We start from the raw sequence: 224,745 nt of genomic DNA, 5'->3' as shown, positions 1-224,745 counted from the left end.
CGGCGGTCGAGGACGAAGAACGGCACGGCGGTGGCGCCCAGCGCGGCGGCCTCCTGCTCGTCGGCCCGTACGTCACCGGCGTACGCGGTCTCGTCGTCGAGCACCGCGCGGGCCTCAGCGGCGTCGAGTCCGGCCTCGGTGGCGGCGGAGAGCAGGGTCTCGGTGTCGAAGAGGGACCGCTCCTCGGCGAAGTTCGCGGCGTAGAGCAGGCTCAGCAGTTCGCCCTGGCGCCCGCGGGCCTTGGCGAGGTGCAGCAGCCGGTGGACGTCGAAGGTGTTGCCGTGGTCGCGCTCGGAGCGGTAGCCGAGCCCGGCGTCGGCCGCGGCCTCGGCCACCCGGGCCTCCATGGCCTGCGCCTGCTCCCGCGGGACCCGGTACTTGGCCGCCAGCATGTCGAGCACCGGCACGGTGTCGCCCTTGGGGTGGTCGGGGTCGAGCTCGAAGGAGCGGTGCACCACCTCGACCCGGTCGCGGTGCTCGAAGTCGGCCAGGCCCTGCTCGAAGCGGGCCTTTCCGATGTAGCACCAGGGGCAGACGATGTCGGACCAGATCTCTACGCGCATGAGTTCCTTCGCCCGCTCTTCGGGGTCTCGGGGGGTGTCACTGTGTCGCAGGGTCAACCATGAGACGCCCCGGTTCATTCCCCACGGGGATTGCGATCACCTGATTCGGGGTGATTGTCTCCCCGCATGGCCAACCTCATCCTCCGGCTCACCGAAGAAGAACACGAGGAGATCCGGCGTCGCGCGGCGGCCGTCGGCATGACGCTCCAGGCGTACGGGCGGGCTCAGCTCGCGCTGGACCGGGACGAGACCCGGGAGGCGTTCCTGGCCGCGTTCCGGGATTCGCTCCAGCGCTGGAAGGGCGAGTTCGCCGAGCTCAACGAGGAGCTCGCGGCCCGGCCCCGCAGCACGAGCAAGGAGATGGGGTTCGATCCGGCCACGCGTCTGAGGGACGCCTGTTGACCCGTTCCCCCGGCTTTCCCATCGACTTCCCCGCCCTGCTCCAGGCGACCGCGGACATCCCCGGCTCGCCCGCGATAGACGACTACGGGGTGCCGCTGGCGGCCATCCACCGGCACGGCGCGCACATGCTGAACCAGGACGTGTACTGGGGCGCCCATCTCAAGGCGGCAGCCGTCCTGGACACGCTGCTGCGCCATCCCTGGCTCGAACACTCCCAGGCGGACGCGGCGTGGGCCGCGACCCGGGCGGTGCTCACGATAAACGGCCTGGCGGTCACCCGGGACGTGAAGGGCTCGGAGGTGCTGGCGCTGATGCGCGCCATCGCGGGCCCCGGGGTCCCGTTGCGCGACATCGCCCGCGCCCTGCGCGGCTGGACGGCGGATGGTGCGGCGGACGGGACGCCGGACGGCTGAGCCGGCTCCTCGACCCGGACGGCGCTGTGGGCGGGACCGGCCGGTCCCGCCCACAGCGCCGTTCGACAGGGCCCAGGCCGGGCTCAGACCTCGCGGCGGCCGTTCACCCGCCGGGGCAGCCCCTGCGGGTTCTCGTCGCGCAGCTCCGGCGGGAGCAGCGCGGCCGGGGCGTCCTGGTAGGTGACCGGGCGCAGCCAGCGCTCGATGGCGGTGCCGCCGACCGAGGTGGAGGTGGAGGTGGTCGCCGGGTACGGGCCGCCGTGGTGCTGGGCGGGGGCGACGGCGACGCCGGTCGGCCAGCCGTTGACCAGGACCCGGCCGGCGAGCGGGGTGAGCTCGGCGAGCAGCTCGGAGGCGCGGCCCTCGGACCCGCCGCCCTCGCCCTCGGAGAGGTGGACGGTGGCGGTGAGGTTGCCCGGCAGCCGCCCGAGCACGGCCGTGATGTCGGCGTCGCTCTCGTAGCGGGCGAGCACGGTCACCGGGCCGAAGCACTCCTCGAGGAGCACATCGTGCGGACCCTCCTCGGCGAGCAGCCGCGCCGGGACGGTCAGGAAGCCGGCGCTGACGGTGTGCTCACCGCCGGAGCCAGGGGTGACCGGGGCGTCGACCTCGGGGAGTTCGGCCCGCTCCTTGACCCCGGCGACGAAGTTGTCGCGCATGCGGTGGTCCAGCAGGACGCCGGCCTCGCTGTTGCTGACCGCCTCGGTGAGGGACTTCACCAGCCGGTCGCCCGCCTCGCCCGCGGGGGCCAGGACGAACCCCGGCTTGGTGCAGAACTGGCCCATGCCCAGGGTCATCGACCCGCCGAGGCCCGCGCCGATCTGCTCGGCGCGCTCGGCGGCCGCGGCCTCGGTGACCACGACCGGGTTGAGGCTGCCGAGCTCGCCGTGGAAGGGGATCGGCACCGGCCGGGCAGCGGCGGCGTCGAACAGGGCGCGGCCGCCCCGGATCGACCCGGTGAAGCCCGCGGCGGCCACCAGCGGGTGCTTGACCAGCTCGACGCCCGCCTGGAAGCCGTGCACCACCGAGACGACCTCGACCGGCAGCCCGGTCTCCTCGGCGGCGCGGCGCAGCGCGGCGGCGGTCACCTCGGAGGTGGCGGGGTGGTCGGGGTGCGCCTTGACGACGACCGGGCAGCCCGCGGCGAGCGCGCTGGCGGTGTCGCCGCCGGGCACGGAGAAAGCGAGCGGGAAGTTGCTCGCGGAGTAGACGGCGACGACGCCGAGCGGCACCTTGTAGCGGCGCAGGTCGGGCCAGGGCGGGGTCTGGGTGGCGTCGGCGTGGTCCACGCGTACGTCGAGGAAGGCGCCCTCGTCCACGATGTCGGCGAAGGCCCGCAGCTGGTAGGTGGTGCGGGCGAGCTCGCCGGTGAGCCGGACCGGGCCCAGCGCGGTCTCGGCGTCGGCCGCCTCGACGATCTGGTCCTTCGCCTCGTCGAGGCGGTCGGCGGCGGCGCGCAGGAAGGCGGCGCGCACCGTACGGTCGGCCAGGGAGCCGCGCGCCTCGTGGGCCGCACGCACCACGCGGTCGATCTCCTCGGCGGTGGCTTCGATCGCGACCTGCTCCCGCTGCTTCCCGGTTCGGGGGTCGACGCTCCACACTGGTGCTGACACCGCGGAATCCTCCTGCTGTGTTGCCGCTGCTTGCGTCCCGCACCTCGGCTGTTGTTCGATATGCTGAACGCTGTCCCTGATAGTGAACTCTGTCGGGACTCTATGGCTGGTCGAACAAAGGGGTCAAGGCGATGTCAACTGCCGAGACGGGTGGGGCCCAGGTCAAGTCGGCGGTCCGCACGGTCGAACTGCTGGAATTCTTCGCCGGCCGGCCCGGCATGCACAGCCTGGCCGCCGTCCAGGAGGCCGTGGGTTACCCCAAGTCCTCTCTCTACATGCTGCTGCGCACCCTGGTGGAGCTCGGCTGGGTGGAGACCGACGCGACCGGCACCCGCTACGGCATCGGGGTGCGCGCCCTGCTCGTCGGCACCTCGTACATCGACGGCGACGAGGTGGTGGCCGCCGCCCGGCCGACCCTGGACCGGCTCTCGGACGACACCACCGAGACCATCCACCTCGCCCGCCTCGACGGCACCAACGTGGTCTACCTCGCCACCCGCCAGTCCCAGCACTATCTGCGCCCCTTCACCCGCGTCGGCCGCCGGCTGCCCGCGCACTCCACCTCGCTGGGCAAGGCGCTGCTGGCCACGTACTCCGACGAGCAGGTGCGCAAGATGCTGCCGGAGACCCTCGGCGGGCTCACCGAGCACACCATCACCGACCGCGAGAAGCTCATCGAAGAGCTGCATGTCATCCGCGAACAGGGGTACGCGGTGGACCGCGAGGAGAACACGCTGGGGCTGCGCTGCTTCGGCATCGCCATCCCCTACCGCACCCCCTCGCGGGACGCGATCAGCTGCTCGGTGCCGGTGGCCCGGCTCACCCCCGCCCATGAGCAGATGATCAAGGACGCCCTCTTCGACGCCCGCGACCGCCTCACCCTCGCGACCCGCCGCCTCTGACCGACTGACCGATCGCCTCCAACCCACCGCGTACGCGGGCGGATTCACCGGACCGGGCTGACACACGGGCGCCGCGGTGGTCTGCTGTGACCGAGCGAGTGAGAGGTGAGACCCATGGAGTACGCCCGCCTGGGACGGTCCGGGATCAAGGTGTCGCGGATCTGCCTGGGGATGATGAGCTACGGCGACCCCGAGCACCGCAAGTGGCAGCTGGACATCGACGCGGCGCGGCCGATCGTGCGGCGGGCCGTCGAGAGCGGCGTGACGTTCTTCGACACCGCCGACATGTACTCCAACGGCAGAAGCGAGGAGATCACGGGCGAGCTGCTGCGTGACTTCTTCCCCGGCCGGGACGACTACGTCCTGGCCACCAAGGTGTATCTGCCGATGGGCCCGGGCCCCAACGACCGCGGGCTGTCCCGGAAGCACATCCTGGCGAGCATCGACGCCTCGCTGCGGCGGCTGGGCACCGACCACGTCGATCTCTACCAGATCCACCGGTGGGACCCCGAGACGCCGATCGAGGAGACCATGGAGGCGCTGCACGACGTGGTGCGGGCGGGCAAGGCCCGATACATCGGCGCGTCGTCCATGTTCGCCTGGCAGTTCGCCAAGGCCCAGCACACGGCCGCGGCGGCGGGCTGGACCCGGTTCGTGTCGATGCAGAACCACTACAACCTGCTGTACCGGGAGGAGGAGCGGGAGATGAACCCGTTCTGCCTGGACCAGGGGATGGGGGTGATCCCGTGGAGCCCGCTGGCGCGCGGGCTGCTCGCGGGCACCCGGGACCGGGACCGCTTCGGGACGACGACGCGGGCGGGCAGCGATCCGCTGGTCGAGAAGTGGTACGCGGACGCCGAGTTCGACATCGTGGACGCCACCCGCGCCGTGGCCGAGGAGCGCGGGCTGTCCCCCGCCCAGGTCGCCCTCGCGTGGCTGCTCGGCCGGCCCGCGGTGACCGCGCCGATCGTGGGGGCGACCAGAATCGGTCACCTGGAGGACGCGGTCGCCGCGGTCGAGGTGACGCTCGACGAGGCGGAGGTGGCCCGCCTGGAGGCGCCGTACCGCCCGCGCCCCGTCATGGGCCACGGCTGACGGGACGCGAGCGGTCCGGGGACTCGGGCGGTCCGGGGGCTCGGGCGGGCTCAGGTGAGCAACTGCTCCAGCGGGTCGATCCCGAAGTAGAGGACGAACAGCCCGGCCGTCCCCCACAGCAGCCAGTGCACCTCGCGCGCCTTGCCCAGCACCGCCTTGATGAGCACATACGCGATGAACCCGGCGCCGATCCCATTGGTGATGGAGTAGGTGAACGGCATCACGACGATGGTGAGGAATGCCGGAATGGCGACGTCATAGCGGTCCCACTCGATGTGCCGCACCTGGCTCATCAGCAGGAATCCGACGGCGATCAGCGCGGGGGTGGCGGCCTGGGCGGGCACCATGGTCGCCAGCGGGGTCAGGAAGAGGGCGAGCCCGAACAGTGCGCCGGTGACCACGCTGGCGAATCCGGTGCGCGCCCCCTCGCCGACCCCGGCCGCCGACTCGATGTAGCTGGTGTTGGACGAGGCCGACGCCGCGCCGCCCGCGGCCGCCGCCACCCCGTCGATCAGCAGCACCCGCCCCAGGTTGGGCACCTTGCCGTCCTTGTCCAGCAGCCCGGCCTCGCTGCTCACGCCGACGACCGTGCCCATGGTGTCGAAGAAGTCGGACAGGATCAGGGTGAAGATCAGCAGAACGATGGTGACCACGCCGACCTGCTGGAACGCCCCGAACAGGCTGAAGGAGCCGATCAGGCCGAAGTCCGGGGTGTCGACGATCTTGTCCGGGAGGGAGGGCGCGGTCAGCCCCCAGGCCTGCGGCTTGAGGTCGGCGATCTCGTTGATGACGACCGCGAGCACGGTCATGGTGACGATGCTGATCAGGATCGCGCCCTTGACCTTGCGCACCATCAGGGCGATGGTCAGCAGCACCCCGAGGCAGAAGACGAGCACCGGCCAGCCGGTCAGCCGCCCGGTCGCGCCGAGCTGGACCGGCACCGAGCCCTCCATGCCCGGGATGCGGGTGGCGAAGCCCGCGTCGATGAAGCCGATGAAGGCGATGAACAGGCCGATGCCCACGCTGATCGCCTGTTTCAGCGGCTGCGGGATCGCGTTCATCACCGCCTCGCGCAGCCCGGTGCCCACCAGCACACAGATGATCAGGCCCTCCAGGACCACCAGGCCCATGGCGTCGGGCCAGCTCATCTGCGGGGCGATCTGGTAGGCGACGACCGCGTTGAGCCCGAGGCCGGCGGCCAGCGCGAGCGGCAGATTGCCGCCGACGCCCATGAGGATCGTCATCACACAGGCGACCAGCGCGGTCGCGGTGACCAGCTGCGCACCGTCGAGATGATCCTGGAACTTGTCCTCCGCCTTGCCCAGGATGATCGGGTTCAGCACGAGGATGTAGGCCATCGTGAAGAAGGTGGCGAACCCGCCCCGGACCTCCCGGCCGAGGGTCGAGCCCCGCTCGGATATCCGGAAGAACCGGTCAAGTGGGCTGCGGGGTGGGGTGGTTGGGGCCGGTGCCTTGTCGGTCACCTGTCCTGCCATGTTGTGGCGCTCCTTAAGCGTGAATATCAGACGCGTGCGGGGTGACTGGATTGTGCCCCCTACGCGGACCGCTCAGGTTTTCGCCGTGTTACGAGATCAACTACCGTGCGGCGCAGTGCGCTTGGCCCGGGCCGTCACTCCATCGTCGAGCCGATCTCGGAGCCGTTGGCCACGACCAGGAAGCTGGTGACGGGCAGCGAGCCGTCCTGCCGCCGGGCGCCACGGGCCGTCACGGGATCGGTGGTGACAAAGGGCGGGGTGGCCGAGCCGCCGGGGCTCCAGCCGCTGCCCCGGCCGGGGCTCCAGTTGTTGCCCCGGGAGACGGCCGTGGAGCCGGTGTCGGCCTTGGCGTCGCCGTTGGAGACGGACAGATTGCGCTCCAGCAGCGCCTGCGAGCTGGCGAAGGAGTAGCCAGAGGCCTCGTTGGCGTACGCCGTGGTGCGCCGGACGCGGATCGCGCCGGTGTTGCCGTTGGCCGCGAAGCCGTACTGGGTGTTGTCCCAGGCGGCGGAGTTCCGTACGACATGGGCGGGCGAGGGGGCCGGGGCGTCGCCGCCGAGCTGGAAGCCGCTGCCGTTGCCCCGGAAGTCGCGGATGCCCCAGCGGTTCTCGCCGTTTCCGAAGGACCAGGTGTGCTCGATGGTGACCGGGCCGGCCCATCTCCACAGGTCCACGCCGTCGTCGCTGTTGTTGAACGCCCGGACCCCGGTGATCACATTGCCGGATCCGGAGCCGTGGGTGATGGCTATGCCGTCGGCCTGCTTGCCGCCGGTGGCGTCGTCGTGGTTGTCGTACGAGTCCAGATTGCGGATGACGTTGTCGTTGCTGCCCTTGCCGCGCAGGGTGAGCCCGGTGTCGCCGTTGCCGTGGGTGGAGAGGTTGTCGAAGACGGTGCTCTCACAGGAGACACAGACCAGGCCGCCGCCGGGGGCGTTGCGGAACTCGATGCCGGAAACCGTCCAGTAGTCCGCGCGCAGCGAGAGCAGCGAGGAGCCTGTGGAGAGGCGTGAGCCGTCGACTCGGACCTGCTCGGCGCGGTACGGGCGCAGCTCGACGCGGTCCCGGGCGGTGCCGTCGACGGAGCTGCGGAGGGTCCGGCCGGGGTAGTAGGTGCCGCCGCGCACCTCGATGACGGTGCCCGCCTTCGCGATCGAGAAGGCCTTCTCCAGTGTGCGGTACGGGGATTGGAGCGTGCCGGAGTCCTGGTCGTCGCCCTGGGGGGACACATACACGGTCGAGCCCACGGCGCTCGCGCCCTCGGGCGCGGCCGTCAGATAGACCCCCGCCACGGCCGAGGCCACGATGACGGCGCTGCCCAGCGGCAGCGTACGGTCCTTCCGACGGCGGTGGCGACCGCGCTTGCGCCTCAGCCCCATGGCAACTCCTGTTCTGCGTCGAGGGAACGGGCCGGGGGATCCTGGTCCGACCTGTTCCAAGCTGTAGTTGCCGCCAACCCCAGACTAGGTTGCCACGCACTCGCGGATTCTTAGATTACGAAATCGGGATGGTCGCACGAGAGGGCGGAGCAAACCTTGATCATTTCGTGGCCGGAGAAGCGACGGTGCCGATCAAAGGCGGTCAGGGCACGGTCAACGCGCGGTCAGGACGGATCGCACCGACTCGCGGGGCGTCATGGCGCGACACCCGAAATATGGTAGCCTGAGGCAACTATTTACGCGAACGAAGGCCCAGGAGGCCCGAGATGCAGCCGCGCAGCCCCAGCCGCACCGCCTGGCTCGCCGCCGCGCACCGCGCGGACCACCAGAAGCTGGACGCGGGACGGCTGTTCCACGATCCGCTCGCCGTCCGCATGCTCGGCGCGGACGCCGAGGGCCGCGACGACGCCGACGCCGCGTCCGGGCGCCGGCGCATCCGCCTGTTCATCGCCGCCCGCTCGCGCTTCGCCGAGGACCGCCTGGCGGCCGCCGTGCGGCGCGGCGTGCGCCAGCTCGTGGTCCTGGGCGCCGGGCTCGACACCTTCGCCTACCGCAATCCGCACGAGGTGGCCGGGCTGAGGGTCTTCGAGGTGGACCACCCGGCCACCCAGGCATGGAAGCGCGAGCGCCTGGCCGACGCCGGAATCCCGCTGCCGCCGTCGCTGACCTTCGCGCCGGTCGACTTCGAGCGGGAGAGCCTGGCCGACGGCCTGACGGCGGCGGGCTTCGACCCGGCGCGGCCGGCCTTCTTCAGCTGGCTGGGCGTGGTGCCGTATCTGACCCGCGACGCGGTGTTCGCGACGCTCGGGCTCATCGCGGGCCTGCCCGGTGGCACGGAGGCGGTCTTCGACTACAGCGAGCCACCGAGCGCCATGACACCGCGCGGGCGCGTCTCCCATCGCGCCCGCGCGGCGCGGGTGGCCGCGGTCGGCGAGCCGTTCCTCAGCTACTTCGCGCCCGAGCGGCTGGCGGCGGACCTGCGGGCGGCGGGTTTCGACGCGGTGGAGGACCTGGACGCGGTCCGGCTCGTGTCCCACTACGCCGCCCACGCGCCGGCCGACGCCCGCGAACGCCGCTCGACGGCCCACGTCCTCAGCGCGACGACCGTTTCCGCTCCCCCGACCGGCCCGGCTACGCCTTCAGCTGGGTGAAGCGGATGCGGTTGCCGAAGGGGTCGCGGAGGCCGCAGTCGATGCCGTACGGGCGCTCGGTGGGCTCCTCGGTGAACTCGACGCCCTGGCTCTTCAGCGTCTCGTACGTCTTGCGGCAGTCGTCCGTGGTCAAGATGAGCCAGCCGCTCGTCGCGCCCTTGGTCACCAGCTCGCGGACCTGCTGCGCCGTCTCCTCGGACATCGCCGGAGGGCCCGGCTTCTCCAGCAGGATCTGGCGCTCCGGGTGGCCGGGGACGCTCACCGTCAGCCAGCGCATCACGCCGAAATCGACGTCCGCGTTGACCTCCAGGCCCAGCTTGCCGACGTAGAAATCAAGGGCTTCGTCCTGATCGAGCACGTAAATCGCGGAATGTGTGATTGCGTTGAACATGTGCATCACGTTACCGAGCGAGCCGGATGAAAACTTATCCAAAACTGCTCAGTCGCTCGGCCGCGTCCACGCCATCGTGAAGCACGTCGGCACGCCCGTGGCCACCGCTTCCTTGCGGTAGGCCCGCGGTGACCGGCCGACGATGTCGCGGAAGGTGCGGCTGAAGGTTCCCGGGCTGCCGAAGCCGACCTCGAAGCAGATGTCCGTCACGCTGCGATCGGTCTCCCGCAGCAGGAACATGGCCCGCTCGACGCGGCGGCGCTGGAGATAGCGGTGCGGGGTCTCGCCGAAGGTGGCCCGGAAGGTGCGGGCGAAGTGTGCCGGGGAGACATGGGCGATCCGGGCCAGGGCGGGGACGTCCAGCGGCTGCGCGTAGGCGCGGTCCATGGCGTCCCGTGCCCGCAGCATGCGGCGGTTGATGTCTTCTGCGGCACTGCTCACAGCGCCATCACACCACGGTCGGCCCCGGCAGGGAGGAGGGGGAGGGGGGGAGGGGAGGGGGAAGGGGAGGCCGGGCGGGGCCAGGTAACGCCCGGCCTCCCCGCTGGGGGGTGGCGGCGATCAGAGGCGGCCGGCGCCCGCGTGCCCGTCCACGATGCCGGGCACCGCGCGCGGCGCGTCGACGCGGGTGCGCAGCGTCGGCGTCCAGCCCGCGTCGTCGCCCAGTTGCTCGGCGGGGACGCCCGCGTTGTGGACGGCGAGGAGGTCGACGGGCTTGCCGTTGACGTAGTTGTTCTCCTCGGTGAGCGCCGTCCCCTTCCACTGCTTGATGACCTTGGCCCGGTCGACCGTGCCGGGCAGGGTGAGGGCGTTGGCCTCGGCGTACAGCTGGGACTCCACACCGACGCCCCAGCTGTAGACATAGCCGTCGGCGGGGGCGATGTAGTGGTTGTTGTACGCGTCGACCTTGCCGAAGCGGACGCGCGGGGCGCGCTCGACGATGTTCTTGAAGACGTTGTGGTGGAGGGTGACGCGGAGCTTGCCCCGGTCGGTGGCGCCCGCGCTGTCGCTGTTGCCGATCATGAGCGTCTTGTCGTGGTCGGCGAAGACGTTCCAGGAGGCAGTAACAAGGTCGGCGCCGCGCACCACGTCCAGCTCGCCGTCGTGCTGCTGGTAGAGCTGGCCGTAGTAGCGGGGCTGGGCGCTGTCGGGGCGACGGCCGTCGGTGAAGGTGTTGTGGTCGACCCAGACGTGGGTGGAGCCGTAGACGACGAGGTTGTCGTACTCGGAGTTCCAGGCGCCTTCCGCGCCGTCGGTCGGGTCCCAGGCGGGGAAGCAGTCGTAGGCGTCCTCGAAGGTGAGGTTGCGGATGATGACGTTGTCCGCGCCGGTGACCTGGAGGCTGGCGCCGAGCAGCCGGGCGTCCCGGCCGGCGCCGGCGATGGTGGTGTTGGAGGGGACGGCCAGCTTGACGCGGGTCGCCTGCACCGCGGCCGACGCGGCGCGGGCGTCCTCCTGCGGGCCGGACGGCTGGGCGTCGCCCCAGGTGGCCGGGTCGTACGCGGCGAGGTAGGCGTCCAGGCCGTAGCCGTCGGTGGTGTAGTCGGCGCAGGACAGCGGCTTGCCGGAGTCGTCGGTGTTGGCGTCGATGGTGCCCTTGACGTAGATGAGCCTCGGCGCCGTGTCCCCTCCGGCCAGCGCCTTGGCGAGCTCGGCCCGGTTGGTGACGGTGAAGGTGTGGGCCTTGTCGGCCTTGGCGCCGCCGGTCGTGCCGCCCTCGGCGGAGGCCCAGCCGTCGCCCGCCGGGAGGCCGGCCCGGGCGGAGGCGTACGAGGCGGAGGGGGCTGCCGTGGCGGAGGGGGCTGCGGCGAGCGCGAGGGAGGCGCAGCACAGCACCGAGGCGACGCGAGCATGACATCTGAATGTGCGCATGTTCCGGCTCCTTGCGGGACGTGTGGGGCGTACGGGGAAGGGGCGGGGCGCGGGCCGCTACCAGGTGATCCAGCTGTCCGGGATCGCCTCGCCCAGGCGGCGTACGTCGGACGCGGCCAGCACGCCCCTGGCCCCCAGCTCGCGCGCCACGAGGCGGGCCACCTCGATCGCACCGTGCGGCTGGAAGTGGGTGTTGTCCTGCCGGCCGTCCGGGTAGCTGGGCCACTCCCCCGGGTCGAGCCAGTTGAAGCAGCCCTTGGTGGACTCGGGGCCGAGCCGCTGCCACAGCGCGATGCTCGACGCCTGTACGTCGATCAGCGGCACCCCCTCGGCCCGGGCGAGGGAGCGCATCGCGTCGGGGTAGGCGCCGTGCGTGGGCTGGGCCGTGCCCGCGGCGTCGAACTTGCGGCGCTCGACGGAGGTCAGCAGCACCGGGCGGGCGCCGCGGTCGCGCGCCCCCTTCAGATACAGCCGCAGATACTGCGGATAGGTGGTGGCCGGATCGGTGCCCCTGGTCGGGTCCTCGACCTTCTCGTCGTTGTGGCCGAACTGGATGAACAGGAAGTCGCCGGGCCGGATGGCGGCCAGGATCGCGTCCAGCCGCCCCTCGTCGTAGAAGCTCTTCGAACTGCGGCCGTTGACGGCGTGGTTGGCGACCCTCAGCCGGTCGGCGAGGAAGAAGGGCAGGGCCATCCCCCAGCCGGTCTCCGGGGCCGCCGAGGCGGCCTTCGTGGCGGCGGTGGAATCGCCCGCGAGATAGACGGTCACCCCGGCGCGGGGCTTGCCGCGCCCGCCGGAGCGGGCCTGGGCGGTGCCGGTGGTCGCGGCGAGGGCGAGCGGGACGGCGGCGAGCGACGCGGCCGCGTGTCTGCGGGAGAGTGACATGGCGTGCGGATGCCTTTCGTCCAGGTCACGGGTGTCGAGACGGACGGGGGCGCGGGTGGGGCGCGGGCCGGCCGCCGGGGTGCGGCGGCCGGCCCGCGACGCGAGCGCGCCTCAGCTGTGCTCTTTCCAGTCCGCCTGGGCCTCGTTGAGCTCCTTGGCGACCTTGTCGCAGAACTCCTTGGCGGTCATCTTGCCGAGCAGCACCTTCTGGAAGTTCGGCTCGTTGTCCGCCTTGCTGATGGTGTTCCAGTCCGGCAGGTAGTACGGCAGCTGCACCACCTTGGTCTGGGGGTCGCTGAGCGATTGCAGCGCCGCCTTGGTCGGCGGGGCCTGCTGGATCCAGGGGTCGTTCGCGGCGTCGACGTTGGCCGGGATGGCGCCAACGTCCTCGTTCCAGAGGCTGTTCATCTCCGCGGAGGCCGCGAACTCGATGAACTTCCAGGCCGCCGCCTTGTTCTTGCTCGCCTTGAACAGGCCGAGGCCGTCGACCGGGTTGGAGACGATGGTGCGCGGCTGCCCCTCCGCGGACGGCGGCATCGGCACACCGGCGATCTTGTCCTTGCCGAACGCCTTCAGATGGTCGGTGTAGCTGCCCAGGTTGTGCTGGAGCATGCCGATGTCGCCCTGGTCGAACTGGGCGACCATCTTGGTGAAGTCGTTGTTGAGGTCGGCGGACGGGGTGTCCTTCTTGTAGAGGCCGACGTACTTCTCCAGCGCCGCCACGTTCTTGGGGTCGTTGAGGGTGGTCTTGTCGCCGTTCCAGAAGGTGTCGATCCCGGACTGGGCGTACATCATCTCCATCGCCTGGGCGATGGACCCGGCCCCGCCGCGCAGGGTGAAGCCGAACTTGTTGTCGCCCTGGTCGGTCAGCTCGCCGGCGGCCTTGTAGAAGTTGTCCCAGCTGGTCGGCGCGGGCAGGCCCTTCGCCTTGAACAGGTCGGTGCGGTACCACAGGGTGCCCTGGTTGGCCGAGGTCGGGACGGAGAACATCTCCTTGTCGTCACCACCGGCCGCGCGGACGCTGTCCACCATGTTCTTGACCAGCTTGCCCTTGAGCGAGCTGTCCTGGATGCGGTCGGCGACCGGCTCCAGGGCGTCCTGGACGACCAGGTTGGCCAGGTACGCCGTGCCGACGCCGCCCACGTCGGGCAGGCTGTCGTTGCCGCCCTGGATGGCCGTGTCGTACTTCGACTGGACGTCGGCGATCGGGATCGGCACGTACTCGACCTCGATGTCCGGGTACTTCTTCTCGAACTTGGCGATGATCTCCTTCCAGATCGCGGTGCGCGGCCCGCCGTTGTTGTCCCAGAAGACGATCTTGCCCTCGCCGGACCCCTCCGACCCGGAGCTCGACCCGTCGTCCCCGCACGCGGTGGCGGTCAGGGCGAGAGTGAGCGTCACGGCCACGGCCGCGGCGCCACGTACGGTTGGTATCAGGTGCTTTCTCATGGTGCGCATCTCCTACTGAGTCTGGGGTGCCCAGCCGTCGCTGCCCGCGAGGTAGTCGGCCACCTCGTGGCCCGCGGCGTCGGCGTCCGTCATCCGCGGTCGGTCGGCGGACGGGGCAGCCCCCGGTCCGGTGGTGCGGTACTCGCTGAAACGGGCTTCCTGCCACGGGAATCCGCCCATGTCCGTCCACGGGGAGTTCTTGATCGCGGCGGGCAGCCAGGTGTCGCGGATCAACACCTGGGCGATGGCGTCCGGCTCGCCGCCGGGGTGCCAGGGGCGGCCGAGGTGGAAGGTCTGGTCGGGCGCGTCGCTGACGATCCGGCTCCGGGTGATGAGGAAGCCGTACGGATTGCCCTTCCAGGTGCTCGCGGCGGTGATGTAACCGTTGTTGCTGTCGCTGCTGCGGCTGAGCGCCTTGATGGTGGAGCGCTCGATGACGGTGGTGGCGCGCCCGTAGATGAAGTCGACATCCCCCTCGATGTACGAGTCGCGGAGGTAGACGCGGCTGATGGTGGTCAGCTTGGGGCTGTCGGTCATCAGGGTGTCCTGGTTGCCCTTGAAGGCGGTGTCCGTGAAGACGATCCGGTCGCCGGTCGTCTTCATGGCCAGCGCCTGCTCGCCGTTCAGCTCGTGGGCGGCCTCGTCGAAGTCGTTGACGAAGGTGAGGTGGCGGGCGGTCACATCGCTCGCGGCGATCAGGACGGTGGCGCTGCCGGTCGAGCCGCCGTACTCGGCGGGGGTGTCGTACACGATGACGGTGTCGCCGCGGTCCCGCCCGGTGCCCAGGAAGGTGAGGCGCGGCTTGTCGGCCGGGACCCGGACCTGCTCGCGGTAGGTGCCGGGCGCGATGGCGATCGTGATCCGCCCGTCGTTGCCCGCGGGCACGGCGTTGACGGCGGCCTGGACGGTACGGAAGTCGCCGGAGCCGTCGGCCGCGACGCGCAGCACGGTGTCGGTGCCGAGGCCGCTCTGCGGTCCGGAGAACCTCTTCACCAGGGCGGGCACGGCGGCCGCGGGGTCCAGCCGGTACGGGTAGAAGTCGCGCGGGTCGAACGCCTCGCCCCGGGTGTCGTGGCGGCCCGTGGTGTCGCGGGCGATGCTGCCGCGCTGGACCAGCTCGGCGGTCTCATCGGCCTGGTAGGGGTTGCGGATACCGTCGTAGTAGCTGTTCTCGATCACCATCTTGGTCCGGCCACGGGACCAGTTGCCGTAGGTCCACACCGGGTCCTCGTCCCGGTACTGGGCGGAGAGGTAGTTGTTGTAGAGGTGGGCGTGGGCGGCGTTGTCGATGGACGGGCTGCGCTGCTTGATGCCGGTGAACCAGTTGTGGTGCAGGGTGATGTTGGTGGTCACGTTGTCGGTCCAGCCGAGGCCGAACGCCTTGTTGTGGTCCTTGAAGACGTTCCAGGAGACCGTGACGTAGTCGCTGTCCTTGCGGATGTCGAGCAGTCCATCGCCCATGCGGGTGAAGGTGTTGTGGTCGATCCACACGTGGTGGACGGAGTCCATCTGGATGGCGTCGAAGTCCTGGGTCTTGCCGTCCCAGTCGCCCTCGACATAGCTGTCCCGGATGGTGAGGTTCCGGATGATGACGTTGTGGGTGCCGGGGTTGAGGTGGAGTTCGCCGTGGACGATCTCCGCGGTGGAGCCGACGCCGATGAGGGTCTTGTTCGAGGTGACGACGATGTCGGAGCCGAAGGGGTCGACGTCGATCGAGCCCGCGATGCGGATGATGTAGGGGTCGGGGGCGGAGGCGTATGCGATGAGGTCCTGCTGGGTGCGGACGGTGACGACTTTGCCGCCGGCGCCGCCTGTTGTGCCGCCCGCGAGGGCGGCGAAGCCGTCGGGTTTGTCGGTCCACGTGGTCGCGCCGGCGCCCGGCGCGGGACCCTGAGCGCGCGCTACAGCGCCGGGGGCGCTGAGCAGTGCGGCCAGGAGGGCGGCCACCACGGTCACCAGCGCGCCGGTGGCCCTCAGGGGTCGCGCCGTTGCAGGTGCGGGCCGTGGCCGTCTGCGGGTGGGGTTGTGCCCACCCGTCCCTCCCCCAGCTACCGCTGGGAGGTGCCCCCTCTGCGGAACGATTGCCCACAACCTCATCACGAGGCTCCTTCCGTACGGAAGCTCTTGAATGCGGCGTAGCCAGGTGTTCCCTGGCCCTTGGGGGCTGTGGCGAAGAGGCCCAGGAGGGCGCCTACCCAGCGCCAGGGGGTGGCGGCGAAGACGGGGCCGGAGGGGTGCCAGCCGGTGGCGTCTCCCGTATCGGTGAGGAAGCGGCAGCGGGCGCCTCGGGAGACCTCGATGCGGAGGTGGGCCCGGCCGTCGGGGGCGTCGCGCGGGGGTTCGGCGTCCCGTTCCCGCTCGGTGGCGACGTCGGCGAAGCGGTGGACGAGGCGGGTCCCGTCCGCCGTCCGCTCCAGGCCGATCCAGCCGAACGCGTCGCCCAGGACTGCCAGTCCCGCCTTGGCGCCCGGCACCTCGCTGTGCAGGGACAGCTCGACCGTCACCATGAACTCCTCCGCGGGCAGCCGCTGCACCAGCACGTTCGGCAGCCGCCGCAGATCGTGCGCGTCGGCCGTGCGGTGGCAGGTCAGCCACAGGCCGTCGCCGCCGTGGGCGGTGGTCCAGCCCGGCGCCGGGTTGGCCGTCCACGACCACTGGCGGCCGAACCGCCCGCCCGGGAAGCCGTCGTCGGTCGCCGGGGCCTCGGGCGGCTGCGGCTCCGCCTTGGGCTTGCGGTACGACGCGACGGGCTCGCCCCGGTCGCCCATCACGGGCCAGCCGTCCTCGCCCCACTCCATGGGCTGGAGGTGCACCACGCGCCCGTACGCGCCACGCTGCTGGAAGTGGAGGAACCAGTCCTCGCCCGCCGGGGTGTCCACCCAGGCGCCCTGGTGCGGGCCGTTGACGTCGGTGCGGCCCTGGGCCAGCACGGTCCGGTGTTCGTACGGGCCGAAGAAGTCGCGCGAGCGCAGCGCGCCCTGCCAGCCGGTCTCCACGCCCCCGGCCGGGGCCAGGATCCAGAACCAGCCGTCCCGCCGGTAGAGCTTGGGCCCTTCCAGGGTGAACCAGCCGGGGATGAAGTCCGCGTCGACGATCAGGGTGCCCTCGTCCAGGAGGGTGGTGCCGTCGGGGCTCATCCGGTGGCCGGTGAGCCGGTTCTTGACCCCGGCGCGGGACTTGGCCCAGGCGTGGACGAGGTAGGCCGAGCCGTCCTCGTCCCACAGCGGGCAGGGGTCGATCAGGCCCTTGCCCGCCTTGAGCAGGTGCGGCCTGGTCCACGGGCCGCGCGGGTCGGGGGCGTTGACCTGGTAGACGCCGGTGTCGGGGTCGCCCCAGAAGATCCAGAAGCGGTCGTCGTGATGGCGGATGCTGGGCGCCCACACCCCACAGTCGTGGCGCGGCGCGGCGAAGGACTCCGCGGGTTCGAGGCGGTCCAGGGCGTGGCCGATCAGCCGCCAGTTGACCAGGTCTCGGGAGTGGAGGACGGGCAGCCCGGGGACGCGGCCGAAGCTGGAGGCGGTGAGGTAGTAGTCGTCGTCGACCCGGATGGCGTCCGGGTCCGACCAGTCGGCGTTCAGCACGGGGTTGCGGTAGGTGCCGTCGCCCTGGTCGGCCTGCCACACCGGCCCGCTCGTCGGCGTATGCGCGGATGCGGTCATGCTGTGCCTCCCTTCTTCGCTTCTCCGCACACGCGGCGCAGAGGTGCCGCTGTCGCCGTCGGCCGCGGCCCGGCGGCCACGTGCTCGTCCGCTCATACGGTCGCCCCCTTGTCGGACAGCTGTGCCCCGATACGGGCCGCCGCCTCGCGGTCGAGGCGGCCGTCGGCGACCGCGGTGACGATGCGCCGGGTGACGGTGTCGGCGGGGGCGATGGCCAGCCGCCGGTCCCAGGCGAGGGCCGAGCCCACGCCCGGGTAGTCGCCGGTGCGCACGAACCAGGGGTCGGCGCGGGTGTCGCCGGTCGCCCCGGCGAACACCAGCGTCCAGTCCTCGGCCGCGAGCGCCAGCCAGTCCGAGGGCCGCCCGTGCACCGCGGCCTCGCCCTCGCCGCCGTCCGCGCTGAAGACCCGCGGCGGCTCGGGGCGGCGCGGCGCGCGCCAGAAGAAGCCGCCGTAGCCCGCGCCGGGGCGGCCGTTGGTGGCCGGGCTGCCGAGGGTGACGGTCTCCCCCGTGACGTTGGTGAGGGCGGTGGTGAAGTCGAGCGCCCAGCAGCCGTCGGCGCCGTGGGAGACGGTGCGTACCGCGACCGTGCGCCGCTCCAGCAGGATCTGCCGGCCGCCGGCGACCCAGGACAGCTCCTCCACGAAGCCGTCCGGGTCGCGCAGCAGCCAGCCGAGGTGGCGCTGCGAGCCGTGGTTGTCCAGTTCGGTGGGGCCCTGTCCGCGCACATAGGTGCGGCCGCCCCAGAAGTTGCGCCCGGCCACGTCCGGGACGGCCATGCCGACGCCGAGGTGGTGCGGGTGGTCGGCGGGGCGCGACTCGGTGACGGTGATGCCGGACAGGGTCCGTACGGGGTGCAGATAGGGGCGGGGGGAGAGGCCTTCGGGCAGTTGCGGGCGGTGGGTGTAGGTGCCGACGGGGCGCCCGTCGCAGCGCAGCACGGTGCAGGGGGGCCGGTTGGGCAGGGAACCGTTCATGTGTGGGGGACCTCCGCGGGGGGTGCGGCCCAGGGGGCGCGCAGTTCCGAGTAGAGGGCGAGGCGTTCCGCGCCGGCGGTGACCAGGCGGTCGATGCCCGGCACGACGCGGCGTTTCGCCGAGGGCGCCGCGCCGACGCCCGGCTCGGTGCGCCAGGCGTCCGCGGGGAGCCGGACCGGATCGGGGGCGGTGCGAATGGCTTCGACGACGCGCATGAACGCGCCGGTGCGCTGCGGGGGGACGAGCAGTTCGGTGCCGTCGCGCAGATGCGCGGCGAGGTTCTCCAGGAGGTCGGTCCGGCCGTGGTCGGTCGTCTCCGGCTCATGTCCCGGGCGCTCCAGCAGCACCCGGTCCAGCTTGTACCAGAAGGTGATCCGGCCGCGGTCGCCGTGGATCAGGACGTACGGCTCGCCAGGCCGCTCGGCGCAGAGCGTGGCGGCGACGGTGACAGTGCCAAAGCGGGCAGAGCGGGCGGTGCGGAGCCGTACGCAGGAGGTGTCGTCGGCCTCGATGTCGTTGGCGCGGAACAGCTCCAGCTCGATGGATTCGATGTCCTCGGCGCGGTCGGCGCCGTCGATGCGCAGGGCGGTGGCGACGGCGTGGGCGAGCGGGTTGGTGAGCACGCCGTCGATGACGTCCCGGCCGTCGAGGGAACGGTGTCCGGCCCAGGGGGCGCGGGTGTAGTAGCTCTCGTCGCGCGCCCAGGCGCCGGCCGCGCCGATGCCGGTGACCTCTCCGATGGCGCCGTCGGCGATGAGTTTCCGGATCGCGATCAGCGCGTGGGAGCCGAGCGACTGGAAGCCGATCTGGCAGGCGGTGCCGAGTTCGCGCAGGCCCTCGGTCATGCGGGTGAACTCGGCGCAGGAGGGCGTGGGGGGCTTCTCCAGCAGCAGGTGGGCGCCGCGCCCGGCGGCGGCGAGGGCGAGGTCGGCGTGGGTGTGGATGGGGGTGCAGATGATGGCGATCCGCGCGCCCGTGCGGGTCACCAGGTCGGCGAGGTCGGCGGACTGCTCGGGGGTGCCGAGGCCGTCGCCGAGCTCTTCGGCGGTCAGGGGGGTGAGTTCACAGACTCCGGCGAGCCGGACCAGGCCCTGGGCGGTGAGCCGCCGGATGTTGTCCAGGTGCCAGTGCCCGTGGCCGCGGGCCCCGGCGAGTACGAGGGGGATGGGTTCCATGGTCGCCTCTCACCCGATCCGTCCGGCGCCCGCGCCGCGCGCCACGTCCCGGGCCGCCTTCGCGGCGCTGTCGATCCGGCCGTGCAGGGCGGGGGTCCAGCCCACGTCGGGGTCAAGGTCTCGCTCGCTGCCGGAGTTGTACGAGTTGTAGATGGCCAGCAGGTCGACGGGGTAGCCGTTGAACTCGCTGCCCTTCTGGTGCAGGGCGCTGCCGTTCCAGCTCTTGACCAGGTCGGCGGCCTCGACATGGCCGGGCGTGGTGAACGCGTTGTTCTCGGCGTGGATCCGCGACTCGGTGGACACGCCCCACGAGTAGCGGTAGTCGGTGCCCTCGGGGACCTGGTAGGCGTTGTTGTACACGTGCACCTGGCCGAAGCGGACCCGCGGGGCGCGCTGCACGACGCCCTTGAAGCTGTTGTGGTGGAGGGTCACGCGCAGCTTGCCGCGGTCCGTGGTGACGTTGTCGCCGTTGCCGATGAGCATGGCCTTGTCGTGGTCGGCGAACCGGCTCCAGGAGACGGTCACCAGGTCGGAGCCGTTGGTGATGTCCAGCAGTCCGTCGTGGCGCAGGTAGTTGCGGCCGAAGTAGGTGGGCTCGGCTGCGTCGGGGTGTCCCTTGTCGCTGAGGGTGACATGGTCGACCCAGACGTGGGTCGCGCCGCGCAGCCAGATGGTGTCGTACGCGGTCTTCCAGTCTCCGAGGCCGCCGGTGTTGGGCTGCCAGACCGGGAAGCAGTCGTAGGCGTCGCGCAGTTCGAGGTTGCGGATGATGACGTTGGAGGCGTCCTTGACCTGGAGGCTCGCGCCCTTGAGGACGGCGTCCCGGCCGAGGCCGACGATGGTGGTGTTGGAGCCGACGGCCAGCTCGACCCGCTCGGCCTGGCGCGCGGCGGAGGCGGCGCGGGCCTCCTCCTGCGGCCCGGAGGGCTTCTGGCCGCCCCAGCTCCTGGGGTCGTAGGCGGCGAGGTACTTCTCGGTGGTGTAGCCGTCGGTGGCGTAGTCCGCGCAGCTCAGCGGGCGCCCCTGGGCGTCGGTGTTGGCGTCGATGGCCCCCCGGACGTAGATGATCTTCGGTACGGGGCTGCCGCCGTCGAGCGCGGCGGCGAGCTGCGCCCGGGTCCGTACGGTGAACACCTGCGCGTCGTCGGCCGCGGCCCCACCGGTGGTCCCGGCGCCCTCCGCCGCCCAGCCGTCGTCCGCCCCGAGCACCTCGCGCCCGAGGTCACGCCCGAGGTCGCGGCCGGGGGCGGGCGGCTCGGCCTGTGCGCCGGCCGGCAGGGCCAACCCGACCAGCCCGACGGCCGCCAGGGCCGCGATGCCGAGCCGGGTCCACCCCGAGCGCGCCGCGCGCGATATCGCTGGAACCCCCCGTCCCTGGGGGTGCGCCATGCCCATCTTCGGACCTCCTTGTCCGCGAGAGTCGTACTCCGATCGGCCGCGGCCCGGCTGGGCGGCGGAGTTTCGGCCTAGCCCTTGACCGCGCCCGCGCTGAAGCCGGTGATCAGCCACTTCTGGATGAAGGCGAACACGATGACGACCGGGACGGCCGCGATCACACCGCCCGCCGCCAGGGCGCCCAGGTCGACGCTGTCCGCCCCGATGAGCGTGTTGAGGCCGACCGGGATGGTCTGCTTGTCCTGGGAGCTGAGGAACATCAGGGCGAACAGGAAGTGGTTCCAGCTGTGGACGAAGGCGAAGGAGCCCACCGCGATCAGCCCGGGCCGCAGCAGCGGCAGCACCACCGCGCAAAAGGCGCGGAAGCGGCCGCAGCCGTCCACCCATGCCTGTTCCTCCAGGGACACCGGCACATTCCTGATGAAGCCGCTGATGAGGATCATGGACAGCGGCAGTTGGAAGACCGTCTCCGCGATGACCACACTCCCCAGTGAGTTGATCATCTGAAGGTTCTTGAAGATCTCGAAGAGCGGGACCAGCATCAGCGCGCCAGGAATGAACTGCGAGGCCAGCAACGCCAGCATGAACGCCTTTTTGATCTTGAACTCGAAGCGCGCCAGCGCGTAGCCGCCGGCCAGGGCGACCGCCGTGGTCATCACCAGCGAGCAGACTCCGACGATCATGCTGTTCTGGAAGAAGATGCCGAAGCTTCGCTCGTTCCAGACCTTGGCGAAGTGCTCGCCCGTCATCGGCCACGGCACCAGCGAGGTGGAGCCCGCCGGGCGCAGGGCGAACAGCAGCATCCAGTAGAACGGGATCAGGGTGAAGAGCAGATACAGGGCCAGCGGCAGATAGATCTGCCAGCGCGGCACGCCCTGGTCGATCCCGCGCCCGCGCTTCCTGCCCTTGCCCGTGTCCGGAAGGGCTTCGGGGGCGGGGGCGAGGCCCTTCTCCGCGAGTGCGGTGGTCACTTGTTGTCGCCTCCGAACTTGCTCAGGCGCAGATAGAGGATCGAGCAGAATAGAAGGATCACGAAGGCGACGGTGGTCAGCGCGGAGGCGTAGCCGAAGTCGTGCCCGTCGATACCGGTGTTGGCGACGTACAGCGGGAGGGTGGTGGTCTGCCCGGCCGGGCCGCCGCCGGTGAGGGTGTAGAGCAGGTCGACGTTGTTGAACTCCCACACCCCGCGCAGCAGCGTGGAGAGGATGATCGCGTCCTTCAGATGCGGCAGGGTGATGTGCAGGAACTGCCGTGCCCGCCCCGCGCCGTCGACCGAGGCCGCCTCGTACAGGTCCTTCGGGATGGACTGGAGGTCGGCCAGGATGAGGATGGCGAAGAACGGCACGCCGCGCCACAGTTCGGCGAGGACGGCCGCCCAGAAGACGGTGCCGGTGTCGGAGAGCACCGAGGTGCCGTAGCTGCCGATCCCCGCGTCGGCGAGGTAGCGGCTGATGCCGGTGGACGGGTTGTAGAGCAGCATCCAGATGGTGGTGGTCAGCACCCCGGAGACGGCCCAGGGCGAGAAGACCAGGGCGCGGGCGATGCCGCGGCCGATGAAGGTCTGGTTGACCAGCAGGGCGAGCGCGAGGCCGAGGACCAGCTGCAACAGCACCTCGGTGACGACCCATTTGCCGCTGAAGGCGAGGGCGTCCCAGAACTGCGGGTCGTCGGTGAAGATCTTGGTGAAGTTGTCCAGGCCCGCGTAGCCGTTCCGCCAGGGCTTGGTGACGTTGTAGTTCTGAAGGCTGTAGTAGAGGACGCTGAACATCGGGTAGGCGATGAAGCCCAGCATCAACAGCCCGGCGGGGGCGATCAGCAGATACGGGAGGCGGCGGGTGGAGCCTCCGGTTCGGCGCCGGGTGACCCGGGGCGGTTTCGCCACGGCGTCGGCCATGACTGCTTCTCCGTTCTCAGGGGTGCACGGTCGGGCGGGTGAAGCGCTTACCGAATGTCGTTCGGTATGTCGTGCAAAAAAACAGCTGCTCAGAAGGGGTGTCAGCCTGCGTATGGCTCGGGGTCCGCGCCGGGGGCGGCGAGGAAGCGGAAGTCGCAGCCGGTGTCGGCCTGGGTCATCTGTTCCTGGTACAGCGCGCCGTAGCCGCGGGTGTACCGGGGCGGCGGCGGTGTCCAGGCCGCCCGGCGCCGCTCCAGCTCGGCGTCGTCGACCTCCAGGCGCAGCGTGCGCGCCCCGACGTCGAGGGTGATCAGGTCGCCCGTGCGGACGAGGGCGAGCGGCCCGCCGACGTACGACTCGGGCGCGATGTGCAGCACACAGGCGCCGTAACTGGTCCCGCTCATCCGCGCGTCGGAGATGCGGACCATGTCCCGCACCCCCTTCTTGAGGAGGTGGTCGGGGATCGGCAGCATGCCGTACTCGGGCATGCCGGGGCCGCCGAGCGGGCCGGCGTTGCGCAGCACCAGCACGCTGTCCTCGGTGATGCCGAGTTCGAGGTCGTTGATGGTGGCCTGCATCGTCTTGTAGTCATCGAAGACGACGGCGGGGCCGGTGTGCTTGAGCAGGTGCTGCTCGCAGGCGATGTGCTTGATGACCGCGCCGTCCGGGCACAGATTGCCGCGCAGCACCGCCACCCCGCCCTCGTTCGCCCGCGGGTTGTCCAGCGGCCGGATGACCTCGGGGTTGTGCACGAGGGCGCCGTCGAGCTGTTCGCGCAGGCTGGTGTGGGCGACGGTCGGGCGGTCCAGGTGCAGGACGTCCTTCATCTCGGTCAACCGGCCGAGGAAGCCGGGCAGGCCGCCCGCGAAGTGGAAGTCCTCCATCAGGAAGCGGCCGCCGGGGCGGAGGTCCGCGAGCACCGGGACGGTGCGGGCGATCCGGTCGAAGTCGTCGAGCGTGAGCCGCACCCCGGACCGCCCGGCCATGGCGATCAGGTGGATCACGGCGTTGGTGGAGCCGCCGAGGGCGAGGACGGTGGCGACCGCGTCCTCGTACGCCTCAGGGGTGAGGATCCTGGAGAGCCTGAGGTCCTGCCAGACCAGTTCGACGACGCGCAGCCCCGAGGCCGCGGCCATCCGTTCGTGCCCGGAGTCGACGGCCGGGATGGAGGAGGCGCCGGGGACGGTCACGCCCAGCACCTCGGCGGCGGCCGTCAGCGTCGAGGCGGTGCCCATCGTCATGCAGTGGCCGGGCGAGCGGGCCAGTCCGCTCTCCAGCTCGGACATCTCGCAGTCGCCGATGAGCCCGGCCCGCTTGTCGTCCCAGTACTTCCACATGTCGGTGCCCGAGCCCAGCACCTCGTTGCGCCAGTGGCCCGGCAGCATGGGCCCGGCCGGCACGAAGACGGTCGGCAGGTCGGCGGTGGCGGCCCCCATCAGCAGCGCGGGGGTGCTCTTGTCGCAGCCGCCCATGAGGACCGCGCCGTCCACCGGGTAGGAGCGCAGCAGCTCCTCGGTCTCCATGGCGAGGAGATTGCGGTAGAGCATGGGGGTCGGCTTCTGGAAGGTCTCCGAGAGCGTCGACACCGGGAACTCCAGCGGGAAGCCGCCGGCCTGCCACACCCCGCGCTTGACCGCCTGCGCGCGGTCGCGCAGATGGACGTGGCAGGGGTTGATGTCGCTCCAGGTGTTGAGGATCGCGATGACCGGCTTGCCCAGGTGCTCCTCGGGGAGGAAGCCGAGCTGGCGGGTGCGGGCGCGGTGGCTGAAGGAGCGCAGGCCGCCGGTGCCGTACCACTGGTGACTGCGCAGCTCCTCGGGCGCCTTTCTCCGGGGAGTCCCGGGGCTCGCGGGGGCCTCGGGGGCCTCGGGGGTCTGTGGGGTCTGTGGGGTCGCGGAGGGCGTCATATCCCCCACCCCTGGACGAGCGCGGCGACCTCGGCGCGCTGCGGCTCGGGCAGCGGGCTGCTGGGCGGGCGGATGTCGCGGCGGCACAGGCCGAGCGCGGCAAGCGCTTCCTTGACGACGCTGACGTTGTTCGCCGACTGATGGGCGGCGCGCAGGTCTTCGAACGGGCGGATCTGCTCCCACACCTTCATCGCGCCCGCGTAGTCCCCGGCGCGCAGCGCGCCCAGCATGTCGAGCGAGACCTTCGGGGCGACGTTGACCAGACCGGAGGTGAAGCCGGTGGCGCCGACGGCCCAGTACGAGGGCGCGTACAGCTCGGCGAGCCCGGCCACCCACACGAACCGGTCGAGCCCCGCGTCGCGGGCGACGGCGGCGAAGCGGGCGGCGTCCGGCACCGCGTACTTGACGCCGATGACGTTGGGGCAGGCCTCGCCGAGCCGGGCGACGGCGGCGCCCTCGATCAGCGGGTTGCGCAGATACGGCACCACGCCCAGCTCGGGGACGGCCTCGGCGATGGCGCGGTGGTAGTCGACCCAGCCGTCCTGGGAGACGTACGGGTGCACGGGCTGGTGCACCATCACCATCCCGGCGCCCGCCTCGCGGGCGTGCCGGGCGGCCTCGACCGCGGTGGCCACGTCGTGGCCGACGCCGACGAGGACGGCGGCCCGGTCGCCGGTCTCCTCCACCGTCAGCTCGGTGACTAAGCGGCGCTCGGCGAGGGTGAGGGCGTAGAACTCGCCGGTGTTGCCGTTGGGAGTGACGGCCTTGACCCCGCCGTCCAGGAGCCTGCGCAGCAGTGCGCGGTAGGTGTCCTGCTCCACGGCGCCCTCGGCGTCGTACGGAGTCACCGGGATCGCCACGACGTCTGCGAGCGCCGCCCTCAGTGGTGAGTAGTCCATACGGTGCCTATCCCTTCTGGTCGAGCCGGTACGGCTGGTCGGGCCGGTGGCCGGTTGGGCCTGCTGGGCTGGGGACGGTGGCGGGTGGGGGTGAGGCGCGTGGGCGCGTGCGGGACCGTCCCCTCATCGCACGCGCCCACGCGGTCTAGGGGGCCGCCTCGGCGGCCCGGGTGGCGCCCGGGGCCGCCGGGGTTCCCGGAGCTTCCTGGACTCCCGGCGTTTCCTGGACTCCCGGCGTTTCCGGGACTCCCGGGAACGCGCGCCGGACGAAGGAGGCGATGTGGTGGTGCAGGGCGGCGGCCGCGCCGTCCGCGTCGCCGTCGAGCGCGCGGGCCAGGATCTCGCGGTGCTCGTCCGCCTCCCGCTCCCAGGACGGGACGGCCTGCCAGGCGATGGCGGAGACGAGGGCGGCCTGGTCGCGCAGCTCGTCGAGCATCCCGGCCAGCAGCGGGTTGCCGCAGGGCAGATACAGCGCGCGGTGGAAGTCGCGGTTCGCCAGCGACCGCCCGGCCGGGTCGGCCGCGGCGGCGGAGCGCTCCAGGGCCGCGCTCGCGCCGGCCAGGTCGGCGCGGGTGGTGACGGTGCGGCGCAGCGCCTCGGGCTCCAGCAGCAGGCGCACGTCGTAGACGGCGTGGGCCATGGCGGTGTCGACGGTGCGTACGGTCGCGCCCTTGTACTCGCTCATCACGACGAGCCCGCGGCCGGCGAGGGTCTTGAGGGCCTCGCGGACCGGGGTCTTGGACACGCCGAACTGCGCGGCCAGCTCGGTCTCGACGAGGGGCTGGCCGGGCCGCAGCTGTCCGGTGAGGATGGCGTGCTTGACCGCCTCCAGCACATATTGCGTACGGGAGGGGATCGGGCTCGGCGCAATGTCCATGGGGCTCTCAGATCTCACATATCGCGTCTCATATATGACGTACGAAGTACGACGCGATGAAATTAGGACCGCCCCAAAGCTTCGTCAATGCTTCTGACAGAAAACCCGGGGCGGCCCTCGAGATTTGACCGAGCGTCAGGGCAGCCGTGCGAGGGCGGCGCGCACCGCCGCGAGATCCGCGTCGGAGGCCAGTCCTGCGTGGTAGAGACGGATTTCGTTCGCGCCGAGCCCGATCGCGTGCGTGGCGTCGGATTCGAACGTGGCGGGGCTGCCGCCCATGCCGGTGACGACGGTGAAGTTCGCCGCCAGGGTGGTGCGCTCGGTCGCGTGCGGGGCGAAGGGGGTCAGCACATCGGCCCGCGCCGCGTCGTTCCCGGTGCAGGGCAGCACCACGCCGTCGGCGTGGCTGAGGATGCCGGCCGGGTCCACCCCGACGTTGGCGCCGAAGCGGTGGGGCGCCGGGTCGGCGTGCAGCAGCACCCGGAACGCCCCGTCGGCCGCGTCCCGTACGGCCGCGACGGCGTCCCGCTGGATCTCGGCCGCGACCCGGTCGCGCCAGGTGGCGAACGTGGCCGCGTGGTCGGCGCCGAGCAGCTTCTCGACCTCGGCCCACTCGGCGGCCCGGTCGCCGCCGCCCTGGGCCGCCTCCTCGTGCTCCTCTGCCGGCCTCCGGGGCGCCTCAGCCCCTGTCGACGGTCGACCGTGCTCGGCCCTTTGGCCCGACCACACCGGTCGCAGGGCGCGCAGCACCGCCTGCCGCAGCTCGTCCGGGTCGGCGCCGAGCGAGGCGTAGCCTGCGCGGCAGCTGTCGCAGAAGCACAGCGACATCAGGTACTGGGCGGCGCCGCCGAGCGGCACCCCGCCGATCTTGTCGTGCGCGTGCAGGTGGGTGACCCCGTACCAGCCGCAGGACTCCAGCTCGGTGCCGCGGGTGCCGGGCCGCGCCGCCGCCTCGGCGGCCAGGTCGACCACGTACGAGCGCACCTCGGGGCGCGCGATACAGGGCGCCCAGGGGTAGCGGTCGCCGTAGGCGTTGCGCACGGAGGTGTGCGGCAGCTCGTCGCCCATGCGGGAGTTGTGCGCGAGGACCACCCAGGAGTGCACCTCGAGCCCGGCGTCCGCGAGGGCGCCGGCCGCCTCGCCGTACGGGTCGGCGCCGTCCACCCAGGACTGCTCGTACGGGCGCAGCGGGCGGCCCGCCCAGCGCCCCGGGTCCGGCGGGTAGAGGACGGCGGCGTGGCGGGCGGTGACGATGCGGTGGCGCGGGTGGCGCGGGGTCAGCGCGCGGGTGGAGTGGTACGCCGAGGCGAGGGTGACCTGCTGGACCCCGAGGTCGGCGATGCGGCGGGCGGCGTCGGGGTCGCCGACGACGTCCCAGGGGTAGACGAAGGCGGAGGCTTTCAACGCGGTTTCCCCCTCGGGGTCGTCAGGCTTCGGTGACGGTGACGGTGACGGTGGTGGCGGCATCCCCGGGAACCAGGGCCAGTCCGCGCTCGATCAGCTCGGCCAGCTCCTTGAGGTGCTCGGGGCTGGGCTCGCACAGCGGCGAACGTACCTCACCGACGTCCAGCCCGCGCATCCGCACACCCGCCTTGACCAGCGAGACGGCGTAGCCGCGCCCCTGGTTGCGCAGCTCGACCAGCGGCCGGTAGAAGCCGTCCACCAGGGCGTTCGCCGTCGCGTCATCGCCCGTGAGCAGGGCCTTGTGGTAGGCGAGGGCGATCTCGGGGGCGAAGCAGAAGACCGCGGAGGAGTAGAGCAGCACGCCGATGCCGCGGTAGGCGAGGCCGGTGAGTTCGGCGGTGGGCAGCCCGTTGAAGTAGAGGAACTTCCCCTCGGGGTCGTCGGCGCGCACCGCGCTGACGATGCGCTGGAGCAGGTCCAGGTCGCCGAGGCCGTCCTTGAGCCCGATGACGCCGGGGACCTTGGACAGCTCGACCACGGTCTGCGGGGTGAAGACGACGTTGTCCCGCTGGTAGACGATGACGTCCAGGCCGGTGGCGCCCGCGAGCGCGGTGTAGTGCCGCAGCAGCCCCTCCTGGGAGGCGACGACCAGATACGGCGGCATGGCCAGCAGCCCGTCCGCCCCGGCCTCCTCGGCGAGCTTGGCGTACTGGATGGCGAGGGCGGTGCCGTACCCCGCCCCGGCGACCACGGGCACCCGCCCGTCGGCCACCTCGACGGCGGCGGCGACGGCGGCGCGGTACTCCTCGGGGGTGAGCGCGTGGAACTCACCGGTGCCACAGCACGCGAAGACGGCGGCCGCCCCCGCCTCGATCCCGCCGCGCACATGCGCGCGATACGCGTCGAGGTCCAGGCCGCCGTCGGGCCCGTAGGCGGTCACGGGGAAGAACAGCAGTCCGTCGAGGCGCTCGGCGAGTGAGGCTGAGGCTGAGGTCACGGGCTCTCCCTGTCCTGTGCGCCGACGTGCCATCACCTCATCGGCGCGTACATGTTTCTGATCGTCATCTATATTCATGAACGCAGCCACGGTAGGACAGCCCGCCCGCGCCGGTCAAGGCAGCTGCACGCACGGAGAGTCGCCCGGAACACGCCCCCACCCCTCTCCCGCGACCCTTGACGCACCCCCGCCACCCTCCCTAGCGTGTCCATGTTCATGAACGGCATCTATGTATGAATTTCCGCCCTTAACGGAGGAGTTCCCCTCATGCCCGCTCCCCGCACCGTTCTCCTCACCGGCGCCGCCGGCGGCATGGGCACCCTGATGCGCGAACTGCTGCCCGCGACGTACGGATACCGGCTGCGCCTCTTCGATGTGATGCCCATCGAGGGGGAGCCGGACGCCATCACCGCGGATCTCGCCGACAAGGAGGCGCTGCGGGAGGCCGTACGGGGCGTCGACGCGATCATCCATCTCGCGGGCATCTCCCTGGAAGCCCCGTTCGAGAAGATCCTGCAGGCCAACATCGAGGGCACTTACAACCTCTACGAGGCGGCACGCGAGGCGGGCATCCGCCGCATCGTCTTCGCCTCCAGCAACCACGCCGTCGGCTTCACCCCCCGCCCGGCCACCACCCCCGTCCCCGCCGAATCCCTCATCCCCGTCGACACCCCGCGCCGCCCGGACACCTTCTACGGCCTGTCGAAGTCCTTCGGCGAGGACCTGGCGTCCTTCTACTGGGACAAGCACGGCATCGAGACGGTCGCCATCCGCATCGGCTCCTGCTTCCCCGAGCCGACGTCCGTGCGCATGCTGTCGGTCTGGATGAGCCCGGCCGACGGCGCCCGCCTCCTCCACGCGGCCCTCACGGCGGAGGACGTCGGCTACACGGTGGTCTACGGCAGCTCGGCCAACACCCGCCTGTGGTGGGACCTCACGTCAGCCCGCGCGCTGGGTTACGAGCCGCAGGACGACTCGGAGCCGTACGCGGCGAAGCTCATCGCCGAGCAGGGCGAACTCGACCCCGACAACCCCGACCACGTCTACCTTGGCGGCCACTTCTGCACCAACCCGCCTATTTGGCCGCACTGAGGATGTTGCTTTGGGACTGAGAGCCTGCGCCTGAGGCATGCATGACAAGGCAGAAGCCGCTGCGTTACGAGGCTGGTCAGTGCAACTGCCAGCAGTACGTGGGACCGCAGCCTCTGTCGCAGGTGTTCGCGGAAGAACTGACAGATCTCGCGTGACCGGGATGGCGAGGCCGCGCCCTCCATGGCGTTGGGACCACTGATCGTGTGTTCCATGGGGATCCCGGTGGCCGCCACCGCGCGGAGATACCCGGCCCGGAACGGCCCGCCAAAATGAGCGGCAATCCACGCGCGCCCGCCGGTTCCCCGGCGGTACGGTCGAAGCCCCTCCGTCGGCCGAAAGGAGCGCGCCCCGATGCCCGCACCGTCCGGCTTCGCCTACCGACAGCGCGGCGACGGCAGCGTGGTCATCACCCACAACGGCCGGGCGGCGGCCACCCTGCGCGGCGCCCGCGCGGCGCAGTTCATCGGCGAGGCCGAGGCGGGCGATCCGCAGGAGGTGATGGCGCGCTGGACCGGCAACTACCGCAGGGGCAACGAGCGCACCGCCCGCGACCACCCGCGCAACCGCCACTGACCGGCGCGCGCAGGGTGCGTTGTCCGGCGTCATGCCCGGCTGTCGCTGCGCGGGACGGTGGTCTCCACCGCGGGGCGAGGGCGGTCGCGTTCGGCCCACCGTACCGCCGGGCCCATCGCGTAACCGGCGCCGAGAAAGAGCCCGCCGAGCAGCAGCCAGCCGGGCAACCCCCAGGTCATGAGGAGCGTGGTGACCAGCAGCGGTCCGAGGGTGCGCGCCACGGCCACACCGGTGCCGAAGAAGCCTTGATACTGGCCCACCTGGTCGGACGGAGCCAGGTCGAAGCCGATCTGCCAGGAGCCGGCGGACTGCTTCATCTCGCCGAAGACCTGGAGCAGCGCGGCGGTGACGAGGACCGCCGCGGTGGCCCACGCCGGGAGCCTGGCAGCCGACACGGCGAAGACCGCGCATGAGGCGAGCAGGATGACGCCCGCGCCGCGCACGGCTCGCGACGCCGAGCGCAGATCGGTGACCGCACGTGCCGTGCGGACCTGGAAGAGCATCACGGCAAGGGTGTTGAGGACGAAGAGCGCCGAAGCCAGCCAGGTCAGGTGGGGAGTGCGGGCGGCGATCCACAGTGGGATCGCGAGGCTGAGCAGGGGCAGCCGTAGCAACAGCACCGTATTGATGAGCGTGATGACGGCGTACGGCCGGTCGCGCAGCACCGCGAGTCGGGGCTCGTCGTTCATGCGCCGGTGAGTGTCCTTAACGGCGGGCAACCGCAGCAGGATCAGGGCGCAGACGAGGAAGCTGAGCGCGTCGACGACGAAGACGGCGAGGAAGGCCGTGCGGGTTCCGTTGTTCAGGACCAGACCGCCGAGAGCCGCGCCAATGGCCAGCCCCGCGTTGAGGGTCGACTGCATGTGTGCGAGCACTCCGGTGCGTTCGGCCGGATCGACGAGGCCCGCCAGCAGCGCCTGCCGGGCCGCCGCGAGTCCCGACTGGGCGGTTGCGTACAGGCTGGCCACGAGCAGGAACGGCACGAACGAGCGGATGACCAGGAAAGAAGCGACCATCACCGCGGTGGCGAGAGCGAGCAGCACCGCCATGGTGCGCGGTCCGCGCCGGTCGGCGAGATGGCCGAGCGGCACCCCGGCCAGGGAGCCGACAGCCCAGGCGATGGTCAGGCCGAGGCCGAGCCGAGCAGGCGACAGGCCGGCGACCTCGGTGAAGTACAGTGCCGAACAGGTGTAGTACACGCCGTCGCCGATGGAGTTGCTCAACTGGGCGGCAGCGAGAATCCGTGGCCCCCCTGGGGGCGGGATCTTTCGTGTCGACACATCGATCCTTGAGGCAGGAGCCGCTCAGAAGCGCTCACCATCGCTGACCACGCCACGGTAGGCAGCAGACGCCCCAGGCATCAGGGACAATCACGGCCCAGGACAGTGGGCCACTTCGCGCGAGCTGTCCGCGGAGCCGCGCGGGTTGGAGCCGCATAGAGGTCAACGGTCAGGGGCGGACCCCCGATGCGGCCTGAGGCTCGGGCAGCCAGTCCCGGGCCGGGTCGTACTCCAGCCACCGGCTGCGCCCCGCCTCCGCCGCGAGGGCGCTCAGCAGCGCGGGCAGGTGAGGGGGTCCGCTGCCGCACCACAGCAGCGACCAGGCGTACAGCGGCGTGGGGTCGACCAGCGGAACGGACCGGATCCCCGGAATGTGCGGAAGCGGCACGTCGGCCGGTATCAGCGAGAAGCGGCGCGGGTCCGCGGCCAGGCCGGCGAGGAAACCGTCCAGCCCCAGGTTGGTGCCCTCGGCGTGGTCGCGGATGCCGAACCGCTCGGCGAAACGGTGCAGGAAGTCGAGCCGGTCCAGCGTCGCGGGGGCCCACAGCAGGCTGCCGCGCAGTTGCTCGGGCCGCAGTGCGGACGCGTCTGCCCGTGGATGGTCGGCGCTGAGAACGGCGTCCACCGGCTCCAGTCGTACCAGACGGTGTGTCAGCCCTGCGGGCAGCGGTGGATGGACGCGGCCGAACGCGGCGTCGATGTCGCCGCGCAGCAGCGCCGCCGCCACCGACGGCAGATCACGGCCGTGTCCGAGCTCCAGCGGTGGTGCGTCGCTTCCCGCCGCCACCTGTGCCAGCGTCCGCATCGGTGCGTAGAGGTGGCCCCACACATCGACCCGCAGCGGCCGGTGTTCGTCCCGGGCCGCGGCCACGGCCCGGTCCGCGGCGGCCAGCGTCTGCCGGGCCGGTTCCAGGAAGCGGTGGCCGGCGCGGGTCAGCTCCACCCCCTGGCCGGTGCGCAGGAACAGCGCGGTGCCCAGCACGGACTCCAGGCGGGCGATCCGCTTGGACAGCGCCTGTTGTGAGATCGACAGCCCCGCGGCCGCCCGTCCGAAGTGCGACTCCTCGGCGGCGCGAAGGAAGGCGTGCACCTGCGCCAGATCGAGGTCCATGGCTCTCACCCTAGATGTCCCTCCCGGGAGGTGCGCGCCTCTTCTCCGAAGTTTAAGTTTGACTGCAACCAGGTTTCATGCAGACTGTAACTCGTCAGGAGACGACCACGTCGGCACATGCGCAACCACGTCGCTTTCCGGCGAGGCTCCCCCCGTCGTAGCGACAGGGAGAAAGAGGAACAATGAACCGGCGCGCGCTCGTCACAGCGGGAACTGGTGGAATCGGTCTGGAGACCGCGGTGGGCCTCGCCGCGGCCGGATACGCGGTGACCGTGGTCGGCCGCGATGCGGCGCGGGGCGGCAGCGCCGTCGAGCGCATCAACGCCGTCGGCACCGCCACGGAGGCCCGGTTCGTCACCGCCGATCTCGCATCCCTGTCGGAGGTACGGGATCTCGCCGACCGCGTGACGGCGGACGGTGCCCTGAGCGTGCTGGTCAACAATGTCGGAGCGATGTTCGACGACCGGCGCGTGACACCCGACGGCATCGAGGCGAGCTTCGCGCTCAACCATCTCAGCCCCTACCTGCTGACGGAGTTGCTGCTCCCCGCCCTGCGCGCCGGCGCTCCCAGCCGCGTCGTGAACGTCACCTCCGGCTCGGTCCGCATCCCCACCGGCCGCATCGACACCGCCGAGCAGCAGGGCGGGTACTACGGCCTCCACGCGTACGGCCGCGCAAAGCTCGCCAACCTCGCCTACACCCTGGACCTGGCGCAGCGCCTGAAGGGCGACGGCATCTCCGTGTTCGCCGCCGATCCCGGCGGCGCGGTCACCACCATGACCACCGGGACCATGTCCTCGTCCCGAGTTGTCGCCCCCTGGCTGCGGCCCTTCTGGCCGCTGGTCCACAAGGCCTTCCAGCGCACCACGTCCGGGACACCGGCGCAGGCCGCCCGCTCGTCGGTCGTCTCGGCACGGCGGCCAACTTCCGCACGCTCTTCACCCAACACTGCGGACTGACCCCGTCGGCATACCGCGGCATGTACTCCTGCGACGGTGCCGGACCGGCGGCGCCGGAGCAGCCGACGTCTCGTGGTCGTTGACGTTCCTCGATGGGCGCCGCTAGCGGGCCGCCGCCGGGGAAGCCGTGTGGTCCGTGCGTGCCGGGTCCGGGGCCAGCTCTCGCAGGAGGCCGGGGGAGAAATTGCCGCCGGTGAGGATCGTGGCCAGCGAAGCGACACCGAGGTCGTGGCGCAGTACGGCGGCGATGCCGACCGCGCCCGAGGGTTCCAGGATCAGGCCCAGGGTGTCCCGCACCAACCGCAGCGCCCGCCGGATGTCCTCCTCCTCGACGAGGAGGACCTCGTCGACGACCTCGCGCATCCAGGCCACCGCCGCGGGCACCGGCACCCGTACGGCGATGCCGTCCGCCATGGTGCGCACCGGTCCCGTGGCCTCGGGCATGCCGGTGCGCCAGCTCGTCGCCATGGCGGGGGCGCCCGCCGCGCACACCCCGATGATCCGGGTACGAGGTGAGCGGGCCTTCGTCCAGCAACCGATGCCGCTGATGAGTGCGCCGTTGCCGACCGGGACCACGATCGCGTCGAGACCGAGCGGGGCCAGTTCCACGGCGATGGTGCCGGCTCCCTCCGCGATGAGCGGCTCGTCGCCGTCCTCCACGAAGACGCTCTCCGGGCGGGTGCCGGCGTACGCCCGTGCCGCGTCCTTGGCGGCGTCGAAGTCGGCGCCCGACAGCACGACTTCGGCGCCCAGTTCCCGCATGCGCGCCACCTTGTTGGGGTTGGCGTCGTGGGCGGCGAACACCGTCACCGGGATACCGCGAGCCCGCCCGACATACGCCATGGCCTGGCCGAAGTTGCCGGCCGAGGCGCAGACGACATGCCCCGCGACCGCCACTTGCCGCAGAAAGAGGTCCGCTCCGCGGCCCTTGAAGGACCGGAGCGGGTTCAGTGTCTCCACCTTGACCACGATGTCCCGGCCGAGTGCGCGGGAGAGCGAGGGGTCCGAGAACTGGGGAGTGTGGAGGAAGGCGGGGGCGATGAGACGGGCGGCCTCGTCGATGCCGTCAGGAGACAAACTCGTTACGGTCATGACTCGTCCTAGGCCGGCACTCGGCGAGCCGGAGGCGTGGTCCCACACGTGGCGCCGCTGGCCGTCCGGGGCCGCGCCGTTACGTCAGGGAAACCGGGGCACCGGTGGCACTCCAGACCGTGCCGCGCCGTTCGTGCCGGATGAGTTCCGAGACGGCATGGGCAACGCGGGGTCCGACCTCGCGTTCGACCAGGTACAGCGCGAGGTCGATGCCGGAGGTGACGTTGCCGGAGCTGAGCAGGTTGCCGTCGTCGACCATACGGGCCTCCACCGGGACAGCCTTCGTTCCGGCGAGGTCCTGGCCCCGCTCGTGAGTGACCAGCGGCCGGCCGTCCGCCAGGCCCGCGTGGGCGAGGAGGAGGGAACCCCCGCAGACGGTGGCAACGGTCATGTCCGGGCGGGCCAGCGCCTCGCGCAGCCGGTCCGGCAGATCCGTGGACCCCGCCTGGCCGAGAATCCAGCCGATGCTGCCGGCGACGCCGGGATCCATCGAGAGGCTTCCCGCGGCGCCGGGGACGACGATCACGCTTTTCTTGTTCACGTCCACGGCGGAGGTCGCGGTGAGCTTGATCGACGGGAATCCACTGACCACGTCCCGTGCGCCTTCGGCACTGACGAACTCGGTGGACACCCCTCCGCCGGAGAACTCGCCTGCGGAGTGGAAGACTTCGAAGGGCCCAAGGACATCGAGGGGGTCGAAGCCGTCGAAGAGCGCGATCTGTACGTGCATGACACAAGTCCTTTGTCTCGTCATGGTCAGGAAGAGCAGTCGGTGAAACAGCGCCGGAGGTAAAGGGGAACCGGTCAGCGCAGCATCCGGCGCAGCGCATGAGCGCTTGCGGTGACGGCCTGGTTGAACCGGGGGCCGAGATGGACGAATGGCAGGAAGCCGTGCGGCAGGTCCGCTTCGCGGACGGCTGTGACCGGGACACCCGCGGAGCGAAGCTTGCCGGCGTAGGACTCACCTTCATCACGCAGCGGATCGAATCCCGCCGTGACGAGGTGCGCCGGCGGCGTGTCCGGGGCGACCTCGCCGTAGACGACCGACACCCGCGGATCCGTACGGTCCACTCCGGGGCGAAGGTAGTGGTCCTGGAACCAGCGGATGTCGTCGTCGGTCAGCAGGAATCCCTTGCCGTACGTGTCCCGGGACGGGTGACGAGTGGCCAGGTCGGTGGCGGGATACAGCAACCACTGCCCCGCCGGGACGGGGCCGTGCCCCCGCCCGGCGGCACGACGGGCGGCCACCGCGGCGAGCGTGGCCCCCGCGCTGTCCCCACCGACCACGATCCGGTTCGGGTCGATGCCGAATTCCTCGGCCCGCGAAACGGTGTCGTCGAATGCCGCCAGTGCATCGTCCACCGCGGCGGGGAACGGGTCCTCGGGGGCGAGCCGGTAGTCCACCGACAGCACTCGGTGGCCTGAGTGTTCGGCGAGAAAGCATCCCACGTGGTCGTATCCGGCGCGGCTGCCGAGCACCCAGCCTCCGCCGTGGAAGAACACCAGCGCACCCGACGTTCCGGGGCAGGACGCGGGTTCGTACAAGGTTGCCTCCAGAGCGTTCTGCCCGCCCTTCAGGCACACCTCGGACACCGTCACCGCCTGCGTCGGCCGCCGGCCGGCACGGAGCATCGGCGCGTTGCGCTCCAGCGCCGCGCGGGACACCTCCGGTGAGTCCTCGACCACCAGAGCCGACTCCTTGTCGCCGAGGGAGCGGATCAGCAAGCGGGCGTCGACGGCCAGTGCTTCACCATCCACGGTGATCTCCGGGCCCGCCAGCGCCGACCGCACCCGATCCGGCAGGCGGCCCAGCAGCCCGACCATCACCTCCTGTGCCCGCACCCCCATCGGCACCGAGGTATCCCTGGCCATGTCGACCCCCCATCAAGTTACAGCTTGACTGAAATGACGTTTCAGGCAGACTGTAACTCAGCGCAGAGGGTCACGCCAGTGAGTGCGGCCCTTACGCAGTGACAGGAAGAAGGAGGAGAGGAACTGATGACGGTACCCATGGACACTGAAATCGCGGCCGCGCTGTCCCCGATCATCGCGGCGGCGGAGGCTGCTCCCCCGCTGGCACCCGGTGACTGGCAGACCCGGCGGGAGGTGTTCGGCACGGCAATAGCCGCTCAGGCCGCAGAGCTCCACGCCCCTCCCTGCGTCAGGGTGACGCCCTGCTCGGCCACGGCCGGCGACGGGGCCACGATCCCCTTGCGCCTGTACCAGCGGCAGGATGCCCAGGGGACGTCACAGAGGGCGCCACTGGCCGTCTACCTTCACGGCGGCGGGATGTTCCTCGGCAGCCTTGACACCCACGACACACAATGCCGCATCTATACACATCTCTCCGGCGTCGCGTTGCTTTCGGTCGGCTACCGCCTCGCCCCCGAGCATCCGCACCCGGTCCCCGTAGAGGACTGCTACGCCGCTCTGCGCTGGGCCGAGGCGAACGCCTCCGACCTCGGCATCGACCCCGCTCGCATCGCGATCATGGGAGACAGCGCCGGTGGTGGCCTCGCGGCCGCCGTGGCTCTTCTCTCCCGGGACCGCCGTGGCCCCGCCCTGGCAGCCCAGATCCTGATCTACCCCATGCTCGACGACCGGACCGTCGTCGCCCAGCCCGACCTCGCCGACACAGCAACCTGGAGCGCGGAGGACAACCTCACCGGCTGGCGCTGCCTGTTGGGTGATGCGGCAGGCGGCCCTGACACCCCTGCCTATGCCGCCCCCGCCCGCGCCGACAACCTGCGCGCGCTTCCACCCGCTTACATCGAAACAGGCCAGCTCGACCTATTCCGGGACGAGAACATCGCCTACGCACAACGGCTCAGCCGCGCCGGGGTACCGGTCGAGCTCATCCAGTACCCCGCCGTACCCCATGCCTTCGACACCTTCGATCCCGCGGCAGCCGTCAGCCGCCGCGCGGTCGACAATCGTGTACGGGCATTGGGCGCCCTGTGAGCGCCGGCCACCGGCACTCGGCGTACAGGCACTGAGCCAGGCAGCCGCTTGCGGTGTGCCGCTACGCGGCGGTCGCGCGGTTGGCGGCTTCCCACAGGGCCGTGCCGAGCTCCTCGCTGTGGAGCTGGACGGAACCCCTGGCGGGGCGGGTGTGGACGAAGTAGGAGCCATCAAGGGCCTGTTGGCGGGTAGCCAGCTCAATCAGCCGTTCGGCGCCTTGGCGAGGGGTGCCGATGAACGGGCGGGCGGCGGTCTTCAGGAGGCTGCCGGTCCGTCCCATGTACCGGCCGAAGTCCGAGGCCATGATGCCGGGATGGAAGTCGCCGACGTCCACGCCCGGGTTGCGGCGGTGGAACTCGCGGAGCAGCACTCCAGCGGCGAGCTTGGCCCGGGCGTAGGTCCGGTGGCCCGACACACGCGGCTCTCCCACGAGGGCGGCGGCGAGGTTGTGCGGAGAAAGGACGGCATTGGTGTGGGACCGGGAGTTGGTCAGAAGGACGCGGCCGGTGCCGAGCCTCCCGGCCAACTGTGTCATCAGCAGCCACGGCGCCAGGGCGTTGGCCTGGAAGGAGGCATCGATCCCGTCGTCGGTGAGGCGCGGGGGCATGACGCCTCCGGCGTTGAGGGCCAGCACGTCGATGTTCGGGACGGCGTGGGCCAACCGCGCGGCCAGACTGCGGGTCTGGGACAGGCTGGTGAAGTCGGCCGTGTAGGCGGGCGCGCGCAGTTCCTCACCGATGGCCCTTGTGCGTTTCTCGTCGCGGCCCACGAGGTGCAGTGCGGCGCCTCGGGCGCTGAGGAGGCGGGCGGCCTCGGCACCCGCACCCGAGCTCGCCCCCGTCAGCACAATGATCTTGCCCGTGAGGTTCATTCGAGCGTCATCCTTTCGGCGCGCCGCTGACCGAGAGGCGGTCGGCGGCGGGGCTGGGGGATTCGACGGCGCCCAGCAGGCACTGGGCCAGGTCGGCGCGGCTGATCGCCAGGGGCGAGGGGGTTTTGATGTCGGGATGGGCGGACCAGGCAGGTGAGGCGGGCCGGTCGGTCAGCGAGCCGAAATAGGCGACGGTGAAGTCGAGCCCCGAGGCGGCGAGGATCGCCTCCGCGGTGTCGAAGTCCTGGTAGTCGCGGCGGATGAGCAGCCGGGTCAGCGCCTTGAGCGGCCACGCGGTGTGCTGTCGTGAGGCGCCGCTTCCCCAGGCCAGCGGCATGGCGATACGCCGTACCCGATGCAGATGCATGGCGGCCACCAGATTCGCTGTGGCCCGGGCCATCACCGCGGAGCCGGTACGCGCCTTGAGCCAGAGCGGATTGCCCAGTGCGCTGACGATCGCGTCCTGCCCGTCGACGGCGCGGCGTACGGCGGCCAGGTCATCGCCCACAGCACCCTCCACGATGCGCAGCCCCGGCGCCTCGGCCTGATCCGCACCCCGCCGTACGAGTGCGGTCACCTGGTGTCCGCGCTCCAGGGAGTGGGTGACCACCTGCCTGCCCAGGCCGCCGTTGGCGCCGACCACGAGGAGCTTCATCTCCGTCATCTCACTTCATCACTCATATTTCAGCTGGCCTGAAACTCAGGGCCCAGTCCTGTTTCGCGCCCACTGAAACTGGAGACTGCCCGGAACTCCAGTTAAAGTCAAACTGAAACTTTCCGAGGAGGAACGAGGAGTCGTGACCGCCCAGCCCCCGCCCAACAGCACCGCCTTCCTGCTCGCCGCCCTGGGACGGCGAGCACGCGAGGACGTCGAACGGGCACTCAAGCCGACCGGTTACACGCTGCGCCATCTCTCGGCCCTCGGTCACCTGATGGGGGAACCGGGAATGTCCTACAGCGAACTGGGCCGCAGGGCAGGGATCACCGCACAGAGCGCCCAAGCCACCGTTCGGCAACTGGAAGAGCGCGGTGCCGTCGAGCGCCGCACCGACCCCGGGCGAGGCCGCACCGCGGAACTCCACGTCACGGAAACCGGCCAGGAGCTCCTGCGGGCGGGGCGCGATGCCTACGCCGAAGTGGATGCCGCCCTGGAACGCGTGCTCGGGAAGCAACGGCGCCAGGACCTCACCGGGCTCCTCCTGTCGGCGTTGTCCGGAGTCTCTTCCAGGAAGGACTGAGACCAGGCCCGCTCGCCGGGCCGGCCAGGGACCCCATGGGTGACAACCCTTGGTTGTCGGCTCGCCCAGCAGGTTGTTGGCCCGTCCGGTGCCACCGCCGATTACATGATCCGCATGCAGAGACTGATCCCCACGGGAGATCCGGCGCGCCCGGTGGAGTTCACCGAGGACGCCCAGCCCGTCCCGGCGCCGGACGAGGCGCTGATCCGCGTCGAGGCGTTCACGCCGAACCGAGGCGAGACATTCCTCCTCGAACGGCCGGAGCCGGGCCTGCTGCCCGGCAAGGACGTCACCGGCCTGGTGGTGCAGGCAGCCGCCGACGGCTCCGGCCCACGGGTCGGCACCCGCGTGGTGGGCCACCCGCCCCGGGGAGGGTGGGCCGAGTACGCGGCCGTGCCCACCCACTCGCTCGCCGAACTGCCCGACTCCCTCAGCGCCGTCGAGGCCGCGGCCCTGCCGCTGGCCGGCATCACCGCCCTGCGGCTGCTGCGCACTGCCGGCAGCATGACGGGCAGGCGGATGCTGGTGACCGGCGCCTCGGGCGGCGTCGGCCACTACGTCACCGAGCTGGCCGCCGCCGCGGGCGCGGAGGTCACCGTGGTGACCGCCACCCCGTCGCGCGCCGAGCGGCTGCGCGCTCTGGGCGCCGCGGCGGCCGTGCACGCGGTGGCCGAGGCGCGGGGACCGTTCGACGTGGTGCTGGAGTCCACCGGCGGCGCCGACCTGCCAGTCGCGCTTTCCAAGCTGGCCGCGGGCGGCACGCTGATCTGGTTCGGCCAGGCCAGCCGCACCCCGGCGACGCTGGACTTCTTCGATCTCCTCAACGGCCCGGAAGGCGCCGTCATCCGCCACTTCCACTACGCGGGCCCCAACGCGGGCCCGCCCTACGGCCACGACCTGGCCACCCTGGTGCGCCTGGTGCACGACGGACGGCTCCATCCCGAGATCGACCGCACCGCGGACTGGGCGAAGACCGCCGAGACCCTGGTCGACCTGCGGGAGCGCCGGATCCGCGGCAAGGCGGTCCTCACCACGGGGGTGGCGTCGTGAACGTCGCCGACCTCGCCGCGGAGAATCTGACGCGCGCCACCGCCGCCGGTCTCGACCCGCATGAATACCAGCGTGTCACCACCGAATTGACCTCGGCCGACGGCTGGGGACAGGCGTTTACGAGGGCCGCTCGCCGCCACCTCGTACGCGCGGAACAGGCCGCCTCCCCCATATCGGCCGGCGAGCACTACCAAGCGGCCGCGCGCTGGTTCCACATCGCCACCCTGGGCCCGTACACGGACCGGGCTCCGGCCGAGACCCAAGCCGCCGCCGAGGCCGACGCCGCGATGCGCCGTGCGCTGGAGATTCTGGAACCCGGCGCCCGCCGAGTCGACGGACCCGCCTTCGCCGGCTGGCTCCGCGGCCCGGCCGACGCGCCCGCCACCGTCGTCGTCGTGCCCGGCCTTGACTCCGGCAAGGAGGAGTTCCACGCGGTCACCTCGGCGCTGCTGCGCAGGGGCCTGGCCGTGTTCACGATGGACGGCCCCGGGCAGGGCTCACTCGCGGCCACCACCACGGTCCGGCCCGACTATCACCAGGTGATCGGGCAGGTCGTGGACGCGCTCGGCGTCGACCGGGTCGGGCTCGTCGGTCTCAGCCTGGGCGGTTACTACGTCGCGCAGAGCGCCGCCCACGACCCCCGCGTGGCCGCCGCCACCACCGTGAGCGGTCCTTTCCGCCTCGACTGGGACACCTTTCCGCCCCCGCTCCGGAACATCCTCACCCGGCGCGCCGGAGGAACCCGGGCGGCCCGTGACTTCGCCGACCGGGTCGACCTGTCCGCGCCGGCGCCCCGCATCGCCTGCCCGCTCCTGGTGGTCGACGGTGGCCAGGACGACATCTCAGGAGTGATCTGCGGGGAGCCGCTGGCCCGCCTGGCACCGCGCGGCGAGTACCTGCTCGTCCCGTACGGCGACCATCTGCTGGGCAACGCCCACGCGGACTGGCTGCCCGCGGTCGCCGACTGGATGTCCGAGGCGCTCGGGATGTGACGATCTCCCGGTCGTCGGAGTATTCCCGGCCGAGGCACGGCCTGGCAGAGTCCCGATCATGAAAGACATTCGAAGACAGCAGCTGGGGCTGTTCCCCGGAGTCGCGCTGGCCGCCGCGCTGCCGGGGATCACGCTCGACGAGACCGGCGAGTCCCCGCTGTTCGGTTACTTCTTCGCGTACATCCTCTTCGCGGGCATCAGCACCGCGCTCTGGGCCACGCCCAAGGATCCGTACCAAGGGCTCCTGTTGCCGATCCTGGCAGTCATCGGCCTCATCCAGGACACGCTGGTGTGGTACCTCATCGCCTGGCTGTCCGAGGTCCGTGTGGACAGCGTGTGGTGGGCGCTGGCCGGGGCCTTCGTGGTGCGGGGGTGCTGCTGGGCCGCCGTGTGGATCCTGCCGTCCGGGACGTCCGGGACGCCGACGCCGGACGGCACTTCGGAGACGTAACGCGCGCCGAGCGCACTCACCCCACCGCCGCCGCCCACTGGTCGACGGTGCTGACCTCGGCCTGTCCCGGGAACACCTTCTCGATCAGCAGCCGGTGAACCTCCGGGTCACGGTCGGCACAGCCGTCGGCCAGCACGGTGAGCCCGTAGTCGAGGTCGGCGGCCTGGCGCAGCGTGGACAGGACGACGCCGCTGGTCGCCAGGCCGGTCAGGACGAGCCGGGTGATTCCGGCGGACCGCAGGACCAGCTCCAGATCGCTGCCGGTGAAGGCGCTGACCCGCTTCTTGGTGACCACGACCTCCCCGGGCCTGGGCGCGACGTCGGGGTGGATGGCCGCGTGGGGGTCGCCTTCGGCGAAGGCGCCAGGCGGCAGGGCGCTGAACATCGCATTACGGCCGGACACTTCGGGGTGGCCGGAGCGGAAGCCGATGACCACGTACACGACCGGGATGTCGGCCCGGCGGGCGGCGTCGATGGCGCGGCCCAGGCGGGGCAGGTAGTCGGGGTCGTCCTGGACGCGGGCCACGATGCCCTCCTGGATGTCCATCACGAGCAGCGCGGTGTTGTCGGGCACGTTCACGTTCACTGAACCTTTCCATGCATTTAGGTAGTAGTAGAAGACCGGTCGTCGGCCCCGATCCGGCCCAGCGAGCGGTCCACGACCGTGACCGCCAGGAACACGGCGGCGACGGCGAGCATGAACCAGGCCAGACCGTGCAGCCCGCCGGTGTCGGCGCGGGTGCCGTAGAAGGCGCCGTACGCGCTGGAGGCGACGATCGCGCCGAGGTAGAAGAAGGTACGCATCAGCCCCGCCGAGGACCCGATCCGCTCCGGGTCGGCCTGGTGGTACACCGCGTTCTGGAGCGCCAGGTTGTTCAGCCCCTGCGGTATGCCGAAGAGCAGCGCGACAGCGATCAGCAGCCACACCGGGCTGTCCGGCCGCAGCAGGAGCATCGTGGCGCACGCGGCGATCTGCCCCAGAGCGCCGACGACGAGCTTGCCGCGCACCTCGGGGCGGCGGCCGGTGGCGGTGGACACGGCGATCCCGACCAGGAACACCGGCAGCTGCGCAAGACCCGCCTGCGATGCGCTCAGCCCCCGCCCCTCCTCCAGCCACTGCGGGTAGCCGTACAGAAAGACGTACGACACGACGGCGGCGAGGACGGTACGCCCGTATGTGAGGACCAGCGGCCGGTTGCCGCCGAGCACCCGCAGATCGATGAACGGCTCCGCCACCCGCAGCTCCCGCACCGTGAACCCGGTCGCCGCCAGAGCCACGAGCACCGGCAGATACCAGCGGTCGGCCCGCGGCTGCATCAGGAACAGCAGCAGTGAGACGAGCATCGCGGCGAACAGCGCCATCCCGGCCAGGTCCAGCCTGATCCGCTCGCCGCCGCGTTCCGAGGGGTCCGACGGGTCCGACGGGGGCGCCTTGGGCAGCCGCCGGGCGCCGAGGATCAGACCGGCCACCGCCAGCGGGATGTTGACGGCGAACGTGGTGCGCCAGCCGCCCACGCCGATCAGCAGCCCGCCCAGGGACGGCCCGATGACGGCGACGGTCTGGTTGGCGACCGCGAGCGTGGTCAGCACCCCGGCGGGGCTCTCCCGCCCCGTCCGCCGGGCCTCGCCCCGGATCAGGTACATCGCCGCCGGATAGCCCGCGCACGTACCGAACCCGAGCACCACCCGCGCGGCGATCAGCACCCCCAGATTCGGGGCCAACACCCCCATCAGCCCCGCGATCCCGCCCAGCGACATCCCGGCGAGGAACAGTCGGCGCGGCCCGTAGAGGTCGATCAGCCGACCCACCACGGGCTGGCCTATCGAGGTGGCCAGATAGAGCGCGGACACCAGCCACGCCGTCTGCGCGGGCGGCGCCCCGAGCGCGACGCCGATCGGCACCAACGCCACCGCGACGATGGTGGAGTTGATCGGGTTCAGCACCGAACCCAGGATCATCGGCGCGAGCAGCCTCCGGTCGAAGGCGTCGCCCGTCCGTTTCCTGGCCCTCCGTCGCACGAGCCGCGCGATCATGCGCGGCTGAGCCGGTCCAGCAGGGCCAGCGCCTTGATGATGTCCTGCCGCTCGTCTTCCGTGTAGCCGGATTCGAGCGCCTGGGCGAGCCATTCCTCGCCTGCCCGCCGCTTGTCGTCCACGTACGCGCTACCGCTCTCGCTCAGCGAGATGAGCTGCCGCCGCCCGTCGTCGGGATCGGGCCGCCGCTGGATCAGTCCGCGCTCGTCGAGCACACCGAGCGTGGCCGCCATCGACTGCGGCCGTACGCGCTCGGCCACCGCCAGATCGCTGGTCGAGGCCGGGCCGTCCTTGCTCAGCCTGCTGAGCACGGCCGTCTGCGTGGGGGTGAGCTCTTCGTTGTCGTACGTCTCCTTGAGCCGTCGACGCAGCCGCCCGACCACGACCCGGATCTCATGCGCGGCGCGCACGGCGGAGGCGGACATGTCGTGAGGGGTCTCTGCCATGCCTTCACGGTAAACCCTTCAGTCCAGCCTGTCCAGCTGAAACTGAACAGTCTGGACTGCATAACTGCTCAACTGAGAGCAGCGCCGAACCACGTGGGCAGATGGCCGAGCAGATCCTGCTGGTCTTCGCCCACCCACGCCACGTGGCCGTCCGGCCGCAGCAGCACGGCGGGCACGTCCAGCTCCTCACCGACATCGACGACGTGGTCGACGCGATCCGCCCAGCCCGCCACCGAGAGCCGGCCGGTCTGGTCGAGCAGCAGTCCCCGGCCGCCGTGCATCAGCTCGTAGAGGCGACCGCGCTTCAACGTCACGTCCCGCATCCGCCGGCCGAGCAGCTCATGCCCCTCGCCGAAGCCGAAGTCGTAGCGGACCCCGATCGCGATGATCTTCTCGATCAGGTGGCGGTTCACGTCCTCGAAGTTCATCAGTTCCGACAGCAGCCGACGCACCGCCTGCGGACCCGGCTCGGGGGACATCAGCTCCATCTGCGCGCGGGTGCTGTCCAGCACGTCGGCGGCCACCGCGTGCCGTTCGGTGTGGTAGCTGTCCAGCAGCCCCTCCGGCGCCCAGCCGTTGACCTCGGCGGCCAGCTTCCAGCCGAGGTTGAACGCGTCCTGGAGGCCGAGATTGAGGCCCTGCCCGCCCGTCGGCGGGTGGACGTGCGCCGCGTCGCCGGCCAGCAGCACCCGGCCGGTCCGGTAGCGCTCGGCCAGCCGGGTGGCGTCGCCGAAGCGGGACAGCCAGCGCGGTGAGTGCACGCCGAAGTCGGTGCCGGCGAACACCCGCAGCTGTTGCTTGAACTCCTCCAGGGTCGGCGGCACCGAGCGGTCCTCGGCCACCCGCTCGGCGGGCACGACGACGCGGTACACACCGCCCCCGAAGGGCCCGAGGCCGAACCTCAGATGGGTCTTGCGGACTTCGGCCACCACGGCGGCCACCGTGGTCTGCTCCACCGCCACCTCCATCTCGCCCAGCAGCGTGTCGTGCCTGGAGGGCTCGCCGGGGAAGCCGACGCCGAGCAGCTTCCGTACGGTACTGCGGCCGCCGTCGCAGCCGACGAGGTAGCGCGACCGCAGTCGCGCGCCATCGGCCAGCTCGACGGTCACCCCCTGCTCGTCCTGGCTCAGCCCGACCAGCTCACAGCCGCGCCGGATCTCGGCGCCCAGCTCGGTGGCGCGCTCGGCCAGCAGGCGATCGGTGGTGGGTTGCGGGATGCCCAGGACGTAGGGATGCGTGGTGTCCAGCCCGCCGGGCGAGGGCTTGGTGATGGCGGCGAAGAAGCCGCCGACCGGGTGCTGCCGACCATGAGCGAGGAACCGCTCCAGCAGGCCGCGCTGGTCCATCACCTCAATGCTGCGCACGTGCAGCCCGAGCGAACGGACATACGCGGTCGGCTCCGCCTCCTTCTCCAGTACGAGCACGTGCACGCCGTGCAGCCGCAACTCCCCGGCCAGCATCAAACCGGTCGGCCCGCCGCCAGCGATGATCACGTCAATCACGAAATTCCCCATGCCATGAGATGGAACGTTCTGGCCTCGGCCGAGGATTCTGCGCCACGACCGGGGCCTTGCCGCAAGGCCCCCCATGAGCTATAGGTTGATAGTGGCGGGGAGAGTGTTCTCCTTGCCTTTTGTCGTGAGCTTGACCGGCATGGATCAGAACCAGGTGCTGGAAGCGTTCCGCCTCGAAGCCGGGGAACTCACGAAGGCTGTTGCCGGTCTGTCGGAGGCCGAGTGGGATCGCCCAACACGGTGTGAGCCCTGGTCCGTTCGCGAGTTGCTGGGGCATGTGCGGATCGTGATCGCCTGGCTTCCGCAGATGCTGGACAGCCCGGCTCCGGACAGCGCCGAGGTCACTGCGGTGGGGTATTACAGGCCGGACGATCGGTTCAGCCCGCAGACGAACGCCACCCGCATCGACCTGGCCCGCAACCACGCGGCAGAGCACGCCAACGGCGCCGCTCTCGCCGACGACTTCGCCGCAACGTGGCAGCGGGTGGACCGGTTGTGCCGGGACCAACCGGAAAACCGTGTCGTGCGGACGCGCCACGGCGACGCGATGCTGCTCTCGGAGTTCCTGATCACCCGGGTGGTGGAGGTCGCGGTTCACGGCCTGGACGTGGCGGATGCGCTGGGATGCGAACCGTGGCTGACTGCGGAGGCCGGGATGGTTGTGCGGCACCTTCTGCTCGGGCCCGGCCAGTTGGACGCCGTACGTGCACTGGGCTGGGACGAGCCCACCTTCCTGCGCAAGGCCACGGGTCGCGCGGCGCTCGACGCGGCGGAGACCGCGCGGGTCGAGCGGCTCGGTATCCAGTGGCTCACGCTCGGCTGACGCCGACCAGTTGCCGCACACGCCCCGCACAACCCGCACTGGCCTGTGAAATCCCCAAGATCATGGGCCTACGTGCACATACGCGGCCCATCGCAACGGATCTGTCGGGTCGTTCAGACGAAGCGCGGCCACAGAATTATGAAGTGCGCGAGCGGCGTTGCGGGCATCCGGGCGACCGTCGCGGTGGAGAGCGGCATAGACGGCGGTAGCCACATCCGGGGCCGAGCTGTCGTAGATGCTCCACATCGTCGCGATCACATGCCGGTACCCGGCCAACTGCATCGTCGCGGCCAGGTGCATCGCCTCGTCGGGCACGTTCACACCTCCGGCGGCTGTGTCACACGCTGACAAATACGCCAGTTCGGCGTGCGGTAGATGCAGCCCGTGGAGTTCAGCCAGAGTGAGCCGCCCGTCGTACAGCAGGAAAGAACTCTGCGACGCGTCCATGAGGTTCTGCTCGGCATGGCAGGCAAAGTGGACCCACGGACTCTGGCCCAGAGCTTGCAGTACCGCCTCGCGTGTGGCCCTCCGCCCAATCAGTGGGGGCGTGATCGAGACCTTCGGGAGGCGGGCGTGGAGTTCACCCAGTTCACGCTCCACTCCCGGCAGCGACGGCTGACCCGGAGTTTCCGGCATGCCAATGGCCAACAACCCGTCGAATGGCGGGCTTTCCTGCTGATCATCGTGGGCGCGACGCAGGGCCGTGAGTGTCGGCGTATACGAGGAGACGACAAGATCGGGCACAGCACGAACCCCGGCCACCCGGGCTGCCTCGGCGGAGGCGGAACGATGCCGAGGGTGGTGTCCGGCGGCGTGCAGCGGCAGCAGAGCAAGCCGGCCAGTGGGACACCACCACACGCGCGGCGGCAGCCCGTCCGCGGTGTCCGAGGGGCCGAGGTGGTCCAGCACCGGCCCCGCTATCCGATCCCACAACCAGTCCAGCACGTCGTGCACAGCATGACGGTCGGCTTCCCGGCGCAGAAAGGGACGCCTGCGCTGCTCACGTCGTGAGAGCAGTACGTTGAGGAACGCCACCACCTGCCCCGCCACATCGGCCTGAGCAAGGTCCGGCAGGTCGATGACCTCGACCGGCGCGGTAGCGTCTCTGAGCAAGAGAGCGTGGCAGGCGATCTCGCTCACGTTGATGATAACGACCGCCCCCCGGGTAGCCGCACGTCTCAGTTCGTCGAACGGCACCGGGGCCAGAAAACGCTCGAACCCTTCCAGACGGCGAACTTGAGCGACGAGATCATCCCATTCACGACACAGCTCGGCACGCTCCTGCGCCAATAGTTCGTGTGGTAACGGAGACAGTGCGCTGTCCTTGTGTGTTTGGGCCGAGTTGGTACTCGCAAAAGGCTGTCGGGCGTCCAACAGCTGGCGTACGCGCATCAGGTCGGCTGCCAGCGTTGGAGCCTTCTTCTCCAGATCCGTCAGGTCACCCCGGGTGTGGAGCGACTGGTTCTGGATGATCGTCCGGCCCTGTTCGAGAATCTCGACGGCACGCTCCGGCTCGCCGGCCAGTATGCAGCAGGCAGCCGCAGCGGAAGCGAGCCCAGACCATTCGGTCAAATGATTCTCTCGTGCCCTGCCGCTGAGTCCGTGCCACGCCAGTTGTGGCAGGAGAAGCACGGCCCGGCCATACCCCTCTGCCGCGAGAACGTAGTCGCCGAGTGCGACAGCGGCCCGTCCCCAGGTAGCGCAGCTTTTGATGCGGTCCGGCAGCGTGGCGACGGTAATGTCCGCAGCGTGGCGGCAGCACCTGATGGCCTCGCGTAGATCGGCGGGGTCGCGCTCGTGCTGGTATCGATGCCTCAGGGCTTCACCGAGGCTCTGCCAAGCCCTTGAAAGCCCGATGTCGTCGCCGCGCGCCGCTGCGACAGCCTCCCGGGTGAGGGCCACGGCACGATCAAGGTCCGAACTCTCTTCCCGCTCGAGGACATCGACACCGACGCCGAGCACCTCGGCGAGACGCCCCAGAAGTTCCCAGTACCAACGATGCGTCTTGGACGTGACGGCTACGGCCTGTTCGGCGGCGTCGATGGCTTCCTTGAGGTCTGCTGGTGATTCCTCGCGTCGGAAGCGGCTCAGCAGCAGATCAGCGAGCATTGATTGATGGAGCCCCACGTCGGGGTGGTTGCGCGGCGCCGCCGCCACGGCCTCACGCGCCCACGTGATCACCTCGTCGAGGCCCTCCGTACCGAAGCCCTGCCGCAGACGAGTCAGCAGGGCCTGGATGAGGTGAGATATGGCCATGGCACGGTAGGGCCCCGGTGAGCCAGGCGGGTACGCCGCGACCGCCTCGGTCGCCAGTCGGATGGCACGGTCCAGGTCCGCCGGTTCCCAAGTGTGCTCGAACCTCAAAATGAGGGCCAGGCTGAGGCCGGACAAGGCGAATGGGTTGTCCTCTGGGGCGGAGACCGCCTCGGTGCCAAGTCGAATGGCTGCTTCGAGATCCTCAGGTGACCTGCGCAGTTCGTACCTGACTCGGTATGAGGCTGCGAGATTTCCCAAAATGCGTCCCCGATCGTCGTCGCGCTCCGCAATCGCGGCCAAGGCCTCCTCCTCGACACGGATGGCCCTGTCGATATCCGACGGATCCCCAGTCCGCTCGTATCGGAAGTACAGGGCCGCCCCGAGCTGGGTCAGAAACCGCGCTCGGCGGGTGTCGGGGGCTTCGGCAAGCACCCTCTCCATGATCTCAACGGAAGTGTCCAGATCGGCGGTGTCTCCCAGCAGGTCGTAGCGCGTCAGTAAGCACTCTCTCAGTGTGGTCGTGTAGCGGCCGAGGTCAGGGTCCTCGGGACTCGCTGCTTCGAAGGCAGTCAGGCCCAGCTCTATTGCCTCATCAAGGTCGGACAGGGTGTCCGTGCGCTCGTAGCGAAGGAACAATGCCGACGCCAGACGATTCATCCGGGACGCCCGGTGACGATGTCCGGGCTGCGTTTCGACCACCGCCTGGCGTCCGGCGAGCACGGCCTGCTCCAGATCGGTCAGCGCACCGCCATGTTCGTAGCGGGACAACAGCGACTCGCACAGCAACGTCAGACGGCGAGACAGCTCCGGATTCTCCTTGGCCGTGGACTCGAGCGAAAGCTGACGGAGCTCAATGGCCTCGTCAAGATCGTGCGACTGCCCGGTGTGTCGGAACCGGGTCCACAGAACGCCGGCAAGCTGGGCCAGCGGCAGGCCCGGCACATCGAGTCCACTGATCGAGAGTTCGAGGGCACGGCGGAAACACGTCACGGTCTCGTCGAGGGTCTTGATGTCCCGCGTTCGCTCGTACTCCTGGTACAGCCGCCTTGCCTTGTCGCGTGTCTCGGCGGCCCGTCGGTCGAGGGTGGCGACGGCCTCGTAGAATTCCGCCGGCGCGCCAGCCGGATCCAGCTCAGCCCTGAGCAGAAGTAGCCTCACCCCATGGCCGAGGTCGGCGTACGAATCGCTGTCCGAACGGGAAGCGTGCCGCGTCATATAGAACTCCACGAGCGCGTCAAGCGCCTCGAAGGAGACGATGCGTTGGCCTGAGCCACCGTCCCGGATCATGAGCGCCTCGAGCTCATTCGCCTCGTCCAGCGCCGCATCATCGAACAGCGCCGACGTATCCCCCCGATCCCTGAACTGCGCCGCCCGGGAGAGAAGCGCCGTAATGAGCCGCTCGCGCACGGCATCTACTCTACCGGTGCCAGGTTGCACACGAACGGACGGCAAGTCAGTTGGGGGCGATCACAGGATGCCGACGTCTGAGCACAAGAGCAGTGAACCTTGGGAACGATCCTCGGACTTCGTATGGACCGACAAGGCCTACGACCTGTTGCAGCAGGACCTCCTCCACGCCGAGATCAGTTTCGCCGGAGGCGTGCTGAGCTCCCGGGTTTGGGGAAGTTGTCCTCGGTGCGCGGGGCTGCTGGACGACAGGCAAGTCCTGACAGCGGTCAGCGACTTCATCACGTCCCGCGGCACGGCCGCCGAGGAGTCTTCGGGCGGGGAACCGCCCTTTGTGGTCGTCGATGTCACGTGTCACTGCGGTGTGCAGCACCCCAACGCCCCTGAGGGGTCGATGGGTTGCGGAGTCAGCTTCCGGGTGGAGCTGGAAGCCGAAAGCGACCCAGCCGCTCATCAGGGACAGACATGACCGCGTACCGGCCCAGGCGGCCGACAAGCAGCCCATCAGCCTCCGACCTCGCCGAGCGGGACGCCTTTGCCGCCATGTCGGCCACGTCCCTGGACGTGGTCCGCGCAAGCGCCGAGACCTGGAGAAACGGGCTCTCAGCCTTCGTCACCCTGGTTACCACGGGCATCGTGATCAAGGGGCGCGATACGACAGGTGTCTTGTCCACAGGATGGCGGATGGCTGTCACCCTGCTCATCGGCGGCGGGCTGCTCGCCGCGATCCTCGGGCTGTGGCAGGCGCTCGCGGCTCAGGCCGGTACTCGGCCCAGAGCGACCACGCTGGCTGCCATTCATCGCGCATACAGTTCCGTCGCCGCATACCAGGTCGCCCTGGCCAACGCGGCCGCCACCCGCGTCCGGCGCGCGCAGTACCTCGTTGCCGTCGCGCTGGCCCTCCTACTCGCCGGCATCGTGGTCACCTGGTGGGCGCCCGCCGCCGACGCCAAAGAACAGAAGCCTGCCTACCTGAAGGTGCGTCACCAGGGACGGTCCAGTTGCGGAACGCTGCGGTCGGCGGATGGCGGCTACCTCAGGCTCAAGAGCCCCGGAAGCCATGAACTGGCTGTGATTCCGCTGGTCAAGATCACCAATATGCGAATGGTCAAGTCCTGTAAATGAGCCGGGCAGCACCTTCAGAACCCGTCGGCGCGGGCCCCGCGTCAGCGGTGGCCCGCGCCGTCTCTCGGACGAGTTTTAGCGGTGTGCGGCGAACCCTACGAACTGGGTCCACGCGTCGGGGGTGACGGCCAGGATCGGGCCGGTGGTGTTCTTGCTGTCCCGGACGTGGACGGTGTCGGGGCGGGTGGCGACCTCGACGCACTCGCCGCCCTCGCTGCCGCTGTAGCTGCTCTTGAACCAGACCAACTCGCGTATGTCTCCGCTCATAGCTCCCCCAGCAACTTCTCGATGAAGATGGACGACTCTCGTGGGTTGAGAGCCTGGGCCCGGATGATCCCATATCGGGCGGCGATGATGTGGACATCTTCCCGGTCAGTGAGCAGAGCGCTGCGCCCCTGACCCTCAAGATACGCAAGTTGCTCGCCGCCCCTGGGAGTCATCAGGGTGAACGGCCCGTCCAGGCCAGCGCTGTCTTCCCGCCCCAGAGGCATCACCTGGACTTCCACGTTGCGCCTCTCCCCGACCAGGAGCAGGTGTTCCAACTGCCCACGCAGTACCTGCACACCGCCAATCGGCCGCCGCAGAACGGACTCCTCGACAACGAAGCCCAAGAGGGGCGCCGGTCGTGCGCCGAAAATCGCCTGCCGCTCCATCCTCGCGGCTACACGCTGTTCGACGATCTCTTCATCCAGCAGTGGACGCCGCATCCCGAGTACGGCTCGCGCGTAGTCCTCCGTCTGCAACAACCCGGGCACGGCCAGATGTGCGTAAATCTGCACCTCAGCCGCCACCGCCTCCAACCGCGCCGCATCGCGGAAGAACGCCGGATACCGCGCCTGCGCCAGCTCCTCCTTCATCGCCGTCAGCACGCCTCCGGCGTCCAGCACCTCATCGGCCTTGTCGACCAGCTCCGGCTTGGGGATACGCCGCCCGCACTCGACCGACGCCACCTGGTCCACGCTGTACCCGATAAGCGACCCCAATTCCGCCCGAGTGAGCCCGGCGCGTTCCCGGAACAGCTTCAGCTGCTTACCGAAGCCCCTCAGGAACGCGGACCGCTCCGTACCTGCCATGTCACACCCCTCCCATCACACTTCGCGTGTTCGTACAGGCACTGTCCGTACACGCGCGCTTCCTGGTCAGGCTAGGCACAAGCGCACAAGGCTGGCTCCCATGACGACCGAAAATGCCCCCTCACGAGGTACACGCCCGGAACAGTTCCCTCCGGCACCAGGCGAGTTCGCCATGCGCTTCACCGCGACTCCACGCGGCGCGCGCCTCGCCCGGCGGCTCGTATCGCACCGGCTCGCCGCGTGGGGCTACCCGTACGATTCCGGCCCCAACGAGACCGCCACCCTCATCACGAGCGAGCTGGCCGCCAACGCCGTACGCCACGGCCGCGTCCCCGGGCGCGACTTCCACGTACGCGTGACCGTGCCGCCCACCAGCCCCAAGCCCGTGATCCGGATCGAGGTGTCGGACACCCGCGCCGAGAAGCAGCCTGCGCTCGGAACCGCCGCCCTGGACGCGGAAACCGGCCGTGGCCTGTACCTCGTCTCGCAGCTCGCCGAGCGCTGGGCCGTCGAGCCCCGGCCAGGCGACGCGCCCGGGAAGACCGTGTGGGCCGAGGTCTCGACCGGCACCAAGCCGCCGGACTCCTGCTGATACCGGGTTTGTGGTGAGTATGAGACGACGACACGCCGATGCCACGGCGTGTCGGTGTCTCATACTCACCACAAAGTCACTGCACGTCGGCGGGGGCGGGCTCGGGCCCGGACTCGGTGGCCTGCGGAGCAGGAGCAGACGCGCGGGACGGACGGGGGCGGGAGCGGGAGACGGCCACGCCGGTCAGGCACAGCGCGCCACCGAGGAGGGTCAGCCACGCGGGCACCTCGTCGAGGAACGCCCAGCTCAGCAGGACCACGATGGCCGGGACGGCGTAGGTCGTCGCGCCCAGTCGGCTGGCGGGCATGCGGGCGAGGGCGTAGGTCCAGGTGGTGAAGGCGAGGGCGGTGGGCACCACGCCGAGGTAGAGCATGTTGAGCGTCGCGGAGGTGGGGGCGTCCGGCAGTTCGGTGGCCAGTTGCCCGGCGAAGGGGAGGCAGGCCACCGTACCGACGAGGCAGCCGTACGCCGTGATCTGGAGCGGAGTCCCGTACCCGAGCGCGGGCTTCTGGGCGACCACGCCGGTCGCGTACGCCATGGCCGCGAGGAGGCACAGCGCCACGCCGAGCACCGAGGTGCCGCCCTCGTGGCCGGACGAGGTCGACAGGCCGACCACCACCGCACCACCGAAGGAGACCGCCATTCCGGCGAGCAGCCGTGGCGGCAGCGCTTCGCCGAGCAGCCGGGCCGCGAGGAGGGCCATCAGGATCGGTCCGATGTTGACCAGGAGGGCCGCCGTACCGGCGTCGACCAGTCGCTCGCCCCAGTTCAGGGCGACCATGTAGCCGCCGAACCAGACCACTCCGGAGACGAGGATGCCGCGCCAGGCGCCCCGGGGCGGCAGCCCCTCGCGGCGTATCGCCACCAGGGCGAACAGCACCAGCGAGGCGGCGAGCAACCGGCCGAGTGCGAGCGCGCCCGGGGAGTACGCGGCGCCCGCGCTGCGGATGGAGACGAAGGCGGACGCCCAGGCGAGCACGGAGAAGGTGGCGGCGCCGGCCGTGAGGACGCCGGGAGAGGCGAGGCGGGAACTCATGTGCGCAGCCTAAGGGCCGAACATTTTGGTGTCCACCGAAATATTCGACGGTGAAAAGTTGCGCCGGATCACTGCCAGGCGTCCGGCGCGAGCCCCAGCAGCTCACCGAAGGCCGCCTCCCCGTCGTCCGTCACTCGCAGCGCCCGCCCGCCGTCTTCCGTCCTCGCCACCCACTCCCGGCGCAACGCCACGCCGCACAGCCGGGCGCCGACCACTCCACCCAGATGGCGGCGGCGCTCGGTCCAGTCCAGGCAGGAGCTGGCGATCGGCCGGCGGCCCCGGTACTCCGACTCCAGGTCGACGCCCGCGCGGGCACACCACTCCCGCCCCGCGTCGGTCAGCTCGAACGCCCCCTCCGTGTACAGCAGCCCGCGCTCGGCCATGGCGTCGGTGATCGCCATGCCGAGCCGCCCCGCGAAGTGGTCGTAGCAGGTCCGCGCGCGGGCCAGCGGGTCGGACGCGGCGACGACCGGCACCGTGTACGGCGCGTCCCGGCCGGGGATGGCGTGTGAGGCGAGGGAGTCGACGAGGCGCGCGGTTTCCGCGTCGGCGATCCGTACGTACGTGTGGCGGCCCTGCCGCTCGGTCACGCAGATACCGGCGTCCAGCAGGCGGGTCAGGTGCCCGCTCGCGGTGGAGGGGGTCACCCCGGTGATCCGGGACAGCTCTCCCGCGCTCCATGCCCGCCCTTCGAGCAGAGCCATACACATGGCGGCTCTGGTCTCGTCAGCCATGGCGGCGGCAAGGGCAGCGAGGCGGGCGGCGGGCGGAGGGGAATCGGTCACGCCTCCATCATGCCCCAACACTTCGGCACCTGCCGAACCGTTCGCTAGCGGCCAGGTGATCCTTCGAGTTCGGCCAGGGCGAGCTCGTAGATGCGGTGCTCATCCTCGGTCACCGGCACTTCCCCCCTTCCGTCCTCGATCGCGGCGTCCAGCCACTCGTGAATGATCACCTCGATGATGTCCGGCACCCCCGTGCCCAACAGCATCTCGACCAATGGCCAGGCGTGCATCGTGATGGGAAACCTCGCGGCCCGGTGATGCACCCTGGCTTCCTGCCAGATCTTCCGTGCCGCCTCCGGGCCCTCGACCTGGGCCGCGTCGTACAGCAGACGGCACCAGCCGATGTCGATGCGGTCGAAACAGCCACTGAACTCACTGACCCAGGGATCGATTTCGGCGACCTCACGGAACAACGCGACTGCCGCGGCCCGCTCACCGGCGGAGTAGAGCTCGTGCGCCTGCCTCAACTTCGCGTCCAGCCGCCCCTGCGGCGTCGCCCCGTGCTTGGCCACATAGGCGTCCATTTCCGCGAGGTAGTCGCTGAGCTCGGCCGCGAGGCTCCCTATGTGTTCGGCATACCGCCACAGCTCATCGGTCTCGTCCTCGTCGATGCCGTGGGCTTCGGCTTCCCGCAGCAGTGCAATGGCCCGGTCGCTGTCCTCGTCCATCTGGTCCGGGTCCGCGCCGTCGTCCAGGGAGTCCAGCCAGCCGTACGCCCCGGCGAGCGCCAGGGCACCTCGCAGGTTCTCGTCCTCGCCTGCGGTCGCCAGATATGCCTCCACGGCCGACGCGACATGGGACCAGTCCGCCTCGTCGGTCAGCTCTCCGGCAGGGGTGAAGAACGCACCGAACTCCGACGGCAGCTTTCCGGAGATGACCATGCTGGTGACACTGGCGGGAACCGGTGGCAGGTCCATGCATCTTCCTTCAACGAGGTGGCGGGCTAGGACCGGACCGAGGCGCGTAGCCGGGCCGCGTCCTGGCCGGGGGGCAGTCCGTAGACGCTTCGGTATTCGCGGTTGAACTGGGTCGCGCTGACGTACCCGACCGCCTCGGCGGCCTGAGCCGCCGTCGTGTTGCCCGCGACCAGGCGCCGCCGCGCCTCCCGCAGCCGCAGGTGTTTCTGGAACTTGAGCGGGCTCATGCCGGTGGCGGCTTTGAAGTGCCGGTGCAGGGTCGCGGGGCTCATGTGGGCCACGGCGGCGATCCGGTCGATGCTGAGCGGTTCGGCGTAGTGGGCGAAGATCCATGCGGCCGCCGCGCGCACTCGGGACGCGGCGGAGTCGGCCAGTGACCACTGGCGCAGGACGGGGCCGAGCGGGCTGCGCAGCAGCCGGTAGAGGATCTCGCTCTCGATACGGGCGGCCAGGGGGCGGATGTCGTCGGGGGTTTCGAGGAGCCGGACCCAGCGGGTGACCGCGTCGATGAGTTCCGGTGACATCGGCGCGCTGAGCTGCCCGCCGACGGTCGCCGGTGAGGGCGATTCCGGCCCTGACCCGTCGAGCTCCAGCAGCAGCTCGGCGAGGACCGCGCCGTCGAGCCGCATGATCACGGACCGGTACGGCAGCTTCTCGAAGACGGCGGTGACGGGCAGGTCGAGCGTGTTCAGGAGCATCTCCCCGGGCGGGGTCACCCAGCTGCGGTCTCCCACGACAGTGCGCTTGGCACCGTCGGCGATGAAGCAGATCATCGGGTCGTACCGCACGTCGACGGGGTCGATCGGCTCGTCGACCGCGACCACCAGGAGCCGGGGCACCGGAGTCTCGGACCACAGGCCCCGCCCGTGGCGGTCGATGGCCGCGGCGAGCTCGTCCAGCATGGGACACACCCTTCTCGTGAGAGGATCAGGCAATCCTATGCGATCTGTGGCCCATGACGCCCGGCGGCCGCGTTCCTACCGTGGACGGCATGACACAGCACGACAGCAACCCCACGGACCCCACCGACCCCGCCGCCCTCCCGCACCGCAGGCTCGGCACCCAGGGCCTGGAGGTCGGGGCGATCGGCCTGGGCACCATGGGCATGACGATGGCGTACGGCGCCGGGGACGAGCAGGGCGGCATCGCCACCATCCACCGCGCCCATGAACTCGGCGTCACCCTCTTCGACACCGCCGAGCTTTACGGCATGGGCACCGGCAGCAACGAACAGCTGCTCGGCCGGGCCGTGAAGGGGTTCCGCGACGAGGTCGTCATCGCCACCAAGTTCGGCTTCGACCTGAGCGACCCCAGCAGGGTCGGGCACGCCATGGACAGCCGCCCGGAACGCATCCGCACGGTCACCGAGAACAGCCTGCGCTACCTGGACACCGACCGCATCGACGTGCTGTACCAGCACCGGGTCGACCCGAACGTACCCGTCGAGGACGTGGCCGGGACGGTGGGCGAGCTGATCGCCGAAGGCAAGGTGCGCTACTTCGGGCTGAGCGAGGCGGGCCCCGACATCATCCGGCGCGCCCACGCCGTGCACCCGGTGTCGGTGCTCCAGACCGAGTACTCGGTGTTCGAGCGGGCCGTGGAGGTCGAGGTGCTGCCGGTGGTGCGCGAGCTGGGGATCGGCTTCGTGCCGTACTCGCCGCTGGGCCGTGGCTTCCTCACCAGCGCGGTGAAGCCCGCCGCCGAGTACCCCGCGGACGACATGCGCAGCTGGGACGATCGCTGGCAGCCCGGCAACTACGAGAAGAACCTGGCCGCCGTCCGGGAACTCACCGCCCTCGCCGACGCCAAGGGCATCGCGGTCACCCAGCTGGCGCTGGCCTGGCTGCTGGCCCAGGGCGAGGACATCGTGCCGATCCCGGGCACCCGCAGCCCGCACCGCCTGGCGGAGAACGTGGCGGCCGCGCAGGTCACCCTCACGCCCGAGGACCTGGCCCGCATCCGGGAGATCCTGCCGCGCGGCGCGGCCGGCTCCCGCTACCCCGAGGAGATGATGCCGAACTGGTGAGCCCGTGCGGCGGGTGTGGACGCTGCGCCAAGCAAGAGGAGACGCAGCGTTAAGGACACCAGTGCCTTCTCACGTCAGCATTGAGCGCGTCGCTCAAATCACCGCAGACGGAGGAGCAGCATGAACCGCATGAGGAAGAGGCTCGGCGTCGTCCTCGGTACGGCCGCCGTGTTCGCCGGCACCGCGCTCGTCAGTGCCGAGCCGGCGGCGGCCATCCCCTCCCTGGGCGAGTTCTCTTTCACCCCCACATGGCTGGACAACGGGCGCAACGTCATGGTCAATCTGTCCGGAGGCGTAAGCGCGGGATACGCGGAGTGGCGCCAGGACCCGCGGAACGGGGCCCCCGGTGACGCCATGCGTGTGCACGACGACAACGCGGACGGGTACGGAATCGAGGCCGTCCTCACGTACGACGGGCGCAAGGCCACGACTCGGGGTCACAACTCGCCTTACACCAGCCCCTGGGCGACGGGGGACCTGGACGAAGACCGGAACTACCTCATGCGCGTGTGCGTGGTCAGGGGAGACGCCGAGAAGTGCACCGAAGCCGTGGTCACTGCCTAAGCGGCCGGGAGCGCCACCGTGCCGTAGAGCGTCCAGTGATCGGACTTGCCCGAGGTCGCGGACACCGCGCACCTGGTGAACCGTGCCGTCTTGGGCGCGAAGATGTAGTCGATCTTGTGCATGGGCTTGCCCTGGGCGTTGGCGTTGGAGGTCGGTGCCCCGGACCGCGGGGCATCGGGGTCGCCCAGCTGGCTGCATTCCAGATAGCGGTCGTACACCGGTATCAGCACCGTGCTGGGCCCTCCCTCGCCCTCCGTGGCCTCGGGCACCGGCGGCACCACATTCAGGTCGCCGCCGAACACCGGCCGATATCCTTTCGCCTCCCATTTGTCAGCCAGATTCCGCAGCTCTTTCGCCTGCTTGGTGCGCCATTCGCCGGTGTTGTCGTCATATCCCTTGCCCGCGCTGAGGTGGGCGGTGCAGGCCATCACCGCGCGTGAGGGGATGGCCGCGCACAGGGCGGTGCGCTGTTCCTTACCGGGCGGGGAAGTGAAGTCGTAGCGTTCATAAAAGGTGTTCTCATCGGGCACCGCGATGGCGACGCCGAAGGATCCCCGGTCCACATTGTCGGGTGCAGGGCCCATGGCGCACTGCTTCTGGAGGAGCGGCCCGTTCAAACGGTTGTGGATGGGAGCGAACCGAACGTCCCATCCGCGCTGGGTGGCCTCTTCCAGCATCTCCTCCACGTGTTTCGCGTATTTTTCGCAGAATTCCTGGAAGAAGATGACATCCGGCATCTCATGAGCGACCGGGTCCGCGAGCCGGGCCCGGATCTGCTCGTTGAACTCGGCATATCCGGGGCGGTCGGCGGACCATCCGCAGTTTGCGTTATGGTCGGCGCAGACATTCCAGGTCATGACGTTGAGACTGTGCGCGGCCGTCGGTCCCGCCGACGGCAGGGTGGCCCCGCCGGGGACCGGCTCCAGTACGAAGCGGCCCCAGGTGCCGGGGCTCGCGGCGGTGGCGCGCAGGGTGCCGTCGTCGCCCGCGGCCCAATACCGGTCGGCGTAGCCGTCGGCCACGCTCTTGAGGGTGACCCCGTACGAACCCGCCGGTGCGCCCGCGGGCGGCGCGGACCAGCTGGGTTCGTACTGCTGCCAGCTCCCGAGATTGGCGCCCCTGGCGCGCAGCATTCCCTCGCGCTCGCCGGCATCGGTGAACTCAGCCGTGGCGAAATAGCCGGTGGCCTCGGAGCGGAGGCTGATCGTCTTCGCGAAGTGATTGGTATGGAGAGTGAAGCGCTCCCACGAACCGACCGTGCTGCTTCGCGCGCGCATCCGCCATTCGTTCGCGCCGGTGTCACTCATCTCAACGCTGACATATTTGCCGTTCGCCAGCGACTTGAGCGCCCACTTCTGACCGGCCGACTTGGCGATCGGCCCGGCGTCCCCTGACACATCCGTGGCGAATGCGGGCGTCATGGACTGGACGCCCAGGCCCGCAATCAGGCCGCACAACGCCAGGAAGACATAGATGAAGCGCCGCATGTCTCCCCCATTACCCAGACATGACAGACACTACGCGGCAGCCGCGGACTCCACGAAGCTCAACAGCACTGCCAGGTGAAGATGGCCTTGTCGAAACGGCCCGCGGCGAGGTCATCGGGGCGGATCAGCCAGTACAGCGCACCGCTGTCGCCCCACATCATGTCCGCGTCCTCGTCGGAGTCGAGCTGCGCGAGCAGCACCCACCCCTCCGCCTCCTTCTCGATCCGCGGGTCCTCCCAGGACACCTCGCCACCCAGCGCGCCATGGGCCACCACGATCTCCACGGCGGTCTGGACGGACTGGGCGTGGCCGCCGATCTGATGCGCGACACCGCTCTCGTCATTCCACACCGCCCTCTTGAACGCGTCCGGAAGCTCGTCCTCGCCGAAGGCCGCGGTCAGCGCGAGCGAGTCGAAGTCGGGGGCGCTCGGGCCGACGCGGACGGTCAGCGGCACCTCCGGATACGGGGTGAGGCCCGCCGGAGCGGGCCGCTCGGGCGCGTCGGCGGACTCGGGCGGGAGGTGGAGGAGCCGGGCCCCGACCCAGGTGTCCGGATCGGCGGTGTCGACAAGTGCGTCGTCGTCCTCGTCGCCGTAGTAGAAGAAGGCGAGCCGGCCGTCCGCGGGCAGCGCTATGTCCAGCTGCTCCCTCGGCAGCGCGGCGCAGTCGACCTCCGCCACGAACGCCAGCGGCCCGCACCCCTCCCACACCGGCCAGTCCACCCCCTCGGGCAGCCGGGGCAGTCCGCCGAGCCGCCCGACGACCGGATCGTCGGCCTCGGCCTTCCGGAGGTGGGCGGCGGGGCGGGACAACGCGATCCAGCGGTCGGCGAGTTCGGCGGACAGGTGGGTGCGGGCCAGGGCGTGCAGCGCGTCAGGTGCGGTGGTCATGCGGCCATCATCGCGGGCGGGACCGACAGGGATGTGGCGGCCAAGGCCCTGGCCTCATTTTTCGGTGTGGCGGAACAGGGGTGCCGAACAATTCCGACCCCGGTGAACTCGGAGACGCAACGCCCCACAGCGACACCGTGCGAATCACGAACGCAGCCCACGGGGGTGGACGACGACCGCATTCGCACGACAGCAGCCATCGGGGCCTGGCCCACAGAAAGAGGACAAGATCGTGAACGCACAGAAGAGCATCACCTTGGCGATGGCGACCGCGGCCCTGGCCGGCGGACTCGCGCTGGCGGCTCCGGCCCAGGCAGTGAGCACAGTCCGGCCGACGGCCGCCGCGTCGGCCCAGCACGGCGTCCACATCGACGGATACGAGCCCGACTCGGTTGTCACGCGGGGCGCCTGCAAGGGCTGGATGAACACCAAGAAGACCAACGGTCACTGGTTCGCCCAGGGCGTCGTCCAGTCCTGGAGCGGCACCGACTGCGCCATGATCCTTCAGCGCAAGCACAACGGCGGGGCCTACAAGATGATCTCCGGCCAGCACATCGTCAAGGACCGCAAGGACTCCACCGGCTACTACTGGGACCACACGGGCTACAAGTCCCGGGTGTGCATCGCCAACCTCAACTGGCACGACACCTCCTGGCACTGCGGCAAGGGCATCTGACCACAGCTGACGTGCACCGGTCCTGAACCAACGCGGGCGCTCGGCACAGCCGGGCGCCCGCGCGCACGCTCGAAAGGAACCCGACATGAATGTGCGCGAGCACCTTGGCGAGACGCTGGAATTCGAGGATTACGTACGAAGGCGGCACAACGCTCTGCTGCGCACCGCCCGGCGCCTGGTCCCCGACCCGCTCGACGCTCAGGACCTTCTCCAGACGGCGCTTGCCCGGACGTACGACCGCTGGGACGGCATAGCGGACAAGCAGCTCGCCGACGCCTATCTGCGCCGCGTCATGATCAACACTCGCACGGAATGGTGGCGGGCCAGGAGGCTGGAGGAGTCCCCCACCGAGCAGTTACCGGACGCGAGTACCGGGGACTTCACCGAGCAGCACGCCGACCGAGCCCTGCTGATGGACGTCATGAAGGTGCTCACCCCGAAGCAGCGCACTGTCGTCGTGCTGCGGCACTGGGAGCAGATGTCCACCGAGGAGACGGCCGTCGCCCTGGGCACGTCGATCGGAACGGTCAAAAGCACGCTGCACCGCTCGCTCGCCCGGCTCCGCGAGGAGCTGGAGCGCCGCGACCACGAGACCGCACCTCCACACCCGCCGACGGGCTGCTCCGCGATCGGGATCGAGACGCAGGTCAAGGAACCGTAAAGCGGGGACGTTCGTTACCTCGGGCATGACCGCTATGACCTCCGGCTCGAACCTCCCCCTGCCCGTCGCGCGCGTGGCGGTGGACGTCACCGCCCCGGTGCGGCTGGACGTGTCGGGCCTGCTGCTCACCGCCAACGGCAAGGTGCGCTCCGACGACGACTTCATCTTCTACAACCAGCCCGCCGGCCCCGGCGTGACCCACCGCGCCGGCGCGGGCGGGGCGGGTGACACGATCACCGTCGACACCGCCGCCGTGCCGGGCGACATCGAGAAGATCGTGGTGACCGCGAGCCTGGACGCGCCCGGGGCGACGTTCTCGGGCACCGAGCCGACGGCCACCGTGCGCGGCGCGGACGACGGGGCCGTGATCGCCACCTTCACCCCGCCCCAGCTGGGCGCCGAGACCGCGCTCGTGGTCGTCGAGGTGTACCGGCGCAATGGGGTGTGGAAGGTCCGCGCGGTCGGGCAGGGGTATGCCAACGGGCTGGCGGGCATCGCCACCGACTTCGGTGTGACGGTGGAGGAGCCCGCCGCGGCCCCGGCCCCCGCTCCCGTACAGGCGCCGCCGCCGTCCGGCCCGCCCGCCGGTTTCCAGCCCCCGCCGATGCCCACCGCGCCGCCGCCCGCTCCCCCGGCCGCTCCCCCGGCCGCCGCGGCTCCGGCGCCCGGCGCGGGGAAGATCAACCTCGACAAGGGCCGCGTCAACCTCCAGAAGAACCAGACGGTGTCGCTGGTCAAGGGCGGCCGGCCGCTGCTGAGTTCGGTCAAAATGGGCCTGGGCTGGGAGCCCGCCTACCGCGGCAAGGACATCGACCTCGACGCGTCCGTGATCGCCTTCGGCGTGGACCGCAAGAAGATCGACGCCTGCTTCTTCGGCAAGCTCGCGATTCTGAACGGCGCGATCCAGCACTCCGGCGACAACCTCACGGGCGAGGGCGGAGGCGACGACGAGACCATCACGGTCCACCTCGGCGGGCTGCCCGCGGAGGTCACCGGCCTGGTCTTCACGGTGAACTCCTTCTCCGGCCAGAAGTTCACCGATGTCGCCAAGGCCTACTGCCGGCTGCTTGACGCGGGCACAGGCGAGGAGCTGGTCCGCTTCGATCTGACCCAGTCCGAGCCGCGCACGGGCGTGATGATGGCCAAGTTCATCAAGCAGTTCTCGGGCGAGTGGGAGATGACCGCGATGGGCGAGTACGTGGACTCCCGGACCGTGCGCGGCATGGTCAAGCCCGCCGGCCGGGCGCTCTGAACCTCCGCGGGGCAGCGAGCCGTGCCGCTGCCCCGCCGCGGCCGTGTCTTCAGACGGCTTCCGCGGCCGACCGGACCGTCCTGCCGGGCCTTGATGCGGGGGCCGTCGGCAGGTCGCGCGCGCGCCCGATGGGGGAGAAGACGAGGATGAGCGCGGCCAGCGGTACTCCGGCCGTCGTGATCCACATGGCTGTGCGGAGGTCGAAGACGGTGCCCAGCCATCCGCCGAGCAGCGCGCCCAGCGGGATCGTTCCGTAGTTGAGGAAGGATGTGCTCGCCGTGAGGCGCCCGAGGAGCTCCGGCGGGCAGTAGCGCTGCTGGAAGCTCGCCTTGATGACGTTTCCGGCCACCACACCCGCCGACACGAAGAATCCGCCGATGGCGAAGAGAAGGAGCCCGGCTCCGGCGGAGGCGGTCGGGATGAGCAGTGCGAAGATCGCGAACCCCAGCTCGAACAGCAGCGTGGCGCGGGCGGTCCCGATCCGGCCGGCTGCCCTGCGTGCGATGAACGCCCCGGCGATGCCCCCCGCGCCGGCGGCCGCGATGATTCCGCCGACCGCTCCGGGCGCCAGGCCCACGGTGTCGACGAGAAAGACGACCTGGATCGACTGATAGCCCATGAGCGCCAGGTTCGAGGTGGCTGCGAACAGCGTCAGGGTGCGGATCCAGGGGTCCCGGGCGACCAGCCGCAGCCCTTCGCCGACCTCGCCGAGCAGGGCTTTGGGGCGGACGGCCGCCCGGTCGCGGCGTGGCTCGCGATGCCGGATGCCCAACAGGCAGACGAGGGAGACGAGAAACGTCCCCGCGTTGGCGAACATCGCGTTCACCGCGCCCGCCACCTGCCCGATCAGACCGGCGGAACCGAGACCGGCGAGCTGCGCGGCTGACGCGCTGCCGTGCAGCTTCGCGTTGCCCTCCGCCTGGTCCTCGGGGGCGAGAATGCTGGGCAGATAGGCGCTGTAGGCGGTCTGGAAGAACACCGCGGCGGTGCCCGTCAGCAGCGCGATGACCACCAGCAGGCCGACGCTCAGCCGGCCGGTCCACGCCGCGACCGGAATCACCGAGAACAGCAGGAAGGACACCGCGGCGGCGGTCAGCATGACCGGTCTGCGGCGCATCCGGTCCACCCAGGCCCCGGCGGGGAGCCCGATGACCAGCCACGGCAGCCAGGCGGAGGCGCTCAGCACCCCGACTTCCAGCGTGGTGGCATCCAGGGTGGAGACAGCGATCAGCGGCATCGCCACGGAGGTGACGGAGGAGCCGAACTTCCCCGCGGTCTCCCCGCACCACAGCAGCCGGAAGTCCCGGTGCCGGCGCAGAAGGCCGACCCGTCTCTCATCACTCATCCGTTTCCCCGCCCACTTCGTCGCTCGACGTACCGAGACAACCTATGTTGCAGAGCTTCCTTTGCAAAGGGTCCTATGCAAAATATTCTCTGCAACTCGCGCACACGCGCATACGCGCATACGCGAACCGCCCCCGCTACCGCCGGGCGGCGGGAACGGGGGCGGAAGGAAGAGCGATGCAGAGCCGCGGAGAGGGAAAGATCAGCCGCGGGAGCGCTGGCGGCGCCAGGGGCCGGTGATGGCCAGCATGATGCCCGGCTCCTGGATGTTGGCGAAGAGGGTGTCGCCGTCGGGCGAGAAGCAGACGCCGGTGAACTCGCTGTACGCAGGCTCCTCGGCGGTGCCGCCCGCCGCGTCAGCGGCTGGTGTCAGCGCGAGTTCGTTGCGCGCGATCGGGTACGTGCGGCCGTCGTCCGTGGCGCCGAAGAGGTGCTGGACGCCCTCGCCGTCCTCGGCGATGACCAGGCCGCCGTACGGCGAGACGGTGATGTTGTCGGGGCCGTCGAACGCGCCGTCCTTGGACGGGTCGGGGTTGACGCCGAGCAGCACCTTCAGGGTGAGGGTGCGCCGCTTCGGGTCGTAGAACCACACCTGGCCGTCGTGCGCGACCGGGCTCTCCTCACGGGCGTACGAGGAGACGATGTACGCGCCGCCGTCGCCCCACCACATGCCCTCCAGCTTGCGCGCCCGGGTGACCTGGCCGGTGTCGAACTGCTTGCGCACCGAGACCGACTTCGCGTCGCGGTCGGGCACATCCACCCAGTCGACGCCGTAGACCGTGCCGGTCTGGGTCGCGCGCGACAGGTCGTCGACGAAGTTGCCGCCGGAGTCGAAGCACTTGGGGGCCTGGAGCACGCCCGCGTCGTCGGCGAGGGTGCCCAGCTTGCCGCGCCCGTGCTCGAAGCCGCGCGGCGGGACCCAGCGGTAGAAGAGGCCGTTGGGGCCGGAGGCGTCCTCGGTCAGGTAGAGGTGGCCGCGCTTGGAGTCGACGACGACCGCCTCGTGGGCGTAGCGGCCCAGCGCCTTGATCGGCTTGGGGTCGCGGTTGGCCCGGCGATCCCGCGGGTCGACCTCGAAGACATAGCCGTGGTCCTTGGTCATGCCGTTCTTGCCGGCCTTGTCCTCGGTCTCCTCGCAGGTGAGCCAGGTGCCCCACGGGGTGCTGCCGCCCGCGCAGTTGGTGGACGTGCCCGCGATGCCGACCCACTCGGTGACGTGGTCGCCGTGCTTGGAGACCTCGACGACGGTGCAGCCGCCGGAGGCCGCCGGGTCGTAGACCAGGCCCTCGATCAGCGGGACCGGGTGCGGCCAGTCGGCGCGCGGGCCCTTCAGCTCATGGTTGTTGACGAGCAGCGTGGCGCCGCGGGTGCCCTCGAAGGTGGCGGTGCCGTCGTGGTTGGAGGGGGTGGACTCGCCGGACTCCAGCTTGGTCTGGCCGGTGCGGGTGATGACCCGGTAGCTGAAGCCGGCGGGCAGGGCGAGGAGGCCCTTCGGGTCGGCGATGAGCGGACCGTAGCCGAGCCGGGAGCCGCCCCGCTCGGCCGCCGCGTCGGCGGTCTCGGTGGGCTCGGCGGCGAGCGCGCCGGGGGCGGTGGCGAGCACGCCGGCGCTGCCGACGAGGGCGACCCCGGCCCCGGTATAGGCGGAACTCTTCGCGAAGTCTCTGCGGCTGAGCGGCATCTTCGTCTCCTGATTGGCCAGATCTGTCCACCGACTGCGCGCATACGCTCCCGCCCCCGGTCGAACAACAGTTGAACTGGACGCGACATCGACGGACGGATTGGCGCCGGCGGGTTGAACCGCTCACCACCGCTCGCGGACCCCTCCGACGCCCGATCCCACACCCCGGCCGGCGCCGCCGGCCACCTGTCAGGCGCGCGAACGCGCCTTGAAGGCCGCCTTACGCGCCTGCTTGGCGGCCTGCTTGTCCGGGTGCAGCCGCCCCATCGCCTCCAGCACCTCAGCCGTCGCCGGGTGGTCCACCCGCCACACCGAGTCGAAGAAGGTCTCCGACTGCTCGACCAGGCCGCGCACCAGATCCCGCAGTTCGGCGGAGTCGCCATCCGCGGCGAGCTGCGCCGCGATGGTGTCCACCGTCAGCCAGAACACCATCTCCTCGGACGGCTCCGGGATCTCCGGCATCGCGCGCTCGGCCAGCCACACCCGGGCCAGGCCGCCCAGGTGGCGGTCGTCGAGCACCTCGCGCAGCGCGGGCTCGGCCGCGGGCCCGACCAGCGAGAGCGTCTGCTGGCAGGCCAGCCGGCGCAGCGGCGCGCCCTCGTCGTCGCCGCGCGCCGCGGCCAGCAGCTCGCCCGCGGCCTGGTCGGGCGTACGGCGCGCCAGCCACTGCTCGGCCTCGGCGCGCGCGGCCGTTTCCGGGTGCCCGGGGAGGGCGTCCAGCAGGATCTCCGCGCCCTTGTCGGCGAGGTCGCCGACGACCGGGGCGCCGATACCGGCGTCGAGCATGCGGCTGCGCACGCCGAAGACGCCGAGCGGGGTGAGCCTCACCATGCCGTAGCGGGAGACGTCGTCCTCGTCGGGGTCGAGCCGCGACTCGGTGGTCTCGGGGAAGCGGCCCTCGCCGTCGACCTCTTCGATCAGCGCCTCGTCCACGGGCTGGTACTCGACCAGGCCGGTCGGCTCCAGCATCCGGAACTGGTCGTCGAGGCGCACCATCGCCTCGGAGATCTCCTCGAGGATGTCGTCGGTGGGCTCCTCCATGTCATCGGGGACGATCATGGCGGCGGCGAGCGCGGGCAGCGGCACGGCGCGGCCGGAGTCCTCCTCGTCCAGGGCGGTCAGCAGATACAGATTGCCCAGCACCCCGTCCAGGAAGTCGGCCTCCTCCTCGGGGTCCCAGTCGATCGCGTCGAGGTCGAGCTCGCCGTCGTCGCCGATCTGCTCGACGATCTCGGCGAGGTCGGGGGCCGCGGCGTCGGCGAGCACGGTCTCGAAGCCGCCGAGCCAGATGTCCAGGATGTCCCGCGGGCTGCCCTCGGTGATCAACCGCAGGTCCTCGCCGGGGGTGGCGATCCCCGTGACCCCGTCCTCGCCCGGCTCCGGGCCGGCGTCCGCGTCCGCGTCCCCGGTCTCCGCCGCGGGCTCCTGGACCTCGATCAACCCGGTGTCGACGGCCAGCTGCCAGGCCTCCGCCGCGTAACCCGGCCCCTCCTCGTCGGCGCCGAGCCCCAGGTGCTCGGCCGCCGCCCGCAGGTCGGGCTCGGTGAGTACGCCGCCCGCCGCGACCGCCCTGCGCGGTCCGGCCCAGCGGGCGAGCCGCACCGCGCGAGCCAGCAGCGGGGCGGCGAGGGCGTCCCTGGCGAGTTCGGCCTCGGAGCGAAGCCGCACGGGCGGCATGGTGGGGCGGTCTCCGGGCATCGGCGGAGTCATCTCCTCGGGAGCGGATGAAGCAGACGAAACGGATGAACGAATAGTGGAACGAGTGGGAAGGGTCTTGCTCGGGAGGGGCCCGGCGCTGCGGGCGCGACCGGTCCCAGCCTAGACGGAAGGTGGGGCGGTTTCGTCCCGATGTGCCACCGCGGGGGCGGCAGCCCGTGAATTCGGCCAACCATCCGCCGTCGGACTTGGACGGCCACGGCCCCGGGCGCCGGAGCGCGACGGGCGCCGCGCCGTGCGCCGGTTCACTCCTGACCTGGCCGTACACCAGCCGTTCCTTGACAACCGCACGGGCGACGACAGACATTGACGCGCGTAGAGGATTGTTCCGTCGCCACCACAACGCCTGTGTTCAGCTCCGCACTTTCCTCATCGGAGGCACCGCCATGTCCCCACGCGCCCCGCGCGGACCCGCCACCGTCACCGCCGTCGTGGCCGCCGCCCTCGCGGCCGGGCTGCTCATCGCCCCGCAGTCCGCGTCCGCCGCCGAGGTACGGATCCACGACATCCAGGGCTCCACCCGGATCTCCCCGTTCGCGGACCAGCAGGTGTCCGGGGTGCCCGGCACGGTCACGGCGATCCGCGCCTTCGGCTCGGCCCGCGGCTTCTGGCTCCAGGACCCGCACCCCGACCGGGACCGGGCCACCAGCGAAGGGATCTTCGTCCACACCGGTTCGACCACCCCGTCGGTCGCCGTCGGGGACGCGGTGCGGGTCTCCGGGACGGTCGGCGAGCACTACCCGGGCGGCACCGGCGCGGGGCTTCAGTCGGTCACCGAGCTCACCCGGGCGACTTGGACGGTCGAGTCCTCGGGCAACGCCCTGCCCGCGGCCTTCGCGCTCACCCCCTCCGCCGTCCCCGACCGCTACGCGCCCGCCGCGCCGGGCGGCGGCAGCGGCAACAGCGGCAATATTGAAGGGCTGCGGCTGCGCCCGAACTCGTATGCCCTGGACCGCTACGAGTCGCTGGAAGGCATGCGCGTCTCGGTCAAGGACGCCCCGGTCGTGGGTCCCACCTCCGCGTACCACGATCTGTGGGTCACCGCCGAGCCCGGCCACTCGCGCACCGCGCGCGGCGGCGCGCTCTACAGCTCGTACGGCGACCCGAACTCCGGCCGGGTCAAGGTCGGCTCCCTCATTCCGTTCACCCAGCGCCCCTTCCCCGTCGCCGATGTGGGCGACAAGCTGACCGGCACCACCGAGGGGCCGCTGGACTACGACAGCTTCGGCGGATACGAGATCCAGGCCACCGCGCTCGGGCAGCTCGCGGACGGAAACCTGGCGCGGGAGACCACCCGCAAGCAGCAGGCCGACGAGCTGTCCATCGCCACCTACAACGTGGAGAACCTCTCCCCCAAGACCGCGCAGACGAAGTTCGACCGGCTCGCCTCGGGCCTGGTGCGCAATCTCGCCACGCCCGACATCGTCGCCCTGGAGGAGGTGCAGGACGACAACGGCCCGACGAACGACGCGGTCACCAGCGCCGGGCAGACGCTGAAGAAGCTCACCGACGCGATCGCGGCGGCCGGCGGCCCGGCGTACGAGTGGCGGCAGATCGACCCGGTCGATGACCAGGACGGCGGGCAGCCGGGCGGCAACATCCGGGTGGCCTTCCTCTTCAACCCCGCGCGGGTCTCCTTCACCGATGTCGCGGGCGGCGACGCCACCACCCCCGTGCGGGTGACGGACGACCACGGCAAGGCGGGGCTGTCGGCCTCCCCGGGCCGCATCGACCCGGCGAACCCGGTCTGGAAGGGCAGCCGCAAGCCGCTGGCCGGGCAGTTCTCCTTCCGCGGCCGCCCGGTCCTCGTCATCGCCAACCACTTCAACTCCAAGGGCGGCGACCAGGGCCTGGACAGCCGGTTCCAGCCCCCGGCCCGCCGCTCGGAGACCCAGCGCACCGGCCAGGCCGGGGTGGTCAACGCCTTCGTCAACAAGCTGCTGGCCGTGGACCCGAGCGCCCGGGTCGTGGTCGTGGGCGACCTCAACGACTACCAGTTCTCGCCCGCGCTGGCCGATCTCACCGCCGGCGGGGTGCTCACCGACCTGGTCACCGCGCTGCCGGAGAACGAGCGCTACGGCTATGTCTACAACGGCAACTCGCAGGTGCTGGACCACATCCTCACCAGCCGCGCCGTGCGCCGCCCCGACTACGACATCGTGCACATCAACGCGGAGTTCGCGGACCAGTCCAGCGACCACGACCCGCAGATCGCCCGAGTGAAGCCGTAGCGCTGCTGAAGTGTCCGGCCAGCATAATTAAATAGACCTGTACGGCGAAGGGGCCCAGAATCCAGCGCAGGAAGCCACCGACCCCTGCCACACGGAGTGTGCACACCATGCCCCTGGGCCCCTTCGGCCGTACCGCCGTCGCCATGATCACCCCGTTCGGCGCGGACGGCGCCCTCGACCTCGACGGCGCACAGCGCCTGGCCACCCATCTGGTGGACCGGGGCGGCTGCGACGGAATCGTGGTCAGCGGCACCACCGGCGAGTCCCCGACCACCTCCGACGCCGAGAAGGAGGCGCTGCTGCGGGCCGTCGTGGCGGCCGTCGGCGACCGGGCCCGGGTCACCGCCGGGGTGGGCAGCAATGACACCCGGCACACCGTGGAGCTGGCCCGAGCGGCCGAACGGGCGGGCGCGCACGGCCTGTTGGTCGTCACCCCGTACTACAACCGCCCGCCGCAGGACGCCGTGGCGGAGCACTTCCGCACCGTCGCCGACACCGTCGGCCTGCCGGTGATGCTGTACGACGTCCCCGCCCGGACCGGCACCGAACTCGCCGCCGACACACTGCTGCGGCTCGCCGAGCATCCGCGCATCACGGCCGTCAAGGACAGCGCCTACGACCTGTCGAAGGCGGCGAAGGTGATGGCGGCCACGGATCTCGCCTACTTCTCCGGCTGCGACGAGCTGAACCTGCCGCTGCTGGCTATCGGCGCGGCCGGATACGTCAGCGTCGTGGCCAACGTCGCCGGGCCGCAGGTGCGTTCGGTGCTGGACGCGTACGACGCCGGGGACACGGGCGAGGCGGCCCGGCGCCATCTGGCCCTCGCGCCGCTCGTCGAGCGGATGATGTCCGCCGGCGCCCCGGGCACGGTGACCTCCAAGGCGCTGCTCGGCGCCCTCGGGCTGCCCGCGGGCCCGGTGCGGGCCCCGCTGCTCCCCGCCGACGGAGAGCTGACCGACGGGCTGCGGGTCGTGTACGACAAGGTGGCGGGCGGCCTCTGACGAGGACCGCCCGCCCGCCCTGCTCAGTTGTGGCTGTGCAGCGCCTCGTTGAGGCCGCCCCACGAGCCGCTGCGCGGCAGCGCCTCGACCGCGCCGCTGACGGAGTTGCGGCGGAAGAGCATGTTGTCGACGCCGGACAGCTCCAGCGCCTTGATGATCGTGCCGTCCGGCACGGTGACCCGGGTACCGGCGGTCACATACAGGCCCGCCTCGACGATGCAGTCGTCGCCGAGCGAGATGCCGATGCCCGCCTCGGCGCCCAGCAGGCAGCGCTCGCCGAGGGAGATCGTCTGCTTGCCGCCGCCCGACAGCGTGCCCATGATCGACGCGCCGCCGCCGATGTCCGAGCCGTCGCCGACCACGACGCCCGCGCTGATCCGGCCCTCGACCATGGAGGTGCCCAGCGTGCCGGCGTTGAAGTTGACGAAGCCCTCGTGCATGACGGTGGTCCCGGAGGCCAGGTGGGCGCCGAGCCGGACGCGGTCGGCGTCGCCGATGCGCACCCCGGCGGGGATCACGTAGTCGGTCATCCGCGGGAACTTGTCCACGCCGGTCACCGCCAGCTGGAGCCCCTCGGCGCGGGCCGCCAGGCGGGCCCGCTCGACCTGGTCGACGGCGACGGGGCCGAGCGAGGTCCAGGCCACGTTGGCCAGCAGGCCGAAGATGCCGTCCAGGCTGAGGCCGTGCGGCTTGACCAGGCGGTGGCTGAGCAGGTGCAGCCGCAGATAGGCGTCGTGCGCGTCGAGCGGCTTGTCGTCGAGGGAGCCGATGACCGTACGCACGGCCACGACCTCGACCCCGCGGCGCGCGTCCGGCCCGAGGGCCCCCCGGGCGGTGTCGCCGAGCAGCTCGGCGGCGCGCTCGTCGCTCAGCCGCTCGGTGCCGGCCGGGCCGGGCTCGGCGACCAGCTCGGGGGCCGGGAACCAGGTGTCGAGGACGGTGCCGTCCTCGGCGAGGGTGGCGAGACCGGCGGCGGCTGCGCCGGTGTGGGTGGTGCTGGCGGTGATGGGAGCGTCGGTCATGGTCAGAACGCTAACCGGAGGCGGGCCCGGGAGGCGAACCGGTCTCAGCGAGCGGTCCCGGACGGCACGCCGTCGCCGTCCTCGCCCATGATCCGCGCCAGCGCCGCGCGGGTGCCCTCGCGGTCGTAGGGGCGGCCCGTCAGCAGGGCCTGGAGGGCCATCCCATCGATCAGGGCCACCACCGCGCGCGCCGCGGCGGGGTCGGGCACGAGCCGACTCAGCACCCGGACCATGCCGTCCACCCACTCCGCGGCGACCGGCCGCACCGCCTCGTGGCGCAGCGCGGAGAGACACAGGTCGTACTCCAGCACCAGCCGCTCCCGGTCCCCGGCGAACAGCTCCTCGACCCAGCGCGCCAGCTGCCCGGCCGGTCCCACGGCCGGGTCGTAGCGCTCCGCCCAGCGCTCCACATCCGCCAGCCACTCCTCGTTGACCTTCCGGAGCGCCGCGACCAGCAGATCGTCGAGGGTGGCGAAGTGGTACGTGGTCGAGCCCAGCGGCACATCGGCCGCGGCCGCCACGGCGCGGTGGCTGAGCCCCGCGATGCCGCGCTCGCGGACCACGGCGACCGCGGCGTCGATGATGCGCCGGCTCCGCTCGGGGTCGTAGCGGCGGGCCATCAGTGGGCCCCGCCCAGGTTGAGCACGATCACCCCGGCGATCACCAGCAGCACCCCGATCACCTTGGCGGCGGTCGCGGCCTCGCCGAGGAAGACCATGCCGATCGCCGCGATGACGGCGGTCCCGGCCCCGGCCCATATGGCGTATGCGGTGCCGACCGAGATGGTCTTGAGCGTCTGCGCGAGCAGGGCGAAGGCGACCACATACCCGACCACGGTGACCAGCGAGGGCCAGAGCTTGCTGAAGCCTTCGCTGTACTTCATCGAGGTGGTGGCCAGGATCTCGGCGGCGATCGCCCCCGCGAGTGTCAGATATCCCATGCGTACGAGTGTACACAACGATGCGTACGACCGTACGCAACGGATCACCGGAATACGCGAAAGGCCCCCGCGCGGGGTGCGCGGGGGCCTTTCGGGGTGTGGCTCGGACGGTGTGGCTCAGACGTTGAAGCCGAGCGCGCGAAGCTGCTCGCGACCGTCGTCGGTGATCTTGTCGGGGCCCCACGGCGGCATCCAGACCCAGTTGATCCGCAGCTCGTTGACGATGCCCTCGGTGGCCGACTTCGCCTGGTCCTCGATGACATCGGTCAGCGGGCAGGCCGCCGACGTCAGCGTCATGTCGAGGGTGGCGATGTTGGCATCGTCGATGTGGATGCCGTAGACGAGGCCCAGGTTGACCACGTCGATGCCCAGCTCGGGGTCCACGACGTCGTACAGGGCCTCGCGGACCTCTTCCTCGCTGGCCGGCTTGACGGCCGTTTCCACGTTGTCACTCATGCGATCTTCCCTTCGGCGCGCTCGCCCAGCGCCTGGGCGGTCGCATCCTTCCACGCCATCCAGCTCAGCAGGGCACACTTCACCCGGGCCGGGTACTTCGAGACGCCGGCGAACGCCACCGCGTCCTCCAGCACCTCCTCCATCGCGTCGTCCGGCTCGGTCTTGCCCTTGGACTGCATCAGCTCCAGAAACGTTTCCTGGATCTTGCGCGCCTCGTCGAGCTCCTTGCCGACCAGCAGGTCATTGAGCACGGACGCGCTGGCCTGGCTGATGGAACAGCCCTGGCCCTCGTAGCTCACATCCTCGATGGTCTCGCCGTCGAGCCGCACCCGGAGGGTGATCTCGTCCCCGCACGTCGGATTGGTGTGGTGTACCTCGGCGTCCCCGTCCCTGAGCCCCCGCCCGTGCGGGTGCTTGTAGTGGTCGAGGATCACGTCCTGATACATCGAATCAAGCTTCACGCGGCACGCCCCTACCCGAAGAAGTTCCGAACGTGCTCCAGGCCCTCGACCAAGGCGTCGACCTCGGCCGGGGTGGAGTACAGATAGAACGACGCTCGCGTGGTCGCGGGAATTCCGTACCGCAGGCAGACGGGGCGGGCGCAGTGGTGGCCGACCCGGACCGCGATGCCCTCCTCGTCGAGCACCTGGCCCACATCGTGGGGGTGGATGTCGCCGAGCGTGAAGGAGATCGCGGCGCCGCGGTCCTCGGCCGTGGTCGGGCCGATGATCCGCAGATCGGGGACCTCCAGCAGCCTGCGCACCGCGTACTCGGTGACCGCGTGCTCATGGCGGGCGATGTTGTCCATACCGATCGAGGTCAGATAGTCCACGGCCGCGCCGAGGCCGACGGCCTGGGCGATCGGGGGCGTACCGGCCTCGAACTTGTGCGGCGCGGGGGCGTAGGTGGAGGAGTGCATCGAGACGGTCTCGATCATCTCGCCGCCGCCGAGGAAGGGCGGCAGGTCCTCCAGCAGCTCCTGGCGGCCCCACAGCACGCCGATGCCCGTCGGGCCGCACATCTTGTGGCCGGTGAAGGCCACGAAGTCGGCCTGAAGCGCCTGCACGTCCATCGTCATGTGCGGGGCGGCCTGCGAGGCGTCGATCACGACGAGGGCGCCGACCTGCTGCGCGCGGCGGACGATCGCCTCGACCGGGTTGACCGTGCCCAGGATGTTGGACACCAGGACGAACGAGACGACCTTGGTCTTCTCGGTGATGATCTCGTCTATGTTCGACAGGTCAAGACGGCCGTCGTCGGTGAGGCCGAACCACTTCAGCTTCGCGCCCGTGCGCTGCGAGAGCAGCTGCCAGGGGACGATGTTGGAGTGGTGCTCCATCTCCGTGATGACGATCTCGGTGTCGCTGTCCACGCGGTAGGGCTCATCGGCCCAACCGAGCATGTTGGCGACGAGGTTGAGCGACTCCGAGGCGTTCTTGGTGAAGATCACCTCGTCCCGGCTCGGCGCGTTGATGAAGGCGGCCACCTTGTCCCGGGCGCCCTCGTACAGCGCCGTGGCCTCCTCGGCGAGCACATGCACTCCGCGGTGCACATTCGCGTTGTGCACCTCGTAGTACTCGCTGAGTACGTCGAGCACCTGGCGCGGCGTCTGCGAGGTCGCCGCGTTGTCCAGGTACACGAGCTTCTTGCCGTCGTGGACCAGCCGGTCCAGGATCGGGAAGTCCTTACGGATCGCCTCGGTGTCGAGGAGGCCCGGCAGCTGTGTCATGTCCCTGCGCCTCCGTATCCCGCGCCGAATCCCTCGCCGCCGAAGCGGCCCCTGTCGTCGTCACTCACTCGTCGCGCCGCCCTTCACATAGGCCTCGTAGCCCTCTTCCTCCAGCTTGTCCGCGAGCTCGGCGCCGCCGGACTCGGCGATCCGGCCCGCCGCGAAGACATGGACGTAGTCGGGCTTGATGTAGCGCAGGATGCGCGTGTAGTGGGTGATCAGCAGGGTGCCGACCTCACCGGTCTCGCGGACGCGGTTGACGCCCTCGGAGACCACGCGCAGCGCGTCGACGTCCAGACCGGAGTCCGTCTCGTCGAGGATCGCGATACGGGGCTTCAGCAGCTCGAGCTGGAGGATCTCGTGGCGCTTCTTCTCACCGCCGGAGAAGCCCTCGTTGACGTTCCGCTCGGCGAAGGAGGGGTCGATCGAAAGGCGCTCCATGGCCTCCTTGACCTCCTTCACCCAGGTGCGCAGCTTCGGCGCCTCGCCGCGGATGGCGGTGGCCGAGGTGCGCAGGAAGTTGGAGACGGACACCCCGGGGACCTCCACCGGGTACTGCATGGCGAGGAAGACGCCGGCGCGGGCCCGCTCGTCGACGGACATGGCCAGCACGTCCTCGCCGTCCAGGGTCACCGTGCCGCCGGTGACCTGGTACTTCGGGTGGCCCGCGAGCGAGTACGCGAGCGTGGACTTGCCCGAGCCGTTGGGGCCCATGATGGCGTGCGTCTCGCCCTGCTTCACGGTCAGGTCGACGCCGCGCAGGATCTCGCGGGGGCCGCCTTCGGCCTCGACGGAGACGTGCAGGTCGTGGATCTCAAGCGTTGCCATGGGTGCCTCAGGACTCCTGGGTGACGGAGACGAGCACGTCGTCCCCTTCGATCTTTACGGGGTATACGGGGACGGGGCGCGTCGCGGGGAGGCCGGACGGCTTACCGGTACGCAGGTCGAAGCTGGAGCCGTGCAGCCAGCACTCGATCTGGCAGTCCTCCACCTCGCCCTCGGACAGCGACACGTTCGCATGCGAACAGATGTCGTTGATCGCGAAGACCTCGCCCTCGGTGCGCACGAGCGACACGGGCACGCCGTCAAGCTCCACCCGCTTGGGGGTGTCGTCTTCCAGCTCGCTCAGCGCGCAAGCGCGTACAAAGGTCTGGCTCATGCGACGGACGCCTCCAGCTCGGCCTCGATCTTGGCGATCAGGCGCTCCTCCAGCTCGGGGATGCCGATCTGCTGGACGAGCTCGGCGAAGAAGCCGCGGACGACCAGACGGCGGGCCTCGTCGGCCGGGATGCCGCGCGCCATCAGGTAGAACAGCTGCTCGTCCTCGAAGCGGCCGGTCGCGCTCGCGTGGCCGGCGCCGACGATCTCGCCGGTCTCGATCTCCAGGTTCGGCACCGAGTCGACGCGCGCGCCGTCGGTCAGGACGAGGTTGCGGTTGAGCTCGTAGGTGTCGGTGCCCTCCGCGGCGGCGCGGATCAGCACATCGCCGATCCAGACCGCGTGGGCGTCCTTGCCCTGGAGCGCGCCCTTGTAGGCCACGTTGCTCCGGCAGTGCGGGGTGTCGTGGTCGATGAAGAGCCGGTGCTCCTGGTGCTGGCCGTTGTCGGTGAAGTACAGGCCGTAGAGCTCGGCCTCACCGCCCGGGGCGCCGTAGATGACGCGCGGGTGGAGGCGCACCAGGTCGCCGCCGAAGGTGACGACCACGGACTTGAACGTGGCGTCACGGCCGACGAGCGCGGTGTGCTGCGCGGCGTGGACGGCGGTGTCGTCCCAGTCCTGGATGGAGACGACGGTGAGCTTTGCGCCGTCGCCGATCAGATACTCCACATTGGCCGCGAGGGTGGCGTCGCCGGTGTGGTCGATGACCACGACGGCCTCGGCGAAGGCGCCGACCTCCACGACCTGGTGGCCGTAGGCGGTGCCGCCCTCGCCGTGCACGGAGATCCGCACGGGCTCGGTGAGCACGGTCTCCTTGGCGACCGAGACCACCGAGGCCTTCTCGAAGGAGCTGTACGCCTGCGCCGCGACCCGGTCGACCGGCTTGCCGGCCTTGCCCAGGCGCGGGTCCGTACGGTCCACGGTCTCGGCGGTGACACCCTCGGGGGCGCTCACCTCGACCCGCACACCGCCGGTGGCCTCGGCGGTGCCGTCGTGCAGACCGCGCAGCCGCTCCAGCGGAGTGAACCGCCAGTCCTCCTCGCGGCCATGCGGCACCGGGAAGTCGGCCACGTCGTACGACGCGATGGCGCCGACCCTCGCATCGGTGGGCTGGCCCACCTGGATGGCACCGTCCGTGGTGGATCCGGCCGGAATGGTTTCAGCAGCCATGGCAGCTGTACAGCTCGCTTTCTGGTGACGTACCTCGGCCCTCCCTCAGGACGGCCGCCGCGGGTATCGGGGGAAGGGTCCGGCGTCAGCCGACCGCGCCTTCCATCTGCAGCTCGATCAGCCGGTTGAGCTCCAGCGCGTACTCCATGGGAAGCTCGCGCGCGATCGGCTCGACGAAGCCTCGCACGATCATCGCCATGGCCTCGTCCTCGGACAGGCCGCGGCTCATCAGATAGAAGAGCTGGTCGTCGCTGACCTTGGAGACGGTCGCCTCGTGGCCCATCGACACATCGTCCTCGCGGACGTCCACATAGGGGTAGGTGTCCGAGCGGGAGATGGTGTCGACCAGCAGCGCGTCGCACAGCACATTGGACTTGGAGCCCTCGGCGCCCTCGCCGATCTCGATCAGACCGCGGTAGGAGGTGCGGCCGCCGCCGCGCGCCACCGACTTGGAGATGATGTTCGACGAGGTGCGGGGCGCCATGTGGACCATCTTGGCGCCGGCGTCCTGGTGCTGGCCCTCGCCCGCGAAGGCGATGGACAGGGTCTCGCCCTTGGCGTGCTCGCCCATCAGGTAGACGGCCGGGTACTTCATGGTCACCTTGGAGCCGATGTTGCCGTCGACCCACTCCATGGTCGCGCCCTCGTAGGCCACGGCGCGCTTGGTGACCAGGTTGTACACGTTGTTCGACCAGTTCTGGATGGTCGTGTAGCGGCAGCGGGCGCCCTTCTTCACGATGATCTCGACCACCGCGGAGTGCAGGGAGTCCGACTTGTAGATCGGCGCGGTGCAGCCCTCGACGTAGTGGACGTACGCGTCCTCGTCGACGATGATCAGCGTCCGCTCGAACTGGCCCATGTTCTCCGTGTTGATCCGGAAGTAGGCCTGGAGCGGGATCTCCACGTGCACGCCCTTCGGCACGTAGATGAACGAGCCGCCGGACCACACCGCCGAGTTCAGCGAGGCGAACTTGTTGTCGCCGACCGGGATCACCGAGCCGAAGTACTCCTGGAAGAGCTCCGGGTGCTCCTTCAGACCGGTGTCGGTGTCCAGGAAGATGACACCCTGCTCCTCGAGGTCCTCACGGATCTTGTGATAGACGACCTCGGACTCGTACTGCGCGGCGACACCCGCGACCAGGCGCTGCTTCTCGGCCTCCGGGATGCCCAGCCTGTCGTAGGTGTTCTTGATGTCCTCGGGCAGCTCTTCCCAGGAGGCGGCCTGCTGCTCCGTGGAGCGCACGAAGTACTTGATGTTGTCGAAGTCGATACCGGAGAGGTCCGAGCCCCAGGTGGGCATGGGCTTCTTCTCGAAGAGCTTGAGGCCCTTCAACCGGAGCTTCAGCATCCACTCCGGCTCGGACTTCTTCGCCGAGATGTCGCGGACGACCGCTTCGGAGAGGCCGCGCTTGGCCGCGGCACCGGCCACATCGGAGTCGGCCCAGCCGTACTCGTAGTTGCCCAGCCCATCGAGCTCGGGGTGAGCAGTCTCCGTGGGGAGAGTCATTCGGGGTTCCTCCCGGCCGTGCTGGCAGATGCTTTGGTGGTCTTGGTCTTGCTGAGGATCTTGCTGGGGGACGCCTTCTCGGCCTTGCCGGTCCCGGGGATGTAGGTCGTGCACACCCCGTCGCCATGGGCGATGGTGGCCAGACGCTGCACATGAGTCCCGAGCAACTGGGAGAAGACCTCGGTCTCCGCCTCGCACAGCTGCGGATACCGCTCGGCCGCGTGGGCGACCGGGCAGTGGTGCTGGCAGAGCTGTTCGCCGACCGGTGCGCTGCGCGCCGTAGCAGCGTACCCGTCCGCGGACAGTGCGCGGGCGAGAGCTCGGGCGCGGGCCTCGGGCTCCGCGGCCTCGACGGCCTCGCGGTACGCCACGGCCTGGGCGGCGAGCCTGGCACGCGCGAAGGCGGCGACCGCCTCGCGGCCCTCCTCGCCTCCGCCGGCGCTCTGCTCGATCCAGCGCAGGGCGGCCACGGCCAGCTCGTCGTACGCCTGGTCGAACGCGTCACGCCCGCAGTCGGTGAGCGCGAAGACCTTGGCCGGGCGGCCGCGGCCGCGCGCCCCGTACACCCTCTTCTCGCGGGGCTCGACGACGCCGTCGGCGACGAGGGTGTCGAGGTGGCGGCGCACGGCCGCCTGGGTCAGCTCGAGCCGCAGGGCGAGCTCGGCAGCGGTGGACGGGCCGTGGTCGAGGATGGAGCGGGCGACCTTGTTACGGGTGCCGTGCTGCTCATCGGGCGCGGGCACGGGCACGACGGACCGCGCGGCCGACTCGACCGCGCGTTCCGCCGGAGCTTCGCTCGCGTATTTCACAACGCCATTGTTGCGTAATTCCCGGCAAAGGTACAAGCGCGGTCCCCCCGACCCCCCGGTGGAGTGCGTCACTAAGGCACACCTAACTTGGCCTGCGGAAACGGGGTCGGTGACCGCCCTGCCCGCCGGCGCCGGCCGGGCGATTCGTAGACTGCCCGGCATGCGAGAAGAGCCCGCCGTCGACATCGTCGGCCTCGTCAAGCGGTACGGCTCGAAGACCGCCGTGGACGGGCTCGACCTGTCCGTGGCGCGTGCCGCCGTGACCGCCGTGCTCGGCCCCAACGGAGCGGGCAAGACCACCACCGTCGAGACCTGCGAGGGATACCGCCGGCCCGACGCCGGCACGGTCCGCGTCCTCGGTCTCGACCCCGTGACCCAGGCGGCCGCGCTGCGCCCCCGAATCGGCGTGATGCTCCAGTCCGGAGGGGTTTACTCCGGAGCGCGCGCAGAAGAGATGCTGCGCCACACCGCGGGCCTGCACGCCCACCCCATAGACGTCGACCTCCTCATCGAGCGGCTCGGCCTCGGCTCCTGCGGCCGCACGCCCTACCGGCGGCTCTCCGGCGGCCAGCAACAGCGCCTCGCGCTCGCCATGGCCGTCGTCGGCCGCCCCGAGCTGATCTTCCTCGACGAGCCCACCGCCGGACTCGACCCCCAGGCCCGGCGCGCCACCTGGGAACTCGTCCGCGATCTGCGCCGGGACGGCGTGACCGTCGTCCTCACCACGCACTACATGGACGAGGCCGAGGAGCTCGCCGACCACGTCGCGATCGTCGACGGCGGCAAGGTCATCGCCCAGGGCAGCCCCGAAGAGCTGTGCCGCGGCGGCGCGGAGAACACCCTGCGCTTCACCGGCCGCCCCGCGCTCGACCTGCCCTCCCTGCTCAAGGCGCTGCCCGCCGACTCCGCGGCCGACGAGCTGACCCCCGGCTCGTACCGCGTCACCGGCAAGATCGACCCGCAGCTGCTGGCCACCGTCGCCTCCTGGTGCGCCCAGAACGGCGTCATGCCGGACCGGATCTCGGTCGAGCGCCACACCCTGGAGGACGTCTTCCTCGAGCTGACCGGCAAGGAGCTGCGCGCGTGACCGCCACGGGAACCTTCACCCCCCAGCCGGGCGCGGCGCCGCTGCACCGCATGATCCGCACACAGGCGGCTCTGGAGACCAGGATGCTGCTGCGCAACGGCGAGCAGCTGCTGCTGACCGTGATCATCCCGTCCCTGCTGCTGGTGCTGTTCAGCACCGTCGACATCGTCGACACGGGCGCGGACGGCAAGGCCGTGGACTTCCTCGCCCCCGGCGTCCTCGCGCTCGCCGTGCTGTCCACCGCCTTCACCGGCCAGGCCATCGCGACCGGCTTCGAGCGTCGCTACGGCGTCCTCAAGCGGCTCGGCGCCTCGCCCCTGCCGCGCTGGGCCCTGATGACCGCGAAGACCTGCTCGGTGCTGGTCACCGAGGTGCTCCAGGTCGCGCTGCTGACCGTGATCGCGCTCGCCCTGGGCTGGTCCCCGCACGGCAACCCGCTCACCGTCGCCCTGCTCCTCCTCCTCGGCACCGCCGCGTTCTCCGGCCTCGGCCTGCTGATGGCGGGCACCCTGAAGGCCGAGGCGACCCTCGCGGCCGCCAACCTCGTCTTCCTGCTGCTGCTCGTCGGCGGCGGGGTGATGGTGTCGCTGGACAAGTTCCCGGACGCGGTCCGCGGCGTGCTGGAGCTGCTGCCGATCTCGGCCCTGTCGGGCGGCCTGCGGGATGTGCTGCGGGACGGGGCGGGGGTGCCGTGGGGCGATCTGGGGATCCTGGCGGTGTGGGCGGTGCTGGGGCTGGGGGCGGCGGCGCGCTGGTTCCGCTGGGAGTAGGGCGGGCTTCTGTAGGCGGGGGACTCCCCCCGACCCCCCTCGTGCTGCGTCTCCACGGGGGAGCGACTCCCCCCACACCCCCCTCGTGCTGCGTCTCCACGGGGGAGCGACTCCCCCCACACCCCCCTCGTGAAAAGCTGCACAAGCGCCCGCCTACGATGGGCGACGTGCCCTCTTCGCTGAACCCCCTTGAGCAGATCGCCCGCCGCTGGCAGCCCTCCGCGCGCTTCGTCGAACGCGCGGCGCTGGTCGCCGTGGTGATGACCGTGGTCATCGTGGTGACGGGCGGCGCGGTCCGGCTGACGCAGTCCGGGCTCGGCTGCCCAACCTGGCCGACCTGCACGGAGGACAGCCTGACGCCCACCCGCGAGATGGGCATCAACGGAGCCATCGAGTTCGGCAACCGCATGCTGACGTATGTGCTGTGCGCGGTCGTCGGCGTGTTGATCATCGCGGCCCGCGCCCGTACGCCGATGCGCCGCTCGCTCACCCGGCTCGGCTGGGCACAGTTCTGGATCGTGATGGGCAATGCCGTCGTCGGCGGCATCACGGTGCTCACCGGCCTGAACCCGTACATCGTCAGCTCGCACTTCCTCCTGGCCACCGCGCTGCTCGTGGTCACCGTCGTGACCTGGCAGCGCGCCCGCGAGGGCGACGCCGAGCCGCGCGACCTCGTCGCCCGTCCCATCCGTCAGCTGACCTGGCTGCTGGTCGGGGCGACCGGTGTGCTGATCCTCATCGGGACCGTGGTCAGCGGGGCCGGGCCGCACGCGGGCGACGCCCGGAAGGTGCACCGCATCCCGCTGGACTGGCAGGAGATCACCCAGCTGCACGTGGACTTCGTGTACATCGTGCTGGGCCTGAGCGCCGCCCTGTGGTTCACGCTGCGCGCCGTGAAGGCCCCGGCCGCGCTGCGCCGCCCCGTCGTCGAGTTCCTCGTCGTCCTGCTCCTCCAGGGCGTGATCGGCTACGTTCAGTACTTCACGCACCTGCCCGAAGTCGTCGTCGGCGTCCACATGTTCGGCTCCTGCCTGGTGCTGATCGCGGTGCAGCGGGTCCTGCTCTCCCAGCGCGAGCGCGCGGAGCTGCCCGCCCCGGTCGCGGCCCCCGCCCCGGCTCAGCCCGTCGCCGAGGCCGCCGGGTCCAGCCGGTAGACCCGGCGCGCGGTCCCGGCCGCGACGAGTGCGGCGATGCGCCGCGCCTCGGGCCGGGTGCAGACGCCGTCGGCGACCCACTCGGCCGCCAGCCGCGCCATGGCCCGTACGAACAGCCGGGCGCCGGTCACATACAGCTCGGGCAGCGCCCGCGCCCCGGTCGAGAACAGCAGCTTGCCGAACGGCGCCTCGCCGAGGGTCTCCCCCGGCCGCGGCCCGGCGTCCGCGTAGACGTGCGAAAAGGTCGCGGCCAGTTGGGCGGCGCGGCGGTGGTGCGGGCGGCCGGGCAGCAGCACCAGGTCGGTGCCGGCGCCCGCGGTGGCGTGCAGAAAGCCCGCGAGCGGCTGCGGGTCGGCGCAGTGCAGCTGTACGGGCAGGCCGGTCGCGACGGCGCTCCACAGCAGATGCTGAAGCAGCGCGGGGTCGGCGGGACGGGCGCGCGGAGTGCGTCCGCCGAGCCAGCGGTCCGCGGCGCGCCGCACCTCCCGGGGGTCCGGCGGGGTCTCGTCGCAGAAGGTGATGCCCAGGGCGAAGGCGGTGGCGTGCTGGGCCGCGGAGTACAGGGCCTCGGCGGTGTTGCCGATGAACGAGTCGACCGAGCCCGAGGTGTCCGCGACCTCCTCGGCCAGCGGCTCCAGCCGGATGACCTCGTGGACCGGGCCGTCCGCGGCCGCGGCCAGTTCGGCGGCCGAGGTGAGCTCGCCCGGCGACCCCGACTCCAGCAGGAAGGTGCCGATGCCCGCGCCGCGCAGCAGCAGCCGCCCCGCGTGGTACGCGCCCAGCTCGCGCCGCCGGGCGAGATAGCGGACGGGGGCGCAGTGGGCCTCCAGGCCGAGCAATGGGGGGCACCAGCGGCGTACGGCCAGGCCGGTCCAGCTGTCGAAGAAGGTGGTGCCCGCGGGGGCGGCGGCGCCGGAGCCCGCGGCGGCGGCGAGATGGGCCTCGAACGAGCCGAGGCCGAGCTCGGTGTGGAGGGTGCCGTGGCTGTGCTGGTCGATCAGCGGCGGCAGGACGCCGACCTCTGCATGCGGGGAGGGGTCCCAGGCGTCCTCCGGGGCGGCCGAGGAGGCCGGGTCGGCCGAAGTGCCCGTCGCCTCGTCCGTCACCGCCGCCTCCTCGCCGTCGGGCATCGAAGGGCTTAACGGGCGAAACGGTGGTGAGGTGTCGCCAGGCCCGCCCCCGAGCGTGACCCGCCCCGGCCCACCCGGCAAGAGCGCCCCTCGGGGACGGGAGGGTTTCCCCCCTCCCCGCCCCTTCCCGATCCCGGGGCAAGCCCCCAGCCCCCGCGCCCTCGCGGGTTCAGGGCCCCTGCCGATATGCGGCTCCGCCGTGTGGGGGGCTCCGCCCCAGACCCCGGGGTCCAGGGGCAAAGCCCCTGCCACGCGGCGGAGCCGCAAAGAGACACTGCGGGAAGGGGCGGGGTGGGGGCTGCGTCGATTTGCTGCTCCGCAGCGTGGCCGCCGCAGGCCTCAAGATCCGCCGGCCAGGGCCCAGGCCCGGCAGGGGCACCGACGCGAGGCCTGGAGCAGAGCCCGGCCCGGACCCCGGCGCCGGGCCCGGCGCGCGGTGGGCCTCCCTCCCTCGCCCCGAAGACAGCCCGGGGTCGGCTGGGGCCGCGCCCCTCGTTGCCCGCCGGGCCCGGGCTTGGCCCGACAAGGCGGGGCCGACCCCGTACGCGAGCCCAGCCCAGCCCTGGCCAGGGCCGGCGTGGACGCCAACCGCGCGGCGGGGCCCATGGAGATGCTGCGGGAAGGGGCGGGGCAGGGGAGAAAGAGCCGCCGCGGCGGGGGCTACGCGTTGGGCGGGCCGCCGAGTTGGATCCCGGCCATGCGGGTCCACTCGTACGGCCCGGTGCGTACCTTCGCCGCGAGCTCGCCGGCGAAGTCGTCGTGCAGGGTGATCCCCGCGGACTCCGCGGCGCGGCGGGCCGTGTCGTGGGACGGGGCGACCAGGGTGCCCCAGTCGCCGTTGGCCCCGACGAGGGCGACGCGGACGGTGCCTCGGCCGATGTGGGCGAGCTGGCCCTCGGCGCTGCCGCCGTGGTCCCGCGCGAAGGCGGTCATCTGGTGGGCGAGCCGCTTGACCTGCTTCTCGGCCTTGGCCGACGCGGCCTTGCCCGCGCGGCCCTCGGGCTCGGGCTCCGTCTGCGTGCTGTCTGCCATGAGACCGATGCTACCGGTCAGTAATCGGCGCGGGAAGGGTGATCAGCGCAGGAAGGGGTCCACGGCGACGGCGGCGAACAGCAACGACGCATAGGTGATGGACCAGTGGAACAGCCGCATCTCCTTGAGCTGCGCCCCCGTGATCCCGGCCTTGGCGCGCGCCTGAAGCGCATGCGCCTCCTTGAGCCAGAACGCGCCCAGCACCGCGGCCACGGTGGGGTAGAACCAGCCGGTGTAGCCGAGCGGCCAGAGCAGCAGCGAGACGACGACCATCACCCAGCTGTAGAGGACGATCTGCCGGGCGACCGCCTTGTTGCCCGCGACCACGGGCATCATCGGCACGCCCACGCGCGCGTAGTCCTCCTTCACCTTCATGGACAGCGGCCAGTAGTGCGGCGGCGTCCAGAAGAAGATGACGAGGAAGAGAATCACCGCGGCCCAGGAGAGCGAATTGGTGACGGCGGACCAGCCGATGAACACCGGCATACAGCCCGCGATGCCGCCCCACACGATGTTCTGCGCGGTACGCCGCTTGAGCAACATCGTGTAGACGACGACGTAGAAAACCAGCGCGCCGAGCGACAAAATCGCGGACAGCGGGTTGACCAGGAACCAGAACCAGGCCGTCGACCCGATCGCGAGCGCGAAGGCGAAGACCAGGCACTCGGCCGGCGAGACCATGCCGGTCACCAGCGGGCGTTGCGAGGTGCGGTCCATGAGCGCGTCGATGTCGCGGTCGTAATACATATTGAACGCGCCCGCGCCACCGGCCGACAGATAGCCGCCGACGCAGGTGGCGAGCACCAGCCACAGATCCGGGACGCCCTGGGCGGCCAGGAACATCACCGGCACCGTTGTCATCAGCAGCAACTCGATGACACGCGGCTTGGTCAGTGCCACGAACGCCTTGACTCGGGCACCGAGCGGCCGGCGGCTCCGGCTCGAATCGAGCACCCCCGCAGGACGGGAATCGACGGCCGTCACGCACACCCCTGGTAGAAGGCAAGAACAAGCAAGCACCGGACATGAAGAGCCGGTAAAGACTTGCGCGTACCACGCCACTCTAGACGTTGCGGATACGCCGCCCGCCGCCGGGGTCGGCTCGTGTTCGCGGAGCTCGTGGCCTCCGGGGGAATGCCGCATCTCCGGCATTCGTTCCCCGTATGCCGGGTACTCGCTCGAAAAGATGACCGTTGTTCCAGGGGTAGGCTCGACAAAGCCGGTGCGCATGTCGCCGGATATCGACATTGTGGAGAGGAGCCCTGACTCAGGGTGAGCACGAAGCCGACTACCACAGATCTCGAGTGGACCGATGTGGACCAGCGCGCCGTGGACACGGCCCGCGTCCTGGCCGCGGATGCAGTGCAGAAGGTCGGCAACGGCCACCCCGGCACCGCCATGAGCCTGGCCCCCGCCGCGTACCTCTTCTTCCAGAAGCTGATGCGGCACGACCCCTCCGACGCCGGATGGGTGGGCCGTGACCGGTTCGTCCTCTCCCCCGGTCACACCTCGCTGACCCTCTACATCCAGTTGTACCTGGGTGGGTTCGGCCTGGAGCTGGAGGACCTGGAGTCGTTCCGCACCTGGGGCTCGTTGACCCCGGGCCACCCGGAGCACGGCCACACCACCGGGGTCGAGACCACCACCGGCCCGCTGGGCCAGGGCGTAGCCAACGCGGTGGGCATGGCGATGGCCGCCCGCTACGAGCGCGGTCTGTTCGACCCGGAGGCGCCCGCGGGCGCCTCCCCCTTCGACCACACCATCTGGGCGATCGTCTCCGACGGCGACCTGGAGGAGGGCATCTCGGCGGAGGCCTCCTCGCTGGCCGGCCACCAGAAGCTCGGCAATCTGATCGCGGTGTACGACGACAACCACATCTCGATCGAGGGCGACACCGCGACCGCCTTCTCCGAGGATGTGCTGAAGCGGTACGAGGCGTACGGCTGGCATGTGCAGCGCGTCGAGCAGGCGCCCAACGGCGACTTCGACGTCCAGGCGCTGTACGCGGCGCTGAAGGCGGCGAAGGCCGAGACCGAGCGCCCCTCGATCATCGCCACCCGCACGATCATCGCCTGGCCCGCCCCGAACGCGCAGAACACCGAGGCCGCCCACGGCTCGGCGCTCGGCGCCGACGAGGTCGCCGCCACCAAGCGCGTCCTCGGCTTCGACCCCGAGCAGAACTTCGAGGTGGAGGAGCGAGTCATCGCCCACACCCGCGGTCTGCTCGACCGGGGCCGCGAGGCCCACGCCGCCTGGGACAAGAAGTTCCAGGAGTGGCGGGACAACAACCCCGAGCGCGCCGCCGAGTTCGACCGGATCAGCGCCGGTGAGCTGCCCGCGGGCTGGGACAAGGCGATCCCGGTCTTCGAGCCCGGCAAGGACGTGGCCACCCGCAAGGCCTCCGGCCAGGTGCTCAAGGCGCTCGGCGGGCTGCTCCCCGAGCTGTGGGGCGGCTCGGCCGACCTCGCGGGCTCGAACCTCACCACCATCGACGCGTCCTCGTCCTTCCTCCCGAAGGACAACCCGCTTCCCGAGGCCGACCCGTACGGCCGCACCGTGCACTTCGGCATCCGCGAGCACGCCATGGGCTCGACCATGAACGGTGTGGCGCTGCACGGCAACACCCGTATCTACGGTGGCACCTTCCTGGTCTTCTCCGACTACATGCGCCCCGCCGTCCGGCTCGCCGCCCTGATGAAGCTCCCCGTCACCTATGTGTGGACGCACGACTCCATCGGCCTGGGCGAGGACGGCCCGACCCACCAGCCGGTCGAGCACCTGAGCGCGCTGCGCGCCATCCCGGGCCTGAACATCGTGCGCCCGGCCGACGCCAACGAGACCGCCATCGCCTGGCGCGAGATCACCCGCCGCCACACGGAGCAGCCGGCCCCGCACGGCCTCGCGCTGACCCGGCAGAACGTGCCGACGTACGACGTCAACGAGGACGCCGCCAAGGGTGGGTATGTCCTGGCCGAGGCCGAAGGGCCCGAAGGGCAGAGCACTGCCCCGCAGGTGATCCTCATCGGCACCGGGTCCGAGGTGCAGCTCGCCGTCGAGGCGCGCGAGCAGCTTCAGGCCGCCGGCGTCCCGACCCGCGTGGTCTCGATGCCCTCGGTCGAGTGGTTCGAGGAGCAGGACCAGGCGTACCGGGACAGCGTTCTGCCGCCGTCCGTGAAGGCCCGTGTGGCCGTCGAGGCGGGGATCGGCCTGACGTGGTACCGCTTCGTGGGCGACGCCGGCCGCATCGTCTCGCTGGAGCACTTCGGCGCCTCCGCCGACTACAAGGTGCTCTACCGGGAGTTCGGCCTGACCGCGGAGGCCGTTGTCACCGCCGCCCGCGAGTCGCTTGAGACCGCCGGGCGCTGACGCCGTATACGAACCTGTAGCGACGAGTAGGAGATGCAAACCCGATGACAGACGCACTCAAGCGGCTGGCCGACGAAGGCGTCGCGGTCTGGCTCGACGACCTTTCGCGCAAGCGCATCACATCCGGCAATCTGGCCGAGCTGATCGACCAGAGCCATGTGGTGGGCGTGACCACCAATCCGTCGATCTTCCAGAAGGCGATCGCCGGCGGCGACGGCTACCAGCAGCAGGTGGCCGACCTCGCGACCCGCAAGGTCACCGTCGACGAGGCCGTCCGCATGATCACCACGGCGGACGTCCGGGACGCCGCCGACATCCTGCGCCCGGTGTACGACGCGACCGGCGGCCAGGACGGCCGGGTCTCCATCGAGGTGGACCCGCGCCTGGCGCACAACACGGCCGCCACCATCGCCGAGGCCAAGCAGCTGGCCTGGCTGGTGGACCGGCCCAACACCTTCATCAAGATCCCGGCCACCCGGGCGGGCCTCCCCGCGATCACCGAGGTGATCGGGCTCGGCATCAGCGTCAACGTCACGCTGATCTTCTCGCTGGAGCGCTACCGCGAGGTCATGGACGCCTTCCTGGCCGGCCTGGAGAAGGCCAAGGCCGCGGGGCTCGACCTCCAGAAGATCCACTCGGTGGCGTCCTTCTTCGTGTCCCGCGTGGACACCGAGATCGACAAGCGCCTCGACAAGCTGGGCACCGACGAGGCCAAGGCGCTGCGCGGCAAGGCCGCCCTGGCCAACGCCCGCCTCGCGTACCAGGCGTACGAGGAGGTGTTCGGCTCGCACGACAAGTCGACCGCGCCGTCCGAGCGCTGGGCCGCCCTGGACCGGGCCAACGCCAACAAGCAGCGCCCGCTGTGGGCCTCCACCGGCGTCAAGGACCCGGCCTACAAGGACACGCTCTACGTGGACGACCTGGTCGCCCCGGGCACGGTGAACACCATGCCGGAGGCCACGCTGGAGGCCGTCGCCGACCACGGCGGGATCACCGGTGACACGGTGCGTGGTACATACGAGCAGGCCAAGGCCGATCTCGACGCGCTCGCAGGCGTCGGAATCTCGTACGATGACGTTGTACAGCTCCTCGAGGACGAGGGCGTCGAGAAGTTCGAGGCGTCCTGGAACGACCTGCTGAAGTCCATTGAGGCGGAGCTGGGCCGCCTCGCTCCTTCGGAGGCGTGAGAGATCTTGTCACTTTCCACGAGCGGAGCCAATCCGCTGCGTGACCCCCGGGACCGGCGGCTTCCGCGCATCGCGGGGCCGTCGGGCCTGGTCATCTTCGGCGTCACGGGCGACTTGTCCCGCAAGAAGCTGATGCCGGCCGTCTACGACCTGGCCAACCGTGGCCTGCTGCCGCCGGGCTTCTCGCTCGTCGGCTTCGCCCGCCGCGACTGGGAGAACGAGGACTTCGCCCAGGTCGTCCACGACGCGGTCAAGGAACACGCCAGGACCCCCTTCCGCGAGGAGGTCTGGCAGCAGCTCGCCGAGGGCTTCCGCTTCGTGCCCGGCGAGTTCTCCGACGACGAGGCGTTCGAAAAGCTGCGGGGGACGATCGAGGAGCTGGACAAGGCGCGCGGCACGGGCGGCAACTTCGCCTTCTATCTGTCGGTCCCGCCGAAATTCTTCCCCTCCGTCGTCCAGCAGCTCAAGAAACACGGACTGTCCTCCGGGCCCGGCGACTCCTGGCGGCGCGCCGTCATCGAGAAGCCCTTCGGCCATGACCTGACCAGCGCCCAGGAGCTCAACCAGGTCGTCCACGACGTCTTCCGGCCGGGCGACGTCTTCCGGATCGATCACTACCTGGGCAAGGAGACGGTCCAGAACATCCTGGCGCTGCGCTTCGCCAACACCATGTTCGAGCCGCTGTGGAACCGCTCGTACGTCGATCACGTACAGATCACCATGGCCGAGGACATCGGCATCGGCGGCCGGGCCGGCTACTACGACGGCATCGGCGCGGCGCGCGACGTCATCCAGAACCATCTGCTGCAGCTGCTCGCGCTGACCGCCATGGAGGAGCCCTCCTCCTTCGACGCCACCGCGCTGGTCACCGAGAAGCTGAAGGCGCTCAAGGCCGTCAAGCTGCCGAAGGAGCTGGGCAAGCACACCGTGCGCGGCCAGTACTCCCACGGCTGGCAGGGCGGCCAGGAGGTGCTGGGCTACCTGGAGGAGGAGGGCATCGACTCCAACTCCAATACCGACACCTATGCCGCGATCAAGCTGGAGATCGACAACCGCCGCTGGGCGGGCGTGCCCTTCTACCTGCGCGCGGGCAAGCGGCTCGGGCGGCGGGTCACCGAGATCGCGGTGGTCTTCCAGCGCGCCCCGCACTCCCCCTTCGACACCACCGACACCCAGGAGCTCGGGGAGAACGCCCTGGTCATCCGGGTGCAGCCGGACGAGGGCGTCACCATCCGGTTCGGCTCCAAGGTGCCCGGCACCTCCATGGAGATCCGGGACGTGACGATGGACTTCGCCTACGGCGAGTCCTTCACCGAGTCCAGCCCCGAGGCCTACGAGCGGCTGCTGCTCGATGTCCTGCTCGGCGATGCCAACCTGTTCCCCCGCCACCAGGAGGTGGAGGAGTCCTGGCGGATCCTCGATCCCGTCGAGGCCTACTGGGACCAGCACGGCAAGCCCGAGCAGTACACGGCGGGCACCTGGGGGCCGAAGGCGGCGGACGAGATGCTCGCACGAGACGGACGGAGCTGGCGCCGGCCATGAACATCGATCTCACCGACACCACGTCCAGCCAGATCAACGCTGCTCTGGTCCAGGCGCGGAGGGCGGCGGGGATACCGGCCGTGGGCATGGTGCTCACCCTTGTCATCGTCACCGACGAGGGCAATCACTACGACGCGCTGAAGGCCGCGAGCGACGCGTCCAAGGAACATCCCTCGCGCATCCTGGTCGTCATCAAGCGGCCGGGGCGCTCGCCGCGCGACCGCAAGGTGGCCCGGCTGGACGCGGAGGTGCGGATCGCCGGCGAGAGCGGCACCGGCGAGACGGTGCTGCTGCGGCTCTACGGCGAGCTGGCGGCCCACGCCCAGTCGGTGGTGCTGCCGCTGCTGCTGCCGGACGCCCCGGTGGTGGTGTGGTGGCCGGACGACGCTCCGGAGCACCCCAGCGAGGACCTGCTGGGCCGGCTGGCGGCCCGCCGGATCACCGACGCCCAGGCCACCGAGGACCCGGTGAGCACGCTCGGGCTGCGGGCCAGGACATACACCCCGGGCGACACCGACCTGGCCTGGACGCGCATCACTCCGTGGCGCAGCGTGCTGGCCGCGGCGCTGGACCAGAAGCACTCGACGATCACCTCCGCGGTGGTCGAGGGCGAGGCGTACAACCCGAGCGGCGAGCTGCTGGCACTGTGGCTCGCCGAGCGGCTGCGGGTCCCGGTGCACCGGCAGGTCTCGGACGGCCCCGGGCTGACCGCGGTGCGGCTGGAGACGGCCGACGGCACGATCTGCCTGGACCGGGCGAACGGGTCGCTGGCCGAGCTGGCGATGCCGGGGCAGCCGGACCGGCATGTCGCGCTCCAGCGGCGGGACAAGTCGGAGCTGATAGCGGAGGAGCTGCGCCGTCTCGACCCGGACGAGATGTACGCCTCGGCGGTGAAGTTCGGGGCGAGCCGGCTCGGCAAGGGCGTGATGGGCTCGACCCCCGACCCGTCGGTGGCGCGAACCGGTTCCGCTGCCGGATCCGGCTCGGGCTCCGGTGGTGGCGGCAAGGCCGGCGCCGAGGCCCGTCCGGAGGCCCCGCGCCCGGTGCCCAAGGCCCCGGCGAAGCCGGGCGGCTCCGGTTCCGGCTCCAGTGGTGGCGGCAAGGCCACCGGCAGGGCGGCGTCGTGACCGCTCCGCAGGTGGTCGTCCACCGCGACAAGGAGCTGATGGCGCAGGCCGCGGCGGCCCGGCTGATCACCAAGGTGGTGGACGCCCAGTCCGCCCGCGGCTCCGCGTCGGTCGTGCTGACCGGCGGGCGCAACGGCAACGGCCTGCTGGCCGCGCTCGCCGAGGCGCCCGCCCGGGACGCGGTGGACTGGTCGCGGCTCGACCTGTGGTGGGGCGACGAGCGGTTCCTGCCGGACGGCCACCCGGACCGCAATGTCACCCAGGCGCGGGAGGCGCTGCTGGACTCGGTGGGTCTGGACCCGGCCCGGGTGCACGCGATGCCCGCCTCCGACGGCCCGTGGGGCAGCGATGTGGAGGCGGCCGCGGAGGCGTACGCCGAGGAGCTGGCCCGGGCCGCGCGCCCGGAGAACCACGGTGCGGCGCCGTCCTTCGACGTGCTGCTGCTGGGCGTGGGCCCGGACACGCATGTGGCCTCGCTGTTCCCGGAGCTGCCCGCCGTGCGGGAGACGGAGCGGACGGTGGTGGCGGTGCGCGGCGCGCCCAAGCCCCCGCCCACCCGGATCAGCCTGACCCTGCCCGCGATCCGCGCGGCGCAGGAGGTCTGGCTGCTGGCGGCGGGCGAGGACAAGGCCAAGGCGGTGACGATCGCGCTGTCGGGCGCCGGGGAGATCCAGGCCCCGGCCGCGGGCGCGTACGGCCGCCGTCGCACGCTGTGGCTGCTGGACCGGGCCGCCGCGGCGGGCCTGCCGCGCGAGCTGTACCCCCCGGCGTCGCCCTGACCGGAGGCGAGCCCTTGCAAAACCGACGGGCCGGACCGGGCCCACCCCGTGTGAGCGGGGCGAGCCCGGCCGGCCCGTCCGGCGTGTGCGGCTCTTTGTGTGTGCTCGGCGGCCTCAGCGGCCGCGCAGCGAGCGGTATGTGGCGACCAGCCCGGCGGTGGACGGGTCGAGACCCGGCACCTCGGCCCCCTCGGTGAGCGCGGGCTCGACGCGCTTGGCGAGGACCTTGCCGAGCTCCACCCCCCACTGGTCGAAGGAGTCGATGTTCCAGACGGCTCCCTGTACGAACACCTTGTGCTCGTACAGCGCGATCAGCTGACCGAGCACCGAGGGGCTCAGCTCGGCGGCCAGGATCGTGGTCGTGGGGCGGTTGCCGCGGAAGGTCTTGTGCGGCACCAGCTCCGGAGCCACCCCCTCGGCGGCCACCTCCTCCGACGTCTTGCCGAAGGCCAGCGCCTGGCCCTGGGCGAAGAGATTGGCCATCAGCAGGTCGTGCTGGGCGGCGAGCTTGGGGCTCAGGTCGGCCACCGGGTTGGCGAAGCCGATCAGATCGGCCGGGATCGTCTTGGTGCCCTGGTGGAGCAGCTGATAGTAGGCGTGCTGGCCGTTGGTGCCGGGCGTCCCCCAGACCACCGGGCCGGTCTGCCAGCTCACCGGCCGGCCCTCGCGGTCCACCGACTTGCCGTTGGACTCCATGTCGAGCTGCTGGAGATAGGCGGGGAACTTGGACAGGTAGTGCGAGTACGGCAGCACGGCGTGCGACTGCGCGTCGAAGAACTGCCCGTACCAGATGCCCAGCAGCCCGAGCAGCATCGGGGCGTTCTCCTCCGGCGGGGCGCAGCGGAAGTGCTCGTCGACGAGGTGGAAGCCGGCCAGCATCTCGCGGAAGCGGTCCTGGCCGATGGCGACCATCAAGGACAGGCCGATGGCCGAGTCGAAGGAGTAGCGCCCGCCGACCCAGTCCCAGAACTCAAACATGTTGTCGGTGTTGATGCCGAACTCGGCGACCTTCTCCGCATTGGTCGACAGCGCCACGAAGTGCTTGGCGACCGCTTCCTGGCCCGCGCCGAGACCGCTCAGCAGCCAGCGGCGGGCGGAGGTGGCGTTGGTAATGGTCTCGATGGTGGTGAAGGTCTTCGAGGCGACGATGAACAGCGTCTCGGCCGGGTCCAGGCCGCGCAGCGCCTCATGCAGATCCGCCCCGTCGACATTGGAGACGAAGCGGAACTCCAACTCGCGGTGGGTGTAGGCGCGCAGCGCCTCGAACGCCATCGCCGGGCCCAGGTCGGAGCCGCCGATGCCGATGTTGACGATGTTCTTGATGCGCTCGCCGGTGTGCCCTCGCCACTCCCCCGAGTGGATCCGGTCGACGAATGTGCCCATCTTGGTGAGCACCGCGTGGATTTCCGCGACGACGTCCTTGCCGTCGGACTCGATGACGGCGGAGTGGGGCGCGCGCAGCGCGACATGCAGCACCGACCGGTCCTCGGTGGTGTTGATCTTCTCGCCCCGGAACATGGCGTCCCGCAGCTGGGTCACGCCGGTCGCCGTGGCCAGCTCCCGCAGCAGCCGCAGGGTCTCGTCGGTCACCAGGTGCTTGGAGTAGTCCAGATGGAGGTCGCCGACCGACACGGTGAACCGCTCCGCGCGGCCGGGGTCCTGGGCGAACAGCTCGCGCAGATGTGTGTCGCCCAGCTCCTGGCGGTGTGCGGCCAGTGCGTTCCACTCGGGCAGCTGGTCGAGTCTGCTGCGGCCGTCTGCGTTCATCTCGGAATCAGCCCACTTCTTGTCGGTGCCTGGCCCCCGTGCCCCCAACCTAGTTGATCGGGGCCCGTATCCCCGGGACGAGGGCCACCAGGCCGCCGGCGAAGAGCACGGCGGCCGCCAGCGCCGGGGTGTTCAGCCCCCACGCCGCGGCGATGACCCCGCCGAGCAGGGCGCCGAGCGGGCTGCCGGCGATCGACAGGGTGCGGAAGGCGGCGCTGACCCGGCCCAGCATCTCGGCCGGGCTGCGCTGCTGCATCATCGTCACCTCCGTGACGTTCCAGATGATCCCGGCGAAGCCGAAGACCCCGAGGGCGGCCACGGCGGCCGGCAGCGTGCGGATCGTGCCCAGGGCGAGCAGGGCGGCGATCTGGACGAGGCCGCACACCATGATCGTGGGGGCGCGGCCCAGCCGCTCCGCCACCCGCGCGGCCACCAGCCCGCCCGTGACGCTGCCGATCCCGTACGCCGTGATGACGGCCGCGTAACCGCCGTCCCCTGCGCCCAGCCATCCGGTGATGTGCAGCACCAGCGTGGCGATGAGGGCGCCGATGCCGATATTGCACAGCGTGGTCGACACGCACAGCGCCCGCAGCAGCCGGTCCCGCCACAGCACCTTGATGCCCTCGCCCATGTCCCGGCGGATCGTGCGCCCCGGCGCCCGGGGCTCCCGCCGCGGCGCCCGCGCACCCCCGCCCAGCGAGGCGACCAGCGCGGCGGCGGCGAAATACGTGACCGCGTCGGCTATGTACGGCATCGCGATGCCGAGGCCCAGGGCCACCGGCACCAGCGGCGCGCCCACGAACCGGCCCATGACCTCCTGCCCGGTCATCAGCCTGGCGTTGGCCCGGCTCAGGGCCTCCCCGGGCACCACGGACGGCAGCAGGGCCGTGGCGGCGTTGTCGAAGAGGGTTTGCAGGGTGGTCAGCGCGAAGGCCAGGGCGAGCAGCAGGCCGATCGAGGCATGTCCCAGCCATACTGCGACGGCGAACGCGGCCATCAGCACCCCGCGCGCCGCGTCCACCGCCCACATCGCCCGCCGCTGGTCCACCCGGTCGGCGATGGCCCCGCCGAGCAGCCCGAACAGCAGCCACGGCAGAAATCCGCACGCGGTCACCAGCGCGACCAGCACCGCGGAGTCGGTCAGCGAGACGGCCAGCAGCGGAAGCGCCGCCCCGCGCAGCGCGTCCCCGAACCGGGACACCACCGCGGCCCCCCACAACCGCCCGAAGCCGCCCCGCCAGGCAAGCGGCACGGACCGCCCGGCAGCCTGCTCGTCCGCCTCCACCGTGGCCATGACGCCCCCTCCCGACCCGCACGGCACCTCACGTCACGACCGTAGCCCCCACCACTGACAACGGCCCGGCCGCGCACCCCCGTCAGAGGTGCCCGGCCGGGCCGTCGTACGTGCGTCGTCCCGCCTGTCGCTCAGATCTCGCCGCGAAGCTTGGCGAGAGCCTCGGCGAGGATCGCCTCGCCGTCGGCGTCGCTCCGCCGCTCCCGCACATACGCCAGATGCGTCTTGTACGGCTCGGTGCGCGGCGGGTCCGGCGGGCTGTCCCGGTCCTTGCCGGCCGGGAAGCCGCAGCGGGGGCAGTCCCAAGTGTCCGGGATCTGCGCGTCGCTGGCGAAGCTCGGCACAGTCTCGTGCCCATTCGAGCACCAGAAGGAAATGCGCAGCCGAGGCGCCGATTCGCCTCGCTCCGCTTCTCCCATCGGCCCCGCTCCGACCCGACTTCCACGGATCGCGTTGCCACTTGCCACGGTCGTAACTCCCTGCGTGATGGTGCCGCGAAGCATTGGTAGGCAGCTCCGCTGCCGGGCGCCCCAGTCTACGTAAGGCCCAACGCGCGTCCAGTAGGAGGAGTTACACCGCCTCCGGCCTTCGGCCGGGAGGTGCCCCCGAGGACGCAGACCCATGATAGGCCGCGCTCACGACGGTACGTCAGCTATCGGCTCAATCGAGCTTCATCAGCAGGCCGAGCACCACGATGCAGACGAACCAGAGCAGGCCGACGACGATGGTGATCCGGTCCAGGTTGCGCTCGGCGACCGAGGAGCCGCCCACGGACGACTGCATGCCACCACCGAACATGTCGGACAGACCTCCGCCCTTCCCCTTGTGCATGAGCACCAGCATCATCAGCAGGAGGCTGAAGATGATGAGGGCGATCGAGAACCCCATGACCACGGCTGGAACCAACTCTCTCGGGCTTGGACGGGACGGTAGGGAACGGGGGCCGGGTGGTGACGCGCACCACCTCGACCCCCGCCAGGGTACGCCGAGTGACCTGCTACGGCCTACTCACCGTCCTGCTCACTGGTCGCGGAACCGGACGATCTTGACGAACTCGTCCGCGTCCAGGCAGGCGCCGCCGACCAGCGCGCCGTCCACGTCCGGCTGCGCCATGATCGCGGCGACGTTCCCGGACTTCACCGAGCCGCCGTACTGGATCCTGACCTTGTCGGCCAGCTCCTGGCTGTACAGCTCGGCCAGGCGGCCCCGGATCGCCCCGCAGACCTCCTGGGCGTCCTCGGGGGTGGCCACCTCGCCGGTGCCGATGGCCCAGACCGGCTCGTACGCGATCACGATCCGCTCGGCCTGCTCGGCCGGGACGTCCTTGAGACCCCCGTCGACCTGCGCGAGCGTGTGCGCGACCTGGTTGCCCGCCTTGCGCACCTCCAGGCCCTCACCGACGCACAGGATGGGGGTGACGTCGTTCTTGAAGGCGGCCTTGACCTTGGCGTTGCACAGCTCGTCGGTCTCGTTGTGGTACTGGCGCCGCTCGGAGTGGCCGACGGCCACATAGGAGCAGCGCAGCTTGGCCAGCATCGCGCCGGAGATCTCCCCGGTGTACGCGCCGGAGTCGTGCGCCGAGATGTCCTGGGCGCCGTACTTGAGCTTCAGCTTGTCGTGCTCGACCAGGGTCTGAAGGGTCCGGAGGTCCGTGAACGGCGCCAGGACCGCGGCCTCGACGTCCTCGTAGTCCTTGTCGGTGAGCGAGAAGGTGATCTTCTGGACGTGGGCGATGGCCTCGAGGTGGTTGAGGTTCATCTTCCAGTTGCCCGCGATCAGCGGGGTGCGGTCACTCACGGTGTTCAGTCCTCCAGTGCTGCCAGGCCGGGGAGCGTCTTGCCCTCGAGGTATTCGAGGCTCGCTCCGCCGCCGGTCGAGATGTGGCCGAAAGCATTCTCGTCGAAGCCCAGGATCCGCACGGCGGCCGCGGAGTCGCCGCCGCCCACCACGGTGAAGGCCGGGCTCTCGACCAGCGCCTGGGCGACGGCCTTGGTGCCCGCGGCGAAATCGGGGTGCTCGAAGACGCCCATCGGGCCGTTCCAGAAGACGGTGGCCGCGTCGGCCAGCTTCGAGGCGTACAGCTCGCAGGTCGCCGGGCCGATGTCCAGACCCATCTGGCCGGCCGGCATCTCCGCGGCGGACACGGCCTGGGGGTGCGCCGGGGCCTTCGTCTTCAGATCCGGGAACTCGGCGGCCACCAGGACGTCGACGGGGAGCACGAACTCCACGCCGCGCTCCTTGGCGCGCGCCAGGTACTCCTGGACGGCCGGGATCTGGTCCTCCTGAAGCAGCGAGTTGCCGATCTCATGGCCCTGGGCCTTGAGGAAGGTGTAGGCCATGCCGCCGCCGATGAGGATGCGGTCGGCCCGCTCCAGGAGGTGGTCGATGACGCCGAGCTTGTCGGACACCTTGGCGCCGCCGAGGACCACCGCGTACGGGCGCTTCACGTCGTCGGTGAGCTGCTTGAGAACGTTCAGTTCGGAGGCGATCAGATGGCCCGCGGCGTGCGGCAGCCGCGCCGGAAGGTCGTACACCGAGGCGTGCTTGCGGTGCACCGCGCCGAAGCCGTCGCCCACATAGACGTCCGCGAGAGCGGCGAGCTGATCGGCGAAGGCGCCGCGCTCGGCGTCGTCCTTGCTGGTCTCACCGGCGTTGAAGCGCAGATTCTCCAGCAGTGCCACATCGCCGTCGCCGAGCCCGGCCACGGCCTGCCGGGCGCCGTCCCCGACCGTGTCGGTCGCGAAGACGACCTCCTTGCCGAGGAGTTCACCGAGCCGCCGGGCGACCGGGGCGAGCGAGAAGCGGGGGTCCGGCGCGCCCTTGGGCCGGCCCAGGTGGGAGGCGACGATCACCTTGGCGCCCGACTTCACGAGCCCGGCGATGGTCGGCACGGCAGCGCGGATGCGGCCGTCGTCGGTGATCGTCTCGCCGTCGAGCGGGACGTTCAGATCGGCACGGACGAAGACCCGCTTCCCGCCGACCTGAAGATCGTCAATCGTCTTCACTGAGGACTCCTAGTTCATGGGAACAGGGCCCGTACGACAGCGTCGTACCGGGCCCTGTCCTGGCTCATCGCGGCAGCGGTCAGAGCTGGTTGCCGACGAAGACGGTCAGGTCGACGAGGCGGTTCGAGTAGCCCCACTCGTTGTCGTACCAACCGATGATCTTGACCTGCTTGCCCTGGGCCATGGTCAGCGAGGAGTCGAAGGTGCAGGAGGCCGGCCAGTTGACGATGTCCGAGGAGACGATCTCGTCCTCGGTGTACTCGAGGATGCCCTTGAGCTGACCCTCGGCGGCCTTCTGGAAAGCGGTGTTGACCTCGTCCCTGGTGACCTCGCGGTCCAGCTCGACCACCAGGTCGGTGACCGAGCCGGTGGGCACCGGGACGCGCATGGCGATGCCGTCCAGCTTGCCCTTGAGCTGCGGGAGCACCAGGGCGGTCGCCTTCGCCGCACCGGTCGAGGTCGGGATGATGTTCTCCGCGGCGGCCCGCGCACGGCGCAGGTCCTTGTGCGGGAAGTCCAGGATGCGCTGGTCGTTGGTGTACGCGTGCACCGTGGTCATCAGGCCCTTGGTGATGCCGAAGGCCTCGTCGAGGACCTTGGCCATCGGGGCGACACAGTTGGTGGTGCAGGACGCGTTGGAGATGACGTGGTGGTTGGCGGCGTCGTACTTCTCCTGGTTGACGCCCATCACGATGGTGATGTCCTCGCCCTTGGCGGGCGCGGAGATCAGGACCTTCTTGGCACCGGCGGCCAGGTGCTTCGCCGCGTCCTCGCGCTTGGTGAAGATGCCCGTCGACTCGATGACGATGTCGGCGCCGAGCTCCGCCCAGGGCAGCTTGGCCGGGTCCCGCTCGGCGAACGTCTTGAACGTCTGGTTGCCGACGGTGATGGTGTTGTCGGTGTGGCTGACCGCCTGCTTCAGCCGACCCAGGATGGTGTCGTACTTCAGCAGGTGGACGAGAGTGGCGTTGTCGGTCAGGTCGTTGACACCGACGATCTCGATGTCCGCGCCCTGGTCCAGGAGCGCGCGGAAGTAGTTGCGTCCGATGCGGCCGAAGCCGTTGATGCCTACGCGGATCGTCACGAACCGATCTCCTCGTTGGTGTGCCGGTATGGACGCCGGCGAGCCTTATTGGATGTCCCCGACCGCGTCCGACCCTACCGCTATCACGGGACGTACGTGACATTGGCACCGGCGGCCCACGTCCACTGAAAAGTGGTACGGACCGCCGGCTTCGATTCACCTATGAGGCACTTTCCGTCACAGCTGGTCAACGCCGCAGCGCACGCAGCGCAATTGCGCCACAAGCCACATATGGCTTGAAAGGGCCACGGGACGCCCCCGGCTTCGCGGTGGAAGCCGGGGGCTTGAGAGGTCTGTCGTACGGGCGGTCGGTCCGCCCGGCCGGGGTGGTCAGCCGACCATGCCCTCGGCCATCTCCTCGGTCAGGCTGGACTCGGTGCCGGGGATCCCCAGGTCCTGGGCGCGCTTGTCCGCCATGGCCAGCAGGCGGCGGATGCGGCCCGCTACCGCGTCCTTGGTCAGCGGCGGGTCGGCGAGCGCGCCCAGCTCCTCCAGGGAGGCCTGCTTGTGCTCCATGCGCAGCCGGCCGGCCGCGGCCAGGTGCTCGGGCACCTCTTCGCCCAGGATCTCCAGCGCGCGCTGCACCCGGGCCCCGGCGGCGACGGCGGCGCGGGCCGAGCGGCGCAGGTTGGCGTCGTCGAAGTTGGCGAGCCGGTTGGCGGTGGCGCGGACCTCGCGGCGCATCCGCCGCTCCTCCCACGCGAGCACCGACTCATGGGCGCCGAGCCGCGTCAACAGCGCGCCGATGGCGTCACCGTCACGGACGACAACGCGGTCAACACCGCGCACCTCCCGCGCCTTGGCGGCGATCTGGAGCCGGCGCGCGGCGCCGACCAGCGCGAGCGCGGCCTCGGGGCCGGGGCAGGTGACCTCCAGCGAGGAGGAGCGGCCGGGTTCGGTGAGCGAGCCGTGGGCGAGGAAGGCCCCGCGCCAGGCTGCCTCGGCGTCACAGGTGGCGCCCGAGACGACCTGCGGCGGCAGCCCGCGGATCGGCCGGCCGCGGCCGTCGACCAGCCCGGTCTGCCGGGCCAGCTGATCACCGCCCGCCACCACCCGCACCACGTAGCGGCTGCCGCGGCGCAGCCCGCCGGGGGCCATCACCACCAGGTCGGAGGAGTGCCCGAAGATCTCCAGGATGTCCTTGCGCACTCTTCGGGCCGCGATGCCCGTGTCCAGCTCAGCTTCGATCACGATGCGCCCGCTGACCAGGTGCAGACCGCCCGCGAACCGCAGGATCGCCGAGACCTCCGCTTTCCGGCAGCAGGTGCGGGTGACGGGGAGCCGGGAGATTTCGTCCTTCACCGCTGCCGTCATCGCCATGGGCCGATCCTTCCATGCATCCGAAAAATACGGTCGTACGCGGCCGCCAGAAGCTCCGGGTCGTGCTTCGGGGAGCCGTCGGGCCTGGCCACCGGCGCCAGCTCGACCGTGCCGCCCAGCCGCTTCGCGGCGTCGCACAGACTGCCCTGGTCGGGGACGGCGGCCTGGTCGGCCAGCACCACGTCGAAGGCGAGTTTAGGGGCGTGTCGGGCCAAAACCTCCAAATGACGCTGCGGGGAGAAGCCGTCGGTTTCGCCGGGCTGGGGGGCCAGGTTCAGCGACAGGACCCTTCGGGCCTTGGTCTCGGTGAGCGCCTCCAGCAGCTCGGGGACCAGCAGATGCGGGATCACGGAGGAGAACCAGGAGCCGGGGCCCAGGACCACCCAGTCGGCGTCAAGGACCGCCTCGACGGCCTCGGGGACGGCCGGCGGGTCATGCGGCACCAGATGGACCGACTGCACCTCGCCGGGGGTGAGCGCGACGGTGGCCTGCCCGCGGACCGTGGTCACCTCGTCCGGCCGGCCCGGGTCATGGCCGCGGACGAACGCCTGGAGCTCCAGCGGGACCGCCGACATGGGCAGCACCCGGCCGTGCGCGCCCAGCAGCTTGCCGACCAGGTCCAGCGCCTTGACGTGGTCGCCCAGCTGCTCCCAGAGGGCGACGATCAGCAGATTGCCGACCGCGTGGCCGTGCAGCTCGCCCTCGCTGATGAAGCGGTGCTGGATGACCCTGGCCCAGGTCTGGCCCCAGTCGTCGTCGCCGCACAGCGCGGCCAGCGCCTTGCGCAGATCGCCGGGCGGCAGCACGTCCAGCTCGTCGCGCAGCCGCCCGCTGGAGCCCCCGTCGTCGGCGACGGTGACGACGGCGGTCAGATCGCCGGTGATCCGGCGCAGGGCGGCGAGCGAGGCGGACAGCCCCATCCCGCCGCCGAGCGCGACCACCTTGGGCTGCGCTCCTCTGCTGGTACGGGATCCGACCAGCCGCCGCAGCCGTCTGGTCCTGATCGTCACTCGCGCCCCATGTCACGGTGGACGATGACGGTTTCGACTCCCTCGGCGGCGAGTCGGGCGGCGAGCCGCTCGGACATCGCGACGCTGCGGTGCTTGCCCCCGGTGCAGCCGACGGCGATGGTCACATAGCGCTTGCCCTCGCGGCGGTAGCCCGTCGCGATGAGCTGGAGCAGCTCGGCGTAGCGGTCGAGGAACTCCTTGGCGCCGGGCTGGTTGAAGACATAGCCGGCGACCTCCTCGTTGAGGCCGGTGAAGGGGCGCAGCTCCGGGACCCAGTGCGGGTTCGGCAGGAAGCGGCAGTCCACCACCAGGTCGGCGTCGACCGGCAGGCCGTACTTGTAGCCGAAGGACATGACGGTGGCGCGCAGCTCCGGCTCCTCCTCGCCGGCGAACTGGGCGTCCATCTTGGCGCGCAGCTCGTGCACATTGAGGCTGGAGGTGTCGATCACCAGGTCGGCATCGCCGCGCAGCTCGCGCAGCAGGTCCCGCTCGGCCGCGATGCCGTCCACGATCCGGCCGTCGCCCTGGAGCGGGTGCGGGCGGCGCACCGACTCGAAGCGGCGCACCAGGGCGTCGTCGGAGGCCTCCAGGAACAGGACGCGGCGCTTGACGTTCTTGGCGGCCAGGTCCGCCAGGGACTCGCGCAGATTGTCGAAGAAGCGGCGGCCGCGGACGTCGACGACCACCGCGATACGGGCCACATTGCCCTGGGAACGGGCGCCGAGGTCCACCATGGTGGGGATCAGCGCGGGCGGCAGGTTGTCCACGACGAACCAGCCGAGGTCCTCCAGACACTTGGCGGCGGTGCTGCGGCCCGCGCCCGACATGCCGGAGATGATCACCAGCTCGGGGATGGCCGCCGCCTCGGCGGCGGTGTCTCCCGGGGTGCCCGTATTCACCTGCGCTCCGTCTCCATGATTCTCATGTTCGTTCATCTGTCCGTCCCCCGCGTCGCTGACGACACCGCGCTCGCGGCCTCGTCCTCAATGATCTCTCCTGTGGCGGTGTTCACCGCCGGGGCGGCCGGGGCCGCCATGGCGAGGGCGGCGGCGACCGTCTCGGCCGTCTTGCGGCCCACCCCCGGCACCTCGCATATCTGCTCGACGGTCGCGGCGCGCAGCCGCTTGAGCGAGCCGAAGTGCTTCAGGAGCGCCTGCCGACGGCTGTCGCCGAGCCCGGGCACGGTGTCCAGCGGCCCGGCCTTCATGGACTTGGCCCGCTTGCCGCGCTGGTAGGTGATGGCGAAGCGGTGGGCCTCGTCGCGCACCCGCTGGAGCAGGTAGAGCCCCTCGCTGCTGCGGGGCAGCACCACCGGGTCCTCCTCGCCGGGCAGCCAGACCTCCTCCAGCCGCTTGGCGAGGCCGCAGACGGCCACGTCGTCGATCCCCAGCTCGTCCAGCGCCCGCTGGGCGGCGGCGACCTGCGGCCGGCCGCCGTCCACGACGACGAGCTGCGGCGGGTAGGCGAACCGCTTCGGCCTGCCGCTCTCGTCGATGGGCCCGGCGGGGGCGGCGAACTCCTCCTCGGACTGCTTGGGGTGTCCGCCCGGCGCCGCGTCGCCGTCGGGCGCCGGGCCCCACTCGCCGGTGTCCGTCTTCTCCCGGAGATAGCGGCGGAACCGGCGGCCGACCACCTCGTGCATGGCGCGGACGTCGTCCTGCCCCGCGAAGCTCTTGATCTGGAAGCGGCGGTACTCGCTCTTGCGCGCCAGGCCGTCCTCGAAGACCACCATGGACGCCACCACGTCCTCGCCCTGGAGGTGGGAGATGTCGAAGCACTCGATGCGCAGCGGGGCGGAGTCCAGCTCCAGGGCCTCGGCGATCTCCTCCAGTGCGCGCGAGCGCGTGGTCAGGTCGGAGGCGCGCTTGGTCTTGTGCAGCGCGAGCGCCTGCTGGGCGTTGCGCGCGACGGTCGCCATCAGGTCCTTCTTGTCGCCGCGCTGCGGGATGCGCAGATCGACCCGGGAGCCGCGGCGGTCGCTCAGCCACTGGGCGACCGGCTCGGCGGGCTCGGGCAGGGCGGGGACCAGGACCTCCTTGGGGACCGCGTCGCCCTTCTCCTCCCCGTAGAGCTGCTGGAGCGCGTGCTCGACCAGCCCGGCGGTGTCGACGGCCTCCACCTTGTCGGTGACCCAGCCACGCTGGCCGCGGACCCGGCCGCCGCGCACATGGAAGATCTGGACGGCGGCCTCCAGCTCGTCCTCGGCGATCGCGATCAGGTCGGCGTCGGTGGCGTCGGCGAGGACGACGGCGTTCTTCTCCATGGCGCGCTTGAGCGCCCCGATGTCGTCACGGAGCCGGGCCGCCTTCTCGTACTCCATCTCCTCGGCGGCCTCCTGCATCCGCTCCTCGAGGCGGCGCAGATAGGTGCCGGTGCGCCCGGCCATGAAGTCACAGAACTCCTCGGCCAGCCGCCGGTGTTCCTCGGCGGTCACCCGGCCCACACAGGGGGCGGAGCACTTGCCGATATAGCCGAGCAGACAGGGGCGGCCGATCTGGGCGGAGCGCTTGAACACCCCGGCCGAGCAGGTGCGCACCGGGAACACCCGCAGCATCAGGTCGACCGTCTCGCGGATGGCCCAGGCGTGGCCGTACGGGCCGAAGTAGCGCACGCCCTTCTTCTTGGGGCCGCGCATGACCTGGACCCGGGGGAATTCCTCGTTGAGCGTGACGGCGAGGGACGGATAGCTCTTGTCGTCGCGGTATTTGACGTTGAACCGGGGGTCGAACTCCTTGATCCAGGAGTACTCGAGCTGCAACGCCTCGACCTCCGTGCTCACCATGGTCCACTCGACGGAGGCGGCGGTGGTGACCATGGTGCGGGTGCGCGGGTGGAGGTTCGCCAGGTCCTGGAAGTAGGAGGAGAGCCGCGGGCGCAGGCTCTTCGCCTTTCCTACGTAGATCACCCGGCCGTGCTCGTCTCGGAACTTGTAGACCCCCGGCGACTCGGGGATCTGTCCCGGCTTGGGGCGGTAGCTGCTCGGGTCGGCCATGGTCACCACCCTACTGGCGGGGAGTGACAGTCCGGAGCGATCGGGCCGCCGCCCGGCGGCGGCTTTCCGCCCTCGGCCCCGCCCGAGGCCCCGGCGGGGTTCACGGTCCGCGACGGGTAGCGCGTAAACGCTTGCGTAAGCGTTTACGCGCGGCGTTCGATGCGGTACGTTCCTGCTCCATGGCGACCATGGCTGATGTGGCCCGGCGCGCGGGCGTGTCCGTGGCCACCGTCTCTCATGTGCTCAATGAGACCCGCCCGGTGCTCCCGGGCACCCGCCAGGCGGTGCTCGACGCCATCGACGCCCTGGGCTACACCCACAACACCCTCGCGCGCTCCCTGGTCACCGCGCGCACCCGCTCGATCGGCCTGGCGGTCTCGGCGATCAGCAATCCGTACTTCACCGAGATCCTCCAGGGCGTCGAGGCCGGCGCCCTGGAGCACGGCTACGGGCTGCTCATCGCCGACCCGCACGACGACCCCGGGCACGAGCGCGAGGCCGTGCGCCTCCTCCACGAGCGACGGGTGGACGGAGTGATCGTCGCCGCCTCCGCCGAGCCCGGCGCGATGATCGACTATCTGACCCGCCACCGGGTCCCCGCCGTCTTCCTCGACCGGCTGGTCGGCGACGGCCACGACCAGGTGGGCGCGGAGAACGCCTTCCACGTCGAGCAGCTCGTCCTCCACCTCGCCGACCTCGGCCACACCCGCATCGGCCTGGTCGCGGGCGCCCACGGGCTGAGCACCACCGACGAGCGGATCGCCGGCTACCGCGCCGGGCTGCTCCGGCGGGGGCTGCCATTCGCCCCCGAGCTGCTGGTCGGCGGCGACTCCGAGGCGGACGGCGCCCGGGACGCCACCCAACGGCTGCTGGCGGCGTCCCCGCGGCCCACCGCGATCGTCACCGCCAACAACGCGATGACCATCGGCGCGCTGCGCGCCCTGCACGAGGCGGGCCTCGGCGTGCCCGACGACATCGCGCTGGTCTGCTTCGACGACTTCTCCTGGGCCGATGTGTTCTCGCCGCGGCTCACCGCGATCTCGCAGCCCAGCCGGCAGATCGGCGCCACCGCGGTCACCCTGCTGCTCGACCGGCTGGCGGACCCCGCCCGGCCGCCGCGGACCGTCCGGCTGCCCTGCACCTTCGTCCACCGCACGTCGTGCGGATGTAGGGCATGAAGCGCCCGGACAGGACCTGAGACCCCAACGGCCCCGGAACCCCAACCCACCCACAACGTGAGGAATCGCCTCATGATCGTCGTCGCCGGAGAAGCCCTGATCGATCTGGTGCCCGACCGCCCGGCAGCGGCCGGACCCGCGGTGGACCCGGCCCTGCCGGCGCTGCTGCCGCAGCGCGGCGGCGGCCCGTACAACACGGCGGTGGCGCTGGGCCGGCTGGGCTCGCCGACCGCTTTCTGCTCCCGGATCTCGACGGACGGCTTCGGCGAGTCGCTGATGGCGGGGCTGCGCGACGACGGCGTGGACACCGCGCTGGTGCAGCGCGGCGCGGAGCCGACCACACTGGCGGTCGCGTCGATAGCCCCCGACGGCTCGGCGGGCTACGGCTTCTACGTCGAGGGCACCGCGGACCGTCTCTTCGAGCTGCCCGAGGCCCTTCCCGACTCGGTCACGGCCGTGTCCTTCGGCACCTGCTCGCTGGTGCTGGAGCCGGGCGCGAGCGCGTACGAGGCGCTGCTGCGGCGGGAGGCGGCGCGGGGCGTCTTCACCGCGCTCGACCCGAACATCCGCACCGGCCTGATCCCGGACGCCGACGCCTACCGCGCCCGGTTCCTCGGCTGGCTGCCACACATCGGCCTGCTCAAGCTGTCCCTGGAGGACGCCGCCTGGCTGGCCGGCCCCGGGGACCCGGCGGCGGCCGTCCGGGAGTGGCTGGCGGCGGGCCCGGCGGCCGTGGTCCTCACCCACGGCGGGAACGGCATCAGCGTCATCACCCGGGGCGGGGCCGACTGCTCGGTCCCCGGCGTACGGGTCGATGTCGTGGACACCATCGGGGCGGGCGACACGGTGAACGCCGCGCTGCTGCACCGTCTGGCGGCGCACCAGGCGCTGACGGCGGAGGCGGTGGCGAAGCTGGACGAGGCCGCCTGGCGGGATGTGCTCGGCTTCGCCGCGCGGGCGGCCGCCGTCACCTGCTCCCGGGCGGGCGCGCAGCCGCCCTACGCGGCCGAGCTCTGAGCCGAGGGACCTCCGAGGCCCGCCGCCGGCGCGGCGGGGTCCGGAGTGTGCCGCGCCCGGCGGGGGCGCGGCACACTCCGGGCGCTACTTCGCGGCCGCGCGCCGCCCGGAGACCGTCGCCTTCGCCGCGGCCTTCTTGACGGCGGTCTTCGCGGCGACGGTCTTGGCTGCGGCGGTCTTCTTGGCCGCCGCCTTCTTGGCCGGAGCCTTCGCGGGGGCCTTCTTCGCGGTCTTCCGCCCGACCGGCGGCGCCACCGCGTCGCTCACCAGATCCCCCAGCATCTCCCTGAGGAACTTGCCGGTGTGGCTGGCCGGGACCGAGGCCACCTGCTCGGGGGTGCCCTCGGCGACGACCAGACCGCCGCCGCTGCCGCCCTCCGGGCCCATGTCCACGACCCAGTCCGCCGTCTTGATCACATCGAGGTTGTGCTCGATGACGATCACGGTGTTTCCCTTGTCGACCAGCCCGGACAGCACCTTGATCAGCTTGCTGATGTCCTCGAAGTGCAGCCCGGTCGTGGGCTCGTCCAGGACATAGACCGTGCGCCCCGTCGACCGCTTCTGGAGCTCGCTGGCGAGCTTGACGCGCTGCGCCTCACCGCCGGAGAGGGTCGGCGCGGGCTGCCCGAGCCGGACGTAGCCGAGCCCGACCTCGTTGAGCGTGCGCAGATGGCGGGAGATCGTCGGCACCGCCTCGAAGAAGTCGAGCGCCTCCTCGATGGGCATGTCCAGCACCTCGGCGATGGACTTGCCCTTGTAGTGCACCTCCAGGGTCTCCCGGTTGTAGCGCGCGCCGTGGCAGACCTCGCACGGCACATACACATCCGGCAGGAAGTTCATCTCGATCTTGATGGTGCCGTCGCCGGAGCAGTTCTCGCAGCGGCCGCCCTTGACGTTGAAGGAGAACCGCCCGGGCTGGTATCCGCGGACCTTGGCCTCCATCGTCTCCGCGAACAGCTTGCGCACATGGTCGAAGACGCCCGTGTACGTCGCCGGGTTGGAGCGCGGGGTGCGGCCGATGGGCGACTGGTCGACATGGACCACCTTGTCGACGAGGTCGTCGCCGGCGACCCGGGTGTGCCGGCCCGGGACGGCCCGCGCCCCGTTCAGCTCGCGCGCCAGGTGGGTGTACAGGATGTCGTTGACCAGGGTCGACTTGCCCGATCCGGAGACGCCGGTGACGGCGGTGAGCACACCGAGCGGGAAGGACACATCGATGTCCTGGAGGTTGTTCTCCCGCGCGCCGTGGACCGTCAGCTGCCGCCCGGGGTCCATGGGCCGGCGCATCCCCGGCAGCTCGATGGCCCTCTTCCCGGCCAGGTACTGCCCGGTCATCGAGTCCTCGTTGGCCAGCAGCTCCTTGAGCGGCCCGCTGTGGACCACCTTGCCGCCGTGCTCACCCGCGCCCGGGCCGATGTCCACCACCCAGTCCGAGGTCTTGATGGTGTCCTCGTCGTGCTCGACGACGATCAGGGTGTTGCCCAGGTCGCGCAGCCGCACCAGCGTCTCGATCAGCCGGTGGTTGTCGCGCTGGTGCAGCCCGATCGACGGCTCGTCCAGCACATACAACACGCCCACCAGGCCGGAGCCGATCTGGGTGGCCAGCCGGATGCGCTGCGCCTCGCCGCCGGAGAGCGTGCCCGCCGCGCGGTTGAGCGAGAGATAGTCCAGGCCGACGTCGACCAGGAACCGCAGCCGCTCGTTGACCTCCTTGAGCACCCGCTGGGCGATGGTCTTGTCGCGGGCGCTCAGCTTCATGTCGCGCAGGAACTCGGCGCACTCGCTGATCGACATCGCGGAGACCTCCGCGATGGAGCGGCCCTCCACGGTGACCGCCAGGATGAGCGGCTTGAGCCGGGTGCCCTCACAGGTGGGGCAGGGCACCTCGCGCATATAGCCCTCGAAGCGCTCACGGCTGGAGTCGCTCTCCGCCTCCGTGTACCGACGCCTGACGAACGGCACCGCCCCCTCGAAGGCCGTGACATAGGCGCGCTCCCGCCCGTAGCGGTTGCGGTAGCGGACCTCGATCTGCGTCTTGTGCCCGTAGAGCAGCGCCTTCTTGGCGCGCTGCGGGAGCCCGGCCCAGGGGATGTCCGTACGGAAGCCGAGCGCGTCGGCCAGGCCGCCGTAGAGCCGGGCGAAGTAGTCCTTGGTGTGGCCGTGGGACCAGGGGTGGATGGCGCCCTCGTCGAGCGACTTCTCCTCGTCCGGGATGATCAGCTCGGGGTCGACCTCCATGCGGGTGCCGATGCCGGTGCACTCCGGGCAGGCGCCGAAGGGCGAGTTGAACGAGAAGGAGCGCGGCTCCAGCTCCTCGAAGGACAGGTCGTCGTACGGGCAGTAGAGGTGCTCGGAGAACATCCGCTCGCGCTGCGGGTCGTCCTCGTCGAGGTCGACGAAGTCGAGGATCACCATGCCGCCGGAGAGGCCGAGCGCGGTCTCCACGGAGTCGGTCAGCCGCCGCTTGGCGCTTTCCTTGACGGTCAGGCGGTCGATGACCACCTCGATGGTGTGCTTCTCCTGCTTCTTCAGCTTCGGCGGGTCGGTCAGCTGGATGGTCGCGCCGTCCACCCGCGCCCGGCTGTAGCCCTTGGTCTGGAGGTCGGCGAAGAGGTCGACGAACTCCCCCTTGCGCTCGCGCACCAGCGGGGACAGCACCTGGAAGCGGCTGCCCTCGGGCAGCTCCAGCACCTTGTCGACGATCGCCTGCGGCGACTGCCGGGAGATCGGGCGGCCGCACTCGGGGCAGTGCGGCTTGCCGATCCTGGCGAACAGCAGCCGGAGGTAGTCATAGACCTCCGTGATGGTGCCGACCGTGGAGCGGGGGTTCCGCGAGGTGGACTTCTGGTCGATGGACACCGCCGGGGACAGGCCCTCGATGAAGTCCACGTCGGGCTTGTCCATCTGCCCCAGGAACTGGCGGGCGTACGAGGAGAGCGACTCGACGTAGCGGCGCTGCCCCTCCGCGAAGATCGTGTCGAACGCGAGGGACGACTTGCCCGACCCGGAGAGCCCGGTGAAGACGATGAGGGAGTCGCGAGGGAGGTCGAGCGAGACGTTCTTGAGGTTGTGCTCGCGAGCGCCACGGACGATGAGACGGTCGGCCACGCCGGTCGGCACCTTTCTTGAGAGAGGTGGGGGTCCGCGGGCCCCGCTGCCATGGAGCTCTGCCGGGACGCAGAGCCGGAGCGAGGCGAAGCCCCCCGACCCAGGGTAGGGGGCGCTGCGGCGATGTCTTTAAGGATGCAGCACATGAGCCTATAGCACGCACATTCGAATTGCGGCCGGAGTCCAACAGCTTCACCCGAACGTGTGGTGAGCACTACCGTCGGAACATGACCGACTACGCACGTGACGCCGCCGCGGTGCGGGGCGCGACCGACCGCCTCATGAGCTCGGTGTCCCGGCTGGAGGAGAGCGCCGTCGACGAGCCCTCGCTGCTCCCCGGCTGGACCCGCGGCCACGTGCTGGCGCATCTGGCGCGCAATGCGGACGCCCTGGTGAACCTCCTCACATGGGCGCGCACCGGAGAGCCGACCCCCATGTACGAGAGCGAGGACGCGCGCGACAGCGCCATCGAGGACGCGGCGGGCCGCCCGCTGCCGGTCCACCTCGACGACCTGCGCACCAGCGCCTTCCGCCTCTACGCGGCGGCCGCGGCGCTCCCCGCCGGCCGCCGGTCGTACGAGGTCACCATGCGGCGCGGCGTCGTCGAGCCGGCCGGCCGACTGCCCTTCCGCAGGCTGCTCGAGGTCGAGCTGCACCATGTGGACCTCGGGGTCGGCTACACCCTGGCGGACCTGCCCGCCGCGTTCGTCGAGCAGGCGCTGGACTTCCTCACCGAGGTGAGATTCGCCGGACAGCCCGGCGTCCCCCCGCTGCGGCTGGTGTCCGGCGAGGGCGGCCGGGTCCGGCACACCGGCCGCGCGGGCGCGGGCCGCGAGGACCTCACGGCGGTCACCGTCGAAGGCCCCTCCGCCGCCCTGTTGGGCTGGCTCACCGGGCGCACGGACGGGGCCGGGCTGTCCTGCCCCGACGGGCCCCTGCCGGTCCTGCCGCCACTAGGCTGAGGCCATGACTTACAGCGGAGCGGTGAAGGTCGGCGGACCGGCGGACGTGCACGAACTGACCGATCTCATGATCTCGAAGGTCGCGGTCGGCCCGATGAACAACAACGCCTATCTGCTGCGCTGCCGGGCCACCGACGAGCAGCTGCTGATCGACGCCGCGGCCGAGCCGCACACGCTGCTGACGCTCATCGGGAGCAGCGGTATCGCCTCCGTCGTCACCACCCACCGCCACCAGGACCACTGGGGCGCGCTGCGCGAGGTGGTGGAGGTCACCGGTGCCCGCACCTACGCGGGCCGTTACGACGCCGAGGGCATCCCGGTCCCCACCGATGTGCCCGTCGAGGACGGCGACACGGTGCGCGTCGGCCGGGTCGAGCTCACCGCCCGCCATCTGGTCGGCCACACCCCGGGCTCCATCGCCCTGGTCTACGACGACCCGCACGGCCACCCGCACGTGTTCACCGGCGACTGCCTCTTCCCGGGCGGGGTCGGCAACACCTGGAAGGACGCGAAGGCGTTCGAGAGCCTCATCGACGACGTGGAGACCAAGCTCTTCGACCGGCTGCCGGACGAGACCTGGGTGTACCCCGGCCACGGCGACGACACCACCCTCGGCGCCGAGCGCCCGCACCTGGGCGAGTGGCGCGAACGGGGCTGGTGAGCGACGTGTGAGGGGAGCGCGCGCCGCGCCCGCACGCCGCGCGCTCTTCCCCGCGCCGCACGCCCCGTAACCGGGGGCGCGCGGCGGCGGTTGGCGCTTCATGCACGACGACCGCCCCCCGTCGATGGTCCGGCTCGCCGCCGCGTCCCTGGTCGGCACCGCCATCGAGTTCTACGACTTCTTCGTCTACGGCACCGCGGCCGCCCTCGTCCTCGGCCCGCTCTTCTTCCCCAATGTCTCCCCGCTCGCCGGGACCCTCGCCGCCTTCGGCACCTTCGCCGTCGGCTTTCTCTCCCGGCCCCTGGGGTCGGCGCTCTTCGGCCCGCTCGGCGACCGGTACGGCAGACGGCCGGTTCTCATCCTGTCGCTGCTGCTCACCGGCGTCGCGACGGTCGCGGTCGGCTTTGTGCCCAGCTACGACTCGATCGGCGTCGCGGCCCCCGTGCTGCTGCTCGTGCTGCGCTTTCTCCAGGGCCTCGGGCTCGGCGGCGAGTGGGGCGGCGCGGTGCTGCTGACCGTCGAGCACGCGCCCGAGCGGCGGCGCGGGCTGTGGGCGGGCTTCCCGCAGATCGGCCCGTCCGTCGGCTTCCTGCTGGCCAACGGCGTGATGCTGACCCTGTCGGCGACGCTGACCGAGGACAGCTTCCGGTCCTGGGGCTGGCGGGTGCCGTTCTGGGCGGCCGGCCTGCTGGTGGCGGCCGGGCTGCTGCTGCGCGCCCAGCTCGCGGAGTCGCCGCGGTTCCAGGAGCTGGCCGAACGCGATGAGCGCGCCGCGGCGCCGCTCGCCGAGGTGCTGCGCCACCACTGGCGGCTGGTGCTGCTCACGGCGGGCGGGCTCGCGGTGGGCTACGCCGTGTTCTACACCGTGACGACCTGGTCGCTCGTGTACGGCACGGAGCGGCTGGGGGTGGACCGCACGGTCATGCTCGGCTGTGTCATGGCGGCCGTGGCGGTCCTGGGCGCGCTGACGCCCCTGGCGGCGCATCTCGGCGACCGCCTCGGGCGGCGGACCATGTGCCTGGCGGGCTGCACCGCCACGGTGTTGTGGATGTTCCCGATGGTGGCGCTGTTGCACACCGGGCGGGTGCCGCTGATGTTCCTCGGCTTCCTGGGTGCGCTGCTGGCCTTCATCGCGATGCTCGCCGTCACGGCGGCCTATCTGCCCGAGCTGTACGAGCCGCGGGTGCGCTGCACGGGCGCGGCGCTCGGCTACAACCTCGGGGGCGTGCTCGGCGGCGGGCTCACCCCGCTGGTGGCGACGGCCCTGTCGCGCGGCGACGGTCCGCCGTGGGGCGTCGCCGCGTATCTGACGGGCATCGCGCTGCTCAGCCTGGGCTGCTTCGCGCTGCTGCCGGAGACCCGCCCGGCGGACGGCGCGGACCGCCGCCTCTCGCGGCCGATGGAGGCCGGGGAGGCGACGGTCTAGGGCCCGCTCCGGGGTCAGGGCGGCCCGGGGCGAGTTCGGCCCGCTCCGGGGCCGTCAGGGCGGCCCGGGGCGAGTTCGGGGCGGGAGCCGGCGGGTGCGGCCGCCGGCTCCCTGTGGGGTGGATCAGGCGTCCACGCTGTCCCGGTCCGTGGCCTCCGGGTCCGACTCGCCGGCCGCCCGCTCCCGCTCGGCCTGCTTCTTGGAGGCGTAGAGGCTGGTGACCGTGGTGATGGCGAGCACCGAGCAGATGACCCCGAGGGAGACCGGGATGCTGATCTCGGGGACGTTGACCCCGGACTCGTGGAGCGCGTGCAGCACCAGCTTCACGCCGATGAAGCCGAGGATCACCGACAGCCCGTAGGACAGGTGGACCAGCTTCTTCAGCAGCCCGCCGATCAGGAAGTACAGCTGGCGCAGGCCCATCAGCGCGAAGGCGTTGGCCGTGAAGACGATGTACGGGTCCTGGGTGAGGCCGAAGATCGCGGGGATCGAGTCGAGCGCGAACAGGACGTCCGTGGTGCCGATCGCCAGCATGACGATGAGCATCGGGGTCATCAGGCGCTTGCCGTTCTCGACGATGAACAGCTTGGTGCCGTGGTACTTGTCGGTGGACGGGAAGCGCTTCTCGACCGCCTTCAGGAGGCGGTTCTCCTCGAACTCCTCTTCCTCCTCGTCGGCGCGGGCCTCCTGGATCAGCTTCCAGGCGGTCCAGATGAGGAAGGCTCCGAAGAGGTAGAAGACCCAGGCGAAGTTCGAGATGATCGCGGCGCCGGCGCCGATGAAGATCGCCCGCAGCACGAGCGCGATGAGCACGCCCACCATCAGCACCCGCTGCTGGTAGATCGTCGGCACCGCGAACTTCGCCATGATCAGCACGAAGACGAAGAGGTTGTCGACGCTCAGCGACTTCTCGGTGATGAACCCGGCGAAGAACTCACCTGACGGCTGGCCGCCCGCGAAGATCAGCAGGCCGAGGCCGAACAGCCCGGCGAGGGCGATCCAGACGGCGGTCCAGATCCCCGCCTCTTTGATCGAGACCTCGTGTGGTTTGCGGCCGCCTATGAAGAAGTCGACGGCGATGAGGGCGCACAGACCCACGATGGTCAGCACCCATAGGGTCCAGGAAACGTCCACTGTTCCTCCGGCATTCGTACGGCAATTTCAGCGTCGTCGCTGCCGGAGGTCTCTTCCGCCCGGGCTCGCGCCGCGGGCCGACGCCCCGGGATCACGTCCGGCCCGGCCAGGGCGCCGGACGCGATCCGTACTGACGGGAACGCCGCGATAGGAGTACTCCCCTCCGCGTAAAGAAGAGTACAGGAATCACCAAGGAAGAGTAAAGAGACGGGTAAATCCCCTGCTCAGCGGCCCTCTCTCGCAAAGTAACGAAGTATCAGGAGTCAGCGTCCGTAGGACTGTCGGGCCCGCGCCACCTGGGCCAGCACCTGCTCCACCACCCGGCTGCCGGCCGGCACCAGCGACGGCTCGTACGTCCAGGCGTGCCCCACCCAGGGGTCTGCCAGGTGGTCGTCGGGGACCGGGGTGACACGCAGCAGCGAGCGCCACAGCGGGTCCAGCACCGGGCCGTAGGCCTGCGCCTCCTGCCGGTCGGCGACCATCATCAGATGCACGCCCACCGAGGGCCCCTCGTCGGCGAGATAGCGCAGCTGGGTGACGGCCCGGTCGTCGAAGCCGTGCGGGAAGTCATTGACGATCAGCAGCTGTTCGGCGACGTCCAGATCGGGCGGCAGCGCGTCCGCGGCACCGCTGCGGACCGCCATCTGCACCAGGTCGACCCGGCGCGTCAGCGCGGCGAGCGTCGCGCTGACCCCCTGGGCGCCGGCCGCGGGCGGCCCGCTCAGCACACCGGAGCTGAGCAGCGGGGCGAGGGACGCCGCGGCCGAACCGGCCGGGTCGATCACATGCACCGAAAACTCACCCGCCGGGTAGACCGCCAGCAGCCGCGCGGCGTGCGCGACCGCCGTCTCCGCGGCCAGCCGGCGCAGCTCGCCGGAGTCCACCAGCGCCGCGTCGGACAGCCCGTCCCGCCCGCTGTCGATCCACAGCCCCCGCTCCAGCGGCAGCCGCACCAGCATCGGGATGCGCAGATCCCGGCGCTCCGGGAGGTGCACCTCGCCCAGGCGCAGCGCCATCGGGATCTCCATGGGCACCTGGTAGGCCTGCCAGACCGGGCTGTCCCAGCGGGCGAACGCCGGAGGCAGCGCGGGCTCGACCACCTCGGCCTCCGCGGCGAGCTGGGCCAGGTCCCGGTCCAGGACCGCGCGGGCCTGCTCGACCAGGGTGGTGTGCTTGGCGCGGGCCGCCGCGCGGGCCGAGTCGGCGACCGGGCCGACGCGGGTGCGCGGGTCGGAGAGCACCCCGTCCAGCTCCTTCTCCATGCGGGAGTCGGCGAAGTCGACGGCGCTGCGGTAGGCCGCGGCCGTACGGGCCAGGTCCTCGAACATGCCCCAGACCTGGTTGTACAGCCGCTCGTCCATGGTCCAGCCCGAGGCGTCGCCCGCGACGGGCTGGGCGGGCCGGCCCGGCTGAGCGGGCGGGGCGACCGGTGGGGGCGTCGGCGGCGCGGACGTACGGCGGCCGGGGTGCTGGTAGTTGACCGGCCCGCCCGAGCCCGGCCCACCCGCGGCGGCCGAACCGCCCGCGGGCGTCTGCTGCGGCGCGGCGGCGGGCTCGGCCACCGGGCCGCTGCCGCCGGCCGTGGCCGTACGCACCCGGCCCTCGCCCTCCGGGCGGGGCGGCGGCGGGGCGATCGAGCGGGCCATGCCCCGGGCGACCGCGTCATTGATCCGCGCGGCCAGCTCGACGGCCTCAGGCAGCCCCTGGTCCTGAAGCATCGAGGCCAGCCCGCCCGCGTACCCCTGGCCGACGGCGCGCACCTTCCAGGCGCCCTGTCTGCGGTACAGCTCCAGGGCGACCACCGCGGACTCCGAGTCCAGGTCGGTGATGGTGTAACTGGCGATCTCGGCGCCGTCCAGGCCGGTGACGGCGAGGAACGGCGCGGGCATGGCGCCGAAGCGGGTGGGGCCTCCCACCCCCGTCGGCAGGGCCAGCAGCACATTGACCCGGTGGACATCCTCGGACACCGCGCCGAGGTCCACGGCGAGCCGGTGGTCCGCCGCGGCCTGCCTGGACACGTCGATGCCCGGGAGCTGGGGCGCGGCGGGGTGCGCGACCCACTCGGTCCCCCGCACCGTGCCCTGCTCGTCGCCGAGCGTCGCCCCGGCCACGACCGGATGGCCCGCCGAGACCCGGATCTCCAATCGGGTCTGGGGCAGTGCGTGGTTCTGCCCCCGGACCAGCTCGGCCGTCATGGCTGCGTCCCCCTCATTGTGTTTCGTTGTAGCGAAGTGTGTGTGGTGCTTGTCGGGTGTGTGCCGAGGAGAGCACATCGGCCCGGCGGGCGTGCGCCTACCGGGCCGACGGGCTCAACTGCTCACAGATGCGGCACGATGTGCGGCATCAGGTCCTGGAAGGTGCGGCCGTTGGCCGGCTCGCCCACGGCCTTCATCGCCCAGCCCGAGCCGGCGCGCTCCACCTTGGCCATGATCTGCGCGGTGTACTGCCCGCCGCCGGTGAGGGTGTAGCGGGCCAGCTCCTGGCCGTTGGTCTCGTCCACCAGGCGGCAGAACGCGTTCTGCACCTCGGCGAAGGTCTGGCCGGTGAAGGAGTTCACCGTGAAGATGATCTGGTCGATGTGCACCGGCACCCGCTGAAGGTCGACCAGGATGGCCTCGTCGTCCCCGCCCTGGCCGGCACCGCCCACCAGGTTGTCGCCGGTGTGACGCACCGAGCCGTCGTCGCTGACCAGGTGGCGGAAGAACACGACGTCCGTCGGCTGCTTGTCGGCGAACAGGACCGCAGACGCGTCCAGGTCGATCTCGCGCGTACGGGAGCCGAACAGCCCGCGGCGAGGGGCCGCCTGCCAGCCAAGTCCCATCCGCACCGCGGTCAGGGTGCCTCCGTCCGCCTTCTGAAGGCTGATGGACTGACCCTTGGACATATTGACCGTCACGTGCTGTCCCTACTCTCGTTTCTCGAAATCCCCGCGGCCGGTTCGGTCGCACGGCCTGTTCAGAACCCTATGCACTGGAACAAGGCCGCCATCCGCCCTGACCGGCTTTTGTGTCGGTCTTGCAACACAGCGGGACGGTACGGCCGGTGGCGGGGCGCCGCAGCCGTCAGGAGAGCCCGGCCTCCTTCATCTGGCGCAGCTCTTTCTTCAACTCCCCCACCTCGTCGCGCAGCCGCGCCGCGACCTCGAACTGGAGCTCGGCGGCCGCGGCCCGCATCCGGTCGGTCATCTCCTCGATGAGCTCGGCCAGTTCGGCGGCCGGACGATCCGTCAGCGCCCCGTCCTTGCCCGCCTTGCCGCCGCCCTTGCCCGCCTTCTGCCCGGCGAGGGCCGGCACCGGGGCCTTGGCCTGCCCCTTGGCGCCCTTGCCGCCGTCGGTCTTGCGGTAGCCGGAGCCCAGCAGCTCCTTGGTGTCGATCTCCTCGCGGGCGATGGTCGCCACGATGTCGCCGATCTTCTTGCGCAGCGGCTGCGGGTCGATCCCGTTGGCCTTGTTGTAGGCGACCTGCTTCTCCCGGCGCCGGTTGGTCTCCTCGATGGCCTTCTCCATCGCCGCGGTGACCTTGTCGGCGTACATATGCACCTGGCCGGAGACGTTACGGGCGGCGCGGCCGATGGTCTGGATCAGCGAGGTGCCGGAGCGCAGGAACCCTTCCTTGTCGGCATCGAGGATCGCGACCAGCGAGACCTCGGGCAGGTCCAGGCCCTCGCGCAGCAGGTTGATGCCGACCAGGACGTCGAACTCGCCCGCGCGCAGCTCGCGCAGCAGCTCCACGCGGCGCAGGGTGTCCACATCGCTGTGAAGATAACGGACCTGGATGCCCACCTCGAGCATGTAGTCGGTGAGGTCCTCGGCCATCTTCTTGGTGAGGGTGGTGACCAGGACGCGCTCGTCCTTCTCCGTGCGCGTACGGATCTCGTGGATCAGGTCGTCGATCTGCCCCTCGGTGGGCTTGACGACGACCTCGGGGTCGACGAGGCCGGTCGGGCGGATGATCTGCTCCACGAAGCCGTCGCCGCGCGAGAGCTCGTACGGGCCGGGGGTCGCGGAGAGATACACCGTCTGGCCGGTGCGCTCCAGGAACTCCTCCCACTTCAGCGGGCGGTTGTCGAGCGCGGAGGGCAGCCGGAAGCCGTGCTCGATCAGCGTCCGCTTGCGGGAGGCGTCGCCCTCGTACATCGCGCCGATCTGCGGGACGGTGACATGGGACTCGTCGATGACCAGGAGGAAGTCCTCCGGGAAGTAGTCCAGCAGGGTGTGCGGCGGGGATCCGGTCTCGCGGCCGTCGATGTGCAGGGAGTAGTTCTCGATGCCGGAGCAGGTGCCGATCTGGCGCATCATCTCGATGTCGTAGGTCGTCCGCATCCGCAGCCGCTGGGCCTCCAGCAGCTTGCCCTGCTTCTCCAGCCGGGCCAGGGTCTGCTCCAGCTCGGCCTCGATCCCGGCGATGGCCTTCTCCATGCGCTCGGGCCCCGCCACATAGTGGGATGCCGGGAACACATACAGCTCCTGGTCGTCGCTGATGACCTCGCCGGTGAGCGGGTGGAGCGTGGACAGCGCCTCGATCTCGTCGCCGAACATCTCGATCCGGACGGCGAGCTCCTCGTAGACCGGGAAGATCTCGATGGTGTCGCCGCGGACCCGGAAGGTGCCCCGGGTGAACGCCATGTCGTTGCGCGCGTACTGAATGTCGACAAAGCGGCGCAGCAGCTGGTCGCGGTCGATCTCCTGGCCGACCTTCAGCGGCACCATGCGGTCCACGTACTCCTGCGGTGTGCCGAGGCCGTAGATGCACGACACCGAGGCCACCACGATCACATCACGCCGGGTGAGCAGGGAGTTCGTCGCGGAGTGGCGCAGCCGCTCGACCTCCTCGTTGATCGAGGAGTCCTTCTCGATGTAGGTGTCCGACTGCGGGACGTACGCCTCTGGCTGATAGTAGTCGTAGTACGACACGAAGTACTCAACCGCGTTGTTCGGCAGCAGCTCGCGGAACTCGTTGGCGAGCTGGGCGGCGAGGGTCTTGTTGGGCGCCATGACGAGCGTCGGCCGCTGGAGCTTCTCGATCATCCACGCGGTGGTCGCCGATTTTCCGGTGCCGGTCGCGCCGAGCAGGACGACATCCTGCTCGCCACCGCGGATGCGCCGCTCCAGGTCGGCGATCGCGGTCGGCTGGTCACCGCTGGGCTGGTACGGGCTGACGACCTCGAAAGGCGCCACCTTGCGTTCGATCTGGGATACGGGCCGCATGACACCCACCGTACGACCCGCCACTGACAACGGCCGACCGGCCGAACCCGGGGCCAGGAGGGGTGACCCCCGCTCGCGCCCCCGGCGCCCGCCCGGGCGGCCCGTGCTTCACTCTGTCCAACCGCGACCTTTCCTCCGGGACGGCACGACTGGGACCCTCTGCCCGTCCGCGAGTCACGCGAGCCAGACGACGCGAGGAGTCCGTATGCGCATCCGCCCCACAGCCGCCCTCACCGGCGCGCTCATCGGCATGTCCACGCTCTTCCTCTCACCGGCGGTCGCCCAGGCCGACCAGCCCGACGACCAGGCGCAGCAGACCGTCACCATCGCCCACCGGGGCGCCTCCGCCTATGCCCCGGAGAACACGCTCGCAGCCGTCGACGCGGCCGACGACCTCGGCATCACCTGGGTGGAGAACGACGTCCAGCGCACCAAGGACGGCGAGCTGATCGTCATGCACGACACCACGCTGAACCGCACCACGGACGCCGAGGAGGTCTTTCCGGACCGCGCCCCCTGGAAGGTCTCCGACTTCACCATCGACGAGATCCGGCAGCTGGACGCGGGCAGCTGGTTCAGCACCGAGTTCGCGGGCGAGGGCGTACCGACCCTCGAGGAGTACCTCGATCGGGTGGAACACAACCACCAAAAGCTCCTCCTGGAGCTCAAGGCCCCCGAGCTCTATCCGGACATCGAACGCCAGACGCTGCGCGAGCTGCGCAGAGAGGGCTGGCTGGACCGCCGCCACGTCAAGCACAAGCTGATCGTCCAGAGCTTCAGCGGGGAGGCCGTGAAGCGGGTCCACGACCTGCGGCCGGACATCAAGACCGGCTTCCTCGGCACGCCCGCGCTCGGCGACCTGGCGACCTACGCGGAATTCGCCGACCAGATCAACCCGAGCTACAAGACCATCGACGCCGATTATGTGGCCGCGGTCCAGGACGTGGAAGGCGCGCACGGCCGGCCGTTCGAGGTCTACGCCTGGACGGTGAACGACGGGCCGACGGCGGTGGACATCGCGGGCATGGGCGTGAACGGCATCATCACCAACAAGCCGGACGTGGTGCGGGACGCGCTGGAGGACGCGGGCTACGAGGTGCCGGCCGCCCCGGCGGAGGTCTCGTAGCGGCTCTCGCGGCCGCTGTCGCGCGGCTCGGGGGGCGGGGCACCACGGCCCCGCCCCCCGTCCGGGGAAGCGCTGTCGGACCCGGCGCCTACCCTGAAACCGTGACGATCTCAGGAGAGCGGGAAGAGCCGGCGGAGCGGCGCGAGGCACGCGGGTGGTGCTGGAGCGTGCTGGACTCCCCCATCGGCCCGCTGCTGCTCGCGGCGACGGATCAGGGCCTGGCCCAGGTCGTGTTCCACGCCGACGAGGCGACGGCGGCCGAGGCCGTCTCGCGGCTCACCGCCCGGCTCGGCGCGGCCCCGACGCCCTCGCCGGCCCGTGGTTCCGACGCCGGGGACGACACCGGGGGCGACGTCGGGGGCACGCCGGACCGCCTCGTCCATCTCGGCACGGCCGTGCGCCAGTTGGAGAGCTATTTCGCGGGCTCGCTGCGCGAGTTCACCGTCCCCCTGGACTGGTCGCTCACCGCCGGTTTCAACCGCCGCGTCCTGCGCGAGCTCGCCGACCACGTGCCGTTCGGCACGGTCGTCGGCTACGGAGAGCTCGCCGACCGCGTGGGCGATCCGGGCGCCGCCCGGGCCGTGGGCGTGGCCATGGGCAGCAATCCGCTGCCGGTCGTGGTGGCCTGCCACCGCGTCGTCGAGAGCGGCGGCGGCATAGGCGGCTTCGGCGGCGGGCTGGAGACCAAGCGCACGCTACTGGCCCTGGAAGGGATCCTTCCGCAGCCGCTCTTCTGAACCGGTCTACTGAACCGGGCCGTCGCCCCGGAAATATCTTGTTCCGGAAAACTCCCTCCCGTCTTGTCGTGGACACGTTTCGCTCCTATCTTTGGAGCGCTCCCGAGAGCACGGCACCGCGAGCTCTTTCTTGAAGGCTGGACCGCATTCCCCCACACAGCACTTCCCCCCACAGCGGATAAGGCCTCCCCGGATATGCCGTGAAGAACCGCGGACGACCACATATGCCCGCGGCCACTGCCGGACATCCGGACATCCAAACATCCGACGAAATCGCGCCGGGACGCGCACGTCGGCACGCTCCACACCGCGGGCTTTCCACCCCCCACGGTTCAGTCACGCTTCATCCACGTTCGATGGGAGAACCATGTCTTTTGGCCTGCTCGCCGGCGGCGCGGTCGCGGCGTTATTCGCATCGGGTATTTCCCCGCAAGGTGCGTCGGTCACCGATGTGCCGACCGAGAAGATCCAGGTCACCATCAACACCGTGAACGGATCGGGCTGCCCCAAAGGGACCGCCGCCGTCGCCGTCTCCGGCGACAACACGGCCTTCACGGTGACCTACAGCGACTATCTCGCCCAGGTCGGCGCGGGTGCCGACCCGACCGACATCCGTAAGAACTGCCAGCTCAACCTGGGCGTCCACGTACCGCAGGGCTTCACGTACGCCATCGCCAGCGTCGACTACCGCGGCTACGCCTACCTGGAGAAGGGAGCGAAAGGCACCGAGAAGGCGAGTTATTACTTCCAGGGTTCGGCGGACACGACATCACGGACCCATGACTTCAGCGGTCCGTACAGCGACAACTGGCAGACCCGCGACTCCACCGATTACAGCGCCCTGGTCTGGGCGCCCTGCGGCGTGGAACGCAACTTCAACATCAACACCGAGCTGCGGGTGAACGCGGGTACCTCGCCGGCGGGCAGCACCAGCTTCATGGCCATGGACTCGACCGACGGCAGCAACAACACGATTTACCACATCGCCTGGAAGGAATGTCCTTCCGTCCGGTAAGGCGCGAAACTCCACCAGCCAGGGCGGCGTCGGAGCCTGCCCGGCTTTCCGTCGTCGTCCACAGACGATCGAATGGAGAATCATGCCAGGTGCAATGTTCGCAGGCAGCGTGGCCGCGGCTTTGTTCGCCACGGCACTCGCTTCCTCTCAGCCCGCGTCCGCAAAATCGCCGTTCGACGACCCGCCGCCCGACAAAATCGTGATCACGGTCGCGACGGTCAACGGTTCGGGCTGTCCGGCAGGGACCGCGGCGGTGGCCGTATCGCCCGACAACACGGCCTTCACCGTCACCTACAGCGACTATCTCGCCCAGGTGGGCAAGGGCGCCAAACCGACCGACTTCAGAAAGAACTGCCAGCTCAACCTTGTGGTGCATGTGCCGCAGGGCTTCACGTACGCGATCGCCAGCGTGGACTACCGCGGCTACGCACACCTGGAGAAGGGCGCGACCAGCGTCGAGAAGGCGTCGTACTACTTCCAGGGATCGTCGAATACGGCGGCGAAATCCCATGAGTTCACCGGCGTCTTCGACGACAACTGGCAGGCGACCGATGTCTCCGACATCGCCACCGTGGAGTGGGCCCCCTGCGGCGCGCTCCGGAACTTCAACATCAACACCGAGTTGCGGGTCAACGCCGGCACCTCGGACACCACCAACACGACGAGTTTCATGACCATGGACTCGACGGACGGCAGTGTCAGCACCACCTACCACTTCGCGTGGAAGGAGTGCCCGCCGGCGTAGCCACCCCCCGCCGGACTCCGGGCCCCGTGCGCCCCGCTCCCGAGGAGAGCGGGGCGCACGGCTGCGTCGTGACGCGGCGCGTGCGGGGCTCAGGCGCCCGGTCCGCCCCAGGCCGGATGGCGCGGGTCGTCCGCGCGGACCACCACATCCGCGGCCTCCGCGGGCCGCACCTCCTCCTCGTAGCGCGCGAAGGCGGGCAGCGTCCACTGCTCGTCCTCGTCCGTACGGCGGGCGAGGGCGGCCGGGGACAGCCGCAGATGCACGGACAGGTCGAACGGGAACCAGCGCCCCAGCAGCAGCGCGCCGTGGAGCAGCAGCACCCCGCCCAGCGGCAGTTCGACATACGGGGAGCGGGTCGCCCGGTCGGTCACCGGGTCCCACAGATCGGGGAGCACCCGCCCCGTGCCGCCCGGCGCGGGCTCCAGCGGGCCGAAGACCTCGCGCCACAGCGCTCCGGTGTCCAGCCACATGTCGTAGTACGCGTCGGCGTCCCGCCGCCCGTACTCGTAGCGCAGCGACGCCGCGCGCAGAAAGCCGCCCGCCGCGACCACCAGCGCCGGGCGCCCGCGCACCCGCAGCGCCTCCGCCAGGCCGTGCGCCAGTTCCCCGGGGCGCGCCGCCGGGGCCCCGTCGACCGCCACCCGCAGCCAGGGGCCGCCGTCCGCCGCCGTCAGATCCGCGACGCGGTCGGCGAGCGCGCCGGTCAGCCGTTCCCAGGAGATCGCTTCGAGCCGCACAGCCCCCATCATGCAGGGAGGAGTCGCGCAACTGAACGCGGGCGTACGATCCCCTCATCCCGTCCGGAGGAGTCCCCGCCATGTCGTCGCAGATCGCGCTGTTGCGCGGCATCAATGTCAGCGGCCACAACAAGTTCCCGGTGGCCCGGCAGCGCGAGCTGATGCTGGACCTGGGGTTCGACGGCGTCACCGTCCATCTGCAGACCGGCAACATCGTCTTCGCCGACCCCGGCACCCCGCCCGAGCGGACGGCCCGTACGATCGCCGACCGCATCACCGCCGACCTCGGCCTGACCGTGCCGGTGATGGTCCGTACCCGCGACGAGCTCGCCGCCGCCATCGAGGCCAACCCCTATCCCGAGGCCACGGCCGAGCCGAAGACGCTGCATGTGGTGTTCCTGTCGGCCGCCCCGGCCGACCCGGCCCCGCTGGAGGCCCTGGACCTGGCCTCGTACACGCCGGACGAGTTCCGGCTGTCCGGCCGGGAGATCTATCTGCGCACCCCGAACGGCTCCGGCCGCTCCAAGCTGGCGGACAAGGTCACGCGGGCGCCGCTCGGCGTCACGATGACGGCCCGCAACTGGAACACGGTCACCAAGCTGCTGGCGCTGGCCGACGCCTGACCCGGCCCGCCCCGCTCATTCAGACTTTCTCAACTCCAGCCGTACCGCTGCCTCAGCCGGGCCACGACCAGGTCGAAGCGCGGCCGGTCCAGGGCGCAGGCCTCCCGGCGCATGCCCTCCGGGTGCACCCGCAGCACCCGGTCCAGGTCCACCCACGAGTCGCGCCCCGCCCGGTCCCACGGCCCGGACCCGATGGCCACCCACTCGCGGTCGCCGTCGTGCCGCTTGCTCGACAGCTGTACGGCCAGCAGGGTCCCGGCGCGCTCGCGGGCGACGACGAGCACCGGCCGGTCCTTGCCGCGGCCGTCCAGCTCCTCGTACGGCACCCAGGTCCAGACGATCTCCCCGGGGTCCGGGTCGCCGTCCGGGTCCGGCGCGTACTCCGTCCGCACCCGGCCGACCTGGCGCGGATGCGCCTCCGCGGTGGCGGTGGGGCCGGTGCTGCCGGGAAGCGGGGGCTCGGCGCCGTCGTGCTCGTTGAATGGCGTGATCACGGCCCACACGTTAGCCCGTCCGTGGTTCCGGGTGGCGTGTGAGGGTCCGCTCAGGTGGCAAGGGGCCGTAGTGATGCCTTTGTGACTTCTGATGTGGGAAGGGGCAGAAGGTGCCAGATATTCTCGACCCGGTGGCGGGCCTCGTCAAGCGGCGCAAAGACCCCGTCGTCGTCCAGACGCTGCGTGCCACGGCCGCCGCGACCATCGCGTACGCCGTCGCGCTCCAGCTGAGCAGCGAACCGGCCCCGCTCACCGCGCCGCTCACCGCCCTGCTGGTGGTGCAGGTCACCCTGTACGCCACCATCACCACCGGCATCCGCAGGGTGAACGCGGTGGTCGTCGGCGTCATCATCGCGATCGGGTTCAGTGCGCTGGTGGGGCTGACCTGGTGGAGCCTGGGGCTGATCATCCTGGTCGCGCTGACCGTCGGCAATTTCGTACGGGTCAGCGAGTTCGTCGTCGAGGTGGCGATCAGCGCCATGCTGGTCCTCGGCGTAACCCGGGTCGGCGCCACGGCCTGGGACCGCGTGCTGGAGACGCTGATCGGCGCCGGGGTGGGACTGGCCTTCAACCTTCTGTTCGCCCCGCCGGTGTGGGTCGAGACCGCCGGCGAGTCCATCGAGGACCTCGCCCGCCGCATGCGCCGGCTGCTGCTCCACATCGGCGAGGAGCTCGGCGGCCACACCCCCGTCGAACGCGCCGCCGCCCGGCTCCACGAGGCCCGCCGCCTCGACCAGGACATCGCCCAGGTGGACGGCGCCCTCCGGCAGGCGGAGGACAGCCTGCGGCTCAACCCCCGCGTCAAGGAGGGCCTGCTCTACCGCGTCGTGCTGCGCACCGGCCTGGACACCCTGGAGATCTGCATGGTCGTCCTACGGGTCATGGCGCGCACCCTCACCGACCTCGCCAAGAAACGGACCGACGAGCCCCTGTTCCCGCCCGATGTGGCGACCGCCCTGGAGGACCTCTTCGTCCACCTCGCCTCGGCCGTCGAAAGCTTCGCCGTCCTGGTCACCACCCAGGTCAGCGCCAACGCCGAGGAGGCCGAGTCCCGGCTGGCCAGCGAACTCACCAAGGCCCACGCGAGCCGCGACGAGGCCGCCCACACCCTCCTCCAGCGCGTCCAGCAGCATCCGCGCCAGTGGCAGCTCCATGGCGCCCTGCTCGCCGAGATCGACCGGATCCTCGACGAGCTGGACATGGAGCAGCGCTCCATCCGCCTGATGGAGGAGCTCGACCGCAGCGCCCGCGAACAGCGCGAGCGCTACCCCCTCCTGCACAAGCTCCAGCGCCGGCTCCGCGAGCGCCGCGCGGAGGGCGGCGGCCCGGCCTGACCGCGCCCCGAACCCCCTGAAAGCCGTCCCGGAGCTGCGGATAGGGTCGTGGCCATGGGGACGCCGATCATGGGTACGCCCGGTCCGGGGCCCGCCTGGGTGCCGCCGACCGACGTCGAGCAGGCTCTGGTCGCCGCCAAGTCCCGCGGGGACTGGGACGGTTATCTGCGGGTGCTGCTGGGCGCCGACACCCTGGCGTACGCGCCTCAGGAGAAGGTCGACCGCAAGAAGTTCGCCACCCCATGGCTGCCGTACCGGGGCCCGGACGGCGGCGAGTACTTCGCGGTCTACACCCGCGGCGAGCTGCTGCCGCGCCGCCCCGACGTCGTGGCCTGCCCGGTCTCGCTCCCGCTGCCGCCCGAGGAGTGGTGGGGCGAGGAACTGCGCGGTCTGTTGGTCAACCCCGGCACCCCCTCCGAGGCGTTCTTCCCCGAGGCCCGCCGCGAGCGCCGCCGCTGGAAGGCCCTGAGGAAGGACGTACCGCGCCGCGGCCACGACGACGACGCGCTGCTGACCAAGTACACCGGCCACCTGCACGGCCCCCTCGCCCACGGCCTCGCCTGCGGCGCCCACCTGGCCGTGCACCGGCAGGATCTGTGGAACGACATCGGCGACGTCTGCACGGACTACCGCACCGACGTCGCGGCCCTCGCCGACTCCTGGGACATCACCGACCGGCACGGCTGGCAGGAGCAGATGACGTATCTGCTCGAAGGCCGGAACAGCCCGCCCCAGCCGGAGTTCCTCCTCCGCCTCCGCCAGGCGATATCCCGCGACCGCTGCGCCGCGCACACCGACCCGGAGCTATGGCGGCGGGCGGCCGTCGACTCGCTCCGCGAGCGCGGCGCGGACGACGCCGAGATCGCGCACGTCCTGGACATCCTCGAGCAGATCGTCCGCTACGAGGGCCGCTTCCGCGCGGACAGCATCCTTCCGCCCGACGGCTGTGTGACCTCGGCGCTCGGCTACGACTACGGCCGCGCGGTCAACGTCGCCCGCTGGGGCCTGGGCGCCCGCTTCGCGGAGAAGTCCGAGGTCGAAGAGATGGTGACCCTGGTGGGCGAGCTGTGCCGGGAGCAGTACACCTCCTGGGCGGACTTCTCGGCCGGCTACATCCTGGGGCGGGCGCTGCGCTTCGACGAGGAGTCCTTCGGCCATATGTACAGCTCCGCGCTCTCCCCGCACCGCATCCTCACCCAGGACCCCGCCAGCCCCTGGCGCAACATCCCCTTCCAGCTCACCTCGGACTGATCCGGGGCCGGGCCCCGCGGCAGTAGCGACGTAGCGGCGGCCCCGGGCCGGGCCCCTTCCTCCAGCGCACTGCGCTGTGCCGGGGAGGGCGCGCGTGTCCCCGATCAGCTGGTTGCCGTCAATGCTGCGCGCGCGGCGGTGAGGATCTCCTCGGAGAGGGGGGAGCCTTGGGTGGCTCGGGCCAGGACGAGTGCGCCGAGCATGGTGCACAGCCGGGTGATGCCGTCCTGGTCCTCGGTGGCGAGCCACTCGGCGAAGTCGCCCACTCCCTCGGTGTAGATGCGGCGGGCCTCACGATCTCCGGGTTCGCGCGCGATGTCGGTGGCGAGTGCGGCGACGGGGCAACCGTCTGCCGCGCTGTCGCGGTGCTCGACGGAGAGGTAGGTGTCGATCAGCGTCTGCTGGGCGGCGTCGCGCTGCCCGGCGTGCTGCTCGAGTCCGTCATTGCGGAGCCGGGTGAGTCCGTCGAACGCGTGGGCGGTGGCTTCGTCGATAAGCGCCTCTTTGGAGGCGAACTGCTTGTAGAAGCCGCCGTGGGTCAGGCCGGCCGCCTTCATGAGGTCGGCGACGCTGACGTGGGTGCCCTGCTCCCGGAACATCCGCGAGGCGGTTTCAACGACCCGCCTGCGGTTCTCCTCCGCTTGCGCCTGCGATACGCGGCCCATCAGCCACCTCCCGGTTGGATTTCGATCGCCATCTATTCTAGGCTCGGCTTTAGATTGTTATCGTAATCTAAATCGTGCGGGCCTCTAGTCGCCCGCAACGCTGGGAGCAGACATGGAACTGAAGGACGCGGTCTCGGTGGTCACCGGCGCCAACCGGGGGCTCGGGCGGCATCTGGCCGCCCAACTCGTGGAGCGCGGGGCGAAGGTGTACGCGGCGGCTCGCCGCCCCGAGACGGTGGACCTGCCGGGCGTCATCCCGCTGCGGCTGGACGTGACCGACGAGGAGTCGATCAGGGCCGCGGCCCGTGCCGCATCCGACGCGACGCTGCTGGTGAACAACGCGGGCATCTCCACCGCCACGCCGCTGATCGCGGGTGGCCTGGACACGGTGCGCCTGGAGATGGAGACGAACTTCTTCGGTCCGCTCGCCGTGACCCGGGCTTTCACTCCTGTCATCGAGGGCAACGGCGGCGGCGCCGTGCTCAACGTCCTCTCCGTCCTGTCCTGGCTGCACCCGGCCGGCCTCGGGTCCTACGCCGCGGCCAAGGCCGCGGCATGGGCGCTGACCGACGCGGCCCGGGAGGAACTGGCGCCGCGCGGCATCACCGTCTCGGCGCTGCACGTCGGATACATGGACACCGACATGGCCGCGGGCGTTCCCGCCGATCAGAAGGCCGACCCCGCCGATGTGGCCGCACAGGCCCTGCACGGCGTCGAGACGGGCCTGCCCGAGATCCTCGCCGACGAGACCACCCGGTACGTCAAGCAGAGCCTGGCCGCTTCGCCGAACGCGGCGTGAGGCGCGCCCGCCGCACCCTCGCCTCCCCCTGCCAATCCTTGAGTAAGGACATACCTGATGCGTTACACGACCTTTGGGCACCGGACGGGACTGCGCGTGTCCGAGTACGCGCTCGGCACGGCGAACTTCGGAACCGGCTGGGGTGCCGGCGCTGAGCCGGACGAGGCGCGCCTCATCTTCGACCGATTCGCCGAAGCCGGTGGCACCTTCCTCGACACCGCGGACACCTACCAGTTCGGCGAGTCGGAAGAGCTGACGGGGAAGTTCGTCTCCGCCGACCGGGACCACTTCGTCCTGGCCACCAAGTTCACCCTCGGGGCCGCGCCGCAGCCGGGCGTCTCCACGACGGGCAACAGCCGCAAGAACATGGTCGCCTCGGTGGAGGCCAGCCTGAAGCGCCTGGGCACCGACCACATCGATCTGCTCTGGGTGCACTTTCCCGACGGGCTCACCCCCATGGAAGAGATCCTGCGCGGGCTCGACGACCTGGTGAGGTCCGGCAAGATCCACCACGCCGCTCTGTCCAACTTCCCCGCGTGGCGGGTCTCGCGCGCCGTGACGCTCGCGGACCTCAAGAACTGGGCGCCCATCGTGGGCATCCAGAACGAGTTCAGCCTCGTCGAGCGGACCGCCGACCGCGAGTTGCTGCCGATGGCCGAGAGCCTCGGACTCGGCGCCGCTCTGTGGTCCCCGCTCGGCGGCGGACTGCTCACCGGAAAGTACCGGCGCAGCACCGAGGGGCGCCTCAGCGACCTGGGGGCGGTCATCCACACGGAGAACACGGGCCAGAAGATCGCCGTCGTCGACACCGTCCTGGCCATCGCCGAGGAGATCGGCGTGACGCCTGCCCAGGTGTCGGTGGCCTGGGTGCGGGAGCGTGCCGTTCAGTCCGCGACCTCGCTCGTCCCGATCATCGGGCCGCGCAACCTCACCCAGCTCGACAGCTACCTGGGCGCTCTTGACGTCCAGCTGTCCCCCGAGCAGTTCGCCCGCCTGTCGGAGGTCAGCGCGGTGCCGCTCGGAGCTCCTCACGAGGCGATCGCCGGATCCCTGGCCGGCATCCAGGGAGGCGACTCCCACCGCATCATCGCCCCGGCCGCGCCGGTGGCCTGACGCCCGAAGGCACTGCGACTACCTCGTACTGGGTGAAGCCCGGGATGAACAGAGAGATCCCGTCCCCCTCGCGGACGAGAAACGGAGACGATGATGAAGACTTTCATGGTCGAGCGGTACGGCGACAAGGCCGGGGTGCGCGCCGGTGAGCTGCCCGACCCGCAGGTGGGCGACGACGACGTCCTGGTCCGGATCCACGCGGCGAGCGTCAACCCGCTCGACCTCAAGCTCCGCGACGGGGACTTCAAGGCGTTCCTGCCGTACCGTCTCCCGCTCATCCTGGGCAACGACCTCGCCGGGGTGGTGGTCCAGGCGGGATCGTCCGTGACGCGGTTCGAGGTGGGCGATGAGGTCTACGCACGGCCCGACAAGGACCGCATCGGCACGTTCGCCGAACTCATCGCCGTCCACCAGGACGATGTGGCGATCAAACCCGCCACGCTCACCATGGAGGAGGCAGCGTCCCTTCCCCTGGTCGCCCTGACCTCGTGGCAGGCGCTGGTCGATCGGGCACAGGTGCAGCCAGGTCAGAAGGTCCTGATCCACGCGGGCTCAGGCGGCGTCGGCACCATCGCCATCCAGTTGGCGAAGCAGTTGGGCGCGCACGTGGCCACCACCGCGAGCACGGCCAAGATCGACCTGGTGAAGGAGCTCGGCGCAGACGTCGTGGTCGACTACAAGCACCAGGCTTTCGAGACGGTCCTGCACGGCTACGACGTCGTCCTCGACACCCTCGGTGGCGAGACGCTCGAGAAGTCCCTGCAGGTACTCAAGCCCGGCGGGAAGGTCATCGGCATCGCAGGCCCTCCCGACCCGGCCTTCGCCCGCGAGCTGGGCGCGAACGCGATCCTCCGACTGGCGATGAGTGCGCTGAGCTTCAAGATCCGGCGCCGCGCCAAGCGCCGCAACGTGACGTACTCGTTCCTGTTCATGAAGGCCAGCGGCGACCAACTGCGCGAACTCACGCCGCTCATCGAGGCCGGGAAGATCCGTCCCGTCGTCGACCGCGTCTTTCCGTTCGCGGAGACCCGGGAGGCCATGGAGTACGTCGAGAAGGGCCACGCGAAGGCCGGCAAGGTCGTCGTCGCGATGACGTGAGAGGGGCTGAACCAGGAAGAATCCATCCGACGGATCGAAGAAATCGAGAAAGAACTCCGATGAACCAGGAAAAGGACGCTCTCTACACCACTCCACTCAACGGTGAGTGGCAAAAGGCTTCTTTCAGCAACGGTTCCGGTGAGAACTGTGTCCAGCTGATGGGGATATCAGGCGGTGTCGCCATAGGCGACTCCAAGCGCCCGGACCGTCCGGAGCTGCGCTACACCCCCAGCGAGTTCGCCGCTTTCGTCCAAGGCGTAAAGGCCGGCGAGTTCGACCACCTGCTCAGCGACTGACCGCAAGCCCAGAACGCCCCCGTTGGCGATGCCAACGGGGGCGTTCTGGGCTTCCGCCGCCGCAAATTCGGTGGCCGGTGCGCTCGTCCGCGCCCCACAGTGGTGGCACACCACTGAACGAGCAACGGGGGATCCACGTATGTCGACACTGCGTGTCACCGCTGAGCGGCTGACGATTCATGAACACCCCAACGCCGACGCGCTGGAGCTGGCGCAGGTGGGGCTGTACCGGGCCGTGGTGGCCAAGGGGGCTTTCCGGTCCGGGGAGTTCGCCGTGTATGTGCCGGAGCAGGCGGTACTGCCCGAGGAGCTGATCAGCGAGCTGGGGCTGACGGGGAGGCTGGCAGGGGCCCAGCACAACCGGGTGAAGGCGATCCGGCTGCGCGGGGAGCTGTCACAGGGGCTGGTGTGCCGGCCGCGGGCGCTGGCGGGGGTCGACCTGGAGCGGGCGGCGCGGGAGGGGGTGGACTTCGCGGAACGGCTCGGGATCGTCAAGTGGGTGCCTCCGGTGCCGATCGCGATGAGCGGAGACGTGGCGTCCGCGCCGGATCTGGTGGCGTGGATCGACATCGAGAACCTCAAGCGCTACCCGGACGTGTTCGAGGACGGGGAGGCCGTCGCGGTCACCGAGAAGCTGCATGGGACGGCGTGCTGTCTGACCTACCTCGCGGACAGCGGGGAGGTGCAGGTGACCTCGAAGGGGCTGGGGGCGCAGCGGCTGGCGCTGGTGGAGGACGAGAAGAACCTGTACTGGCGGGCCGTGCGCGGGCACGGCGCGCCCGCCGTGGCGGCGCGGGTGGCCGCCGAGCTGGGTGCGGCACGGGTCGGGATCTTCGGCGAGGTGTACGGGGACGGGGTGCAGGACCTCGGGTATGGGACCGACAGCCGGCGCGGTGTGCCCGGCTATGCCGTGTTCGACATCGCGGTGGACGTCGGCGGGCGGACGCGCTGGCTGGATCCGGAGGAGATGGCGAAGGTGCTGGGCGGCGGGCTCCCGGTGGTTCCGATCCTGTACGCCGGGCCGTACGACGCCGGGCGGGTGCTGGAGCTGGCCGAGGGGCGCGAGACCGTTTCCGGGAGCGGGCTGCATATCAGGGAGGGGGTGGTGGTCCGGGCGGCGAGCGACCGGTACAGCCCGGTGCTCGGCGGGCGGGCCATCGCCAAGGTGGTCAGCGGTGCGTATCTGACGCGCAAGGGCGGCACCGAGTACGAGTAGGGGTGGGGCCGAGGATGGCCGGGGCACCGGAGTCCTCGGCCACCGCCCTGGCGATCGGCGGCATGGCGCCCGCGCATGCGGAGCGGGCCCGGGGGCGTAGCCTGCCCCCGAGCCCTGTGATGCCGCCCAAATACGCACGCCGGTCGGTTGTGGACACGGGTCAGTCTGATGCCGTCGTGTTCTGCCTTTGAACTACCGCGCATCGAAGCTGCACGGGCCGGAGTTGAACCGGCATCCGACGACTCGGGCCCGGGCCCGGTCGATCCGGCGATCGGCGGCGAATGCTGAGTCTGGAGCGAGAGTCTGAGATTGATCGCGGTCTGCCTCTGCCTGATTGGGCTATCCCGGCCTGGTGAGCGCCGGGAGGAGGATTTGAACCTCCACTGACGACCGCGCCGTCACGACAAGCTTCAGCTTCAGCTTGCGCTCCTCGCGCACCCCGCCCGCGCTCGGGCGGACGGGGAGTTCATCACGCTACCCGAACAGGTAGCCGAAGACCACGTCGCCGACGCGCTGGTCGGTGGCCTCCGCGCCGTTCGCCTCCTCGCGGGCGAACTTGACCGCCTGCTGGAGCTTTTCGACACGGTCGAGAAGCTCGTTGACACGGCGGGCCGGGAGGGCGCCGGAGAACTTGACGGTGGTCCAGTAGCCGACCGGGATGTCCTCGTAGTAGACCTCGACCTGGGCCGGGTGCTTGTCCGTGGCCTCCGCCTTGACGTGGTTGCGCGGGACCTTCTTGGTGCGGAGGGTGCGGACCGGCTCGGTCTTCCAGGAGTCCGTGGACGGGTCCAGGGACCAGAACTCCGCGGCGTCGAGGACCGGGAGCTTGCGGACGAGGGCGTTGAGGTCGGTCAGCTGCTTCTCGAGGAAGAGGAGGTAGGAGACCGGGACGTCGCGCAGCAGCGTGCGGCCCTCGACCGTCACATCCGCCTTCGCCGAGCAGTTCGACCAGTCCTTGGTGGCGGTGACGTCGAAGAGGCGGGTCAGGATGGCCGCGGTGTCGCGCAGCACGTCCTCCCCCTTGACCTGCACCCGGGTGGACTCGGGCGGAAGCTGCTCGCCCTCCTCGTCCTTGGGCTGGTACGTGCGGGATATACCGGCCAGCAGGGCCGGCTTCTGAAGACCGTGGTGGGCGGCCGTCAGGTCCTGCTGCGACTTGGACTTGACGCCCTTCTCCACGGCGATGATCTGATTTAGTTTCGCCACACCCGCACGTTAACAGGCGGGTGTGACAGCGCTCGAACGAATTGTTCAGTAGAGGGGGTAGCGGGAGCGCGGAAGGACCACGTCCTCGTAGGGCTCGTATGTCTCGACCGACTGGTGGAACACATAGGCGAAGTCGTCGGCGAGTTCGGCGATGGTGCCCCGGCCCTCGATCTGCGCCAGCCACATCGGAGGCAGGCGGAAGTCGCCGTAGTAGGCGCCCAGCAGATTGCCGCAGATGGAGCCCGTCGAGTCGCTGTCGCCCGAGTGGTTCACGGACAGCAGCAGGGCCCGCTGGAGGGGGGTGCGCCGCCACTTCGGGTCGTAGCCGAGCCCGCCGCCCTTGCTGAGGAGGTTGCGCTTCGGGGCCGTATGGGCCAGGGCGCTGTAGACCGCGATGGCCAGGGCCTCCTCGGCGATCCACCCGCCGCCGAGCGACTCGGCCTTCTCCGGGGTGGGCTCGCCCTCGGCGGCCAGGGCGACGGCCTTGCGCAGTGCGGTGCTGGTCTCCTCGTGTCCCGGGTAGCGGGTGAGCAGCTCCAGGGTGCGCAGGGCGGCGCCCTCCAGGGAGTCGCCGTCGAGGATGAGGGCGATCATCGCGGCCAGGGCGCCCGCCGCGTAGTAGCCGGTGGGGTGGCCATGGGTGATCTGGGCGCAGTGCGCGGCGAGTTCGAACGACTCGCGGGCGCCCGAGCCGGTGAGGCCGAAGGGGGCGGAGCGCATCACCGTGCCGCAGCCCTTGGAGCCGCTGTTCACCGGGCCGGGGGTGCCGTCGAGGGCGTCGGAGTACGAGGGGATGTGCTCCGACGCGAGGCCGGACAGGCAGGCGTTGCCGGGGGCCCGGCGCGCGTACAGCCACTTCTGCTCGCGCAGCCAGCCGGAGCGCACCAGGTCCTGGTCGTCCCGCGCGGGCGGCGGCGTGGAGTGGTTCTGGGTGTCGAGCCAGCGCAGATAGGAGTTGCGCACGATGGCGACCTCGGCGCCGCCGATGCCCTTGGCGGAGTACCTGGCGCCCGCCCGTATCAGCCCCTCCGCGGTGAACAGGGTCATCTGGGTGTCGTCGGTGATGCGGCCGACGACGCCGCTCGAGTCCGGGACGAGAGCGGTGATCCCCTTCTCCCCGTGGACCTCGTGGATCCGGTGCAGGGAGAGGAACTCGATCGGGTTGCCCAGGGCGTCGCCGATCGCGCCTCCGAGCAGACAGCCGCGGATACGAGCCCGCCTGGCGGCCGTTTCGTCCCATGACTCGCGGATCATCGCGCGGCTCCTGATGTGCTCGGGTGCTCAGATGCTCGGGCCATGATTCCAGACCGCGGATCACGGATCGCGCCGGGTGCGCGGCGTTAGATTCGTAGTGGGAGATGGTGCGCCATGCCGAGCCGACTGATCCGTACGGGCGACGAGCCGCTGCACGCGCGCAGCCCGCTGCGTATGCGCTGTGCGCTGGCCATCTGGGGCCTGGCCTGGGCCGTAGCGGGCACGGTGGTCTTCTGGATGGTCCACCGGCCCGGCTGGGCGGCCGCCTGCGGGGTGCTCGCCGTCGTCACCCTGACCGATCTGGTGCTGGTCGTCCGGCACATCCGGCAGGGGCCGCACTACCAGCCCGGCCGGGATGTGCCGCCGTACGCGCCGGTGCGCGGCCCGTATCCGGCGGGCCGGCGGGGGCCGAGGTTCGTCAGCCGTTTTCACCGAAGCGCGCGGCCTTGACGAAGTCCGGGCGCGGGTCGAGCGCCGCCGCCAGGCGGAAGTGGCGCGTCGCCTCGGCCGGGCGGTTGGCGCGCTGCAAGGTGCGGCCGAGGGCGAAGTGGGCGAACGCGTTGTCCGGTTCCCGCTCCAGGACGAGCTGGAACTCCAGCTCGGCCGCCCGGAGCTGCGCCGCGCCGAAGAAGGCGCGGGCGCGCAGCAGCCGGGCGGCGGTGTTCTCCGGGTGGGCGGTGATGACCGAGTCGAGCAGCTTCACCGCGCCGCGCGGGTCGCGGGCGGCCAGCAGCTGCTCAGCCGCGCGGTAGTCGATGACATGGGTCTCGGGCGTGGGCTCGGACACAACCGTTTCCTTCCCGGAGCGCGCCGACGACCACCGTCGGCCGCGAAGTCGATCGTCGGGCGAGGTGATCGCGTCGGTGCGGGTGGTGATCGTTGGTTGGTACTGGCTGGACAACAATGACTCCACACCGGGCATTCCCGCCAGAGCCCCGCCGCCCCCGCACCCCAGCCGTCGGCCCCCCGTGCCTCAGCCGTCGGCCCGCGCGCCGCCCGCCGCCCGCTCGGCCAGCTCCGCCCAGACCTTTCTGACCTGCGGCTCCAGCTCCTCCAGCGGGCCGTCGTTGTCGATCACGACATCGGCCACGGCCAGCCGCTCCTCGCGCGTCGCCTGGGCCGCCATCCGGGCCCGCGCCTCGTCCTCCGTCATGCCGCGCAGCCTCACCAGCCGGTCGAGCTGGGTCCCGGGCGCGGCGTCGACCACCAGCACCAGGTCATAGAGAGGGGCCAGGCTGTTCTCGGCGAGGAGGGGGACGTCGTGGACGACGATGGCGTCCGGCCCGGCGGCCGCCTCCAGCTCGGCGGAGCGGGCGCGGACCAGGGGGTGCACGATCGCGTTCAGGGCGCGCAGCCGCTCGGGGGCGCCGAAGACGATGCCGCCCAGCTTCGGGCGGTCCAGGGCTCCGTCGGGTGTGAGGACGCCGGGCCCGAACTCGGCGGCCACGGCCGCGAGTCCGGGGGTTCCGGGCTCGACCACCTCACGGGCGATCCGGTCGGAGTCGATCAGCACCGCTCCGTATGAGGACAGCATGCGTGACACTTCGCTCTTGCCCGCACCGATTCCGCCCGTGAGACCCAGCCTCAGCATGGGGCAAGCCTATGCGCTTCCGTCGCCTTCGCGCTCTGCCAGGAAGCGCTCGAACTCGGCGCCCAGCTCGTCCGCGGAGGGCAGCTCGACCGGCTCGGCGACCAGGCTGCCGCGGCTCTCCGCCCCGGCCACCGCGTCGTACTGGTGCTCCAGGCCGCGGACCAGCGCGACCAGGTCCTCGTCGCCCTCCGAGATCTGCCGCTCGATCTCCTCCTGGGTCTTGAGCGCCTCGTTGCGCAGCGCGTGGGCCGCCCCGGGGAGCACCAGGCCGGTGGCCGCGGTGATCGCCTCCAGCGCGGTGAGCGCCGCGTCGGGGTAGGCGGAGCGGGCCAGGTAGTGCGGGACGTGGGCGGCGACGCCGAGCACGTCATGGCCGGACTCGGCGAGCCGGTACTCGACGAGGGACTCGGCGCTGCCCGGCACCTGGGCCTCGTCGAAGTAGCCACGGTGACCGGGCATCAGGTCGGAGCGGTTGCCGTGTGGGGTGATGCCGACGGGGCGGGTGTGCGGAACGCCCATGGGGATGCCGTGGAAGTTCACCGACAACCGCACGCCGAGCCGCTCGATCAACTGCCGCACGGCCGCCGCGAAGCGCTCCCACTCCACATCCGGCTCGGGCCCGGAGAGCAGCAGGAAGGGGGCCGCGGTCGCGTCGCGCATCAGGCGCAGCTCGATCGCGGGGGTCTCGTAGTCGGTCCAGCGGTCGCGCTTGAAGGTGAGCAGGGGGCGGCGCGCCCGGTAGTCGACGAGCCGGTCGTGGTCGAAGCGGGCGACGACCTGGTGCGGCAGACCGTCGAGCAGCCGCTCCACGATCTGGTCGCCGGTCTCACCGGCGTCGATGTAGCCGTCGAAGTGGTAGAGCAGCACCAGCCCGGCCGAGTCCCGGGAGGTTATCGCGTTGACTTCCGCGAGCCCGCTCGGCTCCCACTCGTACAAATCCTGCGGATCTAGCACTGTGACCGCTCCTCCTTGTGTTCCGTTCGGGGAACGTCGGGCGGGGGCACGGCATTCCCGGTCCTCCGTCCTTGTCCGGGTGACGTCTGCGCAGAGTGAGATCAGGACAGTACGCGATGGCGCCCCGTTCCCCGGGAGATGGTGACGGAGCGTCATGAAGGGGTTGACCGCGCCCAAGCGGCGCCCCTAACTTCGCGACGCGTCAGAGGTTCACGCTGTCGTCTCACGTTCAGCCACAAGAACATTCACGCGTCACGAAGGTGCCACCCCTGACCACGGCAGGAAGGCGGAACGCCCCATGCACTCCCACACCCCCACCCGCTCCCGGACCCGTGCCCTCGTCGCCGCACCCGCCGCCGGGATCCTCGCCATGGGTGGCCTGGTCGCGGCGGGAACGGCCGTGAAGGACGGACGCCCGCACTCCGCCCGCCCGATCCCCGTCTCCGACGCGGCTCAGCTCAAGGAGGCCCTCGCGGCCGCCAGGCCCGGCGACACCATCGAGCTCGCTGACGGCACGTACCGCGGGGGCTTCGTGATCACCGCCTCCGGGACCTCGGGCTCCCGGATCACCCTCACGGGGTCCCCGCGAGCGGTGCTCACGGCGAGTGACGGCTATGGGTTCGGACTGCACCTGGACGGCGCCTCGTACTGGACGGTGCGCGGCATCACGGTCACCGGCGGCCGCCAGGGGATCATGATCGACAGAGCGGAGAGCGTCACGGTCGACTCGGTCACGGTGCAGGGTCGCGCCTAGGTGGCGTCCGGGCATGCGTAAGGCCCGCTCTCCGGGGAGAGCGGGCCTTACGTCAGCCGTTCAGGCCGTCAGCCGAAGCCGGGCGGCCGGTGATCAGCTCTGGCCGCCGGCCAGCTTCTCGCGGAGCGCGGCCAGCGCCTCGTCCGACGCCAGGGCGCCGGAGTTGTCGGCCGACTCCGAGGAGTACGAGCCGCCGGACGCCTGGCCACCCTGCGCCGGGGCGCCGCCGCTCGCCTCGGCAGCGGCCTGCTCGTCGGCCTCGCGCGACTTGATGACCTGCGCCTGGTGCTGCTCGAAGCGCTGCTGCGCCTCGGCGTACTGGGTCTCCCAGGCCTCGCGCTGGGTCTCGAAGCCCTCGAGCCAGTCGTTGGTCTCGGGGTCGAAGCCCTCGGGGTAGATGTAGTTGCCCTGGTCGTCGTAGGACGCGGCCATGCCGTACAGGGTCGGGTCGAACTCGACCACGGACGGGTCGGCACCGAAAGCCTCGTTGGCCTGCTTCAGCGAGAGGCTGATGCGCCGGCGCTCGAGGTCGATGTCGATGACCTTGACGAAGATCTCGTCGTTGACCTGGACGACCTGCTCCGGGATCTCCACGTGGCGCTCGGCCAGCTCGGAGATGTGGACCAGGCCCTCGATGCCCTCGTCCACGCGGACGAACGCACCGAACGGAACCAGCTTGGTGACCTTGCCGGGGACGACCTGGCCGATCTGGTGGGTCCGGGCGAACTGCTGCCACGGGTCTTCCTGGGTCGCCTTGAGCGACAGGGACACGCGCTCGCGGTCCATGTCGACGTCCAGGACCTCGACCGTGACCTCCTGGCCGACCTCGACGACCTCGGACGGGTGGTCGATGTGCTTCCAGGACAGCTCGGAGACGTGGACCAGACCGTCGACGCCACCCAGGTCCACGAAGGCACCGAAGTTGACGATGGAGGAGACGACGCCGGAGCGCACCTGACCCTTCTGGAGGGTGGTGAGGAAGGTCTGGCGGACCTCGCTCTGGGTCTGCTCCAGCCAGGCACGGCGGGACAGGACCACGTTGTTGCGGTTCTTGTCCAGCTCGATGATCTTGGCCTCGAGCTCCTTGCCCACGTAGGGCTGAAGGTCGCGGACGCGGCGCATCTCCACCAGGGAGGCGGGGAGGAAGCCACGGAGGCCGATGTCGAGGATGAGACCACCCTTGACGACCTCGATGACGGTACCGGTGACGATGCCGTCTTCTTCCTTGATCTTCTCGATGGTGCCCCAGGCACGCTCGTACTGGGCGCGCTTCTTCGACAGGATCAGGCGGCCTTCCTTGTCCTCCTTCTGAAGGACAAGGGCCTCGATCTCGTCGCCGACGGCCACGACCTCGTTGGGGTCGACGTCGTGCTTGATCGAAAGCTCGCGAGAAGGGATGACGCCTTCGGTCTTGTAACCGATGTCGAGCAGGACCTCGTCCCGGTCGACCTTCACGATGACGCCGTCGACGATGTCGCCGTCGTTGAAGTACTTGATCGTCTCGTCGATCGCGGCGAGGAAGGCTTCCTCGGAACCGATGTCGTTTACCGCCACCTGCGGGGTGGTGCGGGTTGCCTCGGTGCTGCTCGTCATGTGGGAAAGGGCTCCGGTTACGGACATGAAGTCGTAGGTACTGCTACGCCGGGACCCGTTATCGCACTGCAGAAGCCGGACAGCCTCGGAGGCGTTGATCTCTTCCCGAGGGATCGAAAAGCGCCTCGGTGACCGAGGGACATACAACAGATGCGAGCGCGGCCTGCTCCGTCTGAGGCGCGCAGGCCCGCAGCGCAACTTGTAGCATACGGGGGCAGCCGGGCATGGTCAATGCACGAAGAGCCCACCCGGGACTTTTCGCCCCAAACCCGGCAAGTCGCACGGTCCCTGCTGCGACGCGGAGTCCAGCCGTTCCCCACAGCCACAGGTCGACACAGAGAGTACGACGACGCGCCCGATGGTCCAAGAACACATGCCCCGTGCAACCGACGAGCCCGGAACGCCCGGCGCCACCGAAGATCTCATAGCGCCGCCCGACGAGCCGGCCGAGCCCACAGCCACCCGGCGGATCGCCGGCGACACGGAGAGCAGCCGGGCCAGCCGCGGCTGGTGGGACCGCAACGCGGACGAGTACCAGGAGGAGCACGGCGGCTTCCTCGGCGACGACCGCTTCGTCTGGGGCCCCGAAGGGCTCGACGAGGCCGAGGCCGGGCTGCTCGGCCCGGCGGACGGCCTCAAGGGGCTCACCGTCCTGGAGGTCGGGGCGGGCGCGGCACAGTGCTCACGCTGGCTGGCGGCCCAGGGGGCGCGGCCGGTGGCGCTCGACATCTCCCACCGCCAGCTGCGGCACGCGATGCGGATCGATACCGAAGCAGGCGCGGCGGTCTCGGCGCGCGAAGCGGGCGCGGGGCCGGTCGCGCTCGTCCAGGCCGACGCCACCGCGCTCCCCTTCCGGGACGCCTCCTTCGACCTCGCCTGCTCGGCGTACGGGGCGATCCCCTTCGTCGCCGATCCGGTGCGCGTGATGCGCGAGGTCCACCGGGTGCTGCGGCCGGGAGCGCGCTGGGTGTTCTCGGTGACACACCCCGTGCGGTGGGCGTTCCCGGACGAGCCCGGCCCCGAGGGGCTCAGCGTCGCCGCCTCCTACTTCGACCGCACGCCGTACGTCGAGCAGGACGAGACGGGCCGTGCCGTCTATGTGGAGCACCACCGGACGCTGGGCGACCGGGTCCGGGACGTGGTCGCCGGGGGCTTCAGGCTGCTCGACCTGGTCGAGCCGGAATGGCCCGCCTGGAACGACCAGGAGTGGGGCGGCTGGTCCCCGCTGCGCGGGAATCTGATCCCGGGGACGGCGATCTTCGTGTGCGAGCGGCACTGAACGGGACCTGAAGGTGCGGAGCAGGGGCTGACAGGATGGTCCGATGACCGCCCGCCGTACGCCCAGCACGCCCCGTACCGATGTGCTCGACGCGCTTCCCGTACGGGCCGCCGTGCCCGCCCTGCTGCGCGCGCTCGACGACCGGGGCGCGGCGGTGCTGTGCGCCCCGCCCGGGACCGGCAAGACGACGCTGGTGCCCCTGGCGCTCGCCGGGGCGGCGGGCGGCGGGCCCGCCCGGCGCGTGCTGGTCGCCGAGCCGCGGCGGATCGCGGCGCGGGCCGCCGCGCGGCGGATGGCGTGGCTGTTGGGCGAGGAGTCGGTCGGCGGCCGGGTGGGGTTCACGGTGCGCGGCGAGCGGCGGGTGAGCCGCGAGACGGCCGTGGAGGTGGTCACCACCGGTGTGCTGCTTCAGCGGCTCCAGCGCGACCCCGAGCTCGCCGGGGTCGACGCGGTGGTGCTCGACGAGTGCCACGAACGGCACCTGGACGCCGATACGGCGGCCGCCTTCCTGCTGGACGTACGGGCCACCCTGCGGCCCGACCTGTGGCTGATCGCGGCGTCCGCGACCACGGACGCGGAGGGCTGGGCCCGGCTGCTGGGCCCGGACGGCGGGCCCGCGCCGGTCGTATCGGCCGAGGGGGTGTCGTATCCGGTCGAGGTGGTGTGGGCGCCGCCCGCGCGCCCCGTCCGCCCGCCGCACGGAATGCGGGTGGACCCCGCTCTCCTCGACCACGTCGCGGCGGTGGTGCGGCGGGCGCTGCGCGAGCGGGAGGGGGACGTGCTGTGCTTCCTGCCGGGCGTCGGGGAGATCGCGCGTGTCGCGGGGCTGCTCGGCGGCGCCGGCGCGGAGGTGCTTCAGGTGCACGGTCGCGCGCCCGCCGCCGTGCAGGACGCGGCGCTCGCGGGCGGGGGCGGGGGCGGCGGACGGCGGCGGGTGGTCCTGGCGACCTCGGTCGCCGAGTCGAGCCTGACCGTCCCGGGCGTACGCACCGTCGTGGACTGCGGGCTCGCGCGCGAGCCGCGGGTGGATCACGCGCGGGGCCTGAGCGCGCTGACGACCGTACGCGCCTCGCGGGCCGCGGCCCGGCAGCGCGCGGGCCGGGCCGGGCGCGAGGCGCCGGGCACCGTCTACCGCTGCTGGCCGGAGGCCGAGGACGCCCGGCTGCCGCGCTTCCCGTCCCCGGAGATCGGCGTCGCGGACCTGACGGCGTTCGCGCTCCAGGCGGCGTGCTGGGGAGACCCCGACGCCTCCGGCCTCGCGCTGCTCGACCCGCCGCCCGGCGGCGCGATGACCGCGGCGCGCGAGGTGCTGACCGCGATCGGCGCCGTGGACGGCGCCGGGCGGGCCACGGACCGGGGCGCGCGCATGGCCCGGCTGGGCCTGCACCCCCGGCTCGCGCGGGCGCTGCTGGACGGCGCGCGAGAGGTCGGCGCACGCCGGGTGGCGGAGGCCGTGGCCCTGCTCAGCGAGGAGCCGCCCCGGGACTACGGCGACGACCTGGCAGCCGCCTTGCGCACCGCCCGCCGTGGCACGGACACGTACGCCGCCCGCTGGCGCCAGGAGGCTCGCCGTCTCGAGGGCGCGCTGCGGTCTTCCGGCCATCCGACGGCCGAGGCGGCCCAGGCGGGGGCCGAGGCCGGGGCCGGGGCGGCTGGGGGTGAAGCACCGGCGCGGGCCGACACCGCGAGCACGGTTGCGCCACGCCGCGCCGTGCCGGACGCCGACGCGCGGGGCGCGAACAGCCGTCAGCACGCTCAGGCCCCGCGCTCCACCACGCGGACAGCCGAGCGCGATCGGGCATACGCCGCTCCGCACGCCACTCCCCCGAGCGGCGTGCGGAGCGGCGGCAGCCCTGACGCTGCGGCGCCGGGATCGGTCGGCGACAGCTCAGCCCGAAGGGCGGCTTCCGCCCCCGCTGCGCCGGGCGCCGCGGCACCGAGCGCGACCCGGGGCGCGGCCGGTACGGGAGCGCCACGCGGCACCGCGCCGGGTCCCGGCGATCACCCCGCCGCCGCACCGGCAGCAGGCGGACACGGGCAGGCACGGGCCGACGCCGCGGACCACACCACCACCCCAAGCGCCCGCGGCGCGGGCGCGGTGGGTGATGACGCCGTCGTGGGGCTGGTCGCCGCGTTGGCCTTCCCCGAGCGGGTGGCGCGACGACGCGGGGAGAGGGCGTATCTGATGGCGTCGGGCACCGGGGCGGAGCTCGGCGAGGGGTCCCGACTGCGGAACGCGCCGTGGCTGGCGGTGGCGGTCGCGGACCGGCCGGTGTCGGCGGCGTCGGCGCGGGTGCGGCTCGCGGCCGTCGTGGACGAGGAGACGGCCCGTACCGCGGCGGCGGCCCTGTGCGAGCGGCGGGTGGAGGTCGGCTGGTCCGGCGGGGACGTCGTGGCGCGGCGGGTGGAGCGGCTGGGGGCGGTGGAGCTGGCGGTACGGCCGCTGGCCGCGCCCGATCCGCAGCTGGTGCGCGCCGCGCTGCGGGACGGGCTGCGCGGCGAGGGGCTGGGGCTGCTGCGCTGGTCCGCGGAGGCCGTCGCCTTCCGGCAGCGGCTGGCGTTCCTCCACCGGGAGTTGGGCGGCGCGTGGCCCGATGTGTCCGATCCGGCGCTGCTGGCGGACCTCGACGCCTGGCTGGGCCCGGAGCTCGGCAGGGCGCGGCGGCGGGCCGACCTGGAGCGCGTGGACGCGGGCCAGGCGCTCGCCCGGCTGCTGCCCTGGGCGACCGGGGACGCGGCCCGCTTCGACGAGCTGGCCCCGGAGCGCGTACGGGTCCCCAGTGGCTCGCGGGTGCGGGTGGACTACGGCCAGGAGCAGCCCGTGCTGGCCGTCAAGCTCCAGGAGCTGTTCGGGTGGCAGGAGACGCCCCGGATCGCGGGCGGGCGGGTGCCGCTGCTCGTACACCTGCTGTCACCGGCCGGGCGCCCCGCCGCGGTCACGGCCGATCTGGCGTCCTTCTGGCGGGAGGGCTACCGGTCCGTGCGCGCGGAGCTGCGCGGCCGGTACCCCAGGCACCCCTGGCCGGAGGACCCGGCGACGGCCGAGCCGACGCGGCGTACCAACGCCCGCCGCTGAGCAGCTGAGCCGCCGGGCCCCGCGCGCCCGCCCCGGCGGCCGTCAGCACTCGATGAGGCCGTCGAACTCGCCCGCCCCCGGGAACGGCCGCTCCACCGGGTAGGGGGCGATCCACACCAGCGCCTGCTCGAAGGTCATGTACGAGCCGTTGTCCGTGCACTGGCCGACCACCAGCGCGTTTCCCCCGCAGCGCCACGCCGCGTAGTTCCAGGGCGATTCGCCCTCCGCGTCGCGCACGGCGACCTCCGGCTCCCCGAGCCGCTCGGTGAACAGGACGACGGCGGCGCGCCATTGCGCGTCGAAGTGCGCGCGGCCCGTGTCGCGCTCGAAGCGCCATTCGGGGTCGTCGGCGTGGTGTTTCTCCAGCCAGTCGATATTGCCGCTGAGCCCGCCCGCGGCCAGCTCCTCGTCGAAGTCGTCGGCCTCGTAGTAGTAGCAGAACGGTATGTGGCACTCCTCGTCCTCCGCCCGCTCCTCCGGCGGCACGGCGAACCACTCGGGTACGACGTAATGGCCGGTGTTGGTGGCGAAGGCGGCCCTCCGGGCTCCGTCGTCCACGGGCGTCCAGCCGAAGCGCCGGGCGGCCGCGGAGGTGGCGCCGGGCGTCCATTCCAGGCGCGCCAGCTCAGCGAGCTGATCGGCGAGTTCGAGGCTGGGCAGGCAGGTGGTGGTAGGCATGGGCGTACGGTACGGGCACCCACCGACAGCGCTGACAGCGCCGACAGCGCCGACACCGCCGACAGCGCTGACACCGCTGCCGGCACCGCCGGCACCGCCGGCACCCACAGCCCCGTCGCCCCCCGTCACACCGGGGCGGGTACGGGCCGTGGGGACGGGGACTCGTCGTGGGCCTCGGTGCCGCCCCCCGGGCGGCGGCCGCAGGCCTCCAGCACCAGGGACAGCGCCAGCAGCCCGGCGCCGAGGACGAGGAAACCCCAGGGCAGATAGGCGGTCAGCAGAAGGACGAGCTGCCGCTGGGACTTGACCAGTTTCACGGTGTGGTCGATGTAGTCCTCGCGCATCTTCACATGGCCGGAGAAGACGGTCACCCTGTCCCGGTCGCCGAGCAGCGTGCCGCCGCGCAGCTCCTCCCGGTGGATCTCCTCGCCGTTGACGGGCGCGCCGGTGGTGGGCTCGACCCAGAACATGCGCTTGGTGGTGTACCAGCGGGTGGTGCCCGCCTTGCGGACGGTCTCGGGGGTGATGCCCTCGACCGGCATGGTCTTCGGCAGCGCCACCTTCGTCCAGGGGATGGTCTGCTCGAAGTAGTAGACCTCCAGGCCGCGGAAGTTCCGGGTGCCCTTGTAGTGGATGGGCGCGGAGGTCCTGGTCTGGGCGTCGAAGTAGTTGTAGTCGCGCTTCTCGGTGAGGAAGGGCCACTTGTACTCGATGCCCTCGCGGCGGACCGGGTCCCCGTCGACGTGTTCGCCGCCCTGGTGGACCGGGTCCTGCGAGTGGGCGTCGAAGACATAGCGTTCGGGGATCTTGGAGACCATCTTGCCGTCGGGCCCGGCGATGTACGACAGGGCGTCCCAGACGACGACATCGCGCCCGGCCGTCTTTCCGGCCTTCTTCGCCGCGGCCACGTTTCCGCGGAGCGTCTGCACGATGCTGACCTTGGGCACCTTGCGGGGCTGCATGGTGGCGTAGTCGAGAAGCACGGCGGGCTTGGCCTCGAGGACGGCGGTCTGGTACTCGCTGGGCGGGATCTTGGCCAGCCGGGGGAAGGCGTACCAGCGCAGCAGCGGCGCGAGGGCGGTGAAGAAGACGGCGAAGGCGAGCAGCACCAGGCTAGCTTTGCGGCGCATGGCGGGATGTCCCTCCCTCGGGGCTCAGGGGTGCTCGGGCACGGTGGTGAGCAGCGGTTTGGGGGAGGTCTTGCCGCTGGGGACGCCGATGGCCGTCATCGTGAGGACGAGGGCGAGGGCGGCGGCCAGTCCGATCGCGGCGGCGGCGAGGGCGCGCATGTCTCAGCCTCCGGTTGCTGCGGCGCACGGGGCGCCCTGACGGTGCGTCAGGGCTGGGGCACCGTAGCAACGGGGGGCGGAGATGAGAACACGAAGGCGGGAACGCGAAGGCGGGAACGCGAAGGCGGGAACGCGAAGGCGGGAACGCGAAGGCGGGAACGCGAGGGCGGGAACGCTTCGGGATGAACGCCACACCGCCCCTGGGCCCGGTGGGGGCGCAGGGGCGGTGGGGTGTCGGCGTGGTGCCCGGCGGTCTCGGCCGGTTACTGGGCCGTGGGCTCGGAGCTGGGCTCGGCCGTGGGCGGCTCCGTGGGCGCAGCCGCGGGCTCGGTGACGGTCAGCTCGATGGTCAGGACCGCGCCGTCGGCGGTGGTAAGGCGGAGCAGGAAGGTGCCCGCGTGGTCGTCGGTGTAGATCTTGGGGAGGACGAGCTTGCCGTCGGCGTCCGTCTTCAGGGTGGTCAGGGTGCGGATCGGCTGACCCTTGTCGTCCTTGAAGTAGGGGCCCTTGTCGTTCTCGGTGGGCTTGTCCGTCGCCTTCGCCGCATCATCGACGATCATGGTGGCGGTCACCGGCACACCGGCCGCGGCCTTGCCCTTGTAGCTGGCCTTGACGCCGACCGCGTCGGCGAAGGAGCCGCCGGTCTCGGCCTTGAGGTCCTTGTCGTCGGCGCGGGCCAGCGCGTCGGCCTGCGGTACGGGGCGGGCCTTGACGGTGGCGGCGATGTCGGTAGCGGTCGCGGTGCGGCCGACGACCGTGACCCGGACCGTGAAGGACCCGGTGGTCTCGCCCGCGCGCAGCACCGGGGCGGTGGCGGTGCCGTCGCTGCCGGTCATGCGGCTGACGCGGGTCGCGTTCCAGGGGAAGCGGGCGTCGGTCTCGCCTCGGATCTCGTACTGCACCCACACGCCCGCGACCGGCTTGCCCGCCGCGGTCTCGGCGCGGACCCGGGGCTTGTCGGCGAACTGCTCGCCCGCCGTGGCGGTCAGCTTCGCGGTGCCGACGGCCTTGAGCCGGGCGACGGTGGCCGGGGCGGGCGTCTCCGGAGAAGGCGTCTCCGGGGAGGGCGTCTCGGGGGAAGGCGTCTCCGGGGCGGGGGTCTCGATCCCGCCGTCGTCGGTCGCGGGGGGTTCGGGGGTGGGGCTGTGGTCGCCGCCGGGCTCGGTCGGGTCGGGCAGCGGCCTGGGGCTCTCCGAGCCACCGCCACCGTCGCGGCCGCCGTCCGAGCCGCCGCCGGTCTTGTCCGGGTCGGGCAGCACGCCGGTGCCGTCGGGCACCTCGTGGGTGCCCTTCTTGTAGTACTCGAACCAGGACAGGACGGTGGCCAGATACTCCTGCGAGTGGTTGTAGCCGAGGATCGCCCGGTCGAGGTGGTCCTTGACCGACAGATCGCGGCCGCTGGCGCACAGATACGCGCCGGCCGCGAGCGCGGCGTCATAGATGTTGTTCGGGTTCTTCTCGCCGTCGCCGTTGCCGTCCCGGCCCCAGGTGGCCCAGGTGGACGGGATGAACTGCATGGGGCCGACGGCGCGGTCGTGGGTGGTGTCCCCGTCGTACGCGCCGCCGTCGGTGTCGGTGATCCTGGCGAAGCCGTTGCCGTTGAGCACCGGGCCCAGGATGGGCGTGAAGGTGGTGCCCTCGGCGTCGACCCGGCCGCCGCGCGCCTGGCCGGACTCGACCTTGCCGATCGCGGCGAGCAGCTGCCAGGGGAGGTTGCAGCCGGGCTTGGACTCCTTGAGGGCCGCCTCGGCCTTCTTGTACGCGTCGAGCACGGTCGCGGGTATGCCCGCCTCGGCGGTGGCCTTCTTGTCCGGCAGCCCCGGCAGGTCGATCGAGGTGCCGGGCTTGCCGGGCTTCTGAAGGGGCGGCAGATCGGTGTGGTAGGACGAGCCGCCGTCGATGGGGGTGTCGGACGGTGCCGGCGTCTCGCCGGCGCTGTCGTGGTGCCGGTCTTCCCGGGCCGTGCCTGCGAAGCCGGGGGCCTGCGAGGCGGTGAGGGCGGCCATCGCGACCGCCGCCACCGCCGTCGTGGCCGCTCCCTTACGCAGTCGTCGGCCGATCTGCGGTGCCATGCGTATTCCCCTCCCGTCGAGCAGTGTGCGCGCTCCCCCGCGCCAACCCTCGTGACACTACGACAACTTGCCGCCCCGCAGCTACCGGGCAGCTACCGCCAGGCACCGCGCGTGTCGCCCCCTGGGGGGCGGCCCTGACGCCCCGGCCGCCCCCTAGTGCGCCGCCGATTCCCAGTCGGAGCCGGAGCCGACGGAGACATCGAGCGGGGCCCGGAGTTGGAACGCCCCGGCCATCTCCCGGCGCACCAGCGCCTCCACCCGCTCGCGCTCCCCGGGGGCGACCTCCAGCACGATTTCGTCGTGCACCTGGAGCAGCATCCGCGACGACAATTCCTCTCGCGTCAATGCCTCGTCCACCCGCAGCATCGCGATCTTCACGATATCCGCGGCGGTGCCCTGGATCGGGGCGTTGAGGGCCATCCGCTCGGCCATCTCGCGGCGCTGGCGGTTGTCGCTGTTGAGGTCGGGGAGATAGCGGCGGCGGCCGAGCATGGTCTCGGTGTAGCCGGTGGCCCGGGCCTCGTCGACGACCCGCTGGAGATAGTCGCGCACCCCGCCGAACCGCTCGAAGAAGGTGTCCATCAGCTTGCGCGCCTCGTCCGGCGTGATGGCCAGCTGCTGGGACAGGCCGAACGCCGAGAGTCCGTACGCCAGCCCGTACGACATCGCCTTGATCTTGCGGCGCATCTCCGGGTCGACCGCGTCCTTGGGGACGCCGAACACCTGGGAGGCGACCGTGGTGTGCAGGTCCTCGCCGGAGGTGAACGCCTCGATCAGGCCCTCGTCCTCGGACAGATGGGCCATGACGCGCAGCTCGATCTGGCTGTAGTCGGCGGTCAGCAGCGACTCGAAGCCCTCGCCGACCACGAAGCCGCGCCGGATGGCCCGGCCCTCGTCGGTGCGCACCGGGATGTTCTGGAGGTTGGGGTCGGTGGAGGAGAGCCGGCCGGTGGCCGCCACGGTCTGGTTGAAGGTGGTGTGGATGCGGCCGCCGGGGGCGACGGTCTTGATCAGGCCCTCGACGGTGGAGCGGAGCCGGGCCTGCTCACGGTGGCGCAGCATGATCACCGGGAGTTCGTGGTCGGTCTGTGTGGCCAGCCAGGCCAGCGCGTCCGCGTCCGTGGTGTATCCGGTCTTGGTCTTCTTGGTCTTGGGCAGGCCCAGCTCGCCGAAGAAAACCTCCTGGAGCTGCTTGGGGGAGCCCAGGTTGAACTCGTGGCCCACCGCGTCATGAGCCTCCTTGACGGCCTGCTGCACGGCCGCGGCGAACTGCTGCTCCATGCGGTCCAGCCACGCGCGGTCCGCCGCGATGCCCGCCTGCTCCATGCGGGCCAGCAGCGCGGAGACGGGCAGCTCGACATCGCGCAGCAGCTCCACCGCGCCGACCTCGGCGAGCCGCTCGCCGAACGCCGTGCCCAGGTCGAGGATCGTCCGGGCCTGGATCATCAGGGCGTCCTGCTCGGCCTGCTCGTCGGCGCCGAAGGCCAGCTGCCCGCTGTCGGCGGCCTCGGCCGGGGACAGCTCACGGCCCAGATACTCGACCGACAGGGCGTCCAGCGCGAAGGAGCGGCGGCCGGGCTTGACCAGATAGGCGGCGAGCGCGGTGTCCATGGTGACCCCGGCCACGGTCCAGCCGTGCTCGTCGAAGACCCGCATCACGCGCTTGGCGTCATGCATCACCTTGGGCCGGCCCGGGTCCGCGATCCAGCCGGCGAAGGCCTGCTCGTCCGACTCGTCCACCTCCGACGGGTCGAAGCAGACGGCGGGGCCGGAGGCGGTGGCCAGGGCGATCTGGCTGACGCTGCCGCTGCCCAGCGCCCAGGTGTCGAGGGTGGCCAGGCCCAGCGGCTCGGCGCCGTGCAGCTCCAGCCAGGGGGCGAGGTCGCCCGAGCCGATCACCGCGCCGTCCACCGCGACGCCGGGGGCCGCGGCCGCGGGCTCCTCCTCGGCGGCGCCTGGGTCGACGGCCAGGACGCGGTCCCGGAAGTTCTGGTGGCGGAACTCCAGCGCGTCCATGATCACCGAGAGCGCCTGGCGGTCGTACGGAGCGCGCGCGAGCCCGTCGGGGCCGGCGGACAGCTCGACGTCCCGCACCAGCTCGGTCAGCTGCCGGTTGAGCTTGACGGCCTCCAGGTGCTCGCGGAGCTTGTCGCCGACCTTGCCCTTGACCTCGCCGACCCGCTCCACCAGCTCCGCGAAGGAGCCGAACTGGTTGATCCACTTCGCGGCGGTCTTCTCGCCGACGCCCGGGATGCCGGGGAGGTTGTCCGACGGGTCGCCGCGCAGCGCGGCGAAGTCCGGGTACTGCCGCGGGGTGAGGCCGTACTTCTCCTCGACCTTGGCGGGGGTGAAGCGCGTCAGCTCGGAGACGCCCTTCGTCGGGTAGAGGACGGTGACGTGGTCGCTGACCAGCTGGAACGAGTCGCGGTCGCCGGTGACGATCAGCACCTCGAACCCCTTGGCCTCGGCCTGGGTGGCGAGGGTGGCGATGATGTCGTCGGCCTCGAAGCCCTCCACCGCGAAGCGGGGGATGTTCATCGCGTCGAGCATCTCGCCGATCAGCTCGACCTGCCCCTTGAACTCGTCCGGCGACTTGGAGCGGTTCGCCTTGTACTCCGTGAACTGCTCGGAGCGCCAGGTCTTGCGCGAGACGTCGAACGCCACGGCCAGATGCGTGGGCCGCTCATCACGGAGCGTGTTCGCCAGCATCGAGGTGAAGCCGTAGATCGCGTTGGTGGTCTGGCCGGTAGCGGTGTTGAAGTTCTCCGCCGGCAGCGCGAAGAATGCCCGATATGCCAGGGAATGCCCATCCAGCAGGAGCAGCCGGGGGCGGTCTCCCGCACGGTCGGCGGTCGCGGGCGCTGCGGTCTTCTTCGATGCTTTCTCTGCCACGCCCCCGATCCTGCCACGCCCCACCGACAACACCGCCGCTCGCACAACACCGTGAGCGCAGCAGTCGGCCGCCATGGCAGGATCGGGGGCGGGCACTCGCCACTCAGCAAGGGAGACAGCGACGTGACTCCGCTCACCGCCGAAGCGGCGGGCTTCCAACCCGAAAGGGTTGCGGTCCAGCCCGAACCGATCCCCGAAGAGACAACAGAATGATACCGCGGCGCTACGCACCGCAGCGCCAGGGAAGGTGAGTCACATGGCAGCCAAGCCGCCCGCAGGAGACCCGGTGCAGGACGCACCCGAGGTGGCCGCCCCGCAGCACGCCGCCGCCGGGCTGCCCGCCATCGGCCACACACTGCGCATCGCCCAGCAGCAGATGGGCGTGCGCCGCACCGCGCTCACCCTCCTCAGGGTCAACCAGAAGAACGGCTTCGACTGCCCGGGCTGCGCATGGCCCGAGGGCGACAAGCGCCACAAGGCCGAGTTCTGCGAGAACGGCGCCAAGGCCGTCGCCGAGGAGGCGACGCTGCGCCGCGTCACCCCCGACTTCTTCGCCGCCCACCCCGTCGCCGACCTGGCCACCCGCAGCGGCTACTGGCTCGGCCAGCAGGGCCGCCTCACCCAGCCGATGTATCTGCCCGAGGGCGCCGAGTCGTACGAGCCGGTCACCTGGGAGCGCGCCTTCGACCTCGTCGCCGAGGAGCTGCGCGCCCTCTCCTCCCCCGACGAGGCCGTCTTCTACACCTCGGGGCGCACCAGCAACGAGGCCGCCTTCCTCTACCAGCTCTTCGCCCGCGAATTCGGCACCAACAACCTGCCCGACTGCTCGAACATGTGCCATGAGTCCTCCGGCTCGGCGCTGACCGAGACCCTCGGCGTGGGCAAGGGCAGCGTGCTGCTGGACGACCTCCACCAGGCCGATCTGATCATCGTGGCCGGGCAGAACCCGGGCACCAACCACCCGCGGATGCTCTCCGCCCTGGAGCGGGCCAAGGCCGGCGGCGCGAAGATCATCAGCATCAACCCGCTGCCCGAGGCCGGCCTGGAGCGGTTCAAGAACCCGCAGACACCGCGCGGCCTGGTCGGCGGCGGCACCGCGCTCACCGACCTCTTCCTCCAGATAAGGCTGGGCGGCGACCAGGCCCTCTTCCGCGCCCTGAACCGGCTGATCCTGGAGGCCGCCGACACCGGCGCGGGCGCGGTCGACGAGGAATTCGTCCGCGAGCACACCCACGGGTTCGAGGAGTTCTCCGCCGCGGCCCGCGCCGCCGACTGGGACGAGACGCTGCGCGCCACCGGCCTGGAGCGGGCCGAGATCGACCAGGCCCTGCGGATGGTCCTCGCCTCCGAGCGCACCATCGTGTGCTGGGCCATGGGCCTGACCCAGCACAAGCACTCCGTGCCCACCATCCGGGAGGTCGTCAACTTCCTGCTGCTGCGCGGCAATGTGGGCCGCCCCGGCGCCGGGGTGTGCCCGGTGCGCGGACACAGCAATGTGCAGGGCGACCGCACCATGGGCATCTTCGAGCGCCCCGCCCCGGCCTTCCTGGACGCCCTGGAGCGGGAGTTCGGCTTCGCCCCGCCGCGCGAGCACGGCCTGGACGTCGTACGGGCCATCCGGGCTCTGCGCGACGGGCAGGCCAAGGTCTTCTTCGCCATGGGCGGCAACTTCGTCTCCGCCTCCCCCGACACCGAGGTGACCGAGGCCGCGATGCGCCGCGCCCGGCTCACCGTCCATGTGTCCACCAAGCTGAACCGGTCCCATGTGGTCACCGGCGCCCGGGCGCTGATCCTGCCCACGCTCGGCCGTACGGAGCGCGATCTCCAGGGCGGCGGGGAGCAGTTCGTCACCGTCGAGGACTCCATGGGCATGGTGCACGCCTCGCGCGGGCGCCTGGAACCCGCGAGCCCCGGGCTGCTCTCGGAGCCCGCCATCGTCTCCCGGCTGGCCCGGCGCGTGCTGGGCGACGAAAGCCGCACCCCCTGGGAGGAGTTCGAGAAGGACTACGACACGGTCCGTGACCGCATCGCGGCCGTGATCCCCGGCTTCGAGGACTTCAACGCCCGGGTGCGCCGGCCGGGCGGGTTCGCGCTGCCGCACGCCCCACGCGACTCCCGGAGCTTCCCCACCGCCACCGGCAAGGCCAACTTCACCGCCGCGCCCGTCGAGTACCCGCGGGCGCCCGAGGGCCGGCTGCTGCTTCAGACCCTCCGCTCCCACGACCAGTACAACACCACCATCTACGGCCTGGACGACCGCTACCGCGGCATCAAGAACGGCCGCCGCGTGGTGCTGGTGCACCCCGACGACGCCCGCGCGCTCGGCTTCGCCGACGGCTCGTACGCCGACCTGGTCAGCGAGTGGACGGACGGCAGCGAGCGGCGCGCGTCCGGCTTCCGGGTCGTCCACTACCCGACCGCGCGCGGCTGCGCGGCCTCCTACTACCCGGAGACCAACGTCCTGGTCCCGCTGGACGCCACCGCCGACACCAGCAACACCCCGGCCAGCAAGTCCGTGGTGGTCCGCCTGGAACAATCCACCCCCGCCTAAGCGTTTGCTCAGTCGACTGACAGGATGCGGCCAGGACAGAACGACGGCAGGACACCCGAGCGATTGGAGCAGGACCCGATGGGCGAGCAGACCGGTGTGACGTTCCCGCAAGAGGTCATCGACGAGTACGCGGCGCTCGGCGTCGACCTCCCCGCGCTGTTCTCCGCCGGGCACCTCGGCACCCGCATGGGCGTGCAGATCCTCGAGGCCTCCGCCGAGCGCGTGGTGGGCACGATGCCGGTCGAGGGCAACACCCAGCCGTACGGGCTGCTCCACGGCGGCGCCTCGGCGGTGCTCGCCGAAACGCTCGGCTCCATCGGCTCGATGCTCCACGGCGGCAGCGCCAGGATCGCCGTCGGGGTCGACCTCAACTGCACCCACCACCGCGGCGTCCGCTCCGGCCTGGTCACCGGCGTCGCCACACCCGTCCACCGTGGCCGCTCCACCGCCACGTACGAGATCGTCATCACCGACGAGCAGGACCGGCGCGTGTGCTCGGCCCGGCTGACCTGTCTGCTGCGCGAGGTCGGCACGGAGCAGGCGCTGACCGAGGCCGCCGGCGAGGCCAAGGACGGCCCGGCGCGCTGACGGCGGGCGGAGTTGGGCCCGGCCACCCGCCGGGCCCTCCCAGGCCCCCAGAGCGCCGCGCCCGAGCACCACCCCGAACGGCCCCCGTCCGCACGGCCGTTGCCCGCCCGCAGAGGCGGCTCTACGGTCTTCCCATGGGGGCATCGACCCGTCACCCGCCGACCCGCGCACGGACCCGCACAGGCGCCGTCCGCGCCCTCGCGCCGACACTCGCCGCCGCGCTGGCGCTCGCCGCCGCGGCGACCGCGTGTAGCGGCCCGGAGTCACGCCCCGCCCCCGCCCCGCGAAGCACCTCGGCCAACAGCGCCTCCCCTCGGGCGACTTCACCCGTCCGGCTGTGCTTCGACCTCATCTCGTACTGGGCCGGGCAGGATCTGCGGGGCAGCACCTGGGCCGGGCTCGACTGGGAGCAGAAGGGGATGTCCAACCAGCAGTTCGAGATCTACGACGACATCGTGCACGCCGCGCGGGCGGAGCAGCGGCGGCGTGGCGCCGCGGCCGCCAGGAAACTGATCAGCCAGGAGACCCTGCGGCGCTGCACGGCGGAGGGGGGCGCGACCCACAGCTCGGAGAACTGGCGCCCGCCGTCATGACCGTCAGCCGTAACACTCCGTAACATTCACGCAATGCAAGACTAGGTCTTGACTTAGACCCGCGCCTGTACTGTTGATCTTTTGACGTACATGATCCCACGTCAGTCCACACACCCCCCGTCGCTCCCCCGCACTGCTTAGCGGAACTGCGGCTTCTCAGTATCCGGACTTCACAGGTTCAGCGCATATGCCCCATTCATCCCTTAGGTTCCGCTACACGGACACGGCCTGGCGACCTGTGTCATAACAAGACAGTCACATCATGGTCTGGCCCACTGCCCCCCGCTGCCCTACGCGCCTAGAGTCACAGCCAGTCACCACGCCGTCGGGTGTTCACTCAACATCCGCCGAACGTTCCAGAATCTCCGGCGACGGCACGCGGAAGCGGGGCCGGCCAGGGAAAGGATTCCTCGTGCGACACCGTTCCTTGCTCATCATCACGACCGCGGTCACTGCGGGAGCACTCACCCTCAGCGCCTGTGGGTCGCGCGACAAGAGTGACAGCAGCAGCGGCGACAACAACAAGAAGACCACCGTTGTCATCGGTGTCGACGCCCCGCTGACCGGCTCCCTGTCCGCCCTCGGCCAGGGCATCAAGAACTCGGTCGACCTCGCGACCAGAGTGGCCAACAAGAACAACGAAGTGCCCGGCGTCACCTTCAAGATCAAAGAATTCGACGACCAGGCCGTGCCCTCGTCCGGCAAGCAGAACGCCACCTCGATGGTCGACGACGACCAGATCCTGGGCACGGTCGGCCCGCTGAACTCCGGCGTCTCCCAGTCCATGCAGGGCGTGTTCGCCAAGGCCGACCTGGCGCAGGTCTCCCCCGCGAACACCAACCCCGAGCTGAGCCAGGGTCCCGACTGGGCCGCGAACAAGAAGACCCGCCCCTTCAAGACGTACTTCCGCACCGCGACGACCGACGTCATCCAGGGCCGCTTCGCCGCGCAGTACTACTACAAGGACGCCAAGAAGCGGAAGGTCTTCGTCGTCGACGACAAGCAGACCTACGGCGCCGGCCTCGCCAAGATCTTCTCCGAGGAGTTCAAGCGCCTCGGCGGCAAGGTCGTCGGCACCGACCACCTGACCGTCAAGGAGACCGACTTCTCCGGCATCGCCGGCAAGGTCAAGTCCACCGGCGCGGACTCCGTCTACTTCGGTGGCCAGTACCCCGAGGGCGGCCTCCTGTCCGACCAGGTCAAGCAGGCCGGGGCCGACGTCCCGATCATGGGCGGCGACGGCATCTACGACCCCGCCTTCATCAAGGCCTCGGGCACCAACAACGACGGCGACCTGGCCACCTCGGTCGGCTACCCCGTCGAGGACCTCGCCTCCGCCAAGAACTTCGTCAAGGAGTACGCGGCGCAGGGATATGACGACCCGTACGCGGCCTACGGCGGCTACTCGTACGACGCCGCCTGGGCGATCATCCAGGCCGTCAAGACCGTGGTCCAGGAGAACGACGGCAAGCTGCCCGACGACGCCCGCGCCAAGATCACCGAGGCGCTGAACAAGGTCTCCTTCGATGGCGTGACCGGCAAGGTCTCCTTCGACCAGTACGGCGACACCACCAACAAGCAGCTGACCGTCTACGAGGTCCAGAAGGGCGCCTGGAAGTCCGTGAAGAGCGACACCTTCAAGGACTGACCCTTCAGGGATCTGCCCCGCACATCACCCCCCAGCCGCGCGGAGGCGCAACAGCGCCCCCGCGCGGCGTCATATCCGACACGCTCATCGGAGGCCCTGCGGTGCACGAACTGCCGCAAACGCTGGTCAACGGCCTGACCCTTGGCGCCCTCTACGGCTTGATCGCCATCGGGTACACCATGGTCTACGGCATCGTCCAGCTCATCAACTTCGCCCACGGCGAGATCTTCATGATCGGTGGCTTCGGAGCCCTCACCATCTACATCTGGCTCCCCAGCGGCACCGCGCTCTCCCTGGCCCTGCCCCTCATGCTGATCGGCGGCGTCGTCGCCTCGGTGGCCATCGCCACCGCCGCCGAACGCTTCGCGTACCGGCCACTGCGCGGAGGCCCCAGGCTCGCGCCCCTGATCACCGCGATCGGCCTGTCCATCGCGCTCCAGCAGGCCGTGTGGGCCTTCTACCCGGACGCCAAGAAGCCGCGGCAGTTTCCCCAGTTCGAGGGCAAGTCCCTGGAGATCTTCAGCAATCTGCACATCCAGCGCGGCGACGTCTTCCTCCTCATAGCCGCCCCGCTGTGCATGCTCGCCCTGGGCCTGTTCGTCTCCAAGAGCCGTGCCGGACGCGCCATGCAGGCCACCGCGCAGGACCCCGACACCGCCAAACTGATGGGCATCAACACCGACCGCATCATCGTGATGGCCTTCGCCATCGGCGGCGCGTTCGCCGCCGTCGCCGCGCTGGCCCACGGGCTGAAGTACGGTCAGATCAACTTCGAGATGGGCTTCATCGCCGGCCTCAAGGCCTTCACCGCCGCCGTGCTCGGCGGCATCGGCAACATCTACGGCGCCATGCTCGGCGGAGTCGTCCTCGGCATCGCCGAAGCCCTGGCCATCAAGTACATCCAGGACATCCCGGGCATGGAACAGCTCGGCGGCGGTGCCTGGAAGGACGTCTGGGCCTTCACCCTGCTCATCGTCGTTCTGCTGGTCAGGCCACAGGGCCTGCTCGGCGAACGCGTGGCGGACCGGGCGTGAGGAGGGAACACATGACCACCGACACGAACAAGACCACGGGCGAGAACACCCAGCGCGGGGGAAGCCCCGCCACGCTGCGGGCGATCACCGCCGCCGGCGGCCTCGCCTCCGTCGTCTCCACCTTCCTCGCCTGGACCTGGACCGACGAGTTCCCCGGCGACCTCACCTTCAACGGCTACCCCGGCGGCCTCCAGCTCCTCACCCTGGTGCTGGGCCTGGCCACCATCCTCTTCGCGCTGTCCGCCATGGACCTGCGCGGCCTGCGCTGGCTCACCCCCGCCGGCTCCACCCAGGCCCTGCGGCTCATAGCCCTCGGCACCTTCGCCACCACCTGGTTCACCATCATCGCCATCGCCGTCGACCTCGGCGGCGTGGCCAACTGGGAGCCCGGCGCCTGGGTCGCCGCCGTCGCCAGCGTGATCCCCCTCGCGGCCCTCCTGCTCCCGAACGACACCCGGCCGCTCAAGCGCCCGGCGGAGCTTCCCTCCTGGGCCGAGATCCTCATCATCGCCGCGGTCTTCGCGGTCGGGCTCTACATCGTCAACTACGGCATCCAGACCGACGCGGACAACCCCGAGCCGTTCCTCGGCTACCTGATCGCCGTCGGCTTCGCCGCCGCCGCTCTCTTCAAGGCCGGGGTGATCGCCCGGCTGAGCGCGCTCACCGGGGAGTATCGTTCCATCACTCTCATCGCGGCCCTGGTGACCGCGGTGGTCTTCCCGTTCACCCAGAACAAAGCCAGCTACACCGAGCTCGGCGTCAACATCCTCATCTTCGCGACCGTCGCCCTCGGCCTGAACATCGTGGTCGGCCTGGCCGGCCTCCTCGACCTCGGCTATGTCGCCTTCCTCGGCGTCGGCGCGTACACCGCCGCCCTGGTCTCCGGAGCCGGCTCCTCCACCATCGACCTCCACCTCCCCTTCTGGGCCGCCATCGTCGCGGGCGCCGTCGTCTCCCTGATCTTCGGCGTCCTCATCGGCGCACCCACCCTGCGGCTGCGCGGCGACTACCTCGCCATCGTGACCCTCGGGTTCGGAGAGATCTTCCGCATCGTCATGCTGAACCTCGACGGCACCTCCGGACCCTCCGTCACCAACGGCCCCAACGGCATCCCCAACATCCCCGCGCTGGAGATCTTCGGCTTCAACTTCGACGAAGATCACACCGTTCTCGGCCACACGCTCGACTCGAACGCCAACTATTTCTTCCTGATGCTGCTGGTGACGATCGTCGTCGTGCTCGTCTTCAGCCGCGCCGGCAACTCCCGTATCGGCCGCGCCTGGGTCGCCATCCGCGAGGACGAGACCGCCGCCACCGCCATGGGCATCAACGGCTTCCGCGTCAAGCTCATCGCCTTCGCCCTCGGCGCCACCCTCGCCGGTGTGGCCGGCACCGTCTGGGCCCACGTCCAGACCACCGTGGTGCCCGAACAGTACGTCTTCGCCGGGCCCGTGCCCCCCAACTCCACCTTCCTGCTCGCCGCCGTCATCCTCGGCGGCATGGGCACCATCGGCGGCCCGCTCCTCGGCGCCACGCTCCTGTTCCTGATCCCCAAGAAGCTGGAATTCTTCCAGGACTACCAGCTACTCGGTTTCGGTATCGCGCTCATCCTCCTGATGCGCTTCCGCCCCGAAGGGATCATCCCCAACCGGCGTCAGCAGCTCGAATACCACGAGAAGGACCAGCTCGACGCCCCCGACCAGCCCCAGCTCTCCGGCAACGCCGTCGGCGTGACCAAGGCGGAGGCGTAACAGAGATGACGACCACCACCTCTCCCGTACTCAGCGCCAGCGGCGTGACCATGCGCTTCGGCGGACTGACCGCCGTACGCTCCGTCGACCTCACCGTCAACTCCGGCGAGATCGTCGGCCTCATCGGCCCCAACGGCGCCGGCAAGACCACCTTCTTCAACTGCCTGACCGGGCTGTACGTCCCCACCGAGGGCAGCGTCACCTACCAGGGCAGCGTCCTGCCGCCCAAACCCCACCTGGTCACCCAGGCCGGCGTCGCCCGCACCTTCCAGAACATCCGGCTCTTCGCCAACATGACCGTCCTGGAGAACGTGCTCGTCGGCCGCCACACCCGCACCAAGGAGGGCCTGTGGTCGGCCCTTCTGCGCGGCCCCGGCTTCAAACGCGCCGAAGCCGCCTCCAAGGCACGCGCCATGGAACTCCTCGAGTTCACCGGGCTCGCCCACAAGGCCGACCACCTCTCGCGCAACCTCCCCTACGGCGAACAGCGCAAGCTGGAGATCGCCCGCGCCCTCGCCAGCGACCCCGGCCTGCTCCTCCTCGACGAGCCCACCGCCGGCATGAACCCCCAGGAGACCCGGGCCACCGAGGAACTCGTCTTCGCCATCCGGGACCAGGGCACCGCCGTCCTCGTCATCGAGCACGACATGCGGTTCATCTTCAACCTCTGCGACCGCGTCGCCGTGCTCGTCCAGGGCCAGAAGCTCATCGAGGGCACCCCCGACGTCGTCCAGAGCGACGAACGCGTGATCGCCGCCTACATCGGCACCCCCTTCGAGGGCGAGCCGGGCGCGGAGGAGGCCGCCGAGGTCGAGGCCGCCGAGGCGCAGCAGAGCACCGGGACGGGCGCGACCCCGCAGAGCACCACAGCACGTACGGAGGACGGACAGTGACCGCACTGCTCGAGGTCGAGGACCTGCGCGTCGCCTACGGCAAGATCGAGGCCGTCAAGGGCATCTCGTTCAGTGTCGAGGCCGGCCAGGTCGTCACCCTCATCGGCACCAACGGCGCGGGCAAGACCACCACCCTGCGCACCCTGTCGGGGCTCCTCCAGCCGCTCGGCGGCTCCATCCGCTTCGACGGCAAGCCGCTGAACGGCGTCCCCGCCCACAAGATCGTCGCCCTGGGGCTGGCCCACTCCCCCGAGGGCCGGCACATCTTCCCGCGCCTGACCATCGCCGAGAACCTCCAACTCGGCGCGTTCCTGCGCAAGGACAGCGACGGCATCGCCGCGGACATGCAGAAGGCGTACGACCTCTTCCCCATCCTCGGCGAACGCCGCACCCAGGCCGCGGGCACCCTCTCCGGCGGCGAGCAGCAGATGCTCGCCATGGGCCGCGCCCTGATGTCCCGCCCCAAGCTGCTCATGCTCGACGAGCCCTCCATGGGCCTCTCCCCGATCATGATGCAGAAGATCATGCAGACGATCGCCGAGCTCAAGGCCCAGGGCACCACGATCCTTCTCGTCGAGCAGAACGCCCAGGCCGCCCTGTCGCTGGCCGACCACGGCCATGTGATGGAGATCGGCAAGATCGTGCTGTCGGGGACCGGCCCGGAGCTGCTGCACGACGAGTCGGTGCGCAAGGCCTACCTGGGCGAGGACTGACCCCCGCGCCGCCCCGACAACCTGCGAGGGCCTGTCCGTACCACCGCGGTACGGACAGGCCCTCGTCTTGTGCTGTCGCTACTGCTGCTGCTTCTTCTCCGCCGCGTCCTCGATGACGGCCTCGGCCACCTGCTGCATGGACAACCGGCGGTCCATCGAGGTCTTCTGGATCCAGCGGAAGGCGGCGGGCTCGGTCAGCCCGTACTGGGTCTGGAGGATGCTCTTCGCGCGGTCGACGAGCTTGCGGGTCTCCAGGCGCTGGGCGAGGTCGGCGACCTCCTTCTCCAGCGTCTTCAGCTCGGTGAAGCGGGAGACGGCCATCTCGATGGCCGGGACCACGTCGCTCTTGCTGAACGGCTTCACGAGGTACGCCATGGCGCCGGCGTCCCGGGCCCGCTCGACGAGTTCGCGCTGCGAGAAGGCGGTGAGCATGAGGACCGGGGCGATACGGTCGGCGGCGATCCGCTCGGCGGCGGAGATCCCGTCGAGGACCGGCATCTTCACATCGAGAATCACCAGGTCGGGGCGGTGCTCCTGAGCGAGCGCGACGGCCGTCTCACCATCGCCCGCCTCGCCGACGACGGAGTACCCCTCCTCCTCGAGCATCTCCTTGAGGTCGAGGCGGATGAGGGCCTCGTCCTCGGCGATGACCACGCGGGTGGTGTGCGGGGGGACGTGCGACTGCGCGTCGGGGGCGTCAGTGGTGCTCAATGTGCTCCTCGCTCCTTAACAGGTGGGGCACCACGAGCCTACCTAGCTGCGGTAAGGTGGACGCGCAGCGGGTCGTTGGTGACCTTCGAAACCGCAAGCCCCGGTAGCCCAATTGGCATGAGGCAATGGATTCAAAACCCATACAGTGTCGGTTCGAGTCCGACCCGGGGCACTTTTCCTTCGATTCCAAGGTCACAGCAGAATCGCTGCCCTTCACTCGATGAAGTGAACATCCCTTCGAGCGGGCAACGCGCACGCCAGCACCAGCCACGCTCGATGGTGTGTACGACCTCGAAACGCGCAAGCGAGCCCTCGCTCTCGTCGGCCAGGGCCGAAGCCTCAACTCCGTGAGCAAGCAGACCGGGATATCCCGTGCTGCGATTCGTGCCTGGCAGATCCGGATCGAACCTCTGTCCCAGGGCGACGCGTGTCCCAGATGCGCACCGGAGCCGCGGCCGCCGGAGGACCCCGCCGCCTACGCCTACCTGCTCGGCCTGTACCTCGGCGACGGTTGCGTCAGCCGCCTCAAGAAGGGCGCGTACTTCCTTCGCATCGCATGCGCGGATGTCTGGCCGGGCCTCATTGACGCCCCGGGGGCTTTACACCAAAACGCTCGACCAGTTAGGCATCGACTGGAAGCAGCCGAACGCCTGGAACATCTCCGTCGCCCTCATGGACGCCCACATCGGGCCGAAGTACTAGGCGCGCGCCCAGCGCCCCGTACTCCGGCCCGCGTCGGACCCCTACCGCAGGTCGCCCTCGCCGATGTGGTGCACGCGGACGAGGTTGGTCGAGCCGGAGACGCCGGGCGGGGAGCCGGCGGTGATGATGACGAGGTCGCCCTTCTGGCAGCGGCCGATCCGCAGCAGTTCCTCGTCGACCTGGGCCACCATCTCGTCCGTGGACTCGACCATCGGACCGAGGAAGGTCTCCACACCCCAGGTGAGGTTCAGCTGGGAGTGGGTCGACGGCTCGGGGGTGAAGGCGAGGAGGGGGATGGGTGAGCGGTAGCGGGAGAGGCGGCGGACGGTGTCGCCGCTCTGGGTGAAGGCGACCAGGAACTTCGCGCCGAGGAAGTCGCCCATCTCCGCCGCCGCGCGGGCGACCGCGCCGCCCTGGGTGCGGGGCTTGTTGCGTTCGGTGAGCGGGGGGAGGCCCTTGGCGAGGATGTCCTCTTCGGCCGCCGCGACGATACGGCCCATGGTCTTGACCGTCTCGATGGGGTACTTGCCGACGCTGGTCTCGCCGGAGAGCATCACCGCGTCCGTGCCGTCGATGACCGCGTTGGCGACGTCCGAGGCCTCGGCCCGGGTGGGGCGGGAGTTCTCGATCATGGAGTCGAGCATCTGGGTCGCGACGATGACCGGCTTCGCGTTCCGCTTGGCGAGCTTGATCGCGCGCTTCTGGACGAGCGGCACCTGCTCCAGCGGCATCTCCACGCCCAGGTCGCCGCGCGCGACCATGATGCCGTCGAAGGCATCGACGATCTTTTCCAGGTTCTCGACCGCCTGCGGCTTCTCGATCTTCGCGATGACCGGGAGCCGGACGCCCTCCTCCTGCATGACCCGCCGCACATCCACCACGTCGTTGCCGTTGCGGACAAAGGACAGGGCGATGATGTCGGCGCCGGTGCGCAGCGCCCAGCGGAGGTCTTCGATGTCCTTGTCGGAGAGGGCGGGGACGGAGACGGCGACTCCGGGTAGGTTGAGGCCCTTGTGGTCGGAGACCATGCCGCCTTCGATGACCATGGTGTGCACGCGCGGACCTTCTACGTCCACGACTTCAAGGGTGACCCGGCCGTCGTCGACGAGGATGCGCTCGCCCCGGCTGACGTCGGTGGCCAGGCCTTTGTAGGTGGTACCGCAGCGCAGCCGGTCGCCCTCGATCGGCTCGACGGTGATGGTGAACTCATCCCCGCGTTCAAGGAGTACAGGGCCTTCTTGGAAACGGCCGAGACGAATCTTCGGACCTTGAAGGTCGGCGAGGATGCCGACGCTGCGGCCGGTTTCCAGCGCGGCCTTTCGGACTCGCCGGTAACGCTCCTCGTGCTCGGCGTAGGTGCCGTGGCTGAGGTTGAAGCGGGCCACGTCCATTCCGGCTTCGACGAGCGCCTTGATCTGCTCGTACGAGTCGGTTGCGGGTCCCAAAGTACAGACGATTTTTGCTCGGCGCATGCCGCGAGCCTACGACTTACCAGTCGGTAAAGAACCGGGATCCAGCCACTCCCCCATGGCCTTTGGGTAGCCGGTCGTCGACAACTAATGAAACGTGCGCGGGTCCGCTCTGATGAGCGGTTTATCTGACCCGCGCACGTCAGTGTGCGGGTCGCTCAAAGCTGCGGAGGCGACATCGTAAAGCGGGCGTTGACCTGCGCGTACACGGTCTGGCGCTGGGGTTCGAGGTCCAGGGCGGGGGCGGCCTGGGGCGCGCCGCCGTAGCCGGCGGAGCGCGCCGCCCCGTAGGCGACGGGGTAGGGCTGCTCGGCGTGCTCCGCGTTGAGGTCGGCGAGCTCGACGAGGGCGACGAGCCGGGCGTCGAGGGCGCCCGCGTACTCGCGGGCGCGCTGGACCGCTTCCCGTACGGCCTGGCGGCGCGCTTCGGCGTGGGCGGGCGAGTCGGGGCGCAGGGCCCAGAAGGGGCCGTTGACCTGGGTGAGGTCCAGGTCGGCGAGGCGGGTGGTGAGCTCGCCCAGCGCGGTGAAGTCGGAGACGGTGGCCGAGAGATGCACTCGGCCGTGGTAGGCGTGTATGCGCTCGTGACGGCCCTTGGCGGTGAGCTGCGGGGTGATGGCGAAGGCGCCGGTCTCCAGCTTCTCGACCGCCTGGCCGTAGGACTTCACGAGGTCGAGGACGTGGGCGTTGCGGCGGGTGAGGTCTTCGAGGGCGGTGCGGCGGTCGCTGCCGCGGGCGCTGACGGTGACGCCGAGGCGGGCGATCTCGGGGTCGACTTCGAGGCGGGCCTCACCGCGGACCGCGACGCGCGGGGTTTCGGGGGTGCCGTAGGGCACGGCGGTCAAAGGCTGCGGGGAGGCGTGATCCATGGGGTGGGCTCCTTGCGCGCGGGTGAGGAGAAAAGCAGAGGAAGGGGGAGAAAAGGGTGGGGCGGTGGGTGCGGACGCCTGGTCAGACGGGCGTCTGAACGCGGCCCTGCCCGGGGCGGTCTCGGTGCAGCGACAGGGCGATGTCCACGAGCGGGACGCGGGGCAGCTCGGCGACGCGGTCGAGGTCGACCCAGGCGGCCTGGTCCGTGGAGCCGTTGGTCTCGTGGCGCAGTTGCCCGCCGACGACATGCGCGGTGTAGACGACGCGGAGGCCGTGGAAGTCGGCGTCGCGGCCGCGGCGGCGGGCATAGCGGTGGTGAACGGAGTCGATGCCGAGCAGGTCGTCGATCTCGACGGTGTAGCCGGTCTCCTCCTCGACCTCGCGAATGGCGGCGTCGTACGGGTCTTCGCCGTGCCGGATGCCGCCACCGGGCATCGTCCACTGTTTGGCGTCGGGGCCGACCCATCGGGCGAGGAGGATCTTGCCGTCCTGGATGCAGACGGCGTACGCGGCGACTCTGAGCTGTCTGTTGGCCATCACCCAAGGATGGCCTGGGTGTCGGTTGATCGAAAGCTGGGGTGGTCAGGTACTGGTATGGGCGAGGCGGTCGCGCTGCTCGGGGAGGTGTCCGCCGATGACGGGGGCGCCGGGGCCGGTGGGCGGGAGGCCGAAGGTGGTGAAGGCGGTGCGCCGCGGGAGGGCGTAGACCGGTTCGGTGGTCAGTGAGTTGAGGATGACGGCGGAGCGCCAGGCGGCGAGGCCGAGGTCGGGTGCGCCCACGCCGTGGGAGTGGCGCTCGGCGTTCTGTACGTAGATGGAGCCCTTGACGATGGGGTCGAGGACGATGCGGTGGTGTTCGTCGATGCGGGGGCGTTCCCGGGAGTCGCGGCGGATGTAGGGGTCGAGGGCGGCGATGAGGGTCTCGATGCGCCGTTCGCGGTAGCCGGTGGCGAGGACCACGGCTTCGGTGGTGTGGCGGCTGCGGGTGCCCTGTTGGCGGTGTTCGAGGTGGAGTTCCAGGCGGGCGTCGGCGATGCGGCCGGCGGTGCGGACGGTGACGTCGGGGGTGAGCACGGCGTCGGGCCAGCCGCCCTGTCGGGCGCGGCGGTAGAGCTCGTCGTGGATCTCCGTCATGGTGTCGTGCGCGATGCCCTTGTAGAGCTGCCACTGGCGGCGCAGCAGTTGGTCGCGCACGCACTCCGGCAGGGCGTGGAAGTAGCGGGTGTAGTCGGGGGTGAAGTGTTCGAGGCCGAGCTTGCTGTACTCCATGGGCGCGAAGGCGGGGGTGCGGGTGAGCCAGTGAAGGCCTTCGGCGCCGGGCGGCCGGTTGCGGAGCAGGTCGAGGAAGACTTCGGCGCCGGACTGGCCGGAGCCGACGACGGTGACATGGCCGGTGGCCAGCAGCTGTTCGCGGTGCTGGAGGTAGTCGGCGGAGTGGATGACGGGGACGCCGGGGGCGTCGACGAGGGGGCACAGGGGCGCGGGGACGTGGGGTTCGGTGCCGACGCCGAGCACCAGGGAGCGGGTGTAGCTGCGGCCCATGTGCAGGGCCTGGCCCCTGGCGTCGAGTTCGGTGAAGTCGATCTCGAAGAGCAGGTGGTCGTGGTTCCAGCGGACGGCGTCGATCTGGTGGCCGAAGTGGAGGCTGGGGAGGTGGTGGCTGACCCAGCGGCAGTAGTCCTCGTACTCGGCGCGTTCGATGTGGAAGCGCTCGGAGAGGTAGAAGGGGAAGAGCCGTTCGTGGGCCTTGAGGTAGTTCAGGAAGGTCCAGGGGCTGGCCGGGTCGGCGAGGGTGACGAGGTCGCCGAGGAACGGGACCTGGACCCTGGCGCCGTCGACGAGGAGGCCCGAGTGCCACTGGAAGGCGGGGCGCTGTTCGTAGAAGGCGGTGCGCAGGCTGGGGACGCCGTGGGCGAGGGCGGCCAGGGAGAGGTTGAAGGGGCCGATGCCGATGCCGGCGAGGTCCAGGGGATGTTCGGGGCAGGCTGCGGCGGGCGCGGGGGTGGGAGCGGGAGCGGGGGTGGTGTTGTGGGTGGGGGGTTGTGCGGTGCTCATGGGGAGTTGCCTTCCACGAGTTCGACCAGCGCCCGCAGGTCGCTGGGCTGGATGTGCGGGTTGAGGACGGTGGCCTTGAGCCACAGCCCATCGGATGTGGCGGCTCGGCCGAGTACGGCCCGGCCCTCGCGCAGGAGGCGGCGTCGTACGGCGGCGACGGCGGCCGGGCCTGCTCCGGTGGGCCGGAAGAGGACGGTGCTGATGGCGGGGCGTGCGTAGAGGTCGAGTCCGGGGCGGGAGTCGATGAGGTCGGCGAGGTCCTGGGCGGCGGCGCAGGCGCGCTCGACGAGGTCGCCGAGGCCGCGGCGGCCGAGGGCGCGCAGGGTGACGGCGATCTTGAGAATGTCGGGGCGGCGGGTGGTGCGCAGGGAGCGGCCGAGGAGGTCGGGGAGGCCGGCGGCGGCGTCGTCGGCGGCGTTGAGGTACTCGGCGCGGTGGGCGAGCGGGGCGAGGGCGGCGCTGTCGGGGACGGCGAGGAGGCCGGCCGCGGCGGGCTGCCAGCCGAGTTTGTGCAGGTCGAGGGCGGCGGTCCGGGCTCGGTCGAGCCCGTCGAGCCTGGTCCGCAGGGTGTTGCTGAACAGGAGCGGGCCGCCGTAGGCGGCGTCGATGTGGAGGGTGGCCGCATGGCGGTCGCAGAGGTCGGCAATGGGCGGCAGGGGGTCGATGGCGCCGGTGTCGGTGGTGCCCGCGGTGGCGACGACGAGCAGGGGGCGGCCGGGGAGCCCGGTGAGGGCGTCGTGGAGGCGGGCCGGGTCCAGGACGCCGGTGGGGGTGGGGATCGTGAGCGGCTCGGGGAGGCCGAGGAGCCAGGCCGCGCGGTGGACGCTGTGGTGGGCGTTGGCCCCGCAGACGACCTGGAGGGGGTCCGTGGCGCCCGCCGTACGGGCGGCCTCGCGGGCGAGCAGCAGGGCGAGTTGGTTGGCCTCGGTGGAGCCGGTGGTGGCGAGGGCGTCGGGGGCCGGGCGGCGGGGGTGGACGAGCCGGGCCAGGGCGCGGCAGGTCAGCGTCTCGAGCTCGCCGGCGGCGGGGGCCTGGTCCCAGGAGTCGAGGGAGGGGTTGAGGGCGCTGGCGGCGAAGTCGGCGGCGGCCGCGACGGCGAGCGGCGGGCAGTGCAGATGGGCGGTGCAGTGCGGCTCGGCGGGATCGGCGGCGCCCGCGGCGAGGGCCCGGACGAGGGTGTGCAGGGCTGCGCGGGCGCCGGTGCCGACGGTGGGCAGCACGGGCTCGGCGGCGGCCCGTACGCGGCGGGCGACGGCGCGGGGGCCGCCGGGCGGGAGGGGGCCGCCGCGGTCGGCGGCGCCGGTGGCGAGGGCGTGGAGGACGGTGTCGAGCATCGGGCGGAGCGCGCGCGGGCCTTCGATACCGCCGGCCAGGAGGCGGGCGGTCCCGGAAGCGGGCACAGGCATGGGTGTGCCCCTCGTCTCGAGTTCGGGCGGGGTGGGAGCGGTCCTGGCGATGTCTCGGAGGCGGCGCCGATCGCCCGGGAGGCGGGTCTCGCGGCGTCAGTGGACGGACCAGACCTCGCGGAACGGGCGGAACTTCGGCGAAGCTTCCGGAACACGGCCTAAAGTACTTCGCAGGCAAGCGGTTCGGGGCGTGGCGGCGGCAGGTCCACTCGTACGTGGTAGTGCCGGTGCGGGAATTGATCGCGGAGCGGCACGCGGCGGTTTCCGTACGATGCCGGGCACGGAACGGCAGGAGGCCAGGGGGGCGCGATGGACCGGCAGCCGGACGACAGCGATCTGACCGAGGAGCTCATCGCCTCGGTGCTGGCCGCGACGCGGCTGCTGGTGGCGATCTCCGCGCGGGCGCTCGCCTCGATCGACGAGACGCTGACGGCGACGCAGCTGCGCGCCCTGGTGGTGCTGGACAGCTGTGGCCCCGCGAAGCTGGCGGCGCTGGCGTCCGGGCTGGGGGTCAACCCGTCCACCGCCATGCGGACGGTGGACCGTCTGGAGTCCCTGGGGCTGGTGGACCGGCGGGTCAATCCGGACAGCCGCCGGGAAGTGGTGCTGCGGCTGACGGACCGGGGCGCGGAGGTGGTGGACCGGGTGCTGGAGTACCGGCGCGCGGAGATCGCCGTCCTGGTGGAGCGGTTGCCCGCGGATGTGCGGTCCGGGCTGGTGCGCGGGCTGCGGGCGCTGGGCGCGGTCGCGGACGAGCCGGACCTCCGCGCGGCCGGGCCGCCGGGGGCCGGGCCCGCCCGGGTCAGCGATGTGCTCGCCGCCGCTTCCGGGGAGGTCCGTCCGCGTCGTCCGGTCCGGTGAGCGCGGGGTGGCGGTACGGCCGGGCCGGGGTGCGGGAGCGGTAGACCACGTACGGCCTGGCCAGGTAGCCGAGGGGGGCGGCGAAGGCGTGGACGAGCCGGCTGAAGGGCCACAGCGCGAACAGCGCCAGGCCCAGCAGGGCGTGCAGCCGGTAGACGAGGGGCGCGTGGGCCATGGCCGGGACGTCGGGGTCGAGGGTGAACAGGCTGCGGAACCAGACGGACACGCCCTGCCGGTAGTCGTAGGCGTCCTTGCTCGCGCCCGTGGCGGTCGCGGTGAGCCCGGCCAGCAGGACGGCGGCGAGCACCGGGTAGACGGCCCGGTCGCTGCGGCTGGTCGCCGCCCGTACGGCGGGCACCCGCAGCCGCCGGTACAGCAGCAGCCCCAGGCCAGCGGCGGTGGCGAGGCCCGCGGTGCCGCCGACCAGCAGCGCGTTGGCGTGGTACAGCCCTTCGCTGACGCGCAGCCGCTCGGTGAGCGACTCGGGGACGACGAGGCCGACGACATGGCCCGCGGCGACGAACAGCAGCCCGAAGTGGAAGAGCGGGCCGCCGATGCTCAGCAGGCGGTGTTCGTGCAGCTGGCTGGAGCGGGTGGTGAAGCCGAAGCGGTTGTAGTGGTAGCGCCAGGCGGTGCCGGCGGCGAAGAGCACGAGGACGAGGTAGGGCAGTACGCCCCACAGGGCGATGTTCAGGTGTTTCATCGGCCGGTTCCTCCCGGAAGGTGGCCGGCGCGCTCGGGGGCGGTCGCGGCGAAGGGGGTCAGGCCGACCGCCTCGGCGGGCGGTCCGCTGCGGGCGAGGGCCAGGGCGGTGGCGCGGTCGGCGGGGGACGGGCCCGGCAGGGTGTCGCAGACGCCGAGCAGGACGTCGGCGTAGGGGCTGTCGTGGTCGGCCAGGGCCATCCTCAGCAGCTCGATCGCGGGGCGGTGTTCGCTCAGCAGCCGCACCCCCGGGGCGGGGCAGCGGGCGGCAAACTCCAGGGCCAGGGGCAGGTGGTCGGGCAGCTCGTCCTCGGGGGGCTCCCAGCCGTGCGCGCGGTAGCGGGCCTTCCAGTCGGCGAGCGAGCCGCCGCGGCGCCGGGTGTCGCCGTCGGTGTAGTAGGTGAGGTGCAGGGTGCGCCGTCGGCTGCGGTCGAAGGTGACGACGTAGCGGGCGGCCAGGTCGAGTACGGGGATGTCCCGTACGGCGGCGCAGAATCGCAGCAGCGGCGCGGGGCCGGGGCCGGTCAGCTCGCCGAGGGCGTCCCGTACCAGGGTCAGGCGCGCGGGCCAGTGCCGGTCGGGGTAGCCGAGGAGGAGGGCGGCGGCCTGGTGCACGGCGGGGGGCGCGTTCATCGGGCTCACCGCTGTTCCTCGGCGTGGCGCGGGAACAGTCCGCCGGGGCGTCCGCGGCCGTTCCAGTTGAGCAGGTTGAACCGGCCGGCGAGCCCGGCACCCGCTCCGGAGGGGGCGGGCACCGGTGGGGCGTGGAAGTCGTCGGCGCCGGGGAAGCCGTCCGGCATCATGCCGGGCAGTCCGTCGGCGTCGAGGCTGCACGTGTCGGTGGGACCGGCGCTGCCTGTGCTGCCCGAGCCCGCGGCGTAGCCGGTGGGGATGACGTACCGCTCCTCGTACTTGGCCAGGGCCAGCAGTCGGTACATGCCCTCGATGGCCTCCTGGTCCATGCCGACCGCGCGGGCGATCGCGGGGTCCCGCTCCTCGCCCAGGTTGATCCGCCGCATGTGGCTGCGCATGGCGGCGAGCCGGCACAGGGCCGCCTCGACCGGCTCCGGGTCGCCCGCGGTGAACAGTTCGGCGAGGTACGAGACGGGGATGCGCAGGGTGTCGATGGCGCCGAAGAGGTTGGCGGGCTCCTCGCCGTCGTGGCCGGTGGCGGTGAGCGCGTCGACGACCGGGGAGAGCGGGGGGATGTACCAGACCATGGGCATGGTGCGGTATTCGGGGTGCAGCGGCAGCGCCACCTTGTACCGGGTGATCAGCGCGTGGATCGGGGAGCGGCGGGCGGCCTCGATCCAGTCGTGCGGGATGCCGGACTCCTCGGCGGCGCGGGCCACTTCGGGGTCGTCGGGGTCGAGGAAGCAGCCGAGCTGGGCCTCGTACAGGTCCTTCTCGTCGGGGACGGCGGCGGCCTCGCCGACCTTGTCCGGGTCGTAGAGCAGCACGCCGAGGTAGCGCAGCCGGCCCACGCAGGTCTCGGAGCAGACGGTGGGCTCGCCGGCCTCGATCCGCGGGTAGCAGAAGGTGCACTTCTCGGCCTTGCCGCTGCGGTGGTTGAAGTAGACCTTCTTGTACGGGCAGCCGCTGACGCACATCCGCCAGCCGCGGCAGCGGTCCTGGTCGACGAGGACGATGCCGTCCTCGACCCGCTTGTACATCGCGCCGGAGGGGCAGACGGCGACGCAGGAGGGGTTGAGGCAGTGTTCGCAGATGCGCGGCAGGTAGAACATGAACGCCTGCTCGTACTCCAGGCGGACCTTCTCGGTCATCTTGGCGAGTACGGGGTCGCCGGCGAGGTGTTCGGGGCCGCCGCCGAGGTCGTCGTCCCAGTTGGGGCCCCAGGTGACGGCGGTGGGGCGGCCGTCGATGAGGGAGCGGGGCGGGGCGGTGGGCAGGTCCTCGCCGAGGGGGGCGGTGGTGAGGTTGTCGTAGTCGTACGTCCAGGGCTGGTAGTAGTCGTCGAGGGAGGGGAGTTCGGGGTTGGCGAACAGCCGGGCCAGGCGGCGGGCGCGGCCGCCGGTGCGCGGTACGAGCCGGCCGTTCTTCAGGTGCCAGCCGCCCTTCCACTTGTCCTGGTCCTCGTAGCCGCGTGGATAGCCCTGGCCGGGGCGGGTCTCGACGTTGTTGAACCAGACGTACTCGGTGCCGGACCGGTTGGTCCAGGTCTGTTTGCAGGTGACCGAGCAGGTGTGGCAGCCGATGCACTTGTCGAGGTTCATGACCATGGCGACCTGGGCCATCACCCTGGGGCGGGACGGCTGGCGGCGGGGCATGTCAGTACTCCACGTTCTGGGACCGGCGCCGGATGACGGTGATCGCGTCGCGCTGGTTGCCGGTCGGTCCGTAGTAGTTGGGGGCGAAGGAGAGCTGGGCGTAGCCGCCGATGAGGTGGGTGGGCTTGATGAGCAGCTTGGTGAGGGCGTTGTGGGTGCCGCCGCGGCCGCCGGTGGCTTCGGACTTGGGCACGTTCACCATGCGTTCCTGCACGTGGTACATGAACACCGTGCCTTCGGGCATGCGGTGGGAGACCACGGCCCGGGCGACGACGACGCCGTTGGCGTTGACGGCCTCGATCCACTCGTTGTCGGCCACGCCGATGGCCTGGGCGTCGGGCACGCTGAGCCAGATGACGGGGCCGCCGCGGGCCAGCGTCTGCATGATCAGGTTTTCCTGGTACTCGGAGTGGATGGACCACTTGGAGTGCGGGGTGACATAGCGGACGGTCACGGAGCGGCCGCTGCCGCCGGTGTCGGGTGGCGGGGCCTCGCCCAGGGCGGCCATGTCCAGCGGGGGCCGGTAGACGGGCAGTTGCTCGCCGAGCTCGGCCATCCAGTCGTGGTCCAGGTAGAAGTGCTGGCGGCCGGTGAGGGTGTGCCAGGGCTTGCGGTGCTCGGTGTTGATGGTGAACGGCGCGTAGCGGCGGTCAGGGGCCTCCTTGCCGGACCACTCGAAGCTGGCGCCGACCTGCACCGGGCGGGTCTGGGTGTCGGAGAACACCACGCGGCGCTCGGCCACCGAGGCGCCCAGTTCGGTGAGGCCCGAGTCCGGTCCGCAGCGGTCGGCGAGCTGCCGGAATCCCTCGGCGGCGATGCGCCCGTTGGTGGTGCCGGAGAGGGCGAGGATCGCCTCGCACATCTTGGTGTCGGTGTCCAGCAGCGGCCGTCCCTTGGCGGCGCCCCGCGCGGCGGTGCCACAGCGGTCGGCCAGCCAGGCCGCCTCCGGCGTGGGGTCGACGCCCACGCCCTTGACCCGCATCCCCTGCCGTTCGGCGAGGGGGCCGAAGGCGGCGAGCCGGGCAGCGACGGCGGTGTAGTCGCGCTCGACGAGGGCGAAGTCCGGCAGGTTCCGGCCGGGCTCGGCGCCCGTCACGGCGCCGGTCGCGGCATCGCGCCAGTCCGGGACGGTGCCGCCGGGCTGGGCGGTTTCGCCGGGGGTGTCGTGCATCAGGGCGCAGGCCACCAGGTCGTGGGCGACCTCCAGCCGTCCGGCGGCGAGTTCGCTCAGCTTGCGGGCGAGGCCGTGGAAGATCTCGAAGTCGGTGCGGGCCTGCCAGGGCGGGATGATCGCCGGGGTGAAGGCGTGGACGTACGGGTGCATGTCGGTGCTGGACAGGTCGTGCTTCTCGTACCAGGTGGCGGCGGGCAGGACGAGGTCGGCGAAGAGCGTGGTGGAGGTCATCCGGAAGTCCAGCGCCAGCAGCAGGTCGAGCTTCCCGTGCGGCGCCGTATCGCGCCAGGTCACATCCGCCGGACGGTTGCCGGGCGGGGCCTCCTCTGCGGTGGCGTTGTCGCGGGCGCCGAGGAGATGGCGCAGGAAGTACTCGTTTCCCTTGGCCGAGGAGCCGATGAGGTTGGCTCGCCAGACGGTCAGCACGCGGGGCCAGTTCTCCGGCGCGTCCGGGTCCTCGCAGGCGAAGTCCAGTCCCCCGGTGGCCAGTTGTTCCGCGACCCACTCCCCCGCCGGCCGTCCGCTCTCCTGCACCCGGCGGCCCAGGTCGAGGGGGTTGGTGGAGAAGGTGGGGTACGAGGGCATCCAGCCGAGCCGCATGGACTGGGCGACCAGGTCCGCGGTGTGCCGGCCGGCGAACAGGCCGCGGCCGGTGGGGGACGCCAGCGCGTCGGCGCCGTACCGCTCGTAGCGCCACTGGTCGGTGTGCAGATACCAGTACGGGGTGCCGGCCATCTGCCGGGACGGCCGCACCCAGTCGGCCGCGGTGGCCATCTGCTGCCAGCCGGTGAAGGGCCGCACCTTCTCCTGGCCCACGTAGTGCGCCCAGCCTCCGCCGTTGACGCCCTGGCAGCCGGTGAGCAACAGCAGGGTGAGGAAGGAGCGGTAGATGGTGTCGGAGTGGAACCAGTGGTTGGTGCCGGCCCCCATCACGATCATGCAGCGCCCGCGGCTCTTCTCGGCGGTGGCCGCGAACTCGCGCGCCGCGCGGATCACGGCAGCGGCCGGGACGGAGGTGATGGCCTCCTGCCAGGCGGGGGTGCCGGGCACCGAGGCGTCGTCGTAGCCGGTGGGCCACTGTCCGGTCAGGCCCGGGCGGCCCACCGCGTACTGGGCCATGAGCAGGTCGAAGACCGTGGTGACCAGCCGGCCGCCGAGCCGCCGCGCGGGGACGGCGCGCCGGACGGTGGCGCCTGGCACATCGAAGCGGGGCAGTTCGACCTCGACGGTCTCGACGCCGGTGGTTCGGTGGAAGGTGAGCCGGGGCGTGATGCCCGCCAGGTCCAGGTTCCAGCGGCCCTCGCCGCCCTTGCTCCAGCGGTCGCCCATAGTGCCGTTGGGGACGACCGGGCGGTCGGTCTCCGCGTCGTGGAGCACCGGCATCCAGCGCCGGGCCGCCTCGTCGGCGTGGGCGGCCAGGCCCGGGTGGGTCGCCTCCAGGTCGGCGGCGGTGAGGAACTTGCCGGGGGTGTGGTGTCCGGACGGCTCCCGCTCCGTCGGTTCCACCAACTCCACCAGGAACGGCAGGTCGGTGAAGCGGCTGACGTAGTCGGTGAAGTAGGGGACCTCGCGCTCGGCGAAGCACTCCTTGAGGATCACGTGCCCCATCGCCATGGCGACCGCGCCGTCGGTGCCGGGGTGCGGGTGCAGCCACTCGTCGGCGAACTTGGTGGCGTCCGCGTAGTCCGGGGAGACCACCACCACCTTCTGCCCCCGGTAGCGGGCCTCGGCCATCCAGTGGGCGTCGGGGGTGCGGGTGACCGGGACGTTCGACCCCCACAGCATCAGATAGGCGGCGTCCCACCAGTCGCCCGACTCGGGTACGTCGGTCTGGTCGCCGAACACCTGGGGGGAGGCGATGGGCAGATCCGCGTACCAGTCGTAGAAGGAGATCATCGGCGCGCCGATCAGCGACATGAAGCGGGCGCCGACGGCGTGCGAGGCCATCGACATGGCGGGGATCGGGGAGAACCCGGCGATCCGGTCCGGGCCGTAGGCGCGCAGGGTGTGCACATGGGCGGCCGCCGCGATCTCCAGCGCCTCCTCCCAGCCGATGCGCACCAGCCCGCCCTTGCCGCGGGCCGACTGGTAGCGATGGCGCTTGTCCGGGTCGCCGGTGATCTCCGCCCAGGCCGCCACCGGGTCGCCGAGCCGCGCCTTGGCCTCCCGGTAGAGCTCGACCAGCACGCCGCGGGCGTGTGGGTAGCGCACCCGGGTGGGCGAGTAGGTGTACCAGGAGAAGGAGGCGCCCCGCGGGCAGCCGCGGGGCTCGTACTCCGGGCGGTCCGGGCCGACCGAGGGGTAGTCGGTCTGCTGGGTCTCCCAGGTGATCAGCCCGTCCTTGACGTACACCTTCCAGGAGCAGGAACCGGTGCAGTTCACGCCATGCGTGGAGCGCACCACCTTGTCATGCGCCCAGCGCTCCCGGTACGGGGAATCCTCCACGGCCTGGTCGGTCCGGTACACGGCCCGCAGGTCTCGGGTGGTCGGGGTGCGCCTCAGGGACGCCCCGGCCCGCAGGAGACGCTCGGTCACCGCTGCTGCGGCTGCCTCGGCCTCCGATCGTGTTGTGCGACGCGCCACGGACCAACAACTCCTCTGGGGTGGGGGCCCCGTGCCGTTTCCCCCGGCAGCGGACGTGACCTGATTCGGTTCGCGCCACAGCATCGCTCGCGCATCAGCCGCACAGTCTGACTGCTTTCAGCCATTTAGCATCACCTGAAACTGTTTTTTCTTGCACTTTGCAATGCTTGCCTCAGGCCTATGACTTGCCCACATGGCAAAAATGAACGGGAGTTGACTGCGCGTCAAAGCTGCCTGGCGGGCGGGTGGGGTGCGGGCCTCTTCAGCGCCCGGACGGCGCCGGACGGGGGACCTTGCCGTTTCTTGACCACTTTTTCTGGCCGGATCTTCGACCGGCCCACGCGCCGAACGAGACCAGCGCCCATGCCACAGAGGCAGCCCACGCCATCACATGCCCGACGGCGACGAGGCCGTACGGCCCCTCGGCGGCGCCGACGGCGGCCGTGGACACGGAGTACATGCCCAGCGGGAAGACGATCGTCCACCACGTCGGCTCATAGCTCAGCGGCACCCGGTGCACCCCGTGCCGCCAGACCCCGGCGGCCACCAGCACCGGCAGCAGACAGGTGGCCCAACCCCACATGACCAGGAGAAACCCCTCGACCGGGGCCCGCAGGGGCGAGGTGCCAAGCCCCTGTGCGACGAGCCGGGCGCCGGCCAGCAGGCTGATCGCGCAGGCGCCCATCGTGACCCAGTACGGCGGTGTCAGCTCCCGCGGCCGGACGCCGAAGCGCAGCAGCCGGCCCGCCACCCCGGTGGCCACCACGACGTACAGCACCACCCCCAGCGCCCAGCCGGCCGTCTTCGCCGCCAGGGCCCGGTGGGGTTCCAGCGCGCCGGCCGCCAGCACCACGGACTGGAGCCCCACCACGCACAGAAACCAGCCGCCCTCGACGCGCCGCAGGGCTCCGGCGGGGCCGAGCCCGCGCACCACGCGCCCCGCGCACCACATCAGGGCCGGCCATACGGGCAGTGCCACGGCCAGCAGAGTCGCCGCGGCCGGCCACCACGGCCCGGCCGCCAGCCGGGTGGCGAGCACATCGGAGCCCGCGACGAAGGTGAAGAAGCCGAACACCGTCGCCGGGTCCCTCAGCTCCGCCGCCACGTCATGCCGGTGCCTCATCACGCGCCGCGCCCAGGCCGCCAGCAGCAGCCCGTACATCGCCACGGCCACCGCCAGCAGCCCGTCCGACAGCCATCGCGCACCCGCCGATCCGACGGCCTGCGAGACGATCCCCGTCGCCATCACCGGAGCGAAGCCGCCCGGCGGCAACTCCCGGTCCGGCCGCGCCCATCTCATCCACATCACGCCAGGAGGCTGCCACCGGCCCGGCGCGCCGACGCCGCGGTTCGGCGGGGCGGGCCCTCGGCGGGGGTGCGTTCGGCCAACGGCACCCCATGATCTGGCCACGCCGTCTTGGTGATTGCTTGGCGCTATGCAGAGATACGCGATACCCGGCGGGGCGCCGGGCCGCCCCGGGTACGCGGGACGGCTCGAATGGCTGTCGCGAACAGGGCCGCGAACAGGTGAACGCCCCCTGGGGAGGGGGCGCGGAGCGATCGAAAGGTGCTGGTTTGTGGGGGTTCGTGATGCCCTTCTGGTGCGGTTGTGTCGTGCGTGCTTCTGGGGCCTCCTGCCGGGCCTACGCCTCGTTCTCCTGGGCCTGCCGGACGCGCAGCGCCCGGCGCAGATCGTCGATCTCGTCGCCCAGGCGGCGGCGCAGCTCCGGGGAGGTGGAGGCGGAGGCCGACGGGTCGTCGCTGTTCAGGCACTCCTCCCCCAGCCGCAGCGTCCGCTCGTCCACCGTCGACGGGAAGCCCCAGCGGGCGACCGAGTCCGCGATGGCGGGGCCACGGCGGTCGGCCAGGGCGACGGCGGCCGGGAAGTAGGCGGTGACGTACTCGTCGAGGAGGGCATGCTGTTCGGGCTGCCAGAAGCCCCCGGCCGTGGCGGTGACCAGGTAGTTCGACAGCTCGGGGCCGTCGCCGGGCTCGAACAGCGCGGCCCAGGCGGCGCGTTTGGCCTCGGCGTCCGGGAGCGCGGCGCGGCAGCGCGCGGCGCCCTCCTGGCCGGTGGCGCTGGAGTCCCGGACGAGCTCGGCGTCGATGTCGCCGGGGGTGGCGGCGCCGAGGACGGCGAGCCGTCCGAGGATCTGCCAGCGCAGCTCGGGGTCGAGGGCCGGGCCGCCGGGGACGGTGTCGCCGTCGAGCCAGTCGCTCAGCTCGGCGGCCGAGGTGGCGCTGTGGATGAACGTGCGCACGGCGGCGAGCCGCAGCCCGGGGCCCGAGCCGTCCTCGGTACGGCGCAGCAGGTCGCGGCAGGTGGCGGTGATGGTGGCGAGGGCGGCGGCGCGGCGGTGGGCGGGCAGATAGCGGTCGGCGATCTGGTTGCGGGCGAAGGCGAGCACACCCTGGACGATGGCTATGTCCGTCTCGTGCGGGAGGTGGGCGCGGGCGGCGTCGAGATAGGCGCCGGGCGCCAGCTCCCCGTCGCGCACCATGTCGCGCGCGGCGTTCCATACGACGGCGCGGCTGAGGGCTTCGGGGAGGCCGGACAGGGAGCGCAGGACGGTCTTCCAGGAGCCGGGGTCCAGGCGGATCTTGGCGTAGGTGAGGTCCCCGTCGTTGAGGAGCAGCAGATCGGGGCGGGGCCCGGTGAAGGGGAGGGTCAGTGCGCCGTCGCCCTCATTCAGCTCGGCCTCGACGCGGTCGCGCAGCACGAGCTTGTGGGGGGCGGCGGGCTCGTGGTCGTACAGGCCGATGGCGATGCGGTGGGGGCGGGGGCTGCTCTCGTCGGTGCCCTGGTGGTGGATCTCCGCGGTCCACCGGCCGCCGTTGGTGGTGATCACGGGCGTGAGGGTGTCCACTCCGGTGGTGCGCAGCCAGCGGTCCGCCCAGGCGTGGACGTCCCGGCCGGACGCCTCGGCGAGCGAGTCGATGAAGTCGGCGAGGGTGGCGTTGCCGAAGCGGTGCCGGGCGAAGTGGGCGTTGATGCCGTCGAGGAAGTTCCGCTCGCCGAGCCAGGCGACGAGCTGGCGCAGCGCGGAGGCGCCCTTGGCGTAGGAGATCCCGTCGAAATTGAGCCGGGCGGCGGCGGTGTCGGGGACCTGCTCGGGCTCCGGGGCCACGGGGTGGGTGGAGGGGCGCTGATCGGCGTCGTAGCCCCAGTTCTTGCGGCGGACGCCGAAGTCGGCCCAGGTGTCGGTGTAGCGGGTGGTCTCGGTGAGGGTCTGGTAGCCCATGTACTCGGCGAAGGACTCGTTGAGCCAGATGTCGTCCCACCACTTCATGGTGACCAGGTCGCCGAACCACATGTGGGCCATCTCGTGGGCGATGACCATGGCGCGGGTCTGGCGCTCGGCGTCGGTGACGGCGGAGCGGTAGACGAATTCGTCGCGGAAGGTGACGAGACCGGGGTTCTCCATGGCGCCGGCGTTGAACTCCGGGACGAACGCCTGGTCGTAGGAGTCGAAGGGGTACGGCTCGTCGAAGATCTCGTGGTAGCGGTCGAAGCAGCGGCGGGTGATGTCGAAGAGCTCGTCGGCGTCGGCCTCCAGGTACGGCGCGAGGGAGCGGCGTACGTGCAGGCCGAACGGCAGACCGGCGTGCTCGGTGCGCACCGAGTGGTACGGGCCGGCGGCGACCGCGAACAGATAGGTGCTGATGGGCGGGGTGGGCGCGAGCCGCCAGCGGCCCTCGTGCGGTTCGCCGACGCGGGTGGCGATGCCGTTGCCGAGGACGGTCCACTCGGGCGGGGCGGTGACGTGCAGCTCGAAGACGGCCTTGAGGTCGGGCTGGTCGAAGCCGACGAAGACGTCGTTGGCGTCGGACATACAACACATGGTGTAGAGGTATGTCTCGCCGTCGGCGGGGTCGGTGAAGCGGTGCATGCCCTCGCCGGTGCGGGAGTAGCGCATGTCCGTCTCGACGCGCAGCTCGTGCTCGCCCTCGGCGAGCCCGGTGAGCGGCAGGCGGCCCTCGGCGATCACGTCGGCGGCGTTGTCGAGGGGGAGCTCCTGGCCGTCGAGCACGGCGCGGTGCAGGGCGGCCGGTTTGAGCTCGGCGAAGGTGTCTACGTCCGTTTCGCGCGCGGTGAAGCGGATGGTGGTGGTGGAGCCGAAGATCTCATCGCCACGGGTGAGGTCGAGGTCGATGGTGTAGCGATGGACCTCGATGAGGCTGGCTCGGGTCTGCGCTTCGTCGCGCGTCAGTACGGACATGAAGACATGCTGCCCTACTGCCTGTGGGGGTCACACGCGTGGGAAGAGGTTGCGGGGCGCGCGGGTCCGGTGGGGGTGCGCCTGCTGTTCGTGGTGGTGCCGGGGGCGGGGGCTCCGAGGCTGTCACGCCTGGACCGCGCCGGTCCGGTGTGGGGTGCGCGTGGGGTGCGTGGGTGGTGCCGGGGGCGGGGCCTCCGGGGCTGTCACACCTGGACCGCGCCGGTCCGGTGGGGGTGCGCCTGCTGTGGGTGCGTGGTGCGGGGGTGGGGCCTCCGGGGCTGTCACCCTGGACCGCATATTTACGGCGCCGGTGCCCGGAAGCGCGGTGTTACCCGGAACTTCGCGCCACAAATATGCGTAAGCGTCCAGGGCACCACCCCTGCACCCCCACCCCCTCCCGCCGTCGGCGGCTCCCCCTGCGTCCCGCCCCCGGTGCCTTGCCGCCGGGGGCTCCGGACCGGCCGGGAAGCGTCAGCAGCGCCGCAGGCCGGGCCCGCCCGCCGGGCCGCCCGAGCGCATCGGGGGTCAGGGGGCGGAGCCCCATGGAAACGGGAAGGGGCGGGGTGGGGAAAGGCCCCCCTCAGCCGCGCGGGCGCGCGGTCACGTTCGCAGACGACGGCCATGCGGCGGCCGGTCCCGTCCGGCCCGGGGCCTTCGGGGCCCGGGCCGCAGAACTGTCGGCAGGCGTGTGCCACGTCGTGGACGCGTCGGCCCGGCGCGGCGGTGTCCCAGTCGATGAAGGCGACGGGGCGGGGGCGGTAGACGGTGTTCTTCGGGGACAGGTCGTTGTGGCACACCACCTCGTCGCCCTCGGCGAGCGGCGTCCCGGCGGTCAGGTCGTGGAACTCGCGGATCAGGCGGGCCATCGCGGCCAGGCTCTCGTCGTCGCCGACGGTGGGCGGCTGGTCCGGCTGCCATGCGACGTGACCGTCGAGGTACGAGAGCACCTCGCGGCCCTGCTCGTCGGTGCCGAGGTGGCGGGGCGCGCCGGGCCAGCCGTGCCGGGCGAAGTGGGTGAGGCGTACGTAGGCGGCCCGTTCGGCGGGGCGGCGCCGGACGGTGTTGCCGACCCGGACGACCTCGGTGACGAAGCCGCCGGGCAGCGGCTCCTCGTCCATCAGGAGCGCGCGATGGTCTCGTGGTGCCGGATGACCTCGGCGATGATGAAGTTGAGGAGTTTCTCGGCGAAGGCGGGGTCGAGCTTGGCGCTCTCCGCGAGGTCGCGGAGCCGCGTGATCTGGCGGGCCTCGCGGGCCGGGTCGGCCGGGGGGAGCTTGTGGGCGGCCTTGAGGTAGCCGACCTGCTGGGTGCACTTGAAGCGCTCGGCCAGCATATGGACCACGGCCGCGTCGATGTTGTCGATGGAGTCGCGCAGCCGGGCGAGTTCCGCGCGGACGGACTCGTCGATCTCGTCGTTGGTGCTCATGGCGGTGAGCCTATGCGGCCCGGCACGCTCCGGTTACCGGCGGGTGACCGCCCCCGGCCCCTGTGGGGGGTGGGTGAGGGGCCGGAGGCGGTCGGGTCGGAGTGCTCTCCCCGGTCGAGCGCCTCCACCCTGGAGGAGTGGGTTATGGATCTGCGGGTTCCATTCGGGGTGGGAATTCCGGGTGCGGAGATATCGTCGGGAGATGATCGCGAAGCTTCAGTGCATCGTCGTGGACTGCCCCGACCCCGGGGCGCTGGCCGGTTTCTACGCCGGGATCCTGGGCGGGCGGGTGGACGACAGCAGGCCGGAATGGGTGACGCTCACCTCGCCGGAGGGGGTGAGGTACGCCTTCCAGGCGGCGCCCGACCACAAGCCGCCGCGCTGGCCGGACCCGGACCATCCGCAACAGTTCCATCTGGACTTCGACGTCGAGATGATCGAGGACGCGCAGCGGGAGGTGATCGCCCTGGGCGCGACGTTCCTGTACGACAGCGGGGGCGAGCGGGCGGGGTTCCGGGTGTTCAGTGATCCCGCGGGGCATCCGTTTTGTCTGTGTTACGGGCAGGGCTGAGCGCCCCTGGCTGATGGGCCAGGGGCGCACACGTGTCAGCCGCCGAGCTGGGTGGCGCCTGCCTTGATGTCCTTGGCGAAGGTGCTCACCTCGGTGTAGACGCCGGGCTTGCCGGGGCGGGCGCAGCCGTCGCCCCAGCTGACGATGCCGACCTGGATCCACGCCCCTGCCTCGTCCTTGCGGAACATCGGGCCGCCGGAGTCGCCCTGGCAGGTGTCGACGCCGCCGGTGTCCATGAATCCGGCGCAGATCTCCTCGCCGGCGACAAGGTCGCTGTACGCCCTCTTGCAGGTGGTGTCGTCGACGAAGGGCACGGTGGCCTTGAGCAGGTAGCGCTGCTGGCCGCCGCCCTCGACCGCGGCGCCCCAGCCCGCGACGGTGAAGTCGCCGTTGTTGTAGGCGGTGGTCTCGGCGATCTTGAGGGTGGGCTGGTTGATGGGCTGGGCGAGCTTGATCAGTGCCCAGTCCTTGCCGGTGCCGTTGTAGCCCGGGGCCTGGAGGACCCGGGTGGACTTGACCTTGACGGCGCTGGAGCTCTGGAGGTCGACCACGCCGGCGGTGGCGGTGATGGAGGTGTTCGCGCCGCTGCCGGACACACAGTGGGCGGCTGTGAGCACGATGTCCTGGGTGTAGAGGGCGCCGCCACAGCCCATGGACAGCCGCACCATGAACGGGAATTCACCCTGGGCGGCGCGGGTGCCGCCGACGACGGAGGGGCCGGGCTCGGGGCTCTTGGCCTGGGCCAGGGAAGTGCCGGGCAGCAGGCTGAACGCGGCGAGGGCGACGGCTCCGACGGCGGCCGCTCTCTTGACGGGCTTCCGGTGATTCCGCAACGGAGTTCCTTTCGTGGGGGGTTGAGCTACTTGCCAGGCTCATGCCAAGCAGCGTTGCGATTATCCGAACGGCCCGATCGGCCTGACAAGGGTCGCTTTCCGGCCAGGCCTGCGGCGCGACCGGGCCCGGCGCCCGTATCGTGGAGACAGGGGGCACGGCGGACGACGGCTACGGGGTGACGGCGTGGCGGCACCGGGCAGCGACATCGAGCACGGATTCCCGCACCTGGACACCGTCCGGGCCGCGCTCACCGCGCTCTACAAGCGCCTGTCGTACGACGGGGTGCGGACCTTCGGGCTCAGCGTGGCCCCGGGCGATGTGGCCTTCTCCGACCAGGACGATCTCTACCTCGGCGCCCAGCGGGTGGCCCGGGTCATGGTGCGGCATCTGCGCCTCCCCGACGCCCGCATGATCGTGAGCTTCCGCGAGATGCGGCACGCGGGAAACGTCGAGCTGGCCGCGGGCCCGGAGTACTTCGTCGAGCTCAACTCCCGCTTCAAGACCCACCGCCGGGACATCGGCGCGGCCCTCGCCCACGAGGTCACCCATGTGTATCTGCACCGGCTCGACCTGGCGTTCCCCGGCACCCGCGACAACGAGATCCTCACCGACACCACGGCCGCCTATCTCGGCGCGGGCTGGCTGCTGCTCGACGCGTACCGCGAGAGCTCCGTCTCCAGCCAGAAGCTCGGCTATCTGACCCCGGAGGAGTTCGGCTATGTCCTGGCCAAGCGGGCGCTGACGTTCGGCGAGGACCCGGCGATCTGGTTCACCAGCCCGCAGGCGTACGAGGCGTACGTCAAGGGCCTGGACGTGGCGCGGCGCGACGAGCGGCAGCCGCCGCTGGCCGCGTCCGGCTGGGCGGGCCGCCGCCGGTATGCGCGGGACCGCCGGTTCGCGCAGGTCGATCCGCTGGCGCCGGTGACCGGCGGGGGCGGGTACGCCTTCGAGAGCGGCTCCCCGCTGCGTGTCACCTTCCCCTGCCCGACCTGCCGGCAGCGCATCCGAGTCCCCGTGGGCGGCAGGATTCGGGCCCGGTGCGGGCTGTGTCGTGCGGTGCTGGAGTGCGACACATGATCCAGGCGTCGTAAGGTCGGCCGTATGAGCCCCTCCATCGCCACCAACACCCGTGTCGGCCGCGACGAACTGCTGGAGTTCGTACGGCCGCGCCACCGCGCCATCCTGATGACCCGCCGCGCCGACGGCTCGCCGCAGGCCTCGCCGCTGACGTGCGGCGTCGACGACGCGGGGCGCGTCGTCGTGTCGACGTACCCCGAGCGCGCCAAGGTCCGCAACGCGCGGCGCGACCCGGCCGTCAGCCTCATGGTGCTCTCGGACGAATGGAACGGGCCGTGGGTCCAGATCGACGGCACCGCCGAGGTGATCGACATCCCCGAGTCGGTGGAGCCGCTGGTCGAGTACTACCGCAATATCGCGGGCGAGCACCCGGACTGGGACGAGTACCGCGCGGCCATGGTCAAGCAGGGCAAGTCGCTGATCCGGATCACGCCGGAGCGCTGGGGCCCGATCGCCACCGGCGGCTTCCCCGCCCGGCTGGTCGAGGACTGAGCGGCCCCGGGGAAGTAGGGGTGGGTTCCCGCGTCGTCTGGTGCAGGGGGCACCTCCCAGCGGTAGCTGGGGGCGCCGTGCCAGGCGGCGTGGGGGCCCGCCTCTACTTCCTCGGGGTCGCTCAGGGCTGACGCACCCGGGTCAGCACGCGCCGGGGCGGGCGTAGAGGAGCACCACCATCCCCTGCACCTCCCGCTCGGCGCACCGGCGGAAGTGCTGGGCGAGCACCTCGCGCTTCGTCCGCTCCTGCGGGGTGTCGTCCGGCCGCCGGCCGGGCGGGTCCGTCACCACGGCGATCCGCTCGGCGGTCATCATGCGGGCGCGGATGCGGGGCGCGCCAACGCACGGGCTTCCCTCGTCACTGCTCGCTCCTCCGTCGCTGCGCGGCTCCTCAGTCCAGCCCGCACAGCGCGCCAAGACACGCTCATGCCGGCACCTCCGCATCGGGGCCGCGGGCGCCGGAGGTGATCAGCGGCGGGGCGTCGGGCGCGCGCAGATAGCCGAGCAGGACCTCCTCCAGGGACGGCTCTCTGACGATCCAGCCGTCCTCGGCCGGCGGGGCCGACGGGCGGATCAGCGCCGTGAGTTGACGGCCCGTCACACGCCTTTCGACCACGGTGTGGCGGGCGATCTCGGCCGTTCCGTGGTCGGCGCGCGGGCCGGTGATCAGGCGGTGGGCGGCCTGGACGGCTTCGGTGTCGCCCGCCAGCCGGACCCGGCCGCCGCCCATCAACAGCAGGAAGTCGCAGACGCCGTCGAGTTCGGCGAGCACATGGGTGGAGATGACCACGCTGGTGCCGTGTTCGGCTGCCTCCGCCATCAGGGCGCCCATCATCCGGTGCCGCCGCAGCGGGTCCTGATCGGACATCGGCTCGTCGAGCAGCAGCAGGTCGGCGCGTTTGCCGAGGGCGAGGGCCAGGGCCACACAGGTGCGCTGGCCGCCGGAGAGGGAGCCGACGCGGGCGGCCGGCTCCACCTCGGCCTCGGCGATGACGCGCTCGGCGGCGGCCTGGTCCCAGCCGGGGTTGAGTTCGCGGCCCAGGCGCAGGGTCTCGTCGACGGTGAAGCGCGGGTAGAGCGGCTTGTCCTGGGCGACGAAGGCGATGCGCCGCCGCGCCTCGGCGGACCGCGGGTCGGCGCCGAAGACCCGTACGGCGCCGGTGGTCGGCGCGATGAGGTCCGCGGCCAGGGACAGCAGGGTGCTCTTGCCCGAGCCGTTGGGGCCGACCAGGGCGCAGATGCGCCCCGCGGGCAGCCGGAACGTGACATCCCGCAGGGCCCAGCCGCGCCGGTACTTCTTGCCCAGTCCGGTGGTCTCCAGGGCGGTGGAGGGATCGTGTCGGTCGGTCACCCGTGCTCCCTGTTCAGGACGGTGCTCTCGCCGGTGGTGGTGGGGCCGTCGGGGAAGCGCTCGTCGAGGACCGCGGCGATCAGCGCGGCGACGTCCTCGCGGTCAAGACCGGCGGCGCGCGCCCGGTCCGCCCAGGCCGCCAGCTCGGCGCGCAGCGGCGAGTCGGCGGCGGCGCCGGGCCGGGCCAGCGAGCGCCGTACGAAGGTGCCGAGGCCGGGCCGCGGTTCGACCAGGCCCTCCCGCTCCAGTTCGCGGTAGGCCTTGAGGACGGTGTTGGGGTTGATCGCGGTGGCCGCGACGACCTCCTTGGCCGTGGGCAGCCGGTCCCCCGGCTCCAGCAGGCCCAGGCGGAGCGCCTGCTTGGTCTGCTGGACGATCTGGAGATAGGTGGCGATGCCGCTGCGGCGGTCGATGCGGTATTCCACCACCCTCCACCACCCTTTCACTAATCAGTTAGTGGAATGATGATGTGGCGATCTCCGAGGGGTTGTCAAGGCGGGCCGGTGGCGGGGGCGGAAACCACGCGGCGCCCGCCCCCGGTCGGGTGGGGGCGGGCGCCGTGCGGCCGGTCCGTACGCCGTTGTACGGGCGGAGTCCTGAGGAGTTACCTGATCAGACGGTCAGCGAGCGGTCGGTCGGGCGGATCGGGGCGGGCAGCGCGCTGGTTCCGGCCAGGTAGCGGTCCACGCCGCGGGCGGCCGAGCGGCCCTCGGCGATGGCCCAGACGATCAGCGACTGGCCGCGGCCCGCGTCGCCGGCCACGAAGACGCCGTCGACGTTGGTGGCGAACTCCGCGTCGCGGGCGACGTTGCCGCGCGCGTCCAGCTCCAGGCCGAACTGCTTGACCAGGCCGTTCTCCTGGTCGGTGCCGGTGAAGCCCATGGCCAGGGTGACCAGCTGGGCCGGGATCTTCCGCTCGGTGCCCGGCTGCTGCTCCAGCTTGCCGTCCTTGAACTCCACCTCGGTCAGGTGGAGCCACTGCACATTGCCGTCCTCGTCGCCCTCGAAGTGGGTGGTGGAGACGGAGTACACCCGCTCACCGCCCTCCTCGTGCGCCGAGGTGACCTTGTAGAGCATCGGGAAGGTCGGCCAGGGCTGGCCCGCGGAGCGCTCCTCGCCCGGGCGCGGCATGATCTCCAGCTGGGTGACCGAGGCGGCGCCCTGGCGGTGGGCGGTGCCGACGCAGTCCGCGCCGGTGTCGCCGCCGCCGATCACCACGACGTGCTTGCCCTCGGCGCTGATCGGGGCGGTGACATAGTCGCCCTCCTGCACCTTGTTGGCCAGCGGCAGATACTCCATGGCCTGGTACACGCCCTTGAGCCGGCGCCCGGGCACCGGCAGATCGCGGGCGGTGGTGGCGCCCGCCGCGATGACCACGGCGTCATAGCGCTTGCGCAGCTTGGCGGCGTCGATGTCGCGGCCGATCTCCACCCCGGTGCGGAACTTGGTGCCCTCCGCGCGCATCTGCTCGATCCGGCGGTTGATGTGGCGCTTTTCCATCTTGAACTCGGGGATGCCGTAGCGCAGCAGCCCGCCGATGCGGTCGGCGCGCTCGTACACGGCGACCGTGTGGCCGGCCCGGGTCAGCTGCTGGGCGGCGGCCAGGCCGGCCGGCCCGGAGCCGATGACGGCGACGGTCTTGCCGGACAGCCGCTCGGGCGGCTGCGGGGTGACGTCGCCCGTCTCCCAGGCCTTGTCGATGATGGTGACCTCGACGTTCTTGATGGTCACCGCGGGCTGGTTGATGCCCAGCACACACGCGGCCTCGCACGGGGCGGGGCACAGCCGCCCGGTGAACTCCGGGAAGTTGTTGGTCGCGTGCAGCCGCTCGCTGGCCTCCCGCCAGTCCTCGCGGTAGGCGTAGTCGTTCCACTCGGGGATCAGGTTTCCGAGCGGACAGCCGTTGTGGCAGAACGGGATGCCGCAGTCCATGCAGCGGCCGGCCTGCTTGCTGATGATCGGCAGCAGCGAGCCGGGGACGTAGACCTCGTTCCAGTCCTGGACGCGCTCGCCCACCGGACGGGTCGTGGCGACCTCGCGGTCCGTGCTCAGAAAGCCCTTGGGATCAGCCATTGGTCGCCGCCTCCATCATCTTCTCGGTGGTCTCGGACTCGGAGAGCCCGGCTCGCTCGGCGGCGTCCTTGGCGGCGAGCACTGCCTTGTACGTGCTGGGGATGATCTTGCTGAAGCGGGCGAGCGCGGCGTCCCAGTCGGCGAGCAGCGCACCCGCGACGGTGGAGCCGGTCTCCTCGTGGTGGCGGCGCACCACATCGTGCAGCCACTGCCGGTCGGTGTCGTCGAGCGCCTCGATCGCCTCGACGTTGCCGACGTTGACGTTGTCCCGGTCCAGGTCGACGACATAGGCGATGCCGCCGGACATGCCCGCCGCGAAGTTGCGGCCCGTCGGGCCGAGCACCACGGCCCGGCCGCCGGTCATGTACTCGCAGCCGTGGTCGCCCGCGCCCTCGGAGACCACGGTCGCGCCCGAGTTGCGGACGCAGAACCGCTCGCCGACGCTGCCGCGCAGGAACATCTCGCCGCCGGTGGCGCCGTACGCGAGGGTGTTGCCCGCGATGGTGGAGTACTCGGTGAGGTGGTCGGCTCCCCGGTCCGGCCGGACGATGACCCGGCCGCCGGACAGGCCCTTGCCGACGTAGTCATTGGCGTCGCCCTCCAGCCGCAGGGTGACACCGTGCGGCAGGAACGCGCCGAAGGACTGGCCGGCCGAGCCGGTGAAGGTGATGTCGATGGCGTCCTCGGGCAGGCCCGCGCCGCCGAACTTCTTCGTCACCTCGTGGCCGAGCATGGTGCCCACGGTGCGGTTGATGTTGCGGATGGCGACCTGGGCGCGGACCGGCTGGGCCGCCTCGGCGCTCTCCGCGTTCAGCGCGTCGGCCGCGAGCTTGATCAGCTCGTTGTCCAGCGCCTTCTCCAGCCCGTGGTCCTGGCCCACCACCTGGTGGCGCGCCGCGCCCTCGGGCAGCTCCGGGACGTACAGCAGCGGGGCGAGGTCCAGGCCCTGCGCCTTCCAGTGCTGCACCGCGCGGCTGGTGTCCAGCAGTTCGGCGTGGCCGACGGCCTCGTCCAGGGTGCGGAAGCCCAGCTCGGCCAGGAGCTCGCGGACCTCCTCGGCGATGAACTCGAAGAAGTTCACCACGAACTCCGGCTTGCCGCCGAACCGCTCGCGCAGCACCGGGTTCTGGGTGGCGATGCCGACCGGGCAGGTGTCCAGGTGGCACACGCGCATCATCACGCAGCCGGAGACGACCAGCGGGGCGGTCGCGAAGCCGAACTCCTCGGCGCCGAGCAGCGCGGCGATCACCACGTCGCGGCCGGTCTTCAGCTGGCCGTCGGTCTGCACCACGATGCGGTCGCGCAGGCCGTTGAGCAGCAGCGTCTGCTGGGTCTCGGCCAGGCCCAGCTCCCAGGGGCCGCCCGCGTGCTTGAGCGAGGTGAGCGGGGAGGCGCCGGTGCCGCCGTCGTGGCCGGAGATCAGCACCACATCGGCGTGCGCCTTGCTGACGCCCGCGGCCACGGTGCCGACGCCGACCTCGGAGACCAGCTTGACGTGAATGCGCGCCTTCGGGTTGGCGTTCTTCAGGTCGTGGATCAGCTGGGCGAGGTCCTCGATGGAGTAGATGTCGTGGTGCGGCGGCGGGGAGATCAGGCCGACGCCCGGGGTGGAGTGCCGGGTCTTGGCGACCCACGGGTAGACCTTGTGGCCGGGCAGCTGACCGCCCTCACCGGGCTTGGCGCCCTGCGCCATCTTGATCTGGATGTCGTCGGAGTTGACCAGGTACTCGCTGGTGACGCCGAAGCGGCCGGAGGCCACCTGCTTGATCGCCGAGCGGCGCGCCGGGTCGTACAGCCGCTCCGGGTCCTCGCCGCCCTCGCCGGTGTTGGACTTGGCGCCCAGCTGGTTCATGGCGATCGCCAGGTTCTCGTGCGCCTCCTTGGAGATGGAGCCGTACGACATGGCGCCGGTGGAGAAGCGCTTGACGATCTCGCTGACGGGCTCGACCTCCTCGATCGGGATCGAGGGCCGGTCGTTCTTGTCGTTCTTGAAGGCGAACAGGCCGCGCAGCGTCATCAGCCGCTCGGACTGCTCGTTCACCCGCTCGGTGTACATCTTGAAGATGTCGTAGCGGCGGGAGCGGGTGGAGTGCTGGAGCCGGAAGACCGTCTCGGGGTCGAAGAGGTGCGGCTCGCCCTCGCGGCGCCACTGGTACTCGCCGCCGATCTCCAGCGCCCGGTGGGCGGAGGGGATGCCGGAGACGGGGTACGCCTTGACGTGGCGGGCGGCGACCTCCTGGGCGATGACGTCCAGGTCGGCGCCGCCGATCTTGGTGGCGGTGCCGTGGAAGTAGGAGTCCACGAAGGACTCGTCCAGGCCGACGGCCTCGAAGACCTGCGCGCCGCGGTAGGAGGCCACGGTGGAGATGCCCATCTTGGACATCACCTTCAGCACACCCTTGCCGAGCGCCTTGATCAGGTTGCGGATCGCGGTCTCGGCCTCGACACCCGGCAGGAAGGTGCCGGCGCGGACCAGGTCCTCGACCGACTCCATCGCCAGGTACGGGTTGACGGCCGCGGCGCCGAAGCCGATGAGCAGCGCGACATGGTGCACCTCGCGGACGTCGCCCGCCTCGACCAGCAGGCCCACCTGGGTGCGCTGCTTGGTGCCGATGAGGTGGTGGTGGACGGCTGAGGTGAGCAACAGGGAGGGGATCGGGGCGTGCTCGGCGTCCGAGTGGCGGTCGGAGAGCACGATCAGCCGGGCGCCGTCCTCGATGGCGGCGTCGGCCTCGGCGCAGATCTCCGCGATGCGCGCGGCGAGCGCCTCGCCGCCCCCGCCGACCCGGTACAGGCCCGACAGGGTCGCGGCCTTCAGGCCGGGCATGTCGCCGTCGGCGTTGATGTGGATGAGCTTGGCCAGCTCATCGTTGTCGATCACCGGGAAGGGCAGGGTGACGCTGCGGCAGGCGGCCGGGGTGGGCTCCAGCAGATTGCCCTGGGGGCCCAGCGAGGAGATCAGCGAGGTGACCAGCTCCTCGCGGATGGCGTCCAGCGGCGGGTTGGTGACCTGCGCGAACAGCTGGGTGAAGTAGTCGAACAGCAGCCGCGGCCGCTCGGAGAGGGCGGCGATCGGGGAGTCGGTGCCCATCGAGCCGATCGGCTCGGCGCCAGTCTTGGCCATCGGGGCCAGGATGACGCGCAGCTCCTCCTCGGTGTAGCCGAAGGTCTGCTGGCGGCGGGTGACCGAGGCGTGGGTGTGCACGATGTGCTCGCGCTCGGGCAGGTCGGTCAGGTCGACCAGACCGGCCTCCAGCCAGTCGCCGTACGGCTGCTCGGCGGCCAGCTCGGCCTTGATCTCGTCGTCCTCGATGATGCGGTGCTCGGCGGTGTCCACCAGGAACATCCGGCCCGGCTGGAGCCGGCCCTTGCGCACCACCCTGGCCGGGTCGAGGTCCAGCACGCCGACCTCGGAGGAGAGCACGACCAGGCCGTCGTCGGTGACCCAGTAGCGCCCGGGCCGCAGACCGTTGCGGTCGAGGACCGCGCCGACCTGGGTGCCGTCGGTGAAGGTGACACAGGCCGGGCCGTCCCAGGGCTCCATCATCGTGGAGTGGTACTGGTAGAAGGCGCGCCGCGCCGGGTCCATGGAGGGGTGGTTCTCCCAGGCCTCGGGGACCATCATCAGCACGCTGTGCGGCAGCGAGCGGCCACCGAGGTGGAGCAGCTCCAGGACCTCGTCGAAGGTCGCGGAGTCGGAGGCGTCGGGGGTGCAGATCGGGAAGATCCGCTCCAGGCTCTTGTCCCCGAACAGGTCGCTGACCAGCTGCGACTCCCGGGCGCGCATCCAGTTGCGGTTGCCCTTGACCGTGTTGATCTCGCCGTTGTGCGCGACGAAGCGGTACGGGTGGGCCAGCGGCCAGCTCGGGAAGGTGTTGGTGGAGAACCGCGAGTGGACCAGCGCGACGGCCGTGGCGAAGCGGCGGTCGGACAGGTCGGGGAAGAACGGCTCCAGCTGACCGGTGGTCAGCATGCCCTTGTAGACCAGGGTGCGCGAGGACAGCGAGGGGAAGTAGACCCCGGCCTCCCGCTCGGCGCGCTTGCGCAGCACGAACGCCTTGCGGTCCAGGGCCAGCCCGCTGCTGGCCCCGTCGGCGACGAAGAGCTGGGCGAAGGTGGGCATGACGGAGCGGGCGGCCTCGCCGAGCAGGTCGGGGGCGACCGGGACCTCGCGCCAGCCGAGGACGGTCAGGCCCTCCTCGGCGGCCATCCGCTCGATGTGGTCGGCGGCGGCGTCGGCCTCGCCGTCCGGGAGGAACGCGATGCCCACGGCGTACGAGCCGGCCTCGGGCAGCTCGAACCCGCTGACACTCGTCCGGAGGAACGCGTCCGGGACCTGGACGAGGATGCCCGCGCCGTCACCGGACCGGGGGTCGGCACCGGTGGCTCCGCGGTGCTCAAGGTTGCGCAGCACGGTCAGAGCCTGCTCCACGAGCTCATGGCTGGCCTCGCCGGTGAGGGTCGCCACGAAGCCGACGCCACAGGCGTCGTGCTCATCGCGCGGGTCGTACATCCCCTGTCGGGCGGGGTGGGATGCGGAGCGCATCGGCTCTCCCGTCGTCGTCTACGGCATTTGGGTGTGCCGAGGGACGACGCTGGCCCTCCGCCAAGAAATTTTCGTGCAGGTTACATGATGGGTCGCTTCTCGGGAAGCGGATAGCACGTTCCATCATGCGGACACCGGGCACGAGGGATGAAGTGAGGCAAGGGGGATCAAAAGATCACCCCGCCGGGAGCGCGAAGCGGGCGACGTTGCCCGCGGCGCTCCGGCGTTATGCCCGTTGGTAAACGGATTGAAACCGTCGAGTTACGGCGCAATCTTGCGGCTCGCCGTATGGTAAATCAACCCACGGCCGTGCCAAAGAGTATGCCCAAGGCATATGTCACACCGGCGGCCGCGCCACCCAGCGCCAGCTGTCGCAGTCCGCTGAACCACCAGCTACGGGCCGTCACCCGCGCCACCACCGCACCGCACGCGAACAGCCCGATCATCGCCAGCACCACGGCCGGCCACAGCGCCGACGCCCCCAGCAGATAGGGCAGCAGCGGCAGCAGCGCGCCCAGAGCGAAAGAGCCGAACGAGGACACCGCCGCCACCAGCGGCGACGGCAGATCGTCCGGGTCGATGCCCAGCTCCTCGCGGGCGTGTATCTCCAGCGCCTGCTCCGGGTCCCTGGACAGCTGCTCGGCCACCTGGCGCGCCAGCCCGGGCTCCACGCCCCGCGACTCGTACAGCGCCGCCAGCTCCTCCAGCTCGTCCACGGGGTGCTTGCGCAGCTCGACCCGCTCGACCTCCAGCTCGGCCTCCACCAGCTCGCGCTGGGAGGCCACGGAGGTGTACTCCCCGGCCGCCATCGAGAACGCGCCGGCGGCGAGCCCCGCCAGCCCGGTGATCACGATCGTCTGCCGGTCCACGGCGCCGCCCGCCACACCGGTCATCAGCGCGAGATTGGAGACCAGACCGTCCATGGCGCCGAACACGGCCGGCCGCAGCCAGCCGCCGTTCACATCGCGGTGGGTGTGGTTGTCACGGTGTGCGATGTGCGGCGGTTCGGTGCTCGCGATGACAGACATGATGGATACTGCGCTCCCTTCGAGGGGGGTGCGGGCGTGGCCGCCCTCATCCCAACAGCTCGAAGGTACGCACGAATTCCTTGTCCCCGCCAGCAAGGAAGGCCGAACTTACCTCGCTGACCTGCGGAAATACGAAAGCCGCCGAACCCGGGCGGGTCCGGCGGCCTTTCCGGGAACACTACTTGGCAGGTTTGGCCGGTTCGGCCGGCTCGGTCGCGGCGGTCTTCTCGGCGCCACCGTCCTCCGCCTCGGCCTGCTTCTCGGCGCCACCGTCCTCAGCGGCCTGCTCGCCCTCGGCCACCGCGGCGGGCTCCACGATCTCCTCCCGGCCGGGAGACTTCTTCGCGGAGATCACCATGTAGGCCACCGCCGCCAGGAAGACGAAGATCGCCGTCCAGTTGTTCAGCCGCATGCCCAGCACATGATGGGCGGTGTCCACCCGCATGTACTCCACCCAGAAGCGGCCCACCGTATACGCGGCGACATACAGCGCGAACGCCCGGCCGTGTCCGAGCTTGAACTTCCGGTCCGCCCAGATCACCAGCAGCGCCACACCGACGCACCACAGCGACTCGTACAGGAACGTCGGCTGGTATGTACCGGCCACCCGCCCTATCCCCGGGTCCGCGTCGATCTTCAGGCCCCAGGGCAGATCGGTCTTCTCGCCGTACAGCTCCTGGTTGAACCAGTTGCCCCAGCGGCCGATCGCCTGGGCGAAGGCGATCCCCGGCGCGACCGCGTCGGCCCACGCCGGGAGCGGGATCCCCCGGCGCCGGCAGCCGATCCAGGCGCCGAGCGCGCCCATCGCGATCGCGCCCCAGATCCCGAGGCCGCCCTCCCAGATCTTGAAGGCGTCCACCCAGTCGCGGCCGTCGGTGAAATACAGCTCGTAGTCGGTGATGACGTGATACAGCCGGCCGCCGACGAGGCCGAAGGGCACCGCCCACACGGCGATGTCGGCGACCGTGCCGACCCGGCCACCTCGGGCGACCCAGCGTCGGCCGCCGAGCCAGACCGCCACGAAGACACCGATGATGATGCAGAAGGCATAGCCGCGCAGCGGGATCGGGCCAAGGTAGATCACGCCGGACGACGGGCTGGGAATGTATGCGAGGTCCATGTCAGAGTCGACGCTACCTTGCCGAGCGGCGGATGCGGCAACCCACCCGGCGCAACGGCTGGATAACTCTAGCCCTTGACGACCATCCGCTTGAGCTTCCGCGGGCTCAGCGGCTTGTTCGGATCGCCGTAGATCGACTTCCCCTCCAGGAGAACGGTCGGCGTCGAGCTGTAGCCCGAGCGGGCGAAGCCGTCATTGGACTTCCGCACCCACGCGTCGTGCCGGCCCTCCTCCACACAGCCGCGGAAGGTCTTGGTGTCCAGCCCCGGGACCTTGCCCGCCAGCTTGATCAGCTTCGACTTGTCCGCGTACGTGTCCTTGGTCTCCGACGGCTGGTTCTTGTAGAGCACATCGTGGTACGCCACATACTTCCCGGCGTCCTGCGCACAGGCCGCCGCGTTCGCCGCGGTCAGCGAGCCGGTGCCGCCCAGGTTCCCGTCGATGATCGTCACCAGGTGGTAGCGCACCTTCAGCCGCCCCTTGTCCTGAAGCTGGTGCACGGTCGTACGGAACACGTCCTCGAACTGCTTGCACCCGGGACAGCGGAAGTCCTCGTACACGGTCAGCGTCTTCTCCGCGCTCGCCTTCCCCGTCGGGATCACGGTGCCGCTCGCGCCCCGGGGGGCGACCGCCGCGCCCCCGGACTTCGCGTCCCCGCCGGTCCTGGTGGCGACCATGCCCACCCCGGCGGCCACCCCGAGCACGGCCACGACCGCCCCGGCCACCCCCATGCCGCGGCGCCGCTTGGCGCGGATCCGGTCCTTCTCTCGCTGTTCCCGCAGCCGCTCCCGGGCGCTGCTCTTACCCACACGGTTTTTCTCGCTCACGCCCTCGACAACGAGGCGGAGGAGCCCCACTGAGCTCCTCCGCCCCGTATTCCCTCTATCGGGGGACGCGAACGCCGTCCGCCAGCTCACCCGCCAGCGCCCGGACGGCCGTCAGACCCGCCTCCAGGTCCTCGGCGTCCATCAGCCGCCGCACAAACGCCGTGCCCACGATGACGCCGTCCGCGTACTCGGCCACCTCGGCGGCCTGCCGGGCGTTGGACACCCCCAGCCCCACGCACACCGGCAGCGAGGTCGTCGCGCGAGTGCGCTCCACCAGCACCCGCGCCCCCTGCCCCACCGATTCCCGGGTGCCGGTCACCCCCATGATCGAGGCCGCGTACACAAAGCCGCTGCCCGCCGCGGTGATCTTCGCCAGCCGCTCGTCAGCGCTGCTCGGCGCCACCACGAAGACCGTGGCCAGGCCGTGCTGCTCGGCGGCCTTCCGCCACGCCTCCGACTCCTGGACCGGCAGATCCGGCAGGATGCAGCCCGATCCGCCCACCGCGGCCAGATCGGCGGCGAACCGCTCGACGCCGTACCGGTCCACCGGGTTCCAGTACGTCATGCACAGAACGGGCGCCCCCGTAGCCGCATGCACCTCGCCGACCGTACGGATCACATCGCGGATGCGAAGTCCGCCCCGCAGCGCGATGTCGTCGGCGGTCTGGATGACCGGGCCGTCCAGCACCGGGTCGCTGTACGGCAGGCCGACCTCGATGACATCGCAGCCGCCCTCGACCATCGCCGTCATCGCCCGCACCGCGTCGTCGACGGTCGGATAGCCGGCGGGCATATAGCCGATGAGCGCCGCGCGCCCCTCCGCCTTGGCCTTCGCCAGCACGGACCCCAGCAGCTCTGCGCTCATCACTTCTCTCCCTCGTAGAGCCCGAAATACCGCGCCGCCGTGTCCATGTCCTTGTCGCCACGGCCCGACAGATTGACCAGCACCAGCCCGTCGCTCCCCAGCTCACGCCCCACCTCGAGCGCCCCCGCCAGCGCGTGTGCGCTCTCGATCGCCGGAATGATCCCCTCGGTGCGGGACAGCAGCCGCATCGCCTGCATCGCGGCGTCGTCGGTGACCGCCCGGTACTCGGCCCGCCCCGAATCCTTCAGATACGCGTGCTCCGGGCCGACCCCCGGGTAGTCCAGACCGGCCGAGATCGAGTACGGCTCCAGGATCTGCCCGTCCTCGTCCTGGAGCACATACGACCGGGACCCGTGCAGAATCCCCGGCTCCCCCTTGGTCAGCGTGGCCGCGTGCTCCCCTGTCTCCACGCCGTGCCCGGCCGGCTCGAAGCCGAACAGCCGCACGGAGTCGTCCGGCAGAAAGGCGTGGAAAAGCCCAATGGCATTGGAGCCGCCCCCCACACACGCCGCGACCGCGTCCGGCAGCCGGCCGACCCGCTCCAGGATCTGCCGCCGCGCCTCCACGCCGATCACCCGGTGGAAGTCACGCACCAGCGCCGGGAACGGGTGCGGTCCGGCCGCGGTCCCGAACAGATAGTGCGTGCGGTCCACATTGGCCACCCAGTCGCGGAACGCCTCGTTGATCGCGTCCTTCAGCGTCCGGCTGCCGGTCTTCACGGCGATCACCTCGGCGCCCAGGATCCGCATCCGCGCGACGTTCAGCGCCTGGCGCTCGGTGTCGATCTCACCCATGTAGATCACACACTCGAGCCCGAACAGCGCACACGCGGTGGCCGTGGCCACGCCGTGCTGCCCGGCCCCGGTCTCGGCCACCACCCGGGTCTTGCCCATGCGCCTGGCGAGCAGCGCCTGGCCCAGCACGTTGTTGATCTTGTGCGATCCGGTGTGGTTGAGGTCCTCCCGCTTCAGAAAGACCCGCGCGCCGCCCGCGTGCTCGGCGAACCGCGGCACCTCGGTCAGGGCGCTGGGCCGCCCCGTGTAGTTGACCAGCAGATCCTCGAGCTCGGCGGCGAAGGTCGGATCGCCCTTCACCTTGTCGTACTCGGCGGCAACCTCATCGACCGCGGCGACCAGCGCCTCGGGGATGAACTTGCCACCGAAGGCGCCGAAATACCCCTCGGCGGTGGGGACCTGACCCTCCGGGTCCGGGACAAAGAAGCCAGACGGCATCTGACGTACTCCTCAGTCGGGGCGGATGCCCCACAAGTCATAACGGACAAACGACACGATGATCGCTGCGCGCGGTCGGGGGTCCGGGGGTTTTTCCCTACCCGCCCCTTCCCGCAACTGGGGTCGCGCCCCCAGCCCCCGGCGGTAGCCGGGAGAGGCGGCAGGACCGGTGGACGGCGCGAGGGCTGCGGGCGCTCGGGGGCGCGGTGGGCTTACCCCTGACCCGCCCCTTCCCGGCCCCTGCCGATGTGCGGCTCCGCCGCGCGGGGGGCTCCGCCCCAGACCCCGCCGGCGGCGGGACCGCAGAACCGGCGCACGGCCAAGGGCTACGCCCCGGACCCCACCGGCGGCAGGGCCGCCGCCCACCGGAGAAGCCGAGGGCTCCGCCCCAGACCCCAGCGGTAGCCGGGCAAGGCCGCAGAGCCGGCTTACAGCCAAGGGCTGCGGACCGGACGCTCCCCGGGGCTCCGCCCCAGACGCCAGCGGTGGCTGGTGGCTACGGGCAGGTGGCGGGGCGCCGTCGGAGGCAGGGCCGCCGTGGACGGCACGAACGGAGGGAGGCCCCCTGGGTACGCCTCAGACGACGAGGGGGCCAGTCAACCGGGCATGCTCGCCGCTGAGGCGACCCACCCGTCCCGGCGCTGCTCAGGCCTTGGCCGGGGTCACCGGCGGGAGGGGGTGGGGGTGCAGGGGTGGTGCCCTGGACGCTTACGCATATGTGTGGCGCCAAGTTCCGGGTAAGGCAACGCTTCCGGGCACCGGCGCCGTAAATATGCGGTCCAGGGTGACAGCCCCTTAAGGCCCCGCCCCCGGCACCGATCCACGAACCCTCAGCGCACCCCGCCGCGCCATCGGCGCCCATTGACCTGGCCAGGCTCGCAGCCGATGTGGTATCGCACGCGCCGCCCCCGCACCCGCCTCGCGGGCGCGCGGCAGCCTCGGGGGCGGCACCCCCGGGCCAAGCGCGCGTACGTGTCCATGAGGGCCTCAGTCCCGCCCGTGCCGCAGCGCCGGATGCGCACCCGCCGCGACCAGGTCCGCGACCGCGCCCTTCGGGTCCCGGCCGGTGACCAGCGACTCGCCGACCAGTACGGCGTCCGCCCCGTCGTTCGCGTAGGCGATCAGGTCGTGCGGCCCGCGCACGCCCGACTCCGCGACCTTCACGATGTGGTCCGGGATCTCCGGCGCGACGCGCGCGAACGTCCCGCGGTCCACCTGGAGCGTCTTCAGGTTCCGCGCGTTGACGCCGATCACCCGCGCCCCCGCGTCCACCGCCCGCGCGACCTCTTCCTCGTCGTGCACCTCGACCAGCGGCGTCAACCCGATCGACTCGGCACGCTCGATGAGCGAGACCAGCGCCTCCTGGTCCAGCGCGGCCACGATGAGCAGCGCGACATCCGCGCCGTACGCCCGCGCCTCCCACAGCTGGTACGAGGTGACGATGAAGTCCTTCCGGAGCACCGGAATGTCGACCTTCGCCCGCACCGCCTCAAGGTCGGCCAGCGATCCGCCGAAGCGCCGCTGCTCGGTCAGCACGCTGATGACTGCCGCGCCGCCCGCCTCGTAGTCCGCGGCGAGCCCGGCCGGGTCGGCGATCGCGGCGAGCGCGCCCTTGGACGGGCTGGAGCGCTTGACCTCGCAGATCACCTTGACGCTGTCGCCCTTGAGCGCGGCGACCCCGTCCTTGGCCTGGGGTGCCTTGGCGGCCCGCTCCTTGAGCTCGTCGAGGGTGACGCGCGCCTGCCGCTCCGCGAGGTCGGCACGGACTCCGTCGATGATCTCGTCGAGCACACTCACGCGAGCGGCCCCCTTCCAGACGGGGATGAAGCTTCTGATCACTACTGGCGCAGCAGGCGTCCATTCGGAGGCGAGCACTTCACCAGGCACTGCGATGGTAGCTGCCGACGGACCGAGGTCTCGCATCCGGTTGACGCGGACCTGCGCATTCGACCTTCCCAAAGCCGATGCGGAACATCCGCCTACTTCCATTGTCTACGGTCACGGAGTGAGGAAACTTCCGAAGGGGAAGTTCCGGATAACGGTGAAACCCAGAACCGCCCCGGACAGCAGCCACCCGTGCACGGCCCTCAGCGGCACGACCGGCCCCGCCGTCCGCCCCCGTGCGCAGTCCGCGAACCACCGCAGCCACACCACGGCGAACCCGAGGTAGCCGAGGACGGCGAGCGCGTTGGCCCCGAGCGCGGTGAGCGGCTCCCCATGGGCGACCGCGTACGCGCTGCGCAGCCCGCCGCAGCCGGGGCAGTACACGCCGGTGAGCCTCAGCAGCGGGCAGGCGGGGTAGTGGCCCGGCTCGTTGGGGTCGACGAGCCCGACGAAGGCGAAGGCGGCCAGGACCGCCGCGAGCACCCCCACGGGAGCGCCCAGCCGACCCACAAGCCCGGCCCCAGGGCCATCCGACGGCGCGGGTGTTTCCTCGGTCACATCGCCGAGTCTCCCCGCGGATACACGAAGGCGCAGCTCAGGGCCCGCGTACCCGCCTCCGTACGGACGTACTCCGGAGGACGCACACCGGACCCCGCGCCACATCTCAAGACGGATCAGGCGGGTCGCCTCAGCCCCGCACCCCGCCCCGTCCAGCCCAGCCCCGGCCTACTACTGGGTCTGCGCCTGCGGCTGCGGCTGGCCCTGCGGCTGCCGCTTCGGCGCCTGCCCGAGGCCGGCCGCGCGCATCGCCACGCCGACGACGCCACCGAGGGCCACCACGACCATGCCCGCCCAGAAGCCGATCGGGTTGGCCAGCACGACGAACGCGCCTGCGACACAGAAGCCGATGAAGGCGATGGTGACGCCGGTCCAGGCGGCCGGGGTGTGTCCGTGGTTGTTACCCGCCATGAATACTCCTCGTTGCTCTACTGCCCCCGGGTCCCGGGCGCGCGGGGCGAACGCTCCCACGTCATTGTCCCCGACGCGCGAAACCGCCTTGAGCGGGGGTACCGCTCAGACCGGGGCCGGCCCACCGGGCCGGGGCCGGGCCAGGGCCGGCCAAACCGCTCAGGCCGAATCCGCCCGCTCCGTCGGGTCCTCGCCGCGGTCGAGGGCCTTCCACAGCTCCTCGGGCCGCTCCGGATCCGCCGCGGACCCTCCGCGCCGCGCCCGCGCCGCCGCGCCGTGGCTCTCCCCACCGCCCGCGCGCTCGTAGCGGCCGGACATGGCGGGCCAGTGGCGGCCGTAGCCCAGCGCGAGCACCCCGGCGAGCAGCAGCAGCAGCCCGCCCACCATGGCGACCCAGGGCCACGGGGTGTACGCCACGTCGTGGATGGCGCTGTCGGCCAGGCCGGTCGCCTTGGACGCCTTCTCCTCGAGCGCCGCCTTGTCGGACGCGCCCAGCATCGCGCTGACCACGATCCCCGCCCCGCTGAGAGCCAGCAGCCCGGAGACGGCGTAGCGGCCGAGGCGGCTGACGGCGAACACCGCGACGAGCGCGGCGAGGCCGACGATGGCCAGCGCTCCGGGCAGCCCCGTGATGTCGTCGCCGTTCGCACGCTGCGGCAGGGTGCCTTGGGCGACCGCGGCCGTGCCCTTGGCCCAGGTACGGCTGGTGGCCAGCAGGACGAGTGCGGCGCCGAGCGCGCCGGACAGCAGCGCTATGCCGAGGCTGCGTCTATGGCCGCGCGCGGCTGAGGCGGTGGGCTCGTGATGGGCCCGGGGCTGGGGTACGGCTGCTGCGCTCACGCGTACCACTATCCCCCACGGGTCGGACAGCCCCGTCGCGGGGATACGGTATGCCTGATTCGACGCCGGACACCCGGAACGTCAGCCCCGCTCCAGAACATCAGCCGACCCGAAACGTCAGCCCCGCTCCAGCCGTCCCGCCGTGTGCACGGCCCGCAGCACCGCCGCCGCCTTGTTCCGGCACTCCGCGTCCTCCGCCACCGGGTCGGAGTCGGCGACGATCCCCGCGCCGGCCTGGACGTATGCCGTCCCGTCCCGCAGCAGCGCCGTACGGATCGCGATCGCGGTGTCGGAGTCGCCCGCGAAGTCGAGATAGCCGACGCATCCCCCGTACAGGCCGCGGCGGCTCGGCTCCAGCTCCTCGATGATCTGCATGGCGCGCGGCTTGGGGGCGCCGGAGAGGGTGCCCGCGGGGAAGCAGGCGGTGAGCACGTCGAAGGCCGTGCGGCCCTCGGCGAGCGTGCCGGTCACGGTGGAGACGATGTGCATGACATGGCTGTAGCGCTCGACCGACATGAAGTCGACGACCTCGACGCTGCCGGGCTCGCAGACCCGGCCGAGGTCGTTGCGCCCGAGGTCGACGAGCATGAGGTGCTCGGCGCGCTCCTTGGGGTCGGCGAGGAGCTCGTCGGCGAGGGCGGCGTCCTCCTGCGGGGTGGCCCCGCGCGGGCGCGTGCCCGCGATCGGGTGCACCATCGCCTGCCCGTCCTCGACCTTGACCAGCGCTTCGGGGCTGGAGCCCACGACGTCGAACCCCTCGAAGCGCAAGAGGTACATATACGGGCTCGGGTTGGTGGCCCGCAGCACGCGGTAGACGTCCAGGGCGCTCGCCTCGCAGGGCGTCTCGAACCGCTGGGAGGGCACGACCTGGAACGCCTCGCCCGCGCGGATGCGCTCCTTGATGTCCTCGACGGCCGCCATGAAGTCCGGCCCGCCCCACAGCGCGGTGTACTCGGGGAGCTCGGAGGCCGGCAGGGCGGTGGGGCCCGTGGGGACGGGGCGGGCGAGGTCGGCGGCCATCGCGTCGAGGCGCGCCACCGCGTCCGCGTAGGCCGCGTCGACTCCCGTGTCGAGGTCGTTGTGGTTGATCGCGTTGGCGATCAGCAGGACGGTGCCGTCCCAGTGGTCGAGTACGGCGAGGTCCGAGGTGAGCAGCATGGTCAGCTCGGGCAGCCGCAGATCGTCCCGGCCGCTCTCGCCGATCTTCTCCAGGCGGCGCACGATGTCGTAGCCGAGATAGCCGACCATGCCGCCGGTGAACGGCGGCAGATGGACCAGCCCGCCGAGGTCGCGCGGGGTGTGCAGGGTCTCGATGGTGGCGCGCAGCGCCTCGAGCGGGTCGCCCTCGGTGGGGACGCCGACGGGCGGGGTGCCCAGCCAGTGCGTGCGGCCGTCGCGCTCGGTGAGGGTGGCGGCGCTGCGTACACCGATGAAGGAGTAGCGGGACCAGGACCGGCCGTTCTCGGCGGACTCCAGGAGGAACGTGCCGGGGCGCTCGGCGGCGAGCTTGCGGTACAGCCCGACCGGGGTGTCGCCGTCCGCCAGCAGCTTCCGGCTGACGGGGATGACACGGCGGTCGGCCGCCAGCTTGCGGAAGGTCTCGAGGTCCATCGTGTGCGCAGCCTGAGTCATGGCTGGCGAGCCTACTGGCCGAGCGGCAGGACGTCGGAATCGAAGCAGGTGCGGTCGCCGGTGTGGCAGGCCGCGCCGACCTGGTCGACCTTGACCAGGACGGTGTCGGCGTCGCAGTCGAGGGCGACGGACTTGACCAACTGGATGTGGCCCGAGGTGTCGCCCTTGACCCAGTACTCCTGGCGGCTGCGGCTCCAGTAGGTGCAGCGGCCGGTGGTGAGGGTGCGGTGCAGCGCCTCGTCGTCCATCCAGCCGAGCATCAGCACCTCGCCGGTGTCGTACTGCTGGGCGATGGCGGGGACGAGACCGTCGGCGTTGCGCTTGAGGCGGGCGGCGAGGGCCGGGTCGAGGGCGGAGGGGCGGTCTGAGCCGGTCATGCGACCATTCTGCACTCCCGGAGCCCGGGGCCGGGCCGCGCGCCGGGGCGCCGGGCGCGCGTGGGATCCCGATGGCTCGGATGTCGGTGGGATGGGGCATGCTTCGGGCATGACGTTTCCGCCGTCGCCGAACGATCCCAACCGGCCTGGAAACGGCGGGGGGTTCGGGCCACCGCCGGAGCAGGGCTTCGGACCACCTCCCGAGCAGGGCTTCGGGCCGCCCACACAGCCCGGCCCGCCCGCGCCGCAGGGCCAGCTGCCGCCGTCGGGCGGCTTCGGGCCGCCCTCCCCCGCGCTGCCGCCCGGCGCACCGCCTTCCGGTGCGCTCCCGCCCGGCGCGTTCCAGCCCCCCGGCGCGCTTCCCCCCGGTGCCTATCCTCCAGGTTCACTGCCGCCTCCGCCCCCGCCCCCGCCGGGCCGCAACTCCAGGACGGCGGCGATCGCCATCGCCGCGGTGGTGGCGGGCGCGCTGGTCATCGGGGGAATCGTCCTCGCCACACGGGACAGCGGCGACAAGAACGAGGCGTCCAACGACACGAAGTCGTCGGGCTCCCCTTCGGGCTCTCCGTCCGCCTCGGCCTCGTCCTCCCCGTCGGCGTCCGCCTCCCCCTCCGACGAAGGGTCCGGCTCGGCCGACCCCGGGCAGGGCGCGCCGCTGGGCGGCGGCAGCGACGTCCCCGACGACGGCACGTCCCCCTCGGCCTCGTCCTCCGACTCCGCGGACCCCGGCGACCTGGTGCCGTATGCGGTGCTCAAGCCCGGTGAGTGCTTCGACCACCCCGCGCTGGACAGCAGCGTGACGAAGATCGAGAAGCGGGGGTGCAGCAGCCCGCATGACGGCGAGGTGGTCGCCAACGAGACCCTGACCGGGGACTTCTCCACCGAGAAGGAGATCCAGGACAAGGCGCTCACGCTGTGCGAGACGGACGCCAAGAAACGGCTGAAGTCCATACCGAACGACGGCCGGATGTATTACTACTACGCGCTGTACCCGGCGCTGGGCACCTATCGGATCCAGGGCGAGGACCAGGTCTCCTGCGCCCTGACGCTCAGCTCGGGCCCGGGCGGCAAGAAGCTGAGCAAGCCGCTTCCGGGCTGACGGACTGACGGCTGCTGACGGGCTGACGGGCTGACGGCTGACGGCTGACGTGGCCTCATCCGGGGTGGCTCCGGGGGCGTCCCGGAGGCACCCCGGGCGCGCGATGGCACGGCGTGCCAGTGGCGGGGGCCGAGGGGCGGTCGTAGGGTGGGCGGTATGTCCACTCACGCGAGGCGCGAACGGCTGCTCCTGGCCGACCTGTTGGAGACCGCAGGCCCCGAGGCCCCGACGCTGTGCGAGGGCTGGACCACCCAGGACCTCGCCGCCCATCTGGTCGTGCGCGAGCGCCGCGCCGACGCGGCCGCCGGTCTGCTGCTCAAGCCGCTCGCCAAGCGGCTGGACCGGGTGCAGGCCGAGTTCGCGGCGAAGCCGTACGCGGAGCTGGTCCGGCTGTTCCGCGAGGGCCCGCCGCGGAGCTCGCCGTTCGCCGTCAAGCAGGTGGACGAGGCGGCCAACACCGTCGAGTTCTATGTGCACGCCGAGGACGTCCGCCGGGCCCAGCCGAACTGGCAGCCGCGCGAGATCGACCCGGTCTTCGCCGACGCGCTGTGGTCCCGGGTCGAGCGGATCGCCAAGGTGGTGGGCCGCAAGTCCCCGGTCGGCCTGGTGCTGCGCCGCCCGGACGGCCGTACGGTGGTGGCGCACCGGGGCACCCCGGTGGTCACGGTCACCGCGGAACCGGCAGAGCTGGCGGTCTTTCTGTTCGGCCGCCAGGACGTCGCCCGGGTCGAGCTGGAGGGCGACAAGGAGGCGGTGGCCACGCTCCAGACCGCGAAGCTGGGCCTCTAGCCCCGCGTCGGTCGGAGCGTCGGCGCACCACCCCCTCGCCTCACCTCACCACGGTCACAGCGCCCGGTTCACCGCGGCCAGGACGGCGTGCACCGAGGCGGTGAGCACGGAGGTGTCCTGACCGGCCCCCCAGCGGACGGTGTCGCCGACGCGGCATTCGACGTAGGCCATGGCGGGGCTGCCGGGCCCCGCGGCGGTCGCGTGCTCGGCGTAGTCGAGGATGTCCACGGCGAGCCCGGCGCCCGCCAGGGCGTCGGCGAAGGCGGACAGCGGCCCGTTGCCCGTCCCCTCGTACCGGCGTTCGCCGTCGCCCGCGTGTCGCAGGTCGCAGACGAACCGGTGCTCGCCGGGGGCGGTCTCCTCGGTGCTCCATGACGCGAGGGTGACCGGCCCGTCGTGACCGGGCGCCAGATACGCGCCCCGGAACAGCTCCCACAGCTCCTTCGCCGTGGCCTCCCGGCCGCTGTCGTCGGTGGCGGCCTGCACGACGTGGGAGAAGTCGGCGCGCAGCCGCTTCGGCAGGTCGAGGCCGTAGTGCGCCCGCAGCAGATGGGCGATGCCGCCCTTGCCGGACTGGCTGTTGACGCGGATGACCGCCTCGTAGGTGCGCCCCACGTCGGCCGGGTCGATGGGCAGATACGGCACCGCCCATGGCGCCTGCCCCTCCGGCACCCCGGACTCGACGGCCTGCCGGGCGTGCCTGGCCAGCCCCTTGCTGATGGCGTCCTGGTGGGTGCCGGAGAAGGCCGTGTAGACCAGTTCGCCGCCGTAGGGGTGGCGGGGGTGGACGGGCAGCCGGTTGCAGTGCTCCACGGTGTCGCGGACGGCGTCGATGTCGGAGAAGTCGATCATCGGGTCCACGCCCTGGGCGTACAGGTTCAGGGCGAGCGTGACCAGGTCGACATTGCCCGTGCGCTCGCCGTTGCCGAACAGACAGCCCTCGACGCGCTGGGCGCCCGCCAGGACCGCCAGTTCGGCGCAGGCGACCCCGGTGCCGCGGTCGTTGTGCGGGTGCACGGAGAGGACGACGTCCGAGCGCCGCTCCAGGTGGCGGTGCATGTACTCGATCTGGTCGGCGTACACGTTGGGGGTGGCGCACTCGACGGTGGCGGGCAGGTTGTGGATCACCGGCCGCTCGGGGCAGGCGTCCCACAGCGCGGTGAGGCCGTTGCAGACCTCCAGCACGAAGTCGGGCTCGGTGAGGTTGAAGACCTCCGGAGAGAACTGGAACCGGATGTCCTCGGGCCGCGCCGCCGCGAGCCGGGCCAGATGCCCGGCGGCGTCCCGGATCATCTCGTGCACCTCGGCGCGCCCGCGGCCGAGCACCACCTCGCGCCAGACCGGGGCGGTGGCGGTGTAGAGGTGCACCACCGAGCGGGGCAGGCCCTCGATCGCGGCGAAGGTCCGCTCGATCAGATCGCGCCGGGCCGGGGTGAAGACCACCACGGTCACATCGGCGGGGACCGCGTCGCTCTCCGCGAGGTGGCGTACGAAGTCGAAGTCGGTCCGGCTCGCGGAGGGATAGCCGATCTCGATCTCCTTGAAGCCCATCGCGACCAGGAGGTCGAACATCCGGCGCTTGCGCGGGGTGTCCATCGGCTCGGCCAGGGCCTGGTTGCCGTCGCGCAGATCCACCGGCACCCACAGCGGTGCCCGCTCGATCCGGCGGGCCGGCCAGGCGCGGTCGGTCAGGGGCACCGCGACCCGCTCGTACACGGACCGGTAGCGGTGGTACGGCATGGCGCTGGGCCGCTGCGGGTTCCAGGAGGGGACGTGGTCGTCATGAACAGCCATGGGGCCGGGGTTTCCTTCTCTCGATCGGAGGGCGACCGGCGAGCAGCACGGCACTCCGCGGCGGGGTGCCGGTCGGATCAGGCCCCGCCGCGGCAGCCGAGAAGGAGACCACGCAGCGTCATGCGGAACAGGCTAGCCACACCTCAGGTCCTCAGACAAGCTGAGGACCTGAGGAATACTGGAGAGAGGGGACGTGCCGCGGAGCGGCCGCCCCTGGGAAGCCATGAGCGCTCCTGGGAAGCTATGACCCTCCGCGAAAGCGATAAGACGACCCTCCCTGAAAGTCGCTCCCTGAAAGGTGAACCGGATGCCGCTGGGCGCCCTCCGTCCCACTCCCCTGGTCGACCAGGCGGCCGCGCGGCTGCGCGAGGAGATCACCGGGGGCCATTGGCCGGTCGGCACCAGGCTCCCCGGCGAGACCACCCTGGCCAAGACGCTGGGCGTGGGCCGCTCCACCGTGCGCGAGGCGGTGCGCGCCCTGGCCGGAGCGGGGCTGGTCCAGGCCCGACAGGGCTCCGGGGTCTTCGTCATCGCCACCGAGCCCGCCGAGGACTGGCCGGCCCGGCTCCGCCGCGCGGCCGTCACGGACGTGTTCGAGGTGCGCATGCTGGTCGAGGTGCAGGCCGCCCGGCTGGCCGCGCTGCGCCGCACCGACGCCGACCTCACCGCCCTCGGCGCGGCCCTGGACGCCCGGAGCGCCGCCGCCGCGGGCGACGACGCCTCGTTCGTCGACGCCGACATCGCGCTGCACGCGGCGGTGGTCGGCGCCGCGCACAACCCCGTGCTCACGGACCTGTTCGCCGAGTTCGCCCCCCGGCTGCGGCAGGGCCTGATCGACCTGGTGGACCTGCTCGCCCTGCGGACCGGAGCGGCCGGGACGCCGAACCCGGGCGACGAGGCCCACACCGCGCTGGTCCGGGCCATCGAGCGGGGAGACGCGGAGACGGCGGGCCGCGTGCTCCAGGCCGAGCTGGAGCAGACCCTGACCCGGCTGCGCGACGGCGACGGCCGCCTCGGCTGAGCGACACCGCGCTGACGGCCAGGGGACGGCGGCCATCCGGTCGGTGAGCGCGCGCTTCTGCCCCTCGGTGTCGTATCAGCGATCGAACCCCGCTGACGAATCGAGGCCGATTTTGCCCGGCCGCAGCCGGAGTGATGTCATCCGATTCGGCTAGCATGCGTTTTTATTCGCGATGTGGTGCGGCGGGCCAGGGGAGGGACGGCCGCAGCGCCGGGCGCGCTGATGTCCTCTTCGGGAGGTAACGGGGAAATGTCGTTCGACAGCGAGTGGTCTCAGCTCAAGGCGGACGCGGCCGGGCAGCAGAGCGCCCATACGCGACTCAACCAGCTTGCCGCGGCCGGCGGGGGCGAGGACGGCGGCAAGGCCTCCGATCTCATCGTTCACCAGGACGACTTGGGCGCCGTGGGGCACGAGGCCTTCGTTCTGCACGGGGAGCTCCAGATGTGCGCCCATATCTCCAATCACCTGGACCACTCGAAGAAGAGTCACGCGAACGACGACGAACTGATCGCGGCCTCGCTCCGAAACCGGGACGGCTCGGCCGTCAGCGTTTCCGAGATATCCAAGATGGTGAAGTAGCGGAAACGGGGGAATGACGATGGGGACTCTCACTTACACGGATCTCGTCGGGGTCGATCTGGGAAAGCTCAGTACCGCGGTCACGGACTGGAAGTCCGTTGTCGATGGTTTGAAGAAGCTGGTGAGCGATGCGCGTTCGGGACTGCTGAAGAAGTCGGAGGGTGCGCGGTGGGCTGGGCTCAACGCGACCGTCACGCATGAATTCGTCAAGAAGACCGTGAAAGAGTTCGAGGACCTGTACAAGGAGGCCAACAGCATCTGGGTCATCCTGGACGACGGGCATTCCGAGCTGACCAAGATTCAGTCCAAAGTCAAGTGGCTCGTCGCAAGGGCGCAGGAAGACGGGTTCACGGTCTCCGACGACTCCGACGGCACCGTGAGTTTCCATGAGTCCGGGGAGGGCGGGTCGCGGTGGTCACTGGACTCCACGCAGTCGTACACCGAAGCCGTCAATCATGAAATGCGCCGGGCCGTCACGACCGACCTTCTGGTCAAGCGCGCACTGGCCAAGATCCACGGCGGAGACCCGTCCGACGCGGGCCACACCCAGTACCACACTCTGCTGGACGTATAACGGGGGAGTCGCGACGGTGGAGCCCGGTGGCCATGGGAAGCCCAAGGTGTCTGCGCGCGCACGACCGGAGGGGCCGGTGCCGGGTCGGCGCCGGCCCACGTCCCCGCCGACGCCGCCCTGCGCCCTCCCCCGCCCCTCCCCAGCGGACGGCGGCCATCCGGCCGGCGAGCGCCCGCTTCCGCCCCTCGATGTCGCGGTGGTCGATCCGCTGCTCCTGGGGCCCGGCCGCAGCCGGAATGATGTCATCCGATTCAGCTGGCATGCGTTTTTATTCGCGATGTGGCGCGGCGAGCCAGGGGAGCGACGGCCGCAACACCGGACGCGCTGATGTTCTTTACGGGAGGTAACGGGGAAATGTCCTTCGATAGCGAGTGGTCTCAGCTCAAGGCCGAAGCAGCCGGGCAGCAGAGCGCCCATACGCGACTCAACCAGCTTGCCGCGGCCGGCGGGGGCGGCGGGGGCGAGGACGGCGGCAAGGCCTCCGATCTCATCGTTCACCAGGACGACTTGGGCGCCGTGGGGCACGAGGCCTTCGTCCTGCACGGGGAGCTCCAGAAGACGGCCGACATCGCCGGGGCCGGGGCGGACAAGGACGGCGTGGGGTCGTCCATGCAGTCGGCCAAGGCGCTGAGCGACCATAACTTCACCATGGGCGACGAGTTGAGCACGACGGTGTCCGTCTGGACTTCCCAGGTGAATACCATGTTGCAGATGTGCGCCCATATCTCCAATCACCTGGACTACTCGAAGAAGAGTCACGCGAACGACGACGAACTGATCGCGGCCTCGCTTCGACACCGGGACGGCTCGGCCGTCAGCGTTTCCGAGATATCCAAGATGGTGAAGTAGCGGAAACGGGGGAATGACGATGGGGACTCTCACTTAAACGGATCTCGTCGAGGTCGATCTGGGAAATCTCATGATCGCGGCCATGGACTGGAAGACCGTTGTCGATGGTTTGAAGAAGCTGGTGAGCGATGCGCGTTCGGGACTGCTGAAGAAGTCGGAAGGTGTGCGGTGGGCTGGGCTCAACGCGACCGTCACGCATGAATTCGTCCGCAAGACCGCGAAAGAGTTCGAGGACCTGCACAAGGAGGCCGGCAGCAGCTATGCCGTCCTGGACGACGCGTATGACCAGCTGACTGCGAGTCAGGACAAAGTCAAGGGGATCGTCAGAGACGCGGAGGTCCACGGGTTCAAGGTCTCCGACAACTCCGACGGCACCGTGCGTTTCGTCGGCGGGCGGCCTCCTGGAGCACTTCCACGAGGACAACGTGGGGTCCCGGGTAGCCGGTCCGGGTGATGGTCGGGGCGCACGACACGAGATCGCGTTCCGCACGGAAGATCGCCACCTGCAATCCCGAGGGATGCTGGAGGGCCGCGACGCCGTCGCCGAAGACGTACTCCGCGCCATCCCGGGTCCGCTCGTACAGCAGCCCCGTCAGGTCCTCGCGCAGTGGGCCGGTGCGCCGCGTCGCGCGGAAGCCGTACGGGCGCGCGGAAGCCGTACGGGCGCTGGGGTGCAAACCCTCGCAAACCGGAGCAAGCTGGGGACGGGCGGGAGAACAACGACCGGCCGTACGGTGGGCTTGTCTCTCTCCCCCCGGCAGCCCGGGCAGCCCGGGCGAAGGAGGAGTCCCGGTGAACCGCTACCCGCCGATCGCCGATCACGGCATGGTCGGCGATCTTCAGACCGCCGCGTTGGTGTCCTCCGAGGGATCGGTCGACTGGTGGTGTACGCCGCGCTTCGACTCGCCCAGCGTGTTCGCGTCCCTCCTGGACAGCGAGCGGGGCGGCTACTGCCGGCTCGCCGCGGATCTCCCCGGCGGGGACGACGGCGCGGGCACGGTCCGTCAGCTGTATCTGTCCGACACCGCGGTCCTGGTCACCCGGTTCATGGCTCCCGGCGGCGTCGGCGAGGTCGCCGACTTCATGACACCGCTCCAGGGCGCGGCGCCGACCGACCGGCACCGGCTGATCAGGCTCGCGCGGGTGGTGCGGGGCGCGCTGCCGTTCACGCTCGTCTGCCGCCCGCGGTTCGACTACGGGCGTGCGCCGCACACGCTCGCCCGAACCGGCGACCGCTCGGCGGTCTTCCGGGGCCCCGGCACGGATCTGCATCTCCAGGCCTCCGAACAGATCGCTTTGCAGAACGACCGCGGTGACGAGAGCGGCGGCGACATCACGGCCCGCTTCACCCTCCGGGCGGGCGAGATCGCCGCCGTCGTCCTCACCAGCGTCTCCAGCGGCGGGCCCGCCCCGACCCCGCTGTCGTCGAGCGCCATCCGTGACGAGCTGGAGGCCTGCCGCGCCTTCTGGCTCGGGTGGCTGCGCTCCTGCACCTACCGGGGACGCTGGCGGGACATCGTCAACCGCTCGGCGATCACCCTGAAGCTGCTCACCTACGACCCGACCGGGGCATCGATCGCCGCGGCCACCGCGGGGCTGCCCGAGCAGATCGGCGGTGAGCGCAACTGGGACTACCGGTACACCTGGATCCGCGACGCCTCCCTGTCGGCGCGGATCCTGGTCGACCTGGGCTTCGTCCGGGAGGCTCAGGTCTTCCGCGGCTGGCTGCGCGAGCGCATCGGGACCGCGGGCACCGCCTCGGGCGAGCCGCTTCAGATCATGTACCGGGTCGACGGCGACCCCCGCCTCACCGAGGAGACCCTCGGGCACCTCGAGGGCTACCGGGGATCGGCCCCGGTCCGGATCGGCAACGCGGCCGCGGACCAGATCCAGCTCGACATCTACGGCGAGGCGGCCGACACCCTGGCCCGGGCCGGCGACATCGGGGGCCTGCGAGGCTGGCGGGCGTTCTCGTCCATGCTGGACTGGCTCGCCGACGCCTGGGACCGGCCCGATGAAGGGATCTGGGAGACCCGGGGCGGCCGCCAGGACTTCACGTACAGCCGGCTGATGGCCTGGGTCGCCTTCGACCGCGGCATCCGGCTGGCCGCCGAGTACTCCCGCCCCGCCGACACCGCCCGCTGGACACGCGCCCGCGACGCGGTCTTCCACCAGATCGTCGAACGCGGCTGGAGTGCGAAGCGGGAGGCGTTCGTCCAGCACTACAACACCGACGTACTGGACGCATCGCTGCTGCTGATGCCCCGAGTCGGCTTCCTCTCCCCGCGCGACCCCGCATGGCTGACCACTCTCGACGCCATGGACCAGGAACTGGTCAGCGACAGCCTCGTCTACCGCTACAACCCCGAGGCCTCCCCCGACGGGCTGCGCGGCTCCGAGGGCACCTTCAACCTGTGCAGCTTCCTCTACGTCGAGGCGCTCGCCCGGACCGGCCGGCTGACCCAGGCCCGCTACGCCTTCGACAAGATGCTCACCTACGCCAACCACGTCGGTCTGTTCGCCGAGGAGATCGGCCCCTCGGGTGAGCAGCTGGGCAACTTCCCCCAGGCCTTCACGCATCTCGCCCTGGTCGCCGCGGCCATGGCGCTCGACAAACAGCTCGACCAGGCCGAATCCCGGCCGCCGATGACCACCGCACCCATGTGATACGCGATGACCGAAGCAGCAGCCCCGGCCCCGGAACGCCCGCACAGCGCACTGCGAGGGGTACTGGTGCCGCTCGCCCTCGCCCAGTTCATCTGTAGCTTCGCCGGCTCCAACATGAACGTCATGATCAACGACATCAGCAGGGACCTGAACACCAGCGTGCAGGGCGTACAGGTCGCCATCACGGTCTTCCTGCTGGTCATGGCCGCCCTGATGATCCCCGGCGGAAAGCTGACCGACCGCTACGGCCGCAAGCGGTGCTTCCTGGCCGGGCTGATCGTGTACGGCGTCGGCGCGCTGCTGAGCGCGGCCTCCCCCGCCCTGGGCGTGCTCATCCTGGGCAACTCGATCCTGGAAGGCGTCGGCACGGCCCTGCTCATCCCGCCCGTCTACATCCTCACCACGCTCTACTTCACCGAGGTGACCTCACGCGCCCGTGCGTTCGGCGTCATCATGGCGCTGGGCGGCATCGGCGCCGCCGCCGGGCCGCTGATCGGCGGGCTCATCACCTCGACGCTCGGCTGGCGGGCCGCGTTTGTGTTCCAGGCCCTGGTGATCGCGCTCATCGTGCTGCTCAGCCGCCGCGTCCGGGATCCGCTGCCACCGGATCCCACGAGCCCCTTCGACACGCGCGGGGCAGTGCTCTCGGCGGTCGGCCTGGTGCTCCTCGTCATGGGCATCCTGGCCGCCGACAACAACCTCTGGCTGATGCTCGGCCTGCTCGTGCTCGGCGCGCTCGTGCTGGTGTGGTTCTTCCGGTGGGTGCGCGCCAAGGAACGGGCCGGCGAAGAGCCTCTGCTGTCCATGAGCCTGTTCCGCGACCGCACCTCCAACCTCGGCCTCGTCACCCAGAACGTCCAGTGGCTGATGCTCATGGGGACGTCCTTCGTGGTGGCGGCGTACCTCCAGGTCGTACGCGGCTACGACGCGATCCAGACCGGCGTCATCTTCACCGCGGCCACCCTCGGCCTGCTCGCGTCGTCGCTGGCCGCCGAACGCCTGGCGAAGCGACGCGCCCAGCGGACCCTGATCGTGACGGGCTTCGGCGCCACGATCGCCGGCATCGTCATCCTCCTCGCCCTGGTCGGCGGCTCCCCGAGCCCCTGGGCCCTCGCGCCCGGGCTCCTCGTGATCGGACTGGGCCTCGGGCTGATGCTGACCCCCTCGGTCAACATCGTCCAGTCGAGCTTCCCCGAGGAGCAGCAGGGCGAGATCTCGGGCCTCTCACGCAGCGTGTCCAACCTCGGATCCTCGCTCGGCACGGCCATCGCCGGCACGATCCTCGTCGCCAACCTCACCACCCACGCCTACGCGGCCGCGATGAGCACACTCGCGGTCATCGGCGTCCTCGGCCTCACCGCCGCGACCCGCCTTCCCCGGCAGCCGAGTGCCTGAACTGGGCAACGCGGCCGCCGGAGAAACCTCGGCTATGACTCGGCGGCTCCGTGCCCGGCAGATGGGCGCCAGTGCCCGACGTATCCCTCCCGGAGGGGACCGCCCAGCAGCTCCAGCACGCCGCGGGCCGCGGTGGTCAGCGGTGCCGGGTCGGCGCGCTCGGCAACGGCGAGGTGCCCACGGAGCAACTCCCGGCCGAGGACCGGATCGGCCGCGGTCAGGCGCCGGGGCAGCCACTTGCCGGCCCCGTTCCAGGCGCGGCGATGAGCGATCAGGAGATGTGCGGCTTCGTTCAGCGTCCGGTCGGCGATGGCCAGTTGCTCATGGCGGTCACTGCCGAGACCGGTCTCGGCCAAGTCGTCCAGAAGGTCGGTGAGCAGGAAGCGGCCGAGCTCGCTCTCGTTCGGGGTAAGGGGTTCGGGCCCGGCAGCGAGCAGGGCCTGGGCCTCGGCACGCCAGGTTTCGACATGGCCATCCGGGTCGTGCAGCAAGACGGACTCGGCGTAGATGAAGAGCGCGGTCGCCCGGCGGCTGGCCCTGGCTGCCGCGAACACCTCCCCCAAGTCGGCACGGGTGTGCAGGAACACCTCGGCGAGGCGGCCTTCGTGACGGAGCACTTCTCGGCGGCTGATGCCGTCGTCAGGGAGAAGGACAGCGATGTCGAGGTCGCTGCCAGGGGTGGCCCGACCGGAGGCGCTGGACCCGCCGAGCGCGGCACCGAGCGCGTCCGGGTAGCGGGCCAAGACCAGTCTCCGGGCTTCTCGGGCGTACTCAGCGACCGCGCCGGAACCGGTCGTCTCCGGGAAGGTTGTGGGGTCAGGCTGTGACTGGGCATCCATGGCTGCCATCGTTCCAAGCCGACGGGCGAATGTGGGCGTGGAGGTCAATGAGATGGTGCTCGATGCCGCTTCCTCCATCCTGGAGTACGACTTCGACGCGTGACCGGGGGGGTTCGGCGCTCATGTCTCCCGGACCAGGCCGCCGAAGAAGACCTGGGTCTCGGTGAGCCTTCCGTCCCGCACGGTGATCAGCTCGACATTGCGATAGCGTCCGCCGGTCTTCAGTTCGTACTCGTAGAGGAGGAAGACGTCGTCGCCCCCGGCTGGGACCGCTTCCAGGACCTTCTGGTACCGGAGGCGATCGACCGTGGGGAAGCAGCGTTCGAAGAACGCGGCCTTGTCGATGTGGTCGTCCTGCGGGCTCGTGAAGACGAAGTCCTCGGCGATCAGCCGGTCCGCGGTTTCACGGTCCTGTGCGAGATAGCTCTCCATACATGCGCGGACGACATCGACGTTCGCCATAGCTGGTCCTCCTTCCGGGCCGGGTCTGTCTCCTGGCCTCCATATGGGCAGACCGATCCCGTCGCCGGAACTCATCGGTGATGGCCGTCGGCGCGTGAATCACGCGGGTGGGATGCGATGACCCGATCGCCCCACGGGACGGGCGCGCCGACCCGGAGTCGGAGCAGCTCAGTTCAGGGCGGCGAGCAGGCCCACGTGGAAGGGGCTGAGGTCCGCTGTGCGGTCGGTCAGGACCTTGGTGAGCCAGTCGGGGTCGCCGAGCAGGGCGCGGCCGACCGCGGCGAGGTCGAACTCGTCGCGCTCCATCCGGTCGAGCAGTTCTCCGATGCCCGTGACCTCGCCCTGTCGGCCCTGGATCACATCGGTGAACTCGTTGTCGAGGCCGATCGCGCCGACGGAGATCGAAGGCTTGCCCGTGAGCTTCTTCGTCCAGCCTGCGAGGTTGAGGTCGGACCCTTCGAACTCGGGCTGGTGGAAGCGGCGGGTGGAGCAGTGGAAGGCGTCGGCTCCGGCGTCCGCCAGCGGGGCGAGCAGGGCTTCGAGTTCCTGCGGCGAGCGGGCGAGCCTGGCGTCGTAGGCGCCCATCTTCCACTGTGAGAAACGGAGGGTGATCGGGAAACCCGACGAGACCGCCCGGCGGACCGCGGCGATGACTTCGGCGGCGAAACGGGAGCGGGCGACGAGGTTCCCGCCGTAGGCATCGGTACGCCGGTTGGTCCGCTCCCAGAGGAACTGGTCGATGAGATAGCCATGGCCCGCGTGTATCTCCACGCCGTCGAACCCGATCCGCTCGGCGGCTTCGGCAGCCGTGGCATAGGCCGCGACAACATCGTCGATGTCCGTCCGGGTCATCGCCCGGCCGGACTCCGTACCGTCGACGGCGATGCCGGAGGGGCCCATGGGCGGGGCGGCGGGCACGGGCGGGGTGCCGGGTTTGCGGTCCATACCCACATGCCACAGCTGGGACATGATTTTCCCGCCGGCGCTGTGCACCGCGTCCGTCACCCCGGCCCAGCCCGCCAGGGCCTGTTCTCCGTGGATACGGGGGACGCGGTCGCTGCTGCCCGCCGATTCATGGCCGATGTACGTCCCCTCGGTGATGATCAGGCCCACCCCGCCCGCGGCCCGCCGGGCGTAGTACGCCGCCACATCCCCGCCCGGTATGCCGCCGGGCGAGAACTCACGGGTCATCGGCGCCATCACGATCCGGTTGGGGAGGGTGAGGTCGCCCACGGTGAAGGGACGCAGCAGGACATCCTTGGCGCGTGCCGCGGAGGTGCTGGACATGGCTGGTCTGCTTTCTCTGTCGGGGCGGTGTGACAAGGTCTCAGTCCGTCGCCGTCGTCGGGATCCGGGCGCGGTCCGTCTCTTCCGCCGGATCGGACGGCTTGGCGGCCACGTTTCCCCCGACGAACCAGGCGAGGGCGAAAGCGGCCGCGGCGAGGACGGCCGTGCCGATGAGGACGCCGTGCAGTCCGCCGATGAACGCCTCCTGGACGGCGTGGCGCACCTGGGCGGGCATCCTGTCGACCGAGGCCGGGGTCACCTCGCCCGTGGAGGTGAGCCTTTCGGCGGTGCGGTGGCCGAGCCGGTCGGCCAGTTCGGCCGTCATCCGGCCGATGTGTACGGCGCCGAGGGCGGCGACGCCGAGTGAGCCGCCGATCGTACGCAGCAGGGTGACGGTGCCGGTGGCGGCGCCCATGTCGCGCGGCGGGGCGGTGTTCATCGTGGTGAGCAGCGTGCTCTGCATCAGCATGCCGACGCCGGCGCCGAACACCAGGGGGAGGGCCGAGGCGGCGAACACCGGGGTGCCGGTGTCGAGCAGGAGCAGCAGGAACACGCCGGTGACGGTGAGGGCGGCGCCGGTGATCGGCACCACGCGTTCCAGACCGCCCCGGTCCATCAGCCGGCCGGTGATGAGCTGCGCCGCCAGCATGCCCATCATCAGGGGCAGGCCCTGCATGCCGCTGACGGTGGAGGAGGAGCCCTGCACGAACTGCATGTACTGGGGCAGGTAGTTCGCCACCGTGATCAGCGCGGCGCCGACCAGGAAGCTGAGGACCTGGGCGAGGGCGAAGTCACGGCTGCGGAACAGCCGCAGCGGGATGACGGGCTCCGTCGCGCGCCGTTCCACCCGGAGGAACGCCGCGAGGGCCGCGGCGGCCACCGCGCCGAGCAGCACGATCTGCGGTGAGGCCCAGCCGTAGCGGGTGCCGCCCCAGCCGGCCAGCAGGGTGAGGGACAGGATGGCGGCGGTCAGCAGGGCCGTACCGGGGTAGTCGATCCGTCCGCCGGCGCGCGCTTGTGGCAGCCGTACGCCCTTGCCGACGGCGAGCAGCGCGGCGATACCGAAGGGCACGTTGACGTAGAAGACCCAGCGCCAGTCCAGGACGTCGGTGATGAATCCGCCGAGCAGCGGCCCGCCGACGAAGGCGACGGGCAGCATCACGCCGATCATCGACTGGACGCGGCCGCGTTCCTGAGCGGGGATCAGTACGCCGATGACGGACATCGCACCGACCATGAGACCGCCGGCCCCGAGGCCCTGGGCGGCGCGGAAGGCGATGAGTTGTCCCATGTTCTGCGCGAGCCCGCACAGGACGGTGCCGATCAGGAAGAGCACCACGGACCAGAGGTAGGCGCCTTTGCGGCCGTAGAGGTCGCCGAGTTTGCCCCAGATCGGGGTGGTCGCGGCCAGGGTGAGCAGGTAGGACGTGACGGCCCAGGAGAAGTGGTCGAGGCCGCCCAGGTCGCCGACGATGGTCGGCAGTGCGACGCCGACGATCTGCCCGTCGAGTGTGGCGAGGAAGATGCCGAGCATCAGGCCGAAGATGCCCAGGTAGGGAGGGTTCCGCCGGGCGGGAGGGGGCGTGTCCCCCGGGTCGCCGGTCGTGGCGTCGCCGGTCATGGCCGCGCTCCCCCGCCTCAGCCGGTATACGGGCGGGCGGCGCGGGCGTCCCGCAGCGCCAGCCCCCACCAGGCCAGCTGGTCGAGCAGGGACTTGGCCGCGGCGTCGCACTCCGGGTCCAGGGGCTTGCCGTCCGCGTCGAACTTGTCGCCGTAGTTGTGGAAGCTGACGGTGTTGCGGATGGTCACCGCGTGCAGTTCGGCGAGGACGCCCCGCAGGTGTTCGACGGCGCGCAGGCCGCCGGAGATGCCGCCGTAGGAGACGAAAGCGACCGGCTTGGCGTGCCACTGCGGGTTGTGCCAGTCGATCGCGTTCTTCAGGGCCGCCGGGTAGCTGTGGTTGTACTCCGGGGTGACGATGACGAACGCGTCGGCCGCCGCCAGGCGCGGAGCGACGGCGCCGAGCAGCGCCACATCCTCCTCCGACGGCTGCTGCCCGAACGCCGGCATGACGGTCGGCACCGGGGTCTCGACCAGGTCGACAAGGTCGGCCTCCATGTCCTCGCGCTGGGCGATGTGGCCGGCCGTCCACTCGGCCACCACGGGCCCGAAGCGGCCGTCCCGGGTGCTGCCGACGAGGACCGCCACCCGCAGGGGGCCGTCGTTGAGGTCGTTCATGGAGAGGCTCCGTTCGATGTGTACAACGTATCCGTCGAGATACAACGTACGCATGACTGTGTACGTTGTCCACTCATGAATACTCTGTACACTGGGCGGTCCTGAAAGGAGCTCACCCCATGCCCCCTCGGAAAAAGCCGGAGCGGTCCGAGCGGCCGGAGCCCGCCTTCCTGTGGGAGCGGCTGGACCGCCCGGCCCCCGCCCCGCGCTCCACGCTCACCCCCCGGCGTATCGCCCAGGCCGCGGTGGCGATCGCCGACGCGGAAGGCCTCGACGCCGTCACCATGCGCCGCCTCGCGACCGATCTGGGGGTCGCCCCGATGGCCGCGTACCGCTATGTGTCGGGCAAGGACGAGCTCCTCGAGCTGATGGTCGACCATGTCTACGGCGAGATGACGCCGCCCGAGGGCGCCAAGGACTGGCGGCAGGCCGCGCGGGCGCTCGCCCAGCGCACCAGGGCGGTGCTCCTCCAGCACCCCTGGGTGGCCCGCGCGGCGGTGTTCACGCTGACCCCGAACCAAGTGGCCGTGGTCGAAAGCGCCCTCGCCTCGCTCGCCGAGCTCGATCTGGACGTCGACACGATGATGGCGGTCTGCCGCGCCGTGGACTCCTATGTGAAAGGCGCCGTGGACCGGGAGATCGGCCTCGCGGAGCTGATGCAGGAGCAGGGGTGGTCCAGCGCCGACGAGACGCGCATCGCCCTCGCCCCGCGCATGAGCTGGCTGATGAACACCGGCCGGTACCCGACATACGCCCGCTACATCAACGAGGCGACCCGCAAGGACGACGCGCAGTGGCAGTTCGAGATCGGGCTCGACGCCGTCCTCGACGGGATCGCGGCCCGCTTGGGGATCTGAGCCATGAGCGCGCGGAGGCGGAGTCCGGCCGGCCGCCCCGCCCTTGGCGCAACGTACAACTGGTACCACGTGCAACGCTTCGGCGCCTGTCGTCGTCTCTTCAAACGGGCACATGACGTGGCCCGGTCATGACTGGACGGGGGTCGGAACGGTGACATACGAGGGCGGCAACGAGGACGGACAGCCGGCGAACCAGCGGCCACCCGTACCGCCGAGACCCCCGACCCCGCCCGCCGCCGGGCCACAGCCCACGCTGCCCGCCTATCCGCAGCAGCAGCCCGGCGGGCCCGGGGGTGCCCCCGGGGCCGCCCCGGGCCCGCCGTGGCCGACTCCCCCGCCGCCCCCGCGGCGCGGCGGGGGCAGGGTCACGGCCATCCTCGCCATCGTCGTGCTGCTGCTGGCAGGCGGCATCGCGGTCGCGCTGTTCGAGCACGACCGCTCCGGCGACCCGGCGGCGAAGAAGTCATCGCGTCCGGCCCACGCCCTGCGGCAGAAGTGGGAGACTCGGCTGCCCGACGCGCACGTCCGCGGCACCCTCAGCGGACTGCCCGCCCTCTGGACCACCTCGCGCGGCCCCGTCTACGCCGACGACAACGGCGTACGCGCCTTCGACCCCGAAACCGGCAGGACGCTGTGGACGGTGCGAACGCCGAAGGGGGCGAGCGAGGTCTGTGCCATAGCCCCGCGCCCGAACTCCGACGGTGTCGGCGCCGCCGTCTATGACGCCGGCGGCGATGACTGCGCGTACCTCGTCGTCTTCGACACGGACACCGGACGGACCCTGTGGTCCAAGAACCTGGCGCGCGACAGCAAATCCCTCACGCCGCATGTCGAGGTCGGCGAGGACGTGGTGGTCGCGGGGATCGGCCCGGTGTCGGCCTATGCCATCTCCGGGGGCGAGAAGAAGTGGACGCTGACGTCACGCGGCCGCGACTGCGGGACCGACATCGCGTGGTCCGCCGGCTATCTGGCCGCCTCCAGCAGTTGCAGCGACGTCACGCCGGAAAACCAGCTGAGCATCCTGGATCTACGGGACGGAGATGCCGACTCCTGGAAGTTCCCGAACGAGAAGCGGGACGTGGAGCTGGTGGTGGGGAACGACCCGCTGACGCTCATGCTCGCCGAGGAAGAAGACAGCAACGACACCAAGCGCTATCTCCAGACCTATACGAAGGACGGAAAGCCCGACAAGACCTTCCCGATGACGGGCAAGCGCAAGAACCTCCAGTTCGACCCCACGGCCACCGCCGTCGGGGACGACTCGGTACTGCTGTCCTCCTACGACAACACCTCGGGCCTGGGGGCCACCGACCTCAGGACCGGCACGGTGCTGTGGTCCAAGGCGGACACGATCCAGGTCGGCCTGGAGTCCGGCAAGGTGCTCGCCGTGAAGGCCCCCGAGCAGCCGGGGCAGGATCCGAACGTCGTCTCCATCGGGCTGCGGGACGGCAAGGAGGAGCCCCGGGGCCTGCTCCTCACCCCCCGGCACTCGCTGAGCCGCGTACAGAGCCTGACCGCCGGCGTGTGGGGAGGCACGCTCTACGTGGTCAACCAGGAGATCGACGACCCGAAGGGCGGGCGAGTGCTGCGCGCCTTCGACATCAGCGGGTGACACCCCCTACAGGCGCACCGGGTGCCCCGCCTCCCGCAGCGCCTCCTTGACCTGGCCGATGCGCAGGTCACCGAAGTGGAAGACCGAGGCGGCGAGGACCGCGTCCGCGCCGGCGTCGATCGCCGGGGAGAAGTCGGCGAGCCGGCCGGCGCCGCCGCTGGCGATGACGGGGACGGTGACGTGCTTGCGCACCCCCTCGATCATGGCGGTGTCATAGCCGTCCTTGGTGCCGTCGGCGTCCATCGAGTTCAGCAGGATCTCCCCCGCGCCCAGCTCGGCGGCGCGGTGGGCCCACTCGACGGCGTCGATGCCGGTGCCGCGGCGGCCGCCGTGGGTGGTGACCTCGTAGCCGGACGGGGTGACCGGTCCCCCGTCGGGAGTAGGCGCGCAGCGGCGGGCGTCGACGGACAGGACCAGGACCTGGCTGCCGAAGCGCTCGGCGATCTCCCGGATCAGCTCGGGGCGGGCGATGGCGGCCGTGTTGACGCCGACCTTGTCCGCGCCGGCCCGCAGCAGCTTGTCGACGTCGTCCACGGTGCGGACCCCGCCGCCCACGGTGAGCGGGATGAAGACCTGCTCGGCGGTGCGGCGCACCACGTCGTAGGTGGTCTCGCGGTTGCCCGAGGAGGCCGTGATGTCGAGGAAGGTCAGCTCGTCGGCGCCCTCCTCGCCGTAGATCTTGGCCATCTCGACGGGGTCGCCCGCGTCCCGCAGGTTCTGGAAGTTGACTCCCTTGACGACCCGGCCGTTGTCCACGTCCAGGCAGGGGATGACTCGGACCGCCAGGGTCATGACGCTCGGGCTCCTCGGAATGCTTCTACTTCGACTTCCACCAGGACACGCGAGTCGACGAAGCCGGACACCACGACCAGGGTCGCGGCGGGGCGTACGGCGTCGAAGAGCTCCTTGTGGGCGCGGCCCACCTCGTCCACATCGCGCGCGTGGGTGAGATACATACGGGTACGGATGACCGATTCGACGCCGAGGTCGAACTTCCGCAGCGCGTCCAGCGCGTTGCGGAAGGCCGCCAGCGTCTGTTCGTACGGATCGCCCTCGCCCTGGAGGACCCCGCCCACCAGCGGCATCGTCCCGGCGACCAGGACCCGGTCACCGGCCGCGACGGCCCGGGCGAAGCCGATGGTCTCTTCCCAGGGGCTGTCCGCCTGGACGCGCCGCACACTCTCGGCTGAGGTCATACGGATACCGCCTCCAACGCCTCTTCCAAGGTGAACGCCTTGGCGTAGAGGGCCTTGCCGACGATGGCGCCCTCCACACCCTCCGGTACCAGGGTCGCAAGGGCACGCAGATCGTCAAGGGAGGAAACGCCGCCGGAGGCGACGACCGGCTTGTCGGTCGCGGCGCAGACGTTCTTCAGCAGCTCCACGTTGGGGCCCTGGAGGGTGCCGTCCTTGGCGATGTCGGTGACGACGTAGCGGGCGCAGCCCTCGGCGTCCAGGCGGGCCAGGGTCTCGTACAGGTCGCCGCCGTCGCGGGTCCAGCCGCGGCCGCGCAGGGTGGTGCCGCGGACGTCGAGGCCGACGGCGATGCGGTCCCCGAACTCGGCGATGATCTTGGCGACCCACTCCGGGGACTCCAGCGCGGCGGTGCCGAGGTTGACGCGGGTGCAGCCGGTGGCGAGGGCCGCGGCGAG

At 71.0% G+C, this 224,745-nt stretch carries 203 protein-coding genes, 2 tRNA genes and 2 pseudogenes (2 of these 207 running past the window's edge); 77 read left to right on the top strand and 130 right to left on the bottom strand.

Features of this window, described 5'->3' with window-relative positions; genetic code table 11:
- Positions 1 to 563, bottom strand: the 5' portion of a protein-coding gene (locus ACH4S9_RS07630) for a DsbA family oxidoreductase (RefSeq protein ID WP_361183720.1). 91 nt of this gene lie to the left of the window's left edge; only the first 563 of its 654 coding nucleotides appear in the window; its start codon is at positions 561 to 563; its stop codon lies beyond the left edge, outside the window.
- A gap of 126 nt (positions 564 to 689) precedes the next feature.
- Here ACH4S9_RS07630 and ACH4S9_RS07625 point away from each other — a divergent pair, with 126 nt between their 5' ends.
- The gene (locus ACH4S9_RS07625; RefSeq protein WP_311724985.1) at positions 690 to 965 is read left to right on the top strand and encodes a plasmid mobilization protein; all 276 of its coding nucleotides are present in this window, start codon (positions 690 to 692) and stop codon (positions 963 to 965) included.
- Entirely contained in the window at positions 962 to 1,378 is a 417-nt protein-coding gene (locus ACH4S9_RS07620) for a fic family toxin-antitoxin system, toxin component (RefSeq protein ID WP_398370378.1), read from the top strand. The genes ACH4S9_RS07625 and ACH4S9_RS07620 overlap by 4 nt, the downstream gene beginning before the upstream one ends.
- An 83-nt stretch (positions 1,379 to 1,461) precedes the next feature.
- Here ACH4S9_RS07620 and ACH4S9_RS07615 read toward each other — a convergent pair whose 3' ends face one another.
- On the bottom strand, positions 1,462 to 2,991 hold the full coding sequence (locus ACH4S9_RS07615) for an aldehyde dehydrogenase (NADP(+)) (RefSeq protein WP_311724983.1): 1,530 nt from the start codon (positions 2,989 to 2,991) through the stop codon (positions 1,462 to 1,464).
- Positions 2,992 to 3,122: 131 nt separating this feature from the next.
- Between ACH4S9_RS07615 and ACH4S9_RS07610 the strand changes: the two genes are divergently transcribed.
- Together ACH4S9_RS07610 and ACH4S9_RS07605 are read left to right on the top strand one after the other, a co-directional pair.
- Complete coding sequence (locus tag ACH4S9_RS07610) at positions 3,123 to 3,893, top strand: IclR family transcriptional regulator (RefSeq protein WP_311724982.1); 771 nt, start codon at positions 3,123 to 3,125, stop codon at positions 3,891 to 3,893.
- Positions 3,894 to 4,007: 114 nt separating this feature from the next.
- Positions 4,008 to 4,988: an aldo/keto reductase gene (locus ACH4S9_RS07605; RefSeq protein WP_311724981.1), complete on the top strand. Its 981-nt coding sequence runs from the start codon at positions 4,008 to 4,010 to the stop codon at positions 4,986 to 4,988.
- 50 nt (positions 4,989 to 5,038) lie between these two features.
- Here the strand turns inward: ACH4S9_RS07605 and ACH4S9_RS07600 are convergent, their stop codons facing one another.
- Both ACH4S9_RS07600 and ACH4S9_RS07595 read right to left on the bottom strand, forming a co-directional pair.
- Entirely contained in the window at positions 5,039 to 6,484 is a 1,446-nt protein-coding gene (locus tag ACH4S9_RS07600; protein ID WP_311724980.1) for an NCS2 family permease, read from the bottom strand.
- A gap of 134 nt (positions 6,485 to 6,618) precedes the next feature.
- On the bottom strand, positions 6,619 to 7,860 hold the full coding sequence (locus ACH4S9_RS07595) for a right-handed parallel beta-helix repeat-containing protein (RefSeq protein WP_311724979.1): 1,242 nt from the start codon (positions 7,858 to 7,860) through the stop codon (positions 6,619 to 6,621).
- A 326-nt stretch (positions 7,861 to 8,186) separates the two neighbouring features.
- On the opposite strand from ACH4S9_RS07595, the gene ACH4S9_RS07590 reads away from it, so the two are divergent.
- Positions 8,187 to 9,071, top strand: coding sequence for a class I SAM-dependent methyltransferase (locus ACH4S9_RS07590; protein WP_398370374.1), 885 nt, complete (start codon positions 8,187 to 8,189; stop codon positions 9,069 to 9,071).
- On the opposite strand, the gene ACH4S9_RS07585 is transcribed toward ACH4S9_RS07590, so the two are convergent.
- From ACH4S9_RS07585 to ACH4S9_RS07505, 17 genes are all read right to left on the bottom strand, one after another.
- Positions 9,052 to 9,462, bottom strand: coding sequence for a VOC family protein (locus ACH4S9_RS07585; RefSeq protein ID WP_311724977.1), 411 nt, complete (start codon positions 9,460 to 9,462; stop codon positions 9,052 to 9,054). The genes ACH4S9_RS07590 and ACH4S9_RS07585 overlap by 20 nt on opposite strands.
- 48 nt (positions 9,463 to 9,510) lie before the next feature.
- Complete coding sequence (locus tag ACH4S9_RS07580; RefSeq protein WP_311725061.1) at positions 9,511 to 9,870, bottom strand: AraC family transcriptional regulator; 360 nt, start codon at positions 9,868 to 9,870, stop codon at positions 9,511 to 9,513.
- A gap of 153 nt (positions 9,871 to 10,023) precedes the next feature.
- On the bottom strand, positions 10,024 to 11,334 hold the full coding sequence (locus tag ACH4S9_RS07575; RefSeq protein ID WP_398370372.1) for a polysaccharide lyase family 1 protein: 1,311 nt from the start codon (positions 11,332 to 11,334) through the stop codon (positions 10,024 to 10,026).
- A gap of 57 nt (positions 11,335 to 11,391) precedes the next feature.
- On the bottom strand, positions 11,392 to 12,219 hold the full coding sequence (locus ACH4S9_RS07570; RefSeq protein WP_398370370.1) for a rhamnogalacturonan acetylesterase: 828 nt from the start codon (positions 12,217 to 12,219) through the stop codon (positions 11,392 to 11,394).
- 111 nt (positions 12,220 to 12,330) lie between these two features.
- Positions 12,331 to 13,668, bottom strand: a complete 1,338-nt coding sequence (locus ACH4S9_RS07565; RefSeq protein ID WP_394816762.1) for an ABC transporter substrate-binding protein — start codon at positions 13,666 to 13,668, stop codon at positions 12,331 to 12,333.
- Positions 13,669 to 13,680: 12 nt separating this feature from the next.
- Complete coding sequence (locus tag ACH4S9_RS07560; protein WP_398370368.1) at positions 13,681 to 15,624, bottom strand: pectinesterase family protein; 1,944 nt, start codon at positions 15,622 to 15,624, stop codon at positions 13,681 to 13,683.
- A gap of 140 nt (positions 15,625 to 15,764) precedes the next feature.
- On the bottom strand, positions 15,765 to 17,327 hold the full coding sequence (locus ACH4S9_RS07555; RefSeq protein WP_398370366.1) for a glycoside hydrolase 43 family protein: 1,563 nt from the start codon (positions 17,325 to 17,327) through the stop codon (positions 15,765 to 15,767).
- A gap of 92 nt (positions 17,328 to 17,419) precedes the next feature.
- Entirely contained in the window at positions 17,420 to 18,304 is an 885-nt protein-coding gene (locus tag ACH4S9_RS07550; protein WP_361183707.1) for a PmoA family protein, read from the bottom strand.
- Complete coding sequence (locus tag ACH4S9_RS07545; protein WP_311724970.1) at positions 18,301 to 19,479, bottom strand: Gfo/Idh/MocA family oxidoreductase; 1,179 nt, start codon at positions 19,477 to 19,479, stop codon at positions 18,301 to 18,303. The genes ACH4S9_RS07550 and ACH4S9_RS07545 overlap by 4 nt, the downstream gene beginning before the upstream one ends.
- 9 nt (positions 19,480 to 19,488) lie before the next feature.
- A complete protein-coding gene (locus ACH4S9_RS07540) occupies positions 19,489 to 20,874 on the bottom strand; it encodes a polysaccharide lyase family 1 protein (RefSeq protein WP_398370363.1) in 1,386 nt (461 codons plus the stop codon).
- A 71-nt stretch (positions 20,875 to 20,945) separates the two neighbouring features.
- Positions 20,946 to 21,845 (bottom strand): carbohydrate ABC transporter permease, encoded by a 900-nt coding sequence (locus ACH4S9_RS07535; protein ID WP_385339630.1) that lies wholly within the window; start codon positions 21,843 to 21,845, stop codon positions 20,946 to 20,948.
- Positions 21,842 to 22,768, bottom strand: coding sequence for a sugar ABC transporter permease (locus ACH4S9_RS07530; RefSeq protein ID WP_311724968.1), 927 nt, complete (start codon positions 22,766 to 22,768; stop codon positions 21,842 to 21,844). The genes ACH4S9_RS07535 and ACH4S9_RS07530 overlap by 4 nt, the downstream gene beginning before the upstream one ends.
- Positions 22,769 to 22,869: 101 nt before the next feature.
- A complete protein-coding gene (gene araD, locus ACH4S9_RS07525; RefSeq protein ID WP_398370360.1) occupies positions 22,870 to 24,675 on the bottom strand; it encodes an L-arabinonate dehydratase in 1,806 nt (601 codons plus the stop codon).
- A complete protein-coding gene (locus tag ACH4S9_RS07520; protein ID WP_358842711.1) occupies positions 24,672 to 25,574 on the bottom strand; it encodes a dihydrodipicolinate synthase family protein in 903 nt (300 codons plus the stop codon). Before ACH4S9_RS07520 ends, araD begins: the two co-directional genes overlap by 4 nt.
- 145 nt (positions 25,575 to 25,719) lie before the next feature.
- A complete protein-coding gene (locus ACH4S9_RS07515) occupies positions 25,720 to 26,451 on the bottom strand; it encodes a GntR family transcriptional regulator (RefSeq protein WP_398370357.1) in 732 nt (243 codons plus the stop codon).
- A gap of 135 nt (positions 26,452 to 26,586) precedes the next feature.
- Entirely contained in the window at positions 26,587 to 27,855 is a 1,269-nt protein-coding gene (locus ACH4S9_RS07510; protein ID WP_398370355.1) for a hypothetical protein, read from the bottom strand.
- A gap of 22 nt (positions 27,856 to 27,877) precedes the next feature.
- Positions 27,878 to 28,885 (bottom strand): 5-dehydro-4-deoxyglucarate dehydratase, encoded by a 1,008-nt coding sequence (locus tag ACH4S9_RS07505; RefSeq protein ID WP_385339616.1) that lies wholly within the window; start codon positions 28,883 to 28,885, stop codon positions 27,878 to 27,880.
- 234 nt (positions 28,886 to 29,119) lie between these two features.
- Here ACH4S9_RS07505 and ACH4S9_RS07500 point away from each other — a divergent pair, with 234 nt between their 5' ends.
- Positions 29,120 to 29,944 (top strand): NAD-dependent epimerase/dehydratase family protein, encoded by an 825-nt coding sequence (locus tag ACH4S9_RS07500; protein ID WP_398370353.1) that lies wholly within the window; start codon positions 29,120 to 29,122, stop codon positions 29,942 to 29,944.
- 351 nt (positions 29,945 to 30,295) lie between these two features.
- Positions 30,296 to 30,517, top strand: coding sequence for a hypothetical protein (locus ACH4S9_RS07495; protein ID WP_311724960.1), 222 nt, complete (start codon positions 30,296 to 30,298; stop codon positions 30,515 to 30,517).
- A 29-nt stretch (positions 30,518 to 30,546) separates the two neighbouring features.
- On the opposite strand, the gene ACH4S9_RS07490 is transcribed toward ACH4S9_RS07495, so the two are convergent.
- On the bottom strand, positions 30,547 to 31,740 hold the full coding sequence (locus ACH4S9_RS07490; RefSeq protein ID WP_398370350.1) for an MFS transporter: 1,194 nt from the start codon (positions 31,738 to 31,740) through the stop codon (positions 30,547 to 30,549).
- A gap of 226 nt (positions 31,741 to 31,966) precedes the next feature.
- On the bottom strand, positions 31,967 to 32,908 hold the full coding sequence (locus ACH4S9_RS07485) for a LysR family transcriptional regulator (protein ID WP_398370348.1): 942 nt from the start codon (positions 32,906 to 32,908) through the stop codon (positions 31,967 to 31,969).
- Between the two features lie 182 nt (positions 32,909 to 33,090).
- Between ACH4S9_RS07485 and ACH4S9_RS07480 the strand changes: the two genes are divergently transcribed.
- Positions 33,091 to 33,867 carry an SDR family NAD(P)-dependent oxidoreductase gene (locus ACH4S9_RS07480; protein WP_398370346.1) on the top strand — a complete coding sequence of 259 codons (777 nt, stop codon included), beginning with the start codon at positions 33,091 to 33,093 and terminating at the stop codon, positions 33,865 to 33,867.
- Positions 33,868 to 33,969: 102 nt separating this feature from the next.
- Here the strand turns inward: ACH4S9_RS07480 and ACH4S9_RS07475 are convergent, their stop codons facing one another.
- The 3 genes from ACH4S9_RS07475 to ACH4S9_RS07465 form a co-directional block, all read right to left on the bottom strand.
- Complete coding sequence (locus tag ACH4S9_RS07475; RefSeq protein WP_398370344.1) at positions 33,970 to 34,959, bottom strand: threonine/serine dehydratase; 990 nt, start codon at positions 34,957 to 34,959, stop codon at positions 33,970 to 33,972.
- Positions 34,960 to 35,038: 79 nt separating this feature from the next.
- Positions 35,039 to 35,689: a DJ-1/PfpI family protein gene (locus tag ACH4S9_RS07470; protein WP_361183676.1), complete on the bottom strand. Its 651-nt coding sequence runs from the start codon at positions 35,687 to 35,689 to the stop codon at positions 35,039 to 35,041.
- 74 nt (positions 35,690 to 35,763) lie between these two features.
- Positions 35,764 to 36,831, bottom strand: a complete 1,068-nt coding sequence (locus ACH4S9_RS07465) for an alpha/beta hydrolase (RefSeq protein ID WP_398370342.1) — start codon at positions 36,829 to 36,831, stop codon at positions 35,764 to 35,766.
- Between the two features lie 126 nt (positions 36,832 to 36,957).
- Here ACH4S9_RS07465 and ACH4S9_RS07460 point away from each other — a divergent pair, with 126 nt between their 5' ends.
- Positions 36,958 to 37,920, top strand: coding sequence for an alpha/beta hydrolase (locus ACH4S9_RS07460; RefSeq protein WP_398370340.1), 963 nt, complete (start codon positions 36,958 to 36,960; stop codon positions 37,918 to 37,920).
- Positions 37,921 to 37,981: 61 nt separating this feature from the next.
- Here the strand turns inward: ACH4S9_RS07460 and ACH4S9_RS07455 are convergent, their stop codons facing one another.
- Entirely contained in the window at positions 37,982 to 38,791 is an 810-nt protein-coding gene (locus tag ACH4S9_RS07455) for an SDR family NAD(P)-dependent oxidoreductase (protein WP_398370338.1), read from the bottom strand.
- Positions 38,792 to 38,798: 7 nt separating this feature from the next.
- On the bottom strand, positions 38,799 to 39,455 hold the full coding sequence (locus ACH4S9_RS07450; protein WP_398370336.1) for an NAD(P)-dependent oxidoreductase: 657 nt from the start codon (positions 39,453 to 39,455) through the stop codon (positions 38,799 to 38,801).
- A gap of 133 nt (positions 39,456 to 39,588) precedes the next feature.
- Between ACH4S9_RS07450 and ACH4S9_RS07445 the strand changes: the two genes are divergently transcribed.
- The 4 genes from ACH4S9_RS07445 to ACH4S9_RS07430 all read left to right on the top strand — a co-directional run bounded on the left by ACH4S9_RS07445 (position 39,589) and on the right by ACH4S9_RS07430 (position 42,522).
- A complete protein-coding gene (locus tag ACH4S9_RS07445; RefSeq protein WP_385339561.1) occupies positions 39,589 to 40,029 on the top strand; it encodes a MarR family winged helix-turn-helix transcriptional regulator in 441 nt (146 codons plus the stop codon).
- A gap of 114 nt (positions 40,030 to 40,143) precedes the next feature.
- Positions 40,144 to 41,079, top strand: coding sequence for a zinc-binding dehydrogenase (locus ACH4S9_RS07440; protein ID WP_398370333.1), 936 nt, complete (start codon positions 40,144 to 40,146; stop codon positions 41,077 to 41,079).
- Positions 41,076 to 42,071: an alpha/beta hydrolase family protein gene (locus ACH4S9_RS07435; RefSeq protein WP_398370331.1), complete on the top strand. Its 996-nt coding sequence runs from the start codon at positions 41,076 to 41,078 to the stop codon at positions 42,069 to 42,071. Before ACH4S9_RS07440 ends, ACH4S9_RS07435 begins: the two co-directional genes overlap by 4 nt.
- 58 nt (positions 42,072 to 42,129) lie before the next feature.
- Positions 42,130 to 42,522 (top strand): hypothetical protein, encoded by a 393-nt coding sequence (locus tag ACH4S9_RS07430; RefSeq protein WP_311724948.1) that lies wholly within the window; start codon positions 42,130 to 42,132, stop codon positions 42,520 to 42,522.
- A gap of 16 nt (positions 42,523 to 42,538) precedes the next feature.
- Here the strand turns inward: ACH4S9_RS07430 and ACH4S9_RS07425 are convergent, their stop codons facing one another.
- The 4 genes from ACH4S9_RS07425 to rox all read right to left on the bottom strand — a co-directional run bounded on the left by ACH4S9_RS07425 (position 42,539) and on the right by rox (position 46,504).
- Complete coding sequence (locus ACH4S9_RS07425; protein WP_311725058.1) at positions 42,539 to 43,102, bottom strand: isochorismatase family cysteine hydrolase; 564 nt, start codon at positions 43,100 to 43,102, stop codon at positions 42,539 to 42,541.
- A gap of 23 nt (positions 43,103 to 43,125) precedes the next feature.
- Positions 43,126 to 44,556: an MFS transporter gene (locus ACH4S9_RS07420; RefSeq protein ID WP_398370329.1), complete on the bottom strand. Its 1,431-nt coding sequence runs from the start codon at positions 44,554 to 44,556 to the stop codon at positions 43,126 to 43,128.
- Positions 44,553 to 45,002, bottom strand: a complete 450-nt coding sequence (locus ACH4S9_RS07415; protein ID WP_398370327.1) for a MarR family winged helix-turn-helix transcriptional regulator — start codon at positions 45,000 to 45,002, stop codon at positions 44,553 to 44,555. The genes ACH4S9_RS07420 and ACH4S9_RS07415 overlap by 4 nt, the downstream gene beginning before the upstream one ends.
- A gap of 68 nt (positions 45,003 to 45,070) precedes the next feature.
- The gene (gene rox, locus ACH4S9_RS07410) at positions 45,071 to 46,504 is read right to left on the bottom strand and encodes a rifampin monooxygenase (protein WP_398370325.1); all 1,434 of its coding nucleotides are present in this window, start codon (positions 46,502 to 46,504) and stop codon (positions 45,071 to 45,073) included.
- A gap of 151 nt (positions 46,505 to 46,655) precedes the next feature.
- Here rox and ACH4S9_RS07405 point away from each other — a divergent pair, with 151 nt between their 5' ends.
- Positions 46,656 to 47,339 (top strand): maleylpyruvate isomerase N-terminal domain-containing protein, encoded by a 684-nt coding sequence (locus tag ACH4S9_RS07405; protein ID WP_398370323.1) that lies wholly within the window; start codon positions 46,656 to 46,658, stop codon positions 47,337 to 47,339.
- A gap of 60 nt (positions 47,340 to 47,399) precedes the next feature.
- On the opposite strand, the gene ACH4S9_RS07400 is transcribed toward ACH4S9_RS07405, so the two are convergent.
- The gene (locus ACH4S9_RS07400; protein WP_398370321.1) at positions 47,400 to 51,002 is read right to left on the bottom strand and encodes a CHAT domain-containing protein; all 3,603 of its coding nucleotides are present in this window, start codon (positions 51,000 to 51,002) and stop codon (positions 47,400 to 47,402) included.
- 465 nt (positions 51,003 to 51,467) lie between these two features.
- On the opposite strand from ACH4S9_RS07400, the gene ACH4S9_RS07395 reads away from it, so the two are divergent.
- The gene (locus ACH4S9_RS07395; RefSeq protein WP_398370319.1) at positions 51,468 to 52,127 is read left to right on the top strand and encodes a hypothetical protein; all 660 of its coding nucleotides are present in this window, start codon (positions 51,468 to 51,470) and stop codon (positions 52,125 to 52,127) included.
- A gap of 75 nt (positions 52,128 to 52,202) precedes the next feature.
- Here the strand turns inward: ACH4S9_RS07395 and ACH4S9_RS07390 are convergent, their stop codons facing one another.
- Both ACH4S9_RS07390 and ACH4S9_RS07385 read right to left on the bottom strand, forming a co-directional pair.
- Positions 52,203 to 52,394, bottom strand: a complete 192-nt coding sequence (locus ACH4S9_RS07390; protein WP_385339540.1) for a DUF397 domain-containing protein — start codon at positions 52,392 to 52,394, stop codon at positions 52,203 to 52,205.
- Entirely contained in the window at positions 52,391 to 53,200 is an 810-nt protein-coding gene (locus ACH4S9_RS07385) for a Scr1 family TA system antitoxin-like transcriptional regulator (RefSeq protein ID WP_385339537.1), read from the bottom strand. Before ACH4S9_RS07385 ends, ACH4S9_RS07390 begins: the two co-directional genes overlap by 4 nt.
- A 172-nt stretch (positions 53,201 to 53,372) precedes the next feature.
- Here ACH4S9_RS07385 and ACH4S9_RS07380 point away from each other — a divergent pair, with 172 nt between their 5' ends.
- Entirely contained in the window at positions 53,373 to 53,792 is a 420-nt protein-coding gene (locus ACH4S9_RS07380) for an ATP-binding protein (protein WP_361183648.1), read from the top strand.
- Positions 53,793 to 53,868: 76 nt separating this feature from the next.
- Here the strand turns inward: ACH4S9_RS07380 and ACH4S9_RS07375 are convergent, their stop codons facing one another.
- The 4 genes from ACH4S9_RS07375 to ACH4S9_RS07360 all read right to left on the bottom strand — a co-directional run bounded on the left by ACH4S9_RS07375 (position 53,869) and on the right by ACH4S9_RS07360 (position 57,432).
- Positions 53,869 to 54,828 carry a DMT family transporter gene (locus ACH4S9_RS07375; RefSeq protein ID WP_398370316.1) on the bottom strand — a complete coding sequence of 320 codons (960 nt, stop codon included), beginning with the start codon at positions 54,826 to 54,828 and terminating at the stop codon, positions 53,869 to 53,871.
- Between the two features lie 68 nt (positions 54,829 to 54,896).
- Positions 54,897 to 55,562: an ArsR/SmtB family transcription factor gene (locus tag ACH4S9_RS07370; RefSeq protein WP_398370550.1), complete on the bottom strand. Its 666-nt coding sequence runs from the start codon at positions 55,560 to 55,562 to the stop codon at positions 54,897 to 54,899.
- 95 nt (positions 55,563 to 55,657) lie between these two features.
- Positions 55,658 to 56,530 carry a hypothetical protein gene (locus ACH4S9_RS07365; RefSeq protein WP_398370314.1) on the bottom strand — a complete coding sequence of 291 codons (873 nt, stop codon included), beginning with the start codon at positions 56,528 to 56,530 and terminating at the stop codon, positions 55,658 to 55,660.
- Between the two features lie 26 nt (positions 56,531 to 56,556).
- The gene (locus tag ACH4S9_RS07360) at positions 56,557 to 57,432 is read right to left on the bottom strand and encodes an AraC family transcriptional regulator N-terminal domain-containing protein (RefSeq protein WP_398370310.1); all 876 of its coding nucleotides are present in this window, start codon (positions 57,430 to 57,432) and stop codon (positions 56,557 to 56,559) included.
- An 89-nt stretch (positions 57,433 to 57,521) separates the two neighbouring features.
- On the opposite strand from ACH4S9_RS07360, the gene ACH4S9_RS07355 reads away from it, so the two are divergent.
- Together ACH4S9_RS07355 and ACH4S9_RS07350 are read left to right on the top strand one after the other, a co-directional pair.
- Positions 57,522 to 58,556: an aldo/keto reductase gene (locus ACH4S9_RS07355; RefSeq protein WP_311724933.1), complete on the top strand. Its 1,035-nt coding sequence runs from the start codon at positions 57,522 to 57,524 to the stop codon at positions 58,554 to 58,556.
- A gap of 120 nt (positions 58,557 to 58,676) precedes the next feature.
- The gene (locus ACH4S9_RS07350; protein ID WP_311724932.1) at positions 58,677 to 59,120 is read left to right on the top strand and encodes a hypothetical protein; all 444 of its coding nucleotides are present in this window, start codon (positions 58,677 to 58,679) and stop codon (positions 59,118 to 59,120) included.
- On the opposite strand, the gene ACH4S9_RS07345 is transcribed toward ACH4S9_RS07350, so the two are convergent.
- Positions 59,117 to 60,607: an endonuclease/exonuclease/phosphatase family protein gene (locus tag ACH4S9_RS07345; protein ID WP_398370307.1), complete on the bottom strand. Its 1,491-nt coding sequence runs from the start codon at positions 60,605 to 60,607 to the stop codon at positions 59,117 to 59,119. The genes ACH4S9_RS07350 and ACH4S9_RS07345 overlap by 4 nt on opposite strands.
- Before the next feature lie 59 nt (positions 60,608 to 60,666).
- The gene (locus ACH4S9_RS07340) at positions 60,667 to 61,497 is read right to left on the bottom strand and encodes a YwqG family protein (RefSeq protein ID WP_398370305.1); all 831 of its coding nucleotides are present in this window, start codon (positions 61,495 to 61,497) and stop codon (positions 60,667 to 60,669) included.
- A gap of 232 nt (positions 61,498 to 61,729) precedes the next feature.
- Between ACH4S9_RS07340 and ACH4S9_RS07335 the strand changes: the two genes are divergently transcribed.
- The 3 genes from ACH4S9_RS07335 to ACH4S9_RS07325 all read left to right on the top strand — a co-directional run bounded on the left by ACH4S9_RS07335 (position 61,730) and on the right by ACH4S9_RS07325 (position 64,086).
- Positions 61,730 to 62,173, top strand: a complete 444-nt coding sequence (locus ACH4S9_RS07335; RefSeq protein WP_398370303.1) for a hypothetical protein — start codon at positions 61,730 to 61,732, stop codon at positions 62,171 to 62,173.
- Positions 62,174 to 62,258: 85 nt separating this feature from the next.
- The gene (locus ACH4S9_RS07330; protein ID WP_398370301.1) at positions 62,259 to 62,834 is read left to right on the top strand and encodes a SigE family RNA polymerase sigma factor; all 576 of its coding nucleotides are present in this window, start codon (positions 62,259 to 62,261) and stop codon (positions 62,832 to 62,834) included.
- Between the two features lie 25 nt (positions 62,835 to 62,859).
- Positions 62,860 to 64,086, top strand: coding sequence for a TerD family protein (locus ACH4S9_RS07325; RefSeq protein WP_311724927.1), 1,227 nt, complete (start codon positions 62,860 to 62,862; stop codon positions 64,084 to 64,086).
- Positions 64,087 to 64,135: 49 nt separating this feature from the next.
- Here the strand turns inward: ACH4S9_RS07325 and ACH4S9_RS07320 are convergent, their stop codons facing one another.
- From ACH4S9_RS07320 to ACH4S9_RS07310, 3 genes are all read right to left on the bottom strand, one after another.
- On the bottom strand, positions 64,136 to 65,431 hold the full coding sequence (locus ACH4S9_RS07320) for an MFS transporter (RefSeq protein WP_385339518.1): 1,296 nt from the start codon (positions 65,429 to 65,431) through the stop codon (positions 64,136 to 64,138).
- Positions 65,432 to 65,632: 201 nt separating this feature from the next.
- Positions 65,633 to 67,111, bottom strand: coding sequence for an alkaline phosphatase PhoX (locus ACH4S9_RS07315; RefSeq protein ID WP_385339515.1), 1,479 nt, complete (start codon positions 67,109 to 67,111; stop codon positions 65,633 to 65,635).
- Positions 67,112 to 67,300: 189 nt separating this feature from the next.
- Entirely contained in the window at positions 67,301 to 68,809 is a 1,509-nt protein-coding gene (locus ACH4S9_RS07310; protein WP_311724924.1) for a hypothetical protein, read from the bottom strand.
- Positions 68,810 to 69,213: 404 nt separating this feature from the next.
- Between ACH4S9_RS07310 and ACH4S9_RS07305 the strand changes: the two genes are divergently transcribed.
- Both ACH4S9_RS07305 and dapA read left to right on the top strand, forming a co-directional pair.
- The gene (locus tag ACH4S9_RS07305; protein WP_398370298.1) at positions 69,214 to 71,058 is read left to right on the top strand and encodes an endonuclease/exonuclease/phosphatase family protein; all 1,845 of its coding nucleotides are present in this window, start codon (positions 69,214 to 69,216) and stop codon (positions 71,056 to 71,058) included.
- 107 nt (positions 71,059 to 71,165) lie between these two features.
- Positions 71,166 to 72,059, top strand: a complete 894-nt coding sequence (gene dapA, locus ACH4S9_RS07300; RefSeq protein ID WP_398370296.1) for a 4-hydroxy-tetrahydrodipicolinate synthase — start codon at positions 71,166 to 71,168, stop codon at positions 72,057 to 72,059.
- Positions 72,060 to 72,082: 23 nt separating this feature from the next.
- Here the strand turns inward: dapA and dapD are convergent, their stop codons facing one another.
- From dapD to ACH4S9_RS07245, 11 genes are all read right to left on the bottom strand, one after another.
- Positions 72,083 to 73,081: a 2,3,4,5-tetrahydropyridine-2,6-dicarboxylate N-succinyltransferase gene (gene dapD / locus ACH4S9_RS07295; RefSeq protein WP_398370294.1), complete on the bottom strand. Its 999-nt coding sequence runs from the start codon at positions 73,079 to 73,081 to the stop codon at positions 72,083 to 72,085.
- Between the two features lie 44 nt (positions 73,082 to 73,125).
- A complete protein-coding gene (locus ACH4S9_RS07290; RefSeq protein ID WP_398370292.1) occupies positions 73,126 to 73,701 on the bottom strand; it encodes a TetR/AcrR family transcriptional regulator in 576 nt (191 codons plus the stop codon).
- Entirely contained in the window at positions 73,701 to 74,021 is a 321-nt protein-coding gene (locus ACH4S9_RS07285; protein ID WP_311724919.1) for a multidrug efflux SMR transporter, read from the bottom strand. Before ACH4S9_RS07285 ends, ACH4S9_RS07290 begins: the two co-directional genes overlap by 1 nt.
- A gap of 117 nt (positions 74,022 to 74,138) precedes the next feature.
- Positions 74,139 to 74,477 (bottom strand): metal-sulfur cluster assembly factor, encoded by a 339-nt coding sequence (locus ACH4S9_RS07280; RefSeq protein ID WP_311724918.1) that lies wholly within the window; start codon positions 74,475 to 74,477, stop codon positions 74,139 to 74,141.
- Positions 74,474 to 74,938: a Fe-S cluster assembly sulfur transfer protein SufU gene (gene sufU / locus ACH4S9_RS07275; RefSeq protein ID WP_311724917.1), complete on the bottom strand. Its 465-nt coding sequence runs from the start codon at positions 74,936 to 74,938 to the stop codon at positions 74,474 to 74,476. The genes ACH4S9_RS07280 and sufU overlap by 4 nt, the downstream gene beginning before the upstream one ends.
- Before the next feature lie 11 nt (positions 74,939 to 74,949).
- Positions 74,950 to 76,206, bottom strand: a complete 1,257-nt coding sequence (locus ACH4S9_RS07270) for a cysteine desulfurase (protein WP_311724916.1) — start codon at positions 76,204 to 76,206, stop codon at positions 74,950 to 74,952.
- A gap of 60 nt (positions 76,207 to 76,266) precedes the next feature.
- Positions 76,267 to 77,034, bottom strand: a complete 768-nt coding sequence (gene sufC, locus ACH4S9_RS07265; protein WP_311724915.1) for a Fe-S cluster assembly ATPase SufC — start codon at positions 77,032 to 77,034, stop codon at positions 76,267 to 76,269.
- Positions 77,035 to 77,041: 7 nt separating this feature from the next.
- On the bottom strand, positions 77,042 to 77,365 hold the full coding sequence (locus tag ACH4S9_RS07260) for a bifunctional 3-phenylpropionate/cinnamic acid dioxygenase ferredoxin subunit (protein ID WP_014180620.1): 324 nt from the start codon (positions 77,363 to 77,365) through the stop codon (positions 77,042 to 77,044).
- Positions 77,362 to 78,534: a Fe-S cluster assembly protein SufD gene (sufD, locus tag ACH4S9_RS07255; RefSeq protein ID WP_398370287.1), complete on the bottom strand. Its 1,173-nt coding sequence runs from the start codon at positions 78,532 to 78,534 to the stop codon at positions 77,362 to 77,364. The genes ACH4S9_RS07260 and sufD overlap by 4 nt, the downstream gene beginning before the upstream one ends.
- An 85-nt stretch (positions 78,535 to 78,619) precedes the next feature.
- Positions 78,620 to 80,041 (bottom strand): Fe-S cluster assembly protein SufB, encoded by a 1,422-nt coding sequence (sufB, locus tag ACH4S9_RS07250; RefSeq protein ID WP_311724913.1) that lies wholly within the window; start codon positions 80,039 to 80,041, stop codon positions 78,620 to 78,622.
- Positions 80,038 to 80,850: a helix-turn-helix transcriptional regulator gene (locus tag ACH4S9_RS07245; protein ID WP_385339499.1), complete on the bottom strand. Its 813-nt coding sequence runs from the start codon at positions 80,848 to 80,850 to the stop codon at positions 80,038 to 80,040. The genes sufB and ACH4S9_RS07245 overlap by 4 nt, the downstream gene beginning before the upstream one ends.
- A gap of 160 nt (positions 80,851 to 81,010) precedes the next feature.
- Here ACH4S9_RS07245 and ACH4S9_RS07240 point away from each other — a divergent pair, with 160 nt between their 5' ends.
- The 3 genes from ACH4S9_RS07240 (at position 81,011) to ACH4S9_RS07230 (ending at position 83,861) form a co-directional block, all read left to right on the top strand.
- On the top strand, positions 81,011 to 81,937 hold the full coding sequence (locus ACH4S9_RS07240) for an ABC transporter ATP-binding protein (RefSeq protein WP_311724911.1): 927 nt from the start codon (positions 81,011 to 81,013) through the stop codon (positions 81,935 to 81,937).
- Positions 81,934 to 82,707 carry an ABC transporter permease gene (locus tag ACH4S9_RS07235; RefSeq protein ID WP_398370284.1) on the top strand — a complete coding sequence of 258 codons (774 nt, stop codon included), beginning with the start codon at positions 81,934 to 81,936 and terminating at the stop codon, positions 82,705 to 82,707. Before ACH4S9_RS07240 ends, ACH4S9_RS07235 begins: the two co-directional genes overlap by 4 nt.
- Positions 82,708 to 82,874: 167 nt before the next feature.
- Positions 82,875 to 83,861: a heme A synthase gene (locus tag ACH4S9_RS07230; protein WP_385339491.1), complete on the top strand. Its 987-nt coding sequence runs from the start codon at positions 82,875 to 82,877 to the stop codon at positions 83,859 to 83,861.
- Here ACH4S9_RS07230 and ACH4S9_RS07225 read toward each other — a convergent pair.
- From ACH4S9_RS07225 to ACH4S9_RS07215, 3 genes are all read right to left on the bottom strand, one after another.
- Positions 83,825 to 84,991: an amidohydrolase gene (locus ACH4S9_RS07225; RefSeq protein WP_311724908.1), complete on the bottom strand. Its 1,167-nt coding sequence runs from the start codon at positions 84,989 to 84,991 to the stop codon at positions 83,825 to 83,827. The two genes, ACH4S9_RS07230 and ACH4S9_RS07225, sit on opposite strands and share 37 nt — an antisense overlap.
- Positions 84,992 to 85,651: 660 nt before the next feature.
- Positions 85,652 to 86,023, bottom strand: coding sequence for a hypothetical protein (locus tag ACH4S9_RS07220; RefSeq protein ID WP_398370281.1), 372 nt, complete (start codon positions 86,021 to 86,023; stop codon positions 85,652 to 85,654).
- Positions 86,024 to 86,065: 42 nt separating this feature from the next.
- Complete coding sequence (locus tag ACH4S9_RS07215; protein WP_311724906.1) at positions 86,066 to 87,007, bottom strand: heme o synthase; 942 nt, start codon at positions 87,005 to 87,007, stop codon at positions 86,066 to 86,068.
- A gap of 288 nt (positions 87,008 to 87,295) precedes the next feature.
- On the opposite strand from ACH4S9_RS07215, the gene tkt reads away from it, so the two are divergent.
- From tkt to pgl, 5 genes are read left to right on the top strand one after another with little or no spacing between them, the layout of a single operon-like run.
- Positions 87,296 to 89,389 (top strand): transketolase, encoded by a 2,094-nt coding sequence (gene tkt / locus ACH4S9_RS07210; RefSeq protein WP_398370279.1) that lies wholly within the window; start codon positions 87,296 to 87,298, stop codon positions 89,387 to 89,389.
- 44 nt (positions 89,390 to 89,433) lie between these two features.
- Positions 89,434 to 90,576 (top strand): transaldolase, encoded by a 1,143-nt coding sequence (gene tal / locus ACH4S9_RS07205; protein ID WP_361183626.1) that lies wholly within the window; start codon positions 89,434 to 89,436, stop codon positions 90,574 to 90,576.
- Between the two features lie 6 nt (positions 90,577 to 90,582).
- On the top strand, positions 90,583 to 92,118 hold the full coding sequence (zwf, locus tag ACH4S9_RS07200; RefSeq protein ID WP_311724902.1) for a glucose-6-phosphate dehydrogenase: 1,536 nt from the start codon (positions 90,583 to 90,585) through the stop codon (positions 92,116 to 92,118).
- Complete coding sequence (gene opcA, locus ACH4S9_RS07195) at positions 92,115 to 93,245, top strand: glucose-6-phosphate dehydrogenase assembly protein OpcA (RefSeq protein WP_311724901.1); 1,131 nt, start codon at positions 92,115 to 92,117, stop codon at positions 93,243 to 93,245. Before zwf ends, opcA begins: the two co-directional genes overlap by 4 nt.
- Entirely contained in the window at positions 93,242 to 94,024 is a 783-nt protein-coding gene (pgl, locus tag ACH4S9_RS07190; protein WP_311724900.1) for a 6-phosphogluconolactonase, read from the top strand. The genes opcA and pgl overlap by 4 nt, the downstream gene beginning before the upstream one ends.
- 114 nt (positions 94,025 to 94,138) lie before the next feature.
- Here pgl and pgi read toward each other — a convergent pair whose 3' ends face one another.
- The 11 genes from pgi to uvrC all read right to left on the bottom strand — a co-directional run bounded on the left by pgi (position 94,139) and on the right by uvrC (position 106,496).
- Positions 94,139 to 95,791: a glucose-6-phosphate isomerase gene (pgi, locus tag ACH4S9_RS07185; protein ID WP_358842657.1), complete on the bottom strand. Its 1,653-nt coding sequence runs from the start codon at positions 95,789 to 95,791 to the stop codon at positions 94,139 to 94,141.
- A gap of 49 nt (positions 95,792 to 95,840) precedes the next feature.
- The gene (locus tag ACH4S9_RS07180) at positions 95,841 to 97,085 is read right to left on the bottom strand and encodes an MFS transporter (RefSeq protein ID WP_311724898.1); all 1,245 of its coding nucleotides are present in this window, start codon (positions 97,083 to 97,085) and stop codon (positions 95,841 to 95,843) included.
- Positions 97,086 to 97,216: 131 nt separating this feature from the next.
- Complete coding sequence (locus ACH4S9_RS07175; RefSeq protein WP_311724897.1) at positions 97,217 to 97,552, bottom strand: RNA polymerase-binding protein RbpA; 336 nt, start codon at positions 97,550 to 97,552, stop codon at positions 97,217 to 97,219.
- A 193-nt stretch (positions 97,553 to 97,745) separates the two neighbouring features.
- Positions 97,746 to 97,973 (bottom strand): preprotein translocase subunit SecG, encoded by a 228-nt coding sequence (gene secG / locus ACH4S9_RS07170; RefSeq protein ID WP_311724896.1) that lies wholly within the window; start codon positions 97,971 to 97,973, stop codon positions 97,746 to 97,748.
- 132 nt (positions 97,974 to 98,105) lie between these two features.
- Positions 98,106 to 98,882, bottom strand: coding sequence for a triose-phosphate isomerase (tpiA, locus tag ACH4S9_RS07165; RefSeq protein ID WP_385339477.1), 777 nt, complete (start codon positions 98,880 to 98,882; stop codon positions 98,106 to 98,108).
- Between the two features lie 5 nt (positions 98,883 to 98,887).
- Entirely contained in the window at positions 98,888 to 100,090 is a 1,203-nt protein-coding gene (locus ACH4S9_RS07160) for a phosphoglycerate kinase (protein ID WP_311724894.1), read from the bottom strand.
- Between the two features lie 79 nt (positions 100,091 to 100,169).
- Positions 100,170 to 101,174 (bottom strand): type I glyceraldehyde-3-phosphate dehydrogenase, encoded by a 1,005-nt coding sequence (gene gap, locus ACH4S9_RS07155; protein WP_311724893.1) that lies wholly within the window; start codon positions 101,172 to 101,174, stop codon positions 100,170 to 100,172.
- 330 nt (positions 101,175 to 101,504) lie between these two features.
- Positions 101,505 to 102,494, bottom strand: a complete 990-nt coding sequence (gene whiA / locus ACH4S9_RS07150; protein WP_065958444.1) for a DNA-binding protein WhiA — start codon at positions 102,492 to 102,494, stop codon at positions 101,505 to 101,507.
- A complete protein-coding gene (gene yvcK / locus ACH4S9_RS07145) occupies positions 102,485 to 103,504 on the bottom strand; it encodes a uridine diphosphate-N-acetylglucosamine-binding protein YvcK (RefSeq protein WP_311724892.1) in 1,020 nt (339 codons plus the stop codon). The genes whiA and yvcK overlap by 10 nt, the downstream gene beginning before the upstream one ends.
- Positions 103,501 to 104,439: an RNase adapter RapZ gene (gene rapZ, locus ACH4S9_RS07140; RefSeq protein WP_311724891.1), complete on the bottom strand. Its 939-nt coding sequence runs from the start codon at positions 104,437 to 104,439 to the stop codon at positions 103,501 to 103,503. Before rapZ ends, yvcK begins: the two co-directional genes overlap by 4 nt.
- Complete coding sequence (gene uvrC / locus ACH4S9_RS07135; protein WP_398370271.1) at positions 104,436 to 106,496, bottom strand: excinuclease ABC subunit UvrC; 2,061 nt, start codon at positions 106,494 to 106,496, stop codon at positions 104,436 to 104,438. The genes rapZ and uvrC overlap by 4 nt, the downstream gene beginning before the upstream one ends.
- Positions 106,497 to 106,675: 179 nt before the next feature.
- Here uvrC and ACH4S9_RS07130 point away from each other — a divergent pair, with 179 nt between their 5' ends.
- Together ACH4S9_RS07130 and ACH4S9_RS07125 are read left to right on the top strand one after the other, a co-directional pair.
- Positions 106,676 to 107,674, top strand: a complete 999-nt coding sequence (locus ACH4S9_RS07130) for a LacI family DNA-binding transcriptional regulator (protein ID WP_311724889.1) — start codon at positions 106,676 to 106,678, stop codon at positions 107,672 to 107,674.
- Between the two features lie 72 nt (positions 107,675 to 107,746).
- Complete coding sequence (locus tag ACH4S9_RS07125) at positions 107,747 to 108,691, top strand: carbohydrate kinase (protein WP_311724888.1); 945 nt, start codon at positions 107,747 to 107,749, stop codon at positions 108,689 to 108,691.
- 84 nt (positions 108,692 to 108,775) lie between these two features.
- On the opposite strand, the gene uvrA is transcribed toward ACH4S9_RS07125, so the two are convergent.
- Entirely contained in the window at positions 108,776 to 111,799 is a 3,024-nt protein-coding gene (uvrA, locus tag ACH4S9_RS07120) for an excinuclease ABC subunit UvrA (RefSeq protein WP_311724887.1), read from the bottom strand.
- Positions 111,800 to 112,026: 227 nt separating this feature from the next.
- On the opposite strand from uvrA, the gene ACH4S9_RS07115 reads away from it, so the two are divergent.
- The 3 genes from ACH4S9_RS07115 (at position 112,027) to ACH4S9_RS07105 (ending at position 114,848) form a co-directional block, all read left to right on the top strand.
- On the top strand, positions 112,027 to 112,761 hold the full coding sequence (locus ACH4S9_RS07115; protein ID WP_398370268.1) for a maleylpyruvate isomerase family mycothiol-dependent enzyme: 735 nt from the start codon (positions 112,027 to 112,029) through the stop codon (positions 112,759 to 112,761).
- A 4-nt stretch (positions 112,762 to 112,765) separates the two neighbouring features.
- Complete coding sequence (locus ACH4S9_RS07110) at positions 112,766 to 113,422, top strand: MBL fold metallo-hydrolase (protein WP_352131087.1); 657 nt, start codon at positions 112,766 to 112,768, stop codon at positions 113,420 to 113,422.
- 124 nt (positions 113,423 to 113,546) lie between these two features.
- Entirely contained in the window at positions 113,547 to 114,848 is a 1,302-nt protein-coding gene (locus ACH4S9_RS07105; RefSeq protein ID WP_398370548.1) for an MFS transporter, read from the top strand.
- Between the two features lie 123 nt (positions 114,849 to 114,971).
- On the opposite strand, the gene ACH4S9_RS07100 is transcribed toward ACH4S9_RS07105, so the two are convergent.
- The 4 genes from ACH4S9_RS07100 to uvrB all read right to left on the bottom strand — a co-directional run bounded on the left by ACH4S9_RS07100 (position 114,972) and on the right by uvrB (position 121,189).
- Positions 114,972 to 115,982, bottom strand: coding sequence for a TerC family protein (locus ACH4S9_RS07100; RefSeq protein ID WP_311724884.1), 1,011 nt, complete (start codon positions 115,980 to 115,982; stop codon positions 114,972 to 114,974).
- Positions 115,983 to 116,245: 263 nt separating this feature from the next.
- Complete coding sequence (locus tag ACH4S9_RS07095; RefSeq protein ID WP_385339456.1) at positions 116,246 to 118,177, bottom strand: TerD family protein; 1,932 nt, start codon at positions 118,175 to 118,177, stop codon at positions 116,246 to 116,248.
- Positions 118,178 to 118,299: 122 nt separating this feature from the next.
- Complete coding sequence (locus ACH4S9_RS07090) at positions 118,300 to 118,878, bottom strand: TerD family protein (RefSeq protein ID WP_311724882.1); 579 nt, start codon at positions 118,876 to 118,878, stop codon at positions 118,300 to 118,302.
- Positions 118,879 to 119,044: 166 nt separating this feature from the next.
- A complete protein-coding gene (gene uvrB, locus ACH4S9_RS07085) occupies positions 119,045 to 121,189 on the bottom strand; it encodes an excinuclease ABC subunit UvrB (RefSeq protein WP_311724881.1) in 2,145 nt (714 codons plus the stop codon).
- A 205-nt stretch (positions 121,190 to 121,394) separates the two neighbouring features.
- Here uvrB and ACH4S9_RS07080 point away from each other — a divergent pair, with 205 nt between their 5' ends.
- The 4 genes from ACH4S9_RS07080 to ACH4S9_RS07065 all read left to right on the top strand — a co-directional run bounded on the left by ACH4S9_RS07080 (position 121,395) and on the right by ACH4S9_RS07065 (position 124,812).
- Complete coding sequence (locus ACH4S9_RS07080) at positions 121,395 to 122,315, top strand: glycerophosphodiester phosphodiesterase (RefSeq protein WP_385339450.1); 921 nt, start codon at positions 121,395 to 121,397, stop codon at positions 122,313 to 122,315.
- Between the two features lie 107 nt (positions 122,316 to 122,422).
- Positions 122,423 to 123,052 (top strand): methylated-DNA--[protein]-cysteine S-methyltransferase, encoded by a 630-nt coding sequence (locus tag ACH4S9_RS07075; RefSeq protein ID WP_398370546.1) that lies wholly within the window; start codon positions 122,423 to 122,425, stop codon positions 123,050 to 123,052.
- Positions 123,053 to 123,419: 367 nt separating this feature from the next.
- Positions 123,420 to 124,067, top strand: a complete 648-nt coding sequence (locus tag ACH4S9_RS07070; RefSeq protein WP_398370264.1) for a DUF4360 domain-containing protein — start codon at positions 123,420 to 123,422, stop codon at positions 124,065 to 124,067.
- 82 nt (positions 124,068 to 124,149) lie between these two features.
- On the top strand, positions 124,150 to 124,812 hold the full coding sequence (locus ACH4S9_RS07065; RefSeq protein ID WP_311724878.1) for a DUF4360 domain-containing protein: 663 nt from the start codon (positions 124,150 to 124,152) through the stop codon (positions 124,810 to 124,812).
- Between the two features lie 89 nt (positions 124,813 to 124,901).
- Here the strand turns inward: ACH4S9_RS07065 and ACH4S9_RS07060 are convergent, their stop codons facing one another.
- Complete coding sequence (locus tag ACH4S9_RS07060) at positions 124,902 to 125,558, bottom strand: uridine kinase (protein ID WP_398370544.1); 657 nt, start codon at positions 125,556 to 125,558, stop codon at positions 124,902 to 124,904.
- Between the two features lie 71 nt (positions 125,559 to 125,629).
- Between ACH4S9_RS07060 and ACH4S9_RS07055 the strand changes: the two genes are divergently transcribed.
- Positions 125,630 to 126,172: a DUF1697 domain-containing protein gene (locus tag ACH4S9_RS07055; RefSeq protein ID WP_398370262.1), complete on the top strand. Its 543-nt coding sequence runs from the start codon at positions 125,630 to 125,632 to the stop codon at positions 126,170 to 126,172.
- A 29-nt stretch (positions 126,173 to 126,201) separates the two neighbouring features.
- Here ACH4S9_RS07055 and ACH4S9_RS07050 read toward each other — a convergent pair whose 3' ends face one another.
- A complete protein-coding gene (locus ACH4S9_RS07050; RefSeq protein WP_352131081.1) occupies positions 126,202 to 126,675 on the bottom strand; it encodes a type II toxin-antitoxin system PemK/MazF family toxin in 474 nt (157 codons plus the stop codon).
- 101 nt (positions 126,676 to 126,776) lie between these two features.
- Here ACH4S9_RS07050 and ACH4S9_RS07045 point away from each other — a divergent pair, with 101 nt between their 5' ends.
- Both ACH4S9_RS07045 and ACH4S9_RS07040 read left to right on the top strand, forming a co-directional pair.
- Positions 126,777 to 128,000: an aromatic acid exporter family protein gene (locus ACH4S9_RS07045; protein WP_361183610.1), complete on the top strand. Its 1,224-nt coding sequence runs from the start codon at positions 126,777 to 126,779 to the stop codon at positions 127,998 to 128,000.
- Positions 128,001 to 128,054: 54 nt separating this feature from the next.
- Positions 128,055 to 129,251, top strand: coding sequence for a DUF1266 domain-containing protein (locus tag ACH4S9_RS07040; RefSeq protein WP_385339437.1), 1,197 nt, complete (start codon positions 128,055 to 128,057; stop codon positions 129,249 to 129,251).
- Between the two features lie 104 nt (positions 129,252 to 129,355).
- Here ACH4S9_RS07040 and ACH4S9_RS07035 read toward each other — a convergent pair whose 3' ends face one another.
- Positions 129,356 to 129,916, bottom strand: coding sequence for a TetR/AcrR family transcriptional regulator (locus ACH4S9_RS07035; RefSeq protein ID WP_311724871.1), 561 nt, complete (start codon positions 129,914 to 129,916; stop codon positions 129,356 to 129,358).
- 112 nt (positions 129,917 to 130,028) lie between these two features.
- Here ACH4S9_RS07035 and ACH4S9_RS07030 point away from each other — a divergent pair, with 112 nt between their 5' ends.
- From ACH4S9_RS07030 to ACH4S9_RS07010, 5 genes are all read left to right on the top strand, one after another.
- Positions 130,029 to 130,715, top strand: coding sequence for an SDR family oxidoreductase (locus ACH4S9_RS07030; protein ID WP_311724870.1), 687 nt, complete (start codon positions 130,029 to 130,031; stop codon positions 130,713 to 130,715).
- A 57-nt stretch (positions 130,716 to 130,772) separates the two neighbouring features.
- Positions 130,773 to 131,828 (top strand): aldo/keto reductase, encoded by a 1,056-nt coding sequence (locus ACH4S9_RS07025; RefSeq protein ID WP_385339433.1) that lies wholly within the window; start codon positions 130,773 to 130,775, stop codon positions 131,826 to 131,828.
- 93 nt (positions 131,829 to 131,921) lie between these two features.
- Complete coding sequence (locus tag ACH4S9_RS07020; protein WP_361183605.1) at positions 131,922 to 132,926, top strand: NADP-dependent oxidoreductase; 1,005 nt, start codon at positions 131,922 to 131,924, stop codon at positions 132,924 to 132,926.
- A 59-nt stretch (positions 132,927 to 132,985) separates the two neighbouring features.
- Entirely contained in the window at positions 132,986 to 133,222 is a 237-nt protein-coding gene (locus ACH4S9_RS07015; protein WP_311724864.1) for a DUF397 domain-containing protein, read from the top strand.
- 139 nt (positions 133,223 to 133,361) lie between these two features.
- A complete protein-coding gene (locus ACH4S9_RS07010) occupies positions 133,362 to 134,438 on the top strand; it encodes an RNA ligase (ATP) (RefSeq protein WP_385339424.1) in 1,077 nt (358 codons plus the stop codon).
- 357 nt (positions 134,439 to 134,795) lie between these two features.
- Here the strand turns inward: ACH4S9_RS07010 and ACH4S9_RS07005 are convergent.
- The 3 genes from ACH4S9_RS07005 to ACH4S9_RS06995 all read right to left on the bottom strand — a co-directional run bounded on the left by ACH4S9_RS07005 (position 134,796) and on the right by ACH4S9_RS06995 (position 136,898).
- Positions 134,796 to 134,882, bottom strand: a tRNA-OTHER gene (locus ACH4S9_RS07005).
- A gap of 30 nt (positions 134,883 to 134,912) precedes the next feature.
- Complete coding sequence (locus tag ACH4S9_RS07000) at positions 134,913 to 135,644, bottom strand: hypothetical protein (protein ID WP_311724862.1); 732 nt, start codon at positions 135,642 to 135,644, stop codon at positions 134,913 to 134,915.
- A gap of 45 nt (positions 135,645 to 135,689) precedes the next feature.
- Positions 135,690 to 136,898: an ADP-ribosylglycohydrolase family protein gene (locus tag ACH4S9_RS06995; protein WP_398370250.1), complete on the bottom strand. Its 1,209-nt coding sequence runs from the start codon at positions 136,896 to 136,898 to the stop codon at positions 135,690 to 135,692.
- 114 nt (positions 136,899 to 137,012) lie between these two features.
- On the opposite strand from ACH4S9_RS06995, the gene ACH4S9_RS06990 reads away from it, so the two are divergent.
- Positions 137,013 to 137,348 (top strand): DUF6343 family protein, encoded by a 336-nt coding sequence (locus tag ACH4S9_RS06990; RefSeq protein ID WP_385339417.1) that lies wholly within the window; start codon positions 137,013 to 137,015, stop codon positions 137,346 to 137,348.
- Here the strand turns inward: ACH4S9_RS06990 and ACH4S9_RS06985 are convergent.
- From ACH4S9_RS06985 to ACH4S9_RS06975, 3 genes are all read right to left on the bottom strand, one after another.
- Complete coding sequence (locus ACH4S9_RS06985; protein WP_385339414.1) at positions 137,317 to 137,685, bottom strand: tetratricopeptide repeat protein; 369 nt, start codon at positions 137,683 to 137,685, stop codon at positions 137,317 to 137,319. The genes ACH4S9_RS06990 and ACH4S9_RS06985 overlap by 32 nt on opposite strands.
- 186 nt (positions 137,686 to 137,871) lie before the next feature.
- Complete coding sequence (coaE, locus tag ACH4S9_RS06980) at positions 137,872 to 138,489, bottom strand: dephospho-CoA kinase (RefSeq protein ID WP_311724858.1); 618 nt, start codon at positions 138,487 to 138,489, stop codon at positions 137,872 to 137,874.
- Positions 138,490 to 138,498: 9 nt separating this feature from the next.
- The gene (locus ACH4S9_RS06975; protein WP_358846002.1) at positions 138,499 to 139,443 is read right to left on the bottom strand and encodes a PAC2 family protein; all 945 of its coding nucleotides are present in this window, start codon (positions 139,441 to 139,443) and stop codon (positions 138,499 to 138,501) included.
- Positions 139,444 to 139,741: 298 nt separating this feature from the next.
- On the opposite strand from ACH4S9_RS06975, the gene ACH4S9_RS06970 reads away from it, so the two are divergent.
- Positions 139,742 to 140,197 carry a hypothetical protein gene (locus ACH4S9_RS06970; protein WP_385339409.1) on the top strand — a complete coding sequence of 152 codons (456 nt, stop codon included), beginning with the start codon at positions 139,742 to 139,744 and terminating at the stop codon, positions 140,195 to 140,197.
- A gap of 93 nt (positions 140,198 to 140,290) precedes the next feature.
- On the opposite strand, the gene rpsA is transcribed toward ACH4S9_RS06970, so the two are convergent.
- Positions 140,291 to 141,790, bottom strand: a complete 1,500-nt coding sequence (rpsA, locus tag ACH4S9_RS06965; protein WP_311724856.1) for a 30S ribosomal protein S1 — start codon at positions 141,788 to 141,790, stop codon at positions 140,291 to 140,293.
- A gap of 358 nt (positions 141,791 to 142,148) precedes the next feature.
- Here rpsA and ACH4S9_RS06960 point away from each other — a divergent pair, with 358 nt between their 5' ends.
- Together ACH4S9_RS06960 and ACH4S9_RS06955 are read left to right on the top strand one after the other, a co-directional pair.
- Positions 142,149 to 143,069: a class I SAM-dependent methyltransferase gene (locus ACH4S9_RS06960; protein ID WP_398370245.1), complete on the top strand. Its 921-nt coding sequence runs from the start codon at positions 142,149 to 142,151 to the stop codon at positions 143,067 to 143,069.
- Positions 143,070 to 143,112: 43 nt separating this feature from the next.
- Complete coding sequence (locus ACH4S9_RS06955; protein WP_398370243.1) at positions 143,113 to 146,145, top strand: ATP-dependent RNA helicase; 3,033 nt, start codon at positions 143,113 to 143,115, stop codon at positions 146,143 to 146,145.
- Between the two features lie 42 nt (positions 146,146 to 146,187).
- Here ACH4S9_RS06955 and ACH4S9_RS06950 read toward each other — a convergent pair whose 3' ends face one another.
- From ACH4S9_RS06950 to polA, 5 genes are all read right to left on the bottom strand, one after another.
- Positions 146,188 to 146,823, bottom strand: coding sequence for a hypothetical protein (locus ACH4S9_RS06950; protein WP_398370241.1), 636 nt, complete (start codon positions 146,821 to 146,823; stop codon positions 146,188 to 146,190).
- 125 nt (positions 146,824 to 146,948) lie between these two features.
- Positions 146,949 to 147,953 (bottom strand): DUF3068 domain-containing protein, encoded by a 1,005-nt coding sequence (locus ACH4S9_RS06945; protein ID WP_398370239.1) that lies wholly within the window; start codon positions 147,951 to 147,953, stop codon positions 146,949 to 146,951.
- Between the two features lie 24 nt (positions 147,954 to 147,977).
- A complete protein-coding gene (locus ACH4S9_RS06940; protein WP_311724850.1) occupies positions 147,978 to 148,112 on the bottom strand; it encodes an SPW_0924 family protein in 135 nt (44 codons plus the stop codon).
- Between the two features lie 263 nt (positions 148,113 to 148,375).
- Positions 148,376 to 150,184 carry a lytic transglycosylase gene (locus ACH4S9_RS06935; protein ID WP_398370237.1) on the bottom strand — a complete coding sequence of 603 codons (1,809 nt, stop codon included), beginning with the start codon at positions 150,182 to 150,184 and terminating at the stop codon, positions 148,376 to 148,378.
- 153 nt (positions 150,185 to 150,337) lie between these two features.
- Positions 150,338 to 153,076, bottom strand: a complete 2,739-nt coding sequence (polA, locus tag ACH4S9_RS06930; protein WP_398370235.1) for a DNA polymerase I — start codon at positions 153,074 to 153,076, stop codon at positions 150,338 to 150,340.
- Positions 153,077 to 153,332: 256 nt separating this feature from the next.
- Between polA and ACH4S9_RS06925 the strand changes: the two genes are divergently transcribed.
- From ACH4S9_RS06925 to ACH4S9_RS06890, 8 genes are all read left to right on the top strand, one after another.
- Positions 153,333 to 155,627 (top strand): FdhF/YdeP family oxidoreductase, encoded by a 2,295-nt coding sequence (locus tag ACH4S9_RS06925; protein ID WP_398370233.1) that lies wholly within the window; start codon positions 153,333 to 153,335, stop codon positions 155,625 to 155,627.
- A gap of 78 nt (positions 155,628 to 155,705) precedes the next feature.
- A complete protein-coding gene (locus ACH4S9_RS06920) occupies positions 155,706 to 156,215 on the top strand; it encodes a hotdog fold thioesterase (RefSeq protein WP_311725053.1) in 510 nt (169 codons plus the stop codon).
- A gap of 134 nt (positions 156,216 to 156,349) precedes the next feature.
- Entirely contained in the window at positions 156,350 to 156,808 is a 459-nt protein-coding gene (locus tag ACH4S9_RS06915; protein ID WP_361183590.1) for a hypothetical protein, read from the top strand.
- Between the two features lie 412 nt (positions 156,809 to 157,220).
- Complete coding sequence (locus tag ACH4S9_RS06910; RefSeq protein ID WP_398370230.1) at positions 157,221 to 158,456, top strand: branched-chain amino acid ABC transporter substrate-binding protein; 1,236 nt, start codon at positions 157,221 to 157,223, stop codon at positions 158,454 to 158,456.
- 101 nt (positions 158,457 to 158,557) lie between these two features.
- On the top strand, positions 158,558 to 159,490 hold the full coding sequence (locus ACH4S9_RS06905) for a branched-chain amino acid ABC transporter permease (protein ID WP_311724844.1): 933 nt from the start codon (positions 158,558 to 158,560) through the stop codon (positions 159,488 to 159,490).
- 11 nt (positions 159,491 to 159,501) lie between these two features.
- Entirely contained in the window at positions 159,502 to 161,241 is a 1,740-nt protein-coding gene (locus ACH4S9_RS06900; protein WP_311724843.1) for a branched-chain amino acid ABC transporter permease, read from the top strand.
- Between the two features lie 5 nt (positions 161,242 to 161,246).
- Positions 161,247 to 162,134, top strand: coding sequence for an ABC transporter ATP-binding protein (locus ACH4S9_RS06895; RefSeq protein ID WP_311724842.1), 888 nt, complete (start codon positions 161,247 to 161,249; stop codon positions 162,132 to 162,134).
- On the top strand, positions 162,131 to 162,847 hold the full coding sequence (locus tag ACH4S9_RS06890) for an ABC transporter ATP-binding protein (RefSeq protein WP_398370227.1): 717 nt from the start codon (positions 162,131 to 162,133) through the stop codon (positions 162,845 to 162,847). Before ACH4S9_RS06895 ends, ACH4S9_RS06890 begins: the two co-directional genes overlap by 4 nt.
- Positions 162,848 to 162,925: 78 nt before the next feature.
- Here the strand turns inward: ACH4S9_RS06890 and ACH4S9_RS06885 are convergent, their stop codons facing one another.
- Positions 162,926 to 163,558, bottom strand: coding sequence for an ANTAR domain-containing response regulator (locus ACH4S9_RS06885; protein WP_014180542.1), 633 nt, complete (start codon positions 163,556 to 163,558; stop codon positions 162,926 to 162,928).
- A gap of 97 nt (positions 163,559 to 163,655) precedes the next feature.
- On the opposite strand from ACH4S9_RS06885, the gene ACH4S9_RS06880 reads away from it, so the two are divergent.
- Together ACH4S9_RS06880 and ACH4S9_RS06875 are read left to right on the top strand one after the other, a co-directional pair.
- Positions 163,656 to 163,730 (top strand) — tRNA-Leu (locus tag ACH4S9_RS06880).
- A gap of 109 nt (positions 163,731 to 163,839) precedes the next feature.
- Positions 163,840 to 164,178 (top strand): annotated as a pseudogene (locus tag ACH4S9_RS06875) (transcriptional regulator); the annotation flags it as partial.
- Positions 164,179 to 164,301: 123 nt separating this feature from the next.
- On the opposite strand, the gene pyk reads toward ACH4S9_RS06875, so the two are convergent.
- The 5 genes from pyk to ACH4S9_RS06850 form a co-directional block, all read right to left on the bottom strand.
- Positions 164,302 to 165,732 carry a pyruvate kinase gene (gene pyk, locus ACH4S9_RS06870; protein WP_385339383.1) on the bottom strand — a complete coding sequence of 477 codons (1,431 nt, stop codon included), beginning with the start codon at positions 165,730 to 165,732 and terminating at the stop codon, positions 164,302 to 164,304.
- Positions 165,733 to 165,887: 155 nt separating this feature from the next.
- The gene (locus tag ACH4S9_RS06865) at positions 165,888 to 166,598 is read right to left on the bottom strand and encodes an SIMPL domain-containing protein (RefSeq protein WP_311724838.1); all 711 of its coding nucleotides are present in this window, start codon (positions 166,596 to 166,598) and stop codon (positions 165,888 to 165,890) included.
- Positions 166,599 to 166,680: 82 nt separating this feature from the next.
- A complete protein-coding gene (locus tag ACH4S9_RS06860; protein ID WP_311724837.1) occupies positions 166,681 to 167,136 on the bottom strand; it encodes an NUDIX hydrolase in 456 nt (151 codons plus the stop codon).
- Positions 167,137 to 167,181: 45 nt separating this feature from the next.
- On the bottom strand, positions 167,182 to 168,654 hold the full coding sequence (locus ACH4S9_RS06855; RefSeq protein ID WP_311724836.1) for a SidA/IucD/PvdA family monooxygenase: 1,473 nt from the start codon (positions 168,652 to 168,654) through the stop codon (positions 167,182 to 167,184).
- A complete protein-coding gene (locus tag ACH4S9_RS06850; protein ID WP_398370223.1) occupies positions 168,651 to 170,060 on the bottom strand; it encodes a pyridoxal phosphate-dependent decarboxylase family protein in 1,410 nt (469 codons plus the stop codon). Before ACH4S9_RS06850 ends, ACH4S9_RS06855 begins: the two co-directional genes overlap by 4 nt.
- A 309-nt stretch (positions 170,061 to 170,369) precedes the next feature.
- On the opposite strand from ACH4S9_RS06850, the gene ACH4S9_RS06845 reads away from it, so the two are divergent.
- Positions 170,370 to 170,921, top strand: coding sequence for a MarR family transcriptional regulator (locus ACH4S9_RS06845; RefSeq protein ID WP_311724834.1), 552 nt, complete (start codon positions 170,370 to 170,372; stop codon positions 170,919 to 170,921).
- Here the strand turns inward: ACH4S9_RS06845 and narI are convergent.
- From narI to ACH4S9_RS06805, 8 genes and pseudogenes are all read right to left on the bottom strand, one after another.
- Positions 170,863 to 171,624, bottom strand: coding sequence for a respiratory nitrate reductase subunit gamma (gene narI / locus ACH4S9_RS06840; RefSeq protein WP_385339366.1), 762 nt, complete (start codon positions 171,622 to 171,624; stop codon positions 170,863 to 170,865). The two genes, ACH4S9_RS06845 and narI, sit on opposite strands and share 59 nt — an antisense overlap.
- The gene (gene narJ, locus ACH4S9_RS06835; protein ID WP_398370541.1) at positions 171,621 to 172,256 is read right to left on the bottom strand and encodes a nitrate reductase molybdenum cofactor assembly chaperone; all 636 of its coding nucleotides are present in this window, start codon (positions 172,254 to 172,256) and stop codon (positions 171,621 to 171,623) included. The genes narI and narJ overlap by 4 nt, the downstream gene beginning before the upstream one ends.
- Before the next feature lie 5 nt (positions 172,257 to 172,261).
- Positions 172,262 to 173,911 carry a nitrate reductase subunit beta gene (gene narH, locus ACH4S9_RS06830; protein ID WP_398370220.1) on the bottom strand — a complete coding sequence of 550 codons (1,650 nt, stop codon included), beginning with the start codon at positions 173,909 to 173,911 and terminating at the stop codon, positions 172,262 to 172,264.
- Position 173,912: 1 nt separating this feature from the next.
- Positions 173,913 to 177,668, bottom strand: coding sequence for a nitrate reductase subunit alpha (locus ACH4S9_RS06825; protein ID WP_398370218.1), 3,756 nt, complete (start codon positions 177,666 to 177,668; stop codon positions 173,913 to 173,915).
- Positions 177,669 to 177,930: 262 nt separating this feature from the next.
- On the bottom strand, positions 177,931 to 178,974 hold the full coding sequence (locus ACH4S9_RS06820; protein WP_398370539.1) for a tellurite resistance/C4-dicarboxylate transporter family protein: 1,044 nt from the start codon (positions 178,972 to 178,974) through the stop codon (positions 177,931 to 177,933).
- Between the two features lie 337 nt (positions 178,975 to 179,311).
- Positions 179,312 to 181,888, bottom strand: a complete 2,577-nt coding sequence (gene pepN / locus ACH4S9_RS06815; RefSeq protein ID WP_398370216.1) for an aminopeptidase N — start codon at positions 181,886 to 181,888, stop codon at positions 179,312 to 179,314.
- Positions 181,889 to 182,187: 299 nt separating this feature from the next.
- Positions 182,188 to 183,042 (bottom strand): annotated as a pseudogene (locus ACH4S9_RS06810) (phosphotransferase); the annotation flags it as partial.
- The gene (locus ACH4S9_RS06805; RefSeq protein WP_311724828.1) at positions 183,006 to 183,314 is read right to left on the bottom strand and encodes a chorismate mutase; all 309 of its coding nucleotides are present in this window, start codon (positions 183,312 to 183,314) and stop codon (positions 183,006 to 183,008) included. The pseudogene ACH4S9_RS06810 and the gene ACH4S9_RS06805, both read right to left, overlap by 37 nt.
- Positions 183,315 to 183,516: 202 nt before the next feature.
- On the opposite strand from ACH4S9_RS06805, the gene ACH4S9_RS06800 reads away from it, so the two are divergent.
- Positions 183,517 to 183,885: a VOC family protein gene (locus ACH4S9_RS06800; protein WP_311724827.1), complete on the top strand. Its 369-nt coding sequence runs from the start codon at positions 183,517 to 183,519 to the stop codon at positions 183,883 to 183,885.
- A 35-nt stretch (positions 183,886 to 183,920) separates the two neighbouring features.
- Here ACH4S9_RS06800 and ACH4S9_RS06795 read toward each other — a convergent pair whose 3' ends face one another.
- The gene (locus ACH4S9_RS06795; protein WP_311724826.1) at positions 183,921 to 184,718 is read right to left on the bottom strand and encodes a serine protease; all 798 of its coding nucleotides are present in this window, start codon (positions 184,716 to 184,718) and stop codon (positions 183,921 to 183,923) included.
- Between the two features lie 184 nt (positions 184,719 to 184,902).
- On the opposite strand from ACH4S9_RS06795, the gene ACH4S9_RS06790 reads away from it, so the two are divergent.
- Together ACH4S9_RS06790 and ACH4S9_RS06785 are read left to right on the top strand one after the other, a co-directional pair.
- Complete coding sequence (locus tag ACH4S9_RS06790) at positions 184,903 to 185,796, top strand: hypothetical protein (protein WP_398370213.1); 894 nt, start codon at positions 184,903 to 184,905, stop codon at positions 185,794 to 185,796.
- Positions 185,797 to 185,820: 24 nt separating this feature from the next.
- Complete coding sequence (locus tag ACH4S9_RS06785) at positions 185,821 to 186,288, top strand: PPOX class F420-dependent oxidoreductase (RefSeq protein WP_385339349.1); 468 nt, start codon at positions 185,821 to 185,823, stop codon at positions 186,286 to 186,288.
- Positions 186,289 to 186,429: 141 nt separating this feature from the next.
- On the opposite strand, the gene ACH4S9_RS06780 is transcribed toward ACH4S9_RS06785, so the two are convergent.
- The 17 genes from ACH4S9_RS06780 to hisI all read right to left on the bottom strand — a co-directional run bounded on the left by ACH4S9_RS06780 (position 186,430) and on the right by hisI (position 205,032).
- Positions 186,430 to 186,603 carry a hypothetical protein gene (locus ACH4S9_RS06780; RefSeq protein WP_385339346.1) on the bottom strand — a complete coding sequence of 58 codons (174 nt, stop codon included), beginning with the start codon at positions 186,601 to 186,603 and terminating at the stop codon, positions 186,430 to 186,432.
- Between the two features lie 109 nt (positions 186,604 to 186,712).
- A complete protein-coding gene (locus tag ACH4S9_RS06775) occupies positions 186,713 to 187,639 on the bottom strand; it encodes an ABC transporter ATP-binding protein (RefSeq protein ID WP_311724819.1) in 927 nt (308 codons plus the stop codon).
- Complete coding sequence (locus ACH4S9_RS06770; RefSeq protein WP_311724818.1) at positions 187,636 to 188,067, bottom strand: GntR family transcriptional regulator; 432 nt, start codon at positions 188,065 to 188,067, stop codon at positions 187,636 to 187,638. The genes ACH4S9_RS06775 and ACH4S9_RS06770 overlap by 4 nt, the downstream gene beginning before the upstream one ends.
- 184 nt (positions 188,068 to 188,251) lie before the next feature.
- Entirely contained in the window at positions 188,252 to 189,712 is a 1,461-nt protein-coding gene (locus ACH4S9_RS06765) for a glutamate synthase subunit beta (RefSeq protein ID WP_358846025.1), read from the bottom strand.
- The gene (gene gltB / locus ACH4S9_RS06760) at positions 189,705 to 194,225 is read right to left on the bottom strand and encodes a glutamate synthase large subunit (protein WP_398370537.1); all 4,521 of its coding nucleotides are present in this window, start codon (positions 194,223 to 194,225) and stop codon (positions 189,705 to 189,707) included. Before gltB ends, ACH4S9_RS06765 begins: the two co-directional genes overlap by 8 nt.
- 329 nt (positions 194,226 to 194,554) lie before the next feature.
- The gene (locus ACH4S9_RS06755) at positions 194,555 to 195,286 is read right to left on the bottom strand and encodes a VIT1/CCC1 transporter family protein (protein ID WP_311724816.1); all 732 of its coding nucleotides are present in this window, start codon (positions 195,284 to 195,286) and stop codon (positions 194,555 to 194,557) included.
- Positions 195,287 to 195,464: 178 nt separating this feature from the next.
- Positions 195,465 to 196,406, bottom strand: a complete 942-nt coding sequence (lgt, locus tag ACH4S9_RS06750) for a prolipoprotein diacylglyceryl transferase (RefSeq protein WP_385339341.1) — start codon at positions 196,404 to 196,406, stop codon at positions 195,465 to 195,467.
- A gap of 68 nt (positions 196,407 to 196,474) precedes the next feature.
- A complete protein-coding gene (locus ACH4S9_RS06745) occupies positions 196,475 to 197,233 on the bottom strand; it encodes a thioredoxin domain-containing protein (RefSeq protein WP_311725048.1) in 759 nt (252 codons plus the stop codon).
- A gap of 55 nt (positions 197,234 to 197,288) precedes the next feature.
- A complete protein-coding gene (gene trpA, locus ACH4S9_RS06740; RefSeq protein WP_311724814.1) occupies positions 197,289 to 198,098 on the bottom strand; it encodes a tryptophan synthase subunit alpha in 810 nt (269 codons plus the stop codon).
- Entirely contained in the window at positions 198,098 to 199,330 is a 1,233-nt protein-coding gene (gene trpB, locus ACH4S9_RS06735; RefSeq protein ID WP_352131032.1) for a tryptophan synthase subunit beta, read from the bottom strand. Before trpB ends, trpA begins: the two co-directional genes overlap by 1 nt.
- A gap of 830 nt (positions 199,331 to 200,160) precedes the next feature.
- The gene (gene trpM / locus ACH4S9_RS06730; protein ID WP_385339336.1) at positions 200,161 to 200,310 is read right to left on the bottom strand and encodes a tryptophan biosynthesis modulator TrpM; all 150 of its coding nucleotides are present in this window, start codon (positions 200,308 to 200,310) and stop codon (positions 200,161 to 200,163) included.
- Positions 200,311 to 200,317: 7 nt separating this feature from the next.
- Entirely contained in the window at positions 200,318 to 201,127 is an 810-nt protein-coding gene (gene trpC / locus ACH4S9_RS06725; RefSeq protein WP_311724812.1) for an indole-3-glycerol phosphate synthase TrpC, read from the bottom strand.
- A gap of 201 nt (positions 201,128 to 201,328) precedes the next feature.
- Positions 201,329 to 201,772 carry a DUF2752 domain-containing protein gene (locus tag ACH4S9_RS06720; RefSeq protein ID WP_385339332.1) on the bottom strand — a complete coding sequence of 148 codons (444 nt, stop codon included), beginning with the start codon at positions 201,770 to 201,772 and terminating at the stop codon, positions 201,329 to 201,331.
- 171 nt (positions 201,773 to 201,943) lie between these two features.
- Positions 201,944 to 202,183 (bottom strand): HGxxPAAW family protein, encoded by a 240-nt coding sequence (locus ACH4S9_RS06715; RefSeq protein ID WP_398370207.1) that lies wholly within the window; start codon positions 202,181 to 202,183, stop codon positions 201,944 to 201,946.
- Between the two features lie 159 nt (positions 202,184 to 202,342).
- Positions 202,343 to 203,023: a TIGR02234 family membrane protein gene (locus ACH4S9_RS06710; protein WP_398370205.1), complete on the bottom strand. Its 681-nt coding sequence runs from the start codon at positions 203,021 to 203,023 to the stop codon at positions 202,343 to 202,345.
- Positions 203,024 to 203,140: 117 nt separating this feature from the next.
- Positions 203,141 to 204,655 (bottom strand): anthranilate synthase component I, encoded by a 1,515-nt coding sequence (locus tag ACH4S9_RS06705; RefSeq protein WP_358846030.1) that lies wholly within the window; start codon positions 204,653 to 204,655, stop codon positions 203,141 to 203,143.
- An 11-nt stretch (positions 204,656 to 204,666) separates the two neighbouring features.
- Positions 204,667 to 205,032, bottom strand: a complete 366-nt coding sequence (gene hisI, locus ACH4S9_RS06700) for a phosphoribosyl-AMP cyclohydrolase (protein ID WP_311724807.1) — start codon at positions 205,030 to 205,032, stop codon at positions 204,667 to 204,669.
- Positions 205,033 to 205,141: 109 nt separating this feature from the next.
- Between hisI and ACH4S9_RS06695 the strand changes: the two genes are divergently transcribed.
- Both ACH4S9_RS06695 and ACH4S9_RS06690 read left to right on the top strand, forming a co-directional pair.
- A complete protein-coding gene (locus tag ACH4S9_RS06695) occupies positions 205,142 to 206,131 on the top strand; it encodes a hypothetical protein (RefSeq protein ID WP_358846031.1) in 990 nt (329 codons plus the stop codon).
- 156 nt (positions 206,132 to 206,287) lie between these two features.
- Complete coding sequence (locus tag ACH4S9_RS06690; protein ID WP_398370202.1) at positions 206,288 to 206,920, top strand: TIGR03085 family metal-binding protein; 633 nt, start codon at positions 206,288 to 206,290, stop codon at positions 206,918 to 206,920.
- Positions 206,921 to 206,974: 54 nt separating this feature from the next.
- Here the strand turns inward: ACH4S9_RS06690 and leuA are convergent, their stop codons facing one another.
- Positions 206,975 to 208,714 carry a 2-isopropylmalate synthase gene (leuA, locus tag ACH4S9_RS06685; RefSeq protein ID WP_398370200.1) on the bottom strand — a complete coding sequence of 580 codons (1,740 nt, stop codon included), beginning with the start codon at positions 208,712 to 208,714 and terminating at the stop codon, positions 206,975 to 206,977.
- Positions 208,715 to 209,021: 307 nt separating this feature from the next.
- Between leuA and ACH4S9_RS06680 the strand changes: the two genes are divergently transcribed.
- From ACH4S9_RS06680 to ACH4S9_RS06650, 7 genes are all read left to right on the top strand, one after another.
- Positions 209,022 to 209,735, top strand: coding sequence for an FCD domain-containing protein (locus ACH4S9_RS06680; RefSeq protein WP_311724803.1), 714 nt, complete (start codon positions 209,022 to 209,024; stop codon positions 209,733 to 209,735).
- Positions 209,736 to 209,984: 249 nt separating this feature from the next.
- The gene (locus ACH4S9_RS06675; protein WP_311724802.1) at positions 209,985 to 210,314 is read left to right on the top strand and encodes a hypothetical protein; all 330 of its coding nucleotides are present in this window, start codon (positions 209,985 to 209,987) and stop codon (positions 210,312 to 210,314) included.
- Between the two features lie 19 nt (positions 210,315 to 210,333).
- Entirely contained in the window at positions 210,334 to 210,888 is a 555-nt protein-coding gene (locus ACH4S9_RS06670) for a hypothetical protein (protein WP_311724801.1), read from the top strand.
- A 354-nt stretch (positions 210,889 to 211,242) separates the two neighbouring features.
- Positions 211,243 to 211,737 carry a hypothetical protein gene (locus ACH4S9_RS06665; protein ID WP_311724800.1) on the top strand — a complete coding sequence of 165 codons (495 nt, stop codon included), beginning with the start codon at positions 211,243 to 211,245 and terminating at the stop codon, positions 211,735 to 211,737.
- 82 nt (positions 211,738 to 211,819) lie between these two features.
- Positions 211,820 to 212,191: a hypothetical protein gene (locus ACH4S9_RS06660; protein WP_398370197.1), complete on the top strand. Its 372-nt coding sequence runs from the start codon at positions 211,820 to 211,822 to the stop codon at positions 212,189 to 212,191.
- Positions 212,192 to 212,529: 338 nt separating this feature from the next.
- Complete coding sequence (locus ACH4S9_RS06655) at positions 212,530 to 214,404, top strand: glycoside hydrolase family 15 protein (RefSeq protein ID WP_398370195.1); 1,875 nt, start codon at positions 212,530 to 212,532, stop codon at positions 214,402 to 214,404.
- Positions 214,405 to 214,410: 6 nt separating this feature from the next.
- Complete coding sequence (locus ACH4S9_RS06650; protein WP_398370193.1) at positions 214,411 to 215,799, top strand: MFS transporter; 1,389 nt, start codon at positions 214,411 to 214,413, stop codon at positions 215,797 to 215,799.
- Between the two features lie 32 nt (positions 215,800 to 215,831).
- Here ACH4S9_RS06650 and ACH4S9_RS06645 read toward each other — a convergent pair whose 3' ends face one another.
- From ACH4S9_RS06645 to ACH4S9_RS06625, 5 genes are all read right to left on the bottom strand, one after another.
- Entirely contained in the window at positions 215,832 to 216,638 is an 807-nt protein-coding gene (locus ACH4S9_RS06645; protein WP_398370191.1) for a nucleotidyltransferase domain-containing protein, read from the bottom strand.
- Between the two features lie 120 nt (positions 216,639 to 216,758).
- A complete protein-coding gene (locus ACH4S9_RS06640; RefSeq protein WP_311724793.1) occupies positions 216,759 to 217,100 on the bottom strand; it encodes a nuclear transport factor 2 family protein in 342 nt (113 codons plus the stop codon).
- Positions 217,101 to 217,268: 168 nt separating this feature from the next.
- Positions 217,269 to 218,387: an NADH:flavin oxidoreductase gene (locus ACH4S9_RS06635; protein ID WP_398370189.1), complete on the bottom strand. Its 1,119-nt coding sequence runs from the start codon at positions 218,385 to 218,387 to the stop codon at positions 217,269 to 217,271.
- Positions 218,388 to 218,427: 40 nt separating this feature from the next.
- Positions 218,428 to 220,008, bottom strand: coding sequence for an MDR family MFS transporter (locus ACH4S9_RS06630; RefSeq protein WP_398370187.1), 1,581 nt, complete (start codon positions 220,006 to 220,008; stop codon positions 218,428 to 218,430).
- A 17-nt stretch (positions 220,009 to 220,025) separates the two neighbouring features.
- A complete protein-coding gene (locus ACH4S9_RS06625) occupies positions 220,026 to 220,625 on the bottom strand; it encodes an NADPH-dependent FMN reductase (RefSeq protein ID WP_385339275.1) in 600 nt (199 codons plus the stop codon).
- Positions 220,626 to 220,744: 119 nt separating this feature from the next.
- On the opposite strand from ACH4S9_RS06625, the gene ACH4S9_RS06620 reads away from it, so the two are divergent.
- Complete coding sequence (locus ACH4S9_RS06620; protein ID WP_398370184.1) at positions 220,745 to 221,482, top strand: TetR/AcrR family transcriptional regulator; 738 nt, start codon at positions 220,745 to 220,747, stop codon at positions 221,480 to 221,482.
- A 112-nt stretch (positions 221,483 to 221,594) separates the two neighbouring features.
- A complete protein-coding gene (locus ACH4S9_RS06615) occupies positions 221,595 to 223,094 on the top strand; it encodes a PQQ-binding-like beta-propeller repeat protein (RefSeq protein WP_398370182.1) in 1,500 nt (499 codons plus the stop codon).
- A gap of 6 nt (positions 223,095 to 223,100) precedes the next feature.
- Here the strand turns inward: ACH4S9_RS06615 and hisF are convergent, their stop codons facing one another.
- The 3 genes in view from hisF to priA are tightly spaced (each overlapping or abutting the next) and all read right to left on the bottom strand, a layout consistent with a single transcriptional unit that may run on beyond the window.
- Positions 223,101 to 223,886, bottom strand: coding sequence for an imidazole glycerol phosphate synthase subunit HisF (gene hisF, locus ACH4S9_RS06610; protein WP_398370180.1), 786 nt, complete (start codon positions 223,884 to 223,886; stop codon positions 223,101 to 223,103).
- Positions 223,883 to 224,290 (bottom strand): RidA family protein, encoded by a 408-nt coding sequence (locus tag ACH4S9_RS06605; protein ID WP_352131010.1) that lies wholly within the window; start codon positions 224,288 to 224,290, stop codon positions 223,883 to 223,885. Before ACH4S9_RS06605 ends, hisF begins: the two co-directional genes overlap by 4 nt.
- Positions 224,287 to 224,745 carry the 3' portion of a bifunctional 1-(5-phosphoribosyl)-5-((5-phosphoribosylamino)methylideneamino)imidazole-4-carboxamide isomerase/phosphoribosylanthranilate isomerase PriA gene (gene priA / locus ACH4S9_RS06600; RefSeq protein WP_311724785.1) on the bottom strand. The gene runs 273 nt beyond the window's last position, so the window shows 459 of its 732 coding nt (coding positions 274-732); its start codon lies off the right edge, out of view — the gene reads right to left on this strand; its stop codon occupies positions 224,287 to 224,289. The genes ACH4S9_RS06605 and priA overlap by 4 nt, the downstream gene beginning before the upstream one ends.

It is taken from the genome of Streptomyces sp. NPDC021225, from assembly GCF_044332865.1.
In the GTDB taxonomy this organism is placed as follows: domain Bacteria; phylum Actinomycetota; class Actinomycetes; order Streptomycetales; family Streptomycetaceae; genus Streptomyces.
This window is presented reverse-complemented; position numbering and strand designations above follow the sequence as displayed.

Coding starts and splice junctions, on each gene's coding strand:
- ACH4S9_RS07340 (WP_398370305.1), bottom strand. CDS start 61,497: ATGACCACCGCACCTGACGCGCTGCACGCCCTGGCCCGCACCCACCTG.
- ACH4S9_RS07010 (WP_385339424.1), top strand. CDS start 133,362: ATGTCGACACTGCGTGTCACCGCTGAGCGGCTGACGATTCATGAACAC.
- ACH4S9_RS07310 (WP_311724924.1), bottom strand. CDS start 68,809: ATGCCCGGAGACCGCCCCACCATGCCGCCCGTGCGGCTTCGCTCCGAG.
- sufB (WP_311724913.1), bottom strand. CDS start 80,041: ATGACTCTCCCCACGGAGACTGCTCACCCCGAGCTCGATGGGCTGGGC.
- ACH4S9_RS06955 (WP_398370243.1), top strand. CDS start 143,113: ATGACCGCCCGCCGTACGCCCAGCACGCCCCGTACCGATGTGCTCGAC.
- narI (WP_385339366.1), bottom strand. CDS start 171,624: ATGAAACACCTGAACATCGCCCTGTGGGGCGTACTGCCCTACCTCGTC.
- ACH4S9_RS07370 (WP_398370550.1), bottom strand. CDS start 55,562: ATGGCTGACGAGACCAGAGCCGCCATGTGTATGGCTCTGCTCGAAGGG.
- ACH4S9_RS06635 (WP_398370189.1), bottom strand. CDS start 218,387: ATGTCCAGCACCTCCGCGGCACGCGCCAAGGATGTCCTGCTGCGTCCC.
- ACH4S9_RS07280 (WP_311724918.1), bottom strand. CDS start 74,477: ATGAGTGACAACGTGGAAACGGCCGTCAAGCCGGCCAGCGAGGAAGAG.
- opcA (WP_311724901.1), top strand. CDS start 92,115: ATGAACATCGATCTCACCGACACCACGTCCAGCCAGATCAACGCTGCT.
- narJ (WP_398370541.1), bottom strand. CDS start 172,256: ATGAACGCGCCCCCCGCCGTGCACCAGGCCGCCGCCCTCCTCCTCGGC.
- ACH4S9_RS06850 (WP_398370223.1), bottom strand. CDS start 170,060: ATGCCTGTGCCCGCTTCCGGGACCGCCCGCCTCCTGGCCGGCGGTATC.
- ACH4S9_RS06705 (WP_358846030.1), bottom strand. CDS start 204,655: ATGACTCAGGCTGCGCACACGATGGACCTCGAGACCTTCCGCAAGCTG.
- ACH4S9_RS06820 (WP_398370539.1), bottom strand. CDS start 178,974: ATGTGGATGAGATGGGCGCGGCCGGACCGGGAGTTGCCGCCGGGCGGC.
- ACH4S9_RS06970 (WP_385339409.1), top strand. CDS start 139,742: ATGCACTCCCACACCCCCACCCGCTCCCGGACCCGTGCCCTCGTCGCC.
- ACH4S9_RS06960 (WP_398370245.1), top strand. CDS start 142,149: ATGGTCCAAGAACACATGCCCCGTGCAACCGACGAGCCCGGAACGCCC.
- ACH4S9_RS07430 (WP_311724948.1), top strand. CDS start 42,130: ATGAAAGACATTCGAAGACAGCAGCTGGGGCTGTTCCCCGGAGTCGCG.
- ACH4S9_RS07530 (WP_311724968.1), bottom strand. CDS start 22,768: ATGGCCGACGCCGTGGCGAAACCGCCCCGGGTCACCCGGCGCCGAACC.
- ACH4S9_RS06675 (WP_311724802.1), top strand. CDS start 209,985: ATGTCGTTCGACAGCGAGTGGTCTCAGCTCAAGGCGGACGCGGCCGGG.
- coaE (WP_311724858.1), bottom strand. CDS start 138,489: ATGCTGAGGCTGGGTCTCACGGGCGGAATCGGTGCGGGCAAGAGCGAA.
- ACH4S9_RS07505 (WP_385339616.1), bottom strand. CDS start 28,885: ATGGCACGTCGGCGCACAGGACAGGGAGAGCCCGTGACCTCAGCCTCA.
- ACH4S9_RS06990 (WP_385339417.1), top strand. CDS start 137,013: ATGCCGAGCCGACTGATCCGTACGGGCGACGAGCCGCTGCACGCGCGC.
- ACH4S9_RS07095 (WP_385339456.1), bottom strand. CDS start 118,177: ATGACGGCCGAGCTGGTCCGGGGGCAGAACCACGCACTGCCCCAGACC.
- ACH4S9_RS07500 (WP_398370353.1), top strand. CDS start 29,120: ATGCCCGCTCCCCGCACCGTTCTCCTCACCGGCGCCGCCGGCGGCATG.
- ACH4S9_RS06695 (WP_358846031.1), top strand. CDS start 205,142: ATGACGTTTCCGCCGTCGCCGAACGATCCCAACCGGCCTGGAAACGGC.
- ACH4S9_RS07570 (WP_398370370.1), bottom strand. CDS start 12,219: ATGTCACTCTCCCGCAGACACGCGGCCGCGTCGCTCGCCGCCGTCCCG.
- ACH4S9_RS06715 (WP_398370207.1), bottom strand. CDS start 202,183: ATGGCGGGTAACAACCACGGACACACCCCGGCCGCCTGGACCGGCGTC.
- ACH4S9_RS07115 (WP_398370268.1), top strand. CDS start 112,027: ATGACCGACTACGCACGTGACGCCGCCGCGGTGCGGGGCGCGACCGAC.
- hisI (WP_311724807.1), bottom strand. CDS start 205,032: ATGACCGGCTCAGACCGCCCCTCCGCCCTCGACCCGGCCCTCGCCGCC.
- ACH4S9_RS07595 (WP_311724979.1), bottom strand. CDS start 7,860: ATGGGGCTGAGGCGCAAGCGCGGTCGCCACCGCCGTCGGAAGGACCGT.
- ACH4S9_RS06650 (WP_398370193.1), top strand. CDS start 214,411: ATGACCGAAGCAGCAGCCCCGGCCCCGGAACGCCCGCACAGCGCACTG.
- ACH4S9_RS07020 (WP_361183605.1), top strand. CDS start 131,922: ATGAAGACTTTCATGGTCGAGCGGTACGGCGACAAGGCCGGGGTGCGC.
- ACH4S9_RS07565 (WP_394816762.1), bottom strand. CDS start 13,668: ATGAGAAAGCACCTGATACCAACCGTACGTGGCGCCGCGGCCGTGGCC.
- ACH4S9_RS06995 (WP_398370250.1), bottom strand. CDS start 136,898: ATGATCCGCGAGTCATGGGACGAAACGGCCGCCAGGCGGGCTCGTATC.
- ACH4S9_RS07070 (WP_398370264.1), top strand. CDS start 123,420: ATGTCTTTTGGCCTGCTCGCCGGCGGCGCGGTCGCGGCGTTATTCGCA.
- ACH4S9_RS07415 (WP_398370327.1), bottom strand. CDS start 45,002: ATGGCAGAGACCCCTCACGACATGTCCGCCTCCGCCGTGCGCGCCGCG.
- ACH4S9_RS06670 (WP_311724801.1), top strand. CDS start 210,334: ATGGGGACTCTCACTTACACGGATCTCGTCGGGGTCGATCTGGGAAAG.
- ACH4S9_RS07365 (WP_398370314.1), bottom strand. CDS start 56,530: ATGGACCTGCCACCGGTTCCCGCCAGTGTCACCAGCATGGTCATCTCC.
- ACH4S9_RS07585 (WP_311724977.1), bottom strand. CDS start 9,462: ATGTTCAACGCAATCACACATTCCGCGATTTACGTGCTCGATCAGGAC.
- whiA (WP_065958444.1), bottom strand. CDS start 102,494: ATGGCGATGACGGCAGCGGTGAAGGACGAAATCTCCCGGCTCCCCGTC.
- ACH4S9_RS07130 (WP_311724889.1), top strand. CDS start 106,676: ATGGCGACCATGGCTGATGTGGCCCGGCGCGCGGGCGTGTCCGTGGCC.
- ACH4S9_RS07110 (WP_352131087.1), top strand. CDS start 112,766: ATGACTTACAGCGGAGCGGTGAAGGTCGGCGGACCGGCGGACGTGCAC.
- ACH4S9_RS06645 (WP_398370191.1), bottom strand. CDS start 216,638: ATGGATGCCCAGTCACAGCCTGACCCCACAACCTTCCCGGAGACGACC.
- sufD (WP_398370287.1), bottom strand. CDS start 78,534: ATGGCTGCTGAAACCATTCCGGCCGGATCCACCACGGACGGTGCCATC.
- ACH4S9_RS07375 (WP_398370316.1), bottom strand. CDS start 54,828: ATGAGTTCCCGCCTCGCCTCTCCCGGCGTCCTCACGGCCGGCGCCGCC.
- rpsA (WP_311724856.1), bottom strand. CDS start 141,790: ATGACGAGCAGCACCGAGGCAACCCGCACCACCCCGCAGGTGGCGGTA.
- ACH4S9_RS06855 (WP_311724836.1), bottom strand. CDS start 168,654: ATGAGCACCGCACAACCCCCCACCCACAACACCACCCCCGCTCCCGCT.
- ACH4S9_RS07080 (WP_385339450.1), top strand. CDS start 121,395: ATGCGCATCCGCCCCACAGCCGCCCTCACCGGCGCGCTCATCGGCATG.
- ACH4S9_RS06940 (WP_311724850.1), bottom strand. CDS start 148,112: ATGCGCGCCCTCGCCGCCGCCGCGATCGGACTGGCCGCCGCCCTCGCC.
- ACH4S9_RS07330 (WP_398370301.1), top strand. CDS start 62,259: ATGAATGTGCGCGAGCACCTTGGCGAGACGCTGGAATTCGAGGATTAC.
- ACH4S9_RS07515 (WP_398370357.1), bottom strand. CDS start 26,451: ATGGACATTGCGCCGAGCCCGATCCCCTCCCGTACGCAATATGTGCTG.
- ACH4S9_RS07325 (WP_311724927.1), top strand. CDS start 62,860: ATGACCGCTATGACCTCCGGCTCGAACCTCCCCCTGCCCGTCGCGCGC.
- ACH4S9_RS07350 (WP_311724932.1), top strand. CDS start 58,677: ATGAACCGCATGAGGAAGAGGCTCGGCGTCGTCCTCGGTACGGCCGCC.
- secG (WP_311724896.1), bottom strand. CDS start 97,973: ATGGGGTTCTCGATCGCCCTCATCATCTTCAGCCTCCTGCTGATGATG.
- ACH4S9_RS07320 (WP_385339518.1), bottom strand. CDS start 65,431: ATGAGTGATGAGAGACGGGTCGGCCTTCTGCGCCGGCACCGGGACTTC.
- ACH4S9_RS07060 (WP_398370544.1), bottom strand. CDS start 125,558: ATGGGGGCTGTGCGGCTCGAAGCGATCTCCTGGGAACGGCTGACCGGC.
- ACH4S9_RS07460 (WP_398370340.1), top strand. CDS start 36,958: ATGACGGTACCCATGGACACTGAAATCGCGGCCGCGCTGTCCCCGATC.
- sufC (WP_311724915.1), bottom strand. CDS start 77,034: ATGGCAACGCTTGAGATCCACGACCTGCACGTCTCCGTCGAGGCCGAA.
- leuA (WP_398370200.1), bottom strand. CDS start 208,714: ATGGCTGTTCATGACGACCACGTCCCCTCCTGGAACCCGCAGCGGCCC.
- ACH4S9_RS07040 (WP_385339437.1), top strand. CDS start 128,055: ATGGGGACGCCGATCATGGGTACGCCCGGTCCGGGGCCCGCCTGGGTG.
- ACH4S9_RS07035 (WP_311724871.1), bottom strand. CDS start 129,916: ATGGGCCGCGTATCGCAGGCGCAAGCGGAGGAGAACCGCAGGCGGGTC.
- ACH4S9_RS07305 (WP_398370298.1), top strand. CDS start 69,214: ATGTCCCCACGCGCCCCGCGCGGACCCGCCACCGTCACCGCCGTCGTG.
- ACH4S9_RS06785 (WP_385339349.1), top strand. CDS start 185,821: ATGAGCCCCTCCATCGCCACCAACACCCGTGTCGGCCGCGACGAACTG.
- ACH4S9_RS06920 (WP_311725053.1), top strand. CDS start 155,706: ATGGGCGAGCAGACCGGTGTGACGTTCCCGCAAGAGGTCATCGACGAG.
- ACH4S9_RS07465 (WP_398370342.1), bottom strand. CDS start 36,831: ATGGCCAGGGATACCTCGGTGCCGATGGGGGTGCGGGCACAGGAGGTG.
- ACH4S9_RS06615 (WP_398370182.1), top strand. CDS start 221,595: ATGACGTGGCCCGGTCATGACTGGACGGGGGTCGGAACGGTGACATAC.
- ACH4S9_RS07440 (WP_398370333.1), top strand. CDS start 40,144: ATGCAGAGACTGATCCCCACGGGAGATCCGGCGCGCCCGGTGGAGTTC.
- dapD (WP_398370294.1), bottom strand. CDS start 73,081: ATGACCGACGCTCCCATCACCGCCAGCACCACCCACACCGGCGCAGCC.
- rapZ (WP_311724891.1), bottom strand. CDS start 104,439: ATGAACGAACATGAGAATCATGGAGACGGAGCGCAGGTGAATACGGGC.
- ACH4S9_RS07345 (WP_398370307.1), bottom strand. CDS start 60,607: ATGCGGCGCTTCATCTATGTCTTCCTGGCGTTGTGCGGCCTGATTGCG.
- narH (WP_398370220.1), bottom strand. CDS start 173,911: ATGCCCCGCCGCCAGCCGTCCCGCCCCAGGGTGATGGCCCAGGTCGCC.
- ACH4S9_RS07220 (WP_398370281.1), bottom strand. CDS start 86,023: ATGGCAGACAGCACGCAGACGGAGCCCGAGCCCGAGGGCCGCGCGGGC.
- ACH4S9_RS07590 (WP_398370374.1), top strand. CDS start 8,187: ATGCAGCCGCGCAGCCCCAGCCGCACCGCCTGGCTCGCCGCCGCGCAC.
- ACH4S9_RS07395 (WP_398370319.1), top strand. CDS start 51,468: ATGACCGCGTACCGGCCCAGGCGGCCGACAAGCAGCCCATCAGCCTCC.
- araD (WP_398370360.1), bottom strand. CDS start 24,675: ATGACGCCCTCCGCGACCCCACAGACCCCACAGACCCCCGAGGCCCCC.
- ACH4S9_RS06915 (WP_361183590.1), top strand. CDS start 156,350: ATGGGGGCATCGACCCGTCACCCGCCGACCCGCGCACGGACCCGCACA.
- ACH4S9_RS06945 (WP_398370239.1), bottom strand. CDS start 147,953: ATGCGCCGCAAAGCTAGCCTGGTGCTGCTCGCCTTCGCCGTCTTCTTC.
- ACH4S9_RS06925 (WP_398370233.1), top strand. CDS start 153,333: ATGGCAGCCAAGCCGCCCGCAGGAGACCCGGTGCAGGACGCACCCGAG.
- ACH4S9_RS07495 (WP_311724960.1), top strand. CDS start 30,296: ATGCCCGCACCGTCCGGCTTCGCCTACCGACAGCGCGGCGACGGCAGC.
- ACH4S9_RS07480 (WP_398370346.1), top strand. CDS start 33,091: ATGAACCGGCGCGCGCTCGTCACAGCGGGAACTGGTGGAATCGGTCTG.
- pgi (WP_358842657.1), bottom strand. CDS start 95,791: ATGAACGCAGACGGCCGCAGCAGACTCGACCAGCTGCCCGAGTGGAAC.
- ACH4S9_RS07420 (WP_398370329.1), bottom strand. CDS start 44,556: ATGATCGCGCGGCTCGTGCGACGGAGGGCCAGGAAACGGACGGGCGAC.
- uvrC (WP_398370271.1), bottom strand. CDS start 106,496: ATGGCCGACCCGAGCAGCTACCGCCCCAAGCCGGGACAGATCCCCGAG.
- ACH4S9_RS06660 (WP_398370197.1), top strand. CDS start 211,820: ATGGACTGGAAGACCGTTGTCGATGGTTTGAAGAAGCTGGTGAGCGAT.
- ACH4S9_RS07455 (WP_398370338.1), bottom strand. CDS start 38,791: ATGAACCTCACGGGCAAGATCATTGTGCTGACGGGGGCGAGCTCGGGT.
- ACH4S9_RS07355 (WP_311724933.1), top strand. CDS start 57,522: ATGACACAGCACGACAGCAACCCCACGGACCCCACCGACCCCGCCGCC.
- ACH4S9_RS06895 (WP_311724842.1), top strand. CDS start 161,247: ATGACGACCACCACCTCTCCCGTACTCAGCGCCAGCGGCGTGACCATG.
- ACH4S9_RS07380 (WP_361183648.1), top strand. CDS start 53,373: ATGCGCTTCACCGCGACTCCACGCGGCGCGCGCCTCGCCCGGCGGCTC.
- ACH4S9_RS07520 (WP_358842711.1), bottom strand. CDS start 25,574: ATGGACTACTCACCACTGAGGGCGGCGCTCGCAGACGTCGTGGCGATC.
- ACH4S9_RS07360 (WP_398370310.1), bottom strand. CDS start 57,432: ATGCTGGACGAGCTCGCCGCGGCCATCGACCGCCACGGGCGGGGCCTG.
- ACH4S9_RS06680 (WP_311724803.1), top strand. CDS start 209,022: ATGCCGCTGGGCGCCCTCCGTCCCACTCCCCTGGTCGACCAGGCGGCC.
- pepN (WP_398370216.1), bottom strand. CDS start 181,888: ATGTCCGTACTGACGCGCGACGAAGCGCAGACCCGAGCCAGCCTCATC.
- tal (WP_361183626.1), top strand. CDS start 89,434: ATGACAGACGCACTCAAGCGGCTGGCCGACGAAGGCGTCGCGGTCTGG.
- ACH4S9_RS06935 (WP_398370237.1), bottom strand. CDS start 150,184: ATGGCACCGCAGATCGGCCGACGACTGCGTAAGGGAGCGGCCACGACG.
- ACH4S9_RS07105 (WP_398370548.1), top strand. CDS start 113,547: ATGGTCCGGCTCGCCGCCGCGTCCCTGGTCGGCACCGCCATCGAGTTC.
- ACH4S9_RS06765 (WP_358846025.1), bottom strand. CDS start 189,712: ATGGCTGATCCCAAGGGCTTTCTGAGCACGGACCGCGAGGTCGCCACG.
- ACH4S9_RS06860 (WP_311724837.1), bottom strand. CDS start 167,136: ATGGCCAACAGACAGCTCAGAGTCGCCGCGTACGCCGTCTGCATCCAG.
- ACH4S9_RS07625 (WP_311724985.1), top strand. CDS start 690: ATGGCCAACCTCATCCTCCGGCTCACCGAAGAAGAACACGAGGAGATC.
- ACH4S9_RS07270 (WP_311724916.1), bottom strand. CDS start 76,206: ATGACACAGCTGCCGGGCCTCCTCGACACCGAGGCGATCCGTAAGGAC.
- trpB (WP_352131032.1), bottom strand. CDS start 199,330: ATGCCGTCTGGCTTCTTTGTCCCGGACCCGGAGGGTCAGGTCCCCACC.
- ACH4S9_RS07550 (WP_361183707.1), bottom strand. CDS start 18,304: ATGAACGGTTCCCTGCCCAACCGGCCCCCCTGCACCGTGCTGCGCTGC.
- ACH4S9_RS07180 (WP_311724898.1), bottom strand. CDS start 97,085: ATGGCCACGGTGGAGGCGGACGAGCAGGCTGCCGGGCGGTCCGTGCCG.
- ACH4S9_RS07470 (WP_361183676.1), bottom strand. CDS start 35,689: ATGCACGTACAGATCGCGCTCTTCGACGGCTTCGACCCCCTCGATGTC.
- ACH4S9_RS07285 (WP_311724919.1), bottom strand. CDS start 74,021: ATGGGATATCTGACACTCGCGGGGGCGATCGCCGCCGAGATCCTGGCC.
- ACH4S9_RS07240 (WP_311724911.1), top strand. CDS start 81,011: ATGCGAGAAGAGCCCGCCGTCGACATCGTCGGCCTCGTCAAGCGGTAC.
- ACH4S9_RS07390 (WP_385339540.1), bottom strand. CDS start 52,394: ATGAGCGGAGACATACGCGAGTTGGTCTGGTTCAAGAGCAGCTACAGC.
- ACH4S9_RS06640 (WP_311724793.1), bottom strand. CDS start 217,100: ATGGCGAACGTCGATGTCGTCCGCGCATGTATGGAGAGCTATCTCGCA.
- ACH4S9_RS06845 (WP_311724834.1), top strand. CDS start 170,370: ATGGACCGGCAGCCGGACGACAGCGATCTGACCGAGGAGCTCATCGCC.
- ACH4S9_RS06690 (WP_398370202.1), top strand. CDS start 206,288: ATGTCCACTCACGCGAGGCGCGAACGGCTGCTCCTGGCCGACCTGTTG.
- ACH4S9_RS06780 (WP_385339346.1), bottom strand. CDS start 186,603: ATGATGACCGCCGAGCGGATCGCCGTGGTGACGGACCCGCCCGGCCGG.
- ACH4S9_RS06800 (WP_311724827.1), top strand. CDS start 183,517: ATGATCGCGAAGCTTCAGTGCATCGTCGTGGACTGCCCCGACCCCGGG.
- ACH4S9_RS07475 (WP_398370344.1), bottom strand. CDS start 34,959: ATGACCGTAACGAGTTTGTCTCCTGACGGCATCGACGAGGCCGCCCGT.
- ACH4S9_RS07015 (WP_311724864.1), top strand. CDS start 132,986: ATGAACCAGGAAAAGGACGCTCTCTACACCACTCCACTCAACGGTGAG.
- ACH4S9_RS07290 (WP_398370292.1), bottom strand. CDS start 73,701: ATGGCCCGCCGCTACGACCCCGAGCGGAGCCGGCGCATCATCGACGCC.
- gltB (WP_398370537.1), bottom strand. CDS start 194,225: ATGTACGACCCGCGCGATGAGCACGACGCCTGTGGCGTCGGCTTCGTG.
- ACH4S9_RS07540 (WP_398370363.1), bottom strand. CDS start 20,874: ATGGGCATGGCGCACCCCCAGGGACGGGGGGTTCCAGCGATATCGCGC.
- ACH4S9_RS07405 (WP_398370323.1), top strand. CDS start 46,656: ATGGATCAGAACCAGGTGCTGGAAGCGTTCCGCCTCGAAGCCGGGGAA.
- ACH4S9_RS06665 (WP_311724800.1), top strand. CDS start 211,243: ATGTCCTTCGATAGCGAGTGGTCTCAGCTCAAGGCCGAAGCAGCCGGG.
- ACH4S9_RS07545 (WP_311724970.1), bottom strand. CDS start 19,479: ATGGAACCCATCCCCCTCGTACTCGCCGGGGCCCGCGGCCACGGGCAC.
- ACH4S9_RS07125 (WP_311724888.1), top strand. CDS start 107,747: ATGATCGTCGTCGCCGGAGAAGCCCTGATCGATCTGGTGCCCGACCGC.
- ACH4S9_RS06620 (WP_398370184.1), top strand. CDS start 220,745: ATGCCCCCTCGGAAAAAGCCGGAGCGGTCCGAGCGGCCGGAGCCCGCC.
- uvrB (WP_311724881.1), bottom strand. CDS start 121,189: ATGCGGCCCGTATCCCAGATCGAACGCAAGGTGGCGCCTTTCGAGGTC.
- ACH4S9_RS06630 (WP_398370187.1), bottom strand. CDS start 220,008: ATGACCGGCGACGCCACGACCGGCGACCCGGGGGACACGCCCCCTCCC.
- ACH4S9_RS07030 (WP_311724870.1), top strand. CDS start 130,029: ATGGAACTGAAGGACGCGGTCTCGGTGGTCACCGGCGCCAACCGGGGG.
- ACH4S9_RS06900 (WP_311724843.1), top strand. CDS start 159,502: ATGACCACCGACACGAACAAGACCACGGGCGAGAACACCCAGCGCGGG.
- ACH4S9_RS06625 (WP_385339275.1), bottom strand. CDS start 220,625: ATGAACGACCTCAACGACGGCCCCCTGCGGGTGGCGGTCCTCGTCGGC.
- ACH4S9_RS07025 (WP_385339433.1), top strand. CDS start 130,773: ATGCGTTACACGACCTTTGGGCACCGGACGGGACTGCGCGTGTCCGAG.
- ACH4S9_RS07315 (WP_385339515.1), bottom strand. CDS start 67,111: ATGCCGCTCAGCCGCAGAGACTTCGCGAAGAGTTCCGCCTATACCGGG.
- ACH4S9_RS07450 (WP_398370336.1), bottom strand. CDS start 39,455: ATGACGGAGATGAAGCTCCTCGTGGTCGGCGCCAACGGCGGCCTGGGC.
- ACH4S9_RS06605 (WP_352131010.1), bottom strand. CDS start 224,290: ATGACCTCAGCCGAGAGTGTGCGGCGCGTCCAGGCGGACAGCCCCTGG.
- ACH4S9_RS07600 (WP_311724980.1), bottom strand. CDS start 6,484: ATGGCAGGACAGGTGACCGACAAGGCACCGGCCCCAACCACCCCACCC.
- trpA (WP_311724814.1), bottom strand. CDS start 198,098: ATGAGCGCAGAGCTGCTGGGGTCCGTGCTGGCGAAGGCCAAGGCGGAG.
- ACH4S9_RS06950 (WP_398370241.1), bottom strand. CDS start 146,823: ATGCCTACCACCACCTGCCTGCCCAGCCTCGAACTCGCCGATCAGCTC.
- ACH4S9_RS07260 (WP_014180620.1), bottom strand. CDS start 77,365: ATGAGCCAGACCTTTGTACGCGCTTGCGCGCTGAGCGAGCTGGAAGAC.
- ACH4S9_RS07605 (WP_311724981.1), top strand. CDS start 4,008: ATGGAGTACGCCCGCCTGGGACGGTCCGGGATCAAGGTGTCGCGGATC.
- ACH4S9_RS07225 (WP_311724908.1), bottom strand. CDS start 84,991: ATGCCCGACGGCGAGGAGGCGGCGGTGACGGACGAGGCGACGGGCACT.
- ACH4S9_RS07575 (WP_398370372.1), bottom strand. CDS start 11,334: ATGCGCACATTCAGATGTCATGCTCGCGTCGCCTCGGTGCTGTGCTGC.
- hisF (WP_398370180.1), bottom strand. CDS start 223,886: ATGACCCTGGCGGTCCGAGTCATCCCCTGCCTGGACGTGGACAACGGC.
- dapA (WP_398370296.1), top strand. CDS start 71,166: ATGCCCCTGGGCCCCTTCGGCCGTACCGCCGTCGCCATGATCACCCCG.
- ACH4S9_RS07610 (WP_311724982.1), top strand. CDS start 3,123: ATGTCAACTGCCGAGACGGGTGGGGCCCAGGTCAAGTCGGCGGTCCGC.
- ACH4S9_RS07385 (WP_385339537.1), bottom strand. CDS start 53,200: ATGGCAGGTACGGAGCGGTCCGCGTTCCTGAGGGGCTTCGGTAAGCAG.
- ACH4S9_RS06755 (WP_311724816.1), bottom strand. CDS start 195,286: ATGTCTGTCATCGCGAGCACCGAACCGCCGCACATCGCACACCGTGAC.
- ACH4S9_RS07055 (WP_398370262.1), top strand. CDS start 125,630: ATGTCGTCGCAGATCGCGCTGTTGCGCGGCATCAATGTCAGCGGCCAC.
- trpM (WP_385339336.1), bottom strand. CDS start 200,310: ATGGACACGTACGCGCGCTTGGCCCGGGGGTGCCGCCCCCGAGGCTGC.
- ACH4S9_RS07555 (WP_398370366.1), bottom strand. CDS start 17,327: ATGACCGCATCCGCGCATACGCCGACGAGCGGGCCGGTGTGGCAGGCC.
- pyk (WP_385339383.1), bottom strand. CDS start 165,732: ATGCGCCGAGCAAAAATCGTCTGTACTTTGGGACCCGCAACCGACTCG.
- ACH4S9_RS07065 (WP_311724878.1), top strand. CDS start 124,150: ATGCCAGGTGCAATGTTCGCAGGCAGCGTGGCCGCGGCTTTGTTCGCC.
- ACH4S9_RS07580 (WP_311725061.1), bottom strand. CDS start 9,870: ATGCTGCGGGCACGGGACGCCATGGACCGCGCCTACGCGCAGCCGCTG.
- ACH4S9_RS07485 (WP_398370348.1), bottom strand. CDS start 32,908: ATGGACCTCGATCTGGCGCAGGTGCACGCCTTCCTTCGCGCCGCCGAG.
- lgt (WP_385339341.1), bottom strand. CDS start 196,406: ATGGACCTCGCATACATTCCCAGCCCGTCGTCCGGCGTGATCTACCTT.
- ACH4S9_RS06805 (WP_311724828.1), bottom strand. CDS start 183,314: ATGAGCACCAACGACGAGATCGACGAGTCCGTCCGCGCGGAACTCGCC.
- ACH4S9_RS06865 (WP_311724838.1), bottom strand. CDS start 166,598: ATGGATCACGCCTCCCCGCAGCCTTTGACCGCCGTGCCCTACGGCACC.